Genomic DNA, 230686 nt, shown 5'->3' on the forward strand with positions numbered 1-230686 from the left:
CCTGCTTCCCTAAATTTATGCGCATAAAGGTCCCAGAATGAAACCCTCCCAATTCGCCAAAGGCTTTCAAGCGCGCCCGGATACCACCAGCAGCGAAAAGCGCACAGCACTCGATCGACTCAATGCGATCGACGGCCTTGTGCAGAGCACTCCGCGTAAAACGGATGAAGTCGTCGGCCGTTCGAGTCAATCGTTAGCTCAGCCTGCATCGAATGAAGTCGAATCGACGGAGTCGATCAACGAATCGCCGCAGTACCGCGCGTGGCGCGCCGAACATGGCTACCGTCCGGGGCAAGTCATCGAACTGACGCTGAAAGTTATCAAAGCGAGTCCGTTCAATCCGCGGCATTTCTATCTGAAGTCGTCGATCGCCGAGCTTGCGGTCAATCTCGCCAAACAAGGTCAGCAGCAGGCGATCCACGTCATTCCTGACTACGACAATCCGGGAACGTACTTCGTCAGCGACGGTGGCCGCCGTGTGCGCGCGTTGAAGGAAGCCAACAAGGAATCCGTGAAAGCGATCGTGATCGATCTGCCGATCGGCATCCAGAGCTACAAACTCGGTTACGACCTCAACGTTCAGCGCGATTCGCAAACCGTGTTCGACAATGCCGTCGTCTGGAAGCGATTTCTCGACGACAAGCATTTCCAGAGTCAAAAGGAATTGGCCGAGCATCTGGGCCTCGATGAATCGACGGTCGCCGTCGCTCTGTCGATTGCGAAGCTGCCGGAAGTCGTGATGCAAGAAATGGTCGCCCGACCGGATCGGTTCGGCTCGAACATGGGTTATCAGGTCGGCCGTTATCACTCGGCGCGCGGCACGGATGCGACGCTGCGGCTGATCAACAAGATTCTGTCCGACGACCTCAGCACGCGCCAGGTCGCCGATATCGTCAAGGGCAGGGCGAGCGCGCAGGAAAGCTCGAAGCCGGCGGGCCGCCAGCGCTACGCGCAGCGGCTTGAAATCAAGTTCGATGGCGTCTCGGTCGGCGATCTGAAGTCATACGGGGACGATCGCATTGAGCTGCGTCTGCGAGGCCTGTCGCGCGAAAAACGTGACGACATCCTGCATCAGATCGAGCGCATGCTACAGAAAAAGTAAAACGGCGAAGGCAACGCGATACCGTGCCATGAGCATGAGATGCGTGCGGTGCAGAGCGCGCGCCACGGAACGTAGCCGTACCGCGCCACGCCCGCTAGCACCCGAACCGCACGGGTCGCACGGGTCGCACGGGTCGCACGGGTCGCACGGGTCGCACGGGTCGCACGGGTCGCACGGGTCGCACGGGTCGCACGGGTCGCACGGGTCGCACGGGTCGCACGGGTCGCACGGGTCGCACGGGTCGCACGGGTCGCACGGGTCGCACGGGTCGCACGGGTCGCACGGGTCGCACGGGCTGCACGGTCGCACGGTCGCACGGTCGCACGGGCAACACAGGCCACGCAGGCGGCTTCCCGGCCGCCTGCTGCACACATGCAGACGTGTATAACCGCGCGCGCAACGCCCGCTAATGGAATGTAGTCGGTCAGATGAGCGAGCAGCCTTAAGCCGCGCGCGATTGATTCAACGTGAAAGCGAGCAGATCGCCGTCCGTCGGCTCGCCCCAGGTCTTGCGCGCGAGCCAATCGAAAAACGCCGTCTCGGCAAGCTTCGAATCGAGGCCGCGGCGACGCCAATCGTCGCGCATGTGTGCGCCGAGATCCGGCAATTCGTCTTCCTCGAACGACCGGCGCGCCACCTCCTGCTCAGAATTGCCCTGTTCCTCGTAGAGCGCTTGCGCTTCCTTGCGCCGGTACGCCGCATATTCGCCCAGCAACCGGGCCTTCAGATCGTCCGCTGGGACGCCGCCTGACGCCTTGCCGCCACTTGCGGGCGGCAGCGCTTCGACCGGCGGCGCGTAGCCCTTCTTCAGCGCATCCTTGAAGAGCGCCGGCGCGCTGCGTACCGGCGGCAGCGTTGTGCTGCGCATCCGTTGCTCGGTCATCTGCAGCGCGGCGCGAATCCGATTTTCCTCGCTGTCGGCGTAAAGCGTCTGCGCTTCCTTGAGCGGAATACCAATTTTCACCATCCGGTCGACGAGCGTGCTGTCGAATACGTTCGGATGTTCGTCGAGCGCCAGCATCGGCTGCTTGCGCTCCGTCACGCGGAACTGGATCTCGGCGACGCGCCGCCCTTCGCGATGCTCGATCAGCTCGACGAAGATGTTGGTGACCGCGTTGACCTCGGCAATCGCCGGCCGCAGGTAGTCGCGCTTGAAGTATTTGTATTCGCGCTTCGCTTCGTCGCCGGCTTCGGTGTCCGGCGTACCGGACAGAATGGGCCGCCACCATTCCCACGACTCGCGCATCGTCAGATGGCTCGGATTGGTCAGATAGCGCACGCAGATCTCGTAGAGCGCGAGGCCCGCGCTACTGCGCAGCTGGCTCTGGAACTGCAGGCTCAGACGCGCGTACTGCACGGGGTCGAGCAGCTTCTTCTTGATCTTCGGCGCAAACGAGAATTCGACCCACACGCGCCGGGTGGCCGGATCTTCGAGAATTTCGGCATCGGCAATCAACGTCGAGATGCCCCACTTGCGGCCGGGCTTCTGGCTCGAGGTACCGGTGCTCCACTCGACCTGCACCGACACCATCCGCCGCAGGTGTTCCTTAACGAGCGCCGTATCGTTCGAATCGAATGCGGAGTTGGCGACGATATCGGACAGGAGCGCGCGATACGTATCGCCTGACTCGTCCGCCTGCTGCGCGACCGCCAGCAGCACGTTGAACAGCTTGCGGGTAAGGAGCGTGATCTTGCCGCTTTTGGGCTGAATCGCGATGGCCTCGACTGCCTTGCGCAGCTCGGCGGAACTCGGGCTCACCACATCGGTTTTCTTCGCGCGCTTCGTGGCCATGCGTCGGATCGGGAAGGATTTTGCGCAAGGATACCGACTGGGGTGATGTGCGTCTATAGGGTGTCCCTCACCATTTCCTGGTGAAGCGGGTTTACGAACCGCGACTCACCTCGACCCATTCCCGAAAAGACTCACCTTCCGGATTTTCAGGGTATTCCGGCGTTCGTTGCTTGTCGCGGCATCCGTAAAAGTCGCTCGCGACGAAGCCGTTGCTCGCGACGTGTCACGGCTCCCGTATCGACTCACCTCAGCAAGCGTCGCAATTACGCGACGCAAAACGTGCGGCGAAGGCGCAGGCATTCCGGATGTCCGGCCGGCTTCGGGTGGCTTCGCATGAGCGGCGGCCGCAGGCGCCCGCATTCAGATCGCGCGCCTGAGGCGAGGCGCCCGCCGTATGGGCGGCACATTGCCTGCATAGAAAGCGCACACGCGGGCCGGGCGGTCCGATCACGACCCGCGGACCGCAATCTCCCTCTCGATTTCACAACCGTACCGCGACACCCGGGGACTCACCGCGCCGCCTCATTCCCGAAAACGCTCACCTTAAATATCGTGAGAACCGCGGAAATCGGACCTTCACCATGTTGCAGCGGGTACAAGACGCGCTCCAGAGTCCCGAAAACTCTCACCTTAGCGCCAGCCGGGGAGGTTTCCATGAGATCTCCGGGGCTCCGCAGCGGTCTCCCGCAAACCCTCACCTATCGCTGCTCTGCGGAAAATCCCCAATCGATTCTGGTACTTACGATGTACATATAAAGCGGATCGTGACCGCCCGACCGATCCCGAAATTCCTCACCTTAGACGCTCGCAACGATGGCCCAGGTACCCAGCCGGATTCTCAAACCGCTCCCGGAAACCCTCACCTCTCGGTCGCAGAAAGAGACGAAGTCGCCTGTTGCGACCACCGTCTGTTGTGCTTTTCCGGTGAGTGGACGCAAATCACGTCCCGAATTTCCTCACCTTAGCCACTTTTAACGGCCTGAAACTATCCCGCAAAGCCTCACCTTTGACCGATATCCAGCCGATCCAGGCAACCGGCCGACGGCAATATGCTCTCCCGGATTCGCTCACCTTTAACGACTTGGCCATCTTCGGCTGCCCGTTCTGGACGAAAACGCGCCCAAAACTCCCGAAAAGCCTCACCTTTGCGGGTCGGCGACGCTCCAAACCACGCGGGAAAGCCCACCGATCCCCGAAAAGCCTCACCTGACAAGGCTCTGCGCTCCCGTTCGCGCTCACCGAATGCATTTTCGACGGCAAAAAAGCGTCCAGAATCGAAGGCGGAACGCCTCCCGAAGCCGCTCACCGAGGCGCTGTCGGATGCAAAGGCCCGAGATTCCAGCAGAATCGGGGCTTGCGCGCGTTTATCCCCCGAAAACGCTCACCTTTGCCGCAGGCCGATTTCGCGGGCCTCTCCCGAACCCGCTCACGAACTGTCCTGCAGCTCCTCACCGAGTGCCCCGAATCCCATCACTGCGCAGTCCCGTGCCGGCTCACCAAGACTCCCGTAAAACTTCACCTGACTCGCCGGAGATCCTTATCCGGTAAGGGTTTGCCGTGGCGTTAACGTTTTTAACCAAGGTTCAAGGGTGTTTACTTTTATATCTCTCAAGCGAATGCCCCGCGAGCCGCGGAGAGAAACAGCAAGGTCAACACCGATCATGGGATCATTTCGTGTCGTGAAACATAGGGTCGAAATGATGCGAGGCGAGAAAATCTTTTAGTTACAGCAGGTTATAGGCTATTCTTCGCTTTGTTTCACGGATGCCCCTTTACAATCGTCGGTAAGCGCGCCCACAGGGTGTTGTACGACGACTGAGCAAGGCTTACGGCGCGCCAACTCCGGAAAACGTAGCAAACATTACGTAACTTGTTATGATTCGTCGAATCCTACCTGCGATGAGGCCTATATGAACCTCGATGACGAACGCGAGGCGATCCGGCGAGAACTGGATTCAATGCGGCAAGACGGCGCCCGCCGCCAGGAGCTTTCCCTGCACGCATGCAAGCGGCTCTTTTTCGATCTCGGCGTCCGACCGTCGATGGCTGCCGTTCGAGACCTGACCCAGACAGGTAGCGCGAGCGACATTCCGAAGGATATCGATGGCTTCTGGGAGCGCATTCGGCAAGCGTCCCGCGTGCGTGTCGGAGCAGGCGCGATTCCGAAGACGCTCGAAGAGCGCGCCGGAGAGCTGCTCGGCACACTGTACCAGGAAGCACTCGCCGAAGCGCGCACATCGCTCGACGAGGAACGCGCGGAAATGCAGGCGTCAATTGCTGCTGCGCACCAGGAAACGCACGACGGCAAGATTCGTCACGAAGCGGCCGAGCAGGCGATCGCCCGCAGCGAAGCGCGCGCGGACGCCGCATGGGAACGCGTGCGAGCGCTCGAGGCGCAACTGGCCGCCGCGTCGACGCACGGCAGCGCGCACCACGAAAGTCTGCAGGCGTCGGTACGCCGCCTCGATGCGGAAAACGAGACGCTGCAGAAACGCATCGAAGCCGAGCAGTCGACCAACGCCGCGCTGCGCGACCGGATCGACGCGCTTCACCAGGAACTGCGCGAAAGCACTGAACACTACGCGCAGCAGATCAAGGATGCGGTGTCCGAAGCGGAACGTCGCGTGAAGCCGATGCTCGTCGAACTGGATTCGCTGCGCAGTATGGCGGCGACTTATCAGTCCGGCGTGCGCGATGCGAGCCGCAAGGAGTTTGACTTTATCCAGCAACTCGCGGCCGCCAAAGCGAGAGGCGACCGGCTCGATGCGCAATTGCGCGAGCAGTCCGACGAACTCGACGCGATGACACGACAGGTTACAGCGCTGCGTGCGCAGCAAGGCATCGATCCTTCGGTCGCGAGTCTGATGTTTGCACTTGCAAGCGCAGGCCGCTTAAGTGCCGATGAACTTGCGTCGATCGGCACGGCAATCGACGGACACGTCGTGTTGCCTGCGCATTGTCCGAAATGCGAAGCAGGTGAGCCGGAGTTGTCGCAAGTGGATCACCACTACGAATTATCGTGTCCCGAATGCGAGCATTCATCAGGAACGGGTGCGTCGCGACTCGAAGCGGTGGCGCGCTTTCTTTCCGAAGGAACTGTGTCGACGCCTTCGTAAGCCCATGTCGTGCAAGGCTTTTCCGCAAAGGTGAGCTTATGCGGGAGCGCGCGAGGTGAGTCTTTTCGGGACCTTGGCGCATCGGTGAGTACTAGCGGAAAAGCGCATCACCGGTTCACGCATCGTGACTTCCGGACTCACCTTCATCGACTTCGTCGGCTATTTGTTCGGATCCCCAGGTTTTCCAGGCACGATGTAGCCGATGCGCGGAAACAGGTTGCGCGAAGCCGAGCCACTCGCCGACAAGTTCCGCTTCAACGCCGCTTTCGAAGAGATCGGCGGCAAATGTATTGCGTAAAGTCTGTGGGCTTGCGCGCGCTTCGCGCGATGCGGCAATTCCCGCTGCGTCGATCAGCGCGTCGATCGCGCGTAGCGCGGTTGCCTTGTGCATCGGCTTTCCCGATGACGCCGCCGGAAACACCAGCGGACCTGCAAGGCTCGCGGCCGCACGCGCTTCGAGCCATGCGCCGAGAACCGCGACCGCAAATGGCGCGAGCCGCGTGCGGCGCGACAACAGCGGATTGTCGCCGTCGACGGTGAGCCACCCGGTGCCCGCGTTGATATTGTGCATCGTCAACGCAATGGCTTCGCCGGTCTTCAGTCCTCCGCCGAGAAAGATTGCGACGAGTGCGCGATCGCGATATTCACGCCAGCGTTCGGCACCGGATCGACCGATCACGGGCGACGAAAGATGGGCGATCAGCGTCGTGCGTTCAGATGCAGAAAGAAAACCGGTCGGCTCGTTGTCGCGCGCGTTGCGCCAGCCCGCTTCGCCATCCTGTGCAATGAAACGCGCCGGATTCGTTGAAGCGGCTTCGATCGAGCGAACGTGATCGAGCACGCGTTCGATGAGCCGCAAATACCGCGCGCGCTGTGGCTTGCGGATCGACAGGCCCGCGACGAAATCGGCGATCGAACGGCGGTCGACGGTTGCCAGAGTTTTGCGCCGCGCTTGCAGCCACTCGAGAAAGAGTCCCCACTGCGCACGATAGACCTGTGCCGATGAAGCACGAAACTGCTGGTTTGCAAGCCACGCGTCGAATGCGACCGCGGGGTCGCGCAGCCAGTCTTCCCGTTCGCGGTCGAACAGGTCGCCGGATGCAGGAGCCGATGAAGTTCGAGCGCGGCTCACACCACTACCCGCCCCAGGCTCGCGGCCGGCGTCTGCCGGTTTGTGCCGACTGCTTGCCCGCCGCAAGCCGTGCCGTTTCCCGCTGCGCTTCTTCATAGGCGACGACCGCGAATGCGAACACCGCGGGCAACGCATTCGATGCGCCGAAATCCACGGGGTCATCGGTTTCCGGGTAAGGCAACGCCGTCGGCCGTTGAAACAGACCGAGCATCAGCGCGTCGTGCCGGCTGGCGAAACCGAGGTCGGCGAGCGCCTCTGCTTCGATCGCATGGAGCAGACGCCACGTGAGCGGAACCTGCTGCGCGATGTAACGCGACGCGATATGCCGGACGATGTGCGCGAGGTCGCGCGCCGCATTCTGGTAGCGCAGCGCGGCGAGTGAGGCATCAGGATCGGTGGACGGGCGGTTCATGTTCGGCTCCGGTCGCAGTCGATGGACGGGCGTATACTGTACAAATATACAGTATTGGTTGCAAGTCGACGCTGCCGGGCTAACGCAGCGCCTTCAGCCGTGAATCACCACCAGCAGCGCCTTCGCTTCGCCTTTGCCCGCATTGCGAATCGCATGCGGCTCGTCGGCGACGTAGCGCGCGGTGTCCGCCGCCTTGAGCCGCTTCGTTGCGCCCGCCGCTTCGACGTCGATCGTGCCGTGCAGCACGGTCAGGTGCTCGCGCGTGCCCGGTTCATGTGCGTTCGAGACCAGCGCGCCGCCTGCGGCGAGCGTAAGCTCATACCACTCGAACTTGCCGGCGAGCTCGATGGGTCCCCACACACGCAACTGGTATTTCGCATCGTGTCCGCTCAACGTGGGGATCTCGTGCGGACCGGATACGGCGATCGCCTCCGGCGCCTTCGGCGGCGCGAACAGCGAATCGAGACTGACGCCGAGCGCATTCGTCAGACGCCATGCGACCGCAATGGTCGGATTCGCCTTGTCGCGCTCGATTTCGGACAGCATCGATTTGGATACGCCCGCCGCGCGCGACAGATCGTCGAGCGTCATTTTGCGTTCGCCGCGCAGCCGCTGGATCTGTTCGCCCACGCGCGGCGGCGCGGTCACGGTTGAACCGGAGGGCGTGCTTGCCGCGCTCGCTGCCGCCGATACTGCTGCACTGCGCGAGGTGCGCGACGCATGCGACCCACGGGGGGATTCCGAGCTTGCCATTTACTGACCCATCGTTTAGAGTTGTTCGATATACCGAACCTGAGTTCGAAAAATCGAATTTTTCCGGTAAAGCTGACAATCGACTATAACAGGCCGCCGCGCGTCGAAGCACATCCAGGTACACGTGGGCCGCTCATTCGAACAGGAGCTGATTCATGCGCGATGCTTTCCTTTCCCATTTGCGCGGCACGCTCGACCAGATTCGCGCCGACGGCTTCTATAAGACGGAACGTGTGATTGCGAGTCCGCAGGCGGCCGACATCACGCTCGAAGGCGGCGCCGACGTGCTGAACTTCTGCGCGAACAACTATCTGGGCCTCGCCGACGATCCTCGTTTAATTGCGGCCGCGAAAGACGGGCTTGAGCGCGACGGCTTCGGCATGGCGTCGGTGCGTTTCATTTGCGGCACGCAGACCGTGCATAAGGAACTCGAACGCGCGCTGTCCACGTTTTTGCAGACCGACGATTGCATCCTCTATTCGAGCTGTTTCGATGCGAACGGCGGTCTGTTCGAAACGCTGCTCGACGAAAACGACGCGATTATCAGCGACGAACTCAATCACGCCAGCATCATCGACGGCGTGCGGCTCGCGAAGGCGAAGCGCTTTCGCTACAAGAACAACGATCTCGCGGACCTCGAAGCCAAACTGCAAGAAGCCGATGCGGCAGGCGCGCGCTTCAAGCTGATCGCAACCGACGGTGTGTTTTCGATGGACGGCATCATCGCGAACCTCGCCGGCATCTGCGATCTTGCGGACCGCTACGGCGCGCTCGTGATGGTCGACGATTCGCACGCGGTCGGTTTTATCGGCGAGCATGGCCGCGGCACGCCCGAGCATTGCGGCGTGCTGTCGCGCGTCGACATCATCACCGGCACGCTCGGCAAGGCGCTGGGCGGTGCGTCCGGCGGTTACGTCGCGGCGCGCAAGGAAATTATCGATCTGCTGCGGCAGCGTTCGCGTCCGTATCTGTTTTCGAACACGCTGACGCCGAGCATCGCGGCCGCGTCGCTGAAGGTGCTCGAACTGCTCGATAGCCACGAAGGCGCGCGGCTGCGCGAACGCGTGCGCGCAAACGGCGCGCATTTCCGCCGCGCGATGAGTGCGCTGGGCTTCACGCTCGTACCGGGCGAGCATCCGATCATCCCCGTGATGCTCGGCGATGCGCAACTCGCATCGAAGATGGCCGATGCGTTGCTGCACGAAGGCGTCTATGTGATCGGCTTTTCGTTTCCGGTCGTGCCGCGCGGCCGCGCGCGAATCCGTACGCAGATGAGCGCAGCGCATACGCCTGAACAGATCGATCGCGCGGTCGATGCATTCGCGCGCGTCGGCCGTTCACTCGGCGTTATCTGAAATCGAAATCGAAGCGGGCGCTGCAGCTACTTCGCGTCACTGGAACACCCGAACACTCGCAGGCACCTCAATGAAAGCATTGGCAAAACTCGAACGCGCGCCGGGTCTCACGCTGACCCGCGTCAAGAAACCCGAAGTCGGCCATAACGATGTGATGATCCGCATCACGCGCACCGCGATTTGCGGCACCGATATCCATATCTGGAAGTGGGACGACTGGGCGCAAAGGACGATTCCGGTGCCGATGCACGTCGGCCACGAATACGTCGGCGAGATCGTTGAAATGGGCCAGGAAGTGCGGGGCTTCGCGATTGGCGACCGCGTGTCCGGCGAAGGTCATATTACCTGCGGCTTTTGCCGCAATTGTCGCGCGGGGCGCCGTCACTTGTGCCGCAATACGGTCGGCGTCGGCGTGAATCGCGAGGGCGCATTTGCCGAATATCTGGTGATTCCCGCGTTCAACGCGTTCAAGATTCCGCCCGAGATATCCGACGACCTCGCCGCGATCTTCGACCCGTTCGGCAATGCGACGCATACTGCGCTGTCGTTCAATCTCGTCGGCGAGGATGTGCTGATTACCGGCGCCGGGCCGATCGGCATCATGGCGGTCGCGATTGCGAAACACGTCGGCGCACGCAACGTCGTGATCACCGATGTCAACGATTATCGTCTCGAGCTGGCGCGCAAGATGGGCGCGACGCGCGCGGTCAATGTGTCGCGTGAGACGCTGCGCGATGTGATGGCGGACCTGCATATGACCGAGGGCTTCGATGTCGGCCTCGAAATGTCAGGCGTGCCGAGCGCGTTCACCAGCATGCTCGAGGCGATGAATCATGGAGGCAAGGTCGCGCTGCTCGGCATTCCGCCGGCGCAAACGTCGATCGACTGGAATCAGGTCATTTTTAAAGGGCTCGAGATCAAGGGCATTTATGGCCGCGAGATGTTCGAGACCTGGTACAAGATGGTCGCGATGCTGCAAAGCGGGCTCGATCTGTCGCCGATCCTCACCCATCGCTTTGCCGTTGATGATTACGAGCGGGCATTCGCGACCATGCTGTCCGGCGAAAGCGGCAAGGTGATTCTCGACTGGACCGTTTGATTTCGATAGACGGGACCGTGCGAATCCGCAAGGTCCTTCCAACCCGCGCGTATCGACCTAGCCCGCCGAGCCCGCCGGCGGCTTGTCGAATTCGGCCTGAATCCGCACGCGCACGTCATCGCCGACGGCCGGAAACCACGTCGACAAGCCGAACTTCGAGCGGCTAAAGCTGCCTTCCGCCGAAAAACCCATCGTATCGAGCTTGGTCAGCGGGTCAACGCCATAGCCGTTGAACTTCACATCGAGCGTGACCGGCTGCGTCGTGCCGCGAATCGTCAAATCGCCGGTCAGCTTGCCGGTCGTTTCACCCGTGCGCTCGAAACTCGTGCTGACAAAGCGGATGTCCGGATAGCGCGCGACGTCGAGCATCTCATCGCCCTTCACCATCTTGTCGAGCAGCGGTACATTCGTGTCGATGCTCGCGGCATCGATCGTAATGGCCGCCGAGCTGTTCGCCATGCCGCCTTGACGCCAGTCGAGCTGACCGGTGACGCGATCGAAGCGCATCACGAAGCGCGAATACTTGAAGTGATCGACGTCGAACGTGACGCTCCAATGACTCGGGTCGAGCTTGTAGGTGCCAGTCGGGACGCGCGACTCCGTGGTGCTGACCGTATGGGTGACCACCTCGAGCGGTGTGCACGCGTTTATCACGAACGTCGCAGCAGCGACGAGCAAAGACGCGCGCACGACGGCGGCTGCGCGGGCGGCGGATTTCTTCATGACTTTTGTCTCCCATCGATTCGACACGCATCCCGAACGATAGCGCACGGACAGCTTTTCGCAAGGTACTTACGCGAGCCATCGAAGCTGGCGCCCATTACCTTTAACTTCAGCCGCCAATCCAACAGGACACATCGTCCAAAAAAGAATGCTTGACGAGGTAGAATGACCGTTCTACCATTCGCCGCATGGCTACCTCGAACGAATCCTCGTCTGCTTCCGCGTCGGCTTCCAGTTCCGCGCGCGACCGGCTGCTCGAAGCGGCCGAAGCGTTGATTTACGCGGGCGGCATCCATGCAACCGGCGTCGACGCGATCGTCAAGCAGTCGGGCACCGCGCGCAAAAGCTTTTATACGTATTTCGAATCGAAGGACGCGCTCGTGGCGGCCGCACTCGAGCGGCGCGACGAGCGCTGGATGAAATGGTTTATCGAAGGCACGCTGCGCCACGGAAAACGGCCGCATGCGCGTCTGCTTGGCATGTTCGATGTACTGCGTGAATGGTTCGCTTCCGATGGTTTTCACGGCTGCGCGTTTCTGAACGCGGCCGGTGAAATTGCGTCGCCCGACGATCCGATTCGCGTCGTCGCGCGCGAGCACAAGGAGCGTCTGCTCGCGTTCGTGCGCACGCAATGCGATGAATTCGTTGCATCGATCGGCGTCGACGCGCGGCGCGCGGAAAGGCTTTCGCGTCAGCTGCTCGTGCTGCTCGACGGCGCGATCGGTGTTGCGCTTGTTAGCGGCGACCCGGACGCGGCGCTCGATGCGCGTAGCGCGGCCGAACATGTGCTCGCTGCTTATCACGCTCACAACAAGCCCCACACCCAGTCCCAAACCCAGTCCCAAACCCAGTCCCAAACCCAGTCCCAAACCCAGTCCCAAACCCAGCCTCACACCCGTCCGCGATCGGGCGGGCAGCCATCCACCGCAAGAGACCGTAACCAGACTTAGCGACCTTAGGAGGTCATCATGGCAGAGATCGAATCCCGTCCGCCCTTTCCGCCGTTCACACGCGAAACGGCCATCCAGAAAGTGCGCGGCGCCGAAGACGGATGGAACACGCGCGATCCCGAACGTGTATCGCTTGCCTATACGCCGCAAAGCGTGTGGCGCAATCGCGTCGAATTCGCGACGGGCCGTCCGGAAATCGTCGAATTGCTGCGCCGTAAATGGAAGCGCGAACTCGACTACCGGCTGATCAAGGAACTGTGGGCGTTCGGCGGCAACCGCATCGCGGTGCGTTTCGCATACGAGTTCCATGACGATTCGAACAACTGGTTCCGCGCATACGGCAACGAGAACTGGGAATTCGACGATAACGGCCTGATGGCGCATCGCCACGCCAGCATCAACGAAATGCCGATCCGCGAAACCGACCGCCTGTTCCGCTGGCCGCTTGGCCGTCGCCCCGACGATCATCCGGGCCTGTCCGATCTCGGCCTCTGATTAACGCCGGTCGAACCTTTACTACGCACCGCCAACGGTGAACGTTCCTGCCGGACGTTCACCGTTTTGTCATTCGTTTTCCGAATATCGTCCGCCGGAAAGTCGTCGATTGTGGGTTACAGTGAGCATTGCAGTACGCCGTATTTGCAGCGCGTATTAAAGACGCCAATCGATAAAGACCGCAGTTCTGACGAAACCGGCATCCGGCCGCCGGCGGAGACGACATGCGCTTACGGCAGAACAAGAACACCGGGAAAATTGTGTGCCGCGCAGCCGCGGCGCTCACGGTCGGGCTGGCGGCATCGTCTGCTTATGCGGAGTGGTGCGGCGGCGGCGTGTGGGTCGACGCCATGTTCGCGTCCTATCACGTCGATCCGGACCCCGACTCCCACCTCGAGCAATTCAATCCGGGCCTTGGCATTGAGTGCTGGCTCAACAACCAGTGGATACTGACGGCGGGCGGCTTTCGCAACTCGTTGCGCCGGCCCTCGTTCTACGGCGGCGGCGCATGGGCGCCCGAGTTTGCTCATTGGGGTTTCGTCAGGCTCGCCATCATGGGCGGCCTGATTTCCGGCTACAACTACAGCGACTGGGGCTTCGGACACAATCACTCGATCGGGCCGGTCGTCGCGCCGATCGTGATGACCGAATACAAGCGCGTCGGGATCAACTTTATCGTGATTCCGCCGATTCCTTCGGATGACTTGCCATTCACGATCGGGTTTCAGTTGCGGGTGAAGTTCTAGCCGGCCGTGTAATTTGGTAATAAAGCTGTGACTTGTTCAATTTGCCCGCTTTTTTGGTAAGAAAGATGCGACCTGCCTTGCTGGGCCCACCTCGATTTCCAAAAACCGTGTTTCTGAGAACCATGCAATTGCTCTGTCGTGCGAACGATAAGTTGTGACTTCCTTTGCAGGGCGGGCATTTCGGGCGTTTGGCTTTTCGACCTGCTGAAGTTTTCGACCAGTGTCACGAATTGTCGAATTGTCAAGGAGAGACCCGTGGCTCAAGTGGCTCACGGACAAGCAGATCCAGGCGGCAGCCATCGAGGACGGCGAGGCGGCTCACGATGGTCCCACGCCTGCCACAACATGTCTCAGTGTTTGTTGCGTCGTTGCGCTGCTCACCTCTTTATTTTCTGCGGCATACTCACGCGGTGTCATGCCGTAACGGGCTTTGAACGCACGGCTAAAGTGGGCATGGTTTGAAAAGCCGCATTGAAATATGATTCTTTTTATCGCACCATGCGACGTGTCGACAAGCAATCGCTGCGCTGCCCGCTCAAGACGCAACGACCACACATAGCTCATCACCGAAAGGCCATTGGCCCGCAATGCACGTTCGAGGCTGCTTCTCGACACATTCAGTTCGGCCGCGATCCGCTCGGCGTTCAGATCGGGGTCGCCTATACGTCGCGCGATCAATTGTTTCGCGAGCAACACGTTAGCCGCACCCGATGATCGCAATTTGGGATCGTCACGGTCATCGACAAGTACGTCCATCAGGTCGATGCACTGCTCCCCGAGCCGCGAGAGTATCGTCTCGCTTGCCCTGCCCGATAACGAGGCAAGATAGAGCACCAGTCCGCGTACCGCTTCGACGTCCGCCAAAGCGGGATTCGGGCGCACGAACATTGGCAATCTGTCGCGCAATCCTCGCTCGCGTAAGGAAGACTTTGGAATGCTTAGTACCGACATGTGCGTCGTTTCGCGAAACGACTCGGTGAACGCACGCTGCGGGTCGAGCACAGCAACGTCCCCCGGTCCAAACCTCGTCGTTTGTCCGCGTTGTTCGACGAAGAGCGCGCCACTTTTCACCACCTGCACGATCAGACGCTCCTCATTCCAGGCTGCGCTGGGATGGGGCGAACCCGGCGATACTGCAAACCATGCTGCCTGGACGCTCGAGACGAGGGCCTGACCCGCGCGTGCAATATTCAATGCCGACGGGCCGGAGTGCGAAGCATCGAGGCGGCACTTCCAGCCGTGAATCGCTAGCTCGTTGACCCATTCGTGATGATCTACCGGCATGCCATTCCACGTGTAAAACCTATGATCAGTTTTCATACGTTGCTTCCGGCGTCCGGTAATTCTGTTAAAAAATGAAAAATTCCGCGGGTGCCGGATTCGATGTCTTGTTCGGGCCGATGATGAACTACCTCGCGGTTGTCCACGTTTTTGTCCGTACCTCTTCTTTGTCAGGATTCCGTGCAAATCAACAGCCTGGCGAAACTCTACGATCCTGAACGCGCACGCTGCACCGGACGCGCGTTATCCAGGATCGTCAATGCCACGTCCTTTGCCAGCAGGAACGCTGACGTTTCTCCCGAAGCGTGCGATAGCGCTAATGCCCCCTGAAGGAGCAGATTGAGTTGCTTCGCAAGCCGCTGAGGCTTGGCAAATCCCGCCCGCTTGCACAGTTCGAGGAACTTCACTTCCCCGCGCGAACTCGCCGCTATGCCGAGCTCGACGATGCCGTCGTGCTTCCCGGCATATTCTTGTGCCGCCTTCATTCCGAGACAGCCGCGCGTAAGCATCCGGCCAGCAATCTTGCTGACATCGAAGAACTCAATGATCTGCTCGCGCGGGTCGCTGATATGCGCGACCGGATCGAAGAGTTCATGCACGACGCCTTTGCTGTAGAGCCGTAAGACGGCCTCGATCAGTTCTTCCTTCGACGAGAAATACTTGTAGAGCGTGCGCTTGGATATGCCGCTGCCGGCTAGGGCCGCTTCCATTCCCGTTGCGTGGAAGCCTGCTTCGTAGAAGCGATCGAACGCATATTTCACAATCTCGAGCTTCTTGCCTTCGACCTCCGTGCTCTGCTCCATCTCTCCATCCTTGTGAAGTCCACTCCGCTTTTATAACAACTTTCATTGACAAAGTAAACGACGCAGTTTACATATACGTCTTAGTAAACGATGTCGTTTACATGTGATGCCCGTCTCGAGACTGATGCGCGCTGGCCCATATCGTTCTTGCTCAACTTAGAGGATCAAATTCAATGGCCGACCTTTTCGCAAAATGTGCTTCACGCACATGGTGGCCTCGACAACAGGTGCCGTGCGCACGTGATCGACTTGCGTCTGAGGCTTCGCGGCGAGGCCCTTGCCTCAGCCCTCCGTCCTGCGCGAGCCGAATGGCCGGACGCCTCTCGGGGCGTCCTCGATTTTCAGACTCGATACTGAATCGATCGACCTTCCTTTGGGATTCGATCCCGAATGCTTGCCTTCCAGCCATAACACCTCGTCAATCGACGTCTCCCACCGGGCGATTTTCGACATTCAGGAGAAGAACATGACTCTTTCTAACAAAGTGGCGCTGGTAAGTGGCGCCAATCGCGGCATCGGTGCCGCCATCGTGAAAGAATTGCTGAACGCCGGTGTGGCGAAGGTCTATGCCACGGTGCGCGATCCGAAGACGTTGCCGTCCTTCGAAGACTTGCGGGTCGTCCCGCTGCAAATGGATATCACAAGCGACGCATCCGTCAACGAGGCTGCCGCAGCAGTGCAGGACCTCGACGTACTCGTCAACAACGCAGGCACAATGGCCTTCGGCAATTATCTCGGCAACAGCTGGGATAGCTTTGAAGGTGACATGCAGACAAACTACCTCGGAACCCTTCGCGTTCTGCGGGCGTTTACGCCGCAGCTCGTGGCCCGCAAGTCCGGCACCATCGCGAATTTGTGCAGCATCGTCGGCCTGTCAGCCGTGCCGCTAATAACCGGTTACTCGGCTTCCAAGGCGGCACTGCACTCCCTGACCCAGTCCTTGCGCGGAGCCTTGGAAAAAGACAACGTCACCGTCGTCGGCATCTACCCTGGACCGATCGACACGGTTCTGGCGAGAGATCTGCCTTATCCCGACAAGGCGACGCCCGAGTCTGCCGCTGTCCATATCGTGGAAGGCATTGCCGCAGGGCGCGCCTACATCTTCCCCGATCCGCTTGCGCAGCAAGTCGAGCATCTGTGGGCGACCGACAACCGAAAGCTGGAGTACATGTCGTTGCACCTCGGCGCCTGAATGCCGCCATTGCCTCGGCTGCCGGATCGATAAAGACATTCGCCGGTTGAGCCGGCGATTGTCGATTCGCCCCAGACGTCGTCATGAAGTCCGGTTCTCCACGCGACGACGGATGGTTCTGTTTAACCTTCGCAGGACAAGCCCTTCATGATTACGCGTCGTTCCTTTACCACGAGTCTTCTCGCTGGTGCCACAGCTCTCGCCGTATCCGCGACTTCGGCCGAAGCCCGGACCGTCAAGGCGGATGGAAAATCGTCCCTGGCTGGAAACCCGGCTTACCCGACCCGCTACCGTACAGTGGAAATCAACGGAGCTTCGATCTTTTATCGCGAAGCCGGCGCACCCGGCGCGCCGGTCGTGCTGTTGCTGCCTGGCTGGCCGTCGTCATCGGCGATGTTTCGCGATCTCATCCGCGAGCTGTCGGTGAACTACCATGTCTTCGCTCCGGACTATCCCGGCTTCGGCAACAGCGATGTCCCCGACCGCTCGCACACCCCGTACACGTTCGACGCGCTCGGAGAAGTCATCAGCAAGTTCATCGATAAGGTCGGCATTGGACAGTACGTCTTATACGCAACGGATTTCGGCGGTCTCGTCGGCTATCGCGTGATGATGAAAACGCCTCACCGAATGAAAGCCCTAATCGCGCAAAACAATCCGCTGTTCCTCGGCGCAAGCCCCTGGTTCGGGCCGCTCGTGCCGTACTGGAAGGACGGTACAGCGGACAGTCGGGAGAAGGTCCGGCAACACTATCTAACCCTCGACGTGATCCGCGATCTGTACGTCTCGGGTGTGCGCGATACGTCGCTGACCGATCCGAATCAGTGGCAAATCGACTTTTTCTCGTTGCAGCGCCCGGGTGCAGCGGATACTTCGCTCGATCTGCTCTACGACATCCGCACGAACGGCCCCGCACTCAAGAGTGCCCAGGACTACCTGCGCGCGCAAAAACCGCCGACGCTTGTCGTGAGCGGAAAAAACGACATTCTTTTCCCAGCCGATAGCCAGCAGCGATATCGCGAAGTCGTGCCGAATGCCGAGATCCATTTGACGGACAGCGGTCATTGCGCTCTCGCCGACAAGAGCGACGAGATCGCGGGACGGATTCACGACTTCCTCGGTCGAGTGCTGTAACCAAACCTGAGCAAAGCACATCGTAGACGGCTACTTCCTTGCCACACCTCACGCCAATGTGATCGCCGGAGGCGATGGTCAAGACCACGGCTCCGGGCATGGCAAGCGGCACTCTCAGCTCCTGCTCAATGGATTCGATATGACGATCGATTGATCCGACGCCGAATTCTGGTGGCCGGTGCCCTATCCCGGAATTGGGAATACGTGAGTGATTGGAGGCGTTATGCGTATATCAGTGCGCACATGCGCTACCGGGAAAGGGAGCATATGGATCATGACTCGCCTGGCGATCTACACATTTGGAATCTTGAGGAGCGACTGGGAGGCCGCCGAGACGGCCAGCTTTCAGTCGGCCACTCTCGAGGTGTTTGGCGAAGCGCGTGCGTCGGATGGCTATATCGATCATGCCGGTACCGCGAGACCGGACCTGAAGGGAAAACCCGCCCTAGGCCACGATTTCGGTGCTTGGGGCACCTACGTCTTGCCGCGGCTTTACGAGGGTAGCCTCGAACCGGACAAGCTAACGGCTATTGCTACCTTGTCTTTATGGCGCGACATCGACTCCGTCAGGAATTTTGTTTACCAGGGAGTCCATCATCGCGACGCTCTCAAACGGCGGTACGACTGGTTTGTAAAAGGCCGTTGGCCGGGTCTGGTCTTGTGGTGGATTGACGACGCGGAAACGCCGACCTGGGCGCAAGGGACGGCAAAACTCGAGCTGCTACATGACACGGGTGCGAGTCCCGCCGCATTTTCGTTCAACGAGCGCTTCGGTCCGCACGAACGTCGCTAAACGGAAGCCGACTGACCTGCCTGAGTTCTTCGGATCGTTTTAATCTTGGAGAACGGCCTCGATTGCTTCAAGGCTAAGACATTCATCCCGGAACTTGCCGTTAAAGCTCTCGTCCCCGCCGTTCTGCCACGGCTTGCCGGGATCGCTGAGCGGCATGTCCATGTTGTTGTGCGCAACCCACTTCAGGATAGCCCGCGACACAAACTCCGGACCGTTGTCAGAGCGCAGGTAGCGAGGCGCACCATGAACGCTGACCAGCTGGGACAGCACTTCAATCACGCGCCCCGAGCGAATCGATCCGGCCACGTCAATCGCCAGGCATTCACGCGTGCGCGCTACCAAGTCACAACTTTGTTTTTGCAAATCTTGGACGCTATCGCCGGAAACGGTTGTGCTGGTTGAAGGCCAAGTCAAAACTATTTGACCCGGCCACAGCCGTTCGAGATTCAAAACTTTAAAGCTTGAACACGATCATCTTTTCCGCCGTCATCTCACGCGCAGTGTACGGAATGCCACCGACACCATAGCCGGATTCGTGCCGGCCCGCGAACGGCATCCAGTCCGTGCGGAACGCCGTGTGGTCGTTGATCATCACGGCCGATGCGTCGAGTCCTTCGGCTGCTTCGAACGCGGAGGCGAGATCGCGCGTGAAAATGCTCGACTGGAACGCGACCGGCAGCGAATTGGCTTCAGCAATGGCTTCTTGCAGCGACTGGAATGGATAGACGCAGGTCAGCGGGCCAAAAACCTCGAGCGATGAGACTTTCGCCTCTTTCGGCGGATTCACGAGCACGGTCGGCTTCAGCGTCGTCGAATTGACGCGGCCGCCGCCGAGCTGCTTTGCACCTGCCGATACGGCTTCCTCGATCCAGCTTTCGACACGGTTCGACTCGGACGGCGTGATCAACGGCCCGACTTCGGTGTCGGGCAAAACGGGATCGCCGACGCGCAGCGCAGCCACGCGCGCCGCGAAGCGTTCGACGAATTCTTTCTGCAGGTCTGCATGCACATAGATGCGCTGAATCGACACGCACACCTGGCCCGCGTGGTAATAGCCGCCTTTGGCGATCGGTTCGATGATCCGGTCGAGGTCCGCGCTTTTATCGACGATCGCCGGCGCGACGCCGCCATGCTCGAGCGCACAGCGTGCGCCCGGCGCGAGCTTCGAGCGCAAGTGCCAGCCCACGCGCGCCGAGCCGATAAAGCTTAGAAACGCGACGCGCGAGTCAGTGACGAATGCTTCGGACAGTCCGCGATCTTCCGGCAGAAAAGTCTGCACCCACCCTTCGGGCATGCCGGCCTGATGAACGAGCTCGACCAGTTCGAAGCAGCTCAGCGGTGTCGCGGTCGCAGGCTTGACGATGACGGGACACCCGGTCGCAATAGCCGGTGCGACCTGATGCACGACCAGATTGAGCGGATGATTGAAAGCCGAAACCGCGGCGACGACGCCGATCGGTTCAGCGATCGTCCACGCGCGGCGATTATCGCTGGCGGGCGTCACGCCCATCGGAATCTCGCTGCCGGCGCGCGTGCGTAACAGCTCCGCTGCGTTGCGCACGCCGTCGATCGCACGATCCGTTTCGATCAGCGCGTCGGTATAGGGCTTGCCGCCTTCACGCGCGATGAGGCGGCCGAAGTGTTCGCGCTTCGCTTCCATCAGCGTCGCGAGCTTGCGCAGTATGTCGATTCGTTGGTGAGGCTTGAGCCACCCCTTTCGATCCTTGAACAGTTTCGATGCGGTGGCAAGCTTGCGCTCGAGCGCGGCCGAATCGTCGCCCGGAAGCTGCCTGATGGGCGCGCGGTCGAATGCCTGGACAACTTCGATCATGGCGATCTCCTTGGATCCGGATTCGGGGTGCTGCCACTCCATTCGTCACTCGTACTAGCTTAGGCGCTTCGTATCGACGCTGCAGACAGACGGGCAAAGCCGTTACGCAGCGGCGTCGTATTGCGGACGCATTGCTGCGATTTACACACTGCTGAGGCCAAATTTCGCAAAGGTGAGGATTTTCGGGAGTTGCGTGAAGTGAAGCGCGCCGCTTCACCCCGCCTCACCTTACTTTCAGCAACTCATTCCTTGATTTGCGCCGCTGCCCTATCCCAGGGTTCCGTCCGGTTTGCGACGTCGACATAGAGAATGCCGTTCAGATGATCGACCTCGTGCTGAATGATGCGCGCATGAAAGCCGTGCGCTTCGCCGCCGATGTCATTGCCGTCGACGTCGTACGCGACATAGGAAATGCGCGAGTGGCGCGTGACGTAACCGCGCTTGCCCGGCACGCTGAAGCAGCCTTCGACATCTTCCACTGCGCCATCGCCCGATGTGATCACCGGATTGATGAGCGCGGTCGGCGGCACCGGCGCCTCGCCCGGCGCGCGTTCGCCGCCCGGAAACTCGAGCACGACGATGCGTTGATCGACACCGATCTGCGGCGCGGCAAGACCGACGCCGCGGCCGCCGCGCATCGTATCGAACATGTCGGCGATGAGCGCGCGAAGTTCATCGGTGCCGAAGGCGGTGACCGGCGCGGCGATTCGCCGGAGCAACGGCGATTCAAAGGGAAGGAAGGTGCGTTCCATGATCAGAATCCGTGGTTTGAAAGTTGCATCGTGCACGCGCGACGCCGCGGCGGACTTCGCCCGCTGCCGAGGATGGACCTCACACGTAACGGCCGGTTCAATGCTTCGTGTACGTGCCGCAGGCATAACCCTACTGGTATTCGAAGGCGTGATGTCGAACGAGGCGCTTTGAACAAGGATTTTCGAACAACATTCCGAACAACGCCGTTGCTCCCGAAAACCCTCACCTTTGCGAGTGCTTGCGCCGAAGCGCGCCAGTGCACATACCAGCCAGCTTGCGAAACTTTCCGTGCGTAATTGACAGGCTCATTGTTTCGTTGGCGGTACGTTTTGCAGGCGATTGGATCGGATTCGATCGCGCCGCTTTCATCTGAGCGATCGACCGGCGCTGCGCGCGGCTCGTCATGGCATCGAGCGAGGTTGAGGGAATGGTCCTGCAAGATCTCCGCCGGGATTTCGCCGCTTACGGAAGCGACGAGTGGCCGCGCGTGCTTCATGCAACGAAAGCCGCGCTGGCCGCCGTGCTCTGTATGGTGATCTGCATGCGCATCGAGTTGCGCAGTCCCGGCACGGCGATGGTCTCCACGGTCATCGTGATGCTTCATCAGCAAAGCGGCATGGTGATTGCACGTGCGTTTTACCGGGCGCTCGGCATCTGCTTCGGCAGTCTTGCGGGGCTCACGCTGATGTGCATGTTCGCGCAGCAGCCGCCGCTTTTTCTCGCGGGACTCGCGCTGTGGATCGGGCTTTTCGTTGCCGGCGCATCGTACTTTCGCAACTTCCAGTCGTACGGCTTCGTGTTGTCCGGTTACGCGGCCAGCATCACGACCGTTGCCGAATGGTCGAATCCGTACGACGTCGCGACGAATGTGATCTACACCGTCAGCGAGGTCGTGATCGGCGTGGCGAGCGGGAGCCTCGTGAGCGCGTTGATCTTGCCGCAGCGCGTGACGCCCTCGGTCGATAACTGGCGGCACAGTGCGCTCGCGAAGCTGCTGCACGAGTTGCGCGGTTCGGCGACCGGGACCTCGGTGGCGGAACCGATCGGCCGCTATCTCGACCTCGTCAGGGAAAGCGTCAAGCTTGAGCAGTTGCGCACGGCCGCGGTCTTCGAAGACCCGGAGATGCGGCTGCGCATCGATGCGCTGGAGCGGCTCGAAACCGCGTTTCTCGACGCGATGACGCGCATTCATGCGATTTGCCGCGCGCGCCAGGGCGCGGCGCGCGCGGGGCCGTACTGCCGCGCATGGCTCGACGCGCAGTTCGCGACGCTGGCCCGCATCGTCTCGAGCGCGCAGCAGACCGATTTGCGTCACGAACATTCGCTCGATTCGTTGCGCGCGCAACTTCATGCGTTCGAATACGAACTGTCGACGTCGATCGCGACCGAGCGGGCGTCGTTGCCCTCCGCGCCTGCCGATGAAGCCGCCGCGCTCGCGATGGCCGGCGCCGAGGTCTACACGACGGTTGCATCGCTGCGAAGGTTTTGCACGGCGTCGAAAGCGGCAGACGTGACGCCGGGCAGACGTTTGACGCAATCCATCGTCAAGGCGGTTTCGTTTCTGCGCGTCGTCCAGCTGCGCGCGAGCCGCACGACCGCGATGATCGCCGGCGTCCGTGCGTGCTGTGCGCTCGGTTTCGTCGGTATGGCGTGGGTGATTTCGCAATGGACCAACGGCGTGACCGCGCTGATTTCCGCGGGTATTGCCAGCGGTTTGGCCTCGCTGAGTCCGACGCCGCTCAGTGCGAGCTGGCAAATGCTCGCCGGGTGTTTCTTCGCGACGATCGCCGGTTTCATCGTCAACTTCCTGCTGATGCCCGGTTTTTCGGAAGTGGAACTGCTGGTGATCTGCGTCGGCGCATTCGTGTTTATCGGCGGCTACATCATCACGTTTCCCCGCGTGACGTCGCTCGGCCTCGCATTCAATCTGTATTTCGCGCTGACGCTCAATCTGACGAATCCGGCCGTCTACAATCCGCCGGCCTATCTCGATCGCAGTTTCTCGCTGCTGTTCGGCATCGCCGTCGTGGTCGCGTCGTTCCTGCTGATTTTCCCGCACGAAGGCAGGTGGGTGGCGAGGCAACATACGCGCCATATTCGCGAACTGTTGCTGCATGCTGCGATCGGCACGATCGGTTGGGATGTGTCCGCGCAGATCGCCGCATCGATCCGCGATCTGATCGTGCGGCTCAACACGCTGCCGAATCTGTCGAGCGCCTATCGCGAAGCAGTGCGGAACTGGGCATTCGGCTCGTTCTGGATCGCGAACACGCTGCTGCAAGTGCGCCACTACAGCGTGATTTACGCGGATCTGATGCCATTGCACTGGCAGCAAACGGAACAGCAGTGGCTCGATGCGATGACGGCGGTCGCGCGGCATGACACGCACGCCGCGACTGAAGCGGCCGTGCTTGCGACGCAGCGGGCGATCGCCGTTCTCGAAGCGCCACGGGAGGAAGGAGCGCAGACAGTGAAGGGCGATCTCGCGTTGTTCAGGATTACTGCGGGTCTGTATTCGGCCAAGCTCGCGCTCAGTGAACACCTCGCGGATTGGCCCAAACGCGATCAGGCGATGCAATGAGCGCGCCGGCCATCCGTTCGTTGCATGAGATGCGGTACTTCGCGGCCGCTGCCCTCGCTCGCGCGTTCGCTGCTCCGGCTGTTGCCGCGTTTTGTCTCGCTGCTGTTTTATGCGGCTGCATCAATGGCCGCGGCATCAAGCCCGAAGCATCGTATATCGACACCGCCTCCGTCGATACCGGCGCCGCGGTACGCGACGCCGCACGCAGCGCCGGCTGGCCTACCGAAAAATGGTGGGCACAATGGGACGATCCGCAGCTCGATCAACTGGTGACGCGCGCGGCGGCCGGCAGTCCGACGCTGGCGATTGTGCAGTCGCGGCTGACTGCCGCGATCTGGCAAGCGAGTGCGCTGCGTGCGTATGAATTTCCCGAAGTGGACGGCCGCGCCGATTTCGCGCGCACGCGCTTTCCGCGCTATGGAGGCCCGTCGCCTCCCGGTGGCACGACTGTGTGGCGAAATTCCGCTGCGATCGATCTGTACTACGACCTCGACCTGTGGGGCAAGAATCGCGCGAGAGCATCGGGCGCCGAAGATATCGTCCACGCGTCGGCAGCCGATGCGCAATTCGCGCTGCTCGAGCTGCAGGTGGCCATCGTGCGCATCTATAACCAGCTGGCGGTGCAATACGCGCTGCTCGACGTCTATCAGACGATCAACGACGACGAGAAGCACAACTTCGATATCGCGACCGCGCGCCGGCAGGCCGGCATCGGCAGCAATGTCGAACTGAGTCAGGCGGCCACGCAATACAAGGCGGGCATCGCGGATATCGTCAGCACGCGCAATGCGATCGCGCTCGCGCGGCTGCAGATTGCGTACCTGGTCGGCGAAGGTCCGGGTTTCGGCGATTCGCTGACACGGCCCAAACCGCCGGGCGAGAAAAACGCGGAGTTGCCGACATCATTGCCCGCCGAACTGATCGGGCATCGACCGGACGTCGTCGCGAGCCGCTGGCGCGCGGAGGCCGCGGCCAGGGCGATCGACGTCGCGCACGCTGAGTTCTATCCGAACGTCGATCTCGTGGCGACGGCGTCGCTGCTGTCGACGGCGCAGTTCGGCGGGTTCTTCAACTTTGTGAACAGCGACGCAATCGGCCATAGCGTCGGCGTTGCGATTTCGCTACCGATTTTCGACGCAGGGCGCCGCCGCGGCAACTATGGTGTGGCGACAGCCGAATACGACGAGGCGGTCCTCAAGTACAACGACACGGTGCTGGCGGCGATGCAGAACGTCGCGCAGCAGGTGACGTCGCTGCAGTCGCTTGCGGTTCAGCAATCGACCGTCGAAGATGCGCTCGTTGCCGCGCAGCAGTCGTATCGCCTCGCGACACGCGGTTTTGCGAGCGGCATCACCGAGTATCTCGATGTGCTCGTCGCGCAGAAAGCGATGCTGCAACAGGAACGGGACCTCGTGCTCGTACAGGGCCGCCGCGTCGACGAATGGGCGCTGCTGGTGCGAGACCTGGGCGGCGGGATCGGGCCGATTGCCACGCCGGACAGTATCTCGTCAGGAGCGGACCATGCCCGTTGAAGTGAGCATCCTTGGCTTTTTCGCGCCGACCTTGCTGCCGCTACTCGTGGTCTGCGTGGCGTGCTTTATCGTGATCGATCTGGTGCTGGCCCGATTCGGTGTCTATCGCTTTGCATGGCATCCGGGTCTTTTGAGGGTGTCGCTTTTCGCCGTGCTGTTTTGCGGCGCCGCGCTGCTGATCCATCGTTAATGAACAGGCTGTCAATCATTCGAACCGGCGTCACGATCGTCGTGGTGATCGTTGCGGTATCGCTCGTCCATGCGATCTGGGACTGGTACATGTACGCGCCGTGGACGCGCGATGGCAGGCTGCGCGCCAACGTGATCCGGATTTCGACCGACGTGTCGGGCCTCGTGACCGAAGTGCGCGTCAAGGATAACGATCTTGTGCATAAAGGCGACATCCTGTTTGTTCTGGATCCCTATCGATTTCGCTATGCGATGGATCAGGCAGATGCGGATGTCGCGCGCGCCGACGCGCAGGTAAAGCAGGCCGACGCGCAACTGGCGGCAAGCAAGGCCGACTACAAGATGCAGCGCGATAAAGCGACGCGGCGCGAAAAGCTGGCCGGCGACGTGGTGTCGGAAGAAAACCGCTCGGACTACGCGTTGCAGGCTCAGCAGTCGTTCTCCGTGCTCGAAGCGGCGAATGCGGCCTATACGGCCGCGCGAGCGAGTCTGAAGGCGGCGCTGGTGCGCCAGGAGACCGCGCGCCTCGATATGGAGCGCAGCCAGGTCCGCGCGCCGACCGAAGGCTACATCACGAACCTCGATCTCTACCCCGGCGACTTCGCGCATGCGGGCGAAGCCAGATTGGCGCTCGTCGATTCGAATTCGTTCTGGGTCTACGGGTATTTCGAGGAAACCAAGGTTCAAGGCATTCGCGTCGGCGACCCAGCGACGATCCGCCTGCTCGGCGGCGACATCGATCTCGAAGGCCACGTCGACAGCATCGCGAGCGGCATCGTCGATCGCGACAATCCGACCGCGACCGGCAATCTGCTCGCGAACGTCGATCCGATCTTTACGTGGGTGCGGCTGGCGCAACGTGTACCGGTGCGCATCCATCTGGACCGCGTGCCGCCGGGCGTTCATCTTGCGATGGGCACGACCTGCACGGTCACGCTGAAGGTCGCATCGGCGGATCTCAAAAAGCGGCGCAAGCCTTCCTGAAACTGCTGATCGGCGCTTCGCGTCATGGGCCGGACCAGTTTTCGGCTAGGACTGACGGCGCATCATCCCACCTTCCACGTACGTCACCACCCCCGTCTCCGGGGGCGAATCTTTTCGCGCATAAACCGGCGCCGCCTTTGCGCTTCCATCCGCCACGCATCAAAAAGTGTTGCGTAAATGCTGAATGCATCTTCTCGATTGGCGCAAATCAAATAACAATCATTCTCATTTGCGTATAATTCGCATTTACCTGAATTTCAGCCGCCTTTCACGCTAAGAAAGCGCAGGGTCGAAAAAGAACACCCAACCCGGTCCAGCCACACGCCCGACCCGGCGCGGAACGCTCACCACCACGCTCTTTGTCCGATTCATGTCCGTTTCCCGTTTGACCACCGAACTGACCGCGCCCGCGAAAGCGGCCGTGCGCTCCGCCGCCATCGTCGCCGCCATTGCCGCGGCGTTCAGCTTGCCGCACGCAGCTCACGCGCAAGCGACCGACAACTCGTCGCCTGCTGCCGCAGGCACATCGCCCGCCGACACGAATGCGCCGTCCGCGGGAAGCACGCTGCCCGCGGTCCGCGTATCGGCGGAAAAAGAACCGCTGCCCGGCGACCTCGAGCCCACGTTCGGCGGCGGCCAGGTCGCGCGCGGCAGCGACTTCGGCATACTCGGTCAGCAGAAGAACATCGATGTGCCGTTCAGCATGACGACGTACACGGCGAAGCTGATCGAAGACCAGCAGGCACGCACGCTCGCCGACGTGCTCGCCAACGACCCATCGGTACGTACCGCTTACGGCTTCGGCAACTTTTCGCAGGTGTTCGTGATCCGCGGCTTCCAGCTGCACGGCGACGATGTGTCGTTGAACGGCCTCTACGGCATCACGCCGCGGCAACTGGTATCGACTGACGCACTCGAACGCGTCGACGTGCTCAAAGGCGCGAACTCGTTTCTGAACGGTGCCTCGCCGACTGGCACTGCAGTCGGCGGCGGCATCAATCTGCAACTGAAGCGCGCAGAGGACAAGCCGCTCACGCGCGTGACGTTCGAAGGCACGGGCTCGGGCGGACTGGGCGCGCACGTCGACGTCGGGCGCCGTTTCGGCAGCGAAGACCAGTTCGGCATTCGCGTGAATCAGGCCAATCGCGACGGCGAAACGAGCATCGACGGCGAGCATCGCCGCGAGAACACGACGGCCGTGTCGCTCGACTGGCGCGGCGAAAAGCTGCGCCTGTACGGCGATTTCCTCTATCAGCGTCAACGTGTGGACGATGGCCGCCCGACGGTCCTGGTGAGCGGCGATATCGTGCCGGGCGTGCCGTCCGCGACGCATAACTATGCGCAGACGTGGACCTTCAGTTCACTCGAAGACACAGTCGGCATCCTGCGCGCGGAATACGATTTCTTGCCGGGCTGGACCGCGTATGTGGCGGGCGGCGCGCGCCACACGAACGAGCAGGGTCAGTATTCGCAGCCCACCTTCAGCGACAGCGGCACGACCGCTTCGCGCCTCGGCGTTCCGCACAAGGAAGACGCCGATTCCGCGGAAGTCGGCGTGCGCGGCCACTTCAAAACCGGCCCCGTCACGCACTTCGTGACGGCAGGCGCGTCGATCGTGCGCGTCGATGCGAAGTCGGCGTTCACGTTCAGCGACTCGTTCGCGACGGACCTCTACAACACGCCCCAGGTGCCGTTCCCGCCGACGGTCGGTTCCGGCGGCAACCTGTCCGACCCGCAGACGACCGCGCTCACGCTGATGCGCAGCGTCGCGGTGTCCGACACGTTGGGCTTCCTGCACGACCGCGTGCTGTTCACGGTCGGTGTGCGTCATCAATCGCTGCATGCCGACAACTTCGATTACACGGGCGTGCAGACCGAGGCCTATAACGATTCGGTGACGTCGCCGCTATTCGGCCTCGTCGTCAAGCCATGGCAGAACGTCGCGTTCTTCGCGAACCATACTGAGGCGCTCGCGGCCGGTGCGCAGGCGCCGTCGACCGCGGCGAACTTCGGCGCAATGCTGCCGCCCGCGCGGTCGAAGCAATATGAAGTGGGGGTGAAGTACGACAACCAACAATACGGCGCGTCGCTTGCGGCATTCCAGATCGAAGAGCCGTTCACCTTCACGAATAGTTCGAACGTGTTCGTCGCCGACGGCAACGAGCGGCACCGCGGCATCGAGGCTGCGATTTACGGCCAGCCGTACAAAGGCGTGCGCCTGATCGCGGGCGCGACGTATATCCACGCGCAACAGCTGGACACGGGCAGCGGCGCAACCGACGGCAACCAGCCGATCGGCGTGCCGGTGTTTATCTTTAACATCGGTGGCGAATATGACGTGCCGGTGGTGCCGGGCCTGACGCTTTCCGCCCGCTGGATTCACACGGGTCCGCAGTATCTGAACGCAACGAATACGGCGGGCATTTCCGGGTGGAATCGCTTCGACGTCGGCGCGCGCTACGCGACGGCGATCTTCGGCAAGCCGACGACGTTCCGCGTGAGCGTCGAGAACGTCGCGAACAAGGCGTTCTGGGAATCGACAAGCGGCGGTTATCTGACGCAAGGCGCACCGCGCACCTTCCTGCTTTCGATGACAACGGACTTTTGAGGTACGTGATTTCGGGTCGCGCGCGACGCGTTGTTTCAACGCGTGCGCGCGACTTCACGAACTCGCGATTTTTGCGGGCTCGACTGGCCGAAAAACCTAAGGTGAGATTTTTCGGGATCTCTCGCGTACTCAAGCCGACCCGCTCGCACTTCAGCTTTCGAATTGGCTGTTCGAACCAACCGCGCTATCTCGCACCTGGTTGAAACTGCGGGCATGCGCAGGGCGACGTGGACGCGGACGCGACCTCCCGAGCATCGAATCCATCACGAGCTGAACGCGTGCGCGAAAGCGGGCGACGACGATGGCTTCATCGACGAATGCAAAGACGAAGAAGCCCAACATCGTTCCGGCGATAAGCGATGGATGCTCGTCGCGCATGCCAGGCATGAGCAGGCTGAACCACAGAAAGATGTTCGGCAGGGTCTGCAGAAGATGCAGGTCGCTTGCTATCGGCGGCGCAATCTCTTTCCCGCCGAACATCGGCTGTAGACGCACATACAGCGCACTTCCCGCGCGAATCAGGGCGAGCGTCAATAGTGGAATCAGCAAGGAGGCATAGACGCCCGGTTCACCGGAGCGCAAATCGCTTGCGAGCGACGAACTCGCCGTGCTTGCGGTGCCGAGAAACGCCAACGGAACAGTCGCAAGCGAACCGAGCCAGCTCCAGTTGGTAGTGATGCGGCCTGCCGTAATCGCATTGCGAATGCGCCACTTCTGCGCGAGCGCGATCGGCACGGCAATCGCGACAACAAGAATGATGAAAAAGCGTTTCAAGCCATCAGGATCAGTCGCGACGCCAGGCGCGACATACGACGCAGCGAGCAAGGCCAGCGGAAACAGCACTGAAAGCAGCAATGTATTGCGTGCCGCGAAGAAATAGTCCCCGCCACGCGAGAGAGAAAACGTCGGAACCGACAGCGCGGGCGGCATCAGCAATAGCAGACCGATCGGACGAGCCCACGCCTCGCTGACCAGGAAAAGCAGCCACCCACCGATCGCAACACGCACCAGGCTCAGCGTCACGAGCGACGCCCTGTGCGATTCGCGGCGCGGATCCAGCGCGCTTGCGTCGATTCTCAGCGCAAGGAAGAACGCGTTGACGGCCAGCAACAGAAGAACCATGACGTTCGTCAATGCCGCGGACGGAGTCATATCCAGCAGCGCGAGCGCGAAGCCGGCGAGTGCTCCTCCGAGCGCCCAGTGCGGCAGATAGATCTCAACGTGGTCGGCGATACGGTTCAGTGCCGACGAACTGCTTGAAGTCAGTGTTCTCAGATCGTCCCACGATAGCGGACGGGAGTTCGGCAATTTGAAGTCGAGATATTCGGACGGCGATCGCCCGGACGCGATAAGCGCAAACACCTCGACAATGTACTTGTGCGCGACCACGAGTATCCGCTTGCCTGCCTGCTCGAGGGGCGCCAGAACCTCGTCGTAGTACTTCCTGCAGCGCGCATACATATCCATCCAGCTTTCTCCGCCAGGCGGCGTGCCGGCTGGATCGTGGATGAAGTGATCGAAGCGTTCGTAGCCGAGCGACTTCTTGAGCAGCGTCTTGTTCTCACCGGCAAAGATGCCGAAATCCCGCTCGATCAGCGCGTCGGTGAATACTATCCGGGCGTGTCTGGCGAGATCGTCGCCAAGTACGATCTGCGCAGTCTCCCGCGCCCGCCCGAGCGTGGATATGTGCACCTCATCGAAATCGAGGTCGAGCTTGCGGATGCCTGCTGCTGCCTCGCGCGCCTGCCTGCGTCCAAGACGTGTCAGCGGGGAATCCAATGTGCCTGCAAAGTAGTTTTGCTCGTTAGCGAGTGATTCACCGTGGCGAATGAAATATAACAATTTGTGATCCTTATAAATGAAGGTCGAACGCATGCCGATGGTGAGTTCGACGGAATTCGCAGGCGGGTTACAGCAAGGGGAAATTTTTTGCGTCCGTCAGATTGAGTTGCAGTCCGAAATTGCGCGATAGACCTTATCGATCCGACCGTACAATGTGCGCCGGCTCAAATTCGGGCCTGGTGTAACCAGAACGACCGATGGATCGAACTCACGGTGACGGCGTATTGCAGAGAACGGAGGCACGCCTCCAGGCACTGTTTCTCAGAGGGCTCGACGGTGACGAAAGCGCGTACCGCCGTTTTCTGTCGGATCTGGGTGGGCTCTTGCGTGGCTTCTTGAAACGACGCTTGAGCAGCCGGCCGAGCGACGTTGAAGATCTGGTGCAGGAGGTGTTGCTGGCGGTCCATAACGGACGCGCAACATACCGCTCATCGGAACCGCTGACCGCCTGGGTGCATGCAATCGCGCGCTACAAGCTGGTCGATTATTTACGTGCTCGCATGCGCGTCGAGGCCTTGAACGATCCGCTCGACGACTCGATGGAACTGTTTGCCGCGCCGGAACTTGAACCGGCGCAAGCGAAGCGCGATTTGCGCAAGCTGCTCGAGCACTTGCCCGATCATCAGCGATTGCCGATCGTGCACGTCAAACTGGAAGGCTTGTCCGTGTCTGAGACTGCGCGGATGACAGGCCTATCCGAGTCGGCTGTCAAGGTAGGCGTACATCGTGGACTAAAAGCATTGGCAGCCAGGATTCGAGGAGTGCAATGAAAACGGATGAGCTCATTTCGATGCTCGCCACCGGCGTCGCGCCGGTGGATCGGCATGTCGTCGCGAGGCGGTTTTGCATCAGCGTGCTACTCGGTGCGGCCGGAGCCGTTCTGATCGTGTCGATGGTCCTGGGTGTTCGTGCGGATCTGGCTGAAGTCGCGGCCACGCCAATCTTTTGGGCAAAGGTCGCGCTGCCGCTTGTCGTGACGATTGGCGCGCTAGTCGCATCGACGCGGCTCGCCCGACCCGGTGCAATGCCTGGTAGCGGCTGGTTGTGGATCAGTGCGCCAGTGGCGGCGGTCTGGCTCGCCACGCTGTATCTGTTGATCAACGCGCCGGCCGGTACGCGGCTTTCGATGGTGCTGGGTCAATCGTGGCGCGTTTGCCCATTCAATATTGCGATGCTGTCGATACCGTCATTCGTCGCGGTGTTCTGGGCACTCCGAGGGCTTGCGCCGACCCGTTCAGCCCTGACGGGCGCAGTGGGCGGATTGCTCGCCGGCTCGACGGCGGCGCTTGCATATTGTTTGCATTGCCCGGAGATGAGCATTCCATTCTGGAGCCTCTGGTATTTGGCTGGCATGCTGGTGCCTTCGGCGGTCGGCGCGGCGCTCGGACCGCGCCTGCTTCGCTGGTGAACAAACGCGCTAGCTCAAGGCATTCGTTCTCCATTCGCGAATTCACATTCACCTATCGCATCTCTCGCCGCGCTGATTTGCAGCGCTTCGCAGCGAATCTTGCAATCCGTAAGTATTTTAGACACACACGTCAAAAATATTTTGAGACGCTCCGGAATAAACCTCGCACAGATTCCGTTCACCCCACGACGCGCGCGTTTCGCGCGCCGTCGCCGTCTTAGCGTTTCGCCAATGTAGCGGACGCATTCGAGGAAGGTCCCCACTTTCGTGCTTTTTTCGGCCACGTGCCTAGCCGCGTGTGGCTGCTGCATGCCCTTCGCGCGCATTGCATGTGTTGCCGACATCCGGCTGTCATGCGACGCACGTAGCGAAGCGGCACATCACTGAAGTGCGTTTGTAAGGGGATCGATTCATGAATATCAGAAAGGCGAGCCGACAGGCTCGCGAGGTGGCGCGCACGGCTCATGCGCGTTGGCGCAAGGGCGCCGATGTTCGGCTTGCCGCGCTATGCATGGGCATTGCGGTCGCGCAATCCGGTTGGGCGCAATCGCAGGAACAACCCCAACCGTCGACGACGCCCTCCGCCACGCTGCCCGATGCCACCTTGCCCGCGATTCATGTGCAAGGCGTCGCGCCGACCGGCTACGGCCCGCTGGTCGAAACCGATCGTGTCAACGATCCGCGGCAGCGCATCGACGCGAGCAAAACCGGCACGAGGCTCGAAGATATGCCGGCAAGCGTTCAGGTCATTCCGCGCCAACTCGTCAACGAGCAGGGCGGCACAATGCTGCGCGACGCGATTACCAACGCAAGCGGCGTCAATTATGGCGGACAGGATTCGAAGGGCTACTACGATCACTTCCTGATTCGCGGCCTCAACGCACAGGTTTACGAAGACGGCTTTTCCGACGGCGACGAACTGAGCGGCATCTCACACTCGCTGAACGGTGTGAAGCAGGTCGAGGTGATCGAAGGTCCGGGCTCGGCGCTTTTCGGCAGCGGGCCGCCGGGCGGCACGCTCAATATCGTGCATTACACGCCATCGCCCGATCTTCACTATGGCGCGAGCGTGCAGACCGGTTCGTACGGAACCCTGACGAATACCGATTACATCACCGGGCCGACCGGCATTTCCGGCCTGAATTACCGCGTCGACGCCACGTTCTCGCGCACCGACGGCTTTCGCGACCTCGCGAGCCGTGACTATGAAGTCAGGCCCGATCTGCAATGGCAACTGGGCAAGCACACGCTCGAATTCTCGCTCGACCTGCGCGATATTCATGAGACGCCCGATTCGTACGGGATTATCTATTTCCACGGTTCGCCGCTCTCGAGCGTCTCGCGCGACGCGAAATTCTCGACGCCGTTCGCGACCGCGCGGCAAACCTATGTGCGCCCGGCGCTGACCGACAAGTGGGAGGTGAACGACTTCCTGACGATCAACAACCGCTTCTCGTATCTGCACCGCTCGCTCGATGTGTTGACGAACGGCGACAGCACGAGCACGAAGATCAGCAACGGCGAGGTAGTCGGCCGTCAATTGCGGCAACAGGACGACAGCGACAACAGCTTCGACTATCAGCTCGAACCGGTGTGGAAGTTCGGCACCGGCAGCGTCGGCCACACGCTGCTGACCGGCTTCGAGTATCAGCATCAGGTGATCGATACCGAACGCACGACTGCGGATTTGCCGAACATTCCGGACGCGTTCAACCCGATTCCGCCCGAAACGAGCGCCGACCAGCTCGCGTTCCTGTGCGACGCAAAGCATTCGTGCGATAACGATCATCTGGCCGCGAACTACTACAGCGTCTACGCGACCGACCAGATCGACGTGACCGACAAGTTCAAGGTGCGCGCCGGTGTGCGCAAGGACTGGTGGGATACGTCGCTGACACCGAACATCACGGTGCCGGGGCGCTTCGGTACGAACGGCCAGCCGCTGCTTGCCGGCGTAACGGACTCGCGCAACGATGCGCCGGTCAGCTGGAATATCGGTGCGCTGTACAAGCTGCTGCCATGGATGACACCGTACTTCGGCATTTCGAAGAGCCACTTCGCCAACTTCAACTCGGAGAATACGCAGAACGGCATCGGCGCACCCGAATCGGCGCTGCAGTACGAGGTCGGCGTGAAGTTTTCGATGCTCAACGAGCGCCTCATCCTCAATACCGCGTTATTCGATGTGAAGCGCGACAACGTCGCGGCGCTGACGACGATCAACGGCATCGAGTCGGTTGTGTTCGACAGTCAGAAAACGCGCGGTGCCGAAGCGTCGATCGACGCGGCGCTGACGAGCCATTGGCATGTCGTCGCGAACTTCACGGCGCAAGACCCGGAAATCACCGATAACCCGCAGGGCATTTCGTCGGTCGGCAATCGTCCACAAGGCGCGCCTGCTTATATCGGCAATCTTTGGACGACCTACGATTTTTCGATCGCGGGCGTGCCGGGTTTCCATGTCGGCGCAGGCGTGAACTACGTTGCGAAGACGTATAGCGACATCACCAACGCCAACTCGATTCCGTCGTATGTGATCACGAACGCAGCGGTCGGCTACGAGGCGCCGCGTTGGGGGATCGACCTGAATGTGCACAACCTGTTCGACCGGCGCTACTACGTCGCGGCGAACGCGGCAGGTGCGTTTGTCGGCGAGTCGTTGAGCGCGTTCGTCAACGTGCACGCGAACTTCTGATACGGTAAGGCTGGCGCTCGTCGCCATGGCGAGCGTCGGCCACGTCGATGGCGTGAGTGTTCCGCCACCTGTTTCGCCCACCATTCGTCTTCGGAATAGTCGACGGGCAGAGAGTGTTCTGGTGACAAGCCGGATGTCGCGATTCGCCGCGACCCGCAACCGGAGACCCTCCTACATGATCGACATTGAAACAGAAGCGCTCAATGTATTGCGAAAGTGGTTTGCGGCCGGCTGGGCTCCGGTGTTTGCCCGCTATGGCATCGAGCCGGATTTCAACGCACCGCTCGAAGCGCTCCGCGAGTCGCTAGTCGAGCCGCTGCAGCTGCATGCTCCACTGGCGACACTTCACCGCGACGATCCGCTCGTCCGCGATCTGGCGCTCGATGCGCACGCCGCGCTTTGCCCGAACGACCCGGCGAAAAGCATCGTCTATCACGTTTGGGCCGGCCCACATCGCACGCACGGTCTTGCGCGTCCGTCGCTCCGGGAGCTCGATGTCCTCGAAAACTACCTTTATCTGCTGGGCCGGCACGAACCGCTGCCCGATGAACCGCTCGCGCCGATAGTGCTCGCGTACGCTTACCGCGAGCGTGGGGCGACCGCGCATCGTCTGCATGCGGACATGGTGTATTCGCGCGTTGCGATTACGCGGGTAGGCACGCGCGAGGCGCGTTTCATTCCCGAAGACCAGGCCTGGGAAGCGTGGGCCGGCGACGGCTTTCGCGTCACGCGGGCGCGCCTCGGCGTGTTTCTGTGCCGCATCGTCGACGGCGAAGCGGGCAACGTGTCGATTCTCGACACCGCGGACGGCGATACGCGGCGCAGCTTTGCGTTGCCCGTGCGCAAGCTGTTTGCGGGCGCGCAGTATCCGGACATGCCGCCGGTTCACTCGATCGGTTTTCGCGGTTACTTTCTCGGCGACAAGCTCAAGCGCGTCATCGACGTCAGTGGCGCAAGCGTGCCGGGCACGCTCGATCTGACGCGCGCGCCGTTTATCAACGAAGCGCGCATCGAAGTATCGGCCGGCGCGAGCGGCCGCGACGACGGCATCGAGCTCGATGCATTCGACGGCGCATGTGTCGTCGGTCCGCGACCGCGCGATCGGCTCGTATCGATCGCCATGCAGGAAGAGCAGATCGCGCGGTTTACCGTTCCGCCGCGCGACGGGCCGCCGTCGCTGTTCAGAGGACACGGCATCGACGAAGGCAATATCAGTTTCAACCGGCACTACACGTCGCTTCAGGTGCCGTCGAGCAAGGCGCGTCTCCTGCTCGAAACCGCGTTCGCGCAGCTCGAGCATGTGTTTCCGGCGCTGCTCGATCCGCTGCCGAAGACGCGGCCGCGCGCCGCGCCCGAGTATGTGAACATGCGCCACCGCGTCGAGCCCGATGGCCGCATCACCGTGCTCGGCAATACGCTGCCGGCCGGTGAATACGAAGCGCAACTCGATGCCGGCGGCTTCGAAGCGGCGATGTTCGACGACGGTGTCATGGATGGTGCCGTATGGGCGGTTATCGACGGCGTGCCGACATCGGCTGCGTTCGTGCTCGTGACGGCGCCGGATTTTTTCCCGCGCGCAGATGAAGAAGACCTCCAGGCGTGGGGCGAAACGAATCCGCAGCGTGCCGCATCGCACCGCTTTAAGGAAGGCGGACCGACGCCGCTGTCGGCCGGCCGATTCGTGCCGAACCTGCTGCTGAACGACCCATGGAGCGGCGAGCCTCTGTTTGCGAAAACGGACGACACCGTGGCGGCGCTCGTGTCGCGTCCGGTGCCGCCCGAGGCGCGCGAGCACGTGCCGCCAAAGGTCGCGGACCTGCGCCGGCACGCAGGCGGCTTTCTGCCCGATAGCGCGTCGAACGAATTCGCGCCCGGATGGGATGTCTCGTACGACGAACTGGACGGCACGTACTACTACACGACGCATGGCCTCGGTTCGCCATACCCCGAAGACGTGAAGTTCTGCGCATCGGCCAACGCATACTGGCCCGCCGCTTCGCCCGACGCTGCGCGCACGTTCGAACGGCCCGGCATTCCGACCGCGATTCCGATGCTCGACGACGAACTCGGCTTCCATCCGGACAGCCTGCACGGCACACCCGACGCGAAGCCAGGCTGGGACGGCGAGTTTGGCCCATTCTTTCAGGCGCTCGACGGCGTGGCCGGTGTCAATTCGGCCGACGTGCGGCGTTCGGACTATGTGTACAACGCGACGCAGCACACGTTTGCATCGCGCGTATTCGACCTGTCGAGCGAGGAACTGATCCGCCGGATGGAGGCGCTGAACGCGTGCCTCGAAGCGATACCGAAGGCCGGATCTGAAATGCCCTCGGAAACGGACTACTGGATCGTCAGCGCAACGTGCGGCCGAAGCGGCGATTCGCGAGCCACGCACTATACGTTCGAGTTGTGCGTGCCCGATAACGGCCGCGCGCAAACGGTCGTATCGCGCGCCGTGACAAGCGCGGCCGCACCGGGCCACTGGCGTCTGTGGCGACCCGTCAGCGAGCGTGTCAAAGCTGAGTGCCGCTTCGACGGCCCCGACGGTCTGGTGCCGCGCCTCGTGCGTTACGCGTCGTTCGATGAAACGACCGGCATGTACGGCGAATGGCAACAACGGGAGCTGCGATGAACGAGGCAACGTGCGATGCGCTCGTGGTCGGCGACGGTCCCGCGGGATGCGTCGCCGCGTTGACGCTGCGGCGCGCGGGTTTGCGCTGCACGATGCTCGCGCCGTCAATGCCGGCCAGTCGGCGCGGCGCGATCGAAAGCGTCCCGCCGATGGTGCCGTTGCTGCTTGCGGCGGCAGGGATTGGCGGCCACCAGTTTGCGGACGCAATCGCCGGCCGCTTCGGCGGCATGAGGTCGGATGGCGGTGTGCGGCTTTTCCAGAGCAGCGATGGCATGACCCGCACACTGCGCGAGGAAGGTTGGCATGTCGAGCGCGCGCAATTCGACCGCGTTTTGCTGAATCACGCGCTCGAACAGGGCGTGACGTTGCAGCGAGACCGTGTGACGGCGGCGTCTTGCATGACCGACGGCGTGGCCGTGGAAACCGCGATGACGCGCCATCGCGCGCGCTGGCTCGTCGATGCATCGGGGCGCGGCGCGATGCTTCAGCGTCTGCTCGGTCTTGTTGCGATCACGCGAGGCCCGAAGATGCTCGCGTGGCGCGGCGTCGCACGGCTTTCGCAAAGCGCCGATGCTCAGCACGACGCAACGCAGGGCGGAACGCGCGACCTGACGCACGACGTAATGACTAGCGCAACCCATGCGATGCCCACCTTCGAGACATCGGGTTCGAGCTGGCTATGGCAGGCGCCGCTCGACGACGGCACGCTGGCATGGACGTGGGCCGGCGAAGCGAATGCGCCGCCGCCGGCCCGCGTGCGTGCGCCGGTCTATCCGGACACGAGCGGGCGCCGCGACGAAAGCGGCACGACCGCTGCATCCGTCGCACGCGGCTTCGACGTCAGCTGGCGGCTGGTTCGCCCGGCCGCCGGCGCGGCATACCGGATCGTCGGCGACGCCGCCGCAATGCTCGATCCGCGCAGCGGCCAGGGCGTGCTTTTCGCGCTGTCGTCGGCGCTTGCTGCGGCGCGTTCGATCGTCGCTGTCGAACAGGCGCCGCATCTGCGTGCACTCGAAGCCGCTGGCTACGACGCCTTCGTCGCGGCCGAGTTCCGGCGCAAAGGGGACGAGTTGATGCGTCGCATGCCTGCCCCGGCGAACGAAGCCGACGTCAGTGGTTAAGCGCAACCCGCCGCAGCGCAACAACGCACAGCGTGTGGCCGCTCCGCTTATTCCTTTTCCCGCGTCCCACCGATCGCATCAAGCTCTGCCTGCGCTTCATCCGTCAATTCGATCCGTTCCGCCGCGATGTTCTCGTGCAGATGCCCGACCGACGACGTCCCCGGAATCAGCAGAATATTCGGTGATCGATGCAACAGCCAGGCGAGCGCAACCTGCCGCGGCGTCGCATCCACCGACTCCGCGACTTTCGCGAGCACCGACGACTGAATCGGCGTGAACCCGCCGAGCGGGAAAAACGGCACAAACGCGATACCGACGCTCGCAAGTTCGTCGACGAGTGCGTCGTCATCGCGCTCGACCACGTTGTAGAGGTTCTGCACGCAGACGATATCCGCGATGCGACGCGCTTCGGCGACCTGCGCCGATGTCACATTGCTGAGCCCGATATGCCGCACGAGCCCTTCGCGCTGCAGTTCGGCGAGTGCGGTTACCTGTGGCTCGATCGATCCTTCCGACGGCTTATGGATATCGCCCATGATCCGCACGTTCACGACATCGAGCGCATCGAGGCGCAGATTGTGCAGATTGTCGTGCACCTGCTGTCGCAATTCCTGCGGTGTGAGCGCCGGCAGCCATGCGCCGGTGTCGTCGCGACGTGCGCCGACCTTGGTGACGATCGTCAGATTTTCCGGGTACGGATGGAGCGCCTCGCGGATCAGCAGATTGGTCACCCGCGGGCCGTAATAGTCGCTGGTATCGATGTGATCGATGCCGGCTTCGACCGCTGCACGCAGTACCGCAAGCGCAGCGCCACGATCTTTAGGCGGTCCGAACACACCGGGACCGGCCAGTTGCATCGCGCCATAGCCGATGCGGCGCACCGGACGGCCGGCGAGTGGAAACGTTTTGACGGAAGCGTGATTCGGCATTCTGGTCATCCCTTCGCTTGATGAGTGAAGAAGTGCGCCAAGTATGCGAGCGATTCCGCTGTTAGATAATCCCATCCAGATCGAACGGGCTGTGCAAAAAGGCGAACAATGGCGATGGAAGTGAGCACGCAGATGAGCACGAGTTTCTGAAGACGAACGAACCATCGTTCGCGGAACTGCCCCACCTCATTTATTCGTCAACTGTGGCAGACTAGGCTCCTGCGCTCCGACCCGCTCGCGGTCGTCCACGCTTTTCCTGCGGCGCGGCAATCCGCGGCCATGCACGCGGCGCGGTACCTCTCCCGATAGCGGAAATCTGGCAGTCGAACCTGACTTATGGGGTCGTTGCAGTGGCGGACAGCAACTTCGAAGTCCTAGCGAACGACGGCGATCGTGCGTTCTACCGAACGACGCGTACGAATGCCGACGGCACACGGACGTCCGTACTCACGGTGCGGCCCGCCGGCGAGCCGCCGACGGCCGCGAGCCTCGATCGCGTCTCGCACGAATACGGCCTGAAGGACCAGTTGCACAGCAGATGGGCGGTGCGGCCGCTCGAGCTCGTGCGGCACGGCGATCAGACCGTGCTGATTTGCGAGGATCCGGGTGGTGTCCCACTCGAACGGCTGCTCGGCGCGCCGTTCGACACCGAACGCTTCCTGCAGCTCGCAATCCGTATGGCCGCAGCGGTCGGCGAGCTGCATCAGAGCGGCCTCGTGCACAAAGACCTGAAACCCGCGCATGTTCTCGTCGACGAAGATGCGGGCACGGTGCGCCTGACCGGCTTCGGCCTCGCCACCTTGCTGCCGCGCGAGCGGCAGTCGCCCGCGCCGCCCGAGACCATTGCCGGCACGCTCGCGTACATGGCGCCCGAGCAGACGGGCCGCATGAACCGCTCGATCGATGCGCGCAGCGACCTGTATTCGCTCGGCGTGACGTTCTACCAGATGCTGACGGGCGCGCTGCCGTTCACTGCGTCCGAGCCGATGGAGTGGGTGCATTGCCATATCGCGCGCAAGCCGGTTCCGCCCGATGAACGCGTCGAACACGTGCCGCCGCAGCTCTCGCGCATCGTGATGAAGCTGCTCGCGAAGACGGTCGAAGAGCGCTATCAGACGGCGGCGGGCCTCGAACACGACCTGCGCCGCGCGCTTGACGCGTGGCAGGCGCACGGCAGCGTCGAAGCGTTTGCCCCCGGCGAGCAGGACATCCCCGACCGGCTGTTGATCCCCGAAAAGCTCTACGGCAGGGAACGCGAAATCGCGACCTTACTCGACGCGTTCGAACGTGTTGTCGACGAAAGGATGCCGCGCCTCGTGCTCGTTTCCGGCTATTCGGGCGTCGGCAAGTCGTCGGTGGTCAGCGAGCTGCACAAGGCGCTTGTGCCGCAGCGAGGCCTCTACGCATGGGGCAAGTACGATCAGTACAAGCGCAATGTGCCGTATGCGACGTTCGCGCAGGCATTCCAGTGCCTCGTTTCGCAAGTCCTCGGCAAGAGCGACGAAGAGCTGGCGCAATGGCGCGCCGCGCTGCAGGAAGCGCTCGGCCCGAACGGCCAGCTGATGGTGAAGCTCGTGCCGCAACTCGCGCTCATCATCGGCGAGCCGCCGCCGCTACCCGACGTGCCGCCGCAGGACCAGCAGGCGCGCTTCCAGATGGTGTTCCGGCGATTCCTCAGCGTATTCGCGAGCGCCGATCATCCGCTGACGCTGTTCGTCGACGACCTGCAATGGCTCGACGCCGCCACGCTCGATCTGATCGAGCATCTGATCGTGCATCCGGACGTGCGGCATCTGTTGCTCGTCGGCGCGTACCGCGACAACGAAGTTGGCGCCGCGCATCCGCTCGTGCGCACGCTGACGCGGTTGCGCGACGCCGGCGCGGGCGGCCGCGTCAGCGAGATCGTGCTCGCGCCGCTCGGTCTCGACGACGTCGCGCGGCTGCTTGCCGATGCGCTGCGTAGCGACGCGGGCCATGTGCGGCCCTTGGCCGAACTCGTGTTCGAGAAGACCGGCGGCAATCCGTTCTTCACGATCCAGTTTCTGCTTGCGCTCGCGGAGCAGGCGCTGCTCGGCTTCGATCCCGACGCAGGCGCGTGGACATGGGACCTGCCGCGCATCCGCATGATGGGATTTACCGACAACGTAGCGGACCTGATGGCGGTCAAGCTCGGCCGGCTGCCGCGCGACACGCAGCAGGCGCTCGGGCAGCTCGCGTGTCTCGGCAACGTCGCGCGGGCCCACACGCTTGCGATGGTCTACGGCGCCGCCGAGGAAGCGACGCACGCAGCGCTATGGGATGCCGTGCGCGCCGGCCTCGTGCTGCGCACCAACGGCACGTATACGTTCCTGCACGACCGCATCCACGAGGCCGCCTACGCGCTGATTCCCGAAAGCGAGCGCGCCGGCGCGCATCTGCGGATCGGCCGCGCGCTGGCCGCCATGACATCCGCGGACGAACTCGAAGACAACATCTTCGAGATCGTGAACCAGTTCGATCTCGGCGCCGCGCAGATCGACACGCAGGAAGAGCGCGAACAGGTCGCCCAGCTGAATCTGCTTGCAACACGGCGAGCCAAAGCGGCGAGCGCTTACGAAGCCGCGCTTCGCTATTGCCGCGCCGGCCGCGCGCTGCTTACGCACAACGAGTGGCAACAGTGCTATCGGCTCACGTTTGGCCTCGAACTGTGCGCCGCCGAATGCGAATACCTGATCGGCGAAATGGCGGCCGCGGACACGCGCCTTGCGATGCTGTCGACGCGCGCCCAGACGATGATCGACCTCGCCGCGGTGACGTGCGTGCGCATCAATCTCTACACCACGCTCGACCAGAGCGACAGCGCGGTCGAAGTGGGCCTCGCGTATCTGCGCAAGATGGGCGGCCACTGGTCGCCGCATCCGGCAGCCGACGTCGTGCTCGATACCTATCGACGCCTGTGGCAACGGCTGCAGGCGAGCCTGAGCGACGCGCTGCTCGACCTGCCGCCGATGAACGACCCTGAGCGCTCGGCGACGATGGACGTGCTGACCGTGCTGACGTCACCTGCGTTGTTCAGCGATCCGAATCTGTTTCGGCTCGTGGTCAGCGAGATGGCTGTGTTGAGTCTCGAGCACGGCAATAGCGATGGCTCGTCGCTCGCGTATGCATGGCTAGGCGCGGTGCTCGGCTCGTATCTCGGCGAATATGAAGCGGGGTATCGCTATGGCCGGCTCGGGCTCGACCTTGTCGAAAAGCGTGGGCTCGATCGCTTCAGGGCTCGCGTGTACCTCGTGTTCGCCGTGCATATTTCGCACTGGATGGAGCCGCTGCCGGCGTCGCGCGCGCTTCTGCGCCGCGCCTTCGAAGCCGCGCTCGAGGCAGGCGACCTGTCGTACGCGTGCTATGCGTGCGCGGACGTGAGCACGAACCGGATTGCGGCCGGCGATGCGCTGGCCGATATCGAACGCGAAGTGCGGCTCGGGCTCGAATTCGCGCGCAAAGTGCGCTTTGGCTTGATCAACGACATCCTGACCGGGCAACTGCTGCTTACGCGTACGTTACGCGGCCCGGCGGCGTCGGAGGCAGCGGATCTCGACGACACGCCCGAAGCCGGGTTCGATGCACACAGCTTCGAGCAGCGTCTGAACGACACACCGCAACTGGCCGTCGCGGCTTCGTACTACTGGATTCGAAAGCTGCATGCGAGCGTCTATTTCGGCGACGACGCGGGCGCGATTGCCGCGGTGGCGAAAGCGCAGCCATTCCTGTGGACCACCCCGACGCAGTTCGAATGCGCGGAGTTTCATTTCTATGGCGCGCTAGCACGCGCGGCGCATTGCGATGCGGTGACGTCCGTTGAGCGCAGCCGCCTTCGCGAGGCAATTGCCGGGCATTACGAACAGCTTGCCGTATGGGCGACGAATTGCCCCGCGACGTTCGCCGATCGTGTCGCGCTGGTCGGCGCCGAAATGGCACGCGTCGACGGTCGCGATTTCGACGCGTTGCGGCTATACGAGGAGGCGATCCGGCATTCGCGTGCAGGCGGCTTTATCCATAACGAGGCATTGGCGTACGAACGCGCCGCGCGATTCTGCACGGCGCGCGGCTTGCCGACGGTGGCCGAGGCGTACTTGCGAAACGCGCGGCGCTGTTATCTGAGCTGGGGCGCCGACGTCAAGGTGCAGCAGCTCGACCAGCGCTATCCGCATCTGAGCGCCGATGCAGCGACGCCGGGCGCGATCAGCACGATCCGCGCGCCGGTAGAACATCTCGATCTCACGACCGTACTGCGCGTATCGCAGGCGGTATCGGGCGAGATCGTGCTGGACAAGCTGATCGACACGTTGATGCAGACGGCGATCGAGCATGCGGGCGCCGTGCGAGGGCTGCTGATTCTGTTCGACGGCGGCGAACCGCGGATCGCGGCGGAAGCGGTCACGGGCGGCGATACGATTACGGTGCAGCGTCGCGATGCGCCGCTCGATGCTAATGCGCTGCCCGAAGCGATCGTGCAGAAAGTGCTGCGTACGCAGGAGGCGCTGATACTCGACGATGCATCGGCCGACCCGGTACTCGCTTCCGATCCTTATGTGCGCAAGCACGCCGCGCGCTCGATGCTGTGCGTGCCGCTCGTCAACCAGAGCAAAACGGTCGGCATGCTGTATCTCGAGAACAATCTCGCCGCGCGCGTGTTCACGCCGACGCGCATCGCAGTGCTGCGCCTCGTGGCGTCGCAAGCCGCGATCGCGCTTGAAAATACGCGTCTTTATCGCGATCTCGCGGAGCGCGAAGCGAGGATCCGGCGCATTGTCGATGCGAACATCATCGGTGTTTCGTTCTGGGAGCTCAATGGATCGATCAAGGCGGCCAACGATGCGTTTCTGCGCATCGTCGGATACGACCACGAGGATCTCGTCGCGGGCCGCTTGCGCTGGACCGAACTGACACCGCCCGAATGGCGCGTGCATCACGACAGCAAATGGGCGCCGGAACTGAAAAACACCGGCAACGTGCAGCCCTACGAAAAAGAGTACTTCCGCAAGGACGGCACGCGTGTGCCGGTGCTTGTCGGGTCGACGACTTTCGACAATGCGCGCAATGAGGGCGTCTCGTTCGTGCTCGATCTGAGCGAAAGCAAGAAAGCTGAGGAGGCGCTGCGGTTCATGCAAACGGAGCTCGCGCATGTGAACCGCGTGGCAACGATGGGGCAGCTGACCGCGTCGATCGCGCATGAGGTTAACCAGCCGATCGCCGCGACCGTCGCAAACGCGGAAGCCGCGTTACGCTGGCTCAACCGGCAACCGCCGAACCTCGTGGAGGTGCGCGAGGCGACCGAGCGCATTGTGAAGGAAGGACATCGCGCAGCCGCTGTGATCGGGCGCATCCGCGCGCTGATCAAGAAGGCGCCGCCGCAGAAAGACCGCCTGAGCATCAACGACGCGATTCGCGATGTGCTCGAACTCGTGCGCGCCGAGACGCTGAAAAACGATGTGCTCGTGCGTGTCGAGCTGGCGCCCGGCTTGCCGATGATTGACGGCGACCGCGTGCAATTGCAGCAGGTGTTGCTCAATCTGATCGTCAATGCGATCGAATCGATGAGCGGCGTGGCCGACGCGGTGCGGCACCTGGAGATCAGTACACGGCATGTGCGCGACGCCGGTTCAGGGGGCCAAGGCTCGATTCATGTCGAAGTGCGCGATTCGGGGCAGGGGCTCGACCCCGCACGTGTGGACCGCCTGTTCGAAACGTTTTACTCGACGAAGGCGAGCGGCATGGGCATGGGCCTCGCGATTTGCCGGTCGATTATCGAGGTGCATGGGGGAACGCTGACAGCAAGCGCGAATGAGCCGCGAGGCGCGGTGTTTCAATTCACGCTGCCGGTCGATCTCACGACCTGACGCATTGGTTTGCCGACCACGCGCAAACGATATAAGCGAACCTTGCCGATAGCCGATTGCTGTACATACTGCTTCCATATCATGGATTGCGTCCGTTCCTCGTAGACCATCTGGAACAGGAGGCAATATGTCAGCACAACAATTCGGCATGCGAATAAAAAATGAGTGTTGGTTGGCAATCGTCCAAAGGCCTGGTGTTACGGCCGCTATGCGGAGCGATTCTGCTAAGCCCCGCTTTATCCGCAATCGGCACGACGACGATTCCTTCGGGTACGACAAGCTTGACGCTCTCGACGGATACCTCCTATCTGATTAGCGCGGGCACCACGATCACGACAACGTTTCAGGACGCGATCAGGGTCGACGGCATTGCCCCTGTTTCCATGACTAACGCGGGAACGGTCATCAGCTCGACCGATAACTCGGCAGCGGCAGTCAGGTTCGATGTCCCCGGCTCCATGACGAATCTGCAGACGGGGGAACTGTTTGGATTGACCCACGGCGTATTCATGAACGGCGGGGGACCGGGTAACAACGTTGTCAACTTTGGCGACATCTCCGCCGATGTGAGTCACGCTATCACGTATGGCGGAACAACGAGCGGAACGGTCGATAATTTCGGCACGTTGAACCAGCCGCACCTGGGTTCAGTCGGCACGTCACCCGATGGCGTCTTCGTGCAAACGGCGGGACAGGTCACCATCAATAACCACGTGAATGCGTCAATCGTGTCCGGCGTGGGCGACTCATCGTTCGGGTCAGGGATCGTCGTCGAGCAGGGCACGGCCACGGTCAACAACGACGGCACGATCACGGGTTTTCACGAAGGTGTCGTGAGCACGACAGATGGCGTCGTGAGCGTGAATAACAGCGCGACAGGCGTCATTCGGGGAAACCTCGGCCCCGGCGTGCAGCTTCTTCACAACAGCACGCTCGTCAACCATGGGCTCATCTCGAGTTCTGAATCGGCCGTCGTGGTTCTCTCCGGATCGAACAATACAGTGACGTTGGCTACCGGCTCACAGCTGATGGGTCCCAACGCGGCGATACTTAGTCAGGGAATCGGCAATACCATCGTCCTGGACGGAACCGGAAGTCAGGGGGGCAGTTTTAACGGGGGGACTGGAGGCGGCTTCGCCGCACTGACGTCGAATACCGGGAGCGACTGGACACTGACCGGAGCGATCAGTATGACCTCCGCCTCGGCGGCAGCGGTCAATGTGCTCGGTCATCTGACGCTCGGCGGCGACCTCGCCAACGAGCGCCGCGGCGGCACGACGATCGCTCAAGGTGCGCGTCTGACACTCGGTACAGGCGGCGCGGGCGGCATGGTGGGCGGCGATATCGTCAATAACGGCACACTCGAATTCAACCGAAGCGATTCGGCGACCTATAGCGGCGTGATAAGCGGTGCAGGTTCGACCATCCAGGCGGGCACCGGCGCCTTCACGCTAAGCGGAATCAATACTTACAGCGGCGGCACGTCGATCACCGCGGGCAGTCTGATCGCGACCAACGGCAGCGCGCTAGGCTCGGGACCGGTTGCCAATGGCACTGCGCTGCAATTGCACTTCGAGAGCAACAGCGCGCTGGCGAATGGTCTGTCCGGACCGGGCAGGCTGGTCAAGACCGGCGCCGGCGTTGCGACACTGTCTGCCGCGGGCTCGGCCCAAGGCAGCGTATCGGTCGACGCCGGCACATTGCGTTTCGTGCAGGAAGGCGCCTTCACGACAGCCGGCGACTACACCACGGTGGCGGGCGCGACAACGGGCCTCGGCGGTAAGAGCGCGCTGCATGTGGGCGGCGAGTTCGCCATGAACGGCACATTGAACAATGTCGCGGGCGAAGCCGTTCCGGTTATTACCGCGAGTTCAGCCACGATCGGTAGCGGCACCACGTTCAATATCGCGGGGTACACCGCGGTAGCGTCCGAGAGTGCATCAAAGCTGGCAGCCGGAACATTCCAGGAAATCCATACCACTACGCCGAACGGCTTGAGCGGCACATTCCAGACCGTGCGCATTGCCGGATCGACGAGCCCAGTCGACTTCCTGACGGTGACCTCCGTCTATACCCCTCAGGACTACGACATTGGGGTCGGTTTGACATGGTATGCGTCGCACAGTACTTCTCCCCAGGTTGCGAATGGCTTTTTTACGATTGCTGTCGCTGATGACTCGTTCGATATGGACGCGGTGCTGGTCGATCAGCCGGCCAATGCAGCGACGGGCTGGGATGGAAAGACGCTGACTAAAGCCGGTGCGGGCACGCTGCAACTGTCGAAAGCAAACACCTACACCGGCGCAACACTGATCGAAGGCGGCACGCTGCTCGCGGGCGCGGCAAACGTCATTGCCAGCAGTGCGCAGCTTTCGGTGTCCGCGGGCGCAACATTCGACCTCAACGGCTTCGATCAGCAGGCGAACAATCTCACGGGAGCGGGCAACGTGACCTTAGGCGGGGCCGCGCTAAACGTCAGCAATACTGCCGATTCCGAGTTCGACGGCATCATCAGCGGCAACGGTAGCCTGACCAAGACCGGCAGCGGCAGCCTGATCCTGACAGGCAACAACACATTCACCGGCGCCACCACGATTGGCGCAGGCACCTTGCAGCTAGGCTCAGGCGGTACGACGGGCGCTGTTGGCGGGGACATTGTCGACAACGGCACGCTCGTCTTCAACCGGAGCGACACCGTCGTCTATGCCGGCGCCATCAGCGGTACGGGCGCGCTCGTGCAGCAAGGGACGGGAAGCGTGGTGCTGTCCAACATCCATACCTACAGCGGAAACACGACAGTCAATGCGGGATCGCTGGTGCTTGCGAGCGGCGCGCAGCTTGCCGGTACGGCGCAAGTCACGGTGATGCAGGGGGCCACATTCGGCGGCTATGGTGCGGTCGGTGGCAAGGTCGTCAACAATGGCCTGTTCGCGATCGCGGATGCCGCACCGGGTTTCTCGGGTGGACCGGCAGGACAGTTCGTGGTCGGCGGTTCGTTCGTGAACAACGGAGAAATCCGCATGGGCAGTCCGGTGCCCGCCAGCACGTTGACAGTCTCCGGCAATTACACAGGCAACGGCGGCGTGCTAACGCTCAGCACAGCGCTCGGCGGCGACAATTCGCCGACCGACCGCCTCGTCGTGCATGGCGATACCGCGGGGCAGACGCGGGTCCGGGTTGAGAACGCCGGCGGGTTGGGTGCCACGACCCATAACGGGATTCAGATCATTCAGGTCGATGGTCAATCGAATGGCGTGTTCACGCTCGACGGCCGCGTCGTTGCCGGCGCGGACGAATATAACCTGCTCAAGGGAAGCCCGAGCACGCCGGGCGATGGCGACTGGTATCTGAGTTCGGCTCCGCCGACGCCCGCACCCACACCTACGCCCACTCCGCGACCCGAGCCAGGCGGCTACCTCGGCAATCAGGCTGCGGCACAGGCGATGTTCGTTCACACGCTGCACGATCGTGCCGGATTTCCAGACCCGTTCGTCGTCAATGGCGAGAACAGTGATACGTCGACCGCATGGGCGCGTACAGCCGGCGGCCGTACAAAGGACAACGCCGCGAATGGACGTCTCGATGAAACGACCGACTTCGCACTGGTCCAGGTGGGTATCGATCTGCTGCATAAGGTATCGAACAATCAACGTTGGCAAGCGGGCATCATGGCGGGTTATGGGTCCGCGACCACCGACGCACGTGCAAGCAACAACGCGGCGACGGCAAGCGGCAATGCCAATGGCGCGAGCGGCGGTGTCTACGCAACATGGCATGGCAATGCGACCGCGCCGGACGGACCTTATGTCGACACGTGGCTGCAATACGCGCACTTTGACAATAGCGTCAAAGGAAGCGAACTCAACGGCGAAAATTATTCAAGCCAGGTGTGGGCAGGCTCGATCGAGGCCGGTTGGGCGTTTGCGCTTGGACAGACGCGAACGGGTCCGGTCATGCTCGAACCCCAGGTGCAGTTCATCTACTCGGGCTATCAGGCCGACGACCACACCGAGAGCAACGGCACGCGCATTCATAGCGACGACAGCGGCGGGCTGACGACGCGCCTTGGCGTACGTCTGTTTCACGCTCCCGCATCGATCACCGCGCCCGGCTGGCTCCCGTTTCTCGAGGTCAACTGGTGGCACGACACGAACGGCAATTCGATCGCGTTCAACAACACGGTCGTCGCGCAGGACGGCCCGACTAATCGGGTCGAGTTCAAGGTCGGTGTGCAAGCGCAACTTGCGCAGCAGTGGCGCGCGTGGGCGCATTTCAGCTATCAGCAGGGGAACGGCGGCTTTCGCAGCTACGAAGGGTTGTTTGGCGCGCGGTATATCTGGTGAAGCCGGTCCGCAAAATCAATGCTTTCCCGCAAACCGCGCGCCGCATCGGAGTGCTTCTTTCCCGTCAGGTTGAATACACCGGCTTATAAGCACGTTCCCTGATATAGCTTTCGATATCGTCGGGCCGCGGCACGCGCGCGAGGTTTTTCTCGAAGATATGTTCGGCCACGCGCGCGGCCACATGCAGCGATGCGTCGAAAATCTTCGCTTGCGGCGGATAGATCAGCCCGGTCTCGAGGCTTTCGTCGGTGACCTGCTCGGCCACCGCTTTTGCCGCGACGATAAACATCTCCTCTGTGACGCGCTTCGCTTCGGTCGCATACACGGCCATGCCCATCGCCGGGAAGATATAGACGTTGTTGCCTTGCCCCGGCACGAACGTGCGGCCGTCGTGTAGCGTGACCGGTGGAAACGGACTGCCGCTCGCGAAGATCGCGTTGCCGTTCGACCAGCTGTAGGCCTCTTCGGCCGTGCATTCTGAACGCGACGTCGGGTTCGAGTAGGGGAAGATGATCGGCCGCTCGTTGATTTCGCTCATCGCTTCGATCACCTGCTGGTTGAAAAGCTTCGGCACCGTGCTCACGCCGATAATGCCCGTGGGCCGCAACGCTTTGACCGCCTCGACGAATGAGTTGAGCGGCGCATGGTCCACCGCGAACGGCTTCTGAAAATCCGCAAGATCGCTGCGCGACTTCTCGATCAGGCCGTGTACATCGAACAATGCGTGGCGCGCGCGCGCCTGATCGATCGTGAGTCCTTCCAGCGTCATCGCTTCGCTGATCAACTCCGCGATGCCGGTTGCCGCGGAACCGCCGCCCAAAAACAGAAAGCGCTGCTCAGCAAGCTTTTGCCCGGAAATACGCAGCGCGCCGAAAATGCCCGCCAATGCGACGGCGGCCGTGCCCTGGATATCGTCGTTATACGTGCAGAGCTTGTCCTTGTAGCGATTGAGCAGCGGCACCGCATTGAAGTTCGCGAAGTCTTCCCACTGGATGCAGCATTTAGGAAACAGCGCTTGAACGGATTCGACGAATTCGTTGACGAACGCGTAATAGTCGTCGCCGCGCACCCGTTCGTGACGCAGGCCGAGATAGAGCGGATCTTCGAGCAATTCGTGATTGTTGGTGCCGACGTCGAGCACCACCGGCATGCAGAATTGCGGCGGCACGCCCGCACAGGCGGTGTAAAGCGAGAGCTTGCCCATCGGGATGCCCATGCCGCCCACGCCGAGATCGCCGAGGCCGAGAATGCGCTCGCCATCAGTGACGACGATAAAGCGCACATCGTCTTCGGGCCAGTTTTGCAGCAGTTCCTTCACGCGGCCGCGCGCCGAGATCGGCAGATACATGCCCCGCGCGCCGCGATAGACGTGATCGAATTTCTGGCACGCCTCGCCGACGGTCGGCGTGTAGACGATCGGCATGAAGCGCGATGGGTCCGACATGATCGTCGCATAGAACGCCGTTTCGTTGCGAGATTGCAGGTCGGACAGATACAGGTATCTCTGCAGGTCGTTATCGAGGTGCGACAGTTCCGAATGCACGCGCGCGACCTGCAGTTCCAGCGTGCGGACACACGGCGGCAACAGCCCTTCGATGTGATGGGCGAGCCGCTCGGCTTGAGTGAATGCCATGCCCTTGTTCAGTTGCGGCGAGCGTAGAAGTTCGTAACCGGTAAGCGTGCTTTGCGGGTTCATCGAGAGTTCCTCACTGTTCGGTAGCGACATACGGCTTGACCATCTTGCGGGCATCGACCACGCGGTCGAATTCTTCCTCGCTGACAAAGCCGAGTTCGAGCGCGGCCTGCTTGAGCGTTTGATCGTGTTCCATCGCGTGGTGCGCGATCTTCGACGCCTTGTCGTAGCCGATCACCGGTGCGAGCGCGGTGACGAGCATTAGCGACCGTTCGACGTATTCGTCGATCTTCTTTGTGTTCGGCCGCGTGCCTTCGACAAGGAAGCGCCGGAAATTCGTGCATCCGTCGCTGAGCAGCGTGATGGACTGCGCGATATTGGAGATCATCAACGGCTTGTAGACGTTCATCTCGAGATAGCCGCCGGCGCCGCCGAAGCCGACCGCTACATCGTTCGCCATGACTTGCACGGCGATCATCGTCAAGGCTTCGGCCTGCGTCGGATTGACTTTGCCCGGCATGATCGACGAGCCCGGTTCGTTTTCCGGAATCAGCAGTTCCGCGAAGCCCGCGCGCGGTCCGCACGACAGCAGGCGGATATCGTTGGCGATCTTGTATAGCGAGGCGGCGAGCGTTCGGAATGCGCCCGACAGGTGGATCAGCGCATCGTGCGCGCCTTGCACGGTGAACTTGTTCGGTGCGCTGACGAACGGCAATGCGGTGAGCTTCGCGATTTCCGCGGCGGCGGCTTCCGCGAAGCCGGGGGCCGCGTTGATGCCGGTGCCGACCGCGGTACCGCCAAGCGCGAGGCAATAGACGCCATGCAAGGCGCTATCGAGCCGCACGAGATTGTCTTCGAGCATGCCCGCATAACCGGACCATTCCTGCCCCAGCGTAAGCGGCGTCGCGTCCTGCATATGAGTGCGGCCGATCTTCACGATGTCCATCCACTCAGCGGCCTTGGCGCTGATCGCGTCGTGCAACTCACGCACGGCGGGAATGAGCCGCTGCGTCGTGTTGACGGCTGCCGCAATGTACATCGCCGTAGGAAACGAGTCGTTCGACGACTGCGACATGTTCACATGGTCGTTCGGATGCACCGGATGCTTGCTGGCGAGCGGCGTGCCCGCAAGCTGGCAGCAGCGGTTCGAAATCACCTCGTTGACGTTCATGTTGAACTGCGTGCCGCTGCCCGTCATCCAGACATGCAGCGGAAACATGTCGTGATGCTGGCCTTCGAGAATTTCGTCGCACGCCTGCGTGATCAGCTTGTGCGCGGCGGGGTCGAGCCGCTTGCCGGCGAGATTGGCGTTCGCGGCCGCTTTCTTGAGCGTCGCGTAGGCGGTGATCATTTCTCGCGGAATCAGATCGTGACCGATGCGAAAGTGCTCGAGCGAGCGTTGCGTCTGCGCGCCCCATAGCTTATCGGCTGGGACAGAGACTTCTCCCATGCTGTCGGATTCCGTGCGGACGTTGCTCATCGCTTTGCTCCTTTCGATGAAAACCTGCTGCGGGCGTAAGGCTGGATGAAGTGACTGCTGAGTTCGCACGGAATGCGCAGCGCGCGGATTCAGGGGAACCGGCTGCATTGAGTGCGCGGGCGCGAACGAATGCCAGGGAGAGCATTGACGATACCGCACGCGATAACGGCGGGATAGCTATACGAACGTCCCGGTCGTGCGGAACGATGTATGCCGGAGGAATACCTTGGTTTGCTGTGAACCCATGATCGACAGGGGTTCTCTACGCCTGCTGGCGTAGGAACGAAAAGGCCGGCTTTTTTATCGGTTCCTTGCGTTGAGTTTGCGTTATTGGCCGGCCTTGTGATGCAGAGAAACAGGAATTCGCCGCTTAGCCGTTGCGGAACAAAAAGCTATACGCGTTCAGCGCGGGCACGCCGCCAAGATGCGCATACAGCACCTTCGAACCCGCGGGGAATTCGTTGTTGCGCACCATCTGGATCATCGCATCCATCGACTTGCCTTCGTAGACCGGATCGGTGAGCACGCCTTCCATGCGCGCACATAGGCGAATCGCTTCGAGCGTGCCTTCATTGGGCAGCCCGTATGCGGGGCCCGCGAAGCGCGTGTCGAGAATCACGTCGTTTTCGCTAATCGACTGTTCGAGGCCGACGATCTCCGCCGTATGCTTCGCGATACGCGTGATTTGCGCGTGCGTTTTTTCAGGTGTCGCCGATGCATCGATACCGATCACTCGGCGCGCGCGGCCATCGGCCGCGAAGCCGACTACCATGCCCGCCTGCGTGCTGCCTGTTACCGAGCACACGACGACATAGTCGAACCTGAAACCAAGCGCTTCTTCCTGCTGCCGCACTTCTTCCGCAAAGCCGACGAAGCCGAGCCCGCCGAGCGGATGCTCGGAGCAGCCGGCCGGAATCGGAAACGGCTTGCCGCCGGCGGCGCGCACGCTCTCCATCGCGTCTTCCCAACTCCTGCGAATGCCGATATCGAAACCGTCCGCGACGAGCCGCACGTCCGCGCCCATGATGCGCGACATCTGGATATTGCCGACGCGGTCATACACGGCATCCGAATAGTCGACCCAGTTCTCCTGCACGAGCACGCACTTGAGGCCGAGATGCGCGGCAACGGCCGCGACCTGGCGCGTCTGATTCGACTGGATGCCGCCGATCGACACGAGCGTGTCGCAGCCTTGTTCCAGGGCCTCGGGAATCAGGTATTCGAGCTTGCGCGTCTTGTTGCCGCCGAAAGCGAGGCCGCTATTGCAGTCTTCACGCTTCGCATAGAGCTCGACCTTGCCGCCCAGGTGCGCGCTTAGCCGGTTCAGCGGAACAATGGGCGTCGGACCGAAGGTCAGCGGGTAACGCGGAAAACGTCGCAGGTTCATGATGCCGGGCTCCTTCGTTCTTTAGGGGACGATGGTCTACATGCTATGGAATCGCCTTAAAAATGAGCTTGCAAAAATAATGGCTGATGCGTAGGTTAAAGACGGGTTGCAGCAAATTTGCTTAACGAAATTTCGTGATCGGACAATTTGACGCAATGAAAAAACCTTCTCTTCGCGCGGCGAGCCAGCAGGAAAGCGTTGCGATCGATCGCGTGGACCGCGCGATTCTGCGGCAGCTCCAGCGCGATGCTTCGATCTCGAATGTTGCGCTTGCGGCGAAGGTGAATCTCAGCGCACCCGCCTGTTTGCGACGTGTCGAGCGGTTAAAAAGCGCCGGCTATATCCGTTCGACTGTGGCGTTGCTCGACCCCAAGCGGCTCGATGCCGGCATGCTGGTGGTGATCGGCGTCGTACTCGACCGGTCGACACCGGAGTCCTTCGAGGAGTTCGAGCGCCTCGCGCAAAAAGTACCGGGCTGCATGGAATGCCACGTGGTAACCGGTGAATTCGACTATTTCATGCTGATCCGCACGCGCGATAACGACAGCTTTAACAAGCTGCATGCGGAGAAGCTGCTCTATCTGCCTGGCGTGCGGCAGATACGATCGTTCATCGCGCTGCGCGAAATCCTGTCGACCACTTCGTTTCCGGTTTAAGGCGGCCTTTTCATAAAAAGAGGATTAGGACGAATGCATGTCCTAATCAACGAAGGGCCACGCCCAGTTCCCCCGAAACCCGCGCTACGAGCGGGTTTCCGGCCTGAAATGTCACCTGCGTGACATGAAAACTACCGAGTATTTCGACGGCTATCCATAAAGGTCTTCCGTTCTCGCGGCGCTGCGCGTGCGGTGCCGCATCTTCTGACCATGCACCTCGAAGGAGACACTCGATGTCGAAATCCAGATCGTTTGCGTTGACGCTTATCGCTTCAGTGTTTGCAACATCGACGGCTTATGCCGGTGTCGACCTGATCGCCACGGGTCAGCTTAGCGGCACCATGAGCGACCTCTCGCGCGAAACCTCGGCGCCGCTCGAAAACAAGGTGCCCGGTAACCTGTTGGGCGGTATCGGCTCGGGCATGACCTTTGCCGGTTGCAATACGTTTATGGCAGTTCCCGACCGCGGCCCTAATGCGATTTCATTCAACCCGGCGATCGACGACACCGTGTCGTATATCAATCGCTTCCAGACGCTGAACCTCACCCTGTCGCACGCGCCGGCCGGTTCCGATCTGCCGTTCGTCGCGACGCCGAAGCTCGTCGACACGACGCTGCTCCATACGTCGGATCACCTCGTGTACGGCAATGGCGCGGCTGAGAACGTGCCGAACGGCGCACCGAAGCTCAACAAGGCCGATCACACGAACTACTTCACCGGCCGCTCGGACAACTTCGATCCGACGCACCTGTCGACGAATCCGCTCGATGCGCGGCTCGACCCGGAAAGCATTCGCGTCGCGAACGACGGGCAGAGCATCTACATTTCAGACGAGTACGGTCCGTACATCTATCAGTTCGATCGTAGAACGGGGCGCCGCATCGATGTGATCAAGGTGCCGAATTCGTTTGCGGTATCGCTGTTGAGCCCGGTCGGTAACACGGAGATTGCCGACAACACGTCGGGCCGCGTGGCAAACAAGGGCATGGAAGGGTTGGCGATCTCGCCGGACGGCAAGACGCTGTTTGGCGCGATGCAAAGCCCGCTGCTGCAGGACGGCGGCACCAATGGCGGATTCACGCGCATTCTGAAGATCGATCTGCGAACCGGCAGAACACAGCAATACGCATATCCGCTCACGAATATCGGCACCGCCGCAAAGCCGAACTTCCCGACCATCAGCGACGTCGTGGCCGTGAACGATCACGTGCTGCTGATGGATGAACGCGATGGCCACGGTCTCGGCGACGATTCAGCAGCGGTGTTCAAGAAGGTGTTTCGCGTCGATCTGGACGGCGCGCAGGACGTGAGCCAGGCAAGCGGCCAGGACGGCCTCAAGCCGCTCGCGCTGCAAAAGACGCTGTTTCTCGATGTGGTCGACGTGCTGACGAAGCACGGCTTCAAGGCGACCGAAATTCCCGCCAAGCTCGAGAGCCTGACGTTCGGTCCGGACATCACCGTGCATGGCGAGCGCAAACACACGTTCCTGATTGCGAACGACAACGACTTTCTCGGCACGGTGACGGACAGCCTGCATCCGAACGGCGTGCCGAACCCGAACCAGTTCTTTGTGTTTGCGATGGATAAGAGCGACTTGCCCGACTATGTGCCGCAGCAGCTGGCGGACCGCGGCCGCTTCGATGATTCGAATGGCCATGGGCACAACAACGTGTGCAGCTTTGTGACCGACGATCAGGACGATGACGGCGATGGACACGATCACGGGCATGGTCACGGCCACGACGGGTCGCACTAACGGTGCATTAAGCGCGCACTAAGCGGCGCACCAAGCCGGCCGAAGCTAGGCCGGCGCGAACTCGATAATCGGCTCGCACAGAATCGGGAAGTTAACCGAATTCGCCACGTAGCATTTTTCGTGTGCGGTGTGATGCAGATGTTCGGCACGCTCGCGATCGTCGCCCGCGCGTATCGTGACGCGCGGGCGCAGAACGATTTCCGTGAAGCTGCCGCGTTGGGGGCTATCGAGCATCGTGCCTTGCGCATCGTCGACATAAGCGAGCACCGTGATTCCCGCTTCGGCGCACAAATGCAGATACCACAGCTTGTGACATGCGCAGGCCGCCGCGACGACGAGATCTTCCGGACTCCAGCGCGCCGCGTCACCGAGAAACGCGGCATCCGACGAACCGGGAATGTCGGGCTTGCTGCCGGCACGAATCGTGTGATCGCGGCTGTAGTCGCGATAGGCCGATGTGCCGGTGCCTTTATTGCCGATCCATTCCACCGTGACGTGATACGTGTGCTCGCCGTGTGCCATGACAGCGGTCTCCTTGAGGTCGCGTGCGCGAAAGCCTCATTATGCCCGTGCGTGCTTCGTGCAATTGACGCCTGGTACCCGGCAACGCACCGCGTTACTTGCGCCCGGCGAGAAACGTCACACCTTGCGGACCGTAACGTTCGGTATGCGTCATATTGGCCGGCAGATGAAAAACATCGCCTGTTTTGTAGAGGCGTTCTTCGTCGCCAACGCGGATGTAAATTTCGCCGGCAAGAATCAGCGCCTTCGCTTCGAACGGATGCGCGTGTTCTTCACGCGCACCGGCTTCGTACTGCACGGTGACGAATTCTGTGAATCCCTCTTTGGCAAGCGCTTCGGTAAAGGCTTCGCGTTGCATGCGCGTGTCCTCCGTCGGGCGGTTCTACGTAGTGTTGAGCAGACTCGATGGTTCGATGGTGAGCCTGTTCACTGTTCACCCAGTATAGGTGGCCGCCCGCGGCGCATACAAGACGAGCAAGCGCCGGCAACCCGCCGGCGCCCGGGCACTACATGCGCGGCCTGATGTTCTGATTGAGCCGGAAGAAATTGGTGGGATCGTATTTCGTCTTTACATCGACGAGCCGTTCATAGTTGCTGCCGAACGCGGCACGAACTTCGCTTGCGCCTTCGTCGCCGAGGAAATTTACGAGGCAGGTGTAGCTCGAATGCGGCTTGAGCGCATCCGAGAAGCCGCGAGCCCACGCAATATTCGGCGAACATTGCGCCGCGTCGACCCACTTCGCTTCGATGCCGATACTGAAGCCCGCGTTACGGTGAGGAAATGCGGTAGCGGCTGCATCGACCTTGTTGACGGCGCCGCTGAAGATCTGCACGAGCACCGCGTTGAGGTTCGACGGCGCCTCGTTGCTTTGCTCGACGATCACATCGATGGCGGCGTCGCTCAATTCGCGTACGAACGTCGAGCGCCAGTAGTTGTGCAGGCCGTCGGGGTGCGTCGCGTCGGCGAGTTTTTGCATCGCTGGAAACGGCATCGGCTGTATCGCTTCGAATACGGGCTGCGCAACGGCTCTTAGCGATTGAACGATCGGCTCGCCTGCTTCGAGGCTGCCGCAATAGCACATCATGATGGCTACCGCCGGCGCGCCTTCGGGCGTCGTGATGAGGCCTGCGTAGGCCGTCAGTTCTTCAGGCGCGGTCTGCATCAAGTCGCGATAAAAGCGCAGCACGGTTGCAGCCTCGCTGCGCGGATAAGCGATCATGCCGCCAAGCACGGTCGAAACCGGATGCGCGCGAAACCGAAACGACGTGACGACGCCAAAATTGCCGCCACCGCCGCGCAGCGCCCAGAACAGGTCCGAATGCGACGCGTCATGCACCTGCAGCACCTCGCCTTGAGCACTGACGACATCGCAAGAGAGCAGGCTGTCGCAAGTCAGGCCGTATTTGCGCGCGAGCCAACCGACGCCGCCGCCGAGCGCAAGGCCCGCGACCCCGGTTTTCGACACCACGCCGGCCGGCACCGCGAGACCATGCGGATGCGTTTCGCGATCGACGTCTTCGAGCAGCGCGCCCGCCTCGACGGTGACGGTACGCGAAGGGGCGTCGACGCTGACCTGTTTCATCAGCGAAAGATCGATCACGAGGCCGTCGTCGCACAGCGCGCGGCCTGCGACGTTGTGTCCGCCGCCTTTGACTGCAACAAGCAGGTTGTTGATGCGCGCGAACTGCACGGCACGCACGACATCGTTTGTCGATCCGCAGCGCGCGATGAGGCCCGGCCGCTTGTCGATGCTCGCATTCCACAGCGTGCGTGCAGTGTCGTAGTCCGAATCGCCGGGCAAAAGCGACTGGCCCGCAAATGAATTGATAAAACGCTTAACCGTGCGCAGCTCGACGATCGAGCCATCGGCGTGCTTGAGTATTCCGCTCATCAAATGCTCCTTAGAAGTCGGCTGAGCCACGACTGGCGTCGTGGCGGTTAGCGCGATGTCCTTCGAAAGCGCTTGAATCTATTTATGGCCTTTTGCGCGACGCCGCTTCGCTCATGAGGCGAAGGGCGGTCGCGCTTTCCCGAACTGACGAAGCGGCGCATGAATCCCTCATTCTTCGCTCATTTTCAGCATTTAGGATAAGCCTCAACGTTGGCCGCAATGCGGTTGTTGAATGAGTTTGAGCAACCCGAACGGGAGGCATCATGTTGGTACCGGTTATCGATATCTCCGCGCTCTTTGAAGATGACCCGGAAGGCTGGGAAGTCGTTGAGGACAAACTGTACGAAGCTCACACGACGGTGGGCTTCTCGATCCTGACGGGCCACGGCATACCGCCGCGGATGATGAACGACGTGTTTGCCGCATCGGCGCGCTTTTACGCGCTGCCGCTCGAGCAGAAACTCGCGTATCGCTATGGCGCGAATCTGCGCGGCTACCTGCCGCTCAACACGTCGACGTTGATCCGCTCGACGCTGGGCTCCGCGCGCAAGCCGAATCACAGCGAGTCGTTTATCGTGCTCGATGAACTCGACGAGGGCCTGCGCGAACAGTGGGCGCGTTCGGCGGTCGGCGGCCATCAGGTATGGCCGCGAGATGCAAAGTTCGAAATCGCGGTGCGACGCTATCGCGCGGCGATGTCGCGCGTCGCGCACGCGGTGGTCCGCTGTTTTTCATGCATGCTCGGTTTGCAGCACGACGGTCTCGACCGCTACTTTGCGCGGCCGAATCCGATTTTGCGTTTGTTGCACTATCCGGCACTGCCGAACCGCGAGGCTGACCAGTTCGGCTCGGCGCCGCATACCGACTACGGCTGCTTCACCTTTATCGCGCAGGACAACGTGGGCGGCCTGCAGATCAAGGCGGCGGACGGCAGCTGGTTCGACGTGCCGACCATCGAGCATGCGCTCGTGCTGAACACGGGGCAGATCATGGAGGCCTGGAGCGACGGCCTCTTCACGGCGACGCCGCACCGCGTGCTCAACCATCGGGAACAATCGCGCTATTCGATCGGCTTCTTCTACGATTGCGAATTGAACACGCGCGTGATGCCGCTGACGTCGATGCCGGAACCGAGGTGCGATTGCACGCCGCAGCCGAAGACCTACGGCGAACATCTCGAGACGATGCTGCGCGCGAACTACTCATTCACGAATTGATGCATTGAATGGAGCGCGCGCGGCAGCATCGTGGAACAACGGTTACTGAGTCGACAGGTCGATGCGGCCGAATACGCCTGTTGTCTTGCTCGGACCGGCGGCAAAGAACAGCGTATTGCTCGGCTGATTATCGACATCGTTGCCGAAGCTCATGCCCCACAGGCCCGTCTGCAAGAACGGCTGCCCGTTGCCGAGCATGAGCTTGCCCATATCCTGGCCGGTGGTCGGGTTGAAGACTTCGATAAAGCCTGAGCCGAAGTTGCCGACCAGCATCATGCCCGACAGCGGGCCGAAGTTCGACGGCGCGAGCACCATGCCCCACGGCGCATTGAGCACGCCGCCGTTGCTGACGATGCGGCGGATGAAGTTGCCGTTCAGATCGAATTCGTCAAGCACGCCGAGGCCGTCACCGGTAACCTGAGCCGCCTTCGCCGCGTTCTGCTGCGCGTAGGTGACGAACACGCTATTGCCGAGGTGCTGGATGCCAAAAGGCGCAAAGCCGGCTGGCATGTTGGGGTCGACGAACTGGCCGGAGGGCTGGATCTTTTGGAACTGCGCGTCGAACATGTCGACCTTCGCGCCGTGGAAGTCCGTTGCGTAAAGGCGATTCTGGCCGTTCACGTTCACCATCGTGATGCCCTTGTAATTCGCGCCGCCTGCGGCATCGTCGAATGCGGTCACGGCTTCGGTCGGCAGCACGTTGGGCGACCACGCGGTGATCGTGCCGGCGAATGTCGCCCAGATGAACACGGCCTTGTTGGGCGCACCGCCATTGGCGCTGATCATGAAGTCGGTGGTCGGGTTGAAGATGATGCCGGTCGGGCTGGCGGGACCGTTCGTGCCGTCCGGCATCGAGACGACTAGCGACTGGATGTTGCCGTTGCCGTCGAACAGTGAGGCTTTTTGAGTGTTGTTATCGGAGACCCACATCGTTGCGGTGGGGTTGAAGGCGACGCCCCAACCGTTCTGCAGGTCCGGGTCGGCCTTGGTGGCGACAATGCTGCCATCGGAATCGAGCAGCGTTTCGTTGAAGGTTTGCGTGGCAGGCGGCGGGTTGTCATCTCCGCCACAGGCGGCGACGACGATAGCGGCCGATGCTGCGAGCGCGAGAGCGAGAAGGGTTTTGCGAGTTATCACGTGGAGCTCCTGTTGAGGTTGTTCTGGGCATGAACGGTTTTTCGCGGCGCAAAAACTTTGCACGCATGCCTAACCATGTGCGCCGATACGGGGGTGGCACTATCGCGGCGCATCGCGTAGCAAGCCTATGCAATGTGCAGCACACACAAAACAGCATCTGGAGAAGCTTTATTCCTAAGAAATGAAGTGAACGCGCGGACGTGAAGTTGTTGAATGAATGAAAGGCTTTTGCACCAGGAGCAGGTGGGCACATGCTCATCAATGGCGCTCAATGGTGAGGAAATACGGGATCCGGGCGATACAGGGTTCGCACGCGCGACGGTGCGAAGCGATGTATCGAAAGACGTCGCAAGGAGGTGGCAAAAAGGTACACACAATCCGACACGCATTCGCCACGAGAATCGGCTAAGTTCGCTTGGACATTCGCGGGTTCTCCTTTGCGGGCGCGGGGAGCAGGCATCGGGTTCGGGGTGTTTGTTATTTGAGCGGACTCGCGATGAGATGAGACTCCACCGATTCGACATAAGCGAGCGATGCGGATGAAGCCAGGGGGTGGTGGTGCGGGGTGTGTGCGGCGTGGTGGCGGCTGTGGCCAGGGCCGTCGGTCGGTGATGAGCTTTGATGAGACCGTTCGAGGGTTCACGCTGATCGAAGTGCTGATTGCGCTGGCGATTGTGGCGATCGCGATGGGCGCGGTGCTGCGGGCGATTGGATCGCTTGCGGCGGATACGGATTCGGCGAGGGCGCATCTGCTTGCGCTGTGGAGCGCGGATAACGCGTTGAGCGAATTGCGTATTACGTCGGCCTGGCCAGAGCCGGGGCAAAAGACGTTTGCTTGTCCGCAAGGGGCTTATCGGTTTGTTTGCCGGCAGGTGGTGACGGTGATGCCGAGTCCGATTGTCAGGCAGGTGACGGTGAGTGTTTATCCGTCGGCTGCGAGTCGGGGGGTGTTGGCTGAGGTTGTGACGGTGGTGCAGGATGAGGCGCGCCACTAGGCCACGGCGTGCCCTTGCACGCGCATCCGGCTTCACGCTGATCGAAATGCTCGTGGCGATCGCGCTGCTCGCGGTGATTGCCGTCCTTGCATGGCGAGGACTCGATGCGACCGTGCGCGGACGTGACGATGTGACTTCCAATCTTGCTGAAACGCGGCTCCTGGGCCGTTACTTTTCCCAATTGCAGTTCGACATGATCAACCTCGTCACGCCGGATGAGGTGTTTGGTCCGCCGTTGAGGATTCGGCGCGATGAGCTTGTGCTGATCCGGCACCTGGGTGTCGGTAATTCGCCTACACAGGTGCAGGTGGTACGGTATCAGCTGAAAGGTCATCAGTTGATGCGCAGTGCGTCGCAGCCGTTGTCGTCGCTGTCGCAGCTTGCGGATGCGCTGCATCATATGGATGACTTTGCGAGCGTGGTGGCGAGCGATCGGGCGCGCGGGATGACGCTTGCGGTGTGGGTGCCGCAGGTGGGGTGGACGGGTGATCAGAAGGTGCTGGACAGCACCTATGCGCGATTTCTCCAGGTACATGGCGTGAGCAACGGTACGTCGGTCGGTTTGCCGCTGCCGCGCGGCATCCGCTTTACGGTGACGATGGGTGCGTCTCCCGTCGAGTTCGTCCGCACGCTTCCGATCGGCCAGTAGCGGCGGCGACACTCTGTAGCCGCGGCGAACCATTGGGTCAATGGTCCAATCCGCAGTCGCGCGTTGTCCAATCACCCGTGTCAATTTTGCCTTCTGTCATATCGCATCGAAACCGCCCACAACGTTGAGCGGTGCGCTCGCATAGCGGCTAAAAAATGCTTTAAAGCAATGTGACAGCAAGTCTCCATGCGCCTCTCCAATGCGCGGCAAAATGGTCCGTAACATTCGTCACACGGGTGTTACTCCCTGTCCGCTAGTCTGATTGCTCAGATCGGGAAGCGGCATACGGTTCGCGCTGGTCTGTGCTCACTGTGTCTCAACAGGACAGGATCAGGAGGCGGGCATGGAGGTCGTTCACCCAACCGGCACGCGCGAGGGCGCGTCCGTACCGACGGATGCGGCACGGCGCCAGGCCACCGCGCATTTCTCACGGGGCAGGGATCTGCACGGCACCAGCAAGTTCGACGATGCCGCTCGCGAATATCAGGCCGCACTCGCGGTGTATCCCGACTATGCGGAAGCGCTTCATCTGTTTGGCGTGCTGGAATTTCAGCGTGGCAATGCAGCGGTATCGGAAGCGTTGCTTCGGCAGTCGGTAGCGCTTGCCGACGCAGTCAACCCGATTTCAGATCTGGGCGCGGTGCTGGCGGCGAACGGCAAAGCCGATGAAGGCATGGCACAACTGGATCGCGCGCTGCAGCTGGATCACAACCACGTGCAGACGCTGATCCGTCGCGCCAACATGCTGATGGGCATGCGCCGATACGACGAGGCGTTGGCCGGCTATGACCGCGCGCTTGCCGTGTCGCCGTTGACGCTCGATGCGTTATGCAATCGCGGCGCCGCGTTGCGCGCACTGGGACGGCTGCAGGATGCGGTGGAAAGCTACCAGCGCGCGCTGACCGTCGATCCGAGATCGTTCGAATCGTTCTACAACCTCGCAAATGTGCAGCGCGATTTGCAGCGCAATGCGGAGGCGCTACAGAACTACGATCGCGCGCTGGTGATTGTTCCGAACCATGCCGATATTCTGTCGGCGCGTGGGCGCACGCTAGTCGACTTGGGGCGTGCGCGCGAGGCGCTCGCGAGCTTCAACGAAGCGATTGCGACGCGGCCGGATTTTGTCGAAGCGATCTACAACAGCGCAGTGGCGCTTGAGCGGCTTGGGCGAGCGGAAGAAGCGCTGGAGCGGTGCGACCGTGTGCTTGCGCTGGAGCCGAATCATGCGAAGGCGTTGGCCGCGCGCGGCAATGCGCTGCTGCATCTGACGCGCTATGAAGAGGCTGCGCACGCGTACCAACGCGCGCTTGAACTCGAACCCGGCGCTGTAGACGTGCTCTGCAACCGTGGCACGGCATTGCGCCACATCGAACGGCATGAAGAAGCGCTGCTGAGCTACGACGCAGCGCTTGCCGGTAGCGCGAACTTCCCCGAAGCCTGGTGTAATCGCGGCAATGTGCTTCAAGACTTGCATCGCTATGAAGAAGCGATGAACTCGTATGACCGTGCGATCGCTGTCAGCCCCAAGTATCCGATCGCCTGGTTCAACCGCGGCAATGTATTGCTCGAAACAAATCGCCTTGATGCCGCGCTGCAAGCGTATGACAAGGCAGTTGCGCTGGATCCGAACTACGCGGATGCGCACTTTGGGCAGGGCTTTATTCATCTGGTGCAGGGCGACTTCGCGAACGGCTGGCCGAAATACGAGTGGCGCTTACGCGATCCGAAGTCCGAGTACAACCGCCGCAGGTTTGCGCAGCCGCGCTGGACTGGCGAGCAGCCGCTGCAAGGCCGCACGATTCTGATTCACGCGGAGCAGGGCTTTGGCGACACGCTGCAGTTTTGCCGCTACGTCGAACGGTTTGCGGACATGGGTGCGCAGGTCGTGCTCGAAGTGCAGCCCGCGTTGCGCTCGCTGCTTGCGCCGTTGCAGGGCGCTGCGCAGGTGATCGCGCTCGGCGATCCGCTGCCGCTGCATGACTTTCAGTGTCCGCTGCTTAGTCTGCCGTTCGCATTGAAGACAGAGCTGTCGAACATCCCCGCCGATACGCCTTATGTTCACGCGAATCCCGACTTGATGTCGAAGTGGGCCGAAACGTTGGGCGCGAAACGCCGCATGCGGGTAGGCGTGGCGTGGTCGGGCAATCCTGAGCACAAAAACGACCGCAACCGTTCGATGGAACTCGCGACGCTGTCGCCGCTGTTAGACCTCGATATCGAATGGATCAACTTGCAGAAAATCGTACGTGGACGCGATCTCACCGTGCTCGAAGCGTCGCCGTTGCGGAACTTCGATGCGGACCTTCGTGATTTCTCTGATACGGCTGCGCTGATGGAGTCGCTCGATCTCGTGATCTCGGTCGACACCGCAGTGGCGCACCTTGCGGGCTCGCTCAATCGCCCCGTGTGGATTCTGCTGCCGCATCTCGGTGAATGGCGTTGGATGCGCGAGCGTAACGACAGCCCGTGGTATCCGAGTGCGCGTCTGTTCCGGCAATCGGCTGCGGGCCGCTGGAACGACGTAGTTGACACGGTTCGGCAAGAGCTGGTCCGCAAGATATAGACGGCGACTTCGCGCCATAGCCGCAAGAGTCATAGTCGTACGAATACAAGCAAGCGCAAACGCAGTGACGTCCGACGAGAGGATCATCGATGGTGTCTGAAGCGGGAAGAACAACGCTAGATGCGCAAGGCGGCGCACATACGCAGCCTGCGGCGGGGGTAGCGGGAGGGGGAGCGGCGTCGGCCGCACGGGCGCCGTCGACGCTGGCCGACGACGCGATGAAGCGGGCGCGGGCGTTTCATGAGCGAGGCGCACTCGACGATGCGGAGCGCGTGTATGGCGACGTATTGCAAGCGGAGCCGGAGCATGCGGAGGCGCTGCATTTTCTCGGTGTGCTGCATTTTCAGCGCGGGCGAATGGAAGATGCCGATGCGGTGCTGAGCCGGTCCGTCGAGCAGTCACCATCTGCGTTGGCGCTGGCGAATCATGCATCCGTGCTCACCGCGCTCGGGCGGCGGGAAGACGCGCTTGCGCAACTCGATGCCGCATTGCGGATCAACCCGGCGCATCCGCGTGCATTGTTATTGCAGGCGGGTTTGTTGATGGAGCTGGGGCGTCCGGAAGAAGCGCTGGACGCGTATGACCGGCTGCTTAAACTCGTGCCGACCACCGTCGATCTGATTTGCGGCCGGGCTGCGGTGCTTCGGGCGCTTAGTCGTTCTCAGGAAGCGCTCGACGCAAGCGAGCGGGCATTAAGAATCGATCCGCGCTCGTTCAATGCGCACCGCCAGCGCGGGGATGCGCTGCGCGATCTGCGTCGCTTTGTCGATGCGCTCGATGCTTATGGCCGTGCGCTTTCGGTGGTGCCGAACAGCGCGGAAGTTCTCCTGATGCAAGGCTTGACGCTCGCGGATCTCGGGCGTTTGGATGCGGCGCTTTCGAGCCTCAATGAAGCAATTGCGGGTAAGCCGGACTATGTCGATGCAATTTACAACAGCGCAGTTTTGCTCGAGCGCCTCGGTCGCAACGACGATGCGTTATCGCGATGCGACCGTGTGCTGGCGCTGAACGCGCGGCATGCTGCTGCGCTCGCTAACAAGGGCAATGTGCTGCATAGCCTCGAGCGGTACGAAGAATCGTTGGCGAGCTACGATGCGTCGCTTGAAATCGCGCCCGCATCGATCGAAACGTGGTGCAACCGGACGCAAACGCTGGTGGAGTTGCGCAAGTTGCCGGAAGCGCTGGAAAGCTGTGATCGCGCAATTGCACTCAACGATCAGTACAAACTCGCGTGGTATTACCGCGGGCGTGTTCTGCAACGTCTCCACCGCTACGAAGAGGCGATCGTTGATCACGATCGCGTACTGGAGATCGATCCGGAACACAGGCCCGCGCTTTTCCAACGCGGCAATGCGTTGCGTTCATTGATGCGGCATGATGAAGCGCTTGTCGAATACGACCACGTGCTGGCGCTTGACCCCGACGACATCGCGACTCACTTCTCAAAGGCCTTCGTTTATCTGCAACTCGGCGATTTCGATCGTGGCTGGCCTGAATATGAGTGGCGCTGGAAAGAAGATCAGGTGGGCAAGTACAGGAAAGCGTTCGCGCAGCCTTTATGGCTAGGCGAAGAATCGATCGAACACAAAACGATTCTGCTGCATGCGGAACAGGGTTTGGGCGACACGCTCCAGTTCTGCCGTTACGTAAAGTTTGTGAAAGCGCGCGGCGCACGCGTCATTATCGAAGTCCCGCGGGCGCTGAAGTCGATCGTTGAGACTGTCGAGGATGTCGACCAGGTGGTGGGGCAAGGCGATCCCCTGCCGCCGTTCGACGTGCACTGTCCTCTGCTGAGCTTGCCGCTCGTGTTCCGCACGAATTTGGCGTCGATACCGGCCGATGTGCCGTACCTGAAAGTTCACGAACAACGCGTCGCGGACTGGCAGGCGCGGCTCGGCCCCCGAACCCGGCCGCGCGTCGGCGTCGCATGGTCGGGCAATCCGAACCATCTGGATGACCATAACCGGTCGATTCCGCTCGAAGAACTATTGGAGACGTTGCCCGACTCGGTCGAGTGGATCAGCGTCCAGAAGCAGATTCGCGCTGGCGAGCAGCGCTTGCTCGCGGCGTCGAGTGTGCGCGACGTCAGCGATGCGATCGGCGATTTCTCCGACACCGCGGCGCTGATGCAATGCCTCGATTGCGTCCTGTCGGTCGATACGTCGGTGGCCCATCTGGCCGGAGCGCTGGGTCGGCCGCTGTGGGTCATGCTGCCGTATCTGCCCGATTGGCGTTGGTTGCTTGAGCGCGAGGACAACCCGTGGTACCCAGGCGCGCGTCTTTTCCGGCAGACCCAGGCTGGCGAGTGGGGCGACGTATTCGAGCGGATCAATGCCGCGTTGCAGTCCGCGCCATGGGTTGCGGCGCCGGCGGCACTGTCTATCTGACCGATCGATCGAACGAGGCGAGCGATGAGACGCAACGGCGAGCGCAGCAACGTGCTGGAAGCGCATGCGGGCATAGCGGGCGAGCGGTCGGCGCTTATGCATTCGGCGATACGCGGTTCTCTGCAACGTGCTCGCACGTTGCACGAACAGGGGGCGTTGGCCGAAGCGCAGCAGTTGTATCGCGGCGTGCTGGCGATCGAACCAGACAACGCCGATGCATTACTGTTGCTCGCCGCCGCATGCGATCAAAGCGGTGACGTAGCACAGGCCGAAAAGTTATATGCGCAAGGACTGCGGTTCGAACGGCGGTTCGCGTGGGCATTCGCGGGCTACGGTGCGGCGCTCGTTAAGCTGGAATGCCATGACGCCGCACTGGCGCCGATCAACGAAGCGTTGCGACTGGATCCGCAATGTGTGCCGGCGCATGTTGCCTACGGCAATGCGATGCTTGGTCTCGAGCGTTTTGCGGAGGCCCAGCAGGCCTACGAGCGCGCACTGTTACTGTCGCCGGCGTTGCCCGAGGCATGGAGCAATCGCGGCAATGCGCTGCGCGCGCTCGACCGTCCGGCGGACGCGCTCATCAGCTTCGACCGCGCTTTGCAGCTGGCGCCGCACAACCACGCGGCGCACACCAATCGCGGCCATGCATTGCGCGATCTTGGCCGCTACGAAGACGCGTTGCGCAGCTACCGGCTCGCACTGGTCGTGCGCCCACGCGTTGCGTCGCTGCTCGCATTGTGCGGAATGATGTCGCTGATGCTGGGCCGCGGCGCGGAGGCACTCGTCAGCTACAACGAGGCGCTCGAGATCACGCCGGACGACGTCGACTTGCTCTATAACAGTTGCGTCGCGCTCGATGTATTGCATCGTCATGAAGAACTACTGACGCGCGCCGAACGCATCCTCGCACAGGCGCCCGATCATGCCGGTGCCTGGCTCGGCAAGGCGAACGCCCTGCAGGCGCTACAGCGCTTCGACGAGGCTGCCGAGGCTTATTCCCAGGCGCTCAAGCGCGAACCAGATCTGCATACGGCATTGAGCAACCAGGGCTTCGCATTGCGTACGCTCGAACGCTACGAAGAGGCCTTGCAAAATTACGACAACGCGCTTGTGCGCCTCGGCGCGAACGCGCAGTTACTGGTCGGCCGAGCCCATACGTTGCGGCAATTGGGGCGCTACGACGAAGCCCTGGCAGGCTATGAAGCGTCTCTCGCTGTCGAGCCAACGGACGTAGAAGGATGGAGATTGCGCGGCGGCACGTTGCAACAATTGCTGCGCTTCGATGAGGCGTTGCAGAGCTACAGCCGTATGCAGGAAGTGGAGTCGACCAAGGGACACGGACACCTCGAGGAAGCCTATTGCCAGCTGCTTGTCGGCAATTTCGCCGATGGCTGGCGGAAGTACGAATACCGTTGGATGGATGCAGATACCGCGCGTTCGCATCGCCATCAGGACCGTCCGTTGTGGGCGGGGGGCGAGTCGCTCGCCGGGAAGACGGTGTTGCTTCACGCAGAGCAAGGCTATGGCGATACGCTGCAATTTTGCCGCTATGTGGGTCTTGTCGAAGCGCGCGGCGCGACCGTTGTTCTCGAAGTGCCGCCGCCGCTGAAGCCATTGCTCGCTTCGCTGCGAGGCGGGCACGTCCTGGTGTCGACGGACGAAGCACTGCCGGCTTTTGATCTGCAATGTCCGCTGATGAGTTTGCCGCTCGCGTTTGGGACAGACCTGCGAAGCATACCGGCGCCTGTGCCGTATCTCTTCGCGGATGCCGCACGGGTGAGTGCCTGGCGGCAGCGGCTTCACGCCAAGGCGCCGTCAGGTCGCCTCAAGGTCGGACTCACGTGGTCGGGCAACCAGGGGCACAACAATGATCTGAACCGGTCGCTCGCGTTCGCTGCGCTTGCGCCGCTCTTCACATTGGACGCCACCTTCGTCAGCCTGCATCAGCAGGTTCGCGAGCGGGACACGGCTGCGCTTGCGCAAAGCGGCGTCATTTATTTCGGCGCGGAACTGCGCGATTTCGCCGATACGGCTGCGCTTATCGAGAACCTCGACCTTGTGATTTCGGTGGATACGTCGATCGTGCACCTGGCCGGCGCGCTCGGTAAGCCCGTCTGGGTACTGTTGCCGCGCGTACCTGACTGGCGCTGGCTGTTGGAGCGAGACGACAGTCCGTGGTACCCCACGGCACGCCTTTTTCGCCAGGACAAACCCGGCGACTGGCCCGATGTCATCGATCGGGTCGCGCAGGCACTGGCGCAGCGGCTCGACTCGAACCACCGCGGATGACCGTGCCGCGAGGCTTTGCATGCGCCTCGGCTATATGACGCTCATGTGTCAAAAGATTCGGACTTCGCCGACGGCAATAAGGTGCGTAGCACCGGAAATACGATTGCCATGGCGGGTCCGTAACGTCTGAACGTTTATCGCCAGCGAAGGCGATTTCGGGGAATGCGTCTGCGGGAGTGCAATCAGCGCGCCGTGGAGGCTAGCGACAATTTTGTGTTCGGGGAAGCAGAAATGGCAGCACGCGCGCGCGTAGAAAAACACCTACACCAGTCACCGATCGTATTGAGGGCGAATGTTCGGCCAGTGTGCCGTGCGATTGCCGTGATGGTCGCGGCAGGCTTCGCCGCGCACGCGCATGCGGGGATGATCAACCTCGGCGCGGCGGGCGGGCGCGTGCCGGGTAGCACAGGTGGCGCCGGTGGCGGTGGCATCCCGAATCTCGGGATATCGCCGCAGCAGGCGTTGCAGGCGAGCCAGCCATCGATTCGCAATCTCGCGAACGCGGCGCAGGGCATTGCGCAGCAAATCGCTGCGCAGCAGGCGGCGGCTGCAGCTGCTGCGGCCAACGCGGCGAACGTGCCGAATGGCCTGGCGCCGGGCGGATTGCAGGTGGGGCAAGGTGTCACGTTCAATGCGGATGGCACGCCGACGGCAACGACTTCGAATCTCAACAACCCGAATTTGTGGATCAACGCGAATGCGCCGAAGCAGGGCGTCGACTCTAGTGGCCACGTGACGGTTGAAGTCGATCAGACTTCGCAGAATGCGGTTGCGACGTGGACGACGATGAACGTCGGCAAGCAGACGACGCTGTATTTCAACCAGTCCGCAGGTACACAGTCCAATGGCGCGAACAACTGGGTGATCCTGAACCGGATCATGGATCCGACGGGCTTGCCAAGCCAGATTCTCGGCAATGTGAAGGCCGAAGGGTCGGTGTTCGTGGTGAACCGCAACGGCATTCTGTTTGGCGCCGGGTCGCAGGTCAATGTGCACTCGCTGCTCGCGTCTTCGCTGGATCTGCTCAATACGACCGATACGCCGACGCAGGGCGCGAGCGACATCGTGAGTAGCAACAAGCTGTTCCTGAATATGCAGCCGGGGACGCAAGGCGGCCTGGCGGCGCTGGAGTCGGTAGTTCAGGGCAGCAGTGCTCAAACCGGCGCGCCGAACGAGGTGCTCGGACTCGGCAACCAGGTCAAGGTGAACTCGCCGACTGACTACGTGCTGCCGGGCAATATCACGATCGAGCAGGGTGCGTCGATCACAACACAGACACAAGGCACGGTGAGCGATGGCGGTTTTGTGATGGTCGCCGCGCCGAATGTGACGAACGGCGGCAGCATCACGGCGACCGGCGGTCAGGTGATACTGGCGGCTGGCGTAGGCGTGGCTTTGCGCCCGAATCCGCTGGCGCCGCAGCAGTTTCTGCCGGAGATCAGCGGGCAGCTTGTGATTCCAACTGGCCCGACAAGCGTCATCGACATCACGCCGGCTGGCTCACTCGTCAATACCGGCATCATCCAGGCCACACGCGGCACGGTCGATCTGCTGGGCAGCAGCGTGGCGCAGAATGGCGTAGTAGGTGTGACGACCAGTGTGAACACACCGGGCAACATCACGATTTCGACAGTCGACGAGAATCCGGCGAACACGCCCAGCGGAACGGCCTATCCCGGCCAGCTCCTTGTTACCAACAACCAGGGTGGAGGTGCGGACGCGACAAACCGCGCGGGCCTTCTGACCTTCGGCCCGGGTTCGGTCACGACCATCATGCCGGACACGGACGGCGAGACGGCTACCTCGGCGCCGGGCACGACATTTACGCCTGGCAGTATCACGATGACAGCGGGTTCAGTGTGGTTCCAGTCGGGCTCACTGATCGAAGCGCCGGGATCGACAGTCTCTGTGGCGGCGCTAACGCCCTCGTCGGCGCTGGACGCGACCCCGCCGGGCGATACCGCTGTGCAGGGCCGCATTCTTCTTGATACCGGCGCGACGATCGACGTGTCGGGTCTGTCAAACGTCGAACTGTCGGTTGCCCAGTCGCTTGTGACTGTGCCGTTGATCGGCGGCAACGAACTGGCTGACTCGCCGTTGCTGCGCGACGGCTTCCTGTTCGGGCTAAAGAACGTGGTGGTGGACAGCACGCTGTCGGGCACGCGCAGCGACGGTGTGCCTTGGGTCGGCAGCCCGCTGCTCAATCTCGCTGGTCTCGTGAGCCTGATTCCGCGGACGGTCGACCAGTTGCTGGTCAACGGCGGCACGGTGACGCTGGCGGGCAACGAGGTGATGACCGCTGCGGGTTCGTCCCTGAACCTGAACGGCGGCTATGTCCATTTCCTCGGCGGCATGGTCAATCCGACACGTCTGATCGACTCGAGCGGGGCGATCGTGCCGATCGGGGACGCCAGTCCGAACGACACCTATGTGGGAATCGCCGGGCAGTTCGTCGATAACCATCCGCGCTGGGGCATCTCGAATTCGTACTTCGACCCGCTGCTGTCGGGCGGCACGTTCGAGGGTGATTTCATTGTCGGCGGTAACGCCGGTACGCTGAACATTTTCGCGTCGAGTGCGATGGTTCTGGACGGTGATATCACTGCGCAGGCGTTGAGCGGCTCGAAGCAGGTACAGGACAACAATCAGGCAGTAGGCGGTACGTTCAACCTCGGCGCCGACCCGTCTTCCAAGGTACCAGGTAACCTCGCCGCGCTTACACAAGGCTCCACGACCAGTACCACTGGTGAATCCGGCACGGTCATCCTGCAGAACAGCGCACCGCAACTGGATAACCTTGCGGCGAACTTCTCGATCGACACGCCGATCGACACGGCCGCACAGAACGCGCTGTCCGCCAGCGATCCGAACAATGTGCTGGCCAACACGGTCGTGCCGACCTCGACACTGTCCGACGGCGGATTCGCGAACGTGAACGTTACGGAAGACAAGATTCAGGGCACGGGCTTTGTCGTACCCGCCGGAACCCAGCTCAATCTGCAGCCTGGCGGCTCGTTGACGCTGAACGCGCCGAATGTCGCGAATGCGCAGATCGATGGCCACCTGGTCGTCCCGTCCGGCACCATCTCGATTTTGCTTTCGGAAGATTCGACCCTCACGGCCACCCCGACCGAGGGCAACATCGTCGTGGGCCCTGATGCGCTACTGAGCACGGCCGGCCAATGGGTGAACAACGACACGCAGTTTGCAGCCGGCACGACGACGGGCGACAGTGAGTTCATCAACGGCGGCAGCGTGACATTGGCCGCTGGATACGGAGTCGACTTGCAGCCGGGCAGTCTGATCGATGTGTCGAGCGGCGGCGAGGTGCAGGCCAACGGTCAGATGCTGATGAACAATGGCATTGCCCAGGGCAAGGGCGGCGGCGTCACGTTACAGACGCTACTCGATCAGGCGGGCTACCCCGCGGTGCTGCCGACCGATCCGCTGTTGCATATGGACGGCACGATCCGCAGCTTCGGCTTCTCGGGCGGCGGCACGCTGACGCTCGAGGTGCTCGGTATCCAGATTGGCGGCGATCCGGCTGCGGCGCCGTCGTACACGACCGTGTTGCCGACCGACTTCTTCGCACAGCAGGGTTTCGGCAACTATGTACTGAACGCCTATCTCGACGCAACCGTCGCGCCCGGCGCAACAGTCGATGTGACGCAGCAGAACCTGCTTCCCAATGTGCAGGCCTTGCAGCAAACCGCGAGCGGCGCCAACCTATCCGGGGGCGGCCTGACAACAGTCGGCACCACCGATGCATTCGACCGGCAGTCGACAGACCTGGTGCTGACGGCCGGCGGTTATGCAGCGTGGCACGTCACGAACAGTTCGACAGGAACTGCGCCGCCAGTCGTGCCGGACTATCCGGGCGTCACCGGCGCGGTGACGATCGGCGAAGGCGCGTCCGTTGTCGCAGACGCGGGTGCGAGCATCGGTCTGGGCTCGCCTGCGCAGGTCACCGTGCTGGGTTCGCTGATCGCACCGGGCGGTTCGATCGCGTTGATCGCCGATAGCGGCGGCGGTTCATCATTCGAGCTGACTGGGCAATACAACGGCACCGGTGGCGTCTTTACGGGCCCCGGCAAGTCGGTGTGGCTTGGACCCGACTCATTGCTCGACGTCGCGGGCGTCGCGCTGACCGATCCGTTTGCCGCTCCGGTCCAGAATGGCCTGAGTACGATCATTCCGGTCACAGGAAAGGTGCTCGCTGGCGGTTCGGTAACCATCTCGGACGATTCAGGGTACATCGTCGCCCAGGCCGGGTCGCGCATCGACGTGTCGGGCGCGTCGGCGAATTTCGACCAGTTTCAGGCGAACAGGCAGTTTGTGTCGCAGCCCGTGTGGAGCGATGCGGGTTCGGTCACGCTGGTGGCCTCGAGCGGCCTGCTTTTCGACGGCACGCTCGACGCACACGGCGGTGCGCCGCAGGCGCAAGGCGGCACGCTGTTGATCATGTTCGATCCAGCCGTGTCGGGTACGCCGTTCGGCGTGGGGGGCAACCAGCCTTCACTGCCCGGCGCGACTGCGCTGATTATTGAGCAAAGCGGAGAATTCGTGCCCGCGGGCCTCCAGCCCGGGGACAGCTTCGCTTCAGCCATCGGAACGCCGCCGGGCGTGCTGCAGTTTGCAGCCGACCGCCTTGACGGATCGGGCGTCTCTACGCTTGTGCTCGGTGCGCCAGCCAATACGCCACTGGCCACGCAGGGTACCGTACCGATTGCGTTCAGTGGCAACGTGAATCTGAACCTGGCGCAGGCGGTCGTCATCAACGCGCAGACGGTTGCTGCACTGGGCAGTGATGCAATCGCTCAGCTGTCGTCGACCACGACGCTTGCTTCGCTGCTGGCGAACGAAGCGAATGGCTTCGCGACCAATGGCGTGACCCAGACCGGCACCGACGTGTCGATCACAGCGCCCTACGTGGCGTTTGTCGGCCCCACGTTTCGCGGCTCCTTTATCACACCTGTCTCTCCCATTTTTGCCGTGGGCGACGGCAAGTTGAGCGTCAACGCGTCGTTCATCGATCTGGAAAACCAGTTCCAGCTGAACAACTTCGGGCAGGCGAATTTCACGAGCAGCGGGGATATCCGGCTAAGTTCGAGCAACGCGCTGTCGCCTGGCTTACTTTTCACGTCCGGTAACCTGACGTTCAAGGCAGCCGACCTGTATCCGTCCACGGGATCGACGTTCATTCTCGATGCGGTCGGCCCCACCACCGATGCGAATGGCGACCGCGCGCCGACCACCATCACGTTTGAAGCGAACGGCGCCTCGGACGTGCCGCTGTCCGCAGGAGGCACGCTGCTGGTCGACGCGACTGATATCGTGCAGGGCGGCACAGTGCGCGCCCCGGCGGGCAGCCTGATCTTCGGGGTCGGCGATTCGAACGATGCCGCTACGCAGGCCCAGTTCAACTGGGGCACCAGCGCTCCGCCGCCGCTGGTCTCGACAAACTCGGTCACGTTCGCGAGCGGCAGCCTGACGTCGGTATCGGAAGGCGGCGCGATCATTCCGTTTGGCACGACGGTTGACGGTGTCGAATGGCAGTTCAACCCGGTCCCGAATGCGAACGCAGCGCCCGATGTGACCGCGCCGCCCTCGAAGTTCGTGGGCGCGAACGGCAGCAACGTGGCACTTAATGCAGGCGCCACGATCGACCTGTCGGGCGGCGGCGATCTGCAGGCGGCGGAGTTCGTGGCGGGCACCGGCGGCACGCGTAACGTGCTGCAGCAGTTCAGCGTGAGCTTCGCGTCGAACCCGGGCGGCACCGCGATACCGGTGAACGCGAACGGGTCGAACGTCTATGCGATCCTGCCCGGCAAGCAGTCGCCGGTCGCCGCGTATGATCCGATGTTCGCGCAGAACCTGCAGCCGTCGACTAACGCTAACGGCTCGGCAGGCACCACCACGAAAAGCGATGGTGTGGGTCAGGCCGGGCTGAACAACGCGGTGGGGCAGTCCGTCTACCTGTCGGGCGTGCCGGGCTTGCCGGCAGGCTTCTACACGCTGCTGCCGGGCATGTACGCGACGCTGCCGGGCGCGTTCCGCGTGACAGTATCGTCCGCCACCGGCCCGGTCGCACCGGGTGCGAGCCAGACGCTGCCTGACGGCACGGTCCAGGTAGGCGGCTACTTCGGCAATTCGCTGTCCGGCACGCGCAGCGGGACGCCAACACTGTTCGACGTGCAGTCGGGCAAGGTGTGGCAGCAGTACTCGCAATTCACGTTCACGAGCGCCAACGCATTCTTCCCGAACCTGGCGGCCAATGCGGGCAACGTCGCGCCGCAACTGCCGGTCGACGCGGGCCAGCTGGTGCTGTCGGCGAAAACCGGGCTGTCGCTCGGCGCGAAGCTCGATACCGCAGCCGGTCCTGGCGGTGCGCCGGCGGAAGTCGACATCGCTTCGCAGGACATCCAGATCGTCGGCAATGGCGAGGCTGCCTTGCCGGGCTATCTGCAGATCAGCGCGGATCAGCTCGATGCGCTCGACGCAGGCAGCCTGCTGATTGGCGGCACGCGCAAGCAGACGAATAGCGGTTTCACGATCGACGCGATTTCTAACAGCGTCGTGGTGTCGAACGACGCGTCGAATCCGTTGACCGGGCCCGAGATTCTGCTCGTGACGAAGACGGACCCGAGTGGCGCCGATGTGAACGCGAAGAATGGTCTGCGCATCGACGCGGGTAGCGTGATCGAAGCACAGGGCACCTTCCCTGCGGCAAAGGATTTGCCGATCACCATTGGCGTGGCGCCCGGCAGCGACGGCAGTGGCGGCATATCGGGCGACGGCGCGCTCCTGCGCGTGTCGAACGGCGCGGACGCGACCGTGACGCGCCTTGATACAACGGATGCATCAACGAACCCCGGCCTGCTGACGGTCGGCGCCGGCGCGACGCTGACCGGTGGCCAGTCGCTCACGCTCGACTCGTCGGGCAACCTGAAGTTCGATCCGACCGCGACGTTCTCGGGCAACACGATCGCCGTTGATGGCTCCGCAATCACATTCACGGACCAGACGGGCGATGCCGCGGCTGCGCTGCCGGGCTTCGTGATCGGCGCGGCACAGCTTGCGCAACTGTCGAACGCGCAAATGCTGATCCTGCGCAGTTCGGGCGCGATGAATTTCGACGGCAACGTCGATGTGACGTTCGGCCCGAATGTCGACCTCAGCGCGGGCCTGTTCGTGAGCGACGGCGGTGCGACCACGCTGAACGGCAAGCAGATCGAATTCACGAATGAACTGGGCGGGCCGGCGACGAACGGCGCAGCCGGTAGCGGCACGCTAACCGTCAACGCCAACGAAATCGACTTCGGCGCGGGCGACAAGACGACCTCGGGCTTCGGTTCGGCCGTATTCAATGCGACGGGCGGCATTGTCGGCCAGAACACGGGCACGTTCGATTTCGGCGCGACACCGGTGACGATGAATGCGCCGGTCTACATGGCCGACACCAGCTCGAGTCAGACGATCAAGACGACCGGTGTGTTGACGTTGAATGCGGCTTCCGGTACGGCGCTTCCTCTCGCGCCGGTGGGCGGAGAAATCTCGTTCACGGGCGGCACGCTCAACGACAACGGCGCGACCATCGAGGCACCGGCGGGCAATGTGAGTCTCGAAGCCACCACCGGCGATCTGACCATCAGCGCCGGCTCGCTTGTCAGCTCGGCGGGCGTGGCGAAGCAGTTCTTCGACATCACCGCCTTTGCACCGGCGGGTTCGATCACACTGACGGCGGACGAGGGCAGCGTGAACGTACAGTCCGGTGCAACGCTCGATTTCTCGGGCGCAAGCCAGGGCGGAGCGGCAGGCAGCGTGTCGCTGTCGGCGCCGGAGCAGGTGGTGAACCTGAACGGCACGCTCAAGGGCAATGCCGCAGCGGGTTTCATGGGCGGCTCGTTCTCTCTCGATACGGGCGGCGCAGTCGATCTCGACAGCCTCGCCACCACGCTGGCGACGAGCGGCGTGAACAACGCGATCTCGGTGGAGACTCATACCGGCAATCTGACGCTGTCATCGGGCAACACGCTTACCGCACATCGGGTATCGCTCACGGCCGATGGTGGCGCGGGCGGTGAGAACTCGGATGAGGGCAAGGTCATCATCGGCGGAACGATCAATGCGTCGGGCCTCGCGGGCGGCGAGATCGATCTTTTCGGCAAGAGCGGCGTCGATGTCGAAGGCTCGCTGATTGCGATCGCGTGTCTGCCGGGTGGTCCATGCGACGATACCCATTTCAATCCGAACCAGCGCGGCGGCACGGTCAATATCGGCACCACCGGCAACGGCAGCACGACGAGCCTGAACTCGACCTACGGCTACGAGAACGTGACGCCGGACCAGTCGGGTGTCATTACGCTTGGTGGCAATTCGCTGATCGACGTAACCGGCGGGACTGCTGGCGGACTGTCGGGCGGCACGGTCAACTTCCGCGCGCCGATCACGACGGATGGCACGGTCAACGTGACGGTGACGCCGGGTGCGACGATTACCGGCTCCCGCGCAACGACGCTCGAAGCGTACGCGGTATGGAGTACCGACGACCAGAGCACGAACGCGGCGCAGCACTTCGACGGCATCGTCGACCCTGCCGGCTGGTTCGGCGACACCGTTGCCGGCGCTGGCCAGCCGGGCATGGTGGCGGGCACCTGGACCGACCAGAACGGCAACCCGTTGCCGGCGCCGACGCCGGATCAACTGGCGGATTATCTGAAGAACGATTTCTTCACGCCGACGCAGGCCAACACCGACCACCAGACGTTCTACGGCTATGTCAACAATGACGGAACGACGCCCGGCACGTTGATGAGCTTCGTGCAGAAGGGCGTGGACGGCGTCGCCGCCCAGTTCGCCAATACGGGCATTACCGTCGCGCCGGGTATCGAACTGGACAACCCCGATGCGAACATCAATAACGGCAACATCTCGATTCTGACGAACTGGAACCTGGGCGCAGGAAGCTCCCCGACCAATCAGGCGTTCCGTTTCCTTCTCAATGGCGCCGCGCCGATCATCACGTTCCGTGCCGAGAACAACGTCGAGGTCAAGGCGAGCCTTTCGGACGGGTTCTTCCAGATTTCGAATCCTGTGACACCGGGCGCGGTGTTCGATCTCTACGTGCCGCCGTTTAGCGATCAAGGCACGGCGAACACGCTGTATAGCTCGACGGCTAGCTCGTACGGATTTGACCTGGCGTACTACGGATATAACTCGGGATCTGCATTCCCGTACGGAAACATCACGCATGCACCGGCCAGTTTTTCGGGGCAGCCAACAGACGACATCAAGGCATACTTCGCGCTCTACGAGGCGTACGCCGACTTTTTACTGGCTCCGGCCTCGGGCGGGACCTGGCAGGGAATCCCGAACGTTGCAGCTATCTGGCAATCGAGAAAGGGCCTTCCCGCGTCCGGTCTCGCCGCTCCGACGGCACCCGACTCGCTGACGCAAATGAACGACCCGGTGCTGTACCTGCTTTATCTGCAGCAATACGAGTCTTACCTCGTCGCCAGCACGCCGGTTGGCGCACCTACGACGGTACTGCCGCCGCAGGCGCCGATCGGCGAAGGTGTCAACCCTGCTTCATTCAGCAACATCGGGCAGACGGTCAGCGTGACCGCCGCGCCGACGGTCGACAACACCCCCTCGCCGGTAGGTAATGCGATCAATCCTTTGCCGATGCAGTCCGCTTCGCTGAGCGGCGGGCCGAGTTCGTCGTTCCGCATCGTGGCCGGCGCAAACATCGACAGTGCCAATCCGCTGGCCGTCCAGGCCGCGTCGATGTTCAGCGCAAACGGACAGGGCAATGTGACGCTGAGCGGCCAGTTCGACTATGTCGACGCGAACGGCCGCATGATCATTGCTCCAACCATGATTCGCACGGGAACCGGTTCGATCGAGGTTGCGGCTGGCAATGACGTGTCGCTGTTCGACGCGTCGCAGCAGACGAACGACTCGACGGATATTGTCGTGCCGGGCGTGATTTATACCGCCGGTGCGCCAGCGGCGGGATCGCCCGCGGTGGGCGAGACGGCGAGCATCCTGAAGGGTGGTGTCAATCAGCCTGATCTGCTCGTCACGCCCGCGGTGAATCCCGATTCGGCCGGCGACATATCGATCTTCGCGCAGGGCGATATCAACGGGCTGCAAAATGTGGTCGACACGTCCGGCGCGGTGACCGGCACTGCGGGTCAGAACATCAGCCAGTTCTGGACGCAGTGGATGCAAAGCGGCAACGTCACGGCAAGCGGTTCGAACGCAATCGTGCAGACCTCAATCAACTTCGGTTCGTTCGATCAGGGCGTATTGAGCGCCGGCGGCAACGTTAACGTCAGCGCGGGCGGAAACATCTCTGACCTTGCCGTGTCGTTGCCCACGACGTGGTATCGAACGAGCACGGACCTCAGCGCTCCGGTGACCACGGTCGGCGGAGGCAATCTGACCGTGACCGCGGGCGGTAACCTGTTCAGCGGCGACTACTTCGTCGCAAACGGCACCGGGACCATTTCCGCGGGAGGGCAAATCGGCGCCGACTTAACCGTGCCGTCGACCCTGCTGGGGAAGGGCCCTTTCCCGGTCGCGCCTATCTTTGCCGAGCAGAACGGTGTACTCAATATCAGCGCCCGGCAGGGCGTGAATATTGGCGCCGTGGTCGATCCGTCCTATCTTCCGGGCGGAGATGATCAGGCTTACTCAGCGTCGTCGGCGCTGAACGTCGTTTCCACGACCGGAGATATCCAGTTCGGCACGCTGGACCAGAGCGCAGCGAGCGGGTTGAACATGAGCTCGCCGTCCAGCAACGTCTTGCCTGCGACCGTGGATTTGACGGCATTCACCGGTGGCATCGCCGTTCAGTCGGCAGGATGGCTGTTCCCGTCGGCGACCGGAAATCTGAACCTGATCGCGGATCAGTCGATCAGTCTTTCGGACGTGGCCAGCGCAAGCCGTCAGGGAGAAAGCCCCGTGTTCGGCATGCTGGACGTCGATCCGTCGGCCATGCCTTCGCCGACGAATCCGGACGCACCGGTTCCGCTACCTGTCGATATCAATGCCGCCGCTCACTCGCAAACACCGCTGCATGCCGACGATACGGTCCCGGCGCGCGTCTACAGTCTTAACGGCAGTATTGTCGATGGCGTTATGAGAGCAGCCGGACAGGAGGATGCCGGCTTCTTCGAAGGCCTTGTCGCGCTGGCAACGGATAAGCCGGTTTTTATCGAGGCGGGCCTGGACATTACCAACCTGTCGTTCCGCGGTCAGAACCTGCGGGAGGATGACGTTACAAGGATCATTGCCGGACGCGATATTGCGGATACGCCGTTGCCCACCAATGGCGGCGGCGCGATACCTGGACTCGTGCTCGGTGGCCCGGGCGCCTTCGATGTGGAAGCAGGCCGCAATATCGGGCCGTTGACGAACGAACAGCAGGTCACCGACTCCGCTGCTCCGGGTATTAACAAGGTGCCGACGGTTCTCGGTATCGAAACCGTTGGCAATGCAGATAATCCAAACCTGCCGCACGAGAGTGCGACCATCCAGGTTCTGTTCGGTATCAGTCCGGGAGTTGACTACAGCGATTTTATTGCCGCATACGTCAATCCGTTCACTTCGGTACTCGGATTCCAGAATTCAGGGGCGGCGCTGATCGAGTTCATGACGCTATATGACGCCGGTCAGCGCGTCGACACGGGGCTTGTGAAAGACGAGGTCGCAGCGCTGAACAGCGTCGGTCCGATGACAGTCGCGCAGGCGTGGACGCAGTTCGAGGCACTGCCGTCTTTCGCTCAGCATATTTTTGCGCGGAACGTGTTTTCCAATGTGCTGACGGAAGTCGGCAACGACTTCAACAATCCGGCGAGCCCGTTTCATGGGCAGTTTGCGCGCGGATACCAGGCGATCAACACGCTTTTCCCCGCGTCGCTTGGTTACACGGCGAACAATCTGGACGGCGGTACGAACGGTGCGAACACGCTGGTTCAGACCGGCAATCTGGACATCCGCAGTACGACGATCCAGACGCAGCAGGGCGGCGATGTGTCGATATTCGGCCCGGGTGGCCAGGCACTGGTCGGCAGTACATCGGCGCCGCCGGAAATCGTCAACGGTACCGGTCAGGTTGTCGCCGGACCAGGCACGATGGGTATTCTCACGCTCGAACAAGGCGACATCAACATCTTCACCGACCAGAGCGTCCTGCTCGCGCAAAGCCGCATCTTCACCGAGCAAGGCGGCAACATGACCATCTGGAGTTCGAACGGCGACATTAATGCGGGTAAGGGATCGAAGTCGTCAGCGGACGTTCCGGCGCCGATCTTCGCGTGTGATCCGAATCACTTCTGTACGGTCGATGCGCGCGGTGAAGTGACCGGCGCGGGCATCGCAACGCTGCAGACCATCCCCGGTGCGGCTCCGGGCGACGTCAATCTGATTGCACCGCGCGGTACGGTCGACGCAGGCGACGCGGGTATTCGTGTATCAGGAACGCTGAACGTCGCGGCGCTGCACGTCGCGAATGCGAACAACATCCAGGCGCAGAAGCAGACAGGCATTCAGACTGCGCCGACGGTGGATACCGGCGCGCTGACGGCCGCAAGCTCGGCATCGTCCGCGGCAAGCCAGATGGCGCAGGAAATAGCGAAGCGCAATTCGGCCGGCGTCCCGCATCGTCACTGGATTATCTCGGTGCAGGTGGAAGGCTTCGGCGACTCCGGCGATGACGACGACAAGAAGAAGCGCAGGGGCCAGCAAGTTGGATACGACTCCTCAAGCGCTGTATCCATCGTCGGATTCGGGTCGGTGGGCGCGACTCAGCGAGCGGTCTTGAGCAAGGGAGAGCAGGAGAAGCTGGGGAAAATCTAGTCTGGCTGGAAGGGGGGGGGTCGCGATGCGTCGCAACTTAGCCTTCGATGCAGTCGAAAACGCCGTGTCCTCGATGGTCGAGGGGCACGGCGTTTTGCATTTCCGGGTAAGCCGGCTGCTTTGCGCCGGCGATCGCAAGCCTAACTGGCTTATTGCCGATGTTGAACGTGAAATCGAAGTGCTTGCGAGCAGGAATAGAGAAAACGCCGTGCCTCAATGATTGAGGAGCACGGCGTTTTGCGTAGCTAGCGACGCTAGCCTAACCGATCGATTAGCGGCCAGCCAGGGCGCCGCAAACCGTCGTGTTGCCGATGTTGAGCGTGTTGCGAGCGCCGGCCGTGAGGAACGTGTTGTTGATCGCGGTCGCGAAGGCAGACGGCACCGTGGCGAAGCCGTTGCCATTCAGGATGGCGCCGTTGCTCGCGTAGTGCAGGTTCAGGAAGTCCACCACCGAAGCGGCGACCGTCGGCGTATTGCCGTGGTTCGCGTAGCACTGGCTGACGATGATCTGGCTCGTGCCGGAGATCGGATAGCCGGTCGACGGATCGGCTGCGTTCGGAACCCACGCGGCCGGGCTGGCTGCTGCCGTGCCCGTCGGGGCAGCGAACGTGCCGACTGCCAACGACGCTTGCGCGAACGTCGGGACCACGTCCGTGCCGGTCGTGCGGTTACGCAGGCTGGCCACCGACAGCTGGTTGGCTGCAGCCGATGCGCTCGACGGAGCGAGGAACGTGTTCGTCCAGTCCGGGCTCAGATAGCCGACAACCGGCGTCGTGCTCGACTTGATGAACTGTGCGACACCGCCGCTGCCCGATGCCGGCTTGAAGCTGGTGGGCGGCGTCGATTGCGGGAACAGGCCTGCGAAGTTCTGCGTTTCGACGAACGTGATCGGCAGGTTGGCAACGCCGGACGTCGGGCAAACCTTGGCCAGGTGTGCCGTCAACAGGTCGGTCGTACCGCTGTTGTCCGAACGGTAAACCACCGTGATCGCACCAGCCGGGTACTTCGAACCGTTGTCCGGGTTCGTGACCTGGTTCCAGTTGGTGAAGGCGCCAGAGAAGATACCGCAGAGGTCAGCGTCGTTGAGCGCAACCGTCGGCGTCGTGCTGCCGGGCAGAGCCGGGCCCGTCGCAGCCGAGCCGCCAGCTTGACCAGCCGTCGCGTTCGCGAGCGGAATCGTGATCGGCGTGACGATATACGGAATCTGGATCAGCGGACCATCAGTCTTCGCGCGGCCGTTCTGATAGTTCGAGATCTGGGTTGCCGTCAGCGGGGCATCGCTGTTTGCGAAGATAACCGTGGCGCTCAGGCCCGAGCTGAGTAGCGTCGAGTCATTGTTCAGGAACGCGTTCTGGCCAGCGCCCGAACCAACGCCGAAGTACGTAACGACGCCATCAGCGGCGGGGAAAACCGCGCTTTCCGAACCGATCGTCGGCTGAACGAGCGTCGAGCCACCGCCGAGCAGCGACGGAACCGTTTGAGCCATCGCTGCCGAAGCAACGCCAAAGCCCGAGATAACGAGTGCTACAGCCAGGCTGATCTTACGCTTACTGGATTTCATGAAAATTCCTTCAAGTGAAGATAACGGGGGAACCAGCTGTGAAACAGTGACGCGTTTGCGTCGACTGCCGGGAGCAATTTAGACGGTAATTGGCGGAATGAGCGTGAATTTTTAGTAACGGATGGTCCGTAACATTTTGTCAGTGTCAATTGGGCGATAGCCATTCGAATTGAATGGCAACTTTAAATGGAAGCTAAGTGCCAATTTTGACAAGGCTGTCCGTGCGCGCCCACGACAGCGCGTGCCATGTCGGCAAGCAGTCTTGCTGGGCAAGCCGCCGAACCTTATCCCGTAAGGTTCGGCGCGCCGACCGAACGCGCCAATCGATGCGCAATAACTTCGCATGCACCACAACTTGCCTTACCCGTTCAAACAAACCACAAGCGCCATCGAACAATCACTTCGGCAATAAATCTTATCGAAGACCCGCATAAAACCTTAAACCTGTTTTAACTCGTCTAGACGATCGAACATTTAAATAACCTGTGGCCGTTTTAAACCCAACCCCAATCCAACCGCTCAAATAACCACAAATCACCACACCCACCGCGCCTAAAACGCAGGCGTCAAAATGTTACGCAACACCTGTCACAAAATTGCTCTGGTGCGCTGCTTAGTCTTTGCCGGCGAATCCAGATGCGTCGCATCGAACGCAAAGGCTTCGCGAGTTACGCGCCGCATCGCGCCTGCGCGTCCGTATCGGCCCGCGCCGCATGCCCGGCATCGAATTCAGGTCTATGACACGCACACGCTCCCGTTTCCGCCGTCGCTCCGCTGCCGCCACCTGCGCGATGCTGGTTCTCAGCCTCCTGTCGGATCCGCTCGCGCATGCACAGCCGCAGTCGCAGCAGCAGGTCAACCTCAGCTTCTCGAACGTCGATATCAGCCAGGTCGCGAAGGCCATCGGCGCCGCCACCGACACCACGATCATCGTCGACCCGCGCGTCAAAGGGCAGCTCAACCTCGTCTCCGATAACCCTGTCAGCAAGGAACTCGCGCTCAAGACCCTCGAGTCCGCGCTGCGCATGCAAGGCTTCTCGCTCGTGCGCGATGGCGGCATCCTCAAGGTCGTGCCCGAAGCCGACGCCAAGCTGCAAGGCGTCCCCACCTACGTCGGCAACACGCCGAAAGCGCGCGGCGATCAGGTCATCACGCAAGTCTTCCGCCTGCGCAATGGCTCCGCAAACAGCCTGCTGCCCGCGCTGAAGCCGCTCGTCAGCCCCAACAACCAGATCGCTGCCTACCCGGCCGACAACACGCTGATCGTCACCGACTACGCGGACAACGTGCGCCGCATCGCGGACATCATCGCGGGCGTCGACGGCGGCGGAGGCGGGGCGCAGAAAGTGGCCGTCGTGCCGCTCAATCATGAAAGCGCGGTCGACCTCGAGCCGGTCGTGCAGAAGATGCTCGACCCGAGCAACATCGGCAACACCGATGCGACGCTCAAGGTGTCCGTTACCGCGGACCCGCGCATCAACGCGCTGCTGCTGCGTGCCAGTGATCCGGGCCGCATTCGCGATGCCAAAGCGCTGATCGCGCAGCTCGATGCGCCGACGCGCACGCCCGGCAATATGCATGTCGTGCGACTGCAGAACGCGAACGCGGTGGAACTCGCGAAAGTGCTGCGCGGCATGCTCGGTTTGGGCGGCGGCGATAGCGCGTCCGATTCGGATAAGGGCTCGAAAAGCTTCAACGACGGCAACGGCGGCTTCGGCAGCAAGAACAGCAGCAGTGGCAGTGGTTCGAGCGGCAGCGGCACGTCTTCGTCAACCGGCACCGCGGGCGTGCCGCCGTTGCCCGGCTCGTCGGATAGCGGCAGCGGCGGGTCGACCTATGGCAGCGGCGCGAGCGGCGGTTCCGGTGGCCAAGGCGGACTGATCGCCGGCGCGCGCGGCGGCGGCCCCGGCAGCGACAATGGAACAAACGGCCTGATTCAGGCGGACCCCGCGACGAATTCGCTCGTCGTTACCGCGCCCGAGCCCGTCTATCAGAACGTGCGTAACGTGATCGACCAGCTCGATGTGCGCCGCGCGCAGGTCTATCTCGAAGCGATGATCGTCGAGATGAGCGCGACCTCGGCCGCCAATCTCGGCGTGCAATGGCAAGGCGCGGTGCAGTCGAGCGGCGGCAACAACATCCTCTACGGTTCAACGAACTTCAACGTGCCGCCGACGAGCCAGGGCATCGTCAATTTGACTGCGCAAGGCCAGTCGATTGCGCAGAATCTGTCGACTATCGCGACCACCACGCTGCTGAACAACGGCGTCAATATCGGGCTTATTCACCAGTTCGGCAATTTCTTCGGGCTCGGTGCGCTCGTGCAGGCGCTGTCGACGGTCAGCGATGCGAGCATTCTTTCGTCGCCGAATCTGATCACGCTCGATAACGAAGAAGCGCGCATCGTGGTCGGTTCGAATGTGCCGATCCAGACGGGTTCGATCGCGACGGGCACCACGGTGACGAGCGGCAACGTCAGCGCGTTCAACACGTTCGATCGCGAGGACGTCGGCATCGTGTTGCACGTAAAGCCGCAAATCACGCAGGGCGGCACGATCAAGCTGCAGATTTATTCGGAAGACTCGTCGGTCGACCAGTCGTCGATCAACAATCCGGGCGGCGTGACGATTATCAAGCGCTCGGTGCAGTCGACGGTGCTGTCCGACGATGGCGAAATCGTCGTGCTCGGCGGGCTGATCCAGGACAACTACGTGGACGGCAACAACAAGGTGCCGTTGCTTGGCGATATTCCGTTGATCGGCTCGCTGTTTCGCGCGGAAAACAAGGCTCGCACGAAGACCAACGTGATGGTGTTCCTGCGGCCTGTGATTGTTCGCGATGGGCGCACGCTGGCTGATATTTCGACGAACCGCTATGACTATGTGCGGCAGCAGACCACCGATCAGCCAACCGATAACCGCATCATTCGCGATCACGATGTGCCGGTGCTGCCGCCGCTTACGCCGTCGCCTGCGCAAGGCGTGCCGGCGCAGGATGGGCTGTTCGATCTGAACCGGATGACGCGGCCGGCGCCGCCACCACCGCCGCCGCCGGGTGGGCCGGTTGGGGCGGTGCCCGCGGGGCCGGCGCCGGGCGCGGGGAATCCGGTGGGATCGCCGGGCGCATCGAATACGTTGAACGCACCGAATGGATCGGGCGCGGCGTCAGCCCAGGCGCTGCAAACGCGAGCACAAGCTCAAACTCAAACGCAGGCTATTCCCGTAGCGCCTGCGGCATCTGCTGTTGTGGAATCGAACGCAACGGCCAACGCGAACAGCAGCAACAGCAACAACATCAACACATCGAGCGTCGCCGTCGGCGCGCCGATGGGGTCCGCTGCGCAACACGCCACCGCAGCACCCCTCATCGATTCGTTCTCTTCCGCAACGGGCAATTCCCAAAGAACGGATCAGCCATGACGGACGAAACCGTGTTCACTGCTATCGCCGCGCCCGCTGCCGAACCACGCGAACCTGCGCGGATCGACCCGTCGCGGATGCTGCCCTATGGTTTCGCGCGCAACGGTCAGATCCTGATCGCGAATCAGCACGACGACACGATTGAAGTCTGGATCAGCGATCGCACGCCGATTTCGGCGATTGCCGAGGTATCGCGCAACCTGTCGAAGGTATCGCTCGTGTGCGTACCGGCTGACGAGCTCGCGCAGGCGATCAACGCCGCGTACTCGCGCCAGGACGGCAGCGCGGCGCAGGTGGTCGGCGAAGTGGAAGGCGAAGTCGATCTGTCGCGGTTGATGCAGGACATCCCGGAAGTCGAGGATCTGCTCGAGTCCGAAGACGATGCGCCGATCATCCGCATGATCAACGCGCTGCTTACACAGGCGGCGCGCGAGCAGGCTTCCGATATTCATATCGAGCCCTTTGAAAATGCATCGGTCGTGCGCTTTCGCGTCGACGGCACGCTGCGCGATGTCGTGCGGCCCAAGAAAGCGCTGCACGGCGCGCTGATCTCGCGGATCAAGATCATGGCGCAGCTTGATATCGCGGAAAAACGCCTGCCGCAGGATGGCCGTATTACGCTGCGCGTCGGCGGCCGCCCAGTCGACGTGCGCGTATCGACGCTGCCGACCGGTCACGGCGAACGCGCGGTGCTGCGTCTGCTCGAAAAGGACGCGGCGCGTTTGAATCTCGAAGCGCTGGGCATGGCACAGGACACGCTCGGTCAGTTCGACAAGCTCATCGGACGCCCGCACGGCATCGTGCTCGTCACCGGCCCGACCGGCTCCGGTAAAACGACGACGCTTTACGCATCGATGTCGCGCCTCGAAACGGCCACGACCAACATCATGACTGTCGAGGACCCGATCGAATACGATCTCTCGGGCATCGGCCAGACGCAGGTCAACGAGCGGATCGGCATGACGTTCGCGCGCGCCTTGCGTTCGATTCTGCGTCAGGATCCGGACGTGATCATGATCGGCGAAATCCGCGACCTCGAAACCGCGCAGATCGCGGTGCAGGCCTCGCTGACGGGCCACCTTGTACTCGCAACGCTGCATACGAACGATGCGGCATCGGCGGTCACGCGTCTGACGGACATGGGCGTCGAGCCCTATCTGCTGGCGTCGTCGTTACTCGGCGTGCTCGCACAGCGTCTCGTACGCCGCCTGTGCCCCGTGTGCAAGGAAGAAAAAGAAGAAGACGGCCACAAGCAATGGCATCCCGTCGGCTGCGACAAGTGCGGACACTCAGGCTATTCAGGACGGCGCGGCGTCTACGAGCTGCTACTGGTTGACGACGCAATCACATCGTTGATTCACCGCAACGCATCGGATGCGGAAATCCTCGCGACAAGCCGCAAGCAGGGCATGCGCACCTTGCGCGAGGATGCGAACCGTTGGCTCTCGACGGGCTTCACGTCCCTTGAAGAAGTGTTGCGGGTGACAGGCGGAGAATGACATGTCGGCATTCCGTTACGAAGCGATCAATACGGCAGGCAAAACGCTCAAGGGCGTGCTCGATGCGGACAGCGCGCGAGCGGGTCGCAGTCAGTTGCGTGCGCAAGGGTTGACGCCGCTCGTCGTCGAACTCGCGGCGCAGCGATCGCAAGGCGAGCGAAGCCAGCGCTTATCGCTGGGCCGCAAGCTGTCGCAGCGCGAGCAGGCGATTCTGACGCGCCAGCTCGCGAGTCTGTTGATCGCAGGTTTACCGCTTAGCGAAACACTGACCGTGCTTAGCGAACAGGCCGAGCGCGATTACGTGCGCGAGTTGATGGCGGCGATCCGTTCTGAGGTGGTCGGTGGCCATTCGCTTGCGAATGCGTTGTCGCAGCATCCGCGTGATTTTCCGGACATTTATCGCGCGCTCGTCGCGGCTGGCGAACATACAGGCAAGCTCGGTCTCGTGCTGGCGCGCCTCGCCGACTATATCGAGCAGAGCAATGCGCTAAAGCAGAAGATCGTGCTCGCGTTTACGTATCCAACGGTTGTGACGATCATCGCGTTCGGCATCGTCACGTTCCTGCTCAGCTATGTGGTGCCGCAAGTCGCGAACGTGTTTACCAGCACAAAGCAGCAGCTGCCGTTCTTAACTGTGGCGATGCTCGCGCTTTCGAACTTCGTGCGCCATTGGTGGTGGGCCGCGCTAATCGGCGTGGCGCTAACGGTATGGATCGTGCGCGGCATCCTCAAGCAAGCAGGGCCGCGGCTCGCGTTCGACAAATGGGCGTTGACCTCGCCGCTATTCGGCAAGCTCGTGCGCGGCTATAACACGGTGCGTTTCGCGAGCACGCTCGGCATTCTGACCGCAGCCGGCGTGCCGATTCTGCGCGCACTGCAGGCGGCCGGCGAAACGCTCAGCAACCGCGCGATGCGCGCCAATATCGACGATGCAATCGTGCGTGTGCGCGAAGGCACATCGCTGTCGCGCGCGCTAGGCAATACGAAGACATTCCCGCCCGTTCTCGTGCACCTGATCCGTTCAGGCGAAGCCACCGGCGACGTCACGACGATGCTCGACCGCGCATCCGAAGGCGAATCGCGCGAACTCGAACGCCGCACGATGTTCCTGACAAGCCTGCTCGAGCCGCTGCTGATTCTCGCGATGGGCGGCGTGGTGCTCGTGATCGTGCTCGCGGTGATGATGCCGATCATCGAACTGAACAACATGGTGCAGTAATGCGCGGTTCAACTTACGACGCGTCGAACCGCGCTTCAAGGGCTTCGAGCACTTCCAGCAAATCGGGCGAATCGTGCAAATGGCTAGCGCACGAACGCAGTCGGATTCTCGACAGCCGGCAGCGAGATCTCGCGCTGCAAGCTGCCGCGCTTGACGATGATCGAGTGCGCGCGCACTTCGCTAAGCGTCGTCGAATCGTTGATCTTGCCGTTCACGCGGATCACACGCGCGGGCTCGCCGCCGATGCTGACGACCGCCGCGCCGTGATGCGCATCGAACGACAGCACACCGAGCAGCTGCACCGTATCGCGCGGCCCTTGGTCAGGCTGCGCGCCGAACAGCGTTGCGCCGGCAGTGGTATCGAGCGCGGCGGCCGGCGCGGGCTGCGCGGGAGCGACAGGAGCGGGCGCCGTGAAAACATGGGCCCACCACGCGAGCACCGCAATGAACAGCAGAACGGCTGCGATCGTGCCGAGCAAGGGCAAGGACGTGAACCGATGCGTGAAGTTGAGGCGAAGCATGGCGTGGATTCCCGCTGGTTGAACCGTATGAACGACATCGAGATAAGCGACATCGGCTGAAGTTGAATGACCCGCGCGCAGAGCAATGTGACATGCATCCGCACGCAACACAACGCGTAACCGTATTTTTGGACGAGAGGGTGAACTTGTGATGACTGGTTCGAATATGCCTGAAGGACAAGCGGTTCAAGTGCTTTCGCGCACGCGCGCTGGAACGTTAGGCGCATCGCGCACGTGGCGCGCACGCGCGCAGCGCGGCTTTACGCTGATCGAAATCATGGTCGTGATCGCGATTCTCGGCATTCTTGCCGCGCTGATCGTGCCGAAGATCATGAGCCGCCCTGACGAAGCGCGCCGTGTTGCCGCGAAGCAGGACATCGGCACGATGATGCAGGCGCTCAATCTGTACCGGCTCGATAACGGCCGTTATCCGACGAGCGAACAGGGCTTGCGCGCGCTCGTCGAAAAGCCGACGACCGACCCGGTGCCGAACAACTGGAAATCAGGCGGTTATCTCGAGCGCTTGCCGAACGACCCGTGGGGCAATCAGTACCAGTATCTGGCCCCGGGCGTGCACGGCGAAATCGACGTGTTCAGCTACGGCGCGGACGGAAAGGCAGGCGGGGAGGCGAACGATGCCGATATCGGATCGTGGCAGTAGGCGCACGCGTTGCCTACGGCAAGGCTCGCTCGTAGCCGGCGCGCAGCCGCGTCGCGCGCCGCGGCGCTTGCGGTTAGGGATAGTCGGCAGCGGGCAGCGGCATTGCGGAACGGGGCGCGTATTGCACCGCGCATCGTCGCGCGGCTTCACGCTGATCGAGATGCTCGTCGTGCTGATGATTGCGGGGCTGTTGATAGCAGTTGTTGCGCTCGCGCCGTCGCGCAATAAGCGCACTGATCTGAACGAGGAGGCGCAGCGTCTCGCGACGCTGCTCGAATCCGCGGATGACGAAGCGCAAGTGCGGTCGGCATCGATCGCGTGGCAGCCGGTCGATGGCGGCTATCGCTTCTTTCAGCGTGCGGAAAACGGCAAGTGGTTGCCGTTGAGCGACGACGTGCTCGGTCCGCATCGATGGGATGCCGATGTGACGGGCGTGTCGATTCACTATACCGGTGGCGCGGGCATTCAACGCGTCGTGTTCGGCGACGAAAGTATCGAGGTGCCGGTGACGATCACGCTTCATTCCGGTGACGTAAGCCTGCTGGTGGTCGGCACCGGCATCGGCAACTTTGCAGTACGGCGGCCATGAATATGCAAGACGATCGTACGTGGCATTACGTTCAGCGAAAGCGCAAATACGAATGCGAGTGTGAGCGCGTGTGTGCGTGCGAACTTGAGGAGGCTTCGTTATGTCGAGCCTGATCGTGCTATTGCCGTCTGCTGATGCGCAAGCCGCCTCAGCGGATGGCATCGATGCCATGCCGCTGCCGTTCGCATTGCTCGATCGCAGCGGCGAGATCACGCGAGTCGGGCACGCTTCGCTCGCTGAATTGCCGCGCGCGATGACCACAGTGCTCGTCGTCGCCGCGCGCGATACGCTGCTGCTGAAGGTCAATCTGCCGCCGGTCACGGGTCCACATTTGCGTCGCGTGCTGCCGAACGTTGTCGAAGAACATCTGATTCAGGATGCGCAAGGTAGCCACGTTGCAGTCGGTCCGGACGCCGATCCGCAAGGCGAGCGATGCGCGGCGATTGTCGACCGCGACTGGTTTGCGGGCGTGATCGAGCGGTTCGCCGCGGCCGGACATCGAAAGCTGCGCGCGGTGCCGTTGATTCACTGCATTCCGTTGCTCGATGCACCGCAAGCAGCGACTCAACCCACTAGCGAAATGCAGCGTGAGGAAGCGAAAGTCGAAGCGGGCGACGTCGACACCGCATTTCAATCGGAAGAAGAAGACGGTACTTCCAAAGATTCGAACAACAACGCTGCTGCGAATGTAGCCGAAGCGAATACTGACTTAGCCGCAAGCGCACTGATCGTGCGGCATAGCATCCGGCGACGCTTGAAAACCGAAGCGAATAGCATTAGCGAAATAGAAGCAATCGACAAAGCGATCGAAGACGCGGCCAGCGCCGACACGACGATCATCAGCGACAGCGAAGAGCACATAGAAATCGCCGTGCGCCAGGGCATGCTTGGCTTCGGCATGTCGATCCGTGCCGCGCAACTGGACGCAACGATCGCCGAACTGGCGAAGCGTCAGCCGCTGGTGGTATATTCGTTAGGGCTCGAAGCATTAGGCGAGCAGGCGGCAAATAGCACCGCAAATAGCACTGCAAACGCGGGCAAAAGCGCGACCCAAGCCGTAACGCACACCGCCGCATCGCGCAACGAACCGCATTTCGCGGCAGCACACGCCGCGGGCAGCCGCGCTCAGCGCACCGCGTCAACCTCAACCGCTTTCCCGCTGGCCGCCCTAACGCTCCCTTGGCCATCGCTAGCGCGCGACGCCTTAGCCTGCCGCTTCGACCTCTGCCAGTTCGAGTTCGGCAACGGCGGCCGCTCGCGCGCCGGCGGAGGCGGCCTCAAACCTTGGCGCATCGCAATCGGCTTGGTCGCTACAGCGCTAATCGTCTCGCTCGTCGCGATCAACGTGCAATGGTTCCAATTGCGCCATCGCCGCGACGCGCTCAACGCGCAAATGACCGAGCTCGTCAAATCCGCTTTCCCCGACGCTACCGTGATTCTCGACCCGCACGCGCAAATGGCCGTCGGCCTCGCGCGTTTGCGCAGCGCGGCCGGCGAATTGCGCACGGACGACTTCGCGGTGCTGGCATCAGGCCTGTCGCGCGCGCTGGGCTCGATCCCATCGAGCGCGATCGCGGGCCTCGACTACAACAGCAATACGCTCGACGTCACGTTCAAACCGGGCACGACCGTCGACACCGACGGCCTCACGCGGCGACTCGCCGCGCAGGGCCTGTCCGCACAGGAGGACAACGGCAAATGGTCAATCAAATCCGCACAGCGCTCATCCCGCTAAAAAGCTGGTTTGCCGAGCGCCCGCCACGCGAGCAAAAGCTGCTGCTTGCCGGCGGTTCGGTCGCGTTAGCCGCGATCATCTACAACGTGCTGTGGGAGCCGGCCTTCGACGGCCGCGCGCAAATCGCCGCGAGCCTGCCGCAAATCGAAACGCAACTTGCCGATATCCGCGCGCAGGTCGAACAGGCGCGTCATCTGAAAGCCGCCGCCGCGCGTCGCGCGCCGACCGGCTCGGCCTTGCGCGACGCGCTCGATTCATCGCTGCAGCAAACCGGCATAGCGGACGCGAAACTGACCGTGCTCGGCAAAGGCGTGCAGATCGACGCGAAAGGCGTGCCGTTCGCCACCTGGATGACATGGCTCGACCAGGTGCGCCGCGACGACCACGTGCGCGTAATCAGCGTGCGCGCGAGCGCTGAAGACAAGCCCGGCCAGGTCACGATTTCGGCCGCGCTACAACCGACGCTGGAGCAATGACATCGTGCGGCCGACTAAGAGATCGGCCCTCAATTCGGCCCGCACTTCGGCCCACCCGTCGGCTCGCCTATCGGCCCGCGCCGATACTTCGTCCCACTATGCGAACCACGTCAAAACGCCTCATTCGTTGACTTCTGATTGTCACATTCAGTACATACGATACGTCGTCCAGCGGCACTGTCGACATTTATGTCGCGGTCGCAGCGACGGCATGGCACGCCGTCCCCTCATTTCCGGCTTTTCATTCATGACAGATTCCCGGGCAACGACCAGTGTCGTCACGCTGGTCGCATGTCTCATGCTGTGCGCGCTGCTGATGCGCGGCGCGCAGGCACAGGACGCGGAATCTGTCCGGAGTCAGTCCGCAAGAACCATGCATTTCGAACTTCCCGCACAGCCGCTCGCGTTGACGCTTCAGGCCTTCGGTCGCATGACCGAGATGGTATTGCTTGCGCCCGCACCGCTGCTTGAAGGAAGGACGAGCGCCGCAGTGAGCGGTGACTTCGCGCCACACGACGCGCTGACGCGCGTGCTCGAAGGCACCGGTCTGCAAGCCGATTTCTCGGGTCTCGACGAAGCGATGATCGTCGCGCGGACCACGCCTGCCGCGCCCGATGTTACGGCGTCCGGATCGGTGCAGACGCAACCATTGCCGATCGCGCTGCCGGTAGACGGCCTCGGCGAAGACGGCGAACAGCGCGCCTATGCGGCGATGATTCAGGAGCGCCTGACCGACGCCTTGTGTGCACAGGACACGACGCGCCCCGGCAATTACCGGCTCGTCGCGCAAATGCGCATCGACGATAGCGGCGCCGTCAGCGCGACGGAACTGATCGCATCGAGCGGTTCGCTGCGGCGCGATGCGGCGATCGAAGCGGCGCTGCGCAAACTGAAGTTCGATGCGGCGCCGCCGCCCGGACTGCCCGAACCCGTGACGATTTTGTTACGGCCGTCCGGTAATGGCGTGCATATCAATTGCCCGCCGGCGGAAAAGCGAGGTTAGGGGCCATGTCCGACACCAGTCGTGCGCAGGCACTAAGGAAGCTGCTCGTCTCGCGTTATTCGTATCTGGCCAAGCGGCTCGAGCGCGTAACGGGTTCGAAAGACGGCGCCGCCGATGCCTTGCATGAAACATGGCTGCGCCTCGAAAGCGCGAACATCGCGACGCCGGTCGCGAATGCCGATGCATATCTGCTCGGCATGGCCAATAACGTCGTGATCGATCAGCATCGCCGCGAGCGGCGCCACGAGCACGATGAAGACGATGGCGAGCTGTTGCTCGAATTGCCGGATGAACTTGCGGACCCGGAACGGATCGTAGCTGCACGCCGCAAAGTCGAAGCGCTGAAGGATATTCTGCGTGGCTTGACGCCGCGGCGCCGCGCGATTCTGCTGGCCGCCCGCGTGGACGGGCAGTTGAACCGTGAAATTGCCGAGGAATTCGGCATTTCGCTGCGCCTCGTCGAAAGCGAATTGAGTGCGGCAATGAAATATTGCCTGAAGCGCATGCAGGAAGCCGGCGATCCGTATGCGGGATCGACTGCCGGCCCGAGAAAATTTTGAACACGTTGCCAATGAACAAGCCCGACGCCGATGACGCGACCGACGTCCTCGCACAAGCCAGTGCGTGGCTCGTCCGTTTGCGCTCCGGCGACGCGAGCGAGGACGAAAAGCAGGCGTTCGCGCAGTGGTGCGAGACGAACCCGCAAACCGCGCAGCTGTTGCGCGGCACGTGGACGTCGTTGCGCAGCGCGGCTGCGGAAATCGCCGAGGAAGAGCGTGCCAACGGTAGCGCGTGGCGCGGCCATGCCCGCAGCCGCGTGGCGCATCCGCTGCGTCCCGGCCGGCGCGCGTTCGTTGGCTTCGCCATTGCTGCGGGCGCATCGTGGCTCGCAATCAAGCCGCCGATGCAGCTGTGGCCCGCGCTCGGCGACTTCGCGGCCGACTGGCGCACGGGCACCGGCGAACAGCGCCGTGTCGTGTTGTCGGACCGCGTGGCCATCGAAATGAATACGCAGACCCGCATGGACCGGCTGCCCGCGCAGGACACGATGCATGGCGTCGAGCTCGTCGCGGGCGAAGCGGAGATCGTTGCTTCGCAGCCGCCGGCTGGCTATGCCGGCCCAATGCGCACGGTCGTGGTGGTGGCCGGCAAGGGCAAGATGCAGGCGGAGGTCGCGCGCTTCGATATCAAGCGCGTGGGCGGCCAGGTGTGCGTGACGTGTATCTCAGGTACGGTCGCGTTCGAGCATCCGCGCCGGCGCATGGTGCTGCAGCCGTCGCAGCAGATCGTCTATGACGATCGCGATGTGCAGACGGTGTCCGCGGTCGATCCGTCCGTCATCACGTCGTGGCGGCGCGGCGTGCTGGTGTTCAACGGCGTGCCGCTCGCGCAGGTGGTCGACGAGATCAATCGCTACCGGCCCGGCAAGATCATTCTGCGCAATGCATCGCTTGGCGATAACCGCATCCAGGCGCAATTCCCGATCGCGAAGCTCGATGATGTAGTCGGCATGCTCGGCAAGCTCTACGGCGCGCATATCACGCAGCTGCCCGGCAATATCGTGCTGCTGAGCTAGTCCCGTTTGTTCCGTCTTTGTTCCTTCTATTTCCCGTCTGTCGAAAGTCCCAACCTTGGCCCCAACACGGTGCCTGCTGAAAAGTCTGCGGGTTTTGCCGCGTGCTTTCGACCTTGTCTATGTAGGCCCTCTTCAAAGCGTTCAAGTCGTACGACGCGATTCTTCCTCATTGCTGCCCGTAGCGGGTGGCAAGGACGGCGCGTCTCCGCTCGCCGCAGGCTGCGCCGCACCCGGTGCGGCGTGCCACGCGGCATCGAGCGGATCGTCGGCGCTTTCGTAGGGCTTGAGCAGAAATGGAAAACGCTCGGCGAGCGCGGCGCTTTTACGCAAGGCGACGATCTCGTCGATCATCCAGTGCAGTAGATCGCTGCCGTCATGAATCTGAGAGAGAGTCCAAACGGGCATGGTGGAGAACAGGTCAAAGACGCCGCTCCACCGCGAAGCACGCCCGTTCGACGATGGACGCAGGTAGGTCTTGAGATGGAAGTCGCCGTTGTCGACCACGTCGCCGACAAAAAGGCCGTTCGCGGTCGGCGCGACGGCCTGCTTCCATTGTTCGAGTTGGGCAAGCGCACGCAGTGCGCGCGCGAAGACGAATGCAGCGCCGGTTTCGCGCTCGATGCCGTCGAGCGACATGACGCCGTTGCGCTGCATGCAGCGCGCGACGGCATGCGGTTTGATGGCGGTCGATGAAAAACTCGTGAGCACGAGGTCGGGCACAGTGACTTGCAGCTGGAATTCGCGCAGGCCGTGTTCGGCGCTCATCGTCGCGAAGTTGACGTAGAGGCCTTCGGTGTTGCCGAACGCGCCGACATACGGCTCGAGGCCGAGACGCTCGAGCTTCGGCGCGACCTGATGCGACAGCATGCGCATCAGTGAACGACGCGTCGACGCGCCTGTGAAGTCGTCGAGGCTTTTCATGACGATTTCGGTCAGCTTGTCGCGGCGTTCGTCGGCAAACATGCGGGGCGAGCGGTTGAGTTCGAATTTCGCGCGGCCGTGTGCCACGCGTGGGTCGACGAACATGCAGGTTCCTCCAGGACGGTCCGCTCAGTCACGATGCTGAGTCGCTGAAAACGAATCGTCAATGGTGGTCAATCAGTAGAGGCCGGCGGCGCCGGTGGTGTGAAGGCAATTCAGGCAACGTGAACAGGCAGTGTCAGTGTATTCGCATGCTTCACCAGACAAAGACGAGGCGATAACGTGATACGCGCAGTGATGCAACGCTTTGTTGAGCATAGCCCGATGACCTTGATGGCGCGCCTGATGCTGCAATGCGCGCTCGACGCGCAGTGGGTCGCCGATCTGTTCGAACAGGTCGACGTGCGCGGCAGCCTGTTGTTACGCGAGACGCTGTTCGGCACCACCGTCGAGGTGATGTCGACGCTCTCGGCCCGATTGCGACGCCCGTCGAGCGACGCGCGCGCGTCACACGTGGCGCACGTACCGCAGCTTCAGCGTGAATGGCCGGTGTCGATCACCGCGCTGCACGACCGGATCAGCCGCACGCGTTCGGGCTGGGGCCGCGCGCTCGTGCGCGACAGCGCGCAGCGTCTGTGCGAGCTTGCGCAGACGCCGCAGCGCGCCTTACCGGCGACCGTGCACGGTTATCGCTTGCGCGTCTTGCATAGCAGCCATTTGCCGGCCGGGACGAAATGCGCGCCCGGGCCGGACGGCTGCGCGCCGGTCGTGACGCCGCTCAATGCGCTGCGCGGCGCCGCGCTGGCCGCGCAATCGCTGATTGTCTACGACCCCGATCTCGCGATGATCGTCGACCTCGTGCCGTGCGAGCGCGACGACGCGCATGAACGCGCGATCACGGGTTCGCTGCTCGATTCGGTGCAGCCCGGCGAGCTATGGATTGTCGACCGCCGCTTCAGCACGCGCGCGATTCTCAATGGCTGGCCGCGTCGCGGCAGCGCGTTTATCGTGCAGGAGCATGGCTGCACGCCCGAGCATCGCGAGCTCGATAGCCTCGTGGAAAAAGGGCGCATCGAAACGGGCGTGGTGTATGAGCAGCCGGTGAGCATTGCCGATGAACTCGGCGCATCGATTGTGTTCAGGCGCATCGAATTGCGGCTCGATCGCAGCAATGAAGACGGCGAACGCGTAATTCGCATTCTGACCAATGTACCTGCCGCGCAGCTCGATGCGCAGGAGATCGCGCGTCTGTCGTGCCGTCATTGGAGCGCGACGCTACCGGTGCCGCTCGAGCCTGTTTTCAACGGCGAAATGATTTCAGCCGGGCCACCGCGCGCCGCGCTGTTGACCTTCGGTGTAGCCGCGTTTGCGTACAACGTGTTGAGCGCGATCGTTCGGGTGGTCAGTGCGCAGCAGGAATTGAGCGAGCGCGAATTCGAACGGTTGCCGTCGCATGTCGCGTGCGGTGTTAGCGCGACCTATGCGGGGATGATGGTGGCGCTCGCGGAAGATCAGTGGCAGCGCTACGACCGCATGTCGCCGCATGAACTCGCACCGCTCGTCGATGCGATTGCCGCGCATGTCGATCCGCGCAGCACGCGCAAGCAGCAGCGCGAAGCGAAAGTGCCGGCCGTGACCGCGCAGATGATGTGCGCCGCAACGGTCGATGTGCTGATGGGCTGCGAGCGACGCAAGGTCGAGCTCGATACCGAACCGCTTGCCGAGCAACGCGCGGTGGCGATGGCGACGCGCGACTTCAGCAGCAATCCGTCGAAGGCATTGCGCGATGCCGTGGAAGCGCCGGTGATGGTCACGAAGTACGGGCAGGCGATCGCGTTTCTGATTTCCGTCGAAGAGTGGAACCGGATGAAGGCGGAGATTCGCGAAAGCAGTCTCGACCGGCTTGCGCTCGGTGGATATGCGAGCGCGGCGAGCGATCTGCGTGAGCCGCCGCGCAAGACGTCGGTGAATTGAGTTAGCGAGTACGGGGTTAGGTTCGGGGTTACGTCCGGGCTTACGTAGTCACGCGGTGCACCCAGATGACCGAGGTCCATGCGAAATCGCCGATGCCGTAGCGCGCGATCAGCGTATCGATACGCGTGTTGATACGCGCTGAGTGGATCCGGCAGTGCACGATGAAATAGCCGCTGTTCACGTCGATCAGCGAGCCTTCCGCGAGCGTGGCGGTTGATTGTTGAGGGGCCAGCAGCACCGGGATTTCGGCGGTGCTGACAAAGTAAGCGGTGTTGCGACGCTCGACGATCGAGTGCGCCTGAGCCGCGGTGATGCCGGGAATCGCGGCCACGATCGTTTGTTCGGGCGCCGTGTTGACGTTGATTCTTGTGATGTCGGGCAGCACTGTGACGAACGGTGTCAACGCCCGGACGGTGCCTGCGTCGTAACCTGGAATGCGACGCAGGTCCGCCGCCGAGACGAGTTGCAGCGGCCAGTTCTCGGTGCCGGTGCCGTCGCGCAGCGAACGCAGGATGTAGTCGGCGGTGGGCTGCGCAAGAGCCGGGTCGAGCGACAGCGTGGTAAGCAGCCGGTTATACGCGGCAAGACCGCTCGCGTCGATGCGCCACGGCTGCGAGGGCGCGGGCCGCGAAACGAGGTCGGCGAGATTGAACTTCGCTTGCGCGTCTTCGACCTGGCCGGAGATCCATGCGTTCGCGAGTTCGCCGTTGACCGCGATCGCATCGCGCGGCAGCAGATTCGACAGCTGCACATCGTTGACGGGCGCCGACCATTCCTGGCCGATAAATGCCACGTTTGACGTCGAGCTTTGCGCACGCAGCGTTGCGCGCGCCCATTCGACGGCGGCGCGTTCGACCCACATCGTTTCGGTCGCAAGACGCTGGTTCTCGACGTCGCGTGTTGCGACGCGCTGGCGCCATAGCACGCTTGCCGCAAGCGTTGCTGCGAGCGCGACCACGAGCAGCACCGTGACGATGGCGATGCCGCGTTCGCGGTTACGTGATTGCTTATGCGTGCGCCTGGGAACGACTGGGGTCAATCGATGCATCGCCGGCTCCGTTCGATCGGATGCTTGATGAATGCCGCTATGAAAAACCAAAAGCAGACTTGCGTTACAGATGATAGAGGCTGCTGTTTTGCTTTAGCGTGACAAATGTTGCTGACAAAATGCTACGGAACAATTCGCAAAAAAATGACACCTTAGGCCGTTATGATGTCGCGACAAACAGGCTATACGCAGGGCTGTATGCAAGAACTCAAGCGCAACTGAAAGCGCCTGTTTGCCGACCTTCATTCCGGATAACTAGCGATCCCCGCTTCGCTTTCGAGGACCTGTTCTTTTTCGTCAGCGCGTCATGACCGTGGACAATGAGCTTCATCCGCTCGATGAACGCTATATCGAAGCGTATGGCCTTCGCGAAGGCGGTGCTATCGACGACGCAGACGGCGGCACGTTGCGCTGTCCGCTTTGCGCGGGTGTGTTGGTGCCGACACATCATCAGCGGCGCGGACATCGCTATTACAAGCATCGCAGCGAAGAAGACACCGCGCGCTGTCCGTTGACCACCACGAACTATCAACTCGAGCGCTTCCAGATCGGTACGCATGTGCCCGATCCGCATGCGGCGCGCGCGCATCGGGCGCAGTTTCTGTTCAACTGGAAGCGGCATTTCCGCATCGCAAGGCATACGGCGCCGGCGCTGACGCTTGAACGCTTTACCGCGCTCGTCAAATACGCGGATGTGATGAACCTGTGGGCCTATCCGCTGCTGGATCAGCGCGATCTGCCTTATGTGCTGCTCGTGCTTGCGGGGTTTATGGCCGAGCATCGGAAGGGCGACGTGACGACGTGGACGCGCTTCTGGTTCGATGGGCGTATCCGGTCGGCAAACGATTTATGGCGCAGCGGTGCGCCTGAGGCGCGTTTGTATCGCGTGATCTATCGCGATGCGGTGCGCACGCCGTTTCCGACCAGCTCGGAAATTATCCGGTGGGAAAGAATCGAGCGTGTCGAGCGTATTGCGGACATCACTTCGCGCGGCGTAGGGCGTGCCGAGATGCGCACGTTCGAACAGTTTCTGGAAAACGATAAGGCCGTTCAGGAAGAGTGAAGCAAGCGTGCAGCATGAGTGAAAAGGCGGGCGCTATTCGCTTAAAGCTTGTGGCTTCAATTCCAAAGGCTGCGCATTGATCTTGATGCGAAACAGCGTATAAGGCTTCTTGCGCAGATCGCGGCCGTGATTGAACTGCGCCTGGCGGTTCAGCTGATTCGCCGTGAAATACAGGTAACCGTCGGTGCCGATCGACAGCGCATCGGGCCACAGAATGCGCGGGTCGTGCGCGATCGTTACCCATGTGCCGTCGGGCAGCATCTTACGGATGCTGTTGCGCTCATAGTCTCCCGCATAGACCGCGCCGTTGGCATCGGAAGCAAGCCCGTCCGAGGCGCCTTTTTCGCCTAAGTCGCGCACGCTTGCTTCGACTTCGCCATCGTCAGCGTCGCGATCGCGCAAAAATCTTGTCGCGACCGAATACAGATGGCGGCTCGACAGCGGCGAGAAATAGAGAATGTTGCCGTCCGCCGATAACGCGAGACCGTCCGCGGCGAAATGGACCGGTTGCGGCGTGCCATTGGGACCGTCCTCGGTCATTTCGATGCCTTCCACTACGGGGACAAACGCCGGGTCGCCCTGGGTGGCCGGATGCGCTTCCAGGGTTCGCCATGCGTCGCCGCTCGCGAGATCGACGACGATAATGCCACCCGGACCCGCCGGCGAAGAATCGGACAGATACGCGACGCCTTCCTTGCCGTAGCGGAAATCGAAGCGCACATCGTCGATATACGACTGCGGCAGCAGCACCTTCGGCTTGAAGACGATTGTCTTCACCACCTTGTTGGTGGCGAGATCGACGGCGATCAGTTTTGCGCCGCCTTGCACAGGCGGCGCAAATTTCGGCGCGGCGGTATCGAGTATCCACAGACGGTTGCGATAATCGGCGACGACGTTCTGCACGCTGAGCAGCGTCGCTGCGGGATGCATCGGGTCGGGCCGATTGATCTGCGCATTGGGATAAGGCACGACGCGCCCGTCGACAATCTCGCCGACCGTGAACGGCACGTCGTCGCCCCAGCGGGGATAGTTGACGAACAACCGCCCGTTTGGCGCTTTCGCGACACCGGACGGCATCGCGCCATAGAACTCGTGGACGGGCTCGATATGGCCGATCGAGCGTTCCTCCGGCAGCGATGCGCCTTCGTCGTGCGCCACGGTTTGTCCGTTGGTTTGCCCGTTCGTTTGCGCGTGCGCGACGCCCGGCAACGCGGCGGAAAGAAGGGCGATGACAGCCACAACTGCGGCTACCGCTACGTGTGCGGCTGCATATCTGTCGAAGGTCATGCTGCACCTCCTCGATGCGGGTTCATTCGCGTCCGTGTTCGTGCTTCAGCGTTCATGCCTTAAGCGCATGCGAAGGGTTCAATACGCGATTGATTGCGTTGCATGCAAATGCCCATGCGCACAACGCGCTCGAAACCCGATTGAAACAGTTCGCCGCGTTCCACCTTGTCGCAGATGCATGCTTCGTCATTGCGCCGCAGTACCCGGTGAAAATGAAAAGGCGCGTACGGCGCGGCGCGCCTGCACCGGACGTTCCGCTGTATGCGGCGCGCCAACACTTCGCCGCGAACTGTTGTTGCATGCAAAACTGTTTGTGACTCGCCGTCACGTCTGTTGAATTCCGACACCTTGCCGCTCACGCCCACTGCACAACGCGTTGCTTGAAATCAGCAACACTTCGCCCGTTTTTTGCAAATGCATGGCCACGGGCGCGTCGCCTGTCAGTCAATTGCGTTGCAGTGGAGTCGGGAAATGTGGATCTATCAAGTCAGTCCGGTTTTGCGGCAGAAGGGCAAAACTCTTATTCAGCGTTTGCTTGCAGGCGGCGCGGCCGTTGCGATCGTGCTCGTGGTTGCCGGTGGCGCGGCGCTCTGGCACGAAGAGCGTGCAGCCCGTATTGAAGCGTCGTCGGAGATGTCGCTGCGCGACCAGGTGTGGGATGGGCGTATCGATACCGGTGTCGCGGGCGACCATGCGGGTGGTATCTATGCCGTCGTCGATGCGTTCTCCGGCAGCGAGGAAGCGATCGTGACCGCCGTTCGAGGCTGCGAAGACGGCCAAGGCAAGCTTCAATAAGCCATTGCATCGACATTCTGTTCTCTGCCGCTCACGCGCTTGCGTCGGAATAAACATCGACACCAAGCGTTTAAATGAAGGCCGGACGGGGCAGCCTCGTCCGCACGCGAACGCAAGAGGACCGATCGATGCCCACGCTGAACAATCAAAACACGAATGAGCATGCCAGGAGGCGCGAATGACGGTTCGCGCGGCGATCGTAGGCATGGGCAGATGGGGACAACGGCTTGCGTTGTCGCTTCAGGGAAGCAGCAAGATCCAGTTCGTTGCCGGTGTGACGCGGCGCGTCGGCCGGGCGCAGGAATTCGCCGATAGTCATGGCATTCCGCTCACGAATCACTACGACGACGTGATCTCGAATCCCGCGATCGACGCGGTCGTGCTCGCGACGCCGCACAGTCTGCACGCGCGGCAGGTGCTCGCGGCCGTGGCTGCCGGAAAACACGTGCTTTGCGAAAAGCCGTTCACGCTCGATCGCGCGTCGGCCGCGCGTTGCATCGATGCGGCGGAAGCGGCCGGCGTCGTGCTCGCGGTTGGCATGAATCGCCGCTTTCTGCCGGCCGTGCGCGATCTGATGTCTCGCGCGAAGTCGGGCGATCTCGGCACGCTGCTGCACGTCGAGGCGAACTATTCGGCCAATGCGATCGGCTTTTATCCGGAAGGATCATGGCGTCTCGATCCTTCGGAAGTGCCATGCGGCGGGCTTATGGGTCTTGGCATCCATATGATCGACTCGATGATCGAAATGCTTGGGCCCGTGCATAGCGTGGTGGCCGTTTCGTCGAGCCGGATGATCCGCGAAATCGACGACGTGACGGCGGTGCTGATCGAGTTCGCTTGCGGCGCCAGCGCTTCGCTTTCGACGATGCTCGCGACGCCGATGATCTGGCGCCTGCACGCGTTCGGTTCCGCGGCACATGCGGAATTGCGCGGCATCGCGCGGCTCGAGGTGACGCGGCGCAACGATTCGCCTGCGCAAGTGTTCGACTACGCGCCCGTCGATATCGAACGCATGGAGCTCGAAGCGTTCGCCGATGCCGTGACAGGCCACGCGCCGTTTCCGGTTCCGCTCGATGATGCGTACCATGTCGTTGCCGTCTGCGAGGCGATCGTGCAGTCCGCGGCGACAGGCGAGCGTGTTGTGCTTGATCCGGTGCTTGCGGCCAGCTAAGTTAGTGCTTTAGTGTTGCGGGCGGGCCTGTTTGCGCTGCTCGCGACGTGACGTGCGTGCGCCTGTGCGCGCATGGTCAACCTCCGCAGTTCAATGCGATCGATGTGCCCAACTCATGCCATGAAAAACATAGTGAAGATCGCGGCCGCATTCGCGCTGTGTTGTGCGAGCCTTAGTGTCGGCACGCAGGCGTTTGCCGACGCGCCTGCCGCCACGCTTGTCGTGAAGAGCGGCGATAGCGAACACAGCTTCACCGCTAGTGAATTGCTCGCAAGGCCAGACAACAAAAGCGTGAACCTGACCGGCACCGTAAGCGGCGACATTTATCATCACAAGGTCGAATATCGCGCGGTGCCGCTGCTTGCCTTGCTCGGCAATCGTCCCGATGCGCACTTCGATACCGTCGAATTGCAGGCGACCGACGGTTTCGTCAGCGAGATTCCATTGACGCTCGTCGAACGCGGTGCGAAGAACGGCGCCGTGGCATGGCTCGCGGTGGAAGACCCCGCGCACCCGTGGCCCGCGTTGCCGAAAGACACGACGACCGCGGGGCCGTTCTATCTGATCTGGCAATTCCCGGAGCGCTCGGGCGTGAGCCGCGAGCAATGGCCGTACAAGGTCGCGCGCATTTCGCTCGTCGAAAGCCCTGATCATCGCTGGCCGCAGCTGGCCGTGCCCGCGAAGTTTGCCGGCGATGCGGGCGTCAGGCGCGGTCACGATGTGTTCGCCGTGCAGTGCATTGCCTGTCACAAGATGAATGGCGGCGGCAGTGGCAACGTCGGCCCCGATCTCGGCCAGCCGATGAACGTCACGCAGTATTTCAAGGACGCCGGGCTGCGCGCGCTGATTCGCGATCCGCACAAGGTCCGCACGTGGCCCGAGCAGCGCATGATCGGCTTTGGGCCTTCCGTCATCTCCGATGCCGATATCGAAGCGCTGCTGAAGTACCTGCACGCCATGGCGAGCGCGAAGCAGTAAGCGCACGCTCGCTTCTCCCTCTTTCCTTTCGATCACCTCACTCGACGCGATGAACCGGCGCCCGCAAGGGCGCCGTGTCGCGCGCGTCGTCACGCTCTCCTCGTGTAAATTGCATAGGTGCCAAAGCTGGTATGCATGGCACGCCATGAGCACGAATGGCATTCACCGGCATACTTTCGAGCACCTTAAAGCGTTCGCGGCACGAGCGGGAAGCACCCGAACATGGAATGCACGCGACTGCGAACGCGCGCCGTCTGGAGGCCAGACATAACAACAAGCAACCAGTTTTGCAACGGAGATATGCAATGCAGCCGTGGTACAGCACGATGGCGCCTGCCCAGCGCCGCACTTTCTGGGCGTGCTTTCTGGGTTGGGTGCTCGATGCGATGGACGTCCAGCTGTTTGCCTTCGTGATCCCGACGCTGCTCGCCACGTGGGGCATGACCAAGGCGCAAGCGGGTGTGATCGGCACATCGGCGCTTGTCGCATCGGCGGTCGGCGGCGTGATCGCCGGTTTGCTCGCTGACCGTATTGGGCGCGTGCGTGTGCTGAAGATCGCTATTCTGTGGTTCTCGTTGTTCACCGGTTTGTCCGCATTCACGAATAGCTTTCACGAGCTTTTGTTCACACGCAGTTTGCAAGGCATCGGCTTTGGCGGCGAATGGGCGGCCGGTGCAATTCTGATTGGCGAGGTGGTCGACAAGCGCATTCGCGGTCGCGCGGTCGGTTCGGTGCAAAGCGGCTGGCCAGTCGGTTATGCGCTTGCGGCGCTTGCGTTCTGGGTGCTCTATAGCGTGCTGCCCGAACATCTTGCCTGGCGCGTGCTGTTTCTGCTTGGCCTCGCACCGGGTCTGCTCGTGCTGTGGATGCGCCGGAATATCAACGAATCGGAAGCCTTCGAGGCGACCGCGAAATACCGCGCAAAGAGCGGCACGATGAGCACGTTCGGGCTGATCTTCGCGCCAGGCATGTTTACGCGCACGCTGCTCGCCTCGTTAATGGCGGCGGGCGCGCTCGGCGGCAATTACACGATTCTGACGTGGCTCGTGACCTATCTGCGCGAAACGCAAAGCCTCACCGTGAACCTGACGACGATGTATCTCGCCGTGAACATCTTCGGCTCGTTCTGCGGCTATATCGGCATGGCACATTTGAGCGACGGTATCGGACGCCGCACGACATTCGCACTGTCCGCCGCGGGCGCCACGCTAACCGTGCTCGCTTATACGCGCCTGCAATTGCCGATGTCCGTGCTGCTCGTGCTCGGCTTTCCGCTTGGGCTTTTCCAGTCGGGCATCGTGTCCGGCATGGGCGCGTGTTTTACCGAACTCTTTCCCACGCATATTCGCGCGACCGCGGGCGGCTTCTCGTATAACTTCGGCCGCGGCATCGGTTCGCTCGTGCCGGCCGCGGTCGGCATGACGAGTGCGTCGCTCGGGCTCGCGCCGTCGATCGGCGCGTGGGCGGCCGCATCGTATGTGCTCGTTTTTATCGTCGCTATCTTCCTTCCGGAAACCCGTAACCAGGAGCTTGAAGTTCATGTCTGACACCGCACTCCCGCGCAACGGCGGCAAGATTCTTGTCGATGCGCTCGTTCGCAACGGCGTGGACACCGTCTATTGCGTGCCCGGCGAGAGCTACCTGCCGGTGCTCGACGCGCTGCACGACGCGCATGGTGTGCGCACGATCGTCACGCGCCATGAGGGCGCTGCGTCGAATATGGCCGATGCGTACGGCAAGCTGACGGGCCGCCCCGGTATCTGCTTCGTCACGCGCGGGCCCGGTGCGACGCATGCGAGCAACGGCGTGCATACGGCGCGCGAAGATTCGACGCCGATGATCCTGTTCGTCGGCCAGATCGAGAGCGGCTTTATCGGACGCGGCGGGTTTCAGGAAGTCGACTATCGGCAGATGTTCGGCGGGCTCGCGAAATGGGTGACCGAAATCGACAGCCTCGAACGGATTCCCGAAATTGTGGCGAAGGCGTTTAGCGTTGCGATGTCGGGGCGGCCGGGGCCGGTTGTGGTTGCCTTGCCCGAAGATGTGCTGTTCGGTAAGGGCGCGGTGAGCGACGCGCCTGCTGCGCGTGTGACGCAGGCCGCGCCGGCTGTCGATGCGATGAATGAACTGCACGCGCTGCTCGCCGCCGCGCAACGGCCGCTCGTCGTGTTGGGCGGCACCGGTTGGGATGACGAAGCAAGCGCGGCGTTCAAGCGCTTTATCGTTGCGAATAATTTGCCGGTGGCGGCGTCGTTCCGTCGTCAGGATCTGTTCGACAATCGCGATCCACATTATGTCGGGCAGCTTGGGCTTGGTGTGTCGCCGAAGCTCGCCGAGCGGGCGCGCGAAGCAGACCTGCTGCTCGTGGTGGGTTCGCGGCTTGCGGAGACGACGTCGTCGGGTTACACGGTCGTGCAAAGCCCGGCGCCGGTGCAGACGCTCGTTCATGTGCATCCGGACCCGCAGGAATTGGGGCGCACGTTTCAGGCCCGTTTGCCGATCAATGCCGGCATGCGCGAGTTCGCGCATGCGCTCGACAAGCTGCCAGCCGTTGTTGCGCCGTGGCGCGCATGGACCGAAGCGGCGCGCACCGACTATGTCGCGCATTCGACGCCGCAACCGAATGCCGACATCAAGGGCGTCGATCTTGCGCAGGTGGTCGCGCATCTGAACGATGTGTTGCCTGACGATGCGGTGATCGCGAACGGCGCCGGCAATTACACGGTGTGGGTGCATCGCTTTTACCGCTATCGGCGGCCGGCTACCGAACTGGCGCCGACTAACGGCGCGATGGGCTACGGCTTTCCTGCTGCGATCGCGGCGAAGCTGCAGAACCCCGCGCGCACGGTGGTCGCGTTCGCCGGCGACGGCTGCTTCATGATGTATCCGCAAGAGCTCGCGACGGCCATGCAGTTCGGCGCACCGCTTGTCGTGATCGTCGTGAATAACAGCATGCTCGCTACGATTCGCATGCATCAGGAGCGCGAATATCCGGGGCGCGTGTCGTCAACGGATCTCGTCAATCCGGATTTCGTTGCGTTTGCGAAGGCTTTTGGCGCCCATGCGGAATGCGTCGAGCGGACCGAGGATTTTCCGGCTGCGTTCGAGCGCGCGCAGCGTGCGGGCGTGGCGGCGTTGATCGAGCTGCGTACGGATCCGCGTCAGATTACGCCGGTTGCGCGGTTGCCTGCTTAGCCCGCCTGAGTCCGGCGCGCATCCCGCGCGCCGGCACCTTCATTCAACGTGGTGCCCGGCCACGCGCCGCTGTTCACCAGCTCCGCAGCCTGCGCGCGAATCAGATGCGCGACGTCCCATAGCCCCTCCGGCATGACGCGATTCTGCGGCCACGCGAGCGCGACGTCGCGCTTGATTACCGGGTTTTGCAGCGGATAGCACTTGAGCCGTTTCGCCGCGACTTCCTCGGTCACCGATGCGGAAGGCAACACCGTGCATCCGCAATTCGCGAGCACGAGCCGCTTGGTGATCGAAATCGAGCCGTCGCATTCGAGCGCAATGTCCGGCGTAAAGCCGTGCTTTGCCGCGACCGTTTCGACCATCACGCGCAAACCGTGATGCGTGCTCGGCAAAATGAGCGGCACTTTCGCAAGAATATGCACGTCGACCGGGCCTTCCGGCTGCGCGAAATCGGGCGGCGTGACGAGGCAAACCTGCTCCGACATCAGCAGATCGAACTGCGTCGAGCCCGGATACTCGGGCACGTACATGATCGCGAGATCGACTTCGCCGTCGGCGAGCCAGCCCAGAATATGGCTCGCGAGGCCTTCGATAAAACGCACACGCGTGTTCGGATAGCGCGCTTTGAGCGTATGGCCGAGGCTGCCGAACATGATGCGCGCGATGGTCGGCTGCGCGGCGATGCACAGGCTCGCCGGGCCGAGGCCGACGGTGCTGCGCATCGCATCGCGTGCTTCGTGCAGCGTGCGTTCGAGGGCCGTTGCATAGCCGAGCAGCTGCTCGCCATGTTCGGTCAGCCAGACGCCGCGGCCGCTGCGTCGAAAGAGCCGTACGCCAAGCTCCGTTTCGAGCATGCCGATGCGGCGGCTCACCGTCGACTGGTTGGCGCCGAGCTCCATCGCCGCGCGGGAAATGCTGCCCGTTCGGGCGACGCGTGCAAACAGTTCAAGGTCGTCGGAATTCACGCGCGTCACCGCACCGGCGGCATATGCGCGTTGAGCACCGCGACCGCGCGTTCGAGCGCGCCATCGCCGATCGGCACGTTCATAAGACGCAGCGTCGCCTCGACGCCGGCTAGGCAGCCGAGAATCATCGCCTCGTTGATGTCGCCGAGGTGCCCGATACGAAAGACCTTGCCGCTGTGCGGTCCGAGGCCGCCGGCGAGCGCGACGTGAAAACGTTCGCGCGCGAGCGTGTAGATCTCGGTCGGGTCGATGCCTTCACGCACGCCGATCGCGGTGATCGATGTGGAGCGCGCGGCCGGGTCTTTTGTCATGAGCCACAGCGCGCCGTGCTCGCCCCATCGTTCGACGGCCGCGTGGACCGCGCGCGAGATGCGCAGGTGCCGCGCAAATACCGCTTCATGGCCTTCGCGCTCGATCAGTTGCAGCGATACCTCGAGGCCCATCAGGTGGCTCTCGGGCGGCGTGCCGCAGAATTTACGGTAGCCGATCGGGCTCTTGCGTAAATTCCAGTCCCAGTACACGCGCGGCGTCGGGTTGTTGCGCGCGGCGCTCAGCGCCTTTTCGTCGACGGCGGTAAAAGACATGCCCGGCGGCAGCATTAATGCCTTTTGCGATGCGCCGATCGCGACGTTGACGCCCCATGCGTCCATCTCAAACCGCGTCGCGGCAAGCGACGCGACCACGTCGACCACGAACAGCGCCGGATGCTGTGCGCGGTCGATTGCCTGGCGCACCGCATGGATATCGCTCGTGACGCCGGTCGATGTATCGGTCTGTACAGCGAACACCGCGACGATTTCATGCGCTTTGTCCGCGCGCAGTGCGGCTTCGACGAGGCCGGGATCGATCGGCGAGCCGGCGCGCGCTTCGGTGCGGATCGCATGCGCGCCGCAGCCTTCCGCGGCCTGGGCCCACGTTTCGCTGAAATGCCCGCTGCCGGCGACCAGTACCTTGCCGCCGGGCGGCAGCAGGTTGACGATCGCGGCTTCCCACGCGCCGTGGCCGTTCGCGGTGTACATCATGACGTTCGCGTGCTGCGTGTTGAGCAGCCTTTGCAGGCCGCGTTCGCAGTTTTCGATAACGGCGGTGAGGCGCGGATCATTCAGATCGAATGGCTGTGCGCTCATTGCGTTGCGCACGAGGTCGGGCACGTGCGTGGGCCCTGGGGTGTGCAGAAGTTTGATGCCGGCTGTCGTGGGGAGATTCGGGTTCATGGCGCGAATCGGATCTGTTTTTGACGAGGTTGACGCGCGCATGAGCATGCTGCAGCACGGCGAACCCGGCGGCGCGGCGCGAGGGTTCGCCGCCGGATTCAGGCTTCGCTGCGCATTTTAGCGAGCGTGGCCATGAACAATTGTACCGATGCCTGAACATACATCGGATCGAAACCGAGAAACAGGTCGTTGACGCCAAGGCGCAGGGCTTCGGCGGCCTGCTCGGGCGTGATCGCAAAAGAAGTCAGGCGCGGGCGTTTCGCCTTGATTTTACGCATCACTTCTTCGATCGTTTTGCGCACTTCCGGATGGTTCGGGCCGTCGCTAAAGCCCATATTCACGGAGAGATCGAAGGGCGCGGGAATCGCGCCGGCCACGCCTTCGAGATCGAGAATCGCGTCGAGGTCGCGTACCGCGCCCGGATGTTCGATTAGCACGTACAGGCTGGTTTCCGCATTCGCACGCTTTGCGTAGTCGAGCATATTGGTTTGCCACTGATATTGCGTGCGAAACGGTCCCCAGCCGCGAATGCCTTGCGGCGGATATTTCGCGTAGGACACCGCGTCTTCGGCGTCTTTGAGGCAGGTGATCATCGGCACGATAATGGCTTTTGCGCCGCTATCGAGCGCGAGCTTGATCTGCGCGGCGTCGTTGTGCGTGACGCGAATCCACGCTTCAGCTGGCGTGCCGATGGTCGCGGTGACCATTCTGTAAGCGGTTTCGATCGAGATCGGGCCATGTTCCATATCGATCAGCACGTAATCGAAACCGGCACGCGCGAACATTTGCACCAGTTCGGGCGACGGTGACGTGACACCGATTCCTAGCGTTACGCCTTCGGGCTTTTGCAGCGGGTTGGATAGGTAAGCGGACGGGTTAGACGGGCTCTTTTGCATCGTGTAGCTCCTCTTACTTGAACACTTGAATGAGGTTCGGGGTCGGACGGGTCGCGTAGGTCGCGCCGCGCGGGTTATCTTTCGCGGGGCTATCTCTGTTAACACGCGAGTCGGGGAAAATAGTCCGCGCCCATGCACGCAGAGGACGTGTGTAGGCGCACCGCAAGCGGGATTCGGGCTTACGTACTGCTATCTGAGTGGTAACAACGATTCGGGAGGGTCGCCGTGAAGGTCGTTATTGCCTATATCGAAGAGCCGCCGTTTGGCTGGACCCACGCGGATCGATCGGCGACAGGCGCCGATATCGAACTGGCGGACTCGGTTTTGCGAGCGATCGGTGTCAGGCATGTCGAACATCGGCTGACGACTTTTGCCGAACTGCTGCCCGGCGTTCAAAGCGGGCGTTGGGACATGAATGTTCCCTTGTTCGTGACGCCCGAACGTACGGCAAAAGTGGAGTTCAGCGTGCCGGTATGGGCGATCGGCGATGGTTTTCTCGTGCGCAGCGGCAATCCGAAGGCATTGAATAGCTACGAGTCCGTGGCGCGGCATGCCGACGCGCGGCTTGGTGTGATAGTCGGCCAGGTTCAGCATGTGTCCGCGCGGGCTAAAGGTGTGCGCGACGAGCAGATTCTGCTTTTCAGGGAACAGGCGCAGGCAATCGCAGCGGTTGAGGCGGGTGAGATCGATGCGTATGCAAGCACTGCGCTCGGCAACCGGATTGTCGCGGAGCGTTTGGGTCTTGCGCGGGTTGAAGCGGTCGCGCATGAATCGGGCACGGGTGTCGATAAACAGGCGCCAGTCGGTGCGTTTTCATTCGGAAAGGGTAATCGCGCGTTAGTCGATGCGGTGAACAGGCAACTGCGGGTTTATCTCGGTTCGGCTGAGCATCGGCGATGCATGGCGCGATTCGGTTTAAGTGAGCGAGAGATTGATCCGGTGTTGGGATAGCCACGGCTCTTCAATGTGTCGAGGGTGACGTACCAGGATAGAACCGTCCTGACGACGAGGCGCGCTAGCGCGAATCGCTATCAGCGCTCCTCTCGTCGTTGAGACAGCGCTGGATTTAACAAAGTTTTGACAATATTCGCGCCGTCGCGCGAATGCCGTTACGCTCGGCAAGCCCATTCCAGTCAGGCGAACTGCCGCATGAGCGACCTCATGTGCTGGGCTTCTCTTCCCGAAGGCGATTGACACGATCTGGACCATCGACAACGATGGCGTGCTCAAGATGTAGGCGGATGCGTCAACTGCCTTTGTCAACGTGTGCCGCTGGCGCCTTTTAGGGACCACTGCAAATGTCGGAAAAGCCGTTTGCAGTTTTTTTCCCTGATTGATGAGCATGGCGTAGCAATCTTGAGCCAGTAACAGAGCCGCTACGCGCATTTCTATCGTGTTACGACGAGGCAACGGCCACACGCGGAAAGGCAACGGCACCGCGCATTCGCATGTTGAGTTACTCCCTGGTGACAACGCGAGCGCCGCAGGCTCAGTAACCGAATTTCTTCTATTAGCAATCAAGGGTAAAGCATGCCGGGAATCTACTACGCAGTGGTCGAAGACGACCCGCTAACGAGCGGCAAGGGTAGCCGCGTTTTTTCCGCTTTGCCTTGCGGGACCGTCCAGGGCGACGACGGCAAGCGCCGCAGCCTGGCATTCATCGGCGATAAGGCATATTGCCCCGCTTGCGATAGCTTCGGCGTTATCACGTATGGCGCAGGTCTGGGTGACCGGCATCGCCTGGTTGACCGGGTGAACGGCGGTCGTCGTCAGGCGGTCGGTGGCGATGTCGTGCTTTGTAAATGCGCAAACCATCCGCGCGTTATCGCGACGTATGGCACGAGTTGGAGAATTAATGACCGCGGCGACGCAGACGCAAACACAAACGCAGAGAGAAGTTCAGCCACACCCGCGCCCGCAGTCAATCATTGGATCGGTTTCACGCTAACGGAGCCGGGAAACTTTGAGGGTCTGCGGTGCGTGGCGCATTTCGCCGATGGGAGCCAGGCGGTCGGGACTTTCGATGGGAAAAACAAGGTGCGTTTTGAACGCGCTGACAACGGCGATCCGTGTGCCCGCATCGAGCTATTACCGGGCGACGGCGCGGGTGTGTCCGGGTCTGTGACCGAGGCATTTCTTTCAGCAATCGCGAGGTAAGTATGTCGGAAGCTCAATCCAATCCGTCAACTGTCATCAGCGGGCCATTTCAGACTAAGCAGGAACATACGATTTCCGCAGATATCCTTCAATCCGCTTTTGATAGTTACATGGAGGTGGCGAATCGAATTGCTTATGACATGATTAGCGATGATTCGGTTCGTAAGCAATATCAAAAACACATCAAAATGCTTTCGGATGATGTGAAGATGCGTGTGTCAACTGGGGAAATGACTCCCATGGAAGGCGCGCAATTTTGTAATCAAATGCGAGATAAGCTTTTTTTGGAATATCGAAAATGGACTTCAGCGCAAGGCGTTGCGGCAGCCGAAGAGATTAAACTTAAAGCGAAAGGATTTGATTACTATCTTGATAAATATGCACAGGATAATTTCAAGAAACCGTTCGCGGATCTAACGCAAAAACAACGAGGCGCAGTTTACTATGAGGTAATTTCGGCGGCAGGTCGAGATAACGCGAAAGTAACTGCCAAGGCTGCACGACTCGTGAGGCGCGCGAAGGTATTGATCCTTGTAACTGGCATCATTGCAGTCTGGGAAATCACCAACGCGAAAGACAAATTGCGAGAGGCCGCGCGTCAAGGCAACATCATTGCCGCCAGTATGATCGGTGGAGCTGTCGCCGGTGCTGCTGTCTCTTTCATCTGCGGACCCGCAGAACCAATGTGCGCTATCGCAACTGTTGCGATCGGAAGCAACCTGGGCGGTATGGCCGGCCAGGTAATTACCAATGTTTATGAAGAGGAGTTGCAATTTTTCAACAGTTTTGTGTGGAATTAATGGAGGTAGCGTGATTCGAGAAATCGAAATCTGGTGCTTATTGGCCGTTTGCATTCTCGCGCTATGCTGTCTCTTCATTTCCATTTTTAACGAGCGAATTTCGACCATTGAGTGGTGGCTCGGAGACGAAGAAGCTGACGATCGCCCGCGCGGCCGACTGGCATTTATTCGGTCAGAATGGTTTTTTTACGTTTCAATCGGAATCTTTGTTGTGTCTGCGCTCAGTCTTGGCGCGGTGTTGAAGTAATTAAAGTAGATGAGAGGCTCCGGAATTCCATCGAAGCATAAATCTCAACTTCGCTTTTGTGGTTTCGGAGCCCTGCTTCGGTGGGGCTTTCGCATGACACGGACCGGCTTCGCTCACCCGGTCGAAGATCTTAGTCGTGCGTGTCACGATTCGATGTCTGCATTCTCTCGGCTCAATAAAAGACATGAGCGACATCAAGTGCCATACATTCGTGCTCGTTCCTGGCGGCTGGTGTGGATCGTGGGCGTGGCGAGACGCGATCGCAGCACTGCGCAAGCGCGGTCACGATGCAACGTCTCCGACATTGACGGGGCTTGGCGAACGCAGCCACACAGGCAGCGATAAGGCAGACCTCGATACGCATATCGAAGACGTTATCGCCCATCTGGAGATGGAAGATCTGCGCGACGTGACGCTGGTCGGCTGGAGTTACAGCGGCATGGTTGTAACGGGTGCGCTGGGTCGTGCACTGACTAGAATCAAATCGGCGATTTATCTCGACGCGTTTGTACCTGAGCATGGCAAGGCGTTTATCGATTACATGAACGACAAGACGCGCCAGTTTATGGAACGCTTCAGCGCCCACAACTTGCCGGTTCCGCCTTTGCCGCTCGAGCATTTCAAGCTGACCGAGCCGTCCGTCGTCGAGTTCGTCAAGCCGCGGCTCAGAAATCAGCCGTGGCGCACGCTTTTCGACCCTGTCGCGGTCTCGCCGGATGCTGCCGGAATTCCCAAAGCGTACGTGCGTTGCACGCTGCACCAACAGGCCGCGCTGGATGAAGCATTGGAACGCATGCAGAATGCGGGCGCGCGCATAGCGACGATCAATGCCGATCATTTCGCGCCGCTCACCGCCACTGAGCTGACGGTCGATACGCTGATCAGGTTTGCCTGAGCGACAAAGCCAAGCTACGAAGCCAAGCTGCGAAGCCGAGCTTCGAACCTACGATTGCCTGTGCTTGCCCTCGAACATCGCCTGAACGAATTCCCCCATCGATACAAGCGATTGCTGCCCTGCATCGAGCTGCTGATAAAACAGACTCCACGCGTGGATCATGTCGGGCCAGATATCGAGCGTCACACGCACATCCGCTTGCGCCGCACGGCGCGCCAATCGGACCGAGTCGTCGAGCAGCGTCTCCGCACTCCCGACGTGAATCAGCAACGGCGGAAGACCGCTTAGATCTCCATACAACGGAGACGCAAGCGGCGTGTGCGCGTCCGCGCCGTTCAGATAGAACGCGGCCGCTTCGAGCAGATACGGCTTCTGTATCAACGGGTCCACGTCCGCTTTCGATTCGATCGATTCGCCGGTCATTTCCAGATCGGTCCATGGCGAACTCAACCACGCGCACGATGGAAGCGGCAGGCCCATTTGCCGCAGTGAAATAAGGATCGCGAGGGCAAGTCCGCCGCCGGCGCTTTCGCCGGCTAGCGCTATATTTCCCGGCATATAGCCTTGCGATAGCAGAAAGCCGTATGCGGTCAGCGCATCTTCGAGCGCCGCAGGGAACGGATGCTCGGGCGCGAGACGGTAGTCGAGCGCAAGCGTACGGGCCCGCGTCACGCGCCCGATCTCCGCGACCAGATGTCGATGCGTGGCGATGCCGCCCGAGATATACGCGCCACCATGCAGGAACAGCACGACGCGCCCGGGGTCGGCCACAGGAGTCAATGTCCACTCGGCCGGCACGCCGTCGGCGTCGACGGCTTCGATATGCGTATTGGATGAAATCGTGTAGCGACTGACGAGCGAGAGCAGTCGCGCGCGTCGTTCTGCAAGCGCGGTTGGGCGCGGCGCGGAGGCGAGCATTTCGCGAATGATTTCAATCTGCGGATTAGCCATCTTCGCTCTCCTGAAAGACGAACATTGGCGAAATGGTAAAGCAAAGCCGTCATTCTTCAATGCATTCGAATGTGCGGCCGGACACTTGTGATGCAACGTTTATAGAATCGCGCGAGCGAAGTGCGTGGCGATTTCATACGCGTTTTCAATAACGCGTCATTCGTCTGAGGGGGTATACCCCTTCTTCATTTGAAGCATGAAGCTTCGTCTAACAGACATCGGAAGGGAAACTAAACTACGCAGTGAATCTTTGTTTTTGCATCCTTTGTGCGGCAGCCCTGTCGCATTTCTTTATTCGCTTCTATCACGGCATGCGCGTGACTTTAATCGGCACGCGCGTGCACGCACTCGTTCGACGTATGTCGTTCAGGAGGGCATCACCATGCAACATGCGAGCGGAAGTGATGCGTTGTTTGTGTCCGTATGGGTTGCCGCGGCATTCGGTGCATTTGGAGTACCGGAAGTGGCGGCCGCCGAATCTGCGGAAGCCGGGACTGTGGAAGTGGCGCGCGGCATGACCGTGCCGTGCGGTCCACAAAGTGTGAGTGGAAGCGGTCCGCTGACGGTGTTTATCCAGCCGCCGGCGGGCAGGACCATGAAACTCACTTATTCAGTTAATGACGGCTGGCGCGCGAGCACAACGCGCGGCGCGACGACTCAGGTTGCCGGCGCAGCATATACGGTTGCTTCGCAAACCGAACCGGAACCGGAAGCCGGTCAGCCGATGACCGTGTTTATCGATGGCCCGAGCGGTTTCGCTTACTTCTGGATACCGGATGTCGGCTGGAAGTTTGTCGGTCGCGTGACGGACAGAATTCAATGAATACGTTATTCAACGGCTGTTTTAACGGATTGCATGCGGACACCGCGATGACTCGGCGCGGGCCCGCTGCATTCACGGGTGCGACGTTAGTCCGGCGACGAAGTCAAGAAAGGCGCGCGTCTTCGCAGGCACATGATGTCTCGATGGATGGTAGGCATAGAGCGGAAAGCGCTCGTCCGACCAGTCCGGAAAGAGATTGATCAGCTTGCCTTCGCGGATCAGCGGTTCGGCGACGAGCAGCAGCATCTGCGCAATGCCGAAGCCGGCGAGACACGCGCTGAGCAGCGCGCTCGGTTCGTTGACGATCAGCCGTCCGTTCGTTGGCACAACGAGTTGCTTGCGCTTGCGGTGGAATTCCCAGGCGTAGGGTCTGCCGGTTTCCGGGTTGCGAAACTCGAGGCATCGGTGGCGTGGCTCGCTCAGCGCTTGTGGGTCTGCTGGTCGCCCGTGGCGTTTAAGGTATGCCGGCGCCGCGACCGTGACGACCGGCGTATCGAGCAGCTTGCGCGCGACGAGGCTTGAGCTGCGCGGTTCGCCGAATCGGAATGCAAGGTCGAAGCCGTCGGCGATCAGATCGCCGAGATGGTCGCGTGCAATGAATTCGAGCTCGAGCTCCGGATGCGCGTCCATAAACGCATCAAGCTGCGGTCCGAGCATGGCGCGCGACATAACGGGGTCGAGATTAATGCGCAGCTTGCCTCGCACCGATGCCGCATTTCCCGCTGCCGCTGCTGCGGCCTCTTCCATTCCGTGCAGGTGGGGCATGACCTGCTCGTAAAAGCGGCGGCCCTCGTCCGTTAGCGAAACAGAGCGCGTCGTGCGGTTGAAGAGCCGTATTTTCAGCCGCTTTTCGAGGCGTGCAATTGCGCGGCTCACACCCGGCGGCGACATGTCGAGAAGCTCGGATGCTGCCGCAAACGTTCCCGTATCGACAACGGCGGCAAACACACCGATCCCGCTAGACAGATTTTCGCTGCTCGATTTCATATGCGCGGCTCCGATACCGAATGCGACCTCAACGCGACGAACAGCGATTCTACACATCGGGGCGTTTTGTCATCTCGCGCGATATGCACCGAGCCCACATCGCAAGCGCGCGGCTTGAACGTCGTGGGATCTACGGGCGACTGCGTACCGGCACGTTGCAGTCGCCTTCGAGGTCTTCAGGATTCTCCGGCACACGTTCGACAAGACCGAACATCGTCGAGCATGGCGTCGCACGACATTGGAAACCACGCGGTAGATAATTCACCGCAAGTCGCATGACGCGACGCCTTTTAGCCGATGTCGTGGTTAACGTATTCGACGCAGGAGCCGACCGTGAGTGAGAAAACCTCTTTTATCGTCCATCTGCCGGGCAAGCCCGAAGCTCGCGAGGAGCTGTATTCGAGCCTGCTCGAGGTACTCGACGCAATGTCCGGCGAGCCGGATTTCGTGAACACCTATCTTCATCGTTCAGCTGAAGACCCCGATACTCTGGTGCTCTACGAAACCTGGGCTTGCAGTCCGCAGTATTTTCAGGAGCATCACTTGAAAAAGACTTATCGCGTCGAGTACGAGAAAAAGCTCAGAGACCTGCTAAAGGCGGATCGACGCTTCGAATGGCTCGACCCGATCCGGTCGTATGAAAAGTAAGCGAAGAAGGAGCACGAGCGTGAGCCGATGCAAGGCCGCGCGCCGTAGCTGAAGGGACGCGAGACCCTGTCGTGCCGCAGATGTAAGCGCGCTTGGCGCACTACGCTCACGCTTTCGCGTCCATCCCAACGTGCTGATCGAGCCACGTAAGCAGCTCGCGATTGACGAACGCCGGGTTCTCGAGACACGAGATATGGCCAGCATCAGGGATCAGCACGTGGCGGCAGCCAATTGCCTCCGCCATGCGAATCGCTTCCGACGGCGGGCGCGGAATATCGTGCTCGCCGCACATCACTAGCGTTGTTTCAGAATTGAGCGCGGAAAGGCTTGCCACTTCATCGGGCCGGCCGAAGATCAGGCGGCCAAACGGCACCACCGATTGCCGAAGCTGTTCCGCCGAAAACGCGGCAAGCGAACGCTTGAACGACACGATGAGTTCGCTGTCGGGCGCCGCGCCGCGACGGAAATAGAGAGGCGCGATTGCTTCGATCATCGGCGGGGGAATCAGCCCGAGCGATTCGATCGTATTGAGCATCTGCGAGTACTGCGCGAAGGTCGCCTCAGGTTCGGCGCCGCGGTCCGCATCCATGATGACGAGTGCCTTCACGCGGTTCGGCTCGCGCAACGCGAGTTCGGATCCCCACATCCCGCCGACCGACAAACCGATTACCGCGCACTGTTCGATATGAAGCGCATTCAGCAGTTCGCTCGCCTGTGCCGCGAGATCGCCGAAGTTGCGCGTGCCTTCCGGCATCGGTCCGGATTGCCCGTGGCCCCACAGCTCGGGCACGATCACTTGATACTTTTGTGACAGCGCCTCGATTTGCGGCTGCCACATCGCCGAATCCCACAAATAGCTGTGTCCGAGCAGTACCGGAAAACCACTGCCTTGAATCCGATAGTGCAACTGCTGTCCTGCGATGGTGATAAATGGCATGTCGATATGTGCGTGGCGTGCAAAAAAAATGTGTAAGTCGAAAGTCAGATTCGAGCGGCGGAAATTCTGCCTGAAAAGCGTATTGACGAAAAGTTAAAAAGAAAACGTAAGGTCTCTAATTGAGCCCGATTTATGTGCCTTCAAGGTTGGGGCCGCTATAACTCAATGTCTGGAAATGCCCGTTGAACTCATCGTCTTTTCGACTCGACATGACGACGACGCGATCTTCGTTACGTCAGACATATCGGTCTCCTTCCATCAGTCTTGCGTTACAGACAGTGTTCGTCACGCGACATAAATACGCGTGAAAGCAGACAGGAACAGGCCGCACCGGCTTTGTGCAGGACAGCGGAATAAGCGTCGAAAAAATACGTTTCTCTTTCTCAGGCGACGTGCTGGAATTCTGATCGACAGTCTCCTTCCGGCGCGGCTTACGGTGTCCGCCACCGTCACGTCAACCTGTTCTACTAACGAAAACAATGCATTCGAGCAAGCCAGAAGTTATTGAATCAGTCTTTCAGTACATTTCAATGTGGAAAGTGTTGACCGGCGACCGGCCCGATGCGGATCTATCTGATCGACCCGGGTTGGCGATGTGTTGGGCGGGCAGCCGGTTTCCGTTCTGGAATGCAGTCTTCGTTACCAGTCCGATCGCGGATTCGCTGCTTGTCGAAGGCCGGCTGCGGGAAGCCGCCGCCTATATGCGCGCAAAACGCCATCGCGGTATCTTGTACCTGTGCGAGGACCATCTGACCGATGCCGCTCGGCAAAATCTTGACGCGATTGTCGAAGATGCCGGACTCGCGTTCAGGATGGAGATCATCGGTATGGCCGGCGACATGCTGCCCTACGGCCCGACTCTGCGCGGCGAGTCGCCGCTTGAATTCCGGCGCGTCACTGACGAAGCCGCGCTCCTTACCTTTGGTGAGATCAATGCGCAAAGTCACGCCCTCGGCCCCGAGGCCAGGTGCGAAGGCATCGCGGGGTCGCGATTCTGGCGCTCCACGGCATTCGCTTTCATTGGTTATGAGAACGGGCACGCGGTCTCGACCGCGGCGGCGATCGTCAATGGCGGACGGCTCTACGTTGCGCTAGTCGCGACGGTGCCGCACGCGCGATGCAGAGGCTATGGCCTTGCGACAGTACGCCACGCGCTCCAGCAAGCGCATGAAGCAACCGGTGTTACGCGCGCGGTTGTGCACACGCCATCGGCGGGGCTTCCCCTTTGTGCTCGTGCAGGATTTCAGCGCACGACGCGATTTTTCACGTATGGACTCGCGGCAACCTGAACCGGCAAAAAGCGTCGATTATCGTCGAAACGTTTCTAGTCAGCCGTATACACATCGTATGCATTGCTGAAAGCAGGCGGGTCTCTATCATCTGGTGTCCATTGCGAATCAACTGGAGAATGAAACATGAATCGACGTAATTTCTCGGCCGCCATGGTGGCTGCTGCCGCCGCGTCCCTGATTTCGACGCGCGCCTTCGCGGCCGACGCTACGCCGCCAAAAGCGCGCAACGTCGTGCTCGTGCATGGCCTTTTCGCCGACGGATCGTGCTGGCTCGAAGTCATCCCGCGCCTGCAGGCGGCGGGGCTCAATGTGACGTCCGTGCAGAATCCCTTGACGACGCTGCCCGAGGCGGTCGCTTCGGCCAAGCGCGTGCTCGATCGGCAAGACGGTCCGACGGTGTTTGTCGGGCATTCGTTCTCGGGCATGATCGTGACGGAGGCCGGCACGCATCCGAACGTCTCGGCGCTTGTTTATGTGGCCGCCCGCGCGCCGGATGCGAACGAGGACTATACGGCGCTGGCCAAAACCTACCCGACGCCGCCTGCCAGCGCCGGCATCGTGTTCGACGGCGATGAAGGCCGGCTGACCGAAGCTGCGTTTCTGCGCGATTTCGCCGGCGACTTGCCACCCGAGAAGGCAAAGGCGCTGTATGCCGTGCAGGAGCCGTTTCACAAAGCGTTGCTTGCGGGCAAGACGACACAGGCTGCATGGCGCTCGAAGCCCAGCTTCTACGCGGTGTCTACCGAGGATCGCACCATCAATCCCGACCTCGAACGTTTCATGGCCAAGCGCATGAACGCGAAGACCATCGAACTCAAGTCAAGCCATCTTTCGATGATTTCTCATCCCGAAGAAATTACTCAGCTCATTCTGGAAGCTGCCGGACAGCGCGGCTAAATGCGGCCCCGCGATACTCGCAATACCCGCGAGAGCCGCGAAATCCGGTTACGCGGATCGGCGCGCGACGGTGTGTAGCCAATCCGTGACAGCGTCGATCGAGCGAAAGTCTTCAAGGCTTCGTGCCGGAAACTGCGGGTAGGTCGCGGTCGCCATGTCGCTCAAGGCGCGGCCTGGGCCTAGCTCGAGAAACGCGGTTGCACCTTCTTTAATGCATGCGGCCATGCATGCATCCCAGCGGACCGGCTGCGCGATCTGCTTTGCAAGCTTGTCGATGCCGGCGGCGATGTCCATCACAGGCTCGCCGTCGACACCCGAAAAGACGCGCATGTGCGGCGGACATCGTTGGCTGACAATGGTTTTTCTGGCGAGTTGGCCGAATGCGACCGCGGCGTTCGCAAGCAGTGGCGTGTGCGCCGCGACGTTCGCAGAAATGGCCGTGACGCGCGAGGCTCCGGCGGCCATCGCGTCCAGCGCGATGCCTAGCAGCTTGGGGCGCCGACCGCCGATGATGAACGCGTTGTTCGGGTTGACGACCGCGATGGCCGCGTCGTCGTCGGTGCAAAGCTGTTCGATCGTTCGCCGGTCGAGACCGCTAACGAATAGCATTGCGCCATCGAACGGATTGCATAGATCCATCAATTCGGCGCGAGCGGCGACAAGATTGAGCAACGAGACGGGCTGCATCAAACCGGCCACGCCCCATGCTGCTACTTCGCCGACGCTATAACCCGCTACGCAGCAATTGTCCGGAAGCGCGTCATTGAGTGCCGCGGTGGCGGCAAGCTGTTGCGATGTGCAGAGAATCTGCGCGGAACGGTTATTGTGTAGCATCGTTGCATCCGCGCGCTCGAGCCATGCATGCACGGGTGCGTCGAGCAACGCGGCGGCGCGATCGAAAAGCAGCGGTGCGCTGTCGCGGGTCAATCGAAACATGTCCGGATGCTGCGCGCCTTGGCCGGGACACAGAATGGCGAGCTTCATAGGGTCGGGCCGGTATCCCATCTATCGACGAACAGACTCATCGCGAGCAGATTCGCCGTGCCGCCCGGACTGAGTTTTCGAGCCACGAAACGCGCGTGAATCGCAGAGGCCGCGAGCCACCATTCGCGCTGCCATATGCTGCCCGCTGCCAGGAAAGCGCGGGCTTCCTGTTGCGCGAAGCGCAGCCCCTCAATGCCGCCGCGATAGAGAAGGTTGGTGTCTTCAAGTCGTGCAAGCAGTGCAAAGCATGCATGCACACGCGCTTCCTCGAACTGATCGCCGACCACACCGCTTGCAAGACGCAGCGCAGGAAGACCGACTTGATAAAGCTTTGGAAAACCTTGAGCGGCTTCGGCTCGCGCGCCGCCCGCGCCATATCGCCGCGCGACTGCGGCGCCGTGGCTCGCGGTGCGTCTTGCGCCTGCCATGATTTCGGATCCCCAAAGCCTTGCGACGATGCCGCCTAAGGTCTCGTGCTCGCGTGCCCGATTCGCGATACGCACGCCCGCCGCGGCACACAGCAGCCCCAGGCCGAAGATGGCGCCGTGGTGCGTGTTGACACCGCCAGTTGCATTGAGCAAGCGGTGCTCTGCGCGAACCCCGATGCGGCGAAGCGCGGGCATACGGGCGTTTCTCGTGCCGGCGTGGGCCAGTTCCGCGAAGAATGGCTCGAGCGCGACTGCACTGTCGCGCAGTATTTGCGCATCAATGTCAGTATGACCGCCGTTGTCGAGATGGCTAACGAGACCCGGCTTGGGCCATGTGGCGATCGCGGCAAGCAGGCAAGCTACGGCGAGGTCCGCGACGTGCGATGGGGTCGGGTGGCCTGCAATGGGTAGTGTTTCCGGAAAACAGTCGGCTCGACGGTTCACGTGCGTGCTCCAGGGAAGCGCGTTGCGCGGGATCCGCTAGAGCAGAACACATGCGGCTGGCGTGAAAAAACTATAACGTCAGGCTGCGCGCAAACATAGCCTACTCATAGGCAGCAGGTCACCTACCGGGGTGAGGCGACCCTATACGTTAGCGAGCGGGAAAGCGTTTACGCCGACGCCTTGGGTAAGGAAAACCGGAATACGGATCCGGATTCCGGTCCGGGTTCGACCGTCAGTACTCCCCCGTGCGCTTCGATGATCATGTTGCAGATCACGAGCCCCATGCCGAGGCCTTCTTTTTTGGTGGTGACGAACGGTGAGAAGAGCCGTCCGGCCACCGAAGGCGCAATGCCCGGCCCCGTGTCTTCGACGGCGACGAGAACGTCTTCTGTTGAAGGCTCCGACGTGTTGATCGTCAGTATGCGCTTGCGGCCCGTCACGCTTTCCATGGCATCCATCGCATTCAGCAGAAGATTGAGCACCACCTGCTGCAGCTGGGTGCGATCGCCATAGACAGGCAGATTGCGGTTCAACGATTGCGTATCGAGTTCGATATGTGCCTCGCGAATGCGGCCACGAACCTGCAACAGCGTCTGGCTGATCGATTCGTTGATGTCGAACAGCTCAAAGCTCGGAGCCGCGTTGCCGACCAGCGCGCGCAAACTGTGGACGATGCTGCGTCCGCGAGAGCTTTGCTCGACGACCTGCTCGACCATATAGCGAGCCTGATCGATGTCGGGCTGCGGGGCGGATAGCCAGTTCAGTGCGGCGATGGCGGCCGTTCCGACCGTCGCGAAAGGCTGGGCGACTTCATGCACAACGGACGCCACGAGTTCGCGCGTCGTCGCAAGCGGCTTGACGCGCGCCTGTTCGGTTTGCGATTCATGCGGCGGGGATGCGTCGCCGGCGCTGTCTCGCGGCCGCGATTCTTCAGTAACCCGCGCGTAAATTCGCGCGTTCTCGAGCGCCGCGGCGGCTTGCGTCGCGAGCGCGACGAGAACGTCGATCTTTCTGGATGTGAATACCCCCGCGGCCAGGCAGTTTTCAAGGTAGAGCATGCCGGTCAGCCGCGATTGCTGGATGATCGGCATGCAGGCTATCGAACGCGGCCGGTTCGATTCGATGTAGGGATCCGAAGCAAATGCGTCGCTTTCTGACACGTCGTCGAGTGCGATATGCGATCGGGTGCGGGCGACTTCCTTGAGGATAGTCATCGGCACGTCGCGGGAAGTGAGCTCGGCCGGACACATCGAAAGCGCGACGCCGTTGCGCGTGATATGCGCCCTTGCCGCGATCTGCAGCGACGCACCTTTATATAGCGCGAGGATGCCGCGTTGCGCGCCCGCGAATTCCACCGAGCTCGTCACGATCGTGCCCGCGAGTTTGCTGAGGATCATTTCGCCTGAGGGCGGGGCTGCGCTTCCCGCTTGATGCCCGTTTCGACCGTGGCATACGGATCGATCCGCCGCGCGGCGCTCGCGCGGCGTCGACGCTACCGGTTCCTCGGTGTCTACCGAGTCGATTGCGTGTACTTTCGCCGTCGCGCCGAGACTGACATACGCTTGCCGCGCATGGCAAAGATACGAACGTGCCACGATATGCAGAGCTCGCCGTGCATAGTGCCGTGCGGCGGCTTCCGCAGCCATGGCTTCGATCTGGAAAAAGCCGTGCTGCCGCGCATCCTTGATGGCTTCCTCAAAGCGCTGCTCGGCATCGGCGCATCGGCCTTCGACGCAGGCTATTTGCGCCTCGACGAGCGCGAGCCGGCAGCGAAAATTTTCTGGGCAGTATCGGGCCCATACGGCAAGCGTGTTATGCCGGTCGTAAAGCGCCACGACATGTTCGGGGATAATTTCAAACGAGCGTGCGAGCAGCGCTTCGGCATGAGCCAATGCGCCGTAACAACAGTGGTCCACCCGCTCGACGAGCGAGTCCGAGGTCCACGCGTGTTTCGCTGCCTCCCTTTCGGCGGTCAGCGCCGCCTCGAAATCGCCAAACGTCAGGGCAAGCTGCATTTGACGGGTCCAGTGCGCAAATGCGGCAATCGACTTCGGCAAAGCCGTATTGATTGCGATGCGATCGATCGCACGCGGATCGTAGCCGGCGGTCAGCAGTGACGCCTCGTCGATCGGCAGTCCGCAAAGCTGACGCAGCATCCAGATCTGCGCCGTAAACGAGTCGGCCATCAGGTCGATGCCGTACTTTCGCGCGATATCGAGGCCCGCGTCGGCCTGGGCCATGGCCTCCCGGATCGGTGTTGCCGAGAAAATCAGAATGCTGACAAGGTTCCTGCGCGAATAGATTTCATAGTTCAGGTCGCCGATGACCGACGCGGTGTGCATTGCTTCGCGTACCAACGTTTCCGCGCGTTTGACCGGCTGCGACCACGGCAGCACGCATGCCCCTACGGCGAGTTGCGCGCGTACTTTCATGCTTCCGAGATCCTTGTTGTCGATCAGCTTCATCGCCAGTTCGCCAAACTGAATGCCCATTTCGTAGTCGCCGTAGCGGGCGCCTAAAGCACGCACCACGCCCGCGTAGGCATGCGTCGAGGCATCGCAGTGTCCGTGCTCGAGGCTTAACGCCGTCATGCGCAACAGCACGAGGTCGCGAAGATCTCGGTCATGAAAGATCGCGACCGGAAGAAGGCCGACATACACTTCCATGATGCTGCGAAGCTGCATATTGCGCATGAGCGGCATTGCAAGCAGGTCATGCGGCTTGCGTCCGTTCATCAGGTTGACTACGCGTTTGAACTCATCATCGACGTCGTCGGCGCTTGGCTTGGCCGGCAACTGCTCGCCGGCTTGACGCAGATAGTTGAGCGCGACGTCAAGCGCGTCGTGCGTTTGGTCGCGAGCCGTCAGGATAGTCACCAGCAGCCGCGTGACGCTGGTGCGTAGCCGCAAGTCGAGGAAATTGCGGCTTAAGCGCTGAAGGCGCTTTAAGGCGAACGAGCCTGCGCCGGTGAGAAATTCGCATTCGGAAAGATGAAACTCCGCTGCGTATCGGTCCGCGGATTCGCGTGTGCCCGAAAGCAGGCGCGCTGCCGCTGCAAAGTACCCGAGCGCCGATACGTGCTCCGCTGCATCTCTTGCCCGTCGGCCCGCGGCAAGATTGAGACGCCCGAAGGACTGTCGTTCCGCAACCGATTTGACGAACTGCAGGCCGCGATTGATCTGGTTCACGACGACGAATAACTGGTCGCCTTGCAGATCGATAGTCGCGCATGCGGCAAGCGTTCGGCCTATGGCGAAGTGGAAGGCCTGCCTTTCGGCTGCGGGGATCGATGTGTAGACGGCTTCGCGGACACGGTCATGCCAGAACCGCCAATTGTTCGCCTGCTGCACGACGAGGTCCTGCTTCTGCGCATCGATCAGCGCGGATAAGGTTTCGCTGAGCTCGCCGTGCATCGCGACATTCAGAATATCCAATGAACTGCTTTCGAGGCAGGCGAGATAGTGGAGCGTGCCTTGCGTTTGGGCGGACAGGCTCGCAATACGGAGCCGCATGAAATCCGCGATGTTGTCGGGGTGCGCGATTTGCGCGACGCCGCGCAGGTTCCACGTCCACTTGCAATCGCGGTAGTCGAAGCTTATCGCGCCTTCGTCCGCGAGCGATGCCAGAAGGCGTATTGCAAAGAACGGCTCGCCGCCCGTTCTGCTCTCGACGTGCTTGGCGAGCGGCAGTGCTTCAGGCAAGGTGCAAGCGAGCGTATCGGATATCAATTCGGCGAGATCGGTGGTTCTTAGAGGCTGCGCCGGAACGACCACCATCTGATGCCGGATCGCGTCGTCGTCGAGCCATTGCAATGTGGACGACGATTGTTTTCCGATATCCCGATACGCCGCGACAATCAGGACATGCCGGACGCTGGGCTCCGTGATCAGATGCCTGATGACCGCAAGCGTGCCGGCGTCGGCCCATTGAAGGTCGTCGAAAAAGAGAATGAGCGGCTTTTGCGCGGTCGCGAACGCGTTTAGCAGTTGTGCCGTTAGCCGCAGAAAGCGTATGCGCTCAAGACGCGGTTTAAGCTTGGGAACCGGCGGAACGTCACCGAGAATAAGCGCGGCGCTGGGCACGAGTGCGGCGAGCACGCCGGCGTTCACGCCAAGCGCTTCGGTCAGCCTCGCGCGCATGGAATGAAAGGGCGCGTCTTCTGCGCCGAGAATCGGTCGCAGCAGCGCCTGAAATGCCTGTGCGACGGCGGAATAGGGAACGGTCGACTTCAACGGGTCGCATTTTCCGGCCGCATAGTCGTGCGGTTTAGCAGCGAGCCCGGCTATAAAGTTTGCCACGAGCGACGACTTGCCCGTACCGGAATATCCGGTAAGCAAAGCGAATTCGGCTTTGCCGGTCGCGGCGACGCGTTCAAGCGACGCGGTGAGTACGTTCAGTTCATGGACCCTTCCGTATGCCTTTGCAGGGCTCTTGAACTTGTGGCCGATGTTGCGCAGGTCGAGTGGAAATGAAGGAATGCTTTGCCGTTCGCGCCAGAACGTACGGCAGAGCGAAAGGTCGGCGGCAAGGCTCGCAACGGACTGATACCGGTTTTCCGGCAGCGTGGCGAGCATCTTCGTCACGATGGCAGCGACTTGCGACGGAATGCCGGCGACGTGCCAAGACGCGGATACGGCATGCGCAGCCGCATCGCTATGCATCGTTGCAACGGCGCCTGCTAAAGGCGGAGCCGAGCCGGTCAGCAACTCGTGGAATATGCAACCGAGCGCATATATATCCGTTCTCGCATCGATGTCGCGGTCTAACTCCAAGCAGCCTCTTTGCTCCGGCGCCCTATAGATCAGCGACAGGTCTGCGCCTTCATCTTCGTGATAGCCACTGAGTTCGTCACCGTCCGCAAAGCCCATTAACCAGCTTTGGCACGTGTCGAAGTCGACGAGAATGTTGCCGGGACGAAGATTTCCATGAATCATCCCGGCCGTATGACTCGCGCACAGCGCGGTGGTGAGCGCGTCGGCAAGCGTCATGAACGATTCGAAGTCGAACGTTCCCTGAAGATGGTTGGCCAATAGCACACCGCCCGGATCGATCGATACGAGGGCCGTGCGTCCCGCGTATCGCGAGAGCGCGACAGGTACGACAGCCCAGCGGCGATCGAGCTGATTGCGCAAGCTATACGCTGCCTGCAATCGCTGCATGCAGTCGGTGTCGTCTTCCGGGCACACGCGGATCAGGCGGGCGCCGGTCTGGTCGTCGACATAGCGGATCAGAAGATGGTCGCCCCCTTTAAGCACTGAACTCGACGAGTACGACGGACAATGGGGAGGCGCGCATACAGCGGTATCTTGTGCGAGTAGCTGATCGCCACCATGCACTGAACTCAATACGTGGCTGTGGTTCTTCATTGTGCGGAAATCTGCGGGGTCCCATTCAAAGGCGGCCGCCGGAGCGTTCTAAAGGCTTTAGCGGGATGTGCTTAAGCCTTGACCCCGAAATATAAATCCCAGTATCCGGGAGAGATAAAGAAAACGCACGGCGTCGCGCATTCTGCTATTCGGAAAAGCTGCTGCGTTCGACTCGCGCCAAGGCGCGATACCGTGATGGCTCATCATAGCAAGCGCCTTGCATTACGTAACGTATACGATGTGTATACTTGTCGAAAGCAGGCGCGTAGCGATAATGCATCTTGCGCTCTGTTCGCTCATCGATGGGTGCCGGCGCGGATGAAAGAGCAGATGACGAGCGCGTGACAAAAGTCAGAGAGCGGTATTCCGGTGAACCCCTACAGCCACGACTATCATGCGCACCTGTAACGAAGACGCAACGTCATTTTGTGGAATCCTGGGTCTTGGCGAATTGCCGGAACAGCGTGTAACCGGCACGCAGCCGATCGTCTACGTCGTGGACGATGATGCATCGATGCGTGCCACGCTCGGTTCGCTGCTCCTTTCCGTCGGTTACCGCGTCGAGACGTTCGACTCTTCGGCGGCCTTTCTCGCATTCAAGCGGCCGGACGTCACGAGCTGCCTCGTGCTCGATATCCGTCTGCGTGGCGAAAGTGGCCTTGCGTTCCAGCGCGACTGCGGTCGTTTCGATTTGCGCATGCCGATTCTTTTCGTGACCGGGCACGGCGATGTCGCGATGTCCGTTCAGGCGATGAAAGCCGGCGCAGTGGATTTCCTTGCCAAGCCGTTTCGCGACCAGGACATGCTCGACGCGATACACGACGCGCTCGAGCGCGATTCCCAAAGGCGTCGTGAAGAAGAAAGGCTGAGGCCGTTGCGCCATTGCTATACGAGGCTCTCGTCTCGCGAAAGAGAGGTCATGCATCTGGTGATTACGGGCCTGCTGAACAAGCAGATCGCGGGTGCGCTCGATGTGAGCGAAGACTGCGTGAAGCTGCACCGCAGTCAGGTGATGAAGAAGATGAACGCGCGATCGGTGCCGGATCTCGTGCGCAAGGCGAAAGACCTCGGTATTAATCCGCGCTGCTAGCTAGCGCGACATTCCCAAGACCGTTTGACGCACGCCTCCGCTCGCATGGCGAAGGGGGCGGCTTTCGCTTGCCGCTGCATTTCTGTTCAATAAATTCCACGCCGATTATAAATAAATCAGGATTTGAGGTTATGGAAAAGTCGGATATTGAATAAAGCAATCGTAAGGCTTGATTCAAGAAACAATAACCGTATGCATTCTTAAAGCTTTTCTACGCATAAGCCAAAGCAATGAGGCTGCTGAAACTTCAAATTTAAATAACATCCTGTCTATTGGCACTTTTTAGGCAAGTGCTGGTTGTTATACGAGCTATCCGCGTGATCTTTAGCGCGTAACAACCGGACCCTGATTTGAGAAAGGCCATGGAAATTGAAAACAAGGTACTAAAAGCAAGATTGATCGGATTCGCCGTGGTCGTCTGCATCGGCTTTGCTGCAAACACAGCCGTTGCGGCGCTGGGTAGCTTCCCGTTGACGGGTGCTGATCCTCATGTGGCCTCTAACGTCATGAGAGAAGCTGCGGTACTGAAGGCCGCGACGGGTTCGCAGGCTAACGCGGCAACGCCTTCGGCAAATGCACTCTATAGAGTGAATGTCGTCACGTTGAATTCGGGCACTGTCGTACGTGAATTTGTCGCGACGTCCAGCGGTAATGTATTTGCGCTTACCTGGGAGGGTCCGCAGACGCCGAATTATGCGGCGATACTTGGTAGCTATTCGGAACGCTATCTGCGGCCCGCGGGTAAAGATGTGATTCGTGTGGGGGGTGTGAGCGAAAGAAGCCTCAGTTCGCCCGATCTGGTTGTTCAGTCGATGGGCCATTTAGGCCATTTTCACGGCTGCGCCTATCTTCCGCAGGAATTTCCTGACGGTCTATCTGTTTCCGATCTTCAATAATCGAGGCCAACATGAAAAAGCTCATGGCAATTCTCACTTTCGCGTTGGTGCTCGCAGGTTGTGGAGGCGGCGGTGGCGGTTCCGGTGGCGCAGTTAGTCAGATTTCGAGCCAGAATCAGGCGGCCAATTCGGTTAACGTGACGGTGGACAATAAGTTCGGCTTTGTGAACGCGCCGTACGTGACCGTGACCATCTGTGCGCCGGGCACCGGCAACTGCGCGACGATCGACCATGTTCTCGTCGATACCGGTTCGTCGGGCTTGCGTCTTCTGCGCTCGGCGGTGCCGGCGTCGTTAGGCCTCGCTAACGCGAAGGACTCGGCGCAAGGCAATACGATGGCCGAATGCGTCGAGTTCGGTTCCGGGACGGCATGGGGGCCGATTTCGAAGGTCGACCTGAAGATTGCCGGTGAAACGGCCTCGTCGTTGCCGATACAGATTGTCGACGACTCGTTTGCCTCGATTCCCGCCGATTGTTCAAGCGAAGGTCCCGATATGGCTGCGAAGGGTCCGTCGTCGTTTGGCGGCAATGGGCTGATTGGCCTGAATGTCATGCGTCACGACTGCCAGACTTCGTGCCAGTCACCCGCAGCATCGATGTACTACGATTGCGCCGGTTCGACCTGCACGGGCATTGCGGTGCCGCTCGCGGAACAGGTGCCTAACCCGGTTATCGACTTTGCGACCGACAACAACGGGATGACGCTGAACTTTCCCGCAGTCGCCCCAGGCGGCGCGGGCACGGTCTCGGGCACGATGACGTTCGGGGTCAACACGCAGAGCAACAACATGCTGCCGGCCACTGCGCAGCAGATGACGACAACCGTGTTCGGCGAGGTGACCGCCAGCTTTAACGGCCTGCCGATGCCGGGCTTCATCGACTCCGGTTCGAGCGCGTACTTTATCGTGGACCCGTCCATTAGCCAGTGCCCGTCGAGCTTTTCGAGCGCGCCGTGGTTCTGTCCGGCTGCTCCAACGGCGCTTTCGGCGTCGCTTCAGAGCGAGACCGGCGCCACGCTCGGTGTTTCGTTCACCTTGGTCAACACGGAGTCCGAATTGGGCAACGGGTCGAACGCGGCGCACGAGGGCATCGGTCAGAATATGGGGCTGTTTGGAGCGGGTGTACTGGATCTGGGTGAGCCGTTCGTTTACGGCAAACGCATCACCTTCGGCATGCCGGGTAGCGATGATTTCTCGACGGGCACGCAGCCGTTCTTTGCGATTCAGTCTTGATCGCGCGCTTGTAGGCGGGTGCTAAAGCGATAGTCGGTTTTAGTGCCGGCTATCGCTCTTTTGCCTCAATTCCGCACGCACCTGAACCCGGCATAGACATACTGATACCGCGGCTGAAACCAGTTGCGAAAGGTCGGCCGCAACATGCACTGCGCAGTGCGCGGCGAGCCGCCTTTGATCACGTAATGCTGGCCATCAAAGAAGTTCGCCGAGTAGCCGAGATAGAACGGGAACGCTTCGAAGCCTGGCAGCGGTTCGAATAGCGACTGCGTCCATTCCCATCCGTTGCCGAACATGCCCTCGGCGCCGAACGCGCTGACGTTCTCCGGGTGCGCGTGAACCGGCTGCGGATCCCAGCTGCGGAAATCGAAGTTGCCGGGCAGCGCGTCGGCCTGCGGTGTGCCTTCGATCGCGCGTTGCCATTGCGCTTCGGTGGGCAGCGCCTTGCCGGCCCATCGCGCGTAGGCGCTTGCTTCCGCGTGGCTCACATAGACAGGCCAATCGGGCGGCAATGCCACTTCGTCGAACATCGTGCGCAAGGTCCAGCCGCTTTTGCCGCGCGTCCAGCCCACCGGATGCGCGATGTGCTCCGCTTCTTTCCACGCCCAGTCCTTGTCGGACCAGTACGCGCGATTGTCGTAGCCGCCGGCATCGAGGAACTGCAGGAATTCGCCGTTCGTTACCATGTAGCGGTCGATCTCGAACGCGTCGACGTCGATGTGCTGTTCGCCGTATTCATTGTCCCAGCCGAACTGGCCGCTTTCGCGCGACATGCCGAGCGTGGCGCGTCCTGCGGGTACGTGAACCATGGTCGTTGCGTGCGCAACCTTGCCGGCTGCGGCGGTTTCCGATGCGCGCGGCGGCGCGAGCTTCTGCTCGAGCGGCAACTGATGCAGCATGTACGCGAGCGTTTCCGCGTGCATGAGCCGGTGCTCGATCGCTACTTGCATCAGTTGCGCGGGCGAATTCGTCGAGACATCGCCGGCGTCGAAGTCGAATGTCGCGATCGCATGGTCGATTTGCGCACGCGCACGCTGTGCGTAATCGTGCACGATGTCGAGCGACGGCCAGTCGGACGGTTGATCGGTCGGGAAACCGCCATCCACCGGGTCGATGCCGAACGCGAACAGCCTGTCGAGGTCGGCATCGAAAACCGGCAGCGGGAACAGGCGGTCTGCGAACAGGTTGTGGTCGAAGGCCTCGAGATGGCCGATATAGAAGACGATGCGGTGACGCTCGCGGATCGGTCTTTCGTACAGATGTTCGGGTTTGACGACGGCAAACAGCGCGTCCGTCACGCGACGGGCGTCGAGCAGACGTTGGACAAGCGGGTGCTGCAAACGAAGATCGCGATTCATTTCGCCGGGTCTCCTTTCTAAGGGGACGGGTTTAAGACTGTAACGCGTATTCACTTTTCATGTGAAGCCGCGTGAACGCAAAATCCCGGCGATGGGCGTTTAACGGTTACAGGTCACGCAGTCCTTCCAGGTCGACAATACGAATGAATTTGCCGCGCGCGTCGATCAGGCCGCGCTTCTGGAATTTCGACAACGTGCGGCTGACCGTTTCGAGCGTCATGCCGAGGTAACTGCCCATATCTTCGCGCGTCATGCGCAGGTTGAATTCGGCCGACGAATAGCCGCGCTGCGCATTGCGCTCCGACACATCGAGCAGAAACGCCGCGACGCGTTCGTCGGCGTTCAGCGAGCCGAGCGTCAGCATCTGGCTCGCCTCGCGGACGATCTGCTCGCCCATCAGCTTGTGCAGCCGTTCCTGCAGCGTGCCGCTCTCGCGGCACAGGCGCTTGAGCGCCTCGTACGGGACGATGCACACGGAACTGTCCTCGAGTGCGATTGCGCTGCACGCGTGCGTGTCGCTGCTGATGCCGTCGAGTCCAAGCGATTCGCCAGCAAGGCGCAGGCCTGTTACCTGTTCGCGGCCGTCGCGGTGCGCCATGGTCGTTTTGAGCGAGCCTGAGCGGACAGCGTAAAGGTTTTCGAAAGGTGTGCCGGCGCGATACAGCGGTTCGCCGCGGCGCACCGCGCGCGCCCTGCAGATCAGCGCTTCGAGTTTCGGCAGTTCTTCCGCCGACATGCCTTGCGGCATGCACAGATGACGCATTGCGCAGGTGGAGCAGCGCGCGACGTGGCGGGCGTTAGGGGCCTCGGAGGCTGACAGGCCCGCGGAGCCCGCAGCGGGTGCGCGGACTGGACTGTGCGCGGCGGGGCGCACGACCGTCGGAGTGGTGGTGGGTGTCAGCATGATAAAGGGCGTTGTAAGGTAAGAATGCCCCATTGTCCCACCGCGCACGCGCGCCACTTCGCGTCAAAATGACGCGCGGACCTTCATTGGCCCGGGTTGTACGGCCGGGACTGCCGCCAATTATGGCTTGTCGCTTTTCGCCTCTGCTTCGTGGCTTGCCGCTGCGGGAACCAGCAGTACCGGCAATGTCGCTTGACGCACACAGCGCTCCGCAACGCTGCCCAGTATCAGGCGCTGCATGCCGCGGCGCCCGTGCGTGCCCATCACGAGCAGGTCCGCGTTGTAATGTGCCGCGGCCTTCAGGACGAGCGTCGGGACATCGTCGTTGGGGGACGCTTCGCCTACCGTCACGTCGCCGCTGACATTGCGCGCCTGCATGGCCTGCGTGAGCTCGACGGTCAGCTCCTTGCCCTGTTGCACAAACTGTTTTTGCAGAATGCCCGGGTCGTAGCCCGGTGCTTCGAAATACATCGGCGTGTTCTCGACGACGTAATAAGCGCGCAATGTCGCGCCGAACGACGCGGCAAGATGAATGGCGGCCTCGAATGCGCCGCGCGAGGTCTTACTGCCGTCGACTGCTACAAGGATGCGTTTGTACATGGAAGCTCCGCGCAGTAAAGGTGTCGAATGTTCATCTATTGCAAGGAAAGCTTAATTGATCGCAGCGGCGCGTGTGCTGATCCGCATGATGTCAATCAAATGCTTAGCAAGTTTTGGGGCACATCGTAGGGAATGGCGGCGCTTCGTAAGCCATGTGGCGCCAGTGGTTTCGGCTCGTATGACGCGCGTGAGGATTCTTTTTTATCGTGTGATCGAACCGACTTGCCTTACAATTATGCTCCATGATGACAAGCCGCCAGCCAAGATGCCAAGATGATTAACGAGCGAAAATCGACGGGCCTGCCCGACAAGATATACGGCGACATCCTCAACCGCATTCTCGAGGGCGAATACAAGGAGGGCGAGCGGCTGCCCACCGAGCACGCGCTCGCCGAACGCTTCGAGACATCCCGGCCTACCGTGCGCGAGGCGCTCGCGCGGCTGCGCGCGGACGGCATCATCGTCACGCGGCACGGCTCGGGCACCACGGTTGCGCGCCGTCCCGATCCGGATGTGCGCCGTTTCGCGCCGCTCGAATCGCTGTCCGATATTCGCCGCTGCTACGACTTTCGCATCGTGACCGAAGCCGGCGCCGCGGCGCTTGCCGCGCAAATGGCCGACGAAGACGACATCGCCGCGATCGAGCACGCGTGGAACGAGCTCGAGCGCGTGATTGAAACGCAAGGTATCGGCGCGAAGGACGACTACGCATTTCATCTTGCCGTCGCGCGCGCGTCGAAGAACCAGTTCTTCATCACGATGATGTCGTTTATCGAAGAGCAGATTGCGTTCAGCATGAACCTGTCGCGCAACTTGTCGCTCGTGAAAACACTCGAGCGCCAAAGGCTCGTGCAAGCCGAGCATCGCGCGGTGCTCGACGCGATTCGCGCACACGACGCGAGGGCCGCCGGCGACGCAATGCGCACGCATCTGATGAACGCGCGCGACCGCATGTTCGGGTCGTGAAGCGTCAATGTACTGACCTCCCTTTCCAACTTTCAGGCCGTTTTTGCCGTGCCTTTTTACGCGCTTGACCGCGTCGTGCCGAAGTGAATCCTCCTCATCAGAAGTCCGTTGTCCTGCCTTTTCGCGATGCCTTGCTGGCCATGCTTGGCATCGGTCTTGTCAATATGCTGGTCGCGCTCGATCAGACCGTAGTGAGTACCGCGTTGCCGTCGATCGTCTCCGAATTGCGCGGCTTCGAGTACTACGCGTGGATTGCAAGCGCGTATCTGCTCGCGTCGGTCGTCACCGTGCCGGTGTTCGGCCGGCTCGGCGACTATTTCGGCCGCAAGCGCTTCGTGATCGCCGCGGTGATCGTGTTCACGGTCGCGTCGCTGTTGTGCGGCATCGCGACGAGCATGCCGTTTCTTGTGGTCGCGCGCGGGCTGCAGGGCGTCGGCGGCGGGATGATGGTCGGCACCGCGTTCGCGTCGATTCCCGATCTGTTTCCCGATCCGCGCGAGCGCGTGCGCTGGCAGGTCGTGATGGCGGCCGCGTACGGTATCGGCACGGCGGCCGGGCCGTCGCTCGGCGGCTGGATGAGCCAGCATCTCGGCTGGCGTTCGACGTTTCTCGTCAATCTGCCGGTGGGCGCACTCGCGCTGTATTTCATCTGGGCGCATCTGCCGTATTACAAGCGCGAACAGGTCGGCGAAGTGCGCATCGATTGGGGCGGCGCGCTGCTCGTTGCGCTTGTGCTCGGCGGTTTGCAGACGTTTATCGAAGCCGTGCCTAAAGACGGCTTGACGGGCGCCAACGTGGCGCTCGCTGCGGTGGTTGTGGTCGGCGCAGCACTGTTGCTGGCCTGCGAGCGGCGCGCGACGCATCCGATCATCCCGCTCGATCTGTTCAAGGACGCGCAGCTCGTCACGCTGTTCACGCTGTCGGTGCTGTCCGGCTTCGTGATGTTTTCGCTCATCTTTTTCGCGCCGCTGCTGCTGCAAGGCGGCTTTGGGCTGTCGCCGCAACAGGCTGGTCTGCTCGCGACGCCGATCGCCGCGTGCATCGCGCTCGGCAGCCTGATCAACACGCGCATCGTGATTCATATGTCGCGGCCGACCATGATTCTTTCGATCGGCTTCGGACTGCTCGTCGCGGCGTCGATCGGGCTTTCGGTCGCGACGCCGGTTACGCCGCATCTGTATCTCGAGCTTTCGATGGCGGCCGTCGGCGTCGGGCTCGGCTTTATCCTCAACAACCTCAATGTGTTCGGGCAGGAGATCGCGGGCCGCGAGCGCTTCGGCATCACGACCGCGCTGCTGCAGTCGACGCGCATGGTCGGTGGCATGCTCGGGACGAGCATCGTCGCGACGATCATCAATCGCCGCTATGCGTCGGGTATCGACGACACCTTGCGCGTGCTCGGCGAGCCGGTCGCCGCAAAATGGCGCCCGACGCTTGGCGATCCGCGCATTCTCGTCGACGAAGGTCTGCGCGACTCGTTGCTCGCGCAACTAAAACGCGCGGGGCTCGAAGGGCCTGCGTTGCTCGATGCTGCCCGGCACGTGCTCGTGCAGTCGATTCATATCGGCGTCGTGCTGACCGGTTGCGCGGCCCTCGCAGCGGCGCTGCTCGTGCGCAAAATTTCACACATCACCTTCCGCGGGCGTGGCCGATAGGCGACAAGGCGCGGCATGGTGCGCTTGCTTGCCTAAGCAGTAAGCGATGAGCAGTAAGCGATGAGCAGTAAGCGATCATCGATCGGGCAAAGCAAACCCTGCGCGATCGCCAAAGCGCGCGCATCAATACATGGCCGACGCGCAATCAATACGCGTGTCGAACCATCGCAGCAGGCGTGAGCACGCCTCTGCGCTGCCGAACTTCCCATTCGCGTCGTCGCGAGCGGCTAGCGGCTAGGCCGGTAGCTGCTATGCGGCCACTGCCATCTGGCCGAACAGCGCATTGCGCGTGTGCTCGCTGACCGCGATATCGAGCGCTACCGCGCGCTCCACACCGATCTGCACCGGCGCACCGAGGCGGCCAATTTCAATGCCGGTTCTGCGCAGCAGACGCTCGATCGGCGTGGTCGTCACAGTGACGTAACGCGTGATGCCCATCTTGTCCGCAAACGTGACGAGCTCCTTGATCGCGTGCATCGTCACATCGGCAAAGCCGAAGCTTTGATCGTGCTCGTCGCCAGCCTCGATCGCGAAGCGGCTCAGTTCCCAGATGTTCCGGCCGAGCGGTGCAGCGTTGCCGTGCAGCAGCTGCGGGAACGTATCGCGCAGCATGTTGGGGCCTTCGGTCGGCATCAGACGCCAACAGCCGCGTACGCGGCGTGCCGAGTCCTGAATCAGCATGTAGTGCGGGCCTAAAGCGTCGTAGCCGTCGACCTCCATGCCAGCGATGATCGGAATGTCCCATCCCATTCGCCCATGAAATACGCGGGCTCTCAAGCGGTACATCTCGTGTAGGTCGGTGGTGTCGATCTCTGTCGGGGTACCAATTCGAATCGCTGCTTGCATGATGTTCTCCTCGCCCGGGTCCGTTCCCGTACGCAGAAAAACTTATGCATTCTGGATAGACATTTGCACCTATCCACCTGGATAGGTGTCCGGCGAGTCCCCGCATCATCAAAATTGAGATGAACATTGCCCAACCCAATGGGGATTACCATGGAACTGCTGGAAAATCATTGGCAAGCCGCCGTGCAAAACCGGTCGGCAGACGTTTCGTCCGCTGTCGACCGCGTTTTAATCATCGCTTATCGGAAAAAGAGAAAAGAGAGCCAAAGGCAGTTTTGGGCTCGTTTCGGGGTTACGCAATCGCGTGGCAGCCGTTTCGAGTCGGGCGCGGAAATCCCCGCGCCGGTATCGATTCTGCTTGGCCTTTATTTTTCGAAGACGGTCACCGACGGTGACCTTGGCAAAGCCGGCCGGGTAATGTCCGGTGAAGCACGGGAACTGATCAACCTGGATCAATAAGGCCCAGTTGCGTCGCAATGACGGCCGCGGCGCGCCGGGAGTTCACGCCGAATTTCGCACGGATATTCTTCAGATGGAAGTTCACCACGGCTTCCGAACATCCGAGGATGTGCGAAATTTCCCAAGTGGACTTGCCGCGCGCTGTCCACTGCAGGCATTCGCGCTCCCGAGGCGTCAGCTTCGGTAGCAGCGCTTGCGCGTGATGATTCAGATACGGCTGGCTGGTATCGATCACGAGATCGCGCAGCAACACCAGATTCGGCAGCACCACGTCGATGTGGCGCCAGAATTCGCTCGTCGGGTTGCTGTCGTTCACGAAGCAGATCATTCCTTTTTCCTGCTGCGGGCCGTGAATCGGCAGCGTCACGCCCGCACGCAGCCCATGCAGGCGCGCTTCCTCATACATCGATTGCTGCGGATTCGTCGAGAACAGGTCCGGCGACCAGATCAGCGGCGACGACTTCGTCACGCAGTGCGTGACGGTCGGGTCGATGTGCGCGAAGCCGTGCGCATCGTAAAACTGACGCCACGCAGGTGCGTACGTGCTGCGCAGGAACGAATCTTCCATCCGGATACTCGGGCGCGGCACGATTGCGACCAGCACGCGGTTGAACCCCCATCCCTCGGCGAGGCGGGCGAGTTCGGCGAACCACGTGCTGTCGTCGGTTGCGTTGAGCATCGGCGACATCTGCTCAAAATAAGGTAGCGACAAGGCAGTTCTCTCAGGGCGCGGCGAGCCATGCCGCGGGCTTCAGCCGCGCGCGCCATGACCACTTGTTCTGTACTGTATCAATTTAGCATCATTATTCTTGTTTTACTGAAAAAGCGCGATACCAGAAATAATTGATTCCAAACCTTACGTAAAAATCAGACGTAGCATTCGGAATTGGCGAAAACGGAGGGCATATATGGCGTTTTATCGAAACAGTTTCGGCAATTGCGGCCTATACCTCTGGCAATAACGCTCTAAAGGACACCTGAAAGCGATTCCATTAATAAGGTTAAATACCAACCAGCGACAGCCCAGTGTCGCCATTCTGTCATCCGTTCGTCACTCGTTTGCGGACCACTTGGCTACCAGTATGAACCACCTGGCCGCATCGACGAATACAGCATTGTCCCGGATATCCGCAGATGTTGCAAAGTTGTTTGACAACATTGGGGCCAGATGATACCCTGGCGTTCCAGCGCAATTTCCGACGCGAGCCCCCATGAACGTTTCCCCGATCCACGAGCTTGAGTTTTCCGCCAGCGTGATGGCGGTGCCGCCGCTTGCGCGCCGCGCGGATTTCAGTCTCGACGCCGAGGAAAATGCGAAGCTGATTCGCCATATCGAAGCGGGCGGCGTGCGCACAGTGCTTTACGGCGGCAATGCCAACCTCTATCACGTCGCGGTCAGCGAGTATCGCGACCTGCTCGATATGCTCGCGGCGAGCGCCGGCCCGCAGACCCGCGTGATACCGGCGCTCGGCGCCGACTACGGCAAGATGCTGGACGAGGCGCGCATGCTCGCGCAAACCGCCTACCGTACGGCGATGGTGTTGCCGTTTTCGGGCTTCACCACGTCGGCGGGCGTCGAAGCGGGGCTCGCGTGCATCGCCGATATCGCGGGCATGCCCCTCACGCTGTACATCAAGAGCGAGGACTATATCGACGTCGACGCACTCGCGCGCCTTGTGAACCGGGGCACGCTGATTGCGGTCAAGTACGCGATCGTGCGGCGCAATCCGTCCGACGATCCGTACTTGCGGCGGCTGCTCGAACAGATCGATCGTGTGCGCGTGATTTCCGGCATGGGCGAGCGGCCGGCGCTCGTGCACGTGCAGGAATTCGGACTTGCCGCCTGGACCACGGGCTCGGGCTGCATCGCACCGCATGCGGTGACGGCGCTGCTGAACGCGGCGAAGTCGAATCGCGACGGCGAAGCGCGCCGTCTTTACGAGGCGTTCATGCCGCTCGAAACGCTACGCGACGAAATCTCGTTGATCCGCGTGCTGCACGACGCGGTGACGATGTCGAAAATCGCGGACATGGGGCCGATTCTTCCGCTCCTCAGTTCGACGCCGATCGAACATCATGCGAAGATCGATGCTGCGACGCAGGCACTGCTCGCATTCGAGCGCCGTCTCGCGGGTTCTTCCGCGAGCAACTGAAGGCGCATACCCACTATTTGGTTTTGAGCCGCGCGCGACAACGCGAATGCATGCTGCGCGGCACATGACAGGAGTTGCAACATGCAGATTACCGGAGACATGCTGATCGGCGGGTCCGCGGTGCGCGGTACCAAGGGCACGCTGCGCGCGTTCGACCCGGCCCGCAACATGGAGATCGAGCCCGAGTTTGGCGCAGGCGGCACGGTGGAAGTAGACCGTGCGTGCGAACTGGCCGCGCTTGCGTTCGACCCGTATCGTCAGGCGCCGCTCGAAAAGCGCGCACGTCTTCTCGAAGCGATCGCGGACAACATCGTCGCGCTCGGCGACACGTTGATCGAACGCGCGCAAGCCGAATCGGCGCTGCCGAAGGCGCGCCTCGAAGGCGAACGCGGCCGCACGGTTGGCCAGTTGCGTCTTTTCGCATCGCTTGTGCGCGAAGGCCGCTGGCTTTCCGCGACCATCGATCAGGCAATGCCGGACCGCAAGCCGCTGCCGCGCTCGGATCTGCGTGCACAGAAGATTCCGGTCGGTCCCGTTGCGGTGTTCGGCGCGAGCAACTTTCCGCTCGCGTTCTCGGTGGCCGGCGGCGATACCGCATCGGCACTCGCGGCTGGCTGCCCGGTCGTGGTGAAGGCGCATCCGGCGCACCTCGGCACGTCGGAGCTGGTGGGCCGCGCGATCCAGAAGGCGGTGGCCGATAGCGGCCTGCCCGAAGGCGTGTTCTCGCAGCTGGTCGGCGCGGGCAATGAAATCGGCGAGGCACTGGTCGCGCATCCGGCGATCAAGTCGGTCGGCTTCACCGGTTCGCGCCGCGGCGGTGTCGCGCTCGTGAATATCGCGTCGAAGCGCCGTGAGCCGATTCCGGTGTTCGCCGAGATGAGCAGTGTCAACCCGTTCTTCGTGCTGCCGGGCGCGCTTGCGAAGCGTGGCGAAGCGATCGCGAACGGCTTCGTCGATTCGGTCACGCTCGGCGTCGGCCAGTTCTGTACGAACCCGGGTATCGTGCTGTTGCTCGACGGCCCGAACAAGCAGACGTTTATCGATGCGGCCGCCAAGGCACTGGCGCAGAAAGGCGCGCAAAGCATGCTGACCCCGGGCATCGCAAACGCCTATAAAGATGGCGTGTCGCAGCGTCGCGAATTGAACGGTGTGCAAAGCATTGCTCAAGGGCAGCAGACCGATGCGACGTGTTCCGCGTTGCCGGTGCTGTTCCAGACGAACGCGATGCAGTTTCTCGCGACCGCGCAGCTCGAAGACGAAATCTTCGGGCCGACCTCGCTGATCGTCACGTGTAACGACATCGACGAGATGGTGAAGGTGGCCGAGTACATCGAAGGCCAGCTGACCGCGACGCTGCAGATCGAGCAGGAAGACTACGAGCTCGCGCGCAAACTGCTGCCGACGCTCGAGCGCAAGGCCGGTCGCATTCTCGCGAACGGCTATCCGACGGGCGTCGAAGTGTGTCATGCGATGGTGCACGGCGGCCCGTATCCGGCCACGTCCGATTCGCGCGCGACGTCGGTCGGCGCGATGGCGATCGAGCGTTTCCTGCGCCCGGTCTGCTATCAGGATCTGCCGGCTGCGCTGTTGCCTGAAGCGCTGCACGACGAAAACCCGCTGAAACTGCTGCGCATTCTCGACGGCAAGCCGGTGCAAGCGTAATACGCGCGCAACGTGCAAAACGTGAAATAGCGTAGTTAGCGTGCCGGGCGAAGCATCGCCCGGCACGTCACCATCCGAATCAGAATCAAGACCCACGACGCGCAACGCGCAACGTACCCGTCTTATCGCGCGCTGCAGCCGTCGACCACGACGACCAATCCCGCGATGAACGACACCGCCCTGACCAACAATACCCGCCGCTATCCCGATCCCGCCGTTCGAATTCTCGACCCGCGTTTTACCGCGTTGCGGCTCTCGTCCGCCTCGGTCGAATGTCTGTTCCAGGGGACACGCTGGTCCGAAGGACCGGTGTGGTTCGGCGACGGCCGTTATCTGCTGTGGAGCGACATCCCGAATAACCGCATCTTGCGATGGGATGAAGAGACCGGCGCGGTCACGCCGTTCCGCCGTCCGTCGAATAACTCAAACGGCAATACGCGTGATCGCGAGGGGCGCCTCGTGACCTGCGAACATCTGACGCGCCGCGTCACTCGCACCGAATATGACGGTTCGATCACGGTGCTGGCCGACCGTTACGAGGGCAAGCGTTTCAATTCGCCAAACGACGTCGTCGTTAAATCCGACGGGTCGACCTGGTTCACCGATCCGAGCTTCGGCATCGACAGCTTTTACGAAGGTGAAAAGCAGGAACCCGAAATGCCGCAGCGCGTGTATCGCGTCGACGGGCAATCCGGCGAGGTGACGCTCGTCGACGACGAAGTGATCGGCCCGAACGGCCTCGCGTTTTCGCCCGACGAATCGGTGCTCTATATCGTCGAGTCGCGCGGCGAGCCGCGCACGATTCGCGCCTTCGATGTCGTGCAAAACGGCCGCGCGCTCGCGAATAACCGCGTGCTGATCGACGCGGGTCCATCAGGCACGCCCGATGGCTTTCGCGTCGATATCCACGGCAATCTGTGGTGCGGCTGGGGCATGGGCACCGACGAACTCGACGGCGTGCGCGTGTTTTCGCCGAACGGCGAAGCGCTTGGCCATATCGCGTTGCCGGAGCGCTGCGCGAATGTCTGTTTCGGCGGCCGGCATCGCAACCGGCTTTTTATGGCCGCGAGCCACGGGCTTTACGCGCTGTACGTGAATACGCAGGGCGTCAAGGGCGGCTAATAGACCGCTAAGTACCGCGACGGACGCCTAACCAATCAGGAGCAGATGTGGCAAAGAGGAAGACACCAGAGGAATTGCGCAGCCATCGCTGGTATGGCGTGAACGACCTGCGTTCGTTCGGACATCGGTCGCGCACGGCGCAAATGGGCTATAGCCGCGACGAGTATGCAGGCAAACCGGTCATCGCGATCCTCAATACGTGGAGCGAGATGAACCCGTGCCATACGCATTTCAAGCAGCGTGTCGAGGAAGTGAAACGGGGCATCTGGCAGGCCGGCGGCTTCCCGATCGAACTGCCGGTGCAGACGCTCTCCGAGCCGTTCCAGAAGCCGACTACGATGCTCTACCGCAACTTTCTCGCGATGGAAGCGGAAGAGACGTTGCGTTCGTATCCGGCCGACGGCGTCGTATTGATGGGCGGCTGCGACAAGACCACGCCCGCGCTGCTGATGGGCGCGATCTCGATGGACCTGCCCACCATCTTTTTGCCGGCCGGCCCGATGTTGCGCGGCAACTGGAACGGCGCGACGCTTGGTTCGGGATCCGATACGTGGAAGTACTGGGCCGATCTACGCGCCGGCAAGATTACCGAAGACGACTGGCGCGGCGTGGAAGGCGGCATTGCACGCTCGCCGGGTCACTGCATGACGATGGGTACCGCCTCGACAATGACGAGCGCGGCCGAAGCGCTCGGCTTCACGCTGCCCGGTTTCGCCTCGATTCCCGCGCCCGATTCGCGGCACGCGCAGATGTCAGCGAAAACCGGCATGCGCATCGTCGAGATGGTGTGGGACGACCTGAAGCCGTCGGACATTCTGACGGCGCGCTCGATTGATAACGCTGTGACGACCTGCCTCGCATTGTCGGGTTCGACGAATGCGATCGTGCATATGATCGCGCTCGCGCGACGTGCCGGCATCGATCTCACGCTCGACCGTTACGATGCGCTGTCGCGTCGCACGCCCGTGCTCGCGAACGTGCGTCCGACCGGTCAGTACCTGATGGAAGACTTCTACTACGCGGGTGGGCTGCAGGCGATGCTCGCGGAGTTGGGAGACCTGATCGATCGCTCGCAGAAAACGGTGAATGGCCGCACGATCGGAGAAAACCTCGAAGGCGCGCGCATTTTCAACGACGACGTGATCCGCCGCCGTGAAACGCCACTGATGCCCGACAACGGCCTCGCCGTCCTGCGCGGCAATATCGCGCCCGACGGGGCGGTGATCAAGCCCGGCGCCGCGGAAGCGAAATTGCTCGTGCATACGGGCCGCGCGGTGGTGTTCAAGGACTACAACGACATGGCCGCGCGCATCGATAGCGACACGCTCGATATCGACGAAACCTGCGTGATCGTGCTGCAGCACGCAGGTCCGGTCGGCGCGCCCGGCATGCCCGAATGGGGGCAACTGCCGATCCCGCGGAAGCTGCTGCAAAAGGGCGTGCGCGACATGCTGCGCATTTCCGATGCACGCATGAGCGGCACGAGCTACGGCGCATGCGTGCTGCACGTGGCGCCGGAGTCGTTTATCGGCGGTCCGTTTGCGCTTGTGCGCGATGGCGATCTGATCGAACTCGATGTGCCGCAACGCAAGCTCAACGTGCTCGTAAGCGACGAAGAGCTCGCGCGCCGCAAGGCTGAGTGGGTCGTACCCGAACCGCGGTTCACGCGTGGCTACGGCGCGATGCATCAGATTCATGTGATGCAGGCGGACAAGGGCTGCGATTTCGACTTTCTGCAGCGCGGCGGCGCCGTGGCGGATGGCGAGCCGGAGATCCACTAGAACTGAAGCCGGGCCGATCGATTCCGTCGTCTAGTATCCGCGTGCTTTCCGCACGCGGCTACGTTCGCTGCGGCTGCTGCTGCGGCGGTAATACCGTGCCGCGCGGGTCGCACTACCGCATCGTGCCGCTCGCAACACCGCAAGCAAGGCTCGAGCGCAGCAGAGCATCAATAACCCACGCGATAAACGCGCCCCGTCTGCGCGCCTTCCACACTGCGCAGATAGGCCAACGCCGCGCGTTGCGCGCTCACAGGCTCAAAGCCGCGGAAATACGGCGCATAGCTATCCATCGCTTCGGTCAGCACCGTCGGACTCACGATGTTGATGCGGATACCGCGCGGCAGTTCGATCGCCGCACCGCGTACGAAGCCCTCTAGCGCGAGATTGACGGTGGTCGCGCTGACGCCCTCGCGAATCGGTTCGTCGGCGAGAATGCCGCTCGTGAGCGTGAACGAGCCGCCGTCGTTCATGTAGCGCAGCGCGCCGAATACGACGTTGACCTGACCCATCAGTTTGTCGTCGAGACCCTTGCGGAACTGATCGATCGTCATGTCCGTCATCGGGCCGAAGAACACCTTGCCCGTTGCCGTCACAACGCCGTCCACTTTGCCGATCTCGCTGAAGAGCTGCTCGATGCTCGCGGGATCGGTGCTGTCGACGCGATGCGCGCCGCGCGTTGCACCGACTTCGATCACCTCATGGCGGGCCTTCAATTCTTGCGCGACGGCGCGGCCGAGCGTGCCGGTCGCGCCGATCAGAATGATTTTTTTCATGTTGTTCAGCTCCTCTACGAGGTTGACGGTGGAGCTGATTGTTACAGTGCATTTGCACGGAAACAAGCACATTGCACTCCTTCATTTGGAGCGCCTGCATTTGAGGCTGAATGCGCCGATGTGCGCGACCCGGTTAAATCGCCCGACGAAATAAGCGCAAACCCAATACAAATTACCTGTCGCTACTTGTCGCGCTCCTTGTTACGCTTGAATTCGATCACTCGCCCAGGCCGTCGATGATTGAGCGCAAAGTGGACGCGGCCGCGAAACTCCGGATCTTTTTGCGCACGCGTCCGCTCGTCCGGATGCCCCGCTACATCGGGCGGCATCATGCCTTTCTCGACGACCGTATAGCCGGGCTCCACAGCAAGCAGCACACCGCTGCCGCCTGCCCGGCTATCGAATCCCGCAAGACCGTCACCCGCTTCAGGCACGGCGTTGTCGAGCGTCGCGTTGCTCGTCGTCACTTCGTCCGGGCCGATCGTGCCGTAGCCCGCGAGACGCGCGGCCTCGCGGTTCTTGCCATCGGTATCGACGGTGCTGTCATGCGTGCGGTCGTTGTGCATTTCCATGCTCAGCATCGATCGCTCGGGCGACTTTTCGTGCGTCCGTGTTTGCGTTTGTGCTTGCGTCTGCTCGGGTTGCTGCGACGATGGTTCGGGCTTGTCGGTTTGATCGGCGCTCATCTGCGTTCCTCCTTACGAATCGGCTTCATCGGAAGTTCAGCAAGACCTGTTCCGGCAAAGCGCGGATCGCACAAACGGACGGAAATGCATGGGAACCCGCCAACGCGAGATCGAGTCAATGGCGACGTCAGCGACGATCATGCCCGCATGTCAGATACGCGACTTAAAGCGTCCGCTAAGCGCGCTCGGCATTTTTTTGTGTTTTTTTAATGGACGCGAATTTTCTACAGAGTATCATCGACTTTCGACCAGGCGTTGGCAGTTAGTAATAATCCTAAGCTTTACAACGCCACAGTAATGGCCGACGTGGGCAGTACGGTAATGCACTTTCTCGAACCGTCATTGAGGCAGTCAGGAGCTGATGACTCATGCATGTCGATGCTGCATTCACTCATCGTGGCTATTTGTTGAACTGCTCGCCGGCGCGCGCCGGCGACGGAACCTGGCAGGCGTATGTCGTCGTATCCCGATCGAGCGACGGCGAGCTGGTCGCTAACCGGTTCTTTCCCTCGGAACTCCGCTTCCCCGACGAAGCCGCTGCAATCGCGCACGCGCGCGACTGGGCTGTGCGCTGGATCGACGCAAGCAGTATGACGATCTGACGCAAAGGGCCGCGCGAGCCGCCGCGGCCCTCGCCTGCAACCCCTACGTTCGATTCCACCTTCGACCTCACGTCCCGCTCCGCGTTCGATGCGTTGGTATTCATCGCCTCGTGAGGTTCATGCGCCTCATGAGTCGGCGGGCGCGCGCATCGGCGCGTGCGAAGCCGTGCCGCGCGAGTCCGCAAAAAACGCGGTAATCTCTGGGGACAATTCACTTTTTGCCGTGTCTCGCGGCACGGCCGCTGTCCTCGCCATGTCAAACGTTTCGCCGAACCAGTGGGGTCTCGAACACATCGTTGCCGAGTTGCGCGCGTCGCGCGAACAGCTGCATCGCACGCGCCATCCGCGCGGCATTCGCGAACTGCCTTCGCGTCAGGCCGTGATCGATATCGTCGCGGGCCTGCGCGCCGCGCTGTTTCCGACGCATTGGGGCGCACCCGATCTGACCGATGAAAGCGTCGACTATTACGTCGGGCACACACTCGAAAGCACCTTGCGGCTGCTTGCCGAACAGATCCGCCGCGCGCTGCGCTTTCTTCCTGAATACGCCGACACGCCGGACGCGGACCTCAGTGCACGCGCGTTCGAAGTCGCACGCGAATTCGGTATGCAGTTGCCGGCGATTCGCGCGCTGCTCGTGAGCGACATTCAGGCCGCCTACACCGGCGATCCGGCCGCGCAGCACATTACCGAAATCCTGCTCTGCTATCCGGGCGTGTGGGCGATGACGCATCACCGACTGGCGCATGCGCTGCATCGCCTCGGCGTGCCGCTGCTCGCGCGTTTCATCAACGAGATTGCGCACTCGGCGACCGGTATCGACATTCACCCCGGCGCACAAATCGATTCGAGTTTCTTTATCGATCACGGTACGGGCGTTGTGATCGGCGAGACCGCGATCATCGGCAAGCATGTGCGCGTGTATCAGGCGGTCACGCTCGGCGCGAAGAGCTTCGCGGCGGACATCGACGGCGCGTTGATCAAAGGCAACGCGCGCCATCCGATCGTCGAAGACGACGTCGTGATCTATGCGGGCGCAACGATTCTCGGCCGTGTGACGATCGGAAAGGGCTCGGTGATCGGCGGCAATGTGTGGCTGACGCATAGTGTGCCGCCGGGCAGCAGCGTGTCGCAGGGCAAGGTGCGTGAGGGTGAGCGCAGTCGCGAGCGCGGCAACGACGACGGCGCGCGTTAGCGCTCAGCGCGCAAGCAAGCGCACCGTCGCGCGCCTGCTGCACGCCCTAGGTATTCGCAACAAGCACCGACGACGGGCTGCCGACGATCGACAGGAATTCGCGTCGCGTCGAAGGGTCGGTACGAAACGTGCCAAGCATCCGCGACGTCACCATCTCCGCGCCGGCCTTGTGCACGCCACGCGTCGACATGCATTGATGCGACGCCTCGAGAATCACGCCGACGCCTTTCGGCTGCAACACTTCGTTCAGTGTGTCGGCAATCTGCACCGTCATTTTTTCCTGAATCTGCAGACGCTTGGCGAATGCATCGACGAGGCGCGCAAGCTTCGAAATGCCGACCACGCGATGCTCAGGCAAATACGCGACATGCGCGCGGCCGATGATCGGCACCATGTGATGCTCGCAGTAGCTCTCGAAGCGAATGTCCTTCAGCACGATCATTTCATCGTATCCGTCCACTTCGGAGAACGTGCGCGCGAGAATGTCGCGCGGATCGACGTCGTAGCCCGCAAAGAATTCTTCGTACGCGCGCACCACGCGCGCCGGCGTATCGATCAGGCCTTCGCGCTGCGGATCCTCGCCGGCCCAGCGTAACAGCACACGCACGGCATCTTCGGCTTCTTCGCGACTCGGGCGGGAGGCGGTCACGCTTTTCTTCGGCGTGGCAGGTGTCAGCTTTTTTTTGCTTGTCGTCATTGTTCCTCCGGTCCCATGCTGTTGTCGGTTATCACGATTCGCAGTAACGCATGCGCCTTGCGATGTGATTCGTCTGTTGCGGCGATCGTGCTTCGTTCGACTCGTTGAAGATTTCGTGCCAGCCGGAAGTCGACATCCCACATCGAACATGCCGGCACGAATTTACGTGATTGTATCGAAGGCCGCGCATCGACGATGCGCATAGCATCGTGCATTGCACCAGTACAGGAAGTGGACTGGGTCTGCACGCCGATTAAGGAAATGATCGTTCGCGGATGCGTGCGTTCGTGACGCGTATTGCGCGCGGTACGTCCGGCGCAGGGGTAGATGTCAGACGAGTGTCCAAGCGCGCGGCGCAATGCGGCGTACGCCCGGCAGTGAGCCTCACTTGATGTTCATGCGTGAGCCGGGTTCATGCGAATGTGCTTGAGCCATTCTTCGGCAGACGGCAGATGCGACACGAGCGCGATCGCCTGTGCGTCGCCGTCGTCCTGCACCGCGATGCAGGTCTCATTGAGAATGGCCGACTGCAGATAGAACAGGAACGTCAGCGCGCGAATGCCGTATCGGCTGGCTATGGCATCGAGCGAATCGACTTCGTCAAGCAGTTCGCGCACAAAGCGCGACGAAAGGCTCGCACGATGCATCAAAACAATCGCTTCCACTGCCATATCGGCGGACCGGGCGGGATCGTCGTCAGGGATGTCGGTCGCGCGAATGGCTTCGGAGTGGACGAGGCACTGCATCACATCGGCAGTAAAGTCGGCACACGAGTACGTCATAATCTATTCCGGATAATCTGACTCACACGCTCGTTAGACAGCCTTCTTACGTTCTTTGCAGGATAGTAAGCAATCCGATATGTGGGCTGGCTAACGAAGGCAGCGAAATGCGGCTGGCCATCATTTATATCAAAAACAGCGGCCTTTAGCAGCCTGCTTGTCGGAATGTCGGCGGTTCAATGCGAAGTAACGGACCTATATGCCCATCGATATCGAAACGCGTTGCGCTTTTTATGCCCAATGATTCGGCGAGCGGTAATGCCGGTATATGACGCATGCAATGAATAAAGCGATGCGGTCTTTCGAATAGCTAATGGATTTGCCTGAACGCACGTCGACTTGACTGGCGCTGTCGACTCGCGGGTGTTTTCTTTGCGACGGCGCCATGCATTCGCATGGCTTGCTCATCGACGCCTGAACATGCGCCGGCCGGATAGCTATCCGAGACGACCGCGCACGCGGCTGCGAACTTGCGTCGACCGGACCGCCGACGCACTTTACGTGAACGTCAACCTGCAACCTTGACAATCGATCCTGCCCACTCCGATAATGACCCGAAGCGTTCGCTAAACGAATCACTGTTCTTATAGCGAACATTTGCGATCCGATCGCCGCGAGCATCAGCAGGGCCGCAAGCCGCCCAAGCCGCACCTCGCACCGGACGCCAGTCGCAACAGGAACCCGTGATGATCAACAAGATTTTCGATTCCCTTCAATCGGCCGTCGCCGACGTGCACGACGGCGCGACCGTTATGATCGGCGGCTTCGGCACGGCCGGCATGCCGGCGGAACTGATCGACGCGCTGATTGCGCAGGGCGCGCGCGAGTTGACGATCGTCAACAACAACGCAGGTAACGGCGATACCGGCCTCGCGGCGCTGCTGAAGGCGAGGCGCGTGCGCAAGATCGTCTGCTCGTTTCCGCGGCAGGCGGATTCGTATGTGTTCGACGCGCTGTACCGCGCCGGCGACATCGAACTGGAACTCGTGCCGCAAGGCAACCTCGCCGAACGTATCCGCGCGGCGGGCGCCGGCATCGGCGGCTTTTTCACGCCGACGGGCTACGGCACCGAACTCGCGAAGGGCAAGGAAACCCGCGTGATCGACGGCAAGCCGTATGTGCTCGAAATGCCGCTGCACGCCGATTTCGCGCTGATCAAAGCCTATAAGGGCGACCGCTGGGGCAACCTGATCTACCGGAAGACCGCGCGCAATTTCGGCCCGATCATGGCGAGCGCCGCCAAAACGGCGATCGTGCAGGTGTCGGAAGTCGTGCCGCTCGGTGCGCTCGACCCGGAGGAAATCGTCACGCCCGGCATTTTCGTACAACGCGTAATCGAGGTGCCGCAAGCGGCGCATCGCACGTCATCTTCCGCTGCGGCGGCCTGACGAGGAGACCAGACATGAAACGACTGACCCGCGATGAAATGGCAAAACGCGTCGCGCAGGACATTCCTGAAGGCGCTTACGTCAACCTCGGTATCGGCGTGCCGACGCTGGTCGCGAACCATCTCGCGGCCGACAAGGAAATCTTCCTGCATAGCGAGAACGGCCTGCTCGGCATGGGGCCCGCACCCGCGGCCGGCGAAGAAGACGACGAACTGATCAACGCGGGCAAGCAGCACGTCACGCTGTTGAACGGCGGCGCGTTTTTCCACCACTCCGATTCATTTGCGATGATGCGCGGTGGTCATCTGGACTACTGCGTACTCGGCGCGTTCCAGGTTTCGGTGAACGGCGACCTTGCGAACTGGCACACGGGCGCGCCCGACGCGATACCCGCGGTCGGCGGTGCGATGGACCTCGCGATCGGCGCAAAACAGGTGTTCGTCATGATGGAACATCTGACGAAGCAGGGCGAAAGCAAGATCGTCGAACAGTGCTGGTATCCGGTGACGGGCGTCAACTGCGTGGACCGTATCTATACGGACCTCGCGGTGATCGACGTGACCCGCGATGGGCTCGTCGTGCGCGAAATCTTTTCCGACATTGACTTCGAGACGCTGCAAAAGCTGACCGGCGTGCCGCTCAAGGACGGCACGAAACTCCCGGCCGGCACGGACACTCAAACCGCTGCTGCGGCCGCACGCGCCGCGTAAAAGAGGAGGGCGCCGTATGCCCTACGCTGCAGTCAACGGCATCGAGCTTTACTACCGGATCGACGGCGATCGGCACGGCAACGCGCCGTGGCTTGTGCTGTCGAATTCGCTCGGCAGCGATATGTCGATGTGGACGCCGCAAGTGGCCGAATGGTCGAAGCATTTTCGCGTGCTGCGCTACGACACGCGCGGCCACGGTCATTCCGAGGCGCCCCACGGCCCATACACCACTGAGCAGTTGACGGGCGACGTGCTCGGCCTCCTCGATACGCTGAGAATCGCGCGCGCGCATTTCTGCGGCATTTCGATGGGTGGGCTGACTGGTATCGCGTTGGCGGCGCGTCATCCGCAGCGAATCGGGCGTCTCGTCCTTGCGAATACGGCGGCGCGCATCGGTTCGCCGGAAATATGGGTGGCGCGCGCGGCGCGTGCGCGCAACGAAGGCATGGCCGCGCTTGCGGAATCGGTGCTGCCGCGCTGGTTCACCGCGGACTTTATCGCGCGCGAACCGCTTGTGTTTGCGTTTATCCGCGACGTGTTTGTGCATACCGACAGGCACGGATACGCATCGAACTGCGAAGCGATCGATGCAGCGGATCTGCACGCCGAAGCGCCGGTTATAACGGCGCCCGCGCTCGTCATTTCCGGCACCCACGATCTTGCGGCAACACCCGAGCAAGGGCGTGCACTCGCGCAAGCGATCCCCGGTGCGCGGTACTTCGAACTCGATGCTGCGCATATCTCGAACGTCGAACAGGCCGATACGTTCACGCGCACCGTGCTCGACTTCCTGCAGGCGGATCCGCCGGCGTGAAAGGCCTGACCCAGGAACGCCTGATCCAGGCGCCCGAACCTGAATAAGGCGCGCTCACTCTTCCGCGTCGTGTTCCGCCACGAACCGGCGCAAATACGCGAGCACCGCCGCTTCGGCCGCACGATGATCAGCACAGCTCTTCGAGCCTGCGCTTTCCTCGTCGCCGAATAGCGTCGACGGTGCATCGTGCACGTCGACTTCCTGTCCTTCGCGGAAGACACGGATCTCGTGCACGTCTTCCGCATATTCCGCGACCCAGTGAATCCCTTCGATATGGGCGCCTGCCCTGACTGGCGGTATTTTCATCACGCATCTCCAGGTGCGCCGCAGGCAAAGTGTCGGCGCTCGCTATAACCATACGCCGTCGGCGCGCATTGCGCATCCGGGTCCGGCGCACGGTGTTTAAAAAGCGGCTTGATAACCAGTGGCTTTTAAAGCGGCACGACGAAAGCCTCCTGCTTGCTGGCAGACGCGCGGGCAGACGCGCGACGAGGCACACATGTTGCTCGAATGCTGATGCCTACAGCCACTTTGGAGGACTGTCATGCCTGAGAAGAAAACTCTGAGCCGCGCTAAAGCCGACAAACGCGCGGGCAAGGCGCCGAGCACGCAGGCCGGCGAGTTCGTCAAGGAAGAGGTCGATCACGTGCGCGAAGGCAAGCACGGCGTGCGTTCGGCGAAGCAGGCCGTTGCAATCGGCTTGTCGAAGGCGCGGCGCGCAGGCGTTGCATTGAAGCCGCCGAAGCCGGGCAAGACGAGCGAAGCGACGCGCAAGAAGGCGGAGAAAGATTCGGCCGCTGGTAAGAAATCCACGGCAAAGCGCAGCGCGAGCACCGAATCGAAGGCCAAGCGCTCGCGTGTCGCGACGGCCGCGCTTAAGCGCGAGAGCAGCCGCGGCGCGTCGAGCACGGCGATGTCGAAGCAGACGAAGGCCGCTGCAAGCCGCCGGTCCGCGGCGAGCCGCTCAGCCGCCGCGAAGAAGGGCGCGGCGACGAAGGGTGCATCGACGCGCTCGGCGGCCGCGAAGAAGGCGGCGCATACGAGAGCGGCACGCGCGCACCACTGAGCCGAGCCGGAGTTGAGTTCGAGGCGCGCTTTGCTGTGCGCCTCGAGCGCTTCAACTGAAGGCCCGCGCGGCCGGCGCGCTGCGCCACACCGCACCGGGGCCGCTCGCGCTTTTACATCTGCACCGAGTCGATCAGCGTTCTCTTGCCGGCCTTATAGTCGTACAGCGAAATCACGCCGTGCTTGACGTCGCCTTTCGAGTCGAACGTCGTTTCGCCGATCACGCCCTTGTAGTCGGTATTCGGCATCACGGCGAGGATCTTCGCCGGATCGGTCGAGTTCGCGCGCTTCATCGCGTCGATGATGATATTCGTCGCGTCATACGCGAACGGCGCGTAGATCTGCACCGGCTGCCCGAAACGCTTCTGGTACTTCGCTTCGAACTCCTTGCCGCCCGGCATTTTCTGGAGCGCCATGCCGATGTCCGAGCAGACGATATTGCCGGTCGCGTCGCCGGCGAGATCCGCGAGCTTTTCGCTGCATGCGCCGTCGCCTGCGAGCAACTTCGCGCGCAAGCCGAGCTGCTTCGCCTGCTTGGCGAACGGTCCGGCCGTCGCATCCATGCCGCCGTACATGATCGCGTCCGGGTTCTCGCCCTTGATCTTCGTCAGAATCGCGCGGAAATCGACGGCCTTGTCGTTCGTCGCATCGTGCGATACCACGGTCAGACCCAGCGACTTCGCCGTCTTCTCGAACTCGTTGGCCAGACCCTGGCCATAAGCGGTCGAATCGTCGACGATCGCGACGCGCTTCACTTTCAGGCTCTTTGCCGCATAGTTGGCGAGCGCCGGACCTTGCTGCGCATCGGTTGCCACGACGCGGTACGTCGTCTTGAAGCCTTGCTGCGTATAAGCGGGGTTCGACGCGGCCGGCGAGATCTGCACGATACCCGCGTCGCTGTAGATCTTCGAAGCCGGAATCGACGTACCGGAGTTCAGGTGGCCCACCACGCCGACGACCTTGTCGTCGACAAGCTTCTGCGCGACCTGCGTCGCGGTGCGCGGGTCAGCCGCATCGTCTTGCGCGTCGAGCACCAGCTTGATTTTCTGACCGTTGATCGTCAGTCCCTTTGCGTTGCTTTCCTCGATGGCGAGGCGCGCGCCGTTCTCGATGTCTTTTCCCAGGTGCGCGATTTGTCCTGTTGTCGGCGCGACGTCGCCGATTGCGACTGTCTCGTCTGCACGAGCGATGCCGCTGATCGCGAACGCAATAACGGCGGCTGTGCAAATCTTCGAATAGGTAGTGTTCATTTGTCCTTTTCCGGCTAAACGGGTAAATAAAGACTTCTTATTGAAACCGCCGTCTCCCGTTGAATAGAGGCAGTCGCGCGAACATGCCGTGACACGTTTGAGATGCTGCTGAACGTGGTCCGCCTAGTCAGGACACTTCACCCGAAGGGATATTCCGCGAAGGATTGTCTTTAATCCTGAAAACAACGCGCGCGCGAGATGCCAGGGTATTCCAGGCATTCGCGCGGCGTGTGGTGTGCAATGGATATGCGTGGCACACGGGCGCGGAAAATTCAAATTGCGCCATTGCCGGAGCGTCGCATTGCAGCGTGTGCGACTGCATGCGCGTGCGGCTGTCGCGAGCGACAAACGATGCGTCGCATAGCAAAGGATGCCGTCGCGATGAACGCAAACGCAGTCAGCGCAAACGTAGAAAAAAATAGGCAATGCAAACTGTTGAGGGCGGACGGCGACGCGCAAATGCCTGCCGCGTCGTCCAGAGTGAGGAGCCTACGATACAAGCGCGAGACGGCCGTTGCGCGGCGCGACGACGTCTTTGACAAGGGTGACCGGGCAAGGCGCGAGGCGGACCAGCCGATGCAGAAATGCGCGCGCGGACCAGCGGTCGAACAGCGACTTGAACGCGCAGCCGATCACGATCTGCCCGACGTTGAATTCGGTCGCGTACCGGATGATTTCGTCGACCGGGTTGCCGACCTTCAGCGCAAGATGAACGTACTGTCCCCGTGCGTCGAAGTCGGCCTTCAGCGCCTCGAGCAGATGCTGGCGTGAATCGACGCTCGCCGCGATGGCGCTGTCGGTGGCGATATCGAGTCCTATCTTCGGAAGCGGCACGACGGACAGCACATGCAGCCTGACGCCATTGCGCGAAGCGACTTCGGCCGCCAATAGCACGCCGCTGTACGAGACCTCGGAACCATCATAAACGGCCAACACGTATTTCATTGCCAGTCTCTCTTTCATGATCGACAGCAACTGAGACGTCCGGCGGTCAGGCTTTATTCCGACCTGTGGGTGTACACAACGACGCGGAGCCGAACGCGATGAATGAAAAACGGATGACGCGAGGTGGAATTAAAAAAAGCGAACACAAACGCAAACGGCGCTGTAGCCGGCGCGTGGGAAATCGCAAAACCTCATGCAGCGTTTAGCTCAATCGCTCGCTTTGTTACTGCTGTACACGAGAGACGAGTCTTTCACTTAGCTGAACGACTTCGAAAAGCGTACCGGTTGTGGAGCGCGTGGCGAGCAGACCCGCGCGCTGCAAGTTACCGTTTTCCGAGTACGCGAGTTCGACCAGATAGTTTGGCAAAAGCAGCGCCGCCGCGGTGATCTTCGTGGCCTCATCGCGCCCTACTACGCCGAACGCATGCATGATTTCACGAAGCTCGAGCGCGGTATGCGCGAGCAGCCAGAACTTTAAAATTTCCTTATCGGACTCGTTGAGCTGCGACTGCTCATCGAGACGGTCGACCAGTTCGACCGTGGCGCGCGCGGCCCGTACGCGGTCGGATACGTCCGCCGCGGGCGGCGTTTCATGGTCTGCAATGCGCGCGAGAAAGAGACCCTGATTTTCCGCGAGATGATGCTGGCGGCTCAGGCGTCGGAGCAACACCGTGACGGTGTCGTGCGGCGAAGGATGATGTCGTAGACCTAGCATGGCTTGCCAAACACGAATGCGATACGGGAAACGTGAAGAGCCGCTTGTGAAGCCACAGAAGCGAAGCCCGGAAGCGAGACACAGGGCAACACTAGCACGCCTGAATCACGACCGCATCCATTCATTCGTATCGATGCGCGCGAACGAACCATGGTTCGCCGCGCGCGAGTGCGCTCGCACACGCATTTGCGACATCTGCGGCAATGACGCGTTCTGGCTGCTTACGCGAAAAAGCGCAGCGCGATCGGATAGAGCGATGCGACGAGCAGTACGGCCATCGCGATGTTGAACGCGCGCAGCCAGCCCGGTTTGGACAGCAAGCCCCGCACCGCGGTGCCGAACGCGGCCCACAGGCAGATGCACGGCAAGCCGATGACATAAAACACCGCTGCCATGATCGACGCATTGACGTCGAAGTCGGCGCTTAGATGAATCGTGGTGGCGGCCGTCAGCACCATCATCCAAGCCTTGGGATTGATCCATTGAAAGATCAGCGCTTCATGGAAGCGCATCGGGCGGCGCTCGCCGTCGCGCACGCGCACTTCACCGGACGTGCCGATTTTCCACGCGAGATACAGCAGATAAACGACGCTCGCCGTTTCGAGCACCGTGTAAAGCAGCGGGAACCGTTGAAAAACCGCGCCAAGGCCAAAGCCGACCGACAGCATCAGCACGACCACTCCCGCGCTGATGCCGAAAATATGCGGCACGGTACGCCTGAAACCGTAGTTCACGCCGGACGCGAGCAGCATCGTGTTGTTGGGGCCAGGCGTGATGCTGGTGACGAGCGCGAACAGAATGCCGGCGGGCAGGGCGCTCAGAAGCTCGACGGACATGGGCAGTCTCCGGGGTAAAAGCGCGGTAAGAGCGGACGAAAGTGACTTGTCAGATTAGACGCAAGTTTAACGATGTCGGCCAATACAGTACCGATACAGATCTGCGAATGAAATCCTGTACAGAACTGGCGGGACACTCGCACTTCATCAAGCGTTGAATCAAGTGGCCCGTATAGGATCGAGCCGCTGCGTGAGTACATGCCTACAGAAAATCGACTGCACGCTTTTCATTGGAATTGGTGCATTTAAGGGGATAAAAACGCTTGCATTTCACCTACGGAAAACTATCTTGAGTTAACAAAATGATTCCAGGCTCGGCACCGGAGGAGACCCATGCCGGCTACCCGTACGATGATTGCGCGTCGCGCCGGCGTCAGCGTTGCCACTGTGGATCGTGTGCTGCGCGAAGACCAGGGCGTTCGCCCTGAAACGGCCGAACGCGTCCATGTGGCGCTGGCGACGCTGCGTGACGAGCGCGCGAGCCGCGGCCGGCCGCCGAAAGCCACATCGTTCCGCGTCGCTTTCGTTCTGCCGCATATCAACTCCCGCTTTCTCGCTCAGGTCGAACGCGATATCGCGTTGTCGGCCAGCTTTTTTCGCGAGCATCGTATTGTTCCGTCGTTCTATCGCTGCGATTTATCGAACCAGCGAGACGCCGCTTCGCTTGGCGCGCAACTGATCGACTACGACGCGCTTGTCCTGGTACCGCTCGATTACCCGTGGGTCGAGCGGATGATTCAGGACATGACCGACGCGAATGTGCCCGTCGTCACGGTGTTTTCCGATTTGCCGTCGAGCGCTCGCGCGGCTTATGTCGGTGTCGATAACCGCATAGCAGGACGAACGGCCGCTTTACTCATGGGGCGCTTCGTCGGATCGCGCATCGGCACGGTTGCGGTGTTGTCCGCGTCGTCGCGACTGCACGACCAGCTCGAGCGTCGCACCGGCTTCTCACAGGTGCTCGAAGAGGACTTCCGCAACCTGCGCTGTGTGACCGAATCCGATTTCACCGAAGACGACGAGAGCGCCGGCCTCGCGGTGCAGGGGCTGATTGCCGGACACCGCGATCTGGTCGGCGTCTATGTGACGGGCGGCGGTATTTGCGGCATCGCCGCTGCGTTACAGGAGCTCGGCGACAAGGCGCGCGTCGTTCTGATCGGCCACGAGTGCACGGGCGACGCGCGCGCGCAACTGTCCGAGCGCGCGATCGACGTGATCCTCGATCAGGACGTGCGCGGCATCGTCCATTGGGCGGGCCTGATGGCTATCAATTTTCTGAACGACGTGCGTGGCGTGCCTGGCATCCCGACGCCCGAAACCCGAATTTATCTTCGTGAGAATGCGCGTGCCTGACACTCGCGACCCGCGGACCGTGTTCTGAATCCGCCAAGGCCCGAATACAGCGCCCGGCGCATGGACGCTGCCCGTCATCAGGTTGAAGACCCGAGAAAGACAAGGAGAAGACAAATGTTACGTCTAACGTCAGCAAGGGTAATCGCGGCGGTTTTCGCGTCGATGGGGCTTTGCTTTGGATCGGCGGCGCACGCGCAAGACAAGCAGCTCACGCTCTGTTGGGCCGCCTGGGATCCGGCCAACGCATTGGTCGAATTATCGAAGGACTTCACAGCCAAGACCGGCATCAAGATGAAATTCGAGTTCGTGCCGTGGACGAGCTACGCCGACCGCTTCTTGAATGAGCTCAATTCGCACGGCAAGTTGTGCGATCTGATCATCGGCGACAGCCAGTGGATCGGCGGCGCCGCGGTCAATGGGCACTACGTGAAGCTCAACGATTTCTTCGCGAAGAACAAGATCTCGATGAACGATTTCGTGCCGGCCACGGTAGTCGGCTACGCGGAATGGCCAAAGAACACGCCGAACTACTGGGCGCTGCCGGCGATGGCGGACGCGGTGGGATGGACCTATCGGAAAGACTGGTTCGCGAGACCAGAGCTGCGCGCCGAGTTCAAGCAGAAATACAACCGCGAACTCGAGCCGCCGACCACGATGGATGAACTCAAGCAGACCGCCGAGTTCTTCCAGGGACGCAAGATCGACGGAAAGACCGTGTATGGCGTCTATATCTTCACGGAGCGCGGCTCGGAAGGCATCACGATGGGCGTGACCAACATGCTCTACAACTATGGCTTCGAGTATCAGGACCCCAAAAAGCCTTATCACCTCGAGGGCTTCGTGAATTCTCCCGGCGCCGTCAAGGGCCTCGAATTCTACAAGGCGCTTTACAAATGCTGCACCGCGCCGGGCATGACGAACGCGTATATGCAGGAAGGGCTCGACGCGTTCAAGTCAGGTCAGGTCGCGATGCAGATGAACTGGTTTGCCTTCTTCCCCGGCCTTTATAAAGATCCGAATGTCGGTGGCGACAAGATCGGATTCTTTGTGAATCCGAAGGAAGTCAAACAGTTCACGCAGCTTGGCGGGCAGGGCATATCGGTTGTCTCTTATTCGGACCACAAGGCGGACGCGCTCGAATACATCAAGTGGTTTGCGCAAGGCGACGTGCAGAAAAAGTGGTGGCAGCTCGGCGGCTATTCGGCGGCGAAGTCGGTCGTCGATGCACCGGACTTCCCGAAAAGCGCACCGTTCGCGCCGGCCTTCCTGAAGTCGATGTCGATCGTGAAGGATTTCTGGGCGGAGCCGGCCTACGCCGAGTTGTTGCTCGATATGCAAAAGCGCGTGCACGACTATGTCGTCGCCGACAAAGGCACTGCGAAAGAAGCGCTGGATCTGCTGGTCAAGGACTGGAACAAGGTCTTCAAGGCAGAAGGAAAGAACTAGTACGCAAAGGACACCGGCGCGCGCAACGTCCGGCCGAACGACGGGACCTATTCCCGTGCAAGGAGTCAGGCATGTCGGTCAACAAGCCTTTTCCTTCAGAAGGGTTGCAGGCGAAAACGCAGGCGCGCGCCGCAGCGCGCCTGCGCGGACTGTCCGACAGGACCATCGCCTGGCTGTTTATCCTTCCGACCATCGTGCTGCTGCTGGCGATCAACATCTTTCCGTTGATCTGGGCGTTGCGGCTGTCGTTTACGAACTTCAAATCGAATATGCCGAGCGTGCCGGCGCGTTTTGTCGGCATCGGCAACTACACGGACATCCTGACCGACGAAGACATCTGGTACGCGATGCAGGTCACCGCGCGCTTCGTGTTCTGGTCGGTCGGGCTCGAAGTCCTGCTCGGATTCGGGCTTGCGCTGCTGATCAACCGGCAGTTTCGCGGCCATAGTTTCTGGACCACGCTGATCCTGCTGCCGATGATGCTGTCGCCCGCCGTGGTCGGCAACTTCTGGACTTTCCTGCTGCAGCCGCAAACGGGCCTCTTCAACGACATCGTGAGCTTTTTCACCGGCATTCCGCCCGGCTCGTTCCAGATGATCGGCGATGTGCCGCTTGCCCCCTGGACCATCGTGATGGTCGACACATGGATGTGGACGCCCTACGTGATGCTGATCTGCCTCGCCGGCCTGCGCTCGATTCCCGACTACATCTACGAGGCGGCCGAAGTGGACCGCGCTTCGCCGTGGCGCCAGTTCTGGTCGATCACGCTGCCGATGACGCTGCCGTTCCTGATGCTCGCGATCCTGTTTCGCGGCATCGAGAACTTCAAGATGTTCGACATGGTGAATCTGCTGACGTCGGGCGGCCCGGGTTCCGTCACCGAAACCGTGTCGATCACGCTCAAACGCGCGGCGTTCGAGAAGTGGCAAACCGGTTATTCGTCGGCGCTGGCGATCATTCTGTTCGTGGTCGTGTTCGGCGCCGCGAATATCTATGTGAAGGCACTCAATCGGGTGAAACAGCGATGACCGACCTTGCCCTTCAACAATCTGTCGTGGCCGCTTCGCCGCGCGGCAAGACTTTCGCCGCCGTCGTCGTGATCGCGTATGCGCTGATCGCGGTCATGCCGATCGTGTGGATCATCCTGACAAGCTTCAAGACGCAGGAGGACGCGATTGCGTACCCGCCCGTCGTGGTGTTCCAGCCGTCGATGGAAGGCTACGTGAATCTGTTCACCATCCGTTCCCGGCAGACGCCCGAATTCATCGCGAGTCTGCCGCCCGCGGAAACGTGGTACGACCGCGACGTGCGCAAGCGCAACATGGTGATTGCCGGCCCGTCGAAGGTGGTGCCGCGTTTTATCAATTCGCTTGTGATCGGCTTCGGCTCGACGTTTCTCGCTGTATTTCTGGGCACGCTTGCGGCCTACGCATTCTCGCGCTTCAAGGTGCCGATGGCCGACGACCTGCTGTTTTTCATTCTGTCGACGCGGATGATGCCGCCCATCGCGGTCGCGATTCCCATCTATCTGATGTACCGCGCGCTCGGTCTGGCGGACAGCTATCTGGGCATGATCGTGCTGTACACGGCCGTGAACGTTTCGCTCGCCGTATGGTTGCTCAAGGGCTTCATCGACGAGATCCCGCGCGAATACGAAGAAGCCGCGCTCGTCGACGGCTACACGCGTCTGCAGGCGTTTATCAAAGTGGTTCTGCCGCAGGCGATTACCGGCATCGCCGCCACCGCGATTTTCTGTCTGATCTTCGCGTGGAACGAGTACGCGTTTGCCCTGTTGCTGACGAGCGGCGATGCGCAGACGATGCCGCCGTTCATTCCGTTCATCATCGGCGAAGGCGGTCAGGACTGGCCCGCCGTCGCGGCCGCCACGACCCTGTTCGTGCTGCCGATCCTGTTTTTCACGGTCGTTCTGCGCAAGCACCTGTTGCGCGGCATCACTTTCGGAGCGGTCCGCAAATGAAAGTGCAAACCATCCCGCCACGCCGGCGCCTGTTTCGCCGGCGTTACTGCGAAGGCGCTTCGACGGTGCTGATCGGCGTCGGCATTGCGATGCTCGTCCAACCGTTCGCGGTCGATCTCTATACGTGGTCGTTTCCCGTCATTCTGGTGGGCGCGCTGGCTTTCGTCGTGACCAGTCACTTTCCGGACTGAGCCATGTCGACGATCGTTCTTTCGAATCTGCACAAGCGCTTCGGCGATTTTACGGCCGTGCGCAATACGAACCTGACGGTGAACACGGGACGCTTCGTCGTGCTGCTCGGACCGTCCGGCTGCGGCAAGACGACCACCTTGCGCATGATCGCCGGGCTCGAACTGCCGACGTCGGGACGCATCCATATCGACGGCGAAGACGTCACGGCGCTGCGCGCGCGGCAGCGCGATATCGCATTCGTGTTCCAGATGTTCGCGCTCTATCCGCATATGAGCGTGCGCAACAACATCGCTTTTCCGCTGAAAAACGAGGGCGTTTCGCGTCGGGAGATTGCCGCGCGCGTCGAATCGGCCGCTCGCATGCTGCGCATCGAAACGATGCTCGACCGCAAAACGGGCGGGCTCTCGGGCGGCGACCGCCAACGCGTCGCGTTGGGACGAGCGATCGTTCGGCATCCGAAGGCGTTTCTGATGGACGAGCCGCTCGGCACGCTCGATGCCGATTTCCGCGAACTGATGTGCCTTGAGCTGCGCAAACTGCATAACGCGTTGCATGCGACGACCGTCTACGTGACACACGATCAAAGCGAAGCGATGGCGATGGCCGATGATGTCGTGGTGATGAATCAGGGCGAAGTGTTGCAGTCGGCGTCGCCGCACGAGATCTATCACTTTCCGGCCACCGTTTTCGTCGGCAACTTCATCGGTAGCCCGCCGATGAATTTTCTCCCCGTCGACGGCGGCGTCGAAGCGGGCGCGGAACAGGTGTCGCTGCACGGTGCGCCGGTGCCGGTGCCGCGCATCGAAGCGGCTGCTGCAAAGGCGCTGTTGGGCATCCGGCCCGAGCATGTCCTGATCGACGAGCGCGGTGCCTTGCGGGGCCGCGTGATTGCCGACGAGTATCTGGGCTCGCATCAGATCCTCGTTGTCGATACGCCGCTTGGTGTGGTGCGCGTCAGGGTCGGCAAGGACGAAGGACGCGCGGCCGGGTCCCAGGTCGGACTGTCGTTTCGCATCGAACGCACGCTGCTGTACGACGCCGGGAGCGGCAAGCTGCTGCCGGGCGCGGCGCGCCTGATGGCGGTGAATGGCAACGGTAATGGCAACGGCAAAGGGGGCGCCTATGTCTGAGATCAGCCTGCAGCACGTAACGAAGCGCTTCGGCGATATCGTGGCGGTGGATCAGGTGTCGATCGACGTGAAGGAGGGCGAGTTCGTCGTGCTGCTCGGGCCGAGCGGCGCAGGCAAGACGACTACGCTGCGGCTGATCGCCGGACTCGAACGGCCCGACGAAGGCGCCATTTTCATCGATGGCGAAGCGGCGACCGATATGCACCCCGCCGATCGCGATGTCGCGTTTATTTTCCAGCAATATTCGCTGTATCCGCATCTGACCGTCGCGGGCAATCTCGCCTTTCCATTGCGTTCGCCGCGGCGGCGCCTGAGCGAGGCGGAAGTGAGCGCGCGCGTGCAGGAAGTGGCCCAGCTACTGCACATCGAGTCCAAGCTTGGCAACATGGCGACGCGTCTGTCGGGCGGTGAAATGCAGCGCGTGGCGATCGGGCGCGCGCTGGTGCGCCGGCCGAAAGTGTTTTTGATGGACGAGCCGTTGTCGTCGCTCGACGCGAAGCTGCGCGAGGAACTGCGGATCGAGCTGAAGCGGCTGCATCGTACGATCGGGGCGACGATCGTCTATGTGACGCACGACCAGGTCGAGGCGACGACGCTTGCCGATCGTATCGGCATACTCGAACACGGCCGCGTGGTGCAGATGGGCACGCCACGCGAAGTGTATGGCAATCCCGCTTCGCTCAGCGCGGCGCAGCGCCTCGGCTCTCCGCCGATCAACGTGCTGCCGGCCGCGCTGTTCGATTCCAACGCGATTCCGCACGGCACGGCGACGGTCGCGATCCGCCCGGAAGATATCGTTCTCCACGCACCCGATGCGCGCGATGGGATCAGCCTGCGCGTGCTCGAATATTCACCGCTTCGGCATCTGCTGATTCTCGATCGAGAAGGAATCCCGATCGTCGCGACGACGATGACCGAACGCAATTTCGCGCCGGGACAAACGGTCGGCGCATCGCTGCCGCCGCGCAGCCTGCTCTATTTCCGCTCCGACGGCAGGAGGATTCCGGCATGAACGGCAAAACCGTCATGGCGTGCATCGAGGCTGCGCATGCCACATTGAAGGAACACACCGACGAAATCGCAGCGCTCGATCAGCAGATTGGCGACGGCGACCATATCTTCAACCTGCTACGCGGCGTCGATGCGCTGCTCGCGATGCGCGCCGATATCGAGGCCAAAGCATTTGCGCCCGCGCTGGATCTTGCCGCGTCGAAATTGCTGTCGACCGTGGGCGGATCGTCGGGGCCACTGTTTTTCTCGCTCCTGCACGGAATGGCGCAAGCGTCGGGTAACCACGCGGACGCGTTGAGCGTAGACGGCGTTGCGCGCATCTTTGCCGCGGGCGTGGACGCCGTCGCGCAGCGCGGCAAGGCGGGCATTGGCAGCAAGACAATGATGGATGTGCTGATTCCCGTCGCGTCGCGTCTGGCGGAACTGGCTGACAGCGAGGAGCCGCCGGAAGCCGTACTCGACGCGTTGCCGCAGGTCGCTGAAGCGAGCATGCTCGCGACGCGCGACATGCTCGCGACCAAGGGGCGCGCATCGTTTCTCGGCGAACGTTCGCGCGGTCACATCGATCCGGGGGCGCGCTCGTCGCAATTGATGATCGGCGCCGTTTGCGCGCGGCTCGCACAGGACAGAGCGTGAAAGGAGCGTAGGCCATGAAGAAATTCATCAACCAGGTCGACGACTTTCTCGCTGAGAGTCTGGCCGGTTTCGCTGCCGCGCATAGTGATCTTGTCGTCCTCAATCACGAGCCGGTTTTCGTGCGACGCAAGACGCTGAAGCCGGGCAAGGTCGCGCTGATCTCGGGCGGCGGGTCGGGGCACGAGCCGCTGCATAGCGGCTTCGTCGGCTACGGGATGCTCGATGCCGCATGCCCTGGCCAGGTCTTCACATCGCCCACACCCGATCAGATGATGGCGGCGGCAAAAGCCGTGGATACGGGGGCGGGCGCGCTGTTTATCGTGAAGAACTATTCGGGCGATGTGATGAATTTCGAAATGGCGTCGGAGATGTCGGATTTGCCGAACGCGAGGGTGTTGATCAACGACGACGTCGCCGTCGAAAACTCCAGTTACACGACAGGCCGGCGCGGCGTGGCTGGCGCCGTTATCGTGGAGAAACTGGTGGGAAGCCTCGCCGAAAGCGGTGCCGATCTCGAACAGTGCAAAGCGTTCGGCGACCGGATCAACAAGCACACCGCGACCATGGGCGTTGCGTTCTCGAGTTGCACGGTGCCCGCAGCGGGGACACTGACGTTCAAGATCGGCGACGATGAAATCGAAGTCGGCGTCGGCATTCATGGCGAGCCGGGGCGGCGGCGTGCGCGTTTTGCCGCGGCGGATGCGATAGCAGAAGAACTGCTGCGCGCGATCGTCGCCGATCTGAAGCCGAAGGCCGACGCCGAATTGCTGGTACTGATCAACGGCCTGGGCGGCACGCCGCTCGGCGAACTCTATCTGCTGTTCAACTCCACGCGCTTATGGCTGCAGGAACGCGCCTTGAAAATCGCGCGGGTGCAGGTCGGTTCGCTGACGACTTCGCTGGAAATGGCCGGTGCGTCGATTACCTTGTGTGTGCTGGACGAGGAAATGACACGGCACTGGGATAGCCCGGTGCACACGCCGTCGCTGCGGTGGGGTCTGTAGCGGCGATCGAATCGCGCCGTCCATGCATTTCTCTCGCCGATCCGATCGGCGGACCTCGGTCTCTTCAAATCAATCGTCACAACAGCGGGTTCCTCTCGCACGTCGACGGTTTCGATGCCGTAGCGACTGCATCCGGATATCGCGCAGATAAAGCGGCGCGACTCTTCTCGCTCGGCCGAATTTCTCTTTATTTTTTCGCTGCCCGTGAGCATTTCACGGCGGAAAAATTTTGAAATTCTTCTTGTGCCGGTTTTTTTTGTCGTTCTAAATTCGCCGAAACGAACGACCTACCTGCTGTTGGTGAGCATCCCACAGTAGGCTGAAGAGAAAACCGGCTCGATACCGCTGTCATCACGATACTTACCGTTAAACCCAAGCAGTTCTTTATATGTTCAGCACGATTAGAAATCCGAAATGAAGTGATATCCATATAACCGGATCGAGGAAAATGCTTAAGTCCATTAAAGGCTGCTCAGCGGCTGTTTTCGTGTTCTCTGCCATCGCGGCCAAACCTGCGTGCGCAGAGGTCACGCTGTACGGAATTCTCGACACCTTCGTCGGTTACACCAACGCAAGCGGCAAGGGCGCGCAGACCGCGGAGCAGAGCGGCGGCATCTACGCAAGCCGTGTCGGGGTAAAAGGCAGCGAAAATCTCGGTGGCGGCTTGCGTGCGACGTTCGATCTCGAGAACGGCATTCTGACGAACACCGGCGCAGCCTCGGATTCGACGCTGGCGTTCAGCCGCAGTGCGTGGGTAGGCCTCGCGAGCCGCTATGGCGAGGTGCGCTTCGGGCGGCAAAACTCCCCGCTGCTGATCATGCACAGCAAGTTCGATGCATTCAACGGCGGTACATACGGCTCCTTGCTGCACAACGCATCGACGTTCTCGTTCCGGTACGACAACATGATCACGTACTGGTCGCCGAACGTTGCGGGATTCACGTTTTCCGGCGGCGTGAGCCTCGGTGGGCAAACATCGCCGCACGACGCGTTGAATGCGTATGTGGGCGCGATCGACTACCAGCGCGGTCCGGTTTATCTCGGCGTGAGTCACGCCGAGCAGAACGGCGCGAACGGCGAAGTGCTCACGAAAACGACTTTCGCCGGCGGCAGTTATCAGTTCGGAAAACTGACGGGTTTCTTCGGCTTTTATCGCGGCAACAACCTCGGCTCGAATCTCAACACGAATGTCGAGGGCAAGTATCACAGCGTGTACTGGCTATCGGCCGGATACCGGGCTACGCCGGCTTGGAGCGTGACGGCGGGCATCGGCTATGTGGAGGACAGCACCGCGCAGCATAACAACGCGGGCGAAATCAGTCTCGGGACGGTCTACAACCTGAGCAAACGCACGCTGCTTTATGCAACGATTGCGCGCCTCGTCAACCGGCATGGTGCGACCTATGCACTGATCGGCAATGGGCCGTTCACACCGAATACGCCGGCTCGCGGTGAGGGCGTAACGGGCGCACAAGTGGGCATCGTGCAGTTTTTCTAACGACGCGAACCACGTGAGAGTAACGATGAAAGGCGGGATAGAAGACGGATCCATGCTTGAGCGAATGCCCCTGTTTTTTTCATCTGAGCAGCTCAAAAACACTCAAATTTTTCGCGTGCAATTTTTTTATGGCTGTTCTAAGTTAACTCAACGCCTGCTTAGAAAGACGCTTGTGAGCAGCTCACGAATCGAGGGAGAGATGTCGTGAAAGAGTCAGCCGTTGCATTACCGGTGCAGTTGATCGATTGCTCGAACGAAGCCAAGCTGCTTAGCGAGCGCGCGTGCTCAACCATCCGGCATGACATCCTGTCCTGCGTCATTGAACCCGCGGCGACACTGACTGAAGCCTCGCTGATGTCGCGTTACGGCATCGGCAAGGCGACGTGCCGGGTTGCACTGCAGCGGCTCGCGCAGGAGGGTTTTCTGCGAGCCGTACCGCGGCAAGGCTACGTGGTGCGGCCGATCACGCTGAAAGACGTCGAGGAAGTATTCGCGCTGCGCCTGCAGCTCGAGCCGCTTTCCGCACGGCTTGCCGCGGGCAGGGCCGACATCGCGCTGCTCAGGGAGCTCGAGCGCGCGTGCCGCAACGACGACGTCTCGCTTGGCATCAACAACCGCATCGGCATCTTTATGGACGCGAACGCAGCCTTTCATATGGCGGTCGCGGAAGCGTCGGGCAATAGCCGGCTCGTGAAAACACTCGGTGGCTTGCTCAACGAAATGGCGCGGCTCGTTGCACTTGGCTTCGGCGTGCAGAAAACGAAGCCTGAAATACGTCACGACCACTCGAAGATGATCGATGCGCTCGAGAGCGGCAATGGCCGCCGCGCCGAACAGATCGCCTACAGGCACGTCGCGACGTTTCGCGACATGACAATGGAGAAAGTGATGGCCAGTCTCAGGGACACCCACGCCGGCTCGCCGATCGTACCGTTGCGAGGCACGCGATGAGCGCGTTGCCGATGCGGATCGTAGCCGCAGCGGAGAGCGAGCCGGTGCGTCATGCGGTCGAGCTTGCGCACGTCACGAAGCGTTTCGGCAAGCTGGCGGTGCTCGACGACATTTCGCTCGCGGCGCCGACCGGTTCCGTGCTGGCCATCGTCGGTGCGTCCGGGTGCGGCAAGAGCACGCTGCTCAACATCATCGCCGGGCTCGTGAAGGCCGATAGCGGCAATGTGCGGATCGACGGCGTGGCGGGCAAGCGCTCCGACGATACGCGCGTGATCAGCTACATGTTTCAGGAGGACCGGCTGCTGCCGTGGCGCACGATCGCCGCCAATGCGGAGTTCGGCCTCGAGGCGGAATCGCTCAATGCGAATGTGCGCCGCGAGCGCGCGCTCGAAATGCTGCACATGACGGGCCTCGAAGGATTCGAGAACGCGTATCCGCACGAACTGTCGGGCGGCATGCGCAGCCGCGTCGCGCTGGCGCGCAGCCTCGTCGTCAAGCCATACATCCTGCTGATGGACGAGCCGTTCTCGAAGCTCGACCCGCAGATGCGCTCGCAAATGCACGCAGAGCTTTTGCGTGTGCGCGAACAGCTGAAGATGACGGTGGTGTTCGTCACGCACGACGTCGAGGAAGCGATCGTGCTGGCCGACCGCGTCGTCGTGTTGCGGCCGCGCCCGGGACGCGTGCGCGATGTGCTCACTATCGATCTCGCGCGTCCGCGGAATCCGCTTGCGGCCGACGTGGCTGAAACCGTGCGCCATGTGCGCGCCCTTATCTAAGGACAATACGATGTCGTCGGTTCCCGCAGTTTCTTCCGCTATGCCGGCTCGATCCGCCCGGATGAGCGGCTTCGTACGCGTCGCGTTGCAGCGGTTGTCGCTCGTCGCCGTGTTGCTGGTTTTATGGTGGCTCGCTGCACAACGTGTACCGGCGTTCATCTTGCCGGGCATCGGCAAAACCTGGGATGCGCTGCGCGAACTCGTCGCGTCCGGCACGTTTACCGAGGATCTGGGTATTACGTTGTACCGGGTGGTGGCGGGCTTCGTACTTGCGGCGTTGATCGGCACGCCGCTCGGCATTCTGCTCGGCTCGAACCGGCGGCTCGGTCACTATTTCGAACCGGTGCTATCGGTGCTTAATACCGTGTCCGCGGCGATCTGGGCGATCTTTGCGCTGATCTGGTTCGGCATCTCCAACGGCACGACGATCTTCGTGGTTTTCATGGAAGCGATGCCGCTGATTCTGACCAACGTCTGGCAGGGTTCGCAAAGCGTCAACGCGGAGTACGTCGAACTCGCACGCAGCTTCCAGATGTCGCGGGCGAAGGTGATGGCGAAAATCTACCTTCCGACCGTGCTGCCCTACTTTTTTTCAGGCGCGCGGCTTGCGTTCGGTTTCGGCTGGCGGGTGTCGCTGGTTGCCGAAACAATCGGTTCGTCGAACGGCGTCGGCTACCGGCTGCGCCAGGCCGCGGACCTCGTGCAGACCGATCAGGTCTTTGCATGGACACTGACCTTGATCTGCCTGATGGTCTTGCTCGAATACGGCATTCTGAAGCCGATCGAGAACTACCTGTTCCGCTGGAAAAGACGGGTGTGACCCGCTAATACGAATCACCAGAGCCTTCTGATTGTTTTTAATGAATATATATAGGATTCCATATGAGTGAAAAGATGAGAGCGTTGATTCTCGACGAGCATGGCGATGTCGACAAGTTGCGGGTCGGCGAGAAGCCGATGCCGAAGGCGATCGCGCAACACGTCGTGATTCGCGTGCGTGCGTCGTCGTTCAACTATCACGACGTGTTTACCGTGAGAGGCATGCCCGGCATCAAGGTGCCGTTGCCGGTCGTGATCGGACTCGACATGGCCGGGGAGATCGTCGAAGTCGGCGACGACGTCGAAGGCTGGCAGGTCGGCGCTCGCGTGCTCGTGAACCCGCTCAACAGGAAGAAAGGCCTGATGGGCGAAATGCTCGACGGCGGCATGGCCGAGTATTGCCTCGTTGCCGCCGATCAGCTAATCGCGATGCCCGATGAGGTGAGCTTCGAGCAGGCGGCTTCGTTGCCTGTCGCCTACGGCACCGCGCATCGCATGCTCGTCACGCACAAGACGATCAAGGCCGGCGACCGCGTCGTGATTCTCGGCGCGAGCGGCGGCGTCGGCACGGGCTGCGTCGTGCTGGCCAAGATGCTCGGCGCCGAAGTCGTAGCTGCGGCGGGCAGTGCCGACAAGGCCGAACGGCTGAAGGCGCTGGGCGCGGACCACGTGATCAACTACAAGGAAGTCGATTTCTCGAAGTGGGTCGTCGAGAAATACGGCAAGCCGCAGCGGCGCAACTATGAAGGCGGCGCGGACGTCGTGATCAATTTCACCGGCGGCGACACGTGGGTGCCGTCGCTCAAGTGCATCAAACGCGGCGGTTCTCTTCTCGTCTGCGGCGCAACGGCCGGGCACGATCCGAAAGAGGATTTGCGCTACATCTGGAGCTTCGAGATCCGTGTGATTGGCTCGAACAGTTTCTATGACGACAACCTGTCCGCGTTGATGGAACTGATCCGCACGAAACAGATCTCCGTGCAGATCGACAAGGTGTTGCCGCTGGAACAGGCCGCCGAGGGGTTGCGCATGATTCGCGATCGCGAAGTGCTCGGCAAGATCGTCGTTACACCTTGAGCGCGGAGATCAACATGACAGAAGCAAAACAGCTGAGCGCCGAAGACATCCAGGCGCTGCTCACGCGCGGCCCCTATCATCAATGGCTCGGCCTGCGGGTGCTGAGCGTCGGCGAAGGGGAAATCGAAATCGCCGCGAAATGGCGCGAAGAATGGGTCGTCAACCCGGAACGGCGTTATACGCATGGCGGCATTCTTGCCGCACTCGTCGACCTGACCGCGGACTGGGCGCTCGTTTCGAAAACGGGCAAGGGCGTGCCGACCATCGATCTGCGTGTCGACTATCACCGTGCGGCGATGCCGGGCGATCTGGTTGCGCGCGGCAAGGTCATCAAGTTCGGCAGTTCGGTGTCGGTCGCCGAGGCGTCGATTTACGACCAGTCGGGTGTGTTGCTCGCGAGCGGCCGAGGTGTCTACTCGACTGCGCCCGCGCCGACGCCTGCGTCGAAAACGTGACTTCGACGTGACGCAGCGCATGAACACCGGCCCCTCGACCGCCATTGGTCGGACACTCGATCACGTCGTCGTCAACGCGATGTTCGACATCGACGCCGCCGCAGCCTGTTTTGCCGAACTCGGCTTCGCCCTGACGCCGCGCGGTTATCACTCGCTCGGCTCCGTCAACCACTTGATGATGTTCGGCGATCACTACCTAGAACTGGTCGGTTTGCCGGCCGGTTCGACGCGGTTGCGGCGCGAAATACTCGAAAGCCGCCTCGGCATCGACGGGCTAGTGTTCAGAACCGATGACGCGCGCGCGACCCATGCGCGGCTTATCGCGGCGCGCATCAATGCGACTGAACCTCAATCGTTCTCGCGGCCCGTGACGATCGACGGCGTCGAGCAACTGGCGAAGTTCGCGACGACGCGGCTCGAACCGGGCGAGCTGTCCGCAGGACGCGTCTACTTTTGTGAGCATCTGACGCCGCAATGGGTGTTTCGCGACGAATGGACGAAGCACCCGTACCACGCAAAGCGTCTCGCCGAACTGGTCGTGGTGTGCGCGGATCCGCGTGCGGAAGCGCAACGCTACGCACTGATCGCCGGCGAGGGCAGCGTGACAGCGGCGGCGGACGGTACAGGCACGCAATTGAGCCTGCAAGGGTTCGGCCTGCGCTTCGTCGACGAAGCCCGATACAGGGCTCTCTACGGGCCGCTCGCGTGCCACGCCGCCGACCGCGCGAGCTACTTCGGCGCGCTTGTCATCGAAACCGCCGATCTGCATGCGGTGCGCGAAAAACTGGCATCGATGGCGCGCGACGATCCTGCCGCAGTGAAAGTTGCGCACGCAACGACCGGCGACGGCACGCCGGTCGTTCGCGCCCTGCTGCTCCCATTCAACACCTTGATCGAATTTATCGGAACTGTCGAACATGCACACTCCTGAGAATCTCGGCGACCTGATCGACGCCGCCCGGGATCCGCACAAGCTTGCGTTGGTCGCGCTCGGGGATCTGGATGAAACGGAGGACGGCTGGCGCGACACGCGCATCACGTACGGCGAACTCGATGCGCTGGCCAACGGCGTCGCGCGTGCGCTCGAGCGGCGCGGGTTCGCACGCGGCCAACGCATCGCGATTCTCGCCGCCAATTGCGCGGAGTACGTGGCGGCCTTGCTTGGCATCATGCGCGCCGGGCTCGTCGCGACGCCCGTCAACTTCAGGTTTCCGCAAGCGCTGTCAACGTTTGTGATGCAAGACAGCGATGCGCAACTGGTGTTTTGCGACGCCGCGCGGCTCGCCGATTGCCCGGCCGGCTTGCCGGCCGTCGTGTTCGATTCGGACGGCGCCGACGGCTTTGCGTCGTTCGTGGATCCCGGCGCTTACGACGCCGTCGTACCCGAGCCGGGCACGGCCGCGATGTTTCTCTATACGTCGGGGTCCACCGGCAAGCCCAAAGGCGTGATGCTGTCGCACGACAGCCATCTGTGGGTCGCGCGTACGCGTGCGGCTGCGCAGCCGCCCGAGGCGCATCGTTTTCTCGTCGCGGCGCCGCTCTATCACATGAACGCGCTGACGCTCGTGCTGATGTCGCTATACGGCCACGGCACGGTGGTGCTGTTGCCGCAGTTCAAGGCACGTGCCTACATCAGGGCGATCGAGCGCTATGGCGTCACATGGCTCACGTCGGTCCCGCCGATGATCGCGATGATGCTGCGCGAACCGGACCTGCTCGCGCGCACTAATCTCGCGTCGGTGCGGTTTATCCGGATGGGCTCGGCGCCCGTCGGCGAAAGCCTGCTCGAGCAGATCGCGGAGGTCTTCCCGAATGCGAAAGTGACGAACGTGTACGGGACGACGGAAGGCGGGCCGATCGTGTTTGGCCCGCATCCGGACGGTCTCGAGCCGCCTCCGTTATCGGTCGGCTATCCGCATCCCGAAGTGCGGGTGAAGCTGCTCGAGGCGCCTGCGAACGGCGCGGCGACCGGTGTGCTGGCGGTCAAAAGCCCGGCGGTGATGCTCGGCTATCACAACCGCAAGGACTTGCCGGTGCCGCTGACCGACGACGGCTTCTATGTGACCGGGGACGTGTTTCATCGCGACGAGCAGGGTTTTTACACGTTCGTCGGCCGTGCTGACGACATGTTCGTGTCGGGTGGCGAAAACATTTTCCCCGGCGAAGTCGAGCGCATGCTCGAAATGCACCCCGATATCGCACAGGCCTGTGTCGTGCCGGTGAACGACGACATCAAAGGCACCAAACCGGTTGCATTTGTCGTGCGCCGCGCGGGAGCCGCGCTGACGGAGAACGATGTGAAGCAGTACGCGCTTGCGCACGCGCCCGCTTATCAGCATCCGCGGCGGGTCTGGTTTATCGATTCGCTGCCGCTCGCGTCGACCAACAAGATCGATCGCGCGGGATTGAAACACACCGCACACGCAGAACTGTCCGCAAGCGGAGCCGCCTGATGACCGAACGGAATTCCGCATTCACCCCATCGAGGAGACGAACATGAACGAAAATTTTCGCGCGTTTCTGGAGCGGCTCAGGGCCGGCCAGGAACTGATCGACATCCGCCAACCCGTCGACATCCGGCACGTCGGCACGCTCGTTGACCAGAGCGACAAGGCGCTGCTGTTCCATAACGTGATCGGCTACGGGATGCCGCTGTTATCCGGCATCATCCGCACGCAAAAGCGCGCGATGATGGCGATGGGCTGCGATAGCTACTTCGAAATCGAGAAGATGCTGCAGCGTGGCATTCAGAATCCGATTGCGCCGGTTTATGTCGATACGTCCGCGACGAAGGAGGTCATTCTCAAAGGCGACGACGTCGACCTGTTCCGCCTGCCGATTCCGATGTCGTCGATTTACGACGGCGGCCCGATGATTACCGCGGGCATCGTGATTTCGCGCGACCCCGAATACGGCCTGAACAGCGGCATTTATCGCTTCATGGTGAAGGAAAAGGCGCTCACCGGCATCGACATCGTGACGCCGAACAACATGCGCATGTTCGCCCAGCGCGCGTACCAGCAGGGCAAGCCTTGCCCGATTTCGATTTCGATCGGCAACCATCCGATGGAGATCATGGGTGCGGGCTATCGCGCGCCGATCGGCGTCGACGAAATGGCGATCGCGGGCGGCATTCGCGGCACACCGGTTGAACTCGCGCCGTGCGAGACCGTGGATCTGCCCTATATCGCGGACTCCGAAGTGGTCATCGAAGCGGAAATCCTGCCCACCGGCTGGACTCAGCCCGAAGGCCGTTTCGGCGAATTCACCGCGCTGATGGGCGGCTTGCACTGGAACCCGAATGTGCGCATCAAGGCGATTCTGCATCGGCGCGACGCGATGTACTACTCGCTGCATATGCCGTGGGAAAACACATGGCTCGCCGCGCCGACGCGCTATCAGGCGATTCGCAGCGCATTGCGCACCGCGGGCGTGCAGGTCAAGGACATCAACGTCACGCTCGGCGGCCGCGCCTTCTGGCATGCGGTGATCTCGATTCGCAAGCAGGCGGGCGAGGGCAAGAACGCGCTGCTCGCGGCGCTATCGGTGATGGACCTCAAGCACGTGGTGGTCGTCGACGACGATATCGACGTATTCAACGGCGAGGAGGTCGAATGGGCGATCGCCACGCGCGTCCAGGGCGATCGCGATCTGATCGTCATTCCGGGCGCGCGCGCGAAGCCGCTCGATCCGAGCTTGCCGGTGATGCCGCCCGGACAGGTGCCGACCGGCGCGAAAGTCGGCATCGACGCGACGATTTCCGAAGGCATTCCGCACGAGCGCTATGAGCGCATTTCGTACGCTTACGCGGATACCGCGAAAATCGCCGACTACGTTGCGGGCAAAGCCGACGAGGGCGTTGTGTCCGGGCCGGGCAAAGTCGAAGACGCGGCGCGCGATGCGCTCGCGTCGATCGGTGAAACGCCGCTCTACTACACCGAGCTGGCGGAGCGTCTTTCCGGCTACGACTTCCAGACGCTGGCGCGCGCGCTGGGCCTGCTGCACGAGCGCGGGCAGATATGGAAAACCGCGGAAGGCAAGCTGTGCGTCCGCGGATCGCGGTTCGACGCGGTGCCGCCCGCTTCACGGTGAGGCACGGCAACCGGCCATCCACCTTCAACCGGGGCCGTGCCGCCGAGGCGGCACGGCCCTTCCGGGAAGAGCTGACATGACGCAATTTCACCAGCGCGCGACGCGGCTTCTGTTCACCGTCGCGTTCTGCTTCGCTTCAATTGCTACACAGGCCGCCCAGGCCGCGCCGCTGCGCATCGGCTACTGGACGAGCGGCGTGAGCCTCGGTCTCGGCGCGGTACTCGAGACTGGCGATTTCCTCAAGAAAGCCGGCATCGACGACGTGCGTTTCGTGCACTTCGCCGAAGTGAACGCGCCGGCAAGCGGGCTTGCCGCGAACGTAATCGACATCAGTTTCAGTGTGCCTGGCACCAGCGCATTCAGCATCGCGTCGACGGGTGTGCCGATCAGGATCTTCGGCGCGACGGCGCCGGCGGACGTAACCTTCGTTGCGCCCGCAACGTCTTCGGTCACGTCGCTGTCCGGATTGCGCGGCAAGAAGATTGGCATGTCGCCGGCGGGCAGTTCGGTCGCGCTGATGACTGCCGCGGTGCTGCGCGCGAACTACGGCTTTACGCCCGCGGATTACGCGCTCGTGCCCGGCAACGAAGCGCGGCTCGCGCAGTTCCTGATGCAACAGCAGGTGGATGCGGCCGCGCTGCGCTCCGTCACCGTCGCGCAATTGACCGAAGTCAAAACGAAACGGCTCGGCACGCTTGCCGACGAATGGCGCAAGCTCACGCACTCGGACGCCATGCCGTACCTCGGCGTCGGCGCCGTGCGTAGCGAACTGATTCAACGCGATCCGCAAACGGTGGCGAAATTCATCGTCGCGATTCATAACGCGATTGCGTGGGGCAATGCGCATCCGGATCAGGTCGCCGCGATTCTGCAGAAGGTGGCCAATCTGCCGGCGAGCGATGCGCGCATCTATGCCGCGCATTGGGCCGAACTCAATACGATTTCGTTCGAACCCGCCGATATCGACACGCTCAAGCGCGAGCAGCAGATCTTCGCGGCAAGCGGCGCGATCAAGGGAACGCTGCCGGCCGATGTGTTCGTGAGCGAGCCTTATCAGATGGCGAAGAAGCTCATCGCCGCGCAAAAACCATGAGTGCGCTGTATCGATCGAAGACGCGAGGCGCGTTATGGATATGAACACAGCACCGTTGGGCAGCCGCCGACGCATCGTCGTCGGCATCAGCGGCGCGTCCGGTGCGGTTTATGGCGTGAGGTTGCTGCAGCTGTTGCGCGAGCTCGATGTCGAGACGCACCTCGTCGTGAGCCGTTCGGCGCAGGTGACGCTGTCGCAGGAGATGGGCCTGCAGCTAGCCGACGTGAAAGCGCTCGCCAACGTTCATTACCCGAATGCCGATATCGGGGCGGCGATTTCGAGCGGGTCGTTCCGTGTCGACGGGATGATCGTTGCGCCTTGCTCGATCAAGACGCTGTCGGAGATCGCGACCGGCTGCACGAGCTCGCTGCTCTCGCGAGCGGCCGACGTGATGGTGAAGGAGCGCAGGCGGCTCGTGCTGATGGTGCGTGAAACGCCGTTACACGCTGGGCATATCCGCAGTCTCGCGGCGGTGACGGAAGCGGGGGCGATTGTTTATCCGCCGGTTCCCGCGTTCTATGCGCGGCCAGCATCGATCGAAGAGATGATCGATCACACGCTCGGCCGGGTGCTCGATCTGTTCGACGTCGACGCGCGCACGGTGCGCCGGTGGCAAGGAGCCATCAGTTGAATTGAAGGTATTTTGACCGCTGTTTACTCGGAAATTTGCGTCTCCTAGAATGGGTTTCAGAAAGGCTGTGAGGTGCTCACAAAGCCACGTAAGCCTAACAAACGAAACACCACGGGTAAGGGGAGCGAAGTCCTATGCGAGCAAAGATCGTATCAGCGGGTAAGGCAGCGGGTAAGGCGGCGGGCGAGAGCATGCTGCTTGGCGAGTCCACATATATCGCCATCAGGCAGGCCATTCTGTCCTGCACGTTGCAGCCGGGCAGCATGCTGACCGAAGCGGAGCTAATGGATCGATATGGTGTCGGCAAGTCCACCTGCCGTCTTGCGCTTGCGCGCCTCACGCACGACGGCCTCGTGCGTTCGGTGCCGCGCCACGGCTATGTGGTCGTGCCGATCACGCTGAAGGACGTCGAGGAAGTGTTTGCGCTGCGCCTGATTCTCGAGCCGGAAGCCGCGCGGCTCGCCGCCGGCCACGTCGATGCGAAAGCATTGATGCGTATCGACAAGGCGGCGCGCGGTAATACCGCGTCGAAGAATCACGGCAATCAGATCGGCTTCTTTCTCGACGGCAATCGCGCGTTTCATTTGCATATTGCGTCGGCATCCGGAAACGAGCGTCTGGTGCGCAGCATCTCGGTGCTGTTCGACGAAATGGCGCGCCTCGTCGCACTCGGCTTTAGCGATGAAGACGACAGCCCGGAGATTTCCGGCGATCACCGGATGCTGGCGGAAGCGCTCGGCGCCGGCGACGGCAAGACCGCGTCGCGCATTGCGCGGCGGCACGTCGAACGGTTTCGCGACATGACGATGGAGCGCGTATTGCGCAGCATGAAGCAGGATTTCGAGCATGCGCCGCTGATGGCAATCGGAAAGTAAGCGAGGCGGGCAGGACGCGATACCTCGCAGCAGGATTGGGGTCCTCGATTCGAGGTCGTTTCACACAGGCCGCATGGCCGCATCCGCGTTCGACACAATGAAGATATCTCGCGTTATCTCGCAGCTTCTAATGGTGTGCATCTTCGCGCTCGGCACCATGCGCGGCGCCGTTGCCGCCGAATTGCGCGTCGGCTACTGGACGAGCGGCATCAGCCTCGGTTTCGGCGCGGTGCTCGAAGCACAGAAGTTCTTCGAGAAGCAGGGCTTGCAGGTGAAGTTCGTGCATTTCCCCGATGTGAACGGGCCCACCACAGCGCTTGCGTCCAATGCGATCGATCTCGCGTTCGGCACCAGTCTTGCCGGCGCATTCAGCCTCGCGCAACAGGGCGTGCCGGTGCGCATCGTCGCGGCGACGCAGCTGGTCGACGCGGAACTCGTGGTGCTTGCCGATTCGCCGATTCGCAACCCTGGCGAGCTGCGCGGCAAGAAAATCGGCATGTCGCCGCTCGGCAGCGGCACGACGGGCGTCGGCACCGCGGTGCTCGACGGCAACTACGGCCTCAAGCTCGCCGATTACCGCCTCGTAGCCGGCGACGAACCTCGCCTCGCGCAGTTTCTGCTGCAAAAGAACGTCGACGCCGCGGTGATGCGCCCGACGACGGTCGCTCAGGTGTCCGACAGCGCGACCCGGATTCGCGTGCTCGGCACGCTCTCGGACCAATGGAAGCAGATGACTCGCTCGTCGTCGCCGCCGTACATCGGCGTGGCCGTGATGCGCGACGAGTGGCTGAAAAGCAATCCGGCCGACGCGGCCAAGGTGCTAGCTGCGATGCGCGCGGCGGTGCAGTTCGGCGCCGCGAATCCGGATGCGGTCGTGTCGATCCTGAAGAAGGCGGCCAACCTGAACGACAGCGGCGCACGCTTTTACGGCGAGCACTGGAGCACGATGAACACCGTCGCATTCGGGCCCGACGACGTCGCGACGCTCAAGCGAACCTTCGGCGTGTTCAAGGCGGCGGGCACCCTGAAGGGTGAATTGCCGGCGGACCTGTTCGACCCGAAACCCTACCTTGACGCGGAGAAAATGAAATGACGACAAGTCCCGTCGCGCTTCCGGCGAGCAGGATCGTATGGCCTGCGGAAGGCATCACTCGCGTGCCGCTGCGTGTGTTTTCCGATACGACCACCTATGAACGCGAGCAGGACGCGGTATTTCGTGGTCCGACATGGAGCTTCCTGTGCCTCGACATCGAGATACCGAACCCCGGCGATTACGTCACCACGAAAGTCGGGCATACGTCGGTAATCGTCGTGCGGCATCAGGACGGCGGCATCCGCGCCCTCGTGAACAAATGCGTGCATAAGGGCTCCGTGCTGTGCTACGAAGCGCAGGGCAACCGCAAACGGCCGAACTTCGTGTGTCCGTACCACAACTGGGTCTACAACTTCGAAGGCGAGCTGACGAGCGTGGCCTTCGAAAAGGGCGTGCAAGGCAAGGGCGGGATGCCCGACGATTTCGACAAGACGCAGTATCGCCTGACCACATTGCGTGTCGCGAGCATCCGCGGCCTCGTGTTCGGTTCGTTTTCGGACGAAGCGCCGCCGCTCGAAGACTACCTCGGGCCAACGATGGTCGCGCATATCAAGCGCACGCTATACGGCACGCCGAAAATTCTCGGCCGCTACAGCCAGGTGATGCACAACAACTGGAAGCTGTATGTCGAGAATAGTCGCGACAACTATCACCCGAGCCTGCTGCACGCATTCTTTTCGACGTTCAAGATCAACCGGCTGTCGGCCGAAGGCGGCACGCTGCAAGATGAAGACAGCCGTCATCACATCACGTTTACGAAGCGCTTCACCGACGCCGGCGACGCGGCATACGACTCCGGCATCATCCGCGCAATGCGCGACGACTTCGGGCTGAAAGACCCGTCGCTGATCGATCAGTGGATGGAGTACCCGGACCAGATCACCAATGCGATCCAGAGCATCTTTCCGGGCTTCGTGCTGCATCAGATCATGAATTCGATCGGCGTGCGTCAGGTAGTGCCGCTCGCAGTCGATCGCTGCGAATTGATCTGGACGGTGCTCGGTTTCGAGGAGGACACACCGGAACAAACACTGATCCGCCGCAAGCAAAGCAACCTGGTCGGTCCGGCCGGGTTTGTTTCGATGGAGGACGGCACGATCGGCGCGTTCGTCGAGAAGGGCATTCGCGGCGACCTCGACGATGCGGCGGTGATCGAGATGGGCGGCAAGGGCACCGGACCGATGGCGACCCGCGCGACGGAAACGTCCGTGCGCGGCTTCTGGAAATTTTATCGGGAATTGATGCATGTCTAGCACGACCACGCGTTTTTCCGACATCGAAATCGGCACGCACGCGCAGGCGTGTATCAGCCGCCTCAATGCGCACTATTGCAGCGCGATCGACAATGGCGATCTCGAACGGTGGCCCACGTTCTTCGCCGACGATTGCACGTATCGCATTCTGACCCGCGCCGATTTCGACGCAGGCCGCGATTTCGGCATCTGGTTCTGCAACACGCGCGGCATGCTGCTCGACCGTGTCAGTTCGATACAGTCGGTCAACGTGTTCGAGCCGCACGTGTATCGCCATGTGATCAGCCCGACGGAAATCGTCGGCGTCGACACGGACGGCACGATCCGTTGCGAGACCAGCTATATGGTCGTACGCACCGGCTATGAAGGGACGATGATGGTGTTCAGCGCGGGCCGGTACGTCGACGCGGTCAGCATCGAAGGCGACGCTGCGCTGCTGCGCGAACGGACGGTCGTTACCGACTCGTGCCGCTACGACACGCTCGTCGCGTTGCCTTTGTGACCGGTCGTGTCTATGACCGATGCGACAAAGCATTTCCGGCTGCACCTCGAAAGCCAGAGCCGGCAGGCGCCCGCTTTCCATCTGGATCCCGCGGCCTGGCAGCAGGCGTCGCTGCGCCATGCTGAACTGGCGCGGCGCGTCGACATATCGTTCGGATGGGACGGCGAGCGGTTCGCCACGCCGCTCGACGACGTCGACTTTCTGCTGGCGTCGCGTTTCCCGCACGCGGCGGTCAACGCGGCACCGCGCCTGAAGTGGATTCATACGACCGGCGCCGGCGTCGACCAGCTGTTGCCGCTCGATCGTCTGCGCGACGACCTGATATTGACGAACAGCAGCGGCATTCATGTCGACAAGGCCGGCGAGTTCGTGCAAATGGCGCTGCTGATGTTGAATGCGCAACTGCCCGCGGTATTGCGCGCGCAGCATGAGCACCGCTGGGATGCGCGGCTGACCGCGCCGATTCGCGGCAAGACTGCGCTTCTGATTGGCCTCGGCGATCTTGGCCTAACGGCGAGCCGCGGCGCGAAGACGCTCGGTTTGCGTGTGATCGCGTTCAACCGCAGCGGTCGCGCACCGGTGTCGGCTGCATCGGGAGCGGACATGCCCGATTGGCTGGCGTCGGTGTCGGAGCTCGATAGATGGCTTCCCGAAGCGGATTTTGTCGTCGTCACGGCTCCATTGACACCGGCAACGCGCGGCCTGCTTTCCGCCGCGCGGCTGGCGGCGATGCGACAGGGCGCGTGCGTCGTGAATCTGTCGCGCGCCGCACTCGTCGACTATCCGGCCTTGTTCGAGCGGCTGCGTACGGGCGCCTGCGGCGGTGCGGTGCTCGACGTGTTCGACCCGGAGCCGCTTCAGGGCGACAGCCCGGTATGGGACGTGCCGGGCCTGATCGTCACGCCGCATATCTCATGCGACGCGCCGGACTATAACCAGCGCGTGCTCGACTTGTGGTTCGGCAATTTTTCCAGATGGCTGCGCGGCGAACCGCTCGCCAATATCGTCAGCCGCGAACAGGGGTACTGAACCGATCCCACTGCGATGCACTTGCGTCGCAGTGGGCGGCAGAGCCCGCCCATCCCGCCTCGCCTGCTCGCCCGCACGCGCTCAACCTAAACCCGATCCGCGAAAACCCTGGCTCAAATTCGCTTGATGCTCACTCTCTAACTGGTATGATGACCTCATGACGGCATAAGTTACATGTAGGCAAAAACAAGCCGTCTGCTGGTTTTAAGCAGTGCACAGGCGTTTAACCAGTCAGGAGACAAAACGATGAAAGCATCGAAGCGGTGGCTTGCGCTCGCGTTGGCCACTTTCACGATCGCCGGCGCGAGCAGCGCCGCACAGGCGGCGAATCTGATCGCCATCATTACCCCTTCCCACGACAATCCGTTCTTCAAGGCTGAAGCCGACACCGCGAACGCGCGTGCCAAGGCGCTCGGCTACGACACCATCGTGCTCGTTCACGACGACGACGCGAACAAGCAGTCGAACCTCGTCGATACCGCCATCGCCCGCGGCGCGAAGGCGATCATTCTCGACAATGCGGGATCCGAAGCATCGATTGCCGCAGTGAAAAAAGCCAAAGCGGCCGGCATTCCGTCGTTTCTGATCGATCGCGAAATCAACGCGACCGGCATCGCGATTTCGCAGATCGTGTCGAACAACTACCAGGGCGCACAGCTTGGCGGCCGCGCGTTCGTCAAGGCGCTGGGCGAGAAAGGCAACTACGTTGAACTCGTCGGACGCGAGGCGGACATCAACGCCGGCATCCGCTCAAAGGGCTATCACGATGTGATCGATCAGTTCCCGAACATGAAGATGGTCGAGCGGCAATCGGCGAACTGGAGCCAGACCGAGGCGTTCCAGGTCATGGAAACGATCCTGCAGAGTCACCCCGATATCAAAGGCGTCATTGCCGGCAACGACACCATGGCGATGGGCGCGTCGGCGGCGCTGAAAGCGGCGAAACGCAGCGATGTGATCGTGGTTGGCTTCGACGGCAGCAACGATGTGCGCGACGCGATCATGCGCAACGACATCCGCGCGACCGTGCTGCAACCGGCCGCGCAAGCGGCGACCGAAGCCGTCGATCAGGCCGACAAGTATATGAAAACCGGCTCGACCGGAAAGCCCGAAAAGCAGCTGATCAATTGCTCGCTGATCACGAAGGCGAACGCGGGCAAGCTCGATATGTTCGCTTTGCGCTGATGTCGATGTAATGCGCGCCGCGCGGACGCTGCATGCGTCCGCGCCCGGCGAGCGCGCCTGCATCTTCGTTTCCTTCGTTTCCTGCGTTTTCTGCGTTTCTCATCCGGCGTACCGTGAGGTGTCATCCATGAGAAGGTTTCTGTACGCGGCGCTTCTGGTTGCCGCGGGCGCGGCGGTGTTCGGCTGCAAGCTGGTTAAGAACGACGCGCAGACCGCGAACGGCTCATCGAGCGGATCAGGCAGCACCTATGCGTCGGCCGGATTCGATCCGAATGCGATGGTCGCATCGATGTGGAGCACGAAGATTCTTCCCGACGTCGAAAAGCGCGCGACCGACTACCCGACGCTGCGCGACGCGATCAAGGCGGACCCGGACGCCGCAGGCAAGAAATACGGTTATCGCGGCAAAGATGACGGCGCGCCATGGAATTTCCCGACGCGTGTGCAAGGCACGATCGTCGACGTCGACACGCAGTCGAGCCAGGGCACGGTTGGCATCGATATCGACGGCAGCGGCAAAGCGGCCGTAATTGTCGATATCGGTCCGACGGTACTCGGCACGACGCTGCGCGATACGCTCGATTTCATTTCATTCACGAATTTCCGCAATCAGATCGAATACGCGCAGTTTGGCACTGCGCTCAACAGCTACGCCGCGACGCACGTGATGAAGCCGTTGCCGCGCGATGCGCTCAAAGGCAAGCAAGTCACGGTGACGGGCGCGTTCTCATACGACTCGTCGAGCGAGCAACCGGAGATCGTGCCGCTTAGCGTCAAGCTCGGAGATAAATCATGAGCGAGGCGCCGGTCGAAAACGACGATGTGATCCTGCATGTGGAAGGCGTGACGAAGGTCTATCCGGGCACGGTCGCGCTGAAGGAAGTGAATTTCGCGGTGCGGCGTGGCGCGGTGAATGTGCTGGTCGGCGAGAACGGCGCCGGCAAGTCGACGCTGATGAAGATTATCGCGGGCGCGGAAGCGCCCACCACCGGGCGGCTGTTGCTCGATGGCCAGCCGATCGAGCTAACCAGCAGCTCCGAGGCGCTCCGTCATGGCATCGGCATCGTGTTTCAGGAACTCAATCTGTTCCCGAACCTGACGATTGCCGAGAACGTCTTTATTGCGCATGAAATTACGCGCGCCGGCATCGATATCGATGCCGATGCACAACGCAGAAAAGTACGCGAACTGTTGAAGCGCCTCGAACTCGACGTGAGCCCCGACACGCTGGTCGAAGATTTGCGGATCGGTCAGCAGCAGCTTGTCGAAATCGCTAAGGCGCTGGCGCACGACGCACGCATCCTCATTCTCGACGAACCGACCTCGGCATTGAGCGCAGCCGAAGTGGACGTGCTGTTTCAGGTGATTGCGGATCTCAAGGCGCATGGCGTTGCGATTGTCTATATCTCGCATCGTCTTGAAGAGCTGATTCGGATCGGCGACTACATTACCGTGCTGCGCGATGGGCGAATCACCGGCAACCAGCCAATGGCGCAAGTCGATGTGCCGTGGATCGTGCGTCAAATGGTCGGCCGCGACACGAAAGACTTTTCTCGCCCGATCGGTCACGAGCGCGGCGCCGAAGTGCTGGCGGTACGCGACGTCTCATTGCCGCGCAAGGGCAGCGGCCTGATTGTTGACCACGTTTCGCTGTCGCTGCATGCGGGTGAAATCGTCGGTATCTATGGATTGATGGGCGCGGGGCGCTCCGAACTGTTCGAATGCATTCTCGGCTGCCATCCGCATGCGACCGGCGATGTCGTGCTCGGCGGCAAGCCGCTGAACGGCCAGCCGATCGCGCGGCGCGTCGCCGAAGGACTTGCGCTGATTCCCGAAGACCGCAAGGCCGACGCGCTGCTGCCGATTCTGTCGATCGGCGAAAACATGACGATTTCAAGCCTCGCCGAATTCGCGCGCGGTTTTCATCTCAACACGCAGCGCGAACAGCGTTCGATTACCGGTTACATCCGCGATCTCGCGATCAAGGTGGCCGACTGGCGTCTGCCGGTCAGTTCGCTATCGGGCGGCAACCAGCAAAAGACGATCATTGCGCGCGCGCTGATGACGACCCCCAAAGTGCTGCTAATGGACGAACCGAGCCGCGGCATCGACGTCGGCGCGAAGGCCGACATTTTCAAGGTGATGCGCGACCTCGCGGTAAAAGGGCTCGGCATTCTGTTTGTGACGTCCGACCTCGAAGAAGTGATGGCGCTGTCGGACCGCATTCTCGTGATGTCGAACGGGCGCGTCACCGCGGAATTCGAAGCGGACGATGCGACGCAGGATGCGCTCGTGGCGGCTTCGGCAGTGGGACATCGCGTCGGCGGCCATGCGACGGCGCAGCAGCGCGCCGCCGCGTGATGCGGTGGCGACGCTTGCCGCCCCATGTTTTAGCGCGCGTTTCAATGCGAATGTCAGCGCGCGTTTGAGAGAACTGCCAGTCATTACTCTGGAGAGCATAAATGACGATGGTCATCAAAAGCGAAGCACCGGGCGCGAGTATCGGCGAGGCTCCGCTTCTGCTGCTGCTCAAACTGCGCACGTTTATCGCGCTGTTTGCGGTGGCGATCTTCTTTTCGTTCGCGGCGCATAATTTTCTCAGCATCGAAAACCTGCTGATCATGTCGCGGCACGTCGCGCTCAATGCGTTTCTCGCGATCGGCATGACCTTTGTGATTGTCGCGGGCGGCATCGATCTGTCGGTCGGCTCGATCGTCGGTTTGACGGGCATGGTGGCGGGCGGTCTGATTCTGCATGGCATTCCGATCGGCAGCGAATACACGCTCTATCTGAGTGTGCCGATGGTGATCGTCGTGGCGCTGCTGACGGGCGTTGCGGTCGGCGCCATCAACGGTTTGCTGATTACGCGCCTGAACGTCGCGCCGTTTATCGCCACGCTCGGCACGCTGTATATCGCGCGCGGCGCCGCGCTGCTGTCGTCGGGCGGCGAGACGTTCCCGAATCTGACCGGCAATCCCAACTACGGCACGACCGGCTTTCCAATTCTCGGCAGCGCCACCGTGCTCGGCGTGCCGCTGACGATCTGGCTGCTGGTTCTGGTGGGCCTGATTGCCGCGTATATCGCCGGGCGCACGCCGCTCGGCCGGCAAATCTACGCGATCGGCAGCAATGAGCGCGCGGCGCGCCTGTCCGGCGTGCGCGTGAATCGCGTGCAGATGTTCGTCTATATGTTTTCGGGCCTGTGCGCGGCGATCGTCGGCCTGATTATTTCGTCGGAACTCGTCGCATCGCACCCGATGAGCGGCGAGACGTTCGAGCTCAACGCGATCGCCGCCGCGGTGCTCGGCGGCACGTCGATGTCGGGCGGGCGCGGCAAGATCGGCGGCACGATTATCGGCGCGTTCGTGATCGGCATTCTGTCCGACGGGCTCGTGATGATGGGCGTCAGCGCGTTCTGGCAAACGGTGATCAAGGGCGTCGTGATCGTCGCGGCGGTTGTCGTCGATCAGATCCAGCGGCGCGTGCAGCAGCGTTTTGCGTTGCAGAAACAGGCCGCGACGGGAGCGTAAGCGATGAGCGAACCGGTCGACCAGCATTCACGCGGAACCGTTGCGCCTTTGAAAGGCGCGCTGATCGGTTGCGGATTCTTCGCGCGCAATCATCTGCATGCATGGCGCGATATTCGCGACGTGCAACTCGTTGCGCTCTGCGATGCGGACGAAGTGCGCCTGCAAGCGGCAGGCCGCGAGTTCGGCATCGAACGGCTCTACACGGATGCCGCGGCGCTGCTGAAAAACGAGCGTCTCGATTTCGTCGATATCGCGACGACCGTGGCGAGCCATCGGCCACTTGTCGAACTTGCGGCGTCGGCCGGTGTCGCGGCGATCTGCCAGAAGCCGTTCGCGAAGACGCTCGACGACGCCTACGCGATGGTCGATGCTTGCCGCGAAGCCGGCGTGCCGCTGATGGTGCATGAGAATTTCCGCTGGCAGAGTGCGATTCAGGCGGTCGGTAAAGCGTTGCGCAACGGCGAAATCGGCGCGCCGTTCTGGGGCCGCGTGTCGTTTCGCTCGGCATTCGACGTATTCAGCGGGCAACCGTATCTCGCGACCGGCGAGCGCTTTATTGTCGAAGACCTCGGCATTCATATTCTCGATATCGCGCGGTTTCTGTTCGGCGACGTCGTACGCCTTAGCGCGACGACCAGAACCGTGAACCCCGCGATTCGCGGCGAGGATGTGGCGACGATCCTGATGAGCCATGAGGGCGGCGTGACAAGCGTTGTCGATTGCAGTTATGCGACGCGTTTGCCGCACGAGCATTTTCCGCAAACGATGATTGAAGTGGACGGCTCGAAGGGCACGTTGCGTCTTTTCGCGGATTATCGGTTACAGGTTCATACCGCGACAGGCACCGATGAACGGCATGTCGCGCCGCCGACGCTTGGATGGGCGAGCTCGCCGTGGGAAGCGATTCAGGGCAGCGTGCTTGCCATCGAGCAGCACTGGGCCGAGTGTCTTAGGCGCGGCGTGGAACCGGCGACGAGCGGGCGCGACAATCTGCGTACGCTTGCGCTTGTCGAGGCAACTTATCTGTCCGCGCGTGAAGGGCGCAGTGTCGCGTTGTCCGAACTCGAGCGTTCGCCGGCTCAAATGGAACGCGCGCACGCGCAGTGGGTGGCGTCATGAAGGCCGCGACCGCGATGCTCTACTACGGCACGGCGCGAAGCGTGCCTGACGCGCGGCAATTGGCGGCGGGACCCTGGAAGGTCTCGTTGATAGACGGCGCATTGCACGCTATCCACTATCAAGACATCGAAGTGATTCGCGCCGTTGCCTTTCTCGTGCGCGACAAGGATTGGGGCACGTGCCGCCCCACGGTCAAAGGCATCGAAATCGACGAGACGCAGGATGGCTTTCGCATTTCCTATCGCGCGCAGTGTGTAAATCCTGATGGCGACACGCTCGGCTATTCACTGTCGATCGACTGTACGGCACACGGCGCACTCACGTTACGTGCAAGCGCGACCGCGAACACCGCGTTTCTGACCGCGCGTTGCGGCTTTTGCGTGCTTCATCCGATCGACGGCGTGGCCGGTGCGCCCGCGCGTGTCGAACACAGCGACAGCACCGTCGAACAGGTGTCGTTTCCGACTCTGATCGATCCGTGGCAGCCGTTCAAGGACATCCGGTCGATCGAACATGATTTAAGCGGGACGCTCGGCTTGCCGATCGCCGTGCGCTGCGCATTCACGGGCGATGTGTTCGAAATGGAGGACCAGCGCAACTGGTCCGACGCGTCGTTCAAGACGTATTCGCGGCCGCTTGAATGGCCGTGGCCTTATACGCTCGAAGCGGGTGCGACTATCGAGCAGTCGGTTACGCTGACGGTCGATGCGAAGGCGGTGCGCGTAAGCGAAGCTCAAGAAGCGCACGAGGCGCGTATAGATTCGCCAGCGCCTCAACTGTCGGGCGCGCAGACGATCAGGATCGATCTGGATGCGCAAAGCGACAGGAACGACGAAACAATACCCGCACTCGGCGTCGCGATCGCTGCTGACGAAGCCGACATCGCACTCGCACACCTCGCGCTGCTTGCGGAACTCGCTCCGCAACAACTCACGTTTAGCTTCGATCCGCTCGCCGGCCACGGCACTCGCGAACTCGAACGATTTGCCGCGCTGCAACGCGGATCCGGCATTCCGGCGGTGCTCGAATACGCGTTGCCCGGCGTCGATACGCCGCGCGCGGAAATCGAAACCTTGGCGGCGCAAATCGATGCTGCAAAGCTCGCATTGACAGGCATCGTCGTGAGTCCGTCGGTGCATCGCCAGTCGAATCCTCCGGGCAGCATCAGTCCACCGTGTCCCGCGCTCGACGAGGTCTATCGTGAGGCGCGCCGCGTGTTCGGATCGCTGCGTCTGGGCGGCGGGATGCTTAGCTACTTCACCGAGCTGAACCGCAAGCGCCCGCCGCTCGAACTCGTCGACTGGGTGACGCATGCGACTTGCCCGATCGTGCATGCCGCCGACGATCGCGGCGTGATGCAGACGCTCGAAGCGATACCGCATATCACGCGCTCCTGCCGTGCGCTGATCGGCGCGCAGCCGTATGCAATCGGCCCGGTATCGATCGGCATGCGGCAAAACCCGTATGGTTCGCGCGTCATGCCGAACCCGCGCGGCGAGCGGATCGCGATGGCGGAGCGCGATCCGCGACAGCGTGCGTTGTTCGGCGCGGCGTGGCTCGTGGGTTATGCAGCGGCGTTGGCCGGTGCGCGGCTCGAAACGTTCACGTTAGGCGCGCTGACAGGCGCTCGCGGCCTGGCGGATGTCGTTGGCGCGGCGAACCGGACGAACGTTACTAGCGACAAAAGCGATGCAGACGGCGCGATCGGCGCTGACAACCTGCGCCTCTATCCAGCCTTCCATGTGGCATACGCACTGGCGCAAATGGCCGGCGCAACGCGCCTGCATTGCGCGCATGAATCGCGCGCTATCGCCTGCATGGCAGCCCGCGACGTTCAAGGCCGCGTGCACCTGCTACTCGCAAACCTGACCGACTCCGCCCGCACGGTAAAGCTCGACACAGGCGTCAAACAAATCAGCGAGTGGCACGTGACTCGCATCGACGAGAACTCCGCGCTCGACATCGAAACCGCGTCGATCGCCACTCAAGCGATATCGCTTTCGCAGCCGGTCACGCTGCCGCCGTTCGCGTGCCTCATTGCCGTATCCGAAGCGGCGGAAACATATAAAGCGTCGAAATAAACCGGCACACCACGAACCCCCAGTAAGGAGAGAGCACGATGAAAGAGAAGATCGCCCTGTTTGGCGCCGGCGGAAAGATGGGCTACCGCCTGACGCGCAACCTGCTCAAGTCGGACTACCGCGTTTCGCATATCGAAGTCAGCGAAGCCGGCCGCAAGCGCTTGAAGGATGAACTGAACGTCGACTGTGTGCCGGTGGATACCGCGCTCGACGGTGCACAGGTTGTGATCCTCGCGGTGCCTGACACCCTGATCGGCAAACTGAGCCACGACATTGCGCCGAAGCTCGCGGCAGGCACGATGGTGATGACGCTCGATGCAGCGGCGCCGTTCGCCGGCCATTTGCCCGACAGGCCCGACCTCACGTATTTCGTCGCGCACCCGTGCCATCCGCTGATTTTCAGCGACGAGACCACGCCTGAAGCACTGCACGATCACTTCGGCGGCCTGCACGCAAAGCAATCGATTACGAGCGCGCTGATGCAAGGCCCCGAATCCGCATTCGATCTCGGTGAAGACGTCGCGAAGACAATCTACGCGCCGATCCTGCGTTCGTATCGTCTGAGCGTCGATCAGATGGCGATTCTCGAGCCGGGCCTTTCGGAGACGGTCTGCGCGACGCTGCTCTACGTGATGCGCGAAGCGATGGATGAAACCGTGAAACGCGGTGTGCCCGAGCAAGCGGCGCGAGATTTCCTGCTCGGCCATATGAACATCCTGAGCGCGGTGATTTTCAACGAAATCCCCGGCGCGTTTTCCGACGCGTGCAATAAGGCGATTCAGTTTGGCAAGCCGCGGCTCATGCGCGACGACTGGAAGAACGTGTTCGATCGCGCGGAAATCGCCGAAAGCATTCGCCGCATTACCTGATGCCTGCAGTACGTGGCATTTCGCACCCGCACGTTCGCGATTGCGACGTTTCCGATTTCGAAGCTTAAGTCGCTTCCGTAGATACCGAATAGAGGCTTGTACTGTGAGCGAACGCATCCACGCTACCTACTGGCTCGAAACCGGCGACGATCCGCGCCGCGCCGCCGACGTAATCGCCGGCGAGCAGTCGAGCGGCACTTTCGTCGCGCTGCCGAACGAGACGCCCGAACTGAAGGCGCGTTCGGGCGCGCGTGTCGAGCGGCTCGAGGTGATCGAAACTGTCGGCGCGCCGAGTCTGCCCGGCGGCATGCGTGCGGACCGCTATACGCGCTGCACGCTCGAACTGTCGTGGCCGATCGAAAATTTCGGGCCTTCGCTGCCGAACCTGATGTCGACGATCGCGGGCAATCTCTTCGAGTTGCGTCAGGTGTCGGGGCTGCGGCTTACCGGGCTGATGCTGCCGCCTTCGTTTGCCGCTGCGTATGAGGGGCCGGCGTTCGGTATAGAAGGCACGCGGCGCCTGACCGGCGTGACGCATGGGCCGCTGATCGGCACGATCATCAAGCCGAGCGTCGGGCTCTCGCCGGAAGAAACGGCGCAGCAGGTGCGAGAGCTCGTGGAAGGCGGCATCGATTTCATCAAGGATGACGAGCTGCAGGCCGATGGCCCACATTGTCCGTTCGACGAGCGCGTGAAAGCGGTCATGCGCGTCGTCAACGAGCATGCGGATCGTACCGGCAAGAAGGTCATGGTGGCGTTCAACCTGACGGGCGAGCTCGATCAGATGCGTCGGCGTCACGATCTCGTGCTCGAACACGGCGGCACGTGCGTGATGGTCGTGCTCAACTCGGTGGGCCTCGTCGGCATGCATGAGTTGCGACGTCACGCGCAGCTGCCGATTCACGCGCATCGCGCCGGATGGGGTTATCTGTCGCGCAGCCCTGAACTCGGTTGGGACTACGCGCCGTGGCAAATGATCTGGCGCATGGCCGGCGCCGATCATATGCACGTGAATGGGCTGCGCAACAAGTTCAGCGAGCCCGATGCAAGCGTGATCGCCGCCGCGCGCGCCGTGCTTGCGCCGGTGATGCCGCGAGCCCCGATGCCCGCCATGCCGGTCTTCAGCTCCGGGCAAACGGGTCTGCAAGCGGCGGACACGTATGCGGCGATCGGTTGTGCCGATCTGATCCACACGGCCGGCGGCGGCATTTTCGGCCATCCGCAGGGCGTCGCGGCAGGCGTCGAAGCGTTGCGCGAAGCGTGGGTTGCAGCGATCGAAGGCGTGCCGCTCGACCAGCATGCTGCGAGGCACGAGCCGCTGCGTGCCGCCCTCGATTTCTGGAAATGAGCACGCAATATGGCCGCTGACGCATCGTCGAATGCAGCGCTCCCCGCCGGCTTGCTGCTTGCCTACTATGGCGACGACTTCACCGGATCGACCGACGCGATGGAAGCGATGACGGCCGCCGGCGTGCCGACGGTGCTCTGTCTCGACACGCCGACGCCCGCACTGCTCGCGCGTTTTCCCAACGTGCGCTGCGTCGGCCTCGCGGGTTCGTCGCGCGGGCGCAGTCGCGCCTGGATGCGCGACGTGTTGCCGTCCGCGTTCGCAAGCCTCGCGGCATTAGGCGCGCCGATTCTGCAATACAAGGTGTGCTCGACATTCGATTCGTCGCCGGAAATCGGATCGATCGGCGCCGCGATCGACATCGGTGTCGATGCGATGCGCGCGCGCTGGTCGCCGATGGTGATCGGCGCGCCGCGCCTCAAGCGCTATCAGATGTTCGGCAATCTGTTCGCGGCGGTGAATGGTGTCGGTTACCGGCTCGACCGACACCCGACTATGGCGCGTCATCCGGTTACGCCGATGGATGAAGCGGATTTGCGCCTGCATCTGGGCAAGCAGACCTCAAGGCGCATCGAGCTTGTCGATATGCTGCAACTTCGTGCAAACGAAGGGTCGAAGCGTGTCGCAGCGCTTGAAGGCGACGACAAGCCGGTCGTACTAATCGATGTGCTCGACGACGAAACGCTCGCCACGGCCGGGCAACTCGTATGGGAGCGGCGCGGCGAGGGCGTATTCAGCGCATCGTCGTCGGGTTTGCAGTACGCGCTTGCCGCGCATTGGCGCGCGCGGGGCTGGCTGCCCGTCGCGCCTTCTCTGCCTGTAGCGCGACCAGCCGATGTCATCGCTGCAGTGAGCGGCAGCTGTTCGCCGGTTACAGCCACGCAGATCGCGTGGGCGCGTGCAAATGGATTTCACGTCGAACGGCTCGACCTGCGCCGTGCGCTCGACGCTCAAACAGCAAATGCGGAAATCGAGCGCGTGGTGAGCGTATCCGCGCAAGCCGTGAGCCGCGGACAGAGCGCGCTCGTTCATAGCGCCGAAGGCCCCGAAGATCCGGCCGTGACCGGCTTCGATGCGATCGCGAAAGAGGCGGGGCTCACTCGTCACGACGCGGCACGCGATGTCGGCCGCGCACTCGCCGAAGTGATGCGCACGCTGCTCGATCGTGTCGATATCAAGCGCGTTGTAGTCGCGGGCGGAGATAGCTCGGGCGAAGTCGCAAGCACGCTCGGCATCGATGCATTGAGCGTCGCGGCAGGCCTCGCGCCCGGCGCGCCGTTGTGCCGCGCGTGGTCGTCGCAGCCGCGGCGCGACGGGCTCGAAATCGTGCTGAAGGGTGGACAGATGGGCGGCGCCGGATTTTTCGGCGACGTGAGGGAAGGCCGCATCGTCTAACAAGGCATCGATAGTCGCAACACGCCGACGACAATCGGCCTATCAACGCATGAACGTGTATGGTAATGTCATCACACCAGAGACCAGTTGATTGAAGCAGGATTGCAATGGGCGAGATCATCCCGCGCCGGAAACTTTACCAGGAAGTCGTGGATCGACTGATGGAGCGCATTCGCTCGGGTGAAATCGGGCCCGGCGCGCAACTGCCGTCGGAGCGCGAGTTGATGGAGATCTACGGCGTTGGGCGGCCCGCGGTACGCGAGGCATTGCAGACGCTCGAGCGTTCCGGCATCGTCGAGATTGCGCATGGCGAACGCGCGCGCGTCGTCGTGCCGACTGCGGACCGTCTGCTCGGGCAAGTGGCGAGCGGCGCGATGCATCTGCTGCGCACGCACCCCGACATGCTCGAGCATGTGAAGCATGCGCGCCTCTTCCTCGAAACGGGCACCGCACGTATGGCCGCCGAGCGCGCGACCGAAGAGGACGTTGCGCGGCTGCAGGCGAGCATTGCCGAGCATCGCGCGTCGATGGTCGATCTCGAAGAGTTTATCGAGCGCGATATGGCGTTTCACCGCGAGATCGCGAGGATCAGCGGCAATCCGATTTTCCCGTCGATCGTCGAAGCGCTGTTTCGCTGGGCCGGCGAATACTATCGGCCGATGGTGCGCGCGCCGGGCGCCGAGGAATTGACGCTGGCGGAGCATCAACGCATTGTCGACGCGATTGCGAAAAATGATGGTGATGCGGCGGCCGATGCGATGAGTGCGCATTTGACGCGTGCGAACGATCTCTATCGGACCTTGGGCACATAGCGTCGCTTCCAGCGACCCGCCCGGGCAGTTAGAGGGCTAGTGTGCTCGTATTCAGATTTGCCCTTGCGTGCCGCCTTATTGGTGGCTCAATGCTCGCCGGCCGGGGTGAAATGGCGCATTGGCCTTCCAAAGAAACATCATGCGATGCTGAGCCGCACAGCGTCTTAAGGACCAAAAAACGGCACACAAAAACTGGCGGGCCCCGTGCACCCCGGTTCCCAGTTCGCATTCGGGCGCTGCGCCGGCGCACCCGTACCACACGCGGCAAGCTGCAGTAGCGCGCCGGCGGCGAGTAGCGCCACGATCGCGCGCAAAAGATGCGTTTTCATTGAATAGACCCATGCAAAGGGGCCGCGTCGAGCGGATGGTCGATGGTCATGATTGTCTCGCTTGTGGCCCGGCATTGAGCCACATCACGCTTTTCGTGCCAATTCGGGAAAAACTCCCGCCCCATTTCGTTGTCAACACACGATGCAATGCCCAAACTGATTGAGGGGCGCGTGGTCGCCTGCATGCTGCTGCGCGTCAATCGGGCCGCGGCATAGCGCCTGCAAGTCCTCGCTCCAAGAACAACCGGTGGAGACATTCAAATGCATCGCACAACAAAAAGCGCGCATGCCGCGCTATTCGCAGTGACCGCGTTCGCCGCGGCCACCGCTTACGCCTCCGCGGCGCCAATCGCCTACGTGACGAGCGAGACGAACGGTGTCGGCATTATCGATCTCGGCAATATGTCGCTCGAAAAAACCATTTCGCTCGGCAAGGACGGCCCGCGCGGCCTGAGCCTCACGGCGGACGGCAAGCGTCTGCTTGTGGCGGCCAAGACCGGCGAACTGATCGCGATCGATACGTCGACAGGCAAAGTGGTCGATCGCGTGAAGATCGGCAAAAACCCTGAGTTCGTCCGCGTGCATCGTGGCTACGCCTACGTCACCTACGAGCCCGGCGAAAGCGGTCCGCCGCCTGAAGCGCTACAAGGGGGCGCAAAGCCCGCGCAGCAAGGCGAAAAGCAGGCGGGCAAGGGCCACGACGATGACGACGACGCAAATAGCCCGCCGGCCGAAATTGCCATCGTCGACCTGAAGACGATGAAGGTGCTGCGCTCCGTGAAAAGCGGCCACGAAACCGAGGGCGTCGAATTCTCGCCGGACGGCCACGAGATGCTCGTCACCAACGAAGGCGACGATACGGTGTCGGTCTATCAGACGGGCACGGGCAAGCTGTTGCGCACGCTGAAACTCGACGCCGGCTCGCGTCCGCGCGGCATCAAGGTGTCGCCGGACGGCAAGCAGTACGTCGTCACGCTCGAAAACACGGGGAAATTCGTCGTACTCGATGCAGCGAGCTTTAAACCGGTGAAGACCGTGGACACCAAGCTCGGCCCCTATGGCGTCGCGTTCGATCCGACCGGCAAGCATCTGATCGTGGCGGCGGCGCGCGACAAGACGCTGCAGGTGTTCGACGCGAAGACCTACGCGCATGTCGCCGACGTGCCGGTCGGTCAGCGTTGCTGGCATTTCAGCTTTACGCCGGACGGCTCGAAACTGCTGCTTGCGTGTGGCCGTTCGAATGCCGTTTATGTGCTCGATGCGTCGAATTATCAGACGGTCGGCCAGATCGGCAATCTGCCGCTCGCGTGGGGCATCGTCACGTCGCCGCCGAGCTCAGGTTCGATCGAATCGGCACGGTAACGGGCGAAAGCCCATCAAGCATCGATTGTTTCGCGGGCGGCGTAACGCATTACGCCGCCCGTTGCATTTTCATCAGCAGACCGGTACGGCGCCGCATCAATCCCACTGATACCGCATCCCGACCCAGAACCCGCGCGGCGCGCCGAGCCCAAGAAACTGCTCGTTCGTGACGTCGTCGGGCGAGAATGTATGGTTTGGCCCGTTGAAGAAGTTCTGGCCGAGCACCGCGAACGTCGCATAGCGCTTGTTCAGCAGATTCTGGATCGAACCGAATACCTGGAAGTGCTTCGTGACGTTGTACGTCGTATCGAGGTTGATGAGGAAGTACCCAGCGAGCGTGCCGTTTATATCCTGATTGTCCTCGTCGCCGCGCGCGAAGATATTGCTGCGGTAGACGAGGTTCGTGCCGATGTTCCATTGCGGCAGCGCCTGATAGTCGAGCCGCAATTTCACCGTGTTTGCCGGAATACCGGGAATACGGTCGCCTGAGTGCACGGTGATATTGCCGTCAGCGTCGGCGCTTGAGTTGCTCGCACTGTTTTCGGTCCACGTCGAGCGGTAGGTCGCGTTCACATAGCTATAGCTCGCCGCAACGCCGAGCGGCCCCCACTGCGTGCGCCCTGCCAGTTCGAAGCCTTGCCGGCGCGTCTTGCCGACGTTCTGGAAAAAGCCGAGCGTGCTCGACGCGCCGTTGCTGCTGATGAACTGGATATCGTCGTCGAGCGTCGTGCTGAATGCGGCTGCACTCCATTGTGTATGGCTGCCGATCCGCCCGCGCGCGCCGACCTCGAATGTCTTCGATATCACGGGTTTCAGCGACGGGTCCGCGATGAAATCGTTCGGCAGCGAGCACGGCGCGGCCGGATCCGCACACGCGAGTTCGATCGACGTCGGCGTGCGCATCCCTTCGTTATACGTAAAGTACGCGGTGAACGACGAGGTCGGGTTCCAGTTGATGCCGACCGCAGGGTTGAAGCGCGAGAACGTGTGATTGCCGTCGAGCAGCGGCTGAATGCCGCTTTCGTCGCCGATTTTGGCCCGCGCCCAGTTATAACGGCCCGCAACCGTCATCGACCATTCGTCGGTGAACGAGAACGTATCGGTAAAGTAAATGCCGTAGTTTTCGTTGCGCGTTTTCGCGTCGGTCTGCTGCACGAAGGGACCGTCGGCGATCGTCGCGCGCGTGTCGGTGAAGAACGCGTTCTGCTGCGATTGCGTGAAGTGCGTGTTCGCCAGGTCGGCGGCCGCGCCCACGGTGAACTGGTTGTTCTTGCCGAAGAGCTTTTGCAGGAACGTCGCCTGGAGGCTCGCGCCGTAGCTGTCGGTCACGATCACCGACTGCGCGTTCGTTGCCGGCGGTTCGTCGTCGTCGTCCGGATCGAAGTCGTCGTTCACGTTGCTGCTTGTGTTCACGTTGCGGTAGTGCCGGTAGTACGCATTGCCGGTGATTTCGATGTCGGGCGTGAAATAGTGCGAACCGTTGATGGTCAGATAGCCGAGCTGGTTTTCGTTCGTGTCCGGAAACGTGTAAGCCTGAGACCAGTTGCTGAGAAACGATCGCGGAATGGTCTGCGAGCCGTTCAATGTGTTGTCGGCGCCGCCCATCGAAACCGAAATCGTCGTCGACGAATCCATGTAGCGCAGCTTGCCGAACGCTTGGCGCAAGCGGCTTGAGTTGTGATCGGCCCAGCCGTCGTCGTTCGTGATGTTGGCGGTGAAGTAGTAATCGAGGGGCGAATCGCCGATCACGCCGCCTTGCTGGATCTGCGCGAGCTTGCGGCCCCACGAACCGCCCTGGATCTCGGCTTCGCCGCCCGGATTCGAGCGGCCGTTTTTCGTCGTGATCGCAATTGCGCCGCCCAGTGTGTTCAAACCGAAGGTCGGGTTCGAGCCCGGAATGACCTGCACGGTCTCGATGGCGGCCTGCGGAATCAGATCCCAGTTCACGACGTCGCCGAACGGCTCGTTCACACGGACACCATCGAGAAACACCGATAGCCCCTGCGGCGTGCCGAGCACCGGCGACGCGGTGAAGCCGCGATAGTTGACGTCGGCCTGCCACGGATTGCCCTGCGCATCGTTGAGGTCGACGCTTTGCAGGTTGTTCGCGAAGTAGTCGGTCAGCGTATGCGAGTTCTGCTGGACGATCTGGCTGCCGCGGATCGTCTGGACGTTGGCCGGCACGAGTTGAATCGGCGTGCCGATGCCGACCAGCGGTGTCGTGCCGATGACGAGAATATTCGGGAGTACGGTTTCCTGGTCGGACGACGCCGGAGCGTTTTGCGCCGTCTGCTGTGGCGTGTTCCCCGCGGCATTGTCCGAAGGAGCCGCCTCTGTTTGCGCGTCGGGCGCTCCCTCTGCTTGCCCCAACATTTGGCCCTGTGTTTGACCTTGCGCTTGCCCACTAGCCGCCGCGTCGGCCGTGCCCACTGAACTTTCCGTCTGTGCCCACGAAGCCGCCGCCATGGCGGCCAGCACGGCGGCAACGGAAAGCCGCAGCGCAACTCGGGGTTTTAACGCCTGCACGCACCGCTTTTTGCGTGGCATCGTTCTCATCGTCAGCGTCTCCATATGCTTTTTCTTGTATGCAGGCGATAGAAACCGGTTGTGCCCGCATCGATATGCATCGGTGCATGCACCGTGCTTCGCATGCTTCAAGCGTCGCACAGGCGTGCGCAAATGCACCCGGGAGGATTTCCCGAAACTTTCAGGAACCCTTCCTGAACGTCAGGATTCCGATGCGCGGGCCACCCGTTCGATGAGTAGAATGCGTTTCTGAACCCACCCGACACAGCGATGCATCCCGTGAAAATGGTTCGCTCAGACGTGTCAAGGTCGTCCTCGTTCCGCTCCGCTACGTGGCGCGATTTCGCCTGCGTGCTCGTGCTGACGCTCGTTACTGCGGTGCTGTGCTCGATGTTCGACGTCAGCGAGCTCGCCTATCGCTGGACGCGCAGCGCCGAGCGTTTCCAGCTCGACGAATTGCCGGTTACGGTTTCCGTGCTGGCGGCGGGCCTCACGTGGTTCGCGTGGCGCCGCTACCGCGAATCGCAGCGGGAATTGAAGCATCGGAAGATGCTCGAAGAACAGGCCGAGCGGCTGCTCGCCGAGAACCGGCGGCTCGGAAGCCAGGCGATCGAGGCGCAGGAAACGGAGCGCCGGCATCTCGCGCGCGAGTTGCACGACGAACTCGGTCAGTATCTGAACGCGATCACGCTCGATGCGGCGCGCATCCGCGATTTATCCGCGGCGCGTGAGCCGGAAATTCACCATGCGTCGCTAGCGGTGATGCAGAGCGCGAACTTCGTCTATCGGCAGATCGGCGGGATGATTCGCAGGCTGCGCCCGATCGGCCTCGACGAGCTCGGTTTGCTCAGTGCGCTCGAGCATTGCGTCGACGGCTGGCGCGAGCGCTTGCCGCATGCGTCGTTCGCGCTGGCGGCCGATGGCGATTTCACGGGCCTCGCTGATGCGTTGAATATCACCCTCTACCGGCTCGTCCAGGAAGCTTTGACAAACGTGTCGAAGTTCGCGCGCGAATCGCGCGTGGAGATTTACCTGGTCCGCACGCCGGCCGACGGTGAGCGGCACGGCGAGATCGTCGTGACGATTGCCGACAATGGCCCGGGTATCGATTTGCAGCAGCCGCGCGCGGGGCTGGGGTTGGTCGGCATGCGTGAGCGCGTCGAATCGCTCGGCGGCGAGTTTCATATCGCGAGCCAACCCGGAGACGGGTTTATGTTGTGTGCGCGTCTACCGATTCAGGCGGGCGCGTCTGAACCGAACGGCGCGCCGCGTAGCCGCGATCAGAGCGCCGATCCTAATGGCGACCCTAATGGGGCTCCAAGCGCCGACCCAAGCGATGAACCCACCGCGCCGCCCGGCGCCGTCAGGTCGGAGAACTGAAGTCCAAGCCGGCTTGCCATCTGCGCGAGCTGCACGCCATTGTTCGCACCGAACTTCTGACGAATCGCCGATTGATGGTTCGCCACGGTCTTCTGGCTGAGCCCGAGCCGCTCTGCGATCACCGGCAGCGTAAAGCCTTGCACGAGCAGCCGCAGCACCTCGAATTCGCGCGCCGAAAGCTGGCGTCCCGGCGGCCCTTCGTTGAACATCGTGCGCATCGCGAGCGTTTGCGACACGTCGGTGCTCAGATAACGCACGCGGCGCGCGACCGCGCGCACCGCTTCGACGAGCACATCCGGTGCGCTCGCCTTAGTCACATAGCCGCTCGCGCCGGCGTCGAGTGCGCGGCGCACAAAGAGGCTTTCTTCGTGCACGCTGAAAATCAGCACGCGTGCATCGGGCGTGCGCGCGAGCATGCGGCGCATCGCTTCGATGCCGCTCGCGCCGGGCAGCGCGAGATCCATCACCACCACATCCGGTTGCAGTGCGCAGAAGCGCTGATACGCCTGGGCCGCATCGCCCGCTTCGCCGGCAACGCGTACGTCGGGGCTCAATTCGAGCAGACGTCGATAGCCTTCACGCACGACGGCGTGATCGTCGACGAGCAACACGGAGATATCGGTGGTGGTCATCTGCGCGCTCCCTGATCGTTGCTTTTATGGGTTGCGGTTGCGGTTGCGGCCGTGGGCGGCTGCGACGTTGAAGGCTCGCCACTGAGCCGTCGCGAATTCGCGTCATTGCGGAAAACAACCGGCTGCTCATCAGGCGCAAGCGCGGCGCCGCGCTGCGCCGCCTCGCGCACCACCCGCACGACCGATTCGTGATGCGGGGACTTGTCGCATACAGGGTCCGCATTTGCCGCGTCATGCGTGAGCAGATACGCCTGGCAGCGGCAGCCGCCGAGGTCGCGCGTTTTCTCTTCGCAACTGCGGCACGGCTCCTTCATCCAGTCGAAGCCGCGAAAGCGGTTGAACGCGTCGCTCTCGTACCAGACGTCCGCCATCGACATCTCGCGCACATTCGGGAACGTGAGCCCCGGCAGCGAGCGCGCCGAATGACATGGCAGCGCGGCGCCGTCCGGCGCGACGCCGAGAAACACCGAACCCCAGCCGTTCATGCAGCGCTTCGGCCGTGTTTCATAGTAGTCAGGCACGACAAAGAAGATCTTGCAGCGGTTGCCGATTTCCTTGCGGTACCGCTCGACGACCGCTTCCGCTTCCTGCAGTTGCTCAGCCGTCGGCATCAGCTGTGCGCGATTCGTATGCGCCCAGCCGTAATACTGCGTATTCGCGAGTTCGAGATATTCGGCGCCCATCGCAAGCGCCATATCGATGATCTTGTCGACGTGCGGCAGGTTGTAGCGGTGCAGCACGCAGTTGAGCACCATCGGAAAGCCATGCGCCTTGATCGAGCGTGCGACGCGGTTTTTCAGGTCGAACGTGCGCGTGCTGCTGAGAAAGTCGTTGAGTTCCTGCGTCGAGTCCTGAAACGACAGCTGGATATGGTCGAGGCCGTTTTCCTTCAATACGCCGAGACGCTTGTCGGTCAGACCGACGCCGGACGTGATCAGGTTCGTGTAGTAACCGAGCTTGCGTGCTTCGGCGACGAGTTCTTCGAGGTCGTCGCGCATCAGCGGCTCGCCGCCCGAAAAACCGAGCTGCGCGGCGCCGAGCGCGCGCGCTTCGCGCAGCACGCGCAGCCATTCCTCCGTAGTGAGCTCGTTCTGCTGCGCGGTGTAATTCACCGGGTTGTAGCAGAACGCGCAGTGCAGCGGGCAGCGGTACGTCAACTCCGCGAGCAGCCACAGCGGCGGCGCAATGCCGGACCGCGCGGTGTGCTCGGGCGCATGCTGCGCCGCAACCGAAAGATCAGTCATGCTGAGTGCTCCAGCCAGCCGCGCGCGAAGGCATGGGCGATAAACGCCTCCACTTCGGGCGCGATGCCGGTCGCGTTAAAGCTGCGTTCAAGGTCGCCGACGATCGCCGCGACGTCGTGTGCGCCGTCGCAGCGCTTGAGAATTTCCGCGGCGCTCTGGTTCAGTTTCACCATACCTTCTGGATAGAGCAATACGTGCGCATCCTGGGCCGGCTCCCACTGCATGCGAAACAGCTTGTTCAGTTTGGGCCGCGCGGCCGTATCGAGCGGTGCGCCGGAATTCGAAGCGGAGTTTGGATCGTTCGTTTCGCTCATGTCGGAAAGGCCTTTTCGATTGCGTCCAGCATGGTCCACAGAATGTCGAGCTTGAATTGCAGAATCTCGAGCGCGCGCTCCTGCTGCTCGCGCGTGCGGAAATAGTCGAGTGTGACGGCGAGCCCATGTTCGACATCACGCTGCGCCAGCGAAATGCGCGAACGGAAGTAATTGAGGCCCGGCGATTCGATCCACGGGTAATGCGTCGGCCACGTCGACAGACGGTCTTTATGGATCTGCGGCGCGAAAATCTCGGTGAGCGACGAACACACCGCTTCCTGCCACGGCGCGCGGCGCGCGAAGTTCACGTACGCGTCGACCGCGAAGCGCACGCCCGGCACCACATGTTTGAGCGACCACAATTCATCGCGCGACAGACCGACAGCGTCGCCTAAACGGGCCCAGGTTTCGATGCCGCCTTCGTCGTCGCCATAGCCGTCATGATCGAGAATGCGCAACACCCAGCGGCGGCGCGTTTCGCGGTCCGGGCAGTTCGACAGAATCGCCGCGTCCTTGAGCGGAATATTGATCTGGTAGTAGAAGCGGTTCGCCACCCAGCCGCGAATCTGCTCGCGCGAGCAACCGCCGCTATTCATCTTCACGTTGAACGGATGATGGATGTGATACGCGCGGCCTTTCGCGCGCAACTGTGCTTCGAACTCCTCGCGGCTCCATGCGGCGCCGGCATCGGGTGCCAGTGATGTTGCGGGTGGTTCGGGTGCGCGTGTCGCGCTCGTACTGTTCATCGAAGCGTTCCTTTGTGTCGTGTTCGACGGCGCTTGCGCCGTCTCGTCTATCAAAGTCACCGGTTCAAAAATCAAAGTTCGAACGTCATGCCGTCGCGGGCCACTTCGATGCCGTGCTGCGTCAGCGTGCGGCGCTCGGGTCCGTTGTCGACCAGAATTGGGTTCGTGTTGTTGATATGGATCAGCACCTTGCGCGCGCCGGGGCGATCGAGCCCGTCGAGCACATCGATCATGCCGCCCGGACCGGATTGCGCGAGATGACCCATATCGGCCGCGGTTTTCTTCGACAGACCCAGGCGGATCATCTCGTCGTCGGTCCACATCGTGCCGTCCACGAGCAGGAGGTCCGCGCGGCGCATCGCATCGCGTATGTGCGGTTCGAGCGCGCCGAGACCCGGCGCATAGAACGCGCGCTTACCGGAATCGGTGGCCGTGAGCAGCAGGCCGATGTTGTCGCCGCGCTCCGGCGCGTTGCGATGCGGCGAGTAGGGCGGCGCTTTGCTCGACAGCGGCAGCGCTTCAATGCGCACGCCGGGCAGAGCGGGAATTTCGAGCGGCGCGTCGTCGAGCGCGATCGTATGCCGTGTGACGCCGCAGTAGTGCGACAAAATCTGTGTGACCGGAAAGCCAGTCGACAGGTCCTGCCACACGGCATCCGTTGCATAGATCGGCAGCCGCGCGCTGTTTTCGCGCAGCATCAGCAGACCCGTGACGTGATCGATCTGCGCATCCATCAGCAGCACCGCGGCGATGCCGGTATCGCGCGCCTGACGCGCAGGCTGCAGTTCAGGGTTCGCCGCGAGTTGGGCGAGGATGTCGGGCGATGCATTGATCAACAGCCACGACACGCCATCGACGCTGACGGCCAGCGACGACTGCGTGCGCGGCTCTGCCGCGATCGTGCCATTGCGTACGCCGCTGCAATTGCCGCAATTGCAATTCCATTGCGGAAAACCACCACCCGCCGATGAACCGAGAACCCTGATTTTCATTCCGCTTTCCGCCGTTCGTTGTGTCTTCAACCAGCTGCAAACGTCATACCTATCAAGGTAGCATTCTCCGCATCAGTCCGTCTTTGTCGACTAGCTGATGCTTGAGTGCACCCGCGATATGCAACACGATTAGCGCGATCAGAATCCACGCGCTGATCTCATGAATCGTGAACCAGAAGTGGCGCAGCCCTTTGTCGTCCCAACCCCACTTCGGCAGCAAAATGCCCCAGAAACGGGTGCCGTATGTGTTGAACGACGAGCCGAGATAGCCGGTCACCGGCATCACCACCATTGCGACGTATAAAAGACCCTGCGTTGCGCGCGCGGCGGCGCGTTGCCACGCTCGCATCGGCGGCAGCGGCGGCCTGCCGTAGACCGTACGGACCACGATGCGTAACAGCACAAGCAGGAAAATCGTCAAGCCAAGCGACTTGTGAAAGTTGATCAGCGATGCCTTGAAGGGCAGACCGCGCGGCAAGCCGACCATATAAAGCCCGATCGCGATCATGGCGATGATGGCAATGCCGATCAGCCAGTGCAGCGCGATGAGCGGCCGCGAGTAGCGTGGTTCGCTTGCGGCGCGGTCCGTGCGTGTCGCCTCGCTCGTATGCGTTGCGTTCATTTTTGCTCCCAGCGGTATAGCTTTGTTCTTGACTACTTGGGCACACTGCAGGGCGCCTGGGTTCATTCCTCAGTGTGCACCCTCGCTGCCCGTGTGTGCGATCAGCAATTCCCCGCGTCCGTCCACGGCGAGGTCGCCCGACAGGCGGCGCGGCAGCGTGCGCGAATCGAGCGTAAAAAACGGTGCGAGTGCGGCGTTTCCCGATGCGGCGCCTGTTGCCGCAAACGGTTCGCGTAACGCAGCCAGTGCGCGCACGAACAGCTGCCAGAACACATCGAAGCCGCGGCCGCCTTCGGTGAACGTGGGCGGTACATGCTCGGGCTCGCGTAGCAGCAACAGCGTGCCGCGCCGCATTCCGTACGCATGGTGAGCACCGATACGTCCTGCTACGCAAATTGTTCCGGCAACTAGACGTGAGGCGGCAAAATCTCCCGCGTCGCCGCCGACCAGAACAAAGCCGCGCCGCATTCTGTCGCCGAGGCGTGCGCCCGCATGGCCGGCTATGGCGAGCGTGCCGCCTGTCATGCCTTCGATGTCGCCAGGCAACGCGCCGGCAGCAAAATCGCCGGTGTTGCCGGCCACCGTCAGTTGGCCGCCGCGCATCTCGCAGCCGGTAAACACGCCCGCGTTGCCGCCTATCTGCAATGCGCCGCCGGTCATGCGGAAGCCTGCGTAGTCACCTGTGGCGCCTGTCGCACGCAGGCGACCTTCGGCAAGATGCGCGCCGACGCGGTCTAGCCACGGCGCATCGCCTTCGATAACCAACGCAGGCTGATCGTCTTCAACACTGTCGCTGCGCGACACGTCGAACAGGTCGCCGGCCGCGCATGTCACGTTGCCTGCGTGCAGCACGGTGCGCGCCACCTCGTCGGACGATTGAGTTGCGAGCGCGACCGGCAATAACGCCGAACCGTCGACGCGAAAACCGGGCGCGGCTTTCACGCGCAGCGTCGTCGTCGTGCTCATGGCTTGCTCCCGATCGACGCCGCGAGCTCGCGCAAATGGAAGTGATACGGCCCGAGCTTGCCGCCGTAATTCCCCGCTGAAATGCGCAGTACGCCGCCCGCGTTCGAGGCGGCCGCCATCCCCGCCGTCATCGCTGCGCCGACGTCGGCGTCGGTCAGCCCGTCGATCACGATTTCGAGCACGCATCCCACTTCGGCCGTGAGCTCGGTGCGCTTCGCCACGCCGATCAGCGTCGGGCAGAACGGATCGTTGGTGGACGCCACCGCGCCCGCATATTTCGACCCGATCTTCGAACCCGAACGCACGACGCCGCCCGGAAACGGCGTAATCACATTCGGCAATTGATGCATTGCGGCAACCGCGGCTTCGGCGGCGGCGAGCGCATGATCGGTATCGCGCGCGAGCAGCAGAAGGTTGCCGCCGCCGACCGCCTTGACCGTTACCGCCGATTCTTCAGCGACGAATTCGCCGTCCATCACGGGCACGCGCCAGTAGCGCGTGTCGCCGAGCATCTTCGCAATCTGCCAGCCGTCGCCGAAAAAGCGCAGCGCGCCGCCGAGCGGCGCGAGGTCGGACAGCGGCGCGCGGCTCGTTTGCGGATCGATGCCGCTATAGACGGCAGTGGTCGGGCATGTCAGCACGCATTGGCCGACGCGCCGCATGATTTGCTTCGCAAGTTCCTTCGACGACACCGCGAACATCAGCACGGCGATACCGGGCCGCCCGTCGGGCGTGTCGGCTGTGTCGATCTCACGCTCGATACCCGCTTCGCAACCGCAATCGATTACCGACGTCGCAAAGCCCGACAGCGACTGCGCCGCCGCGCGTGCCCACGCGGGCGTATGCGCGGTGATGACGAGCCGCGTCGCCTTCATCGGGAAGGCTTCCGCAAACGTGTCGTCGATCAGGGTGCCGTTGATCTGCATCGTTCGCTCGCTTGTTTTTGCTAAGACCGTTTGGCCGGCGATAACGACGCCGGTGGCGAGCCCGATGGCGCGGCCGCGCGCGCGGCGCCATGCGTAAAACATTCGACGGGCAGCAGGCGGCCACCGCGGCAGCACGCGCAGATTTCGTCGTCGCTGATCGTCGCGTTTCTGAAGCCGCCGACGAGGTTCGCTTCGCTGAATTCGCGCACGGTCTGCGCGATGCCGCGATCGAATTCAGGCGAGACATAGTGAATGCCGCCGGTCGGCGTCGAAACGAGATTGCCGTCGCGCGCGACGAGTTCGCCGTCCTTGAACACATAGGCGGGCGAGGTGAACATGCGCTCGCGATCGGCATCGTCGCGATAGACGGCGATATCGGCGGCAGCGCCGGCGCCGAGCTGCCCGCGGTCGGCAAGGCCGAGCAGCCGTGCCGGACCCGCGCGCGTGATGATGGCGATCTCGTACAGCGAGAACTCACGCTTCAATTCCGCAAGCACGCTCGCGACTTTCGCCTCCGGATGCAGTTTCTCGAGCTGCGCATCGCGAAACGGCTTGTCCATCAACAGCCGGATGAGGTGCGGATAGCTCGTGAACGGCGCGCCGTTCGGATGGTCGGTGGTCATCGAGACGCGCCACGGGTCGTCGACGAGCAGGAAGATCTCCAGCCCGATGATCCATTGCAGCGCATTCACATAGCTTTGCTCGCGGTAACGGAACGGCACGATGCCGCAGCCCGCATCGCATTCGATGTCGCCCAGAATCCATTTGCGCGGGTTCGCGAGCGGCGCGTTTTTGAACTGCATCATCGTGTCGCCGGACGCGGTGACGGTCTGGCCGAAAATGATCTGGCCGACGTCGATCGAGACATTGGGCCGTGCATTCACCGCTTCCGCAATCGCGCGCGCGCCCGACGAAAATTTGCGCGGACCTTCGGTGCCGTAACTGTGAAACTGGATATGCGTCAGATGAATCGGCAGGCCGTCGGCAGCGTCCATGGTCGCGATCGTGGAGGCGATATTGCCGGGCACGCCGAGATTGCTCGAATGCACATGCAGCGGATGCGGGACGCGTAGCTCGGTGAGCGCGCGCGTCAGCGTCCGCAGAATGTCGCGCGGCGTGATGCCGTAATGCGCGTGCGCTTCGTCGACGTCGAGCGCGCGCTGGTTGAACTTGAACGCCGAAATGCCGCCCGGGTTCACGACCTTCACGCCGAGCGCGCGGCTCGCATGCATGGTCCAGCCGACATAGTCGCGCAAGCGTTCGAAGTCCTGATGCGCGGCGAGCATCTGCATAAACAGTTCGTCGTTGCCGAGCATCACGTACGCGCCGTGATCGATGATCGGCGTGTCGCCCATCTCGAGATGCGCATGGCGCGCGTTCGACGCGATCATGGCCGGCTCGAACGCAGCCGTATAGCCCATTTCCGCGTAACGGTAGCCGGTGGCGAGCGTGCCCGGCGCGCAGACGCCGCACGACGGCATGCGCAGATAGCGCCCGTTGGCGTCGCGCACCGATTCATAGGCGGCGTCGCGCGGTCGGTCTTCGCGATGGTCTTCGGGCAATAGCAGGCGCGAGAGATTCGTTTTGCCGCCGCCGATATGCGAATGCAGGTCGATGCCGCCGGCCATCACGACCATGCCGTGCGCGTCGTAGTCGTGGTCCACGGCGGCGCCGGCGGGCGCGTCGATGATGCGGCCGTCGCGGAAGTACAGGTCACGGCGCTCGCCGTTCACGCCGTTGGCCGGGTCGTAGAGGATGCCGCCTGTTAAACGCGTGAGGCTCATGATTGGCCCCTCGCGCTTGCGATGCGCTCGGCGAGATCAGCCGCGATGGCGGCGACAGTGCGTAGATTTGCGCCTTGCCGCGCTGCGTGCAATGGCGTGACCACAGACGTGTCGAGCCGGAACAGATGGCCGTCGCTATCAATGCCCGGTGTCGCGACCGGAATAAACACGGTCGGTGCGCGGCGCGGTGCGATTGACGCTGCCTGCGCGAAGGTGTTCGCCAAAGCCGGTGGTCCGAGTGCGATCGCCGGCACTTGCGGATCGAGCGCGGCAGGCAGCGGATGCGGTGCGAAGCTCGTGACCCAAAGCAAGACGTCGACTTCGCGCGCGTCGAGCAGGCGTTCGGTTCGATAGCGATAGGGGTCGTGTTCGAGCGGCGGCGTGCCTTCGGGCCGATCGGGGCGCGATACGCGTGTGCGAAGCGGAAAGCCCGAAAGCCACGTGACCGTCTGATTCGCGGTTAGCGTGCCGTCCGCGCCGCCGAGCGTCAGTGCGCCTGCACGGCTCGTTCGGTTGATCGCTTTGACGATGCGGTGCAGCGCTTCGATCAGCAATGCGGCGTGCGGCTGCGGCAGGGCCGCGGGCTCGTAGATAAACGCGGTGTAGCTCGCGGACGCGATGCGTTCGCTTAGGGCGGCGAGTTGTGCCGCAATCTGTGCGATCGATGAGGTCTTAGCGGCTTGCGAGGCCTGCGACGCTTGCGCTTGAGTTCGCGCTTGGGCTTGCGTTTGCGCAGGGACCATTTCAAAGACACTCGCGTGGCGGCCTTCCGCGATTGCGGACCATATCGCAAGCAGATCATGCGGTGTGGCGTCGGCAAGGATCGATTCGCAGGTCACTTGCGCGGCGTGGGTCGCCGCTGGATCGACGTCGCAGCCGACGAAGCAGATCGTGCGCGGCCTGACGTGACTGCCCGTGTCGGCCAACGCGCGCTCATAAAAACGCGGATGACGTTGCGAAGGCGAACAACCGAACACGATCAGCAGATCGGCACGCGAGCGCACTTCGGACAAGGTCGTAAAGAACGCGCCGCGGTCTTGCAGTGCGAGCGTCGCCGCGCTCAATGCATCGCCGTGCAGCGTGTCGAGCATCGCGCCGCACGCGGCGGCAAGCGTATAGAGCGCGCGCGCGCCCGCTACGTCGGTCGCACATGCGCCGAATAGCGGCCGCTGTGCGCGCGCAAGGATATCGGCTGTTTGCGCGAGTGCATCCTCAAGTGCGACGGGCTGGCCGTCGATTGACGGCGCGCTGCTGCGATCGGCGGCGCCGTAGTGCTTGAGCGCGTCGGCAAGACGCGGGCAATCGGTGGCGGGCGCGGCAAGCGTCGCGTCGTCGCTGACGCGGGCTTCGATGTCGTCGCACAGCAGCGGGCAGAAGGGGCAGGTCCAGTCGCGCGTGACCGATTCGGCAGACGCGGCGGTAGATGCAGACGCAGCCGTAGACGCAGCAGATGCCGCGGATGCCGGCCGCGCAGCAGGCGCGGCCGACTGACCGGCAGTCGGCGCGGGGGAGGTTGGATCGTGCATGACGCGCGATACAGCAAGCTCCATGCCGATCGCGTGCCGCGATGCGTGCGGTAAAGCCCCTGCGAGAGGCCAACGACACGGTCAACGGAAAGGTCAACGAGAAGGTCAACGACAAGTCAGCGCACGCAGCACAGTATGTGCGTCGCGCTGGAACACAGTGTCACCCGCGCGAGCCGCGCCGCGCCTTCCTTGCGATTGGATTGCGGTCTATGCGCGTACAACCGCTTGGCATGGATATTGTGTTTGCGATTCACCTGACAGCGTGCGGCGGCGCCGCGAGCATGCCGTCGTGCAGCGCCGAGCCGACGAGCCACGCCTGTGCGCCGCTTTGCGCGGCGGCATCGAGATCGCGGCGATCGCGAATGCCGCCCGCACCGATCAGCGTGTGTTCGTGGCCCGCGCGCTCGCGCAGTGCGTTGAACGTGTCGAGGTCGGGGCCTTCGTAGGCGCCGACGCGATCGAGCGTCATGACGATCACGCGCGAGGGCCATAAGGCGGGCGTGTCGTGCAGTGCGACGGTGGACGTGACGCCCGCTGGGTGAAGCGGGCGCCCCGCGCGGCGGTCGAGCGACAGGATCGGCTCGTAGCCGGCCCGTTCGGCGTCGCGCAGCGCGTCAGGGGTGCGAAGCGTCTCCGAGCCGAACACGGGGACGATCGCGCCGGGCGCGCTGCCGCGCGGTGCGCCGATGCGCATGAGGTGGGCGTGCATCGAGGCGTAGTCGGCGAAGCCGGCGTCGAGCCAGATCCGGACGCGGCCGGCGGTTGAAGCCGTTGCGCCTGGCGGATGGAGATTGAGGCCTTCGCACAGCGCGGCAAGCGTCGACGTATCGGCGCGCTGCGCGACGATCGCGCCGAGGTCGGCGACGTAGAGCGTGTCGGCGCCGCTCGCGGCGAGCAGGGCACGCGCGACAGCAAGTGGTTCGCTCGTCGCGCAAAGGGATGACTGGACAGGGCGGTAGTTCGCGCGGTCGCCGCGCACCGCGCGCACCGCGTGTCCGTCGAGCAGATCGAGAACCGGTATTACCCGCATCGGAGAGTGTCCCTTGATCAGGCTGTTTGTCTACGAGTATCTCACCGGCGGCGGCATCGACCCCGAGCTTGCGGGCGAAAGCGGCCTCGCCGATTTGAGCGCGCTGATCGTCGAAGGCCGCGCGATGCGCGATGCGATCGTGCACGATGCGCGCGCGCTCGACAACGTCGAAGTGAGTTTCGCGAGTTCGCGCTTCGAGGCGGCCGCGGCGTCGCGCAGCCCGCTGCCGCATTACTGCGCGGCGCCCGGCGAACCGATGATGGATTTTGTCGCGCGAGCTGCGCGTGCCCACGATTATGCGTGGATTGTGGCGCCGGAATGCGACGGGTTGATGCTGAAGCTCGCCGAAGCGGTGGGGGCGAGCCGCTGGCTTGGCTGCACCGCGGAGGCCATCAGTATCGCGTCCAGCAAGCGTGCGACGGCGGCTTTGCTCGCGGCGAACGGGATTGCGTCGACGCCGGCGCTCGACCCGGGCGCGCTCGATGTCGATGCCGCCGCTTCGACGGCGCCTGCTGGTGCGAGCGGCGCCGCGACCTCATGGGTCGTCAAACCCGATGACGGCGCGGGCGGTCTCGATACCTATCGCTACGACGACCTCGCGGAAGCATGCGACGCATACTGCGCACGCGTCGCCAATGGGCATCGGCCGGTCTTGCAGGAATGGGTGGACGGTGAAGCGTTGAGCCTGTCGCTGATCTGCGGCGCGAACGGTGCGCGGCTGATCAGCATCAACCGGCAACGGATCGGCGTGGCCGATGCGGCGTCGGCCGGCCATGCGGGGCGCGTCGTTGAGTTCGACGGCGTCGATATCGATCAGATCGATCGGCGCAGTCCCGAAGGCCAGGTGCTCGAAACCCTTGCGCACAGAACAGCGGCGTTGGTGCCGGGGCTGCGCGGGTTTGTCGGGATCGATGTCGTGTGGCATCCGGGCCGCGGGCCGATCGTTATTGAAGTGAATCCGCGCGTGACGATGGCATACGTCGGCTTGTCCGCGCGGCTCGGACGCAATCTCGCGGCCGACGTGTTTGCGGCGCATGGCGTGCGCACGGGTTCTGCGCTGCAATCGCAGCACGGCGCGGCCGCGCCGCTTTTCGTCGGCAGGACCGCACCATGAGCGGCCGGCGCGATGGCGATGGCAATGGCATGGCGGATATGCCGCATGCCGTATTCGGCTGGGATGTCGGCGGCGCGCATGTGAAGGTATCGGTTGTCGATGCCGCGGGGACGCTTGTCGATGTCGCGCAGTGGGCGTGTCCGCTGTGGCAGGGGCTTGTGCATCTCGAGCGCGTGATCGACGACGTGTTCGCGCGTTGGCCGGCGTCTCGCGCGCCGCGCTCGCGCCACGCGGTAACGATGACCGGCGAAATGGTCGATCTGTTCTCGGACCGCGAGCATGGCGTGCTGGTGCTGGTGCAGACGCTTGCCGCGCGTCTGGGTGTAAACACGCGGTTTTTCGCGGGCGAACGCGGCTGGCTGCGGGCCGACGATGCGGTCGAACGGTGGCGTGCAGTTGCATCGGCGAACTGGCTCGCCACTTCACAGTGGGTCGCTACGCAAGTGCCGAACGCGCTGCTGATCGACATCGGCAGTACGACTACCGATATCGTACCGATCGTTGATGCGCGCGTGGCGGCGCGCGGGTCGAACGATGCGACGCGGCTCGTCAGCGGCGAACTCGTTTACCAAGGTGTCGTGCGCACGCCGCTGTGCGGCATTGCGCATCGTGTTGCGTTTCGCGGCGAGACGACGCGCGTGATGAACGAATGGTTTGCGACGAGCGCCGATATCTACCGCCTGACCGGCGAGCTATGGCCGCCGCACGACCAGCATGCAAGCGCCGACAACGGCCCGAAAACTGTCGATGCGAGTTGCGCACGACTTGCGCGGATGATCGGCCGCGACGCAGCCGAGGCGAACGTCGACGAATGGCGTGCGTTTGCGCAGACATGGCGGCTCGAGCAGCTGCGTGCAATCGGCGAAGGTCTCGCGCAAGTGTGCGCGGCGCATCCGGCGCTGGCGGATGCGCCGCTGGTCGGCGCAGGATGCGGGCGGTTTCTCGTGGTTGCGCTCGCGTGCGAAACGGCGCGCGCTTATGTGGATTTCAGCGAGCTTGCGGGTGGCCTGAAGTCTTCGAGCGCGGAAGCCAATGCGGACGCCGACGCCGACGTGGTCGTGGATGCTGAAGTCGAGCTGAGTGCCGACGCGCATACGCCGTCGCACGAACCGAACGAATGGATTGCGACCTGCGCGCCAAGCGTCGCAGTTGCGTTATTGATGGCGATGGACGAGACACAGCGCGAGAGCGATTCGAAGCACGCAGTTCGCGACGAATCGGCGCGTGCGGCGTAGCGGATATAGGGGACAGTCGAACGACACAAGCGACACATGCCGTAACCATCCGGCCGCGGACGGCAAGCGCGGATGCCGGTGAAAGTCGGAACAGAGCGAGGGACAGACATGTGGGTGGTGAAAATCGGGGGCAGCCTGAGTCACGACCCGTCGCTGCGAGATTGGCTGACGCAGCTTTGGGAAGTCGGCGGAGGGCGCATCGTAATCGTGCCGGGTGGCGGCGATTTCGCGGATCGGGTTCGCGACTATCAGAAAGAGTGGCGGTTCGGCGATCTGGCGGCACACAACATGTGCCTGCTGGCGATGACGCAGTACGCGCTGCTGATGCAGGGCGTGCTGCCCGAACTCGTGCTCGCGACGAACGAGGACATGATTCGCCGCGCGCTGCGCAACGGCAAGGTCGCGGTGTGGATGCCGATCGGCCTGCTCACGGCGACGCCGAATGCGATGTCGAACTGGGACACGACGTCGGATAGTCTCGCCGCGTGGCTGTCGACCTCATTGAACGCGGAGCGGTTGATGGTGGTGAAGTCGTGCGACGTCGATTCGGGGCGGTCGCTGGAAGTGCTGGCGTCGGAGGGCGTGCTCGATGCGCGGTTTGTCGATTACGTGAACGACGCGAATTATGTGGTCGAGCTGTTCAACAAAGGCGATGTGAGTCTGATGCGGGAGCGGTTGTTGAATTCGCCGGCGGCTTAAGGTTTGATCTAAGGGTTTACCGCCAGCCGGTTAGCGGCGAGCGCGAAGCTCGCCGGGTTTGTCATCCACGAACATCACGCGTACTGCGCCTGCGGATGCCGATGCAACGCATCGGCCCATTGCGCGACGCGCTGCGGATCGAGCCGTGTCGTGCGTCCACTTTCACATAGCGCCGTACGAAAACCCGCCACATCGGGCGCATGCGCGCGAATTTTGTCCAATTGCGCCCAGCCGAGCGAGCCCGCGATTCCGACCATCGCGCCCTTCGCACGAATCGTATCGATGCACGCGGCGAGCGTCGCCTCGTCGACACAGTCGAATAACGTGCGGCCGTCTTTTACAGCGGTGTCGAACACCAGCCCGGCAAAGCCGAGGTTCATCGCATGTTCGACCAGCTGCGGATCGATGCCGCCATCGCACAGCAGTACCGGCAAAACCGGCGCCGGGAGCCCTGCAAGATGCGTTAGACACGCGCGCGCATGCGGCCCCGCAGTGACGCCGACCTTCACATAGTCGACACCGGCATCGCCGATCTCGATGACGCGCGCCGCCATTTCGTCGAACGCATCGGCGGGCATATCGCCGATCGTCGCGCTGATCGGCTTGACTGGATAGCGCGCGCGCAATTCGCGCGTGATACGCGCGACTTTGTGCGTCGCGACGCGGCCAAGCGCGCCGCCATGGGGTTCCTTCAGATCAATCAGTTCGGCGCCTGCCTCCGCGGCATCGAAAGCTTCTTCGGCCGAGCGGACGCTCGCTAGCAATGCAGTCATCGAGATCTCCGAAACGTTGCGTGGCGAATATTCCCTGAATCAAACGGAATGCGCTTGTTCGATACATGGCGCAGTGCCGCATTCCTCGTGCCGCACCGCCGTATCGAACAAGCGCTTCAACGTGTTTCGTGCATGGTGTGCGGTGCATCATCGGGCGAACCACCGGTTTTCGACGCGGCGTTCGCGCGATACCGGTCGATTGCCGCGAGAATCCACGACCACGCGGTTTGCTCATCAGGTCCGGCGGTCTTGTCGATCGCAATCTGCAGATAGGCGATCTCGCGATCGACCTTGTCGGCCGGCAGCATAAACAGACGGCTAACAAGAATCGCGCCTTCCACCACGGCCGATTGCGCGCGATTAAAGCCGCCGAACGGCGCGTGCGTTTCCGTGTGCACGCAGCGCATTTTCAGCGTCGGGCGCTGTGGGTCGTCGAGTGTTTCGGCAAGCGCCAGTTCCGTATGCGCGAGCGATTGCGCAAGCCGTACTGACTGCACGTGGCTCACGCTGGCTGTGGGCCAATCGCGTTGCGTGCCGGTCACGCAGCCTGCAAAGACCCTGACGTCAGTCGTGAAATTGATTACCGCGGATTGGGTGGCGACGATGTTGTCGAGCGTGGTGGATGGCCGGAACGGCGCGAGAATCGCAAGGCCGTTTTCAAAGCGCACGCCCATGGGCGCAATGTGCGGGGTGCCGTCGCGTGCCGCGGTCGTGATGATCGTTTCGTGAATCATGGCGAACCAGGCTGGTCGTGCGACGCGCCATACACCGGCGGTCTGCTAGTGGAAAAACGCTGTAAAAAGCGGGGTGAAACATGAGTACTGCGGTGAGTACTGCGGCTGCAAGTGCGGCGGTAATACAAATGAACGGAAGCAGAAGTGCGGGGCCGCCCGAAGGAAGCCCCGCGCGTTCGGCGTTTTAGCGGGTCGCGATGTACATCGTAACTTCGAAGCCAAAACGCATGTCCGTGTAGCTTGGGGTTGTCCACTGCATAGTCTTCCCTCCTTGAAAAAGACGGTTGCCTTGGCGACCAACGCTTTTCGTGAGGCGCTAATCGCGTCGACCCATGTCACGACGCAAGGTGCGTGCCACAAAGCATAGATTGTGTGCGAGTCAACTACAAACAATCCAGGGTTTGTGCTTACACGCCTTACTGTCGCGACATCGCAGCAAAGTGTTGCACAAGCCGCGTCACTGATTGTGAGCGCATTTGGTTGCATCGTCACCTGTCTTAACGCATCACTTAAGGCCGCGCAAGAAAATCGTGAATTCACTTCGACGCGCGTCACGCCTACATTGACCTCCATGGCAGCAAGCTTGCCGCAAGCCTACGACAGGAGGACACCGATGAACGATTTCAGCCAGGCAGCGATCGCGCCCGCCGATACGCCGACACGGCGTTCGCGCTACGACGCGGGCGTGCTCAAGTATCGCGAGATGGGCTATTGGCAGCCCGATTACGAGCCGAAAGAGACGGACGTGATCGCGCTGTTCCGCATCACGCCGCAACCGGGCGTCGAGCCCGAAGAAGCGGCGGCGGCAGTGGCAGGCGAATCGTCGACGGCGACCTGGACCGTGGTGTGGACCGATCGCCTCACTGCGTGCGACATGTATCGCGCCAAAGCGTATCGCGTCGATCCGGTGCCGGGCTCGGGTGCTGGCTCGGGTCCTGGCAATAGCGAGCCGCAATACTTCGCGTATATCGCTTACGAGCTGGACCTCTTCGAAGAAGGTTCGGTGGCCAATCTGACTGCATCGATCATCGGCAATGTTTTCGGCTTCAAGCCTTTGAAGGCATTACGGCTTGAGGACATGCGCATTCCGGTCGCGTATCTGAAAACTTTTCATGGTCCCGCGACGGGCATCGTTGTGGAGCGTGAACGTCTCGACAAATATGGGCGGCCGCTGCTGGGCGCGACAGTGAAGCCGAAGCTTGGACTTTCCGGCAAAAACTACGGACGCGTCGTTTACGAAGGGCTTAAAGGCGGACTCGATTTCCTCAAAGATGACGAAAACATCAACTCGCAAGCGTTTATGCATTGGCGCGACCGGTATCTGTTCTCGATGGAAGCGGTGAATCGCGCACAGGCGGAAACCGGCGAGGTGAAAGGCCATTACCTGAACGTGACAGCGGCGACGATGGAGGACATGTACGAGCGCGCGGAATTCGCTAAACAACTCGGCTCGTGCATTGTGATGATCGACCTCGTGATCGGCTGGACCGCGATCCAGTCGATGGCGCGCTGGGCGCGCAAGAACGACATGATTCTGCATTTGCATCGCGCAGGGCACGGCACGTACACGCGGCAGCGCAATCACGGCATTTCGTTTCGCGTGATCGCCAAGTGGCTGCGTATGGCGGGCGTCGATCACGCGCATGCAGGCACGGCAGTCGGCAAGCTCGAAGGCGATCCGCTGTCGGTGCAGGGTTATTACAACGTGCTGCGCGAAGCGCACAACCCCGTCGACCTGTCGCGCGGCATTTTCTTCGATCAACCGTGGGCCGGCTTGCGCAAAGTGATGCCGGTCGCGTCGGGCGGGATTCACGCGGGGCAGATGCATCAGCTGCTCGACCTGTTTGGCGACGATGCGATTCTGCAATTCGGCGGCGGCACGATCGGGCATCCGGCCGGCATCCAGGCCGGCGCGACCGCAAATCGCGTGGCGCTCGAAGCGATGGTGAAGGCGCGCAACGAAGGGCGCGATCTCGCGAACGAAGGGCCGGATTTGCTTGAGGCAGCGGCGCGTCATTGTCTGCCGCTCAAGCAGGCGCTCGATACGTGGCGCGATGTGACGTTTAACTATGCATCGACCGACACGCCGGACTTTGCCGTGACGCCGAGCGTCGCCTGAGCCTTAGCTTAAGCCTGGGCTCACCGACCGTTGCACGCGCAACGAGCGTGCAACGTCCTGATCATTGCGTTCTGCACGAAGGGGTACCGCCATGCGTATCACGCAAGGGACGTTTTCTTTTTTGCCTGATTTGACCGACGATGAAATCCGCCTGCAAATCGACTATGCGCTGGCTCAAGGCTGGGCGTGTTCGGTCGAATACACCGACAACCCGCACCCGCGCAACACATACTGGGAGATGTGGGGGCTGCCGATGTTCGATCTGCGCGATGCGGCGGGTGTCATGCAGGAAGTGACCGCGTGCCGCGACGCTTATCCGCAGCACTACATCAAGGTCAATGCGTTCGACTCGGTGCGCGGCTTCGAAACGATGCGGCTGTCGTTCATGGTGAACCGGCCCGACGACGAAGCGACTTACTCGCTCGAACGCCAGGACAACGAGGGACGTGTGCAGCGCTATGCGTTGAGGCGCCGCGCTAGCGATGCATCAGGCGATGCGCGTAAAGACGCGCAGGCCGACGCCGCACGAGGCTGGTGATTTGCCCCGGCCTCGCACACGGCGCCCCGTACGGAATTCCATCGAAACGGAGACGACCATGACTGCCGATACGCTTGAATTGCCGGCACGCCGCGAGGCGTTGTCGCAACATTCGCCGCATGCACCCGCCGAATCGCCACCTGACGGACCGCATGTGAACCTGCTCGCGCTGTATCGCGAATCGGGCATCGCGGGCGTGCTGACCGAACTCGACCGCGATCTTGTCGGCCTTGCTCCGGTGAAGACGCGTATTCGCGAGATCGCGGCACAGTTGCTCGTAGAGCGTGCGCGTGCCACGCTCGGCATCGCGACCGGCGCGCCGACGCTGCATATGTGCTTTTCCGGCAACCCCGGCACGGGCAAGACGACGGTTGCGATGCGCATGGCCGACGTGTTGCACCGGCTTGGCTATATCCGGCGCAATCACCTGGTGTCGGTGACGCGCGACGATCTTGTCGGCCAGTACATCGGCCATACCGCGCCGAAAACGCGTGACGTGTTGAAGCGCGCGATGGGCGGCGTGCTGTTTATCGACGAGGCGTATTACCTGTATCGCCCGGAAAACGAGCGCGATTACGGCCAGGAGTCGATTGAGATCCTGCTGCAGGCGATGGAAAACCAGCGCGACGATCTGGTGGTGATACTCGCCGGCTACGCCTCGCGGATGGACACGTTTTTCCAGAGTAACCCCGGCTTTCGCTCGCGGATCGCGCATCACATCACGTTCCCCGATTACGGTCCGGAAGAGCTGCTCGCGATCGCCGAGCGGATGCTCGACACGATGCATTACCGCTTCGATTGCGACTCGCGCCGCTCGTTCGAGGATTATCTGGATCGCCGCATCAAGCAGCCGAACTTCGCGAACGCGCGCTCGGTGCGCAACGCGATCGATCGCGCGCGGCTGCGTCAGGCGAACCGTTTGTTTGCAGCGGCGCTCGATGGCGCCCAACCGGCCGATCCGGCAGCGCTCACGCTGATCACCGCGGGCGATATTCGCGCAAGCCGCGTCTTCGACCGGCTCTCTCCGGGTCCGCAACATGGAACCGCGACTGAAAGCGCGGCGGTTGCCAAACCCACGGCTTCCTGAGGAGCGTGCGATGCGAGACGGACGAACGACACTCTCGAAGTTTCTGATCGACGCGCTCGACAGGCAATGTCCACCGCGGCGCGCGAGCGGTTTATCGGCACTGTTGATCGACGTTGCCGCGTCGATCAAGACGATTGCCGCGACGCTCACGCGTGGCGCGCTCGACGGCAACTACGGCTCGGCGCGCTCGGCGAACGTGCATGGCGAAGAGCAGAAGAAGCTCGACGTGCTGACCAACGATATCTTTCTGCAGCATTGCGAATGGGACGGCTTGCTTGCGGGCATGGTGTCCGAGGAGATCGAGCACGTGTACCAGATACCGCCGGGCTACCCGCGCGGCGAGTATCTGCTCGCGTTCGATCCGCTCGACGGCTCGTCGAACATCGATATCAACGGTGCGGTGGGCTCGATTTTTTCGGTGTTGCGCGCGCCACCGCAGGACGAGGCTCATGCAAACGGAAACGCTAAGGCAGCTGATCGCACCGCGTTTTTGCGACCCGGCCACGAGCAGGTTGCAGCGGGCTATGCGATCTACGGCCCTGCGACGATGCTTGTTCTATCGATCGGCAACGGCACGCATGGCTTCACGCTCGAGCGCGACGTCGGCAACTTCGTGCTCACGCATTCGGACATTCGCATTCCAGAAGACACGAACGAGTTCGCTATCAACGCATCGAACGAACGCTTCTGGGAACCGCCAATCCGTCGCTATGTGCAGGAATGCAAGGACGGCAAGAGCGGCTGCCGTGAGCGCGATTTCAATATGCGTTGGATTGCGGCGATGGTCGCTGAGGTACATCGCATTCTGATGCGTGGCGGCGTGTTTATGTATCCGCGCGATTTCCGCTCGCCGCGCACGACGCATGGCCGTTTGCGTCTGCTTTACGAAGCGAACCCGATGAGCTTTCTGATCGAACAGGCGGGCGGCGCGGCGATCACCGGGCGCGAGCGCATTCTCGACGTGGTGCCTGGCGACCTGCATGAGCGCGTGCCGGTGATACTCGGCTCGAAGAACGAAGTGACGCGCATCGGCCGCTATCACCGCGAGCACGATCTCGGCACCGACCGGCCGTTTTCGTCGCCGCTTTTCAGGGAACGGTCGCTGTTCTTGCCGGAAGCGCCGGTATAAGGCGTGCATTGACGGGGCCCGTGTATCGACGAAGCTTATCGACACCGATTATCGACACCGATTAGCGAAAGGGAGAAGCGCGTATGTCAGTCAAGCACCCGATCATCGCGGTGACCGGATCGAGCGGCGCCGGCACGACTACCGTCATGAAGAGCTTTCAACATATTTTCAGGCGCGAGAAGATCAATGCGCAGATTGTGGAGGGTGACGCATTTCATCGCTACGACCGGCTCGGCATGCGCGAAGCGCTGAAGCAGGCCGAGCGCGATGGTGTGCATAACTTTAGCCATTTCGGGCCCGATGCGAACATGCTCGCGGAACTTGAGCAGCTGTTTGCGAGCTATGGGAAGTCGGGCTCCGGGAAATTCCGCCGATATGTGCACGACGAAACGGATGCGGCGAAATTCAAGTTGCCGTCCGGCACGTTTACGCCGTGGGAAGAGATCGAGTCGAACACCGATATGCTGTTCTACGAAGGACTGCACGGCGCGGCGGTGACGGACAGTGTGGATGTTGCGCAGCATGCGGATCTGCTGGTGGGCGTGGTGCCGATCATCAATCTCGAGTGGATACAGAAACTGCATCGCGATCAGAATATGCGCGGCTATTCGCATGAGGCGATCGTCGATACGATTCTGCGACGCATGCCTGACTATGTGAATTACATATGTCCGCAGTTTTCACGCACGCATGTAAATTTTCAGCGCGTGCCGACGGTGGATACGTCGAATCCATTTACTGCGCGGGAGATTCCGCAGCCTGATGAAAGCTTTGTGGTGATCCGGTTTGCGCGACCTAAAGGGATCGACTTCCCGTATTTGCTCACCATGCTGCATGACTCGTTTATGTCGCGACCGAATGTGATCGTGGTGCCGGGCGGCAAGATGGGCCTTGCGATGCAGCTGATTTTTACACCGATGATTTTGCAGTTGAGGGATCGGTGTGCGCGGGCTTGAGGTGCGCGTGTTCGCTTAGGGAGTTTGCCTAAGGAAACAAAGGGCGTTGCAAAGGCCGCTGTCCAAGAGGGCAGCGGCCTTTTTTGTTAACCACCCTTATTGCGGAGCGGCCGGCGACTTCACACTGGGGGTTGCCAGCGTGTTATTGCTTGGAGCAGGGGTCACCGCTTCTGCACCATTATTCGCGCTCGGCAGGCCCGAGTTCGGCTTCGGGCTCATCTTGCCGCTGTCCGAGTTAGTGGAGCCTGGCGTGCCGTAGCTGTTCGTCGCACCGTTCATCTGGTTCGACGGGCTGGCCGTGCTGCCGTTCGACGAGCCGGAGCCGCCTCCGCCTCCAGCCGATTGGGCATAAGCGCCGCCCGACAGCGCGAGTGCGGCAGTGGCCGCGATCAGTATGCTGGTTGCCTTGATCATGATCCGTCCTCCTTAATTGGATTGAAATTTCTACGCAAGCGAATACCGCTTGCTTAACGACGAAATCGAGCAACCGCCGTGCCGCGTACTTTCATCTGTACACCTGCCCTATTTGTTGGTCTAAAACGTTGATCCCAGCGATGCACGATCATGCACGTTTACATTCTTATTCGTGCACAGTAAGATATCCGCATGAATGACAATGTCCCCCTCGCACGGCGCGACGAGATTGCGCATCGGCTCGCCCAAGGCCAGTCGGTGGTAGCGGCCACGCTCGCCGTCGAGTTCAACATTTCAGAAGACGCAATTCGTCGCGATCTCCGCGCCCTCGCTGCCGAGGGGCTGTGCCGCAGGGTCTACGGCGGCGCGTTGCCCATCACGCCTGCGTCCGCTCCCATGACGGCGCGCATGATCGAGGACCGCGAACGGAAAATGGCGTTGGCGCGCGCAGCAGTGCCGCTGATCGAGCCAGGCGAACTTGTATTCCTCGACAGCGGCAGCACGAATCTCGCGCTTGTCGAGGTACTGCCGGAGGAAAGCGAGCTCACCGTCGCCACCAACTCCATCGATATCGCGGCTGCCGTCCTTCACCGCGGCGATCTGCAACTGATCATGATTGGAGGCGCGGTCGACGCGACCGTCGGCGGATGCGTCGACGCCTCCGCCGTGCAAAGTGTCGCGCAGATGAATATCGACCGATGCTTTATCGGTTCATGCGCCATATCGTCTAAAGGCGGTATCAGTGCCTTCAATCTTGCCGATGCCACGTTTAAACGCGCGGTCCTTGCGGCTAGTGCGCACAACGCGGTACTCGCGATGACTGGCAAATTCATCGCTCGTGCATCGCATCGCGTCGCCGCAATTGGAGCGATCGAATGCGTTGTCGTCGAACATGACTTGCCGCGTGCAGAACGTGCGTCTCTATCCAAGGCCGGGACAAAGGTCCTGGTCGCGATGTCAGCCGACCTGTAGGCCCATGACACAGCCCAACGAGATCAGACCATGAGCATATCGAGCGAAATGACTTCAGATCAGCCAGCAGCCCGATTTGCCACCCGCCTTGCGTTCCTCGTGGCGGGTTTCGGTGTCTCGTGCTGGGCGCCGCTCGTGCCATTCGCCAAGGACCGGCTCGGCGCGAATGACGCCCTGCTCGGCATGCTGCTGCTGTGCCTTGGCTTAGGCTCGGTGATTGCCATGGTATTCACAGGCGTGATCAGCGCGCGATATGGGAGCAAACCGGTTATCGCAGCGGGAGGCATTGGCCTCGCGATCATTCTTCCGTTTCTAACCGTGGTCAGTACGCCGCTTACGCTGGCCATCGCGTTGCTTGCATTCGGCGCGTGTCTCGGCTCGCTTGACGTCGCCATGAATGTCCACGCAATCGAAGTTGAACGCATGGAAGCGCGTCATTTGATGTCGGGGTTTCACGCGCTATTCAGCGTCGGTGGATTTTTCGGCGCGACGTTGATGACGTTTCTGCTTTCGATGCAGATCGGGACGCTTGCGAGCACCGTGTTCTGTGCGGTTCTGATGTTCGCCGCAATGGTCGTTGCGCAACCACGGCTGCTCCACACGGCTCAGGAGAGTGGCGCTCCTTTATTTGTCATGCCGCATGGGGTGGTGCTGTTGCTGGCCGCGCTCACCGCCATTACGTTTCTGGTTGAAGGCGCGCTGCTCGACTGGAGCGCTTTGCTTATTACCGGCAAAGGGCTGGTCGATGCCGCACGCGGTGGAGTCGGCTATATGCTGTTCTCGATAGCGATGACCGTGGGCCGTTTCAGTGGTGACGCGATAACGGCCCGCTTTGGCGATCGCATGGTGGTGTTCTGGGGCGGTGTGCTCGCCACCATTGGTTTCGTTATCTTGCTGACCGCGACGGTTACGGTCGTAGCGATGTCCGGCTTCCTGCTGATCGGCCTCGGCGCATCGAATGTCGTGCCGGTGTTGTTTCGCAAAGCAGGCACGCAACGCGCGATGCCGTCTGCACTTGCAGTCGCGGCGATTACCACCACCGGTTATGCAGGAAATCTACTGGGTCCGGCCGGTGTCGGCTTTGTGGCCAATCATGTTGGATTGCCCGGGGCATTCTGGGGATTGGCTGCGCTGCTGTTTCTCGTTCCCTGCTGCGCACGCTTGGTGACAACTGCCCGGGCGTAAGTCAAAAGAGCGGCGTCTAGTACGGCTTTCTAGGCGGTAGCGATCGACGGATTTGCTTTTGCTGCCTTGCCACGGCGGCAGCCTTCTTACGCTTGCGTCGCGTGGTCGGCTTTTCGAAGGCCATGCGGGCGCGAAGTTCTTTCAGAAGTCCAGCGTTATCGATCGATCGCCGGAATCGACGCAGCGCGACTTCCATGGGTTCGTTGGGTCGCAATGTGACTGTAGTCATCGGGCTCCTTGTTTGAAGAAACGCGGGAAGCGTTGATTGAATTCAGGCAGGCGCTACGTCGGAGCGAAAACGACAGCGCCTCGATCCTCGAAATGGGTCACGCTACGAACGAAGCGGTAAATCTGCCCGGCGATCTCCACCCGATTGAGGCCAATTCGCGTCCGTTTGAGGATTTCATCGGCAAGGGATACCGCAATCGACCCGTGGAAGATCAGTAAGTTTTGGGTTTTGGCTGCGTTACCGACATACATCGCACAAGCGTCGTTGCATGCCTGCATCATGATCACGCTCTCGCCGATGTTGCGCGAGAGGTCGAGATATTCCGCCAGACTCAACAGTGACTCGTTCGTCGTCATGCTGCCCCTTTGTAAAGCGTAGAGTGATTCCACCTGACGGTCGGATGCAGTCAGGCATGCCGCTTCACGCGTCACGTCACGTTAGTCGTGACGTTTCTCGAGCCATTCCATTGCGCAATACTGAAAGCGTGAACACCGTTTTCACGCAGCGCTGTCCCAGATCGTCGCGCCCGGCGGGCAGGAGTCGATCAGATGTTCTGCATAAGCGGTCGACGCGCGCCTTGCGTCGCCGCTGCTCTGAAACGCCCGCTCAACGGGGAGCACAAAGACGCGGCTACGCGCCTGCTCCGCCTCAGGCCCCGATTCCTTGATACGGACCGCGGCGTCGAAACCTTCGTCGTAGCTGCGGCTAAATCCTTCTTTCGTGCGCTGGCGGGGAAACACGAGCGGCTGGAGTTCCAGCCCTTTGTAGAGATAACGGGCGGCTTGCATGATGACCTTTGTTTCCGCGGTTGCGCGGTGTGGTGATGCGGGAAGGGCTGATGAGGACCTGGAAGGTCAAGCACCGGGGGAGTTCGCGACGCGCCATTCGTGGAGAGGCCTGGCGGCGCTTATGTTCGCGCGGGCAGTACGCAGGGACGAGCGCAGGCGCGAGGAGACACGGACATGGTACGCGCTTTGTGGTGCATGTACAGCCGTTTTTTACTCGATCGTTCCGGGACGTTTAATACTTACTTCTGGTCATCGCGTCAGATTCTTCGGATGGAGGCGCTGCACTCGCGCCAGGCGGTCATCACTTTCTGGAGGTGAAGGGTGCCGTGGTGATCTTGTTGATCTTCTTTCCGGCAGGACGCATTGCGTTTGATGTTGAAGCGATGAGCGTGAAGAAGGATACGTTGCCTGTATCAGCGATCCATTGCTTTCCCTCATACGTTCGAGGAAAATATGTGGGATCGCTAACGAACGCGCAACGCGTTCATTCTGTAGCAAACGGAATTCGAAGAAGGGAGAGCAGGAAGGAGAAAAGAGCGCGGGTCGCAAGGGTTGGCGCCCAAACGACCCGCTAACCACAACCAACTCATAGAGGGAGTTGACCATGGCTAAACGCAATCATAAAACAGAGAACGGTACTTCGGTTCGCTACCTGACCGTATCGAGGCTACGCCAGCCGTTTTATCGGCCTAAGGGATGGCCGTTTTGGAAGAATACTCCCGCGGATTATCCGCCTGCGCCCTGGATTCGTCTGTCGGGGCGCTGGCTGGAGGAAGCGGGGTTTGAGATTTCCGATAAGGTTCGCGTAGAAGTGCAGAAGGACAAGCTGGTTATCACGCCGGCGCGACCTGAATAGAAATACGCACGAGGACCGGGGTTGGCTACGCTCCGGTCCGCAATCCATCTTGATTCCAGGTCCACACAGCGTTTGCCAAATCGCACGTTGGCGCGACGCTATGCCCTAACACCCATCACGATGATGAACTAGCATTCGCGTCAGGGCGTGCTTACGGTTTTCGTACACGACCTCATGATGAGGATGTGATGCCTCGGTCCTGCGAAACGTTAACGCTTGAAGATGCGAAGCGCATGTTGTCGGCCGGCGAAGCCCGGGCGACGATGCTTGGCATTCCGTACAACATCGCGGTGGTTGACGTGGGTGCACATCTGATTGGTTTTGTGCGTCAGGACGGCGCGCTGATCGGGTGTATCGAGCTCGCGATCGACAAGGCCGTGACTGCGCGATTCTTCGACAAGACCACGTCGTTTCTTGCATCGCTATCGCAGTCAGGGAAACCGCTTTTCGGCATTCAGGACAGCAACGCCGGGAAGGTGGTGATTTTCGGCGGTGGCATTCCTGTGGTTCGCGACGGGAACGTGATCGGTGCTGTCGGCGCCAGTGCCGGGACCGTCGAGCAGGATATCGAAGTGGCCGAGGCCGCTATCGCCGCGCTTTAAAGCTAAAAGCAAAGCGTGTACGCAATGTGGCGGCATCAAGGAGTTTGTGAATCGGAAGATGAGTCGAGTTTACAAAACCGGCCGATTCGTACTTAAAGGGAACAACATGGCTCCAGTCGCCAAGATCTACTTGGCAGTGGTGGGTTGGTGAGACGCCTCCATCGATCCGAGCGCGTCGAGAAGTTTCTGGTATGCCTTCTCGCTGTGTTGAACCAACATTGCGCGCAGCATCTCAGTGTCGCCCTCGTCTAGCGCCAACTCGCTTCGGATTGCAATGTTGGCGTCCATTGAGGCTTTGGAGAATGCGGGCTGGCCGCCGATGAAAACTTTGACGTGATCAAGCGTCGCGGCTTGCAAGTCCCTAACCGTTGCTACATGCTTCTGATTCCACTCATCAACTTGACGCTGCGCGAAATCGATCTGGCCGACCACGAATTTCCATCGCGCCGGTGTTGGCGGCCCCTCGTATAGCAGCGCTGTCTGCGCCTCTACCCATTTTCCATGCGCGTGTACGGCGCGGCTCACCGCACGGGAAAGCGATGCAACCTGTGCCTGCAATTGATCGATGACCACTCTCTTGGGCACTAGCGTGAGTTGCAACGTTTGCATCGTATGAAGGAGCTCACCAATGGCCTGCACGGTATCCGGTCGAGCGACAACATTTAGTTTGGCTATCTTCGCCACCGAGTCCGTGTATCTCCTGCTTAAGTCAGCCGTCGCTTGGAGTGGATCGTGTCCGGCACCCAATGCTTCAACGGCGGACATGACCCCTTCCACTGCCGGGATATACACATCACGCCGCAGCTGCATCTTGCGTTGCAGCGTGCTCTCCGAAGCATCGTGTCGGCGCTTAAGTTCGCTCTCGCTCGCGCTATGGGCCAACTGCTCACGGTGACGCCTCGATAAACCAATATTTGTAACCAATACGCCCAGCACGGTAATCAAAGACGCGACAATGCCAGACCAAACCACATCAGGCACGCGATGGATCAAAGACAGTAACTGTGACATTCTCTCCCCACGTTCGCTGAATTTTCGTTCTACGAAATCGTGGTGGAAGTGTACTGCCTATTTTGATCCCGAAGCTGCATCATTAGGACCAGCGGATATGCCGCTTACCTCAATTATCCCATCTGAAATTTTCACGCCAGTGTCTGAAAGACCGCCGTTTCCTCCGATCGCGGCAGGAGGCGTGATCCGATGATTT

The 230686-nt window shown here is 61.8% G+C and carries 192 protein-coding genes and 1 pseudogene (2 of these 193 only partly in view); 123 read left to right on the forward strand and 70 right to left on the reverse strand.

Translation table 11 applies throughout. The features are described from left to right. Positions 1–13, forward strand: the end of a protein-coding gene (gene parA, locus KZJ38_RS24110) for a ParA family partition ATPase (RefSeq protein WP_219802202.1). 650 nt of this gene lie to the left of the window's left edge; 13 of the gene's 663 nt are visible here — the last part of the coding sequence; its start codon lies off the left edge, out of view; the stop codon is at positions 11–13. 24 nt (positions 14–37) lie between these two features. Further along, positions 38–1102, forward strand: a complete 1065-nt coding sequence (locus KZJ38_RS24115) for a ParB/RepB/Spo0J family partition protein (protein WP_219802203.1) — start codon at positions 38–40, stop codon at positions 1100–1102. Positions 1103–1544: 442 nt separating this feature from the next. Here the strand turns inward: KZJ38_RS24115 and KZJ38_RS24125 are convergent, their stop codons facing one another. Further along, entirely contained in the window at positions 1545–2894 is a 1350-nt protein-coding gene (locus KZJ38_RS24125) for a replication initiation protein (RefSeq protein WP_219802205.1), read from the reverse strand. 1910 nt (positions 2895–4804) lie between these two features. Here KZJ38_RS24125 and KZJ38_RS24130 point away from each other — a divergent pair. Then, positions 4805–6010, forward strand: coding sequence for a DNA-binding protein (locus KZJ38_RS24130; RefSeq protein WP_219802206.1), 1206 nt, complete (start codon positions 4805–4807; stop codon positions 6008–6010). A gap of 115 nt (positions 6011–6125) precedes the next feature. Here the strand turns inward: KZJ38_RS24130 and KZJ38_RS24135 are convergent, their stop codons facing one another. The 3 genes from KZJ38_RS24135 to KZJ38_RS24145 all read right to left on the reverse strand — a co-directional run bounded on the left by KZJ38_RS24135 (position 6126) and on the right by KZJ38_RS24145 (position 8307). Then, positions 6126–7142: a tyrosine-type recombinase/integrase gene (locus KZJ38_RS24135; RefSeq protein ID WP_246641976.1), complete on the reverse strand. Its 1017-nt coding sequence runs from the start codon at positions 7140–7142 to the stop codon at positions 6126–6128. 4 nt (positions 7143–7146) lie between these two features. Beyond that, positions 7147–7554, reverse strand: coding sequence for a DUF2471 family protein (locus KZJ38_RS24140; RefSeq protein ID WP_219802208.1), 408 nt, complete (start codon positions 7552–7554; stop codon positions 7147–7149). A gap of 93 nt (positions 7555–7647) precedes the next feature. Then, positions 7648–8307 carry a helix-turn-helix domain-containing protein gene (locus tag KZJ38_RS24145; RefSeq protein WP_219802209.1) on the reverse strand — a complete coding sequence of 220 codons (660 nt, stop codon included), beginning with the start codon at positions 8305–8307 and terminating at the stop codon, positions 7648–7650. 155 nt (positions 8308–8462) lie between these two features. Between KZJ38_RS24145 and KZJ38_RS24150 the strand changes: the two genes are divergently transcribed. Both KZJ38_RS24150 and tdh read left to right on the forward strand, forming a co-directional pair. Continuing rightward, positions 8463–9662: a glycine C-acetyltransferase gene (locus KZJ38_RS24150; protein ID WP_219802210.1), complete on the forward strand. Its 1200-nt coding sequence runs from the start codon at positions 8463–8465 to the stop codon at positions 9660–9662. 70 nt (positions 9663–9732) lie between these two features. Next, positions 9733–10761, forward strand: coding sequence for an L-threonine 3-dehydrogenase (gene tdh / locus KZJ38_RS24155; protein ID WP_219802211.1), 1029 nt, complete (start codon positions 9733–9735; stop codon positions 10759–10761). A 57-nt stretch (positions 10762–10818) separates the two neighbouring features. Here the strand turns inward: tdh and KZJ38_RS24160 are convergent, their stop codons facing one another. Next, positions 10819–11484 (reverse strand): YceI family protein, encoded by a 666-nt coding sequence (locus KZJ38_RS24160; protein ID WP_219802212.1) that lies wholly within the window; start codon positions 11482–11484, stop codon positions 10819–10821. A 188-nt stretch (positions 11485–11672) separates the two neighbouring features. On the opposite strand from KZJ38_RS24160, the gene KZJ38_RS24165 reads away from it, so the two are divergent. The 3 genes from KZJ38_RS24165 (at position 11673) to KZJ38_RS24175 (ending at position 13675) form a co-directional block, all read left to right on the forward strand. Then, a complete protein-coding gene (locus tag KZJ38_RS24165; protein WP_219802213.1) occupies positions 11673–12434 on the forward strand; it encodes a TetR/AcrR family transcriptional regulator in 762 nt (253 codons plus the stop codon). Between the two features lie 18 nt (positions 12435–12452). Further along, positions 12453–12929: a nuclear transport factor 2 family protein gene (locus tag KZJ38_RS24170; RefSeq protein ID WP_219802214.1), complete on the forward strand. Its 477-nt coding sequence runs from the start codon at positions 12453–12455 to the stop codon at positions 12927–12929. Between the two features lie 224 nt (positions 12930–13153). After that, on the forward strand, positions 13154–13675 hold the full coding sequence (locus tag KZJ38_RS24175) for a hypothetical protein (protein WP_219802215.1): 522 nt from the start codon (positions 13154–13156) through the stop codon (positions 13673–13675). A gap of 318 nt (positions 13676–13993) precedes the next feature. On the opposite strand, the gene KZJ38_RS24180 is transcribed toward KZJ38_RS24175, so the two are convergent. Then, entirely contained in the window at positions 13994–14995 is a 1002-nt protein-coding gene (locus KZJ38_RS24180; RefSeq protein WP_219802216.1) for a helix-turn-helix domain-containing protein, read from the reverse strand. 167 nt (positions 14996–15162) lie between these two features. Further along, the gene (locus KZJ38_RS24185) at positions 15163–15717 is read right to left on the reverse strand and encodes a TetR/AcrR family transcriptional regulator (protein ID WP_219802217.1); all 555 of its coding nucleotides are present in this window, start codon (positions 15715–15717) and stop codon (positions 15163–15165) included. 319 nt (positions 15718–16036) lie between these two features. On the opposite strand from KZJ38_RS24185, the gene KZJ38_RS24190 reads away from it, so the two are divergent. The 3 genes from KZJ38_RS24190 (at position 16037) to KZJ38_RS24200 (ending at position 18878) form a co-directional block, all read left to right on the forward strand. Then, a complete protein-coding gene (locus KZJ38_RS24190; RefSeq protein WP_246641977.1) occupies positions 16037–16951 on the forward strand; it encodes an SDR family oxidoreductase in 915 nt (304 codons plus the stop codon). Positions 16952–17248: 297 nt separating this feature from the next. After that, complete coding sequence (locus KZJ38_RS24195; protein WP_219802218.1) at positions 17249–18085, forward strand: alpha/beta fold hydrolase; 837 nt, start codon at positions 17249–17251, stop codon at positions 18083–18085. 274 nt (positions 18086–18359) lie between these two features. After that, positions 18360–18878, forward strand: coding sequence for a DUF3291 domain-containing protein (locus KZJ38_RS24200; protein ID WP_219802219.1), 519 nt, complete (start codon positions 18360–18362; stop codon positions 18876–18878). 66 nt (positions 18879–18944) lie between these two features. Here KZJ38_RS24200 and KZJ38_RS24205 read toward each other — a convergent pair. The 3 genes and pseudogenes from KZJ38_RS24205 to def all read right to left on the reverse strand — a co-directional run. Continuing rightward, positions 18945–19208 (reverse strand): annotated as a pseudogene (locus KZJ38_RS24205) (DDE-type integrase/transposase/recombinase); the annotation flags it as partial. A 124-nt stretch (positions 19209–19332) separates the two neighbouring features. Then, on the reverse strand, positions 19333–20709 hold the full coding sequence (locus KZJ38_RS24210; protein ID WP_246641978.1) for an aldehyde dehydrogenase family protein: 1377 nt from the start codon (positions 20707–20709) through the stop codon (positions 19333–19335). Positions 20710–20951: 242 nt separating this feature from the next. Beyond that, positions 20952–21461, reverse strand: coding sequence for a peptide deformylase (gene def, locus KZJ38_RS24215; protein WP_219802221.1), 510 nt, complete (start codon positions 21459–21461; stop codon positions 20952–20954). A gap of 428 nt (positions 21462–21889) precedes the next feature. Here def and KZJ38_RS24220 point away from each other — a divergent pair, with 428 nt between their 5' ends. The 5 genes from KZJ38_RS24220 (at position 21890) to KZJ38_RS24240 (ending at position 29356) form a co-directional block, all read left to right on the forward strand. Continuing rightward, the gene (locus KZJ38_RS24220; protein ID WP_219802222.1) at positions 21890–24043 is read left to right on the forward strand and encodes an FUSC family protein; all 2154 of its coding nucleotides are present in this window, start codon (positions 21890–21892) and stop codon (positions 24041–24043) included. Then, positions 24040–25575 (forward strand): efflux transporter outer membrane subunit, encoded by a 1536-nt coding sequence (locus KZJ38_RS24225; RefSeq protein WP_246641979.1) that lies wholly within the window; start codon positions 24040–24042, stop codon positions 25573–25575. The genes KZJ38_RS24220 and KZJ38_RS24225 overlap by 4 nt, the downstream gene beginning before the upstream one ends. Continuing rightward, positions 25565–25765, forward strand: a complete 201-nt coding sequence (locus KZJ38_RS24230) for a DUF1656 domain-containing protein (RefSeq protein ID WP_219802223.1) — start codon at positions 25565–25567, stop codon at positions 25763–25765. Before KZJ38_RS24225 ends, KZJ38_RS24230 begins: the two co-directional genes overlap by 11 nt. Further along, positions 25765–26748: an HlyD family secretion protein gene (locus tag KZJ38_RS24235; RefSeq protein WP_219802224.1), complete on the forward strand. Its 984-nt coding sequence runs from the start codon at positions 25765–25767 to the stop codon at positions 26746–26748. The genes KZJ38_RS24230 and KZJ38_RS24235 overlap by 1 nt, the downstream gene beginning before the upstream one ends. Before the next feature lie 370 nt (positions 26749–27118). Further along, the gene (locus KZJ38_RS24240) at positions 27119–29356 is read left to right on the forward strand and encodes a TonB-dependent receptor (RefSeq protein WP_219802225.1); all 2238 of its coding nucleotides are present in this window, start codon (positions 27119–27121) and stop codon (positions 29354–29356) included. 150 nt (positions 29357–29506) lie between these two features. Here KZJ38_RS24240 and KZJ38_RS24245 read toward each other — a convergent pair whose 3' ends face one another. Further along, positions 29507–31231, reverse strand: coding sequence for a histidine phosphatase family protein (locus KZJ38_RS24245; RefSeq protein ID WP_281425859.1), 1725 nt, complete (start codon positions 31229–31231; stop codon positions 29507–29509). Between the two features lie 164 nt (positions 31232–31395). Here KZJ38_RS24245 and KZJ38_RS24250 point away from each other — a divergent pair, with 164 nt between their 5' ends. From KZJ38_RS24250 to KZJ38_RS24260, 3 genes are all read left to right on the forward strand, one after another. After that, complete coding sequence (locus tag KZJ38_RS24250) at positions 31396–31968, forward strand: sigma-70 family RNA polymerase sigma factor (protein WP_219802227.1); 573 nt, start codon at positions 31396–31398, stop codon at positions 31966–31968. Further along, complete coding sequence (locus KZJ38_RS24255) at positions 31965–32606, forward strand: DUF1109 domain-containing protein (RefSeq protein WP_219802228.1); 642 nt, start codon at positions 31965–31967, stop codon at positions 32604–32606. The genes KZJ38_RS24250 and KZJ38_RS24255 overlap by 4 nt, the downstream gene beginning before the upstream one ends. Positions 32607–33018: 412 nt before the next feature. Further along, positions 33019–35301, forward strand: coding sequence for a TonB-dependent receptor (locus KZJ38_RS24260; protein ID WP_219802229.1), 2283 nt, complete (start codon positions 33019–33021; stop codon positions 35299–35301). A 304-nt stretch (positions 35302–35605) separates the two neighbouring features. Here the strand turns inward: KZJ38_RS24260 and KZJ38_RS37210 are convergent, their stop codons facing one another. Then, positions 35606–35917, reverse strand: coding sequence for a hypothetical protein (locus tag KZJ38_RS37210; RefSeq protein WP_425518409.1), 312 nt, complete (start codon positions 35915–35917; stop codon positions 35606–35608). Between the two features lie 222 nt (positions 35918–36139). Between KZJ38_RS37210 and KZJ38_RS24265 the strand changes: the two genes are divergently transcribed. Beyond that, positions 36140–37933 carry a hypothetical protein gene (locus KZJ38_RS24265; protein ID WP_425518410.1) on the forward strand — a complete coding sequence of 598 codons (1794 nt, stop codon included), beginning with the start codon at positions 36140–36142 and terminating at the stop codon, positions 37931–37933. Beyond that, entirely contained in the window at positions 37930–39054 is a 1125-nt protein-coding gene (locus tag KZJ38_RS24270) for an NAD(P)/FAD-dependent oxidoreductase (protein WP_219802231.1), read from the forward strand. The genes KZJ38_RS24265 and KZJ38_RS24270 overlap by 4 nt, the downstream gene beginning before the upstream one ends. Before the next feature lie 47 nt (positions 39055–39101). On the opposite strand, the gene KZJ38_RS24275 is transcribed toward KZJ38_RS24270, so the two are convergent. Next, entirely contained in the window at positions 39102–39983 is an 882-nt protein-coding gene (locus KZJ38_RS24275; RefSeq protein WP_219802232.1) for an aldo/keto reductase family oxidoreductase, read from the reverse strand. A 350-nt stretch (positions 39984–40333) separates the two neighbouring features. Between KZJ38_RS24275 and KZJ38_RS24280 the strand changes: the two genes are divergently transcribed. Then, on the forward strand, positions 40334–45859 hold the full coding sequence (locus KZJ38_RS24280) for a trifunctional serine/threonine-protein kinase/ATP-binding protein/sensor histidine kinase (protein WP_219802233.1): 5526 nt from the start codon (positions 40334–40336) through the stop codon (positions 45857–45859). Positions 45860–46020: 161 nt separating this feature from the next. Then, a complete protein-coding gene (locus tag KZJ38_RS24285; protein ID WP_219802234.1) occupies positions 46021–50202 on the forward strand; it encodes an autotransporter outer membrane beta-barrel domain-containing protein in 4182 nt (1393 codons plus the stop codon). 64 nt (positions 50203–50266) lie between these two features. Here the strand turns inward: KZJ38_RS24285 and KZJ38_RS24290 are convergent, their stop codons facing one another. From KZJ38_RS24290 to KZJ38_RS24300, 3 genes are all read right to left on the reverse strand, one after another. Further along, complete coding sequence (locus KZJ38_RS24290) at positions 50267–51898, reverse strand: NAD-dependent malic enzyme (RefSeq protein ID WP_219802236.1); 1632 nt, start codon at positions 51896–51898, stop codon at positions 50267–50269. 10 nt (positions 51899–51908) lie between these two features. After that, positions 51909–53315 (reverse strand): class II fumarate hydratase, encoded by a 1407-nt coding sequence (gene fumC, locus KZJ38_RS24295; RefSeq protein ID WP_219802237.1) that lies wholly within the window; start codon positions 53313–53315, stop codon positions 51909–51911. Positions 53316–53685: 370 nt separating this feature from the next. After that, a complete protein-coding gene (locus KZJ38_RS24300) occupies positions 53686–54702 on the reverse strand; it encodes a 1-aminocyclopropane-1-carboxylate deaminase (protein ID WP_219802238.1) in 1017 nt (338 codons plus the stop codon). A gap of 155 nt (positions 54703–54857) precedes the next feature. Between KZJ38_RS24300 and KZJ38_RS24305 the strand changes: the two genes are divergently transcribed. Further along, entirely contained in the window at positions 54858–55358 is a 501-nt protein-coding gene (locus KZJ38_RS24305) for an Lrp/AsnC family transcriptional regulator (protein WP_219802239.1), read from the forward strand. A gap of 233 nt (positions 55359–55591) precedes the next feature. After that, positions 55592–57115: an esterase-like activity of phytase family protein gene (locus KZJ38_RS24310; protein ID WP_219802240.1), complete on the forward strand. Its 1524-nt coding sequence runs from the start codon at positions 55592–55594 to the stop codon at positions 57113–57115. A gap of 45 nt (positions 57116–57160) precedes the next feature. Here KZJ38_RS24310 and KZJ38_RS24315 read toward each other — a convergent pair whose 3' ends face one another. The 3 genes from KZJ38_RS24315 to KZJ38_RS24325 form a co-directional block, all read right to left on the reverse strand. Next, entirely contained in the window at positions 57161–57637 is a 477-nt protein-coding gene (locus KZJ38_RS24315) for an OsmC family protein (protein WP_219802241.1), read from the reverse strand. A gap of 94 nt (positions 57638–57731) precedes the next feature. Beyond that, the gene (locus KZJ38_RS24320) at positions 57732–57995 is read right to left on the reverse strand and encodes a cupin domain-containing protein (protein ID WP_219802242.1); all 264 of its coding nucleotides are present in this window, start codon (positions 57993–57995) and stop codon (positions 57732–57734) included. 148 nt (positions 57996–58143) lie between these two features. Next, positions 58144–59529, reverse strand: coding sequence for an FAD-binding oxidoreductase (locus KZJ38_RS24325; RefSeq protein WP_219802243.1), 1386 nt, complete (start codon positions 59527–59529; stop codon positions 58144–58146). Between the two features lie 263 nt (positions 59530–59792). Here KZJ38_RS24325 and KZJ38_RS24330 point away from each other — a divergent pair, with 263 nt between their 5' ends. Further along, a complete protein-coding gene (locus KZJ38_RS24330) occupies positions 59793–60746 on the forward strand; it encodes an isopenicillin N synthase family dioxygenase (RefSeq protein WP_219802244.1) in 954 nt (317 codons plus the stop codon). Positions 60747–60788: 42 nt separating this feature from the next. Here KZJ38_RS24330 and KZJ38_RS24335 read toward each other — a convergent pair whose 3' ends face one another. Continuing rightward, positions 60789–61883 (reverse strand): TIGR03118 family protein, encoded by a 1095-nt coding sequence (locus tag KZJ38_RS24335; RefSeq protein ID WP_219802246.1) that lies wholly within the window; start codon positions 61881–61883, stop codon positions 60789–60791. A 611-nt stretch (positions 61884–62494) separates the two neighbouring features. On the opposite strand from KZJ38_RS24335, the gene gspI reads away from it, so the two are divergent. From gspI to KZJ38_RS24370, 7 genes are all read left to right on the forward strand, one after another. Further along, positions 62495–62878 (forward strand): type II secretion system minor pseudopilin GspI, encoded by a 384-nt coding sequence (gspI, locus tag KZJ38_RS24340; RefSeq protein ID WP_219803599.1) that lies wholly within the window; start codon positions 62495–62497, stop codon positions 62876–62878. Beyond that, complete coding sequence (locus KZJ38_RS24345; protein WP_219802248.1) at positions 62862–63527, forward strand: PulJ/GspJ family protein; 666 nt, start codon at positions 62862–62864, stop codon at positions 63525–63527. Before gspI ends, KZJ38_RS24345 begins: the two co-directional genes overlap by 17 nt. Before the next feature lie 343 nt (positions 63528–63870). Continuing rightward, positions 63871–66090, forward strand: coding sequence for a tetratricopeptide repeat protein (locus KZJ38_RS24350; RefSeq protein WP_219802249.1), 2220 nt, complete (start codon positions 63871–63873; stop codon positions 66088–66090). Positions 66091–66179: 89 nt separating this feature from the next. Continuing rightward, positions 66180–68477 (forward strand): tetratricopeptide repeat protein, encoded by a 2298-nt coding sequence (locus KZJ38_RS24355; protein ID WP_219802250.1) that lies wholly within the window; start codon positions 66180–66182, stop codon positions 68475–68477. Between the two features lie 24 nt (positions 68478–68501). Beyond that, entirely contained in the window at positions 68502–70766 is a 2265-nt protein-coding gene (locus KZJ38_RS24360; protein WP_219802252.1) for a tetratricopeptide repeat protein, read from the forward strand. Between the two features lie 324 nt (positions 70767–71090). Further along, positions 71091–83630 (forward strand): filamentous haemagglutinin family protein, encoded by a 12540-nt coding sequence (locus KZJ38_RS24365; protein ID WP_425518435.1) that lies wholly within the window; start codon positions 71091–71093, stop codon positions 83628–83630. A 25-nt stretch (positions 83631–83655) separates the two neighbouring features. Further along, positions 83656–83850, forward strand: a complete 195-nt coding sequence (locus KZJ38_RS24370) for a hypothetical protein (RefSeq protein ID WP_219802255.1) — start codon at positions 83656–83658, stop codon at positions 83848–83850. A gap of 51 nt (positions 83851–83901) precedes the next feature. Here KZJ38_RS24370 and KZJ38_RS24375 read toward each other — a convergent pair whose 3' ends face one another. Continuing rightward, entirely contained in the window at positions 83902–85191 is a 1290-nt protein-coding gene (locus KZJ38_RS24375) for a substrate-binding domain-containing protein (RefSeq protein WP_219802256.1), read from the reverse strand. A gap of 737 nt (positions 85192–85928) precedes the next feature. Here KZJ38_RS24375 and gspD point away from each other — a divergent pair. Genes gspD through gspF form a run of 3 tightly spaced genes read left to right on the forward strand, consistent with a single transcriptional unit; the run spans position 85929 to position 91328 of the window. After that, positions 85929–88610, forward strand: coding sequence for a type II secretion system secretin GspD (gspD, locus tag KZJ38_RS24380; protein ID WP_219802257.1), 2682 nt, complete (start codon positions 85929–85931; stop codon positions 88608–88610). Beyond that, entirely contained in the window at positions 88607–90109 is a 1503-nt protein-coding gene (gspE, locus tag KZJ38_RS24385) for a type II secretion system ATPase GspE (RefSeq protein WP_219802259.1), read from the forward strand. Before gspD ends, gspE begins: the two co-directional genes overlap by 4 nt. A gap of 1 nt (position 90110) precedes the next feature. Then, positions 90111–91328 carry a type II secretion system inner membrane protein GspF gene (gene gspF, locus KZJ38_RS24390; RefSeq protein WP_219802260.1) on the forward strand — a complete coding sequence of 406 codons (1218 nt, stop codon included), beginning with the start codon at positions 90111–90113 and terminating at the stop codon, positions 91326–91328. An 83-nt stretch (positions 91329–91411) separates the two neighbouring features. Here the strand turns inward: gspF and KZJ38_RS24395 are convergent, their stop codons facing one another. Further along, positions 91412–91849 (reverse strand): general secretion pathway protein GspC, encoded by a 438-nt coding sequence (locus tag KZJ38_RS24395; protein WP_219802262.1) that lies wholly within the window; start codon positions 91847–91849, stop codon positions 91412–91414. Positions 91850–92126: 277 nt separating this feature from the next. On the opposite strand from KZJ38_RS24395, the gene gspG reads away from it, so the two are divergent. From gspG to KZJ38_RS24430, 7 genes are all read left to right on the forward strand, one after another. Beyond that, positions 92127–92510, forward strand: coding sequence for a type II secretion system major pseudopilin GspG (gene gspG, locus KZJ38_RS24400; protein ID WP_246642146.1), 384 nt, complete (start codon positions 92127–92129; stop codon positions 92508–92510). Between the two features lie 121 nt (positions 92511–92631). Next, positions 92632–93099, forward strand: coding sequence for a GspH/FimT family pseudopilin (locus KZJ38_RS24405; protein WP_246641982.1), 468 nt, complete (start codon positions 92632–92634; stop codon positions 93097–93099). Between the two features lie 100 nt (positions 93100–93199). After that, complete coding sequence (gene gspL, locus KZJ38_RS24410) at positions 93200–94834, forward strand: type II secretion system protein GspL (protein ID WP_219802264.1); 1635 nt, start codon at positions 93200–93202, stop codon at positions 94832–94834. After that, the gene (gene gspM, locus KZJ38_RS24415; protein WP_219802265.1) at positions 94798–95310 is read left to right on the forward strand and encodes a type II secretion system protein GspM; all 513 of its coding nucleotides are present in this window, start codon (positions 94798–94800) and stop codon (positions 95308–95310) included. The genes gspL and gspM overlap by 37 nt, the downstream gene beginning before the upstream one ends. Before the next feature lie 247 nt (positions 95311–95557). Continuing rightward, positions 95558–96313, forward strand: coding sequence for a secretin and TonB N-terminal domain-containing protein (locus tag KZJ38_RS24420; protein WP_219802267.1), 756 nt, complete (start codon positions 95558–95560; stop codon positions 96311–96313). Between the two features lie 5 nt (positions 96314–96318). Then, positions 96319–96873, forward strand: coding sequence for an RNA polymerase sigma factor (locus KZJ38_RS24425; protein WP_219802268.1), 555 nt, complete (start codon positions 96319–96321; stop codon positions 96871–96873). A gap of 11 nt (positions 96874–96884) precedes the next feature. Next, on the forward strand, positions 96885–97889 hold the full coding sequence (locus KZJ38_RS24430) for a FecR family protein (RefSeq protein WP_219802269.1): 1005 nt from the start codon (positions 96885–96887) through the stop codon (positions 97887–97889). Positions 97890–98030: 141 nt separating this feature from the next. On the opposite strand, the gene KZJ38_RS24435 is transcribed toward KZJ38_RS24430, so the two are convergent. Then, positions 98031–98915, reverse strand: a complete 885-nt coding sequence (locus tag KZJ38_RS24435) for a hypothetical protein (protein WP_246641983.1) — start codon at positions 98913–98915, stop codon at positions 98031–98033. A 192-nt stretch (positions 98916–99107) separates the two neighbouring features. Between KZJ38_RS24435 and KZJ38_RS24440 the strand changes: the two genes are divergently transcribed. Continuing rightward, a complete protein-coding gene (locus KZJ38_RS24440; protein WP_219802270.1) occupies positions 99108–100784 on the forward strand; it encodes a type II toxin-antitoxin system Phd/YefM family antitoxin in 1677 nt (558 codons plus the stop codon). A gap of 40 nt (positions 100785–100824) precedes the next feature. On the opposite strand, the gene gspK is transcribed toward KZJ38_RS24440, so the two are convergent. Beyond that, the gene (gene gspK, locus KZJ38_RS24445; RefSeq protein WP_219802272.1) at positions 100825–101832 is read right to left on the reverse strand and encodes a type II secretion system minor pseudopilin GspK; all 1008 of its coding nucleotides are present in this window, start codon (positions 101830–101832) and stop codon (positions 100825–100827) included. Between the two features lie 307 nt (positions 101833–102139). Between gspK and KZJ38_RS24450 the strand changes: the two genes are divergently transcribed. After that, on the forward strand, positions 102140–102895 hold the full coding sequence (locus tag KZJ38_RS24450) for a hypothetical protein (RefSeq protein WP_219802273.1): 756 nt from the start codon (positions 102140–102142) through the stop codon (positions 102893–102895). 33 nt (positions 102896–102928) lie between these two features. Here the strand turns inward: KZJ38_RS24450 and KZJ38_RS24455 are convergent, their stop codons facing one another. Beyond that, on the reverse strand, positions 102929–104182 hold the full coding sequence (locus KZJ38_RS24455) for an L-dopachrome tautomerase-related protein (RefSeq protein WP_219802274.1): 1254 nt from the start codon (positions 104180–104182) through the stop codon (positions 102929–102931). Between the two features lie 59 nt (positions 104183–104241). Then, positions 104242–104541, reverse strand: a complete 300-nt coding sequence (locus tag KZJ38_RS24460) for a hypothetical protein (protein WP_219802275.1) — start codon at positions 104539–104541, stop codon at positions 104242–104244. A gap of 112 nt (positions 104542–104653) precedes the next feature. Here KZJ38_RS24460 and KZJ38_RS24465 point away from each other — a divergent pair, with 112 nt between their 5' ends. The 5 genes from KZJ38_RS24465 to KZJ38_RS24485 all read left to right on the forward strand — a co-directional run bounded on the left by KZJ38_RS24465 (position 104654) and on the right by KZJ38_RS24485 (position 110321). Further along, complete coding sequence (locus KZJ38_RS24465) at positions 104654–104977, forward strand: hypothetical protein (protein ID WP_219802277.1); 324 nt, start codon at positions 104654–104656, stop codon at positions 104975–104977. 178 nt (positions 104978–105155) lie between these two features. Then, a complete protein-coding gene (locus tag KZJ38_RS24470; RefSeq protein ID WP_219802279.1) occupies positions 105156–106148 on the forward strand; it encodes a Gfo/Idh/MocA family protein in 993 nt (330 codons plus the stop codon). A 120-nt stretch (positions 106149–106268) separates the two neighbouring features. Beyond that, complete coding sequence (locus KZJ38_RS24475) at positions 106269–107126, forward strand: c-type cytochrome (RefSeq protein ID WP_219802280.1); 858 nt, start codon at positions 106269–106271, stop codon at positions 107124–107126. Positions 107127–107431: 305 nt separating this feature from the next. Further along, complete coding sequence (locus KZJ38_RS24480) at positions 107432–108673, forward strand: MFS transporter (RefSeq protein ID WP_219802281.1); 1242 nt, start codon at positions 107432–107434, stop codon at positions 108671–108673. Beyond that, a complete protein-coding gene (locus tag KZJ38_RS24485; RefSeq protein WP_219802283.1) occupies positions 108666–110321 on the forward strand; it encodes a thiamine pyrophosphate-binding protein in 1656 nt (551 codons plus the stop codon). Before KZJ38_RS24480 ends, KZJ38_RS24485 begins: the two co-directional genes overlap by 8 nt. Here the strand turns inward: KZJ38_RS24485 and KZJ38_RS24490 are convergent. The 3 genes from KZJ38_RS24490 to KZJ38_RS24500 form a co-directional block, all read right to left on the reverse strand. Next, positions 110318–111286 (reverse strand): LysR family transcriptional regulator, encoded by a 969-nt coding sequence (locus KZJ38_RS24490; protein ID WP_219802284.1) that lies wholly within the window; start codon positions 111284–111286, stop codon positions 110318–110320. The genes KZJ38_RS24485 and KZJ38_RS24490 overlap by 4 nt on opposite strands. A gap of 5 nt (positions 111287–111291) precedes the next feature. Beyond that, positions 111292–112500, reverse strand: a complete 1209-nt coding sequence (locus tag KZJ38_RS24495) for a pyridoxal-phosphate-dependent aminotransferase family protein (RefSeq protein ID WP_219802286.1) — start codon at positions 112498–112500, stop codon at positions 111292–111294. A gap of 98 nt (positions 112501–112598) precedes the next feature. Next, positions 112599–113396 carry an HpcH/HpaI aldolase family protein gene (locus KZJ38_RS24500; protein WP_219802287.1) on the reverse strand — a complete coding sequence of 266 codons (798 nt, stop codon included), beginning with the start codon at positions 113394–113396 and terminating at the stop codon, positions 112599–112601. Between the two features lie 225 nt (positions 113397–113621). On the opposite strand from KZJ38_RS24500, the gene KZJ38_RS24505 reads away from it, so the two are divergent. From KZJ38_RS24505 to KZJ38_RS24520, 4 genes are all read left to right on the forward strand, one after another. Further along, positions 113622–114347, forward strand: a complete 726-nt coding sequence (locus KZJ38_RS24505; RefSeq protein ID WP_219802288.1) for a transporter substrate-binding domain-containing protein — start codon at positions 113622–113624, stop codon at positions 114345–114347. Positions 114348–114926: 579 nt separating this feature from the next. Then, complete coding sequence (locus tag KZJ38_RS24510) at positions 114927–115553, forward strand: PAAR domain-containing protein (RefSeq protein WP_219802289.1); 627 nt, start codon at positions 114927–114929, stop codon at positions 115551–115553. Between the two features lie 2 nt (positions 115554–115555). After that, on the forward strand, positions 115556–116353 hold the full coding sequence (locus KZJ38_RS24515) for a hypothetical protein (RefSeq protein ID WP_219802291.1): 798 nt from the start codon (positions 115556–115558) through the stop codon (positions 116351–116353). 431 nt (positions 116354–116784) lie between these two features. Further along, on the forward strand, positions 116785–117495 hold the full coding sequence (locus KZJ38_RS24520) for an alpha/beta fold hydrolase (RefSeq protein WP_219802293.1): 711 nt from the start codon (positions 116785–116787) through the stop codon (positions 117493–117495). Positions 117496–117543: 48 nt separating this feature from the next. Here the strand turns inward: KZJ38_RS24520 and KZJ38_RS24525 are convergent, their stop codons facing one another. Further along, a complete protein-coding gene (locus tag KZJ38_RS24525; protein WP_219802294.1) occupies positions 117544–118446 on the reverse strand; it encodes an alpha/beta hydrolase in 903 nt (300 codons plus the stop codon). 196 nt (positions 118447–118642) lie between these two features. Here KZJ38_RS24525 and KZJ38_RS24530 point away from each other — a divergent pair, with 196 nt between their 5' ends. Next, entirely contained in the window at positions 118643–119269 is a 627-nt protein-coding gene (locus tag KZJ38_RS24530) for a hypothetical protein (RefSeq protein WP_219802296.1), read from the forward strand. A gap of 72 nt (positions 119270–119341) precedes the next feature. Here KZJ38_RS24530 and KZJ38_RS24535 read toward each other — a convergent pair whose 3' ends face one another. Continuing rightward, entirely contained in the window at positions 119342–120256 is a 915-nt protein-coding gene (locus tag KZJ38_RS24535) for a LysR family transcriptional regulator (protein ID WP_219802297.1), read from the reverse strand. A gap of 333 nt (positions 120257–120589) precedes the next feature. Between KZJ38_RS24535 and KZJ38_RS24540 the strand changes: the two genes are divergently transcribed. Next, positions 120590–120904 (forward strand): putative quinol monooxygenase, encoded by a 315-nt coding sequence (locus KZJ38_RS24540; protein ID WP_219802298.1) that lies wholly within the window; start codon positions 120590–120592, stop codon positions 120902–120904. Positions 120905–121010: 106 nt separating this feature from the next. Here KZJ38_RS24540 and KZJ38_RS24545 read toward each other — a convergent pair whose 3' ends face one another. Beyond that, positions 121011–121841 carry an alpha/beta fold hydrolase gene (locus tag KZJ38_RS24545; protein ID WP_219802300.1) on the reverse strand — a complete coding sequence of 277 codons (831 nt, stop codon included), beginning with the start codon at positions 121839–121841 and terminating at the stop codon, positions 121011–121013. Positions 121842–122320: 479 nt separating this feature from the next. Here KZJ38_RS24545 and KZJ38_RS24550 point away from each other — a divergent pair, with 479 nt between their 5' ends. Together KZJ38_RS24550 and KZJ38_RS24555 are read left to right on the forward strand one after the other, a co-directional pair. Further along, the gene (locus KZJ38_RS24550; RefSeq protein ID WP_219802301.1) at positions 122321–123130 is read left to right on the forward strand and encodes a GNAT family N-acetyltransferase; all 810 of its coding nucleotides are present in this window, start codon (positions 122321–122323) and stop codon (positions 123128–123130) included. A gap of 126 nt (positions 123131–123256) precedes the next feature. Next, positions 123257–124030, forward strand: a complete 774-nt coding sequence (locus KZJ38_RS24555; protein ID WP_219802303.1) for an alpha/beta fold hydrolase — start codon at positions 123257–123259, stop codon at positions 124028–124030. Between the two features lie 48 nt (positions 124031–124078). Here the strand turns inward: KZJ38_RS24555 and KZJ38_RS24560 are convergent, their stop codons facing one another. The 3 genes from KZJ38_RS24560 to KZJ38_RS24570 form a co-directional block, all read right to left on the reverse strand. After that, positions 124079–125014, reverse strand: coding sequence for an ACP S-malonyltransferase (locus tag KZJ38_RS24560; RefSeq protein ID WP_219802304.1), 936 nt, complete (start codon positions 125012–125014; stop codon positions 124079–124081). After that, positions 125011–125886 (reverse strand): triphosphoribosyl-dephospho-CoA synthase MdcB, encoded by an 876-nt coding sequence (mdcB, locus tag KZJ38_RS24565; protein ID WP_246641984.1) that lies wholly within the window; start codon positions 125884–125886, stop codon positions 125011–125013. Before mdcB ends, KZJ38_RS24560 begins: the two co-directional genes overlap by 4 nt. Positions 125887–126053: 167 nt before the next feature. Beyond that, positions 126054–131252 carry a trifunctional serine/threonine-protein kinase/ATP-binding protein/sensor histidine kinase gene (locus KZJ38_RS24570; RefSeq protein ID WP_219802306.1) on the reverse strand — a complete coding sequence of 1733 codons (5199 nt, stop codon included), beginning with the start codon at positions 131250–131252 and terminating at the stop codon, positions 126054–126056. 394 nt (positions 131253–131646) lie between these two features. Here KZJ38_RS24570 and KZJ38_RS24575 point away from each other — a divergent pair, with 394 nt between their 5' ends. The 3 genes from KZJ38_RS24575 (at position 131647) to KZJ38_RS24585 (ending at position 134470) form a co-directional block, all read left to right on the forward strand. Then, on the forward strand, positions 131647–132342 hold the full coding sequence (locus KZJ38_RS24575; RefSeq protein WP_219802308.1) for a response regulator transcription factor: 696 nt from the start codon (positions 131647–131649) through the stop codon (positions 132340–132342). A 362-nt stretch (positions 132343–132704) separates the two neighbouring features. Further along, positions 132705–133238, forward strand: a complete 534-nt coding sequence (locus KZJ38_RS24580; RefSeq protein ID WP_219802309.1) for a DUF2844 domain-containing protein — start codon at positions 132705–132707, stop codon at positions 133236–133238. An 11-nt stretch (positions 133239–133249) separates the two neighbouring features. Continuing rightward, complete coding sequence (locus KZJ38_RS24585) at positions 133250–134470, forward strand: DUF3443 family protein (protein ID WP_219802311.1); 1221 nt, start codon at positions 133250–133252, stop codon at positions 134468–134470. A 65-nt stretch (positions 134471–134535) separates the two neighbouring features. Here KZJ38_RS24585 and KZJ38_RS24590 read toward each other — a convergent pair whose 3' ends face one another. The 3 genes from KZJ38_RS24590 to KZJ38_RS24600 all read right to left on the reverse strand — a co-directional run bounded on the left by KZJ38_RS24590 (position 134536) and on the right by KZJ38_RS24600 (position 137332). Beyond that, positions 134536–135828 (reverse strand): SUMF1/EgtB/PvdO family nonheme iron enzyme, encoded by a 1293-nt coding sequence (locus tag KZJ38_RS24590; RefSeq protein WP_219802317.1) that lies wholly within the window; start codon positions 135826–135828, stop codon positions 134536–134538. Positions 135829–135934: 106 nt separating this feature from the next. Continuing rightward, entirely contained in the window at positions 135935–136732 is a 798-nt protein-coding gene (locus KZJ38_RS24595) for a helix-turn-helix domain-containing protein (protein ID WP_219802319.1), read from the reverse strand. A gap of 120 nt (positions 136733–136852) precedes the next feature. Further along, positions 136853–137332 carry a universal stress protein gene (locus KZJ38_RS24600; RefSeq protein ID WP_219802320.1) on the reverse strand — a complete coding sequence of 160 codons (480 nt, stop codon included), beginning with the start codon at positions 137330–137332 and terminating at the stop codon, positions 136853–136855. Positions 137333–137608: 276 nt separating this feature from the next. On the opposite strand from KZJ38_RS24600, the gene KZJ38_RS24605 reads away from it, so the two are divergent. After that, positions 137609–138298 (forward strand): FadR/GntR family transcriptional regulator, encoded by a 690-nt coding sequence (locus KZJ38_RS24605; protein WP_219803602.1) that lies wholly within the window; start codon positions 137609–137611, stop codon positions 138296–138298. A gap of 140 nt (positions 138299–138438) precedes the next feature. Then, positions 138439–139953: an MFS transporter gene (locus KZJ38_RS24610; protein WP_219803603.1), complete on the forward strand. Its 1515-nt coding sequence runs from the start codon at positions 138439–138441 to the stop codon at positions 139951–139953. Positions 139954–140202: 249 nt separating this feature from the next. Here the strand turns inward: KZJ38_RS24610 and KZJ38_RS24615 are convergent, their stop codons facing one another. After that, positions 140203–140799: an acyl-homoserine-lactone synthase gene (locus KZJ38_RS24615; RefSeq protein ID WP_219802322.1), complete on the reverse strand. Its 597-nt coding sequence runs from the start codon at positions 140797–140799 to the stop codon at positions 140203–140205. A gap of 150 nt (positions 140800–140949) precedes the next feature. Between KZJ38_RS24615 and KZJ38_RS24620 the strand changes: the two genes are divergently transcribed. Further along, on the forward strand, positions 140950–141258 hold the full coding sequence (locus KZJ38_RS24620) for a helix-turn-helix domain-containing protein (RefSeq protein ID WP_219802323.1): 309 nt from the start codon (positions 140950–140952) through the stop codon (positions 141256–141258). Here the strand turns inward: KZJ38_RS24620 and KZJ38_RS24625 are convergent. Then, on the reverse strand, positions 141242–141946 hold the full coding sequence (locus KZJ38_RS24625) for a helix-turn-helix transcriptional regulator (protein ID WP_219803604.1): 705 nt from the start codon (positions 141944–141946) through the stop codon (positions 141242–141244). The genes KZJ38_RS24620 and KZJ38_RS24625 overlap by 17 nt on opposite strands. 523 nt (positions 141947–142469) lie before the next feature. On the opposite strand from KZJ38_RS24625, the gene KZJ38_RS24630 reads away from it, so the two are divergent. From KZJ38_RS24630 to araD, 4 genes are all read left to right on the forward strand, one after another. After that, positions 142470–143411, forward strand: a complete 942-nt coding sequence (locus KZJ38_RS24630) for a dihydrodipicolinate synthase family protein (protein WP_219802325.1) — start codon at positions 142470–142472, stop codon at positions 143409–143411. A gap of 81 nt (positions 143412–143492) precedes the next feature. Next, positions 143493–145073, forward strand: a complete 1581-nt coding sequence (locus tag KZJ38_RS24635; protein ID WP_219802326.1) for an aldehyde dehydrogenase (NADP(+)) — start codon at positions 143493–143495, stop codon at positions 145071–145073. A gap of 180 nt (positions 145074–145253) precedes the next feature. Beyond that, positions 145254–146195 carry an SMP-30/gluconolactonase/LRE family protein gene (locus KZJ38_RS24640; RefSeq protein WP_219803605.1) on the forward strand — a complete coding sequence of 314 codons (942 nt, stop codon included), beginning with the start codon at positions 145254–145256 and terminating at the stop codon, positions 146193–146195. A 47-nt stretch (positions 146196–146242) separates the two neighbouring features. After that, positions 146243–147976: an L-arabinonate dehydratase gene (gene araD, locus KZJ38_RS24645; protein ID WP_219802327.1), complete on the forward strand. Its 1734-nt coding sequence runs from the start codon at positions 146243–146245 to the stop codon at positions 147974–147976. A gap of 167 nt (positions 147977–148143) precedes the next feature. On the opposite strand, the gene KZJ38_RS24650 is transcribed toward araD, so the two are convergent. Then, positions 148144–148749, reverse strand: a complete 606-nt coding sequence (locus KZJ38_RS24650; protein WP_219802329.1) for a short chain dehydrogenase — start codon at positions 148747–148749, stop codon at positions 148144–148146. A gap of 182 nt (positions 148750–148931) precedes the next feature. After that, positions 148932–149330 carry a DUF3005 domain-containing protein gene (locus tag KZJ38_RS24655; protein WP_219803606.1) on the reverse strand — a complete coding sequence of 133 codons (399 nt, stop codon included), beginning with the start codon at positions 149328–149330 and terminating at the stop codon, positions 148932–148934. A gap of 473 nt (positions 149331–149803) precedes the next feature. On the opposite strand from KZJ38_RS24655, the gene KZJ38_RS24660 reads away from it, so the two are divergent. Next, on the forward strand, positions 149804–150037 hold the full coding sequence (locus tag KZJ38_RS24660) for a hypothetical protein (RefSeq protein ID WP_219802330.1): 234 nt from the start codon (positions 149804–149806) through the stop codon (positions 150035–150037). Between the two features lie 253 nt (positions 150038–150290). After that, on the forward strand, positions 150291–151232 hold the full coding sequence (epsC, locus tag KZJ38_RS24665) for a serine O-acetyltransferase EpsC (RefSeq protein ID WP_219802332.1): 942 nt from the start codon (positions 150291–150293) through the stop codon (positions 151230–151232). A 46-nt stretch (positions 151233–151278) separates the two neighbouring features. Here epsC and folE read toward each other — a convergent pair whose 3' ends face one another. Together folE and KZJ38_RS24675 are read right to left on the reverse strand one after the other, a co-directional pair. Continuing rightward, on the reverse strand, positions 151279–151929 hold the full coding sequence (folE, locus tag KZJ38_RS24670) for a GTP cyclohydrolase I FolE (protein WP_219802334.1): 651 nt from the start codon (positions 151927–151929) through the stop codon (positions 151279–151281). Between the two features lie 395 nt (positions 151930–152324). After that, the gene (locus KZJ38_RS24675; RefSeq protein WP_219802335.1) at positions 152325–152711 is read right to left on the reverse strand and encodes a hypothetical protein; all 387 of its coding nucleotides are present in this window, start codon (positions 152709–152711) and stop codon (positions 152325–152327) included. 686 nt (positions 152712–153397) lie between these two features. On the opposite strand from KZJ38_RS24675, the gene KZJ38_RS24680 reads away from it, so the two are divergent. From KZJ38_RS24680 to pcaD, 3 genes are read left to right on the forward strand one after another with little or no spacing between them, the layout of a single operon-like run. Beyond that, a complete protein-coding gene (locus tag KZJ38_RS24680) occupies positions 153398–154099 on the forward strand; it encodes a 3-oxoacid CoA-transferase subunit A (RefSeq protein WP_219802337.1) in 702 nt (233 codons plus the stop codon). 14 nt (positions 154100–154113) lie between these two features. Next, positions 154114–154809 carry a 3-oxoacid CoA-transferase subunit B gene (locus KZJ38_RS24685; RefSeq protein WP_219802338.1) on the forward strand — a complete coding sequence of 232 codons (696 nt, stop codon included), beginning with the start codon at positions 154114–154116 and terminating at the stop codon, positions 154807–154809. Positions 154810–154825: 16 nt separating this feature from the next. After that, positions 154826–155623 (forward strand): 3-oxoadipate enol-lactonase, encoded by a 798-nt coding sequence (pcaD, locus tag KZJ38_RS24690; protein WP_219802340.1) that lies wholly within the window; start codon positions 154826–154828, stop codon positions 155621–155623. Positions 155624–155677: 54 nt separating this feature from the next. On the opposite strand, the gene KZJ38_RS24695 is transcribed toward pcaD, so the two are convergent. Next, complete coding sequence (locus KZJ38_RS24695) at positions 155678–155929, reverse strand: hypothetical protein (protein WP_075159572.1); 252 nt, start codon at positions 155927–155929, stop codon at positions 155678–155680. Between the two features lie 238 nt (positions 155930–156167). On the opposite strand from KZJ38_RS24695, the gene KZJ38_RS24700 reads away from it, so the two are divergent. Beyond that, positions 156168–156689: a DUF6496 domain-containing protein gene (locus KZJ38_RS24700; RefSeq protein ID WP_219802342.1), complete on the forward strand. Its 522-nt coding sequence runs from the start codon at positions 156168–156170 to the stop codon at positions 156687–156689. Positions 156690–156801: 112 nt separating this feature from the next. On the opposite strand, the gene KZJ38_RS24705 is transcribed toward KZJ38_RS24700, so the two are convergent. From KZJ38_RS24705 to KZJ38_RS24720, 4 genes are all read right to left on the reverse strand, one after another. Next, entirely contained in the window at positions 156802–157938 is a 1137-nt protein-coding gene (locus KZJ38_RS24705) for a branched-chain amino acid ABC transporter substrate-binding protein (protein ID WP_219802343.1), read from the reverse strand. A gap of 489 nt (positions 157939–158427) precedes the next feature. Beyond that, positions 158428–158883, reverse strand: a complete 456-nt coding sequence (locus tag KZJ38_RS24710; RefSeq protein WP_219802345.1) for a universal stress protein — start codon at positions 158881–158883, stop codon at positions 158428–158430. A gap of 223 nt (positions 158884–159106) precedes the next feature. Continuing rightward, the gene (locus tag KZJ38_RS24715) at positions 159107–159553 is read right to left on the reverse strand and encodes a hypothetical protein (protein ID WP_219802346.1); all 447 of its coding nucleotides are present in this window, start codon (positions 159551–159553) and stop codon (positions 159107–159109) included. A 266-nt stretch (positions 159554–159819) separates the two neighbouring features. Next, on the reverse strand, positions 159820–160434 hold the full coding sequence (locus KZJ38_RS24720) for a LysE family translocator (protein ID WP_219802348.1): 615 nt from the start codon (positions 160432–160434) through the stop codon (positions 159820–159822). Positions 160435–160767: 333 nt separating this feature from the next. Here KZJ38_RS24720 and KZJ38_RS24725 point away from each other — a divergent pair, with 333 nt between their 5' ends. From KZJ38_RS24725 to KZJ38_RS24900, 36 genes are all read left to right on the forward strand, one after another. After that, positions 160768–161787, forward strand: a complete 1020-nt coding sequence (locus KZJ38_RS24725; RefSeq protein WP_219802349.1) for a LacI family DNA-binding transcriptional regulator — start codon at positions 160768–160770, stop codon at positions 161785–161787. A gap of 114 nt (positions 161788–161901) precedes the next feature. Further along, positions 161902–163233, forward strand: a complete 1332-nt coding sequence (locus KZJ38_RS24730; RefSeq protein WP_219802350.1) for an ABC transporter substrate-binding protein — start codon at positions 161902–161904, stop codon at positions 163231–163233. A gap of 71 nt (positions 163234–163304) precedes the next feature. Further along, positions 163305–164261: a carbohydrate ABC transporter permease gene (locus KZJ38_RS24735; protein ID WP_219802352.1), complete on the forward strand. Its 957-nt coding sequence runs from the start codon at positions 163305–163307 to the stop codon at positions 164259–164261. Beyond that, positions 164258–165211 carry a carbohydrate ABC transporter permease gene (locus tag KZJ38_RS24740; RefSeq protein ID WP_219802353.1) on the forward strand — a complete coding sequence of 318 codons (954 nt, stop codon included), beginning with the start codon at positions 164258–164260 and terminating at the stop codon, positions 165209–165211. Before KZJ38_RS24735 ends, KZJ38_RS24740 begins: the two co-directional genes overlap by 4 nt. Then, a complete protein-coding gene (locus KZJ38_RS24745) occupies positions 165208–165402 on the forward strand; it encodes a hypothetical protein (protein WP_219802355.1) in 195 nt (64 codons plus the stop codon). Before KZJ38_RS24740 ends, KZJ38_RS24745 begins: the two co-directional genes overlap by 4 nt. A 3-nt stretch (positions 165403–165405) precedes the next feature. Next, positions 165406–166533 carry an ABC transporter ATP-binding protein gene (locus tag KZJ38_RS24750; RefSeq protein ID WP_219802357.1) on the forward strand — a complete coding sequence of 376 codons (1128 nt, stop codon included), beginning with the start codon at positions 165406–165408 and terminating at the stop codon, positions 166531–166533. Further along, on the forward strand, positions 166526–167545 hold the full coding sequence (locus tag KZJ38_RS24755; RefSeq protein ID WP_219802358.1) for an ABC transporter ATP-binding protein: 1020 nt from the start codon (positions 166526–166528) through the stop codon (positions 167543–167545). The genes KZJ38_RS24750 and KZJ38_RS24755 overlap by 8 nt, the downstream gene beginning before the upstream one ends. Continuing rightward, positions 167542–168180 carry a dihydroxyacetone kinase subunit DhaL gene (gene dhaL / locus KZJ38_RS24760; protein ID WP_219802360.1) on the forward strand — a complete coding sequence of 213 codons (639 nt, stop codon included), beginning with the start codon at positions 167542–167544 and terminating at the stop codon, positions 168178–168180. Before KZJ38_RS24755 ends, dhaL begins: the two co-directional genes overlap by 4 nt. A gap of 14 nt (positions 168181–168194) precedes the next feature. Next, complete coding sequence (gene dhaK, locus KZJ38_RS24765) at positions 168195–169184, forward strand: dihydroxyacetone kinase subunit DhaK (RefSeq protein WP_219802361.1); 990 nt, start codon at positions 168195–168197, stop codon at positions 169182–169184. A 448-nt stretch (positions 169185–169632) separates the two neighbouring features. Further along, complete coding sequence (locus tag KZJ38_RS24770) at positions 169633–170682, forward strand: porin (protein ID WP_219802362.1); 1050 nt, start codon at positions 169633–169635, stop codon at positions 170680–170682. Positions 170683–170886: 204 nt separating this feature from the next. Next, positions 170887–171633 (forward strand): GntR family transcriptional regulator, encoded by a 747-nt coding sequence (locus KZJ38_RS24775; RefSeq protein ID WP_219802364.1) that lies wholly within the window; start codon positions 170887–170889, stop codon positions 171631–171633. An 11-nt stretch (positions 171634–171644) separates the two neighbouring features. Continuing rightward, positions 171645–172412 (forward strand): ABC transporter ATP-binding protein, encoded by a 768-nt coding sequence (locus KZJ38_RS24780; protein ID WP_246641985.1) that lies wholly within the window; start codon positions 171645–171647, stop codon positions 172410–172412. Positions 172413–172473: 61 nt separating this feature from the next. Next, positions 172474–173232: an ABC transporter permease gene (locus KZJ38_RS24785; protein ID WP_246641986.1), complete on the forward strand. Its 759-nt coding sequence runs from the start codon at positions 172474–172476 to the stop codon at positions 173230–173232. A 74-nt stretch (positions 173233–173306) separates the two neighbouring features. Continuing rightward, positions 173307–174308, forward strand: a complete 1002-nt coding sequence (locus tag KZJ38_RS24790) for a zinc-binding dehydrogenase (RefSeq protein WP_219802369.1) — start codon at positions 173307–173309, stop codon at positions 174306–174308. Between the two features lie 14 nt (positions 174309–174322). Beyond that, entirely contained in the window at positions 174323–174763 is a 441-nt protein-coding gene (locus tag KZJ38_RS24795; protein ID WP_219802370.1) for a PaaI family thioesterase, read from the forward strand. A 19-nt stretch (positions 174764–174782) separates the two neighbouring features. Beyond that, entirely contained in the window at positions 174783–175694 is a 912-nt protein-coding gene (locus KZJ38_RS24800) for a VOC family protein (RefSeq protein ID WP_219802371.1), read from the forward strand. Next, entirely contained in the window at positions 175681–177216 is a 1536-nt protein-coding gene (locus KZJ38_RS24805; RefSeq protein WP_219802373.1) for a class I adenylate-forming enzyme family protein, read from the forward strand. The genes KZJ38_RS24800 and KZJ38_RS24805 overlap by 14 nt, the downstream gene beginning before the upstream one ends. A 43-nt stretch (positions 177217–177259) precedes the next feature. Then, positions 177260–178855 (forward strand): UbiD family decarboxylase, encoded by a 1596-nt coding sequence (locus KZJ38_RS24810; protein ID WP_219802375.1) that lies wholly within the window; start codon positions 177260–177262, stop codon positions 178853–178855. A gap of 76 nt (positions 178856–178931) precedes the next feature. Then, entirely contained in the window at positions 178932–179948 is a 1017-nt protein-coding gene (locus KZJ38_RS24815) for an ABC transporter substrate-binding protein (protein WP_219802376.1), read from the forward strand. A 34-nt stretch (positions 179949–179982) separates the two neighbouring features. Continuing rightward, on the forward strand, positions 179983–180579 hold the full coding sequence (locus KZJ38_RS24820; RefSeq protein ID WP_281425861.1) for a UbiX family flavin prenyltransferase: 597 nt from the start codon (positions 179983–179985) through the stop codon (positions 180577–180579). 134 nt (positions 180580–180713) lie between these two features. Then, a complete protein-coding gene (locus KZJ38_RS24825; RefSeq protein ID WP_219802378.1) occupies positions 180714–181454 on the forward strand; it encodes a GntR family transcriptional regulator in 741 nt (246 codons plus the stop codon). A 130-nt stretch (positions 181455–181584) separates the two neighbouring features. After that, the gene (locus KZJ38_RS24830) at positions 181585–182547 is read left to right on the forward strand and encodes an ABC transporter substrate-binding protein (protein ID WP_246641987.1); all 963 of its coding nucleotides are present in this window, start codon (positions 181585–181587) and stop codon (positions 182545–182547) included. After that, complete coding sequence (locus KZJ38_RS24835) at positions 182544–183800, forward strand: aromatic ring-hydroxylating dioxygenase subunit alpha (protein WP_219802381.1); 1257 nt, start codon at positions 182544–182546, stop codon at positions 183798–183800. The genes KZJ38_RS24830 and KZJ38_RS24835 overlap by 4 nt, the downstream gene beginning before the upstream one ends. Continuing rightward, the gene (locus KZJ38_RS24840; protein WP_219802383.1) at positions 183793–184302 is read left to right on the forward strand and encodes an aromatic-ring-hydroxylating dioxygenase subunit beta; all 510 of its coding nucleotides are present in this window, start codon (positions 183793–183795) and stop codon (positions 184300–184302) included. Before KZJ38_RS24835 ends, KZJ38_RS24840 begins: the two co-directional genes overlap by 8 nt. Before the next feature lie 12 nt (positions 184303–184314). Continuing rightward, on the forward strand, positions 184315–185331 hold the full coding sequence (locus tag KZJ38_RS24845; RefSeq protein ID WP_219802385.1) for a D-2-hydroxyacid dehydrogenase: 1017 nt from the start codon (positions 184315–184317) through the stop codon (positions 185329–185331). Positions 185332–185577: 246 nt separating this feature from the next. After that, a complete protein-coding gene (locus tag KZJ38_RS24850; protein ID WP_219802386.1) occupies positions 185578–186516 on the forward strand; it encodes a D-ribose ABC transporter substrate-binding protein in 939 nt (312 codons plus the stop codon). Between the two features lie 127 nt (positions 186517–186643). Continuing rightward, positions 186644–187312 carry a DUF2291 family protein gene (locus KZJ38_RS24855; RefSeq protein WP_219802388.1) on the forward strand — a complete coding sequence of 223 codons (669 nt, stop codon included), beginning with the start codon at positions 186644–186646 and terminating at the stop codon, positions 187310–187312. Beyond that, complete coding sequence (locus KZJ38_RS24860; protein ID WP_219802389.1) at positions 187309–188877, forward strand: sugar ABC transporter ATP-binding protein; 1569 nt, start codon at positions 187309–187311, stop codon at positions 188875–188877. Before KZJ38_RS24855 ends, KZJ38_RS24860 begins: the two co-directional genes overlap by 4 nt. Positions 188878–188978: 101 nt before the next feature. Beyond that, positions 188979–190046 carry an ABC transporter permease gene (locus KZJ38_RS24865; RefSeq protein ID WP_219802394.1) on the forward strand — a complete coding sequence of 356 codons (1068 nt, stop codon included), beginning with the start codon at positions 188979–188981 and terminating at the stop codon, positions 190044–190046. A gap of 3 nt (positions 190047–190049) precedes the next feature. Beyond that, complete coding sequence (locus KZJ38_RS24870; protein ID WP_219802396.1) at positions 190050–191165, forward strand: Gfo/Idh/MocA family protein; 1116 nt, start codon at positions 190050–190052, stop codon at positions 191163–191165. Further along, positions 191162–193246, forward strand: a complete 2085-nt coding sequence (apnL, locus tag KZJ38_RS24875) for a D-apionate lactonase (protein ID WP_219802397.1) — start codon at positions 191162–191164, stop codon at positions 193244–193246. The genes KZJ38_RS24870 and apnL overlap by 4 nt, the downstream gene beginning before the upstream one ends. A 38-nt stretch (positions 193247–193284) precedes the next feature. Then, positions 193285–194115, forward strand: coding sequence for a phosphogluconate dehydrogenase C-terminal domain-containing protein (locus KZJ38_RS24880; protein ID WP_219802398.1), 831 nt, complete (start codon positions 193285–193287; stop codon positions 194113–194115). A 103-nt stretch (positions 194116–194218) separates the two neighbouring features. Beyond that, a complete protein-coding gene (locus tag KZJ38_RS24885) occupies positions 194219–195463 on the forward strand; it encodes a ribulose-bisphosphate carboxylase large subunit family protein (RefSeq protein ID WP_219802399.1) in 1245 nt (414 codons plus the stop codon). Positions 195464–195472: 9 nt separating this feature from the next. Beyond that, positions 195473–196858, forward strand: a complete 1386-nt coding sequence (gene oiaK, locus KZJ38_RS24890; protein ID WP_219802400.1) for a 3-oxo-isoapionate kinase OiaK — start codon at positions 195473–195475, stop codon at positions 196856–196858. 107 nt (positions 196859–196965) lie between these two features. Further along, on the forward strand, positions 196966–197670 hold the full coding sequence (locus tag KZJ38_RS24895; protein WP_219802401.1) for a transcriptional regulator NanR: 705 nt from the start codon (positions 196966–196968) through the stop codon (positions 197668–197670). 590 nt (positions 197671–198260) lie between these two features. Then, on the forward strand, positions 198261–199361 hold the full coding sequence (locus KZJ38_RS24900) for a beta-propeller fold lactonase family protein (protein WP_219802402.1): 1101 nt from the start codon (positions 198261–198263) through the stop codon (positions 199359–199361). Positions 199362–199457: 96 nt separating this feature from the next. Here the strand turns inward: KZJ38_RS24900 and KZJ38_RS24905 are convergent, their stop codons facing one another. Continuing rightward, positions 199458–201917, reverse strand: coding sequence for a TonB-dependent receptor (locus tag KZJ38_RS24905; RefSeq protein ID WP_425518411.1), 2460 nt, complete (start codon positions 201915–201917; stop codon positions 199458–199460). A gap of 240 nt (positions 201918–202157) precedes the next feature. Here KZJ38_RS24905 and KZJ38_RS24910 point away from each other — a divergent pair, with 240 nt between their 5' ends. Then, entirely contained in the window at positions 202158–203267 is a 1110-nt protein-coding gene (locus KZJ38_RS24910) for an ATP-binding protein (RefSeq protein WP_425518412.1), read from the forward strand. On the opposite strand, the gene KZJ38_RS24915 is transcribed toward KZJ38_RS24910, so the two are convergent. The 11 genes from KZJ38_RS24915 to KZJ38_RS24965 all read right to left on the reverse strand — a co-directional run bounded on the left by KZJ38_RS24915 (position 203168) and on the right by KZJ38_RS24965 (position 214049). Beyond that, positions 203168–203899, reverse strand: a complete 732-nt coding sequence (locus KZJ38_RS24915; RefSeq protein ID WP_246641989.1) for a response regulator — start codon at positions 203897–203899, stop codon at positions 203168–203170. The genes KZJ38_RS24910 and KZJ38_RS24915 overlap by 100 nt on opposite strands. Next, positions 203896–205143 carry a pyrroloquinoline quinone biosynthesis protein PqqE gene (pqqE, locus tag KZJ38_RS24920; RefSeq protein ID WP_219802405.1) on the reverse strand — a complete coding sequence of 416 codons (1248 nt, stop codon included), beginning with the start codon at positions 205141–205143 and terminating at the stop codon, positions 203896–203898. Before pqqE ends, KZJ38_RS24915 begins: the two co-directional genes overlap by 4 nt. After that, the gene (gene pqqD / locus KZJ38_RS24925; protein WP_219802407.1) at positions 205140–205457 is read right to left on the reverse strand and encodes a pyrroloquinoline quinone biosynthesis peptide chaperone PqqD; all 318 of its coding nucleotides are present in this window, start codon (positions 205455–205457) and stop codon (positions 205140–205142) included. The genes pqqE and pqqD overlap by 4 nt, the downstream gene beginning before the upstream one ends. Next, complete coding sequence (pqqC, locus tag KZJ38_RS24930) at positions 205454–206203, reverse strand: pyrroloquinoline-quinone synthase PqqC (RefSeq protein WP_246641990.1); 750 nt, start codon at positions 206201–206203, stop codon at positions 205454–205456. Before pqqC ends, pqqD begins: the two co-directional genes overlap by 4 nt. A gap of 71 nt (positions 206204–206274) precedes the next feature. Continuing rightward, a complete protein-coding gene (pqqB, locus tag KZJ38_RS24935) occupies positions 206275–207195 on the reverse strand; it encodes a pyrroloquinoline quinone biosynthesis protein PqqB (RefSeq protein WP_219802408.1) in 921 nt (306 codons plus the stop codon). A gap of 52 nt (positions 207196–207247) precedes the next feature. Then, complete coding sequence (locus tag KZJ38_RS24940; protein WP_219802410.1) at positions 207248–207817, reverse strand: cytochrome b; 570 nt, start codon at positions 207815–207817, stop codon at positions 207248–207250. Between the two features lie 69 nt (positions 207818–207886). Further along, positions 207887–208783: a formylmethanofuran dehydrogenase subunit C gene (locus tag KZJ38_RS24945; RefSeq protein WP_219802412.1), complete on the reverse strand. Its 897-nt coding sequence runs from the start codon at positions 208781–208783 to the stop codon at positions 207887–207889. Beyond that, positions 208780–209709, reverse strand: coding sequence for a formylmethanofuran--tetrahydromethanopterin N-formyltransferase (gene fhcD, locus KZJ38_RS24950; protein WP_219802413.1), 930 nt, complete (start codon positions 209707–209709; stop codon positions 208780–208782). Before fhcD ends, KZJ38_RS24945 begins: the two co-directional genes overlap by 4 nt. A 20-nt stretch (positions 209710–209729) precedes the next feature. After that, complete coding sequence (locus KZJ38_RS24955) at positions 209730–211493, reverse strand: formylmethanofuran dehydrogenase subunit A (RefSeq protein WP_219802415.1); 1764 nt, start codon at positions 211491–211493, stop codon at positions 209730–209732. Beyond that, complete coding sequence (locus KZJ38_RS24960) at positions 211490–213043, reverse strand: molybdopterin-binding domain-containing protein (RefSeq protein ID WP_219802416.1); 1554 nt, start codon at positions 213041–213043, stop codon at positions 211490–211492. The genes KZJ38_RS24955 and KZJ38_RS24960 overlap by 4 nt, the downstream gene beginning before the upstream one ends. A gap of 226 nt (positions 213044–213269) precedes the next feature. Beyond that, the gene (locus KZJ38_RS24965; protein WP_219802418.1) at positions 213270–214049 is read right to left on the reverse strand and encodes a HisA/HisF-related TIM barrel protein; all 780 of its coding nucleotides are present in this window, start codon (positions 214047–214049) and stop codon (positions 213270–213272) included. Positions 214050–214062: 13 nt separating this feature from the next. Here KZJ38_RS24965 and KZJ38_RS24970 point away from each other — a divergent pair, with 13 nt between their 5' ends. The 3 genes from KZJ38_RS24970 to KZJ38_RS24980 all read left to right on the forward strand — a co-directional run bounded on the left by KZJ38_RS24970 (position 214063) and on the right by KZJ38_RS24980 (position 217097). Next, positions 214063–215163 (forward strand): ATP-grasp domain-containing protein, encoded by a 1101-nt coding sequence (locus KZJ38_RS24970; RefSeq protein ID WP_219802419.1) that lies wholly within the window; start codon positions 214063–214065, stop codon positions 215161–215163. Continuing rightward, entirely contained in the window at positions 215160–216398 is a 1239-nt protein-coding gene (locus tag KZJ38_RS24975; RefSeq protein ID WP_246641991.1) for a hydantoinase/oxoprolinase family protein, read from the forward strand. Before KZJ38_RS24970 ends, KZJ38_RS24975 begins: the two co-directional genes overlap by 4 nt. Before the next feature lie 108 nt (positions 216399–216506). Continuing rightward, positions 216507–217097 carry an amino acid kinase family protein gene (locus KZJ38_RS24980; protein WP_219802421.1) on the forward strand — a complete coding sequence of 197 codons (591 nt, stop codon included), beginning with the start codon at positions 216507–216509 and terminating at the stop codon, positions 217095–217097. 74 nt (positions 217098–217171) lie between these two features. On the opposite strand, the gene KZJ38_RS24985 is transcribed toward KZJ38_RS24980, so the two are convergent. From KZJ38_RS24985 to pqqA, 3 genes are all read right to left on the reverse strand, one after another. Beyond that, positions 217172–217870 carry a (5-formylfuran-3-yl)methyl phosphate synthase gene (locus tag KZJ38_RS24985; RefSeq protein ID WP_219802422.1) on the reverse strand — a complete coding sequence of 233 codons (699 nt, stop codon included), beginning with the start codon at positions 217868–217870 and terminating at the stop codon, positions 217172–217174. Positions 217871–217986: 116 nt separating this feature from the next. Further along, complete coding sequence (locus KZJ38_RS24990) at positions 217987–218604, reverse strand: DUF447 domain-containing protein (protein WP_219802424.1); 618 nt, start codon at positions 218602–218604, stop codon at positions 217987–217989. A gap of 184 nt (positions 218605–218788) precedes the next feature. Beyond that, complete coding sequence (gene pqqA, locus KZJ38_RS36940; protein ID WP_075161304.1) at positions 218789–218863, reverse strand: pyrroloquinoline quinone precursor peptide PqqA; 75 nt, start codon at positions 218861–218863, stop codon at positions 218789–218791. Positions 218864–219217: 354 nt separating this feature from the next. Between pqqA and KZJ38_RS25000 the strand changes: the two genes are divergently transcribed. From KZJ38_RS25000 to KZJ38_RS25020, 5 genes are all read left to right on the forward strand, one after another. Then, positions 219218–220723: a form I ribulose bisphosphate carboxylase large subunit gene (locus KZJ38_RS25000; protein WP_219802425.1), complete on the forward strand. Its 1506-nt coding sequence runs from the start codon at positions 219218–219220 to the stop codon at positions 220721–220723. 91 nt (positions 220724–220814) lie between these two features. Beyond that, positions 220815–221261, forward strand: a complete 447-nt coding sequence (locus tag KZJ38_RS25005) for a ribulose bisphosphate carboxylase small subunit (protein ID WP_219802427.1) — start codon at positions 220815–220817, stop codon at positions 221259–221261. A gap of 58 nt (positions 221262–221319) precedes the next feature. Beyond that, positions 221320–222348, forward strand: coding sequence for a CbbX protein (cbbX, locus tag KZJ38_RS25010; protein WP_219802428.1), 1029 nt, complete (start codon positions 221320–221322; stop codon positions 222346–222348). Between the two features lie 10 nt (positions 222349–222358). Then, the gene (locus KZJ38_RS25015; RefSeq protein WP_219802429.1) at positions 222359–223477 is read left to right on the forward strand and encodes a class 1 fructose-bisphosphatase; all 1119 of its coding nucleotides are present in this window, start codon (positions 222359–222361) and stop codon (positions 223475–223477) included. Positions 223478–223560: 83 nt separating this feature from the next. Next, on the forward strand, positions 223561–224433 hold the full coding sequence (locus tag KZJ38_RS25020; RefSeq protein WP_219802431.1) for a phosphoribulokinase: 873 nt from the start codon (positions 223561–223563) through the stop codon (positions 224431–224433). 96 nt (positions 224434–224529) lie between these two features. Here KZJ38_RS25020 and KZJ38_RS25025 read toward each other — a convergent pair whose 3' ends face one another. Continuing rightward, on the reverse strand, positions 224530–224847 hold the full coding sequence (locus tag KZJ38_RS25025) for a hypothetical protein (RefSeq protein ID WP_219802432.1): 318 nt from the start codon (positions 224845–224847) through the stop codon (positions 224530–224532). A gap of 192 nt (positions 224848–225039) precedes the next feature. Between KZJ38_RS25025 and KZJ38_RS25030 the strand changes: the two genes are divergently transcribed. Then, complete coding sequence (locus tag KZJ38_RS25030; protein WP_219802434.1) at positions 225040–225819, forward strand: DeoR/GlpR family DNA-binding transcription regulator; 780 nt, start codon at positions 225040–225042, stop codon at positions 225817–225819. A 48-nt stretch (positions 225820–225867) separates the two neighbouring features. Further along, complete coding sequence (locus KZJ38_RS25035) at positions 225868–227004, forward strand: MFS transporter (protein WP_219802435.1); 1137 nt, start codon at positions 225868–225870, stop codon at positions 227002–227004. Between the two features lie 16 nt (positions 227005–227020). Here the strand turns inward: KZJ38_RS25035 and rpsU are convergent, their stop codons facing one another. The 3 genes from rpsU to KZJ38_RS25050 all read right to left on the reverse strand — a co-directional run bounded on the left by rpsU (position 227021) and on the right by KZJ38_RS25050 (position 228021). Further along, the gene (rpsU, locus tag KZJ38_RS25040; RefSeq protein WP_219802436.1) at positions 227021–227233 is read right to left on the reverse strand and encodes a 30S ribosomal protein S21; all 213 of its coding nucleotides are present in this window, start codon (positions 227231–227233) and stop codon (positions 227021–227023) included. A gap of 53 nt (positions 227234–227286) precedes the next feature. After that, on the reverse strand, positions 227287–227589 hold the full coding sequence (locus KZJ38_RS25045) for a hypothetical protein (protein WP_219802438.1): 303 nt from the start codon (positions 227587–227589) through the stop codon (positions 227287–227289). Between the two features lie 141 nt (positions 227590–227730). Further along, positions 227731–228021 carry a hypothetical protein gene (locus tag KZJ38_RS25050; protein ID WP_219802439.1) on the reverse strand — a complete coding sequence of 97 codons (291 nt, stop codon included), beginning with the start codon at positions 228019–228021 and terminating at the stop codon, positions 227731–227733. A 604-nt stretch (positions 228022–228625) separates the two neighbouring features. Here KZJ38_RS25050 and KZJ38_RS25055 point away from each other — a divergent pair. Next, a complete protein-coding gene (locus KZJ38_RS25055; protein WP_219802441.1) occupies positions 228626–228877 on the forward strand; it encodes a SymE family type I addiction module toxin in 252 nt (83 codons plus the stop codon). A 188-nt stretch (positions 228878–229065) separates the two neighbouring features. Then, positions 229066–229479, forward strand: a complete 414-nt coding sequence (locus KZJ38_RS25060; protein WP_219802442.1) for a GlcG/HbpS family heme-binding protein — start codon at positions 229066–229068, stop codon at positions 229477–229479. 126 nt (positions 229480–229605) lie between these two features. On the opposite strand, the gene KZJ38_RS25065 is transcribed toward KZJ38_RS25060, so the two are convergent. Then, entirely contained in the window at positions 229606–230490 is an 885-nt protein-coding gene (locus KZJ38_RS25065) for a hypothetical protein (protein WP_219802444.1), read from the reverse strand. Between the two features lie 57 nt (positions 230491–230547). After that, a protein-coding gene (locus KZJ38_RS25070; RefSeq protein WP_219802445.1) for a hypothetical protein crosses the window boundary here: on the reverse strand, positions 230548–230686 show its end. 275 nt of this gene lie beyond the right edge of the window; only the last 139 of its 414 coding nucleotides appear in the window; its start codon lies off the right edge, out of view; the stop codon is at positions 230548–230550.

The sequence above is a fragment of the Paraburkholderia edwinii genome, from assembly GCF_019428685.1.
GTDB lineage: Bacteria > Pseudomonadota > Gammaproteobacteria > Burkholderiales > Burkholderiaceae > Paraburkholderia > Paraburkholderia edwinii.

Excerpts from the sequence above, each read along its gene's own strand:
- KZJ38_RS24115 (WP_219802203.1), top strand. The coding sequence starts at position 38 with ATGAAACCCTCCCAATTCGCCAAAGGCTTTCAAGCGCGCCCGGATACC.
- KZJ38_RS24125 (WP_219802205.1), bottom strand. The coding sequence starts at position 2,894 with ATGGCCACGAAGCGCGCGAAGAAAACCGATGTGGTGAGCCCGAGTTCC.
- KZJ38_RS24130 (WP_219802206.1), top strand. The coding sequence starts at position 4,805 with ATGAACCTCGATGACGAACGCGAGGCGATCCGGCGAGAACTGGATTCA.
- KZJ38_RS24140 (WP_219802208.1), bottom strand. The coding sequence starts at position 7,554 with ATGAACCGCCCGTCCACCGATCCTGATGCCTCACTCGCCGCGCTGCGC.
- KZJ38_RS24145 (WP_219802209.1), bottom strand. The coding sequence starts at position 8,307 with ATGGCAAGCTCGGAATCCCCCCGTGGGTCGCATGCGTCGCGCACCTCG.
- KZJ38_RS24150 (WP_219802210.1), top strand. The coding sequence starts at position 8,463 with ATGCGCGATGCTTTCCTTTCCCATTTGCGCGGCACGCTCGACCAGATT.
- tdh (WP_219802211.1), top strand. The coding sequence starts at position 9,733 with ATGAAAGCATTGGCAAAACTCGAACGCGCGCCGGGTCTCACGCTGACC.
- KZJ38_RS24160 (WP_219802212.1), bottom strand. The coding sequence starts at position 11,484 with ATGAAGAAATCCGCCGCCCGCGCAGCCGCCGTCGTGCGCGCGTCTTTG.
- KZJ38_RS24165 (WP_219802213.1), top strand. The coding sequence starts at position 11,673 with ATGGCTACCTCGAACGAATCCTCGTCTGCTTCCGCGTCGGCTTCCAGT.
- KZJ38_RS24170 (WP_219802214.1), top strand. The coding sequence starts at position 12,453 with ATGGCAGAGATCGAATCCCGTCCGCCCTTTCCGCCGTTCACACGCGAA.
- KZJ38_RS24175 (WP_219802215.1), top strand. The coding sequence starts at position 13,154 with ATGCGCTTACGGCAGAACAAGAACACCGGGAAAATTGTGTGCCGCGCA.
- KZJ38_RS24180 (WP_219802216.1), bottom strand. The coding sequence starts at position 14,995 with ATGAAAACTGATCATAGGTTTTACACGTGGAATGGCATGCCGGTAGAT.
- KZJ38_RS24200 (WP_219802219.1), top strand. The coding sequence starts at position 18,360 with ATGACTCGCCTGGCGATCTACACATTTGGAATCTTGAGGAGCGACTGG.
- KZJ38_RS24210 (WP_246641978.1), bottom strand. The coding sequence starts at position 20,709 with ATGATCGAAGTTGTCCAGGCATTCGACCGCGCGCCCATCAGGCAGCTT.
- def (WP_219802221.1), bottom strand. The coding sequence starts at position 21,461 with ATGGAACGCACCTTCCTTCCCTTTGAATCGCCGTTGCTCCGGCGAATC.
- KZJ38_RS24220 (WP_219802222.1), top strand. The coding sequence starts at position 21,890 with ATGGTCCTGCAAGATCTCCGCCGGGATTTCGCCGCTTACGGAAGCGAC.
- KZJ38_RS24225 (WP_246641979.1), top strand. The coding sequence starts at position 24,040 with ATGAGCGCGCCGGCCATCCGTTCGTTGCATGAGATGCGGTACTTCGCG.
- KZJ38_RS24230 (WP_219802223.1), top strand. The coding sequence starts at position 25,565 with ATGCCCGTTGAAGTGAGCATCCTTGGCTTTTTCGCGCCGACCTTGCTG.
- KZJ38_RS24235 (WP_219802224.1), top strand. The coding sequence starts at position 25,765 with ATGAACAGGCTGTCAATCATTCGAACCGGCGTCACGATCGTCGTGGTG.
- KZJ38_RS24240 (WP_219802225.1), top strand. The coding sequence starts at position 27,119 with ATGTCCGTTTCCCGTTTGACCACCGAACTGACCGCGCCCGCGAAAGCG.
- KZJ38_RS24245 (WP_281425859.1), bottom strand. The coding sequence starts at position 31,231 with ATGCGTTCGACCTTCATTTATAAGGATCACAAATTGTTATATTTCATT.
- KZJ38_RS24250 (WP_219802227.1), top strand. The coding sequence starts at position 31,396 with ATGGATCGAACTCACGGTGACGGCGTATTGCAGAGAACGGAGGCACGC.
- KZJ38_RS24255 (WP_219802228.1), top strand. The coding sequence starts at position 31,965 with ATGAAAACGGATGAGCTCATTTCGATGCTCGCCACCGGCGTCGCGCCG.
- KZJ38_RS24260 (WP_219802229.1), top strand. The coding sequence starts at position 33,019 with ATGAATATCAGAAAGGCGAGCCGACAGGCTCGCGAGGTGGCGCGCACG.
- KZJ38_RS37210 (WP_425518409.1), bottom strand. The coding sequence starts at position 35,917 with ATGCAGACGATGCGCGGTCGCCCCACGCTCGCGGTAAGCGTACGCGAG.
- KZJ38_RS24270 (WP_219802231.1), top strand. The coding sequence starts at position 37,930 with ATGAACGAGGCAACGTGCGATGCGCTCGTGGTCGGCGACGGTCCCGCG.
- KZJ38_RS24275 (WP_219802232.1), bottom strand. The coding sequence starts at position 39,983 with ATGCCGAATCACGCTTCCGTCAAAACGTTTCCACTCGCCGGCCGTCCG.
- KZJ38_RS24285 (WP_219802234.1), top strand. The coding sequence starts at position 46,021 with ATGAGTGTTGGTTGGCAATCGTCCAAAGGCCTGGTGTTACGGCCGCTA.
- KZJ38_RS24290 (WP_219802236.1), bottom strand. The coding sequence starts at position 51,898 with ATGAACCCGCAAAGCACGCTTACCGGTTACGAACTTCTACGCTCGCCG.
- fumC (WP_219802237.1), bottom strand. The coding sequence starts at position 53,315 with ATGAGCAACGTCCGCACGGAATCCGACAGCATGGGAGAAGTCTCTGTC.
- KZJ38_RS24300 (WP_219802238.1), bottom strand. The coding sequence starts at position 54,702 with ATGAACCTGCGACGTTTTCCGCGTTACCCGCTGACCTTCGGTCCGACG.
- KZJ38_RS24305 (WP_219802239.1), top strand. The coding sequence starts at position 54,858 with ATGAAAAAACCTTCTCTTCGCGCGGCGAGCCAGCAGGAAAGCGTTGCG.
- KZJ38_RS24310 (WP_219802240.1), top strand. The coding sequence starts at position 55,592 with ATGTCGAAATCCAGATCGTTTGCGTTGACGCTTATCGCTTCAGTGTTT.
- KZJ38_RS24315 (WP_219802241.1), bottom strand. The coding sequence starts at position 57,637 with ATGGCACACGGCGAGCACACGTATCACGTCACGGTGGAATGGATCGGC.
- KZJ38_RS24320 (WP_219802242.1), bottom strand. The coding sequence starts at position 57,995 with ATGCAACGCGAAGCCTTTACCGAAGCGCTTGCCAAAGAGGGATTCACA.
- KZJ38_RS24325 (WP_219802243.1), bottom strand. The coding sequence starts at position 59,529 with ATGAGCGGAATACTCAAGCACGCCGATGGCTCGATCGTCGAGCTGCGC.
- KZJ38_RS24330 (WP_219802244.1), top strand. The coding sequence starts at position 59,793 with ATGTTGGTACCGGTTATCGATATCTCCGCGCTCTTTGAAGATGACCCG.
- gspI (WP_219803599.1), top strand. The coding sequence starts at position 62,495 with ATGAGCTTTGATGAGACCGTTCGAGGGTTCACGCTGATCGAAGTGCTG.
- KZJ38_RS24345 (WP_219802248.1), top strand. The coding sequence starts at position 62,862 with ATGAGGCGCGCCACTAGGCCACGGCGTGCCCTTGCACGCGCATCCGGC.
- KZJ38_RS24350 (WP_219802249.1), top strand. The coding sequence starts at position 63,871 with ATGGAGGTCGTTCACCCAACCGGCACGCGCGAGGGCGCGTCCGTACCG.
- KZJ38_RS24355 (WP_219802250.1), top strand. The coding sequence starts at position 66,180 with ATGGTGTCTGAAGCGGGAAGAACAACGCTAGATGCGCAAGGCGGCGCA.
- KZJ38_RS24360 (WP_219802252.1), top strand. The coding sequence starts at position 68,502 with ATGAGACGCAACGGCGAGCGCAGCAACGTGCTGGAAGCGCATGCGGGC.
- KZJ38_RS24365 (WP_425518435.1), top strand. The coding sequence starts at position 71,091 with ATGGTCGCGGCAGGCTTCGCCGCGCACGCGCATGCGGGGATGATCAAC.
- KZJ38_RS24370 (WP_219802255.1), top strand. The coding sequence starts at position 83,656 with ATGCGTCGCAACTTAGCCTTCGATGCAGTCGAAAACGCCGTGTCCTCG.
- KZJ38_RS24375 (WP_219802256.1), bottom strand. The coding sequence starts at position 85,191 with ATGAAATCCAGTAAGCGTAAGATCAGCCTGGCTGTAGCACTCGTTATC.
- gspD (WP_219802257.1), top strand. The coding sequence starts at position 85,929 with ATGACACGCACACGCTCCCGTTTCCGCCGTCGCTCCGCTGCCGCCACC.
- gspE (WP_219802259.1), top strand. The coding sequence starts at position 88,607 with ATGACGGACGAAACCGTGTTCACTGCTATCGCCGCGCCCGCTGCCGAA.
- gspF (WP_219802260.1), top strand. The coding sequence starts at position 90,111 with ATGTCGGCATTCCGTTACGAAGCGATCAATACGGCAGGCAAAACGCTC.
- KZJ38_RS24395 (WP_219802262.1), bottom strand. The coding sequence starts at position 91,849 with ATGCTTCGCCTCAACTTCACGCATCGGTTCACGTCCTTGCCCTTGCTC.
- gspG (WP_246642146.1), top strand. The coding sequence starts at position 92,127 with ATGGTCGTGATCGCGATTCTCGGCATTCTTGCCGCGCTGATCGTGCCG.
- gspL (WP_219802264.1), top strand. The coding sequence starts at position 93,200 with ATGTCGAGCCTGATCGTGCTATTGCCGTCTGCTGATGCGCAAGCCGCC.
- gspM (WP_219802265.1), top strand. The coding sequence starts at position 94,798 with ATGGTCAATCAAATCCGCACAGCGCTCATCCCGCTAAAAAGCTGGTTT.
- KZJ38_RS24420 (WP_219802267.1), top strand. The coding sequence starts at position 95,558 with ATGACAGATTCCCGGGCAACGACCAGTGTCGTCACGCTGGTCGCATGT.
- KZJ38_RS24425 (WP_219802268.1), top strand. The coding sequence starts at position 96,319 with ATGTCCGACACCAGTCGTGCGCAGGCACTAAGGAAGCTGCTCGTCTCG.
- KZJ38_RS24430 (WP_219802269.1), top strand. The coding sequence starts at position 96,885 with ATGAACAAGCCCGACGCCGATGACGCGACCGACGTCCTCGCACAAGCC.
- KZJ38_RS24435 (WP_246641983.1), bottom strand. The coding sequence starts at position 98,915 with ATGTTCGTCGACCCACGCGTGGCACACGGCCGCGCGAAATTCGAACTC.
- KZJ38_RS24440 (WP_219802270.1), top strand. The coding sequence starts at position 99,108 with ATGCAACGCTTTGTTGAGCATAGCCCGATGACCTTGATGGCGCGCCTG.
- gspK (WP_219802272.1), bottom strand. The coding sequence starts at position 101,832 with ATGCATCGATTGACCCCAGTCGTTCCCAGGCGCACGCATAAGCAATCA.
- KZJ38_RS24450 (WP_219802273.1), top strand. The coding sequence starts at position 102,140 with ATGACCGTGGACAATGAGCTTCATCCGCTCGATGAACGCTATATCGAA.
- KZJ38_RS24455 (WP_219802274.1), bottom strand. The coding sequence starts at position 104,182 with ATGACCTTCGACAGATATGCAGCCGCACACGTAGCGGTAGCCGCAGTT.
- KZJ38_RS24465 (WP_219802277.1), top strand. The coding sequence starts at position 104,654 with ATGTGGATCTATCAAGTCAGTCCGGTTTTGCGGCAGAAGGGCAAAACT.
- KZJ38_RS24470 (WP_219802279.1), top strand. The coding sequence starts at position 105,156 with ATGACGGTTCGCGCGGCGATCGTAGGCATGGGCAGATGGGGACAACGG.
- KZJ38_RS24475 (WP_219802280.1), top strand. The coding sequence starts at position 106,269 with ATGAAAAACATAGTGAAGATCGCGGCCGCATTCGCGCTGTGTTGTGCG.
- KZJ38_RS24480 (WP_219802281.1), top strand. The coding sequence starts at position 107,432 with ATGCAGCCGTGGTACAGCACGATGGCGCCTGCCCAGCGCCGCACTTTC.
- KZJ38_RS24485 (WP_219802283.1), top strand. The coding sequence starts at position 108,666 with ATGTCTGACACCGCACTCCCGCGCAACGGCGGCAAGATTCTTGTCGAT.
- KZJ38_RS24495 (WP_219802286.1), bottom strand. The coding sequence starts at position 112,500 with ATGAACCCGAATCTCCCCACGACAGCCGGCATCAAACTTCTGCACACC.
- KZJ38_RS24500 (WP_219802287.1), bottom strand. The coding sequence starts at position 113,396 with ATGCAAAAGAGCCCGTCTAACCCGTCCGCTTACCTATCCAACCCGCTG.
- KZJ38_RS24510 (WP_219802289.1), top strand. The coding sequence starts at position 114,927 with ATGCCGGGAATCTACTACGCAGTGGTCGAAGACGACCCGCTAACGAGC.
- KZJ38_RS24515 (WP_219802291.1), top strand. The coding sequence starts at position 115,556 with ATGTCGGAAGCTCAATCCAATCCGTCAACTGTCATCAGCGGGCCATTT.
- KZJ38_RS24520 (WP_219802293.1), top strand. The coding sequence starts at position 116,785 with ATGAGCGACATCAAGTGCCATACATTCGTGCTCGTTCCTGGCGGCTGG.
- KZJ38_RS24525 (WP_219802294.1), bottom strand. The coding sequence starts at position 118,446 with ATGGCTAATCCGCAGATTGAAATCATTCGCGAAATGCTCGCCTCCGCG.
- KZJ38_RS24530 (WP_219802296.1), top strand. The coding sequence starts at position 118,643 with ATGAAGCTTCGTCTAACAGACATCGGAAGGGAAACTAAACTACGCAGT.
- KZJ38_RS24535 (WP_219802297.1), bottom strand. The coding sequence starts at position 120,256 with ATGAAATCGAGCAGCGAAAATCTGTCTAGCGGGATCGGTGTGTTTGCC.
- KZJ38_RS24545 (WP_219802300.1), bottom strand. The coding sequence starts at position 121,841 with ATGCCATTTATCACCATCGCAGGACAGCAGTTGCACTATCGGATTCAA.
- KZJ38_RS24550 (WP_219802301.1), top strand. The coding sequence starts at position 122,321 with ATGCATTCGAGCAAGCCAGAAGTTATTGAATCAGTCTTTCAGTACATT.
- KZJ38_RS24555 (WP_219802303.1), top strand. The coding sequence starts at position 123,257 with ATGAATCGACGTAATTTCTCGGCCGCCATGGTGGCTGCTGCCGCCGCG.
- KZJ38_RS24560 (WP_219802304.1), bottom strand. The coding sequence starts at position 125,014 with ATGAAGCTCGCCATTCTGTGTCCCGGCCAAGGCGCGCAGCATCCGGAC.
- KZJ38_RS24570 (WP_219802306.1), bottom strand. The coding sequence starts at position 131,252 with ATGAAGAACCACAGCCACGTATTGAGTTCAGTGCATGGTGGCGATCAG.
- KZJ38_RS24575 (WP_219802308.1), top strand. The coding sequence starts at position 131,647 with ATGCGCACCTGTAACGAAGACGCAACGTCATTTTGTGGAATCCTGGGT.
- KZJ38_RS24580 (WP_219802309.1), top strand. The coding sequence starts at position 132,705 with ATGGAAATTGAAAACAAGGTACTAAAAGCAAGATTGATCGGATTCGCC.
- KZJ38_RS24585 (WP_219802311.1), top strand. The coding sequence starts at position 133,250 with ATGAAAAAGCTCATGGCAATTCTCACTTTCGCGTTGGTGCTCGCAGGT.
- KZJ38_RS24590 (WP_219802317.1), bottom strand. The coding sequence starts at position 135,828 with ATGAATCGCGATCTTCGTTTGCAGCACCCGCTTGTCCAACGTCTGCTC.
- KZJ38_RS24595 (WP_219802319.1), bottom strand. The coding sequence starts at position 136,732 with ATGCTGACACCCACCACCACTCCGACGGTCGTGCGCCCCGCCGCGCAC.
- KZJ38_RS24600 (WP_219802320.1), bottom strand. The coding sequence starts at position 137,332 with ATGTACAAACGCATCCTTGTAGCAGTCGACGGCAGTAAGACCTCGCGC.
- KZJ38_RS24610 (WP_219803603.1), top strand. The coding sequence starts at position 138,439 with ATGCTTGGCATCGGTCTTGTCAATATGCTGGTCGCGCTCGATCAGACC.
- KZJ38_RS24615 (WP_219802322.1), bottom strand. The coding sequence starts at position 140,799 with ATGCAAGCAGCGATTCGAATTGGTACCCCGACAGAGATCGACACCACC.
- KZJ38_RS24620 (WP_219802323.1), top strand. The coding sequence starts at position 140,950 with ATGGAACTGCTGGAAAATCATTGGCAAGCCGCCGTGCAAAACCGGTCG.
- KZJ38_RS24625 (WP_219803604.1), bottom strand. The coding sequence starts at position 141,946 with ATGTCGCCGATGCTCAACGCAACCGACGACAGCACGTGGTTCGCCGAA.
- KZJ38_RS24630 (WP_219802325.1), top strand. The coding sequence starts at position 142,470 with ATGAACGTTTCCCCGATCCACGAGCTTGAGTTTTCCGCCAGCGTGATG.
- KZJ38_RS24635 (WP_219802326.1), top strand. The coding sequence starts at position 143,493 with ATGCAGATTACCGGAGACATGCTGATCGGCGGGTCCGCGGTGCGCGGT.
- KZJ38_RS24650 (WP_219802329.1), bottom strand. The coding sequence starts at position 148,749 with ATGAAAAAAATCATTCTGATCGGCGCGACCGGCACGCTCGGCCGCGCC.
- KZJ38_RS24655 (WP_219803606.1), bottom strand. The coding sequence starts at position 149,330 with ATGCTGAGCATGGAAATGCACAACGACCGCACGCATGACAGCACCGTC.
- KZJ38_RS24660 (WP_219802330.1), top strand. The coding sequence starts at position 149,804 with ATGCATGTCGATGCTGCATTCACTCATCGTGGCTATTTGTTGAACTGC.
- epsC (WP_219802332.1), top strand. The coding sequence starts at position 150,291 with ATGTCAAACGTTTCGCCGAACCAGTGGGGTCTCGAACACATCGTTGCC.
- folE (WP_219802334.1), bottom strand. The coding sequence starts at position 151,929 with ATGACGACAAGCAAAAAAAAGCTGACACCTGCCACGCCGAAGAAAAGC.
- KZJ38_RS24675 (WP_219802335.1), bottom strand. The coding sequence starts at position 152,711 with ATGACGTACTCGTGTGCCGACTTTACTGCCGATGTGATGCAGTGCCTC.
- KZJ38_RS24680 (WP_219802337.1), top strand. The coding sequence starts at position 153,398 with ATGATCAACAAGATTTTCGATTCCCTTCAATCGGCCGTCGCCGACGTG.
- KZJ38_RS24685 (WP_219802338.1), top strand. The coding sequence starts at position 154,114 with ATGAAACGACTGACCCGCGATGAAATGGCAAAACGCGTCGCGCAGGAC.
- pcaD (WP_219802340.1), top strand. The coding sequence starts at position 154,826 with ATGCCCTACGCTGCAGTCAACGGCATCGAGCTTTACTACCGGATCGAC.
- KZJ38_RS24695 (WP_075159572.1), bottom strand. The coding sequence starts at position 155,929 with ATGAAAATACCGCCAGTCAGGGCAGGCGCCCATATCGAAGGGATTCAC.
- KZJ38_RS24700 (WP_219802342.1), top strand. The coding sequence starts at position 156,168 with ATGCCTGAGAAGAAAACTCTGAGCCGCGCTAAAGCCGACAAACGCGCG.
- KZJ38_RS24705 (WP_219802343.1), bottom strand. The coding sequence starts at position 157,938 with ATGAACACTACCTATTCGAAGATTTGCACAGCCGCCGTTATTGCGTTC.
- KZJ38_RS24710 (WP_219802345.1), bottom strand. The coding sequence starts at position 158,883 with ATGAAATACGTGTTGGCCGTTTATGATGGTTCCGAGGTCTCGTACAGC.
- KZJ38_RS24720 (WP_219802348.1), bottom strand. The coding sequence starts at position 160,434 with ATGTCCGTCGAGCTTCTGAGCGCCCTGCCCGCCGGCATTCTGTTCGCG.
- KZJ38_RS24725 (WP_219802349.1), top strand. The coding sequence starts at position 160,768 with ATGCCGGCTACCCGTACGATGATTGCGCGTCGCGCCGGCGTCAGCGTT.
- KZJ38_RS24730 (WP_219802350.1), top strand. The coding sequence starts at position 161,902 with ATGTTACGTCTAACGTCAGCAAGGGTAATCGCGGCGGTTTTCGCGTCG.
- KZJ38_RS24735 (WP_219802352.1), top strand. The coding sequence starts at position 163,305 with ATGTCGGTCAACAAGCCTTTTCCTTCAGAAGGGTTGCAGGCGAAAACG.
- KZJ38_RS24740 (WP_219802353.1), top strand. The coding sequence starts at position 164,258 with ATGACCGACCTTGCCCTTCAACAATCTGTCGTGGCCGCTTCGCCGCGC.
- KZJ38_RS24745 (WP_219802355.1), top strand. The coding sequence starts at position 165,208 with ATGAAAGTGCAAACCATCCCGCCACGCCGGCGCCTGTTTCGCCGGCGT.
- KZJ38_RS24750 (WP_219802357.1), top strand. The coding sequence starts at position 165,406 with ATGTCGACGATCGTTCTTTCGAATCTGCACAAGCGCTTCGGCGATTTT.
- KZJ38_RS24755 (WP_219802358.1), top strand. The coding sequence starts at position 166,526 with ATGTCTGAGATCAGCCTGCAGCACGTAACGAAGCGCTTCGGCGATATC.
- dhaL (WP_219802360.1), top strand. The coding sequence starts at position 167,542 with ATGAACGGCAAAACCGTCATGGCGTGCATCGAGGCTGCGCATGCCACA.
- dhaK (WP_219802361.1), top strand. The coding sequence starts at position 168,195 with ATGAAGAAATTCATCAACCAGGTCGACGACTTTCTCGCTGAGAGTCTG.
- KZJ38_RS24770 (WP_219802362.1), top strand. The coding sequence starts at position 169,633 with ATGCTTAAGTCCATTAAAGGCTGCTCAGCGGCTGTTTTCGTGTTCTCT.
- KZJ38_RS24780 (WP_246641985.1), top strand. The coding sequence starts at position 171,645 with ATGCGGATCGTAGCCGCAGCGGAGAGCGAGCCGGTGCGTCATGCGGTC.
- KZJ38_RS24785 (WP_246641986.1), top strand. The coding sequence starts at position 172,474 with ATGAGCGGCTTCGTACGCGTCGCGTTGCAGCGGTTGTCGCTCGTCGCC.
- KZJ38_RS24790 (WP_219802369.1), top strand. The coding sequence starts at position 173,307 with ATGAGAGCGTTGATTCTCGACGAGCATGGCGATGTCGACAAGTTGCGG.
- KZJ38_RS24795 (WP_219802370.1), top strand. The coding sequence starts at position 174,323 with ATGACAGAAGCAAAACAGCTGAGCGCCGAAGACATCCAGGCGCTGCTC.
- KZJ38_RS24800 (WP_219802371.1), top strand. The coding sequence starts at position 174,783 with ATGAACACCGGCCCCTCGACCGCCATTGGTCGGACACTCGATCACGTC.
- KZJ38_RS24805 (WP_219802373.1), top strand. The coding sequence starts at position 175,681 with ATGCACACTCCTGAGAATCTCGGCGACCTGATCGACGCCGCCCGGGAT.
- KZJ38_RS24810 (WP_219802375.1), top strand. The coding sequence starts at position 177,260 with ATGAACGAAAATTTTCGCGCGTTTCTGGAGCGGCTCAGGGCCGGCCAG.
- KZJ38_RS24815 (WP_219802376.1), top strand. The coding sequence starts at position 178,932 with ATGACGCAATTTCACCAGCGCGCGACGCGGCTTCTGTTCACCGTCGCG.
- KZJ38_RS24820 (WP_281425861.1), top strand. The coding sequence starts at position 179,983 with ATGGATATGAACACAGCACCGTTGGGCAGCCGCCGACGCATCGTCGTC.
- KZJ38_RS24825 (WP_219802378.1), top strand. The coding sequence starts at position 180,714 with ATGCGAGCAAAGATCGTATCAGCGGGTAAGGCAGCGGGTAAGGCGGCG.
- KZJ38_RS24830 (WP_246641987.1), top strand. The coding sequence starts at position 181,585 with ATGGTGTGCATCTTCGCGCTCGGCACCATGCGCGGCGCCGTTGCCGCC.
- KZJ38_RS24835 (WP_219802381.1), top strand. The coding sequence starts at position 182,544 with ATGACGACAAGTCCCGTCGCGCTTCCGGCGAGCAGGATCGTATGGCCT.
- KZJ38_RS24840 (WP_219802383.1), top strand. The coding sequence starts at position 183,793 with ATGTCTAGCACGACCACGCGTTTTTCCGACATCGAAATCGGCACGCAC.
- KZJ38_RS24845 (WP_219802385.1), top strand. The coding sequence starts at position 184,315 with ATGACCGATGCGACAAAGCATTTCCGGCTGCACCTCGAAAGCCAGAGC.
- KZJ38_RS24850 (WP_219802386.1), top strand. The coding sequence starts at position 185,578 with ATGAAAGCATCGAAGCGGTGGCTTGCGCTCGCGTTGGCCACTTTCACG.
- KZJ38_RS24855 (WP_219802388.1), top strand. The coding sequence starts at position 186,644 with ATGAGAAGGTTTCTGTACGCGGCGCTTCTGGTTGCCGCGGGCGCGGCG.
- KZJ38_RS24860 (WP_219802389.1), top strand. The coding sequence starts at position 187,309 with ATGAGCGAGGCGCCGGTCGAAAACGACGATGTGATCCTGCATGTGGAA.
- KZJ38_RS24865 (WP_219802394.1), top strand. The coding sequence starts at position 188,979 with ATGACGATGGTCATCAAAAGCGAAGCACCGGGCGCGAGTATCGGCGAG.
- KZJ38_RS24870 (WP_219802396.1), top strand. The coding sequence starts at position 190,050 with ATGAGCGAACCGGTCGACCAGCATTCACGCGGAACCGTTGCGCCTTTG.
- apnL (WP_219802397.1), top strand. The coding sequence starts at position 191,162 with ATGAAGGCCGCGACCGCGATGCTCTACTACGGCACGGCGCGAAGCGTG.
- KZJ38_RS24880 (WP_219802398.1), top strand. The coding sequence starts at position 193,285 with ATGAAAGAGAAGATCGCCCTGTTTGGCGCCGGCGGAAAGATGGGCTAC.
- oiaK (WP_219802400.1), top strand. The coding sequence starts at position 195,473 with ATGGCCGCTGACGCATCGTCGAATGCAGCGCTCCCCGCCGGCTTGCTG.
- KZJ38_RS24895 (WP_219802401.1), top strand. The coding sequence starts at position 196,966 with ATGGGCGAGATCATCCCGCGCCGGAAACTTTACCAGGAAGTCGTGGAT.
- KZJ38_RS24900 (WP_219802402.1), top strand. The coding sequence starts at position 198,261 with ATGCATCGCACAACAAAAAGCGCGCATGCCGCGCTATTCGCAGTGACC.
- KZJ38_RS24905 (WP_425518411.1), bottom strand. The coding sequence starts at position 201,917 with ATGAGAACGATGCCACGCAAAAAGCGGTGCGTGCAGGCGTTAAAACCC.
- KZJ38_RS24910 (WP_425518412.1), top strand. The coding sequence starts at position 202,158 with ATGCATCCCGTGAAAATGGTTCGCTCAGACGTGTCAAGGTCGTCCTCG.
- KZJ38_RS24915 (WP_246641989.1), bottom strand. The coding sequence starts at position 203,899 with ATGACCACCACCGATATCTCCGTGTTGCTCGTCGACGATCACGCCGTC.
- pqqE (WP_219802405.1), bottom strand. The coding sequence starts at position 205,143 with ATGACTGATCTTTCGGTTGCGGCGCAGCATGCGCCCGAGCACACCGCG.
- pqqD (WP_219802407.1), bottom strand. The coding sequence starts at position 205,457 with ATGAGCGAAACGAACGATCCAAACTCCGCTTCGAATTCCGGCGCACCG.
- pqqC (WP_246641990.1), bottom strand. The coding sequence starts at position 206,203 with ATGAACAGTACGAGCGCGACACGCGCACCCGAACCACCCGCAACATCA.
- pqqB (WP_219802408.1), bottom strand. The coding sequence starts at position 207,195 with ATGAAAATCAGGGTTCTCGGTTCATCGGCGGGTGGTGGTTTTCCGCAA.
- KZJ38_RS24940 (WP_219802410.1), bottom strand. The coding sequence starts at position 207,817 with ATGAACGCAACGCATACGAGCGAGGCGACACGCACGGACCGCGCCGCA.
- KZJ38_RS24945 (WP_219802412.1), bottom strand. The coding sequence starts at position 208,783 with ATGAGCACGACGACGACGCTGCGCGTGAAAGCCGCGCCCGGTTTTCGC.
- fhcD (WP_219802413.1), bottom strand. The coding sequence starts at position 209,709 with ATGCAGATCAACGGCACCCTGATCGACGACACGTTTGCGGAAGCCTTC.
- KZJ38_RS24955 (WP_219802415.1), bottom strand. The coding sequence starts at position 211,493 with ATGAGCCTCACGCGTTTAACAGGCGGCATCCTCTACGACCCGGCCAAC.
- KZJ38_RS24960 (WP_219802416.1), bottom strand. The coding sequence starts at position 213,043 with ATGGAGCTTGCTGTATCGCGCGTCATGCACGATCCAACCTCCCCCGCG.
- KZJ38_RS24965 (WP_219802418.1), bottom strand. The coding sequence starts at position 214,049 with ATGCGGGTAATACCGGTTCTCGATCTGCTCGACGGACACGCGGTGCGC.
- KZJ38_RS24975 (WP_246641991.1), top strand. The coding sequence starts at position 215,160 with ATGAGCGGCCGGCGCGATGGCGATGGCAATGGCATGGCGGATATGCCG.
- KZJ38_RS24980 (WP_219802421.1), top strand. The coding sequence starts at position 216,507 with ATGTGGGTGGTGAAAATCGGGGGCAGCCTGAGTCACGACCCGTCGCTG.
- KZJ38_RS24985 (WP_219802422.1), bottom strand. The coding sequence starts at position 217,870 with ATGACTGCATTGCTAGCGAGCGTCCGCTCGGCCGAAGAAGCTTTCGAT.
- KZJ38_RS24990 (WP_219802424.1), bottom strand. The coding sequence starts at position 218,604 with ATGATTCACGAAACGATCATCACGACCGCGGCACGCGACGGCACCCCG.
- KZJ38_RS25000 (WP_219802425.1), top strand. The coding sequence starts at position 219,218 with ATGAACGATTTCAGCCAGGCAGCGATCGCGCCCGCCGATACGCCGACA.
- KZJ38_RS25005 (WP_219802427.1), top strand. The coding sequence starts at position 220,815 with ATGCGTATCACGCAAGGGACGTTTTCTTTTTTGCCTGATTTGACCGAC.
- cbbX (WP_219802428.1), top strand. The coding sequence starts at position 221,320 with ATGACTGCCGATACGCTTGAATTGCCGGCACGCCGCGAGGCGTTGTCG.
- KZJ38_RS25015 (WP_219802429.1), top strand. The coding sequence starts at position 222,359 with ATGCGAGACGGACGAACGACACTCTCGAAGTTTCTGATCGACGCGCTC.
- KZJ38_RS25020 (WP_219802431.1), top strand. The coding sequence starts at position 223,561 with ATGTCAGTCAAGCACCCGATCATCGCGGTGACCGGATCGAGCGGCGCC.
- KZJ38_RS25025 (WP_219802432.1), bottom strand. The coding sequence starts at position 224,847 with ATGATCAAGGCAACCAGCATACTGATCGCGGCCACTGCCGCACTCGCG.
- KZJ38_RS25030 (WP_219802434.1), top strand. The coding sequence starts at position 225,040 with ATGAATGACAATGTCCCCCTCGCACGGCGCGACGAGATTGCGCATCGG.
- KZJ38_RS25035 (WP_219802435.1), top strand. The coding sequence starts at position 225,868 with ATGACTTCAGATCAGCCAGCAGCCCGATTTGCCACCCGCCTTGCGTTC.
- rpsU (WP_219802436.1), bottom strand. The coding sequence starts at position 227,233 with ATGACTACAGTCACATTGCGACCCAACGAACCCATGGAAGTCGCGCTG.
- KZJ38_RS25045 (WP_219802438.1), bottom strand. The coding sequence starts at position 227,589 with ATGACGACGAACGAGTCACTGTTGAGTCTGGCGGAATATCTCGACCTC.
- KZJ38_RS25050 (WP_219802439.1), bottom strand. The coding sequence starts at position 228,021 with ATGCAAGCCGCCCGTTATCTCTACAAAGGGCTGGAACTCCAGCCGCTC.
- KZJ38_RS25055 (WP_219802441.1), top strand. The coding sequence starts at position 228,626 with ATGGCTAAACGCAATCATAAAACAGAGAACGGTACTTCGGTTCGCTAC.
- KZJ38_RS25060 (WP_219802442.1), top strand. The coding sequence starts at position 229,066 with ATGCCTCGGTCCTGCGAAACGTTAACGCTTGAAGATGCGAAGCGCATG.
- KZJ38_RS25065 (WP_219802444.1), bottom strand. The coding sequence starts at position 230,490 with ATGTCACAGTTACTGTCTTTGATCCATCGCGTGCCTGATGTGGTTTGG.